This is a genomic window from Rheinheimera nanhaiensis E407-8, assembly GCF_000296695.1.
GTDB lineage: Bacteria > Pseudomonadota > Gammaproteobacteria > Enterobacterales > Alteromonadaceae > Alishewanella > Alishewanella nanhaiensis.
Genome location: NZ_BAFK01000003.1, coordinates 1 through 230686, shown reverse-complemented (window position 1 = coordinate 230686; position 230686 = coordinate 1). Strand labels below are relative to the sequence as shown.

219 protein-coding genes, 1 tRNA gene, 1 other RNA gene and 2 pseudogenes (1 of these 223 cut by a window edge) are annotated in these 230686 nt (G+C 51.8%); 82 read left to right on the top strand and 141 right to left on the bottom strand.

Annotated elements, in window-relative coordinates:
- The 13 genes from RNAN_RS04020 to murJ all read right to left on the bottom strand — a co-directional run.
- Nucleotides 1-3058, bottom strand: partial view of a pilus assembly protein gene (locus tag RNAN_RS04020; protein ID WP_008219028.1) — the 5' portion only. It extends 266 nt beyond the left edge of the window; the window shows 3058 of its 3324 coding nt (coding positions 1-3058); its start codon is at nt 3056-3058; the stop codon falls past the left edge of the window.
- Nucleotides 3058-3558, bottom strand: a complete 501-nt coding sequence (locus tag RNAN_RS04015) for a pilus assembly PilX family protein (protein WP_008219026.1) — start codon at nt 3556-3558, stop codon at nt 3058-3060. The genes RNAN_RS04020 and RNAN_RS04015 overlap by 1 nt, the downstream gene beginning before the upstream one ends.
- A gap of 11 nt (nt 3559-3569) precedes the next feature.
- Nucleotides 3570-4556: a prepilin-type N-terminal cleavage/methylation domain-containing protein gene (locus RNAN_RS04010; RefSeq protein ID WP_008219024.1), complete on the bottom strand. Its 987-nt coding sequence runs from the start codon at nt 4554-4556 to the stop codon at nt 3570-3572.
- Complete coding sequence (gene pilV, locus RNAN_RS18615; protein ID WP_008219022.1) at nt 4556-4990, bottom strand: type IV pilus modification protein PilV; 435 nt, start codon at nt 4988-4990, stop codon at nt 4556-4558. Before pilV ends, RNAN_RS04010 begins: the two co-directional genes overlap by 1 nt.
- The gene (locus RNAN_RS04000) at nt 4983-5528 is read right to left on the bottom strand and encodes a GspH/FimT family pseudopilin (RefSeq protein ID WP_008219020.1); all 546 of its coding nucleotides are present in this window, start codon (nt 5526-5528) and stop codon (nt 4983-4985) included. Before RNAN_RS04000 ends, pilV begins: the two co-directional genes overlap by 8 nt.
- Nucleotides 5529-5649: 121 nt before the next feature.
- Nucleotides 5650-6357 (bottom strand): LytR/AlgR family response regulator transcription factor, encoded by a 708-nt coding sequence (locus RNAN_RS03995; protein WP_008219017.1) that lies wholly within the window; start codon nt 6355-6357, stop codon nt 5650-5652.
- Nucleotides 6354-7388 carry a sensor histidine kinase gene (locus RNAN_RS03990; protein ID WP_008219015.1) on the bottom strand — a complete coding sequence of 345 codons (1035 nt, stop codon included), beginning with the start codon at nt 7386-7388 and terminating at the stop codon, nt 6354-6356. Before RNAN_RS03990 ends, RNAN_RS03995 begins: the two co-directional genes overlap by 4 nt.
- A gap of 92 nt (nt 7389-7480) precedes the next feature.
- Nucleotides 7481-8410 (bottom strand): 4-hydroxy-3-methylbut-2-enyl diphosphate reductase, encoded by a 930-nt coding sequence (gene ispH / locus RNAN_RS03985; protein ID WP_008219013.1) that lies wholly within the window; start codon nt 8408-8410, stop codon nt 7481-7483.
- Between the two features lie 3 nt (nt 8411-8413).
- Nucleotides 8414-8848 (bottom strand): FKBP-type peptidyl-prolyl cis-trans isomerase, encoded by a 435-nt coding sequence (fkpB, locus tag RNAN_RS03980; RefSeq protein ID WP_008219011.1) that lies wholly within the window; start codon nt 8846-8848, stop codon nt 8414-8416.
- Nucleotides 8845-9333 (bottom strand): signal peptidase II, encoded by a 489-nt coding sequence (lspA, locus tag RNAN_RS03975; RefSeq protein WP_008219008.1) that lies wholly within the window; start codon nt 9331-9333, stop codon nt 8845-8847. Before lspA ends, fkpB begins: the two co-directional genes overlap by 4 nt.
- On the bottom strand, nt 9333-12161 hold the full coding sequence (ileS, locus tag RNAN_RS03970; RefSeq protein WP_008219006.1) for an isoleucine--tRNA ligase: 2829 nt from the start codon (nt 12159-12161) through the stop codon (nt 9333-9335). The genes lspA and ileS overlap by 1 nt, the downstream gene beginning before the upstream one ends.
- Nucleotides 12158-13126, bottom strand: a complete 969-nt coding sequence (gene ribF / locus RNAN_RS03965) for a bifunctional riboflavin kinase/FAD synthetase (protein ID WP_008219004.1) — start codon at nt 13124-13126, stop codon at nt 12158-12160. The genes ileS and ribF overlap by 4 nt, the downstream gene beginning before the upstream one ends.
- A 50-nt stretch (nt 13127-13176) precedes the next feature.
- Nucleotides 13177-14751, bottom strand: coding sequence for a murein biosynthesis integral membrane protein MurJ (gene murJ / locus RNAN_RS03960; RefSeq protein ID WP_008219001.1), 1575 nt, complete (start codon nt 14749-14751; stop codon nt 13177-13179).
- A gap of 175 nt (nt 14752-14926) precedes the next feature.
- On the opposite strand from murJ, the gene rpsT reads away from it, so the two are divergent.
- Complete coding sequence (rpsT, locus tag RNAN_RS03955; protein ID WP_040551604.1) at nt 14927-15196, top strand: 30S ribosomal protein S20; 270 nt, start codon at nt 14927-14929, stop codon at nt 15194-15196.
- Nucleotides 15197-15257: 61 nt separating this feature from the next.
- On the opposite strand, the gene RNAN_RS03950 is transcribed toward rpsT, so the two are convergent.
- Both RNAN_RS03950 and RNAN_RS03945 read right to left on the bottom strand, forming a co-directional pair.
- Entirely contained in the window at nt 15258-15620 is a 363-nt protein-coding gene (locus tag RNAN_RS03950; RefSeq protein WP_008218997.1) for an ArsR/SmtB family transcription factor, read from the bottom strand.
- A 50-nt stretch (nt 15621-15670) separates the two neighbouring features.
- Nucleotides 15671-16045: a response regulator gene (locus RNAN_RS03945; RefSeq protein ID WP_237739883.1), complete on the bottom strand. Its 375-nt coding sequence runs from the start codon at nt 16043-16045 to the stop codon at nt 15671-15673.
- A gap of 127 nt (nt 16046-16172) precedes the next feature.
- Between RNAN_RS03945 and RNAN_RS03940 the strand changes: the two genes are divergently transcribed.
- Complete coding sequence (locus tag RNAN_RS03940) at nt 16173-17504, top strand: M20/M25/M40 family metallo-hydrolase (protein ID WP_008218992.1); 1332 nt, start codon at nt 16173-16175, stop codon at nt 17502-17504.
- A gap of 1 nt (nt 17505) precedes the next feature.
- Here RNAN_RS03940 and RNAN_RS03935 read toward each other — a convergent pair whose 3' ends face one another.
- Entirely contained in the window at nt 17506-17910 is a 405-nt protein-coding gene (locus tag RNAN_RS03935; RefSeq protein ID WP_008218990.1) for a hypothetical protein, read from the bottom strand.
- A 200-nt stretch (nt 17911-18110) separates the two neighbouring features.
- On the opposite strand from RNAN_RS03935, the gene RNAN_RS03930 reads away from it, so the two are divergent.
- Together RNAN_RS03930 and smrA are read left to right on the top strand one after the other, a co-directional pair.
- Nucleotides 18111-18392, top strand: coding sequence for a hypothetical protein (locus RNAN_RS03930; RefSeq protein ID WP_040551649.1), 282 nt, complete (start codon nt 18111-18113; stop codon nt 18390-18392).
- A gap of 69 nt (nt 18393-18461) precedes the next feature.
- Nucleotides 18462-19040, top strand: coding sequence for a DNA endonuclease SmrA (gene smrA / locus RNAN_RS03925; protein ID WP_008218986.1), 579 nt, complete (start codon nt 18462-18464; stop codon nt 19038-19040).
- A gap of 297 nt (nt 19041-19337) precedes the next feature.
- Here the strand turns inward: smrA and RNAN_RS03920 are convergent, their stop codons facing one another.
- On the bottom strand, nt 19338-19931 hold the full coding sequence (locus RNAN_RS03920) for a GNAT family N-acetyltransferase (protein ID WP_008218980.1): 594 nt from the start codon (nt 19929-19931) through the stop codon (nt 19338-19340).
- Nucleotide 19932: 1 nt separating this feature from the next.
- On the bottom strand, nt 19933-20853 hold the full coding sequence (locus tag RNAN_RS03915) for a 2-hydroxyacid dehydrogenase (protein WP_008218979.1): 921 nt from the start codon (nt 20851-20853) through the stop codon (nt 19933-19935).
- Between the two features lie 88 nt (nt 20854-20941).
- On the opposite strand from RNAN_RS03915, the gene RNAN_RS03910 reads away from it, so the two are divergent.
- The 7 genes from RNAN_RS03910 to RNAN_RS03880 all read left to right on the top strand — a co-directional run bounded on the left by RNAN_RS03910 (nt 20942) and on the right by RNAN_RS03880 (nt 30025).
- On the top strand, nt 20942-21739 hold the full coding sequence (locus tag RNAN_RS03910; RefSeq protein WP_008218977.1) for a UDP-2,3-diacylglucosamine diphosphatase: 798 nt from the start codon (nt 20942-20944) through the stop codon (nt 21737-21739).
- A 92-nt stretch (nt 21740-21831) separates the two neighbouring features.
- Nucleotides 21832-23544: a bifunctional ornithine lipid synthase OlsF gene (olsF, locus tag RNAN_RS03905; protein ID WP_008218975.1), complete on the top strand. Its 1713-nt coding sequence runs from the start codon at nt 21832-21834 to the stop codon at nt 23542-23544.
- A 178-nt stretch (nt 23545-23722) separates the two neighbouring features.
- Nucleotides 23723-25180 (top strand): DUF3300 domain-containing protein, encoded by a 1458-nt coding sequence (locus RNAN_RS03900; RefSeq protein ID WP_008218973.1) that lies wholly within the window; start codon nt 23723-23725, stop codon nt 25178-25180.
- A gap of 135 nt (nt 25181-25315) precedes the next feature.
- Nucleotides 25316-26014, top strand: a complete 699-nt coding sequence (locus RNAN_RS03895; RefSeq protein ID WP_008218971.1) for an OmpW/AlkL family protein — start codon at nt 25316-25318, stop codon at nt 26012-26014.
- Nucleotides 26015-26120: 106 nt separating this feature from the next.
- Entirely contained in the window at nt 26121-27965 is a 1845-nt protein-coding gene (locus tag RNAN_RS03890; protein WP_008218969.1) for a bifunctional acetyl-CoA hydrolase/transferase family protein/GNAT family N-acetyltransferase, read from the top strand.
- Nucleotides 27965-28882 carry a histone deacetylase family protein gene (locus tag RNAN_RS03885; protein ID WP_008218967.1) on the top strand — a complete coding sequence of 306 codons (918 nt, stop codon included), beginning with the start codon at nt 27965-27967 and terminating at the stop codon, nt 28880-28882. Before RNAN_RS03890 ends, RNAN_RS03885 begins: the two co-directional genes overlap by 1 nt.
- Before the next feature lie 51 nt (nt 28883-28933).
- Complete coding sequence (locus RNAN_RS03880) at nt 28934-30025, top strand: GGDEF domain-containing protein (RefSeq protein WP_040551602.1); 1092 nt, start codon at nt 28934-28936, stop codon at nt 30023-30025.
- 30 nt (nt 30026-30055) lie between these two features.
- On the opposite strand, the gene RNAN_RS03875 is transcribed toward RNAN_RS03880, so the two are convergent.
- Nucleotides 30056-30856 (bottom strand): M15 family metallopeptidase domain-containing protein, encoded by an 801-nt coding sequence (locus tag RNAN_RS03875; RefSeq protein ID WP_008218963.1) that lies wholly within the window; start codon nt 30854-30856, stop codon nt 30056-30058.
- Between the two features lie 131 nt (nt 30857-30987).
- A complete protein-coding gene (gene purL, locus RNAN_RS03870) occupies nt 30988-34881 on the bottom strand; it encodes a phosphoribosylformylglycinamidine synthase (RefSeq protein WP_008218960.1) in 3894 nt (1297 codons plus the stop codon).
- 152 nt (nt 34882-35033) lie between these two features.
- Between purL and mltF the strand changes: the two genes are divergently transcribed.
- Together mltF and RNAN_RS19315 are read left to right on the top strand one after the other, a co-directional pair.
- Nucleotides 35034-36485: a membrane-bound lytic murein transglycosylase MltF gene (gene mltF, locus RNAN_RS03865; protein WP_008218958.1), complete on the top strand. Its 1452-nt coding sequence runs from the start codon at nt 35034-35036 to the stop codon at nt 36483-36485.
- Nucleotides 36486-36539: 54 nt separating this feature from the next.
- Nucleotides 36540-36701, top strand: a complete 162-nt coding sequence (locus RNAN_RS19315) for a hypothetical protein (RefSeq protein WP_008218957.1) — start codon at nt 36540-36542, stop codon at nt 36699-36701.
- Here the strand turns inward: RNAN_RS19315 and tadA are convergent.
- A complete protein-coding gene (tadA, locus tag RNAN_RS03860; RefSeq protein ID WP_008218955.1) occupies nt 36676-37161 on the bottom strand; it encodes a tRNA adenosine(34) deaminase TadA in 486 nt (161 codons plus the stop codon). The two genes, RNAN_RS19315 and tadA, sit on opposite strands and share 26 nt — an antisense overlap.
- A 192-nt stretch (nt 37162-37353) precedes the next feature.
- On the opposite strand from tadA, the gene RNAN_RS03855 reads away from it, so the two are divergent.
- The 3 genes from RNAN_RS03855 to RNAN_RS03845 all read left to right on the top strand — a co-directional run bounded on the left by RNAN_RS03855 (nt 37354) and on the right by RNAN_RS03845 (nt 38653).
- On the top strand, nt 37354-37566 hold the full coding sequence (locus tag RNAN_RS03855; RefSeq protein ID WP_008218953.1) for a hypothetical protein: 213 nt from the start codon (nt 37354-37356) through the stop codon (nt 37564-37566).
- Between the two features lie 83 nt (nt 37567-37649).
- On the top strand, nt 37650-38087 hold the full coding sequence (locus RNAN_RS03850; protein WP_008218952.1) for a transcriptional repressor: 438 nt from the start codon (nt 37650-37652) through the stop codon (nt 38085-38087).
- A 101-nt stretch (nt 38088-38188) separates the two neighbouring features.
- The gene (locus RNAN_RS03845) at nt 38189-38653 is read left to right on the top strand and encodes a chemotaxis protein CheX (protein ID WP_008218950.1); all 465 of its coding nucleotides are present in this window, start codon (nt 38189-38191) and stop codon (nt 38651-38653) included.
- Nucleotides 38654-38693: 40 nt separating this feature from the next.
- Here the strand turns inward: RNAN_RS03845 and alr are convergent, their stop codons facing one another.
- The 20 genes from alr to tsaE form a co-directional block, all read right to left on the bottom strand.
- Nucleotides 38694-39782 (bottom strand): alanine racemase, encoded by a 1089-nt coding sequence (gene alr / locus RNAN_RS03840; protein ID WP_008218948.1) that lies wholly within the window; start codon nt 39780-39782, stop codon nt 38694-38696.
- A complete protein-coding gene (dnaB, locus tag RNAN_RS03835; RefSeq protein WP_040551600.1) occupies nt 39782-41164 on the bottom strand; it encodes a replicative DNA helicase in 1383 nt (460 codons plus the stop codon). Before dnaB ends, alr begins: the two co-directional genes overlap by 1 nt.
- A 154-nt stretch (nt 41165-41318) precedes the next feature.
- Nucleotides 41319-41771: a 50S ribosomal protein L9 gene (gene rplI / locus RNAN_RS03830; protein WP_008218941.1), complete on the bottom strand. Its 453-nt coding sequence runs from the start codon at nt 41769-41771 to the stop codon at nt 41319-41321.
- Between the two features lie 19 nt (nt 41772-41790).
- Nucleotides 41791-42018 (bottom strand): 30S ribosomal protein S18, encoded by a 228-nt coding sequence (gene rpsR / locus RNAN_RS03825; RefSeq protein WP_008218940.1) that lies wholly within the window; start codon nt 42016-42018, stop codon nt 41791-41793.
- 11 nt (nt 42019-42029) lie between these two features.
- The gene (priB, locus tag RNAN_RS03820) at nt 42030-42335 is read right to left on the bottom strand and encodes a primosomal replication protein N (protein WP_008218930.1); all 306 of its coding nucleotides are present in this window, start codon (nt 42333-42335) and stop codon (nt 42030-42032) included.
- 10 nt (nt 42336-42345) lie between these two features.
- Nucleotides 42346-42723, bottom strand: coding sequence for a 30S ribosomal protein S6 (gene rpsF, locus RNAN_RS03815; RefSeq protein ID WP_008218928.1), 378 nt, complete (start codon nt 42721-42723; stop codon nt 42346-42348).
- A gap of 131 nt (nt 42724-42854) precedes the next feature.
- Entirely contained in the window at nt 42855-43586 is a 732-nt protein-coding gene (gene rlmB, locus RNAN_RS03810) for a 23S rRNA (guanosine(2251)-2'-O)-methyltransferase RlmB (RefSeq protein ID WP_008218926.1), read from the bottom strand.
- Between the two features lie 50 nt (nt 43587-43636).
- A complete protein-coding gene (rnr, locus tag RNAN_RS03805; RefSeq protein WP_008218925.1) occupies nt 43637-45979 on the bottom strand; it encodes a ribonuclease R in 2343 nt (780 codons plus the stop codon).
- Nucleotides 45980-46045: 66 nt separating this feature from the next.
- Complete coding sequence (locus RNAN_RS03800) at nt 46046-46720, bottom strand: tetratricopeptide repeat protein (RefSeq protein ID WP_008218923.1); 675 nt, start codon at nt 46718-46720, stop codon at nt 46046-46048.
- Nucleotides 46721-46765: 45 nt separating this feature from the next.
- Nucleotides 46766-48082 (bottom strand): S41 family peptidase, encoded by a 1317-nt coding sequence (locus RNAN_RS03795; protein ID WP_008218922.1) that lies wholly within the window; start codon nt 48080-48082, stop codon nt 46766-46768.
- A gap of 95 nt (nt 48083-48177) precedes the next feature.
- Nucleotides 48178-49476, bottom strand: coding sequence for an adenylosuccinate synthase (locus RNAN_RS03790; protein WP_008218920.1), 1299 nt, complete (start codon nt 49474-49476; stop codon nt 48178-48180).
- 133 nt (nt 49477-49609) lie between these two features.
- Nucleotides 49610-50770, bottom strand: a complete 1161-nt coding sequence (locus tag RNAN_RS03785) for an aminotransferase class V-fold PLP-dependent enzyme (RefSeq protein WP_008218916.1) — start codon at nt 50768-50770, stop codon at nt 49610-49612.
- A gap of 90 nt (nt 50771-50860) precedes the next feature.
- The gene (hflC, locus tag RNAN_RS03780; protein ID WP_008218914.1) at nt 50861-51742 is read right to left on the bottom strand and encodes a protease modulator HflC; all 882 of its coding nucleotides are present in this window, start codon (nt 51740-51742) and stop codon (nt 50861-50863) included.
- A 3-nt stretch (nt 51743-51745) separates the two neighbouring features.
- A complete protein-coding gene (gene hflK / locus RNAN_RS03775; protein ID WP_008218912.1) occupies nt 51746-52894 on the bottom strand; it encodes an FtsH protease activity modulator HflK in 1149 nt (382 codons plus the stop codon).
- Between the two features lie 40 nt (nt 52895-52934).
- Nucleotides 52935-54230 (bottom strand): ribosome rescue GTPase HflX, encoded by a 1296-nt coding sequence (hflX, locus tag RNAN_RS03770; RefSeq protein WP_008218910.1) that lies wholly within the window; start codon nt 54228-54230, stop codon nt 52935-52937.
- Nucleotides 54231-54247: 17 nt separating this feature from the next.
- Complete coding sequence (gene hfq / locus RNAN_RS03765; RefSeq protein WP_008218908.1) at nt 54248-54505, bottom strand: RNA chaperone Hfq; 258 nt, start codon at nt 54503-54505, stop codon at nt 54248-54250.
- 90 nt (nt 54506-54595) lie between these two features.
- Entirely contained in the window at nt 54596-55492 is an 897-nt protein-coding gene (miaA, locus tag RNAN_RS03760; RefSeq protein WP_008218905.1) for a tRNA (adenosine(37)-N6)-dimethylallyltransferase MiaA, read from the bottom strand.
- A 16-nt stretch (nt 55493-55508) separates the two neighbouring features.
- Nucleotides 55509-57287: a DNA mismatch repair endonuclease MutL gene (mutL, locus tag RNAN_RS03755; RefSeq protein ID WP_008218903.1), complete on the bottom strand. Its 1779-nt coding sequence runs from the start codon at nt 57285-57287 to the stop codon at nt 55509-55511.
- A gap of 2 nt (nt 57288-57289) precedes the next feature.
- A complete protein-coding gene (locus RNAN_RS03750) occupies nt 57290-58594 on the bottom strand; it encodes an N-acetylmuramoyl-L-alanine amidase (RefSeq protein WP_148275647.1) in 1305 nt (434 codons plus the stop codon).
- Nucleotides 58581-59051: a tRNA (adenosine(37)-N6)-threonylcarbamoyltransferase complex ATPase subunit type 1 TsaE gene (gene tsaE, locus RNAN_RS03745; RefSeq protein WP_008218899.1), complete on the bottom strand. Its 471-nt coding sequence runs from the start codon at nt 59049-59051 to the stop codon at nt 58581-58583. The genes RNAN_RS03750 and tsaE overlap by 14 nt, the downstream gene beginning before the upstream one ends.
- 188 nt (nt 59052-59239) lie before the next feature.
- Between tsaE and queG the strand changes: the two genes are divergently transcribed.
- Nucleotides 59240-60367 (top strand): tRNA epoxyqueuosine(34) reductase QueG, encoded by a 1128-nt coding sequence (gene queG, locus RNAN_RS03740; protein WP_008218895.1) that lies wholly within the window; start codon nt 59240-59242, stop codon nt 60365-60367.
- On the opposite strand, the gene RNAN_RS18855 is transcribed toward queG, so the two are convergent.
- From RNAN_RS18855 to orn, 3 genes are all read right to left on the bottom strand, one after another.
- The gene (locus tag RNAN_RS18855) at nt 60336-60542 is read right to left on the bottom strand and encodes a DUF1289 domain-containing protein (protein ID WP_008218894.1); all 207 of its coding nucleotides are present in this window, start codon (nt 60540-60542) and stop codon (nt 60336-60338) included. The genes queG and RNAN_RS18855 overlap by 32 nt on opposite strands.
- Nucleotides 60543-60631: 89 nt before the next feature.
- Nucleotides 60632-60707, bottom strand: a tRNA-Gly gene (locus RNAN_RS03735).
- A 77-nt stretch (nt 60708-60784) separates the two neighbouring features.
- Entirely contained in the window at nt 60785-61333 is a 549-nt protein-coding gene (gene orn / locus RNAN_RS03730; protein WP_008218892.1) for an oligoribonuclease, read from the bottom strand.
- 110 nt (nt 61334-61443) lie between these two features.
- Between orn and rsgA the strand changes: the two genes are divergently transcribed.
- The 3 genes from rsgA (at nt 61444) to RNAN_RS03715 (ending at nt 64225) form a co-directional block, all read left to right on the top strand.
- Entirely contained in the window at nt 61444-62478 is a 1035-nt protein-coding gene (gene rsgA, locus RNAN_RS03725; protein WP_008218890.1) for a small ribosomal subunit biogenesis GTPase RsgA, read from the top strand.
- A gap of 34 nt (nt 62479-62512) precedes the next feature.
- The gene (asd, locus tag RNAN_RS03720) at nt 62513-63370 is read left to right on the top strand and encodes an archaetidylserine decarboxylase (RefSeq protein WP_008218888.1); all 858 of its coding nucleotides are present in this window, start codon (nt 62513-62515) and stop codon (nt 63368-63370) included.
- 153 nt (nt 63371-63523) lie between these two features.
- Nucleotides 63524-64225 carry a glycerophosphodiester phosphodiesterase gene (locus tag RNAN_RS03715; RefSeq protein WP_008218886.1) on the top strand — a complete coding sequence of 234 codons (702 nt, stop codon included), beginning with the start codon at nt 63524-63526 and terminating at the stop codon, nt 64223-64225.
- A gap of 55 nt (nt 64226-64280) precedes the next feature.
- On the opposite strand, the gene RNAN_RS03710 is transcribed toward RNAN_RS03715, so the two are convergent.
- The gene (locus RNAN_RS03710) at nt 64281-64682 is read right to left on the bottom strand and encodes a MerC domain-containing protein (RefSeq protein ID WP_008218884.1); all 402 of its coding nucleotides are present in this window, start codon (nt 64680-64682) and stop codon (nt 64281-64283) included.
- Between the two features lie 170 nt (nt 64683-64852).
- Here RNAN_RS03710 and RNAN_RS03705 point away from each other — a divergent pair, with 170 nt between their 5' ends.
- Together RNAN_RS03705 and RNAN_RS03700 are read left to right on the top strand one after the other, a co-directional pair.
- A complete protein-coding gene (locus RNAN_RS03705) occupies nt 64853-65161 on the top strand; it encodes a primosomal replication protein PriC (RefSeq protein WP_008218879.1) in 309 nt (102 codons plus the stop codon).
- Between the two features lie 79 nt (nt 65162-65240).
- The gene (locus RNAN_RS03700) at nt 65241-65501 is read left to right on the top strand and encodes a hypothetical protein (protein WP_008218877.1); all 261 of its coding nucleotides are present in this window, start codon (nt 65241-65243) and stop codon (nt 65499-65501) included.
- Between the two features lie 71 nt (nt 65502-65572).
- Here RNAN_RS03700 and RNAN_RS03695 read toward each other — a convergent pair whose 3' ends face one another.
- A complete protein-coding gene (locus tag RNAN_RS03695) occupies nt 65573-66103 on the bottom strand; it encodes a DUF3016 domain-containing protein (protein WP_008218875.1) in 531 nt (176 codons plus the stop codon).
- A 168-nt stretch (nt 66104-66271) separates the two neighbouring features.
- Here RNAN_RS03695 and yjgA point away from each other — a divergent pair.
- Nucleotides 66272-66496: pseudogene (gene yjgA / locus RNAN_RS18850) on the top strand (ribosome biogenesis factor YjgA); the annotation flags it as partial.
- Nucleotides 66497-66526: 30 nt separating this feature from the next.
- Nucleotides 66527-66916 (top strand): MAPEG family protein, encoded by a 390-nt coding sequence (locus RNAN_RS03690; RefSeq protein WP_008218870.1) that lies wholly within the window; start codon nt 66527-66529, stop codon nt 66914-66916.
- A 53-nt stretch (nt 66917-66969) separates the two neighbouring features.
- On the opposite strand, the gene RNAN_RS03685 is transcribed toward RNAN_RS03690, so the two are convergent.
- The 6 genes and pseudogenes from RNAN_RS03685 to RNAN_RS03665 all read right to left on the bottom strand — a co-directional run bounded on the left by RNAN_RS03685 (nt 66970) and on the right by RNAN_RS03665 (nt 74877).
- Nucleotides 66970-68799 carry an alpha-amylase C-terminal beta-sheet domain-containing protein gene (locus RNAN_RS03685; protein ID WP_008218869.1) on the bottom strand — a complete coding sequence of 610 codons (1830 nt, stop codon included), beginning with the start codon at nt 68797-68799 and terminating at the stop codon, nt 66970-66972.
- A gap of 198 nt (nt 68800-68997) precedes the next feature.
- A pseudogene (locus tag RNAN_RS03680) lies at nt 68998-69564 on the bottom strand (IS4 family transposase); the annotation flags it as partial.
- Between the two features lie 300 nt (nt 69565-69864).
- Nucleotides 69865-70017, bottom strand: a complete 153-nt coding sequence (locus RNAN_RS19210; protein WP_158467505.1) for a hypothetical protein — start codon at nt 70015-70017, stop codon at nt 69865-69867.
- 147 nt (nt 70018-70164) lie between these two features.
- Nucleotides 70165-71838, bottom strand: a complete 1674-nt coding sequence (ltrA, locus tag RNAN_RS03675; protein WP_008218866.1) for a group II intron reverse transcriptase/maturase — start codon at nt 71836-71838, stop codon at nt 70165-70167.
- 1061 nt (nt 71839-72899) lie between these two features.
- Nucleotides 72900-74537, bottom strand: coding sequence for a chaperonin GroEL (gene groL, locus RNAN_RS03670; RefSeq protein WP_008218864.1), 1638 nt, complete (start codon nt 74535-74537; stop codon nt 72900-72902).
- Nucleotides 74538-74586: 49 nt separating this feature from the next.
- Entirely contained in the window at nt 74587-74877 is a 291-nt protein-coding gene (locus tag RNAN_RS03665) for a co-chaperone GroES (RefSeq protein WP_008218862.1), read from the bottom strand.
- Nucleotides 74878-75176: 299 nt separating this feature from the next.
- Between RNAN_RS03665 and RNAN_RS03660 the strand changes: the two genes are divergently transcribed.
- The 8 genes from RNAN_RS03660 to prmA all read left to right on the top strand — a co-directional run bounded on the left by RNAN_RS03660 (nt 75177) and on the right by prmA (nt 83917).
- Entirely contained in the window at nt 75177-76946 is a 1770-nt protein-coding gene (locus tag RNAN_RS03660) for a protein-disulfide reductase DsbD (protein ID WP_008218860.1), read from the top strand.
- 221 nt (nt 76947-77167) lie between these two features.
- Nucleotides 77168-77623 carry a type II 3-dehydroquinate dehydratase gene (gene aroQ / locus RNAN_RS03655; protein WP_008218858.1) on the top strand — a complete coding sequence of 152 codons (456 nt, stop codon included), beginning with the start codon at nt 77168-77170 and terminating at the stop codon, nt 77621-77623.
- Nucleotides 77624-77645: 22 nt separating this feature from the next.
- The gene (gene accB / locus RNAN_RS03650; protein ID WP_008218856.1) at nt 77646-78107 is read left to right on the top strand and encodes an acetyl-CoA carboxylase biotin carboxyl carrier protein; all 462 of its coding nucleotides are present in this window, start codon (nt 77646-77648) and stop codon (nt 78105-78107) included.
- Between the two features lie 16 nt (nt 78108-78123).
- Nucleotides 78124-79467 carry an acetyl-CoA carboxylase biotin carboxylase subunit gene (gene accC, locus RNAN_RS03645; protein ID WP_008218854.1) on the top strand — a complete coding sequence of 448 codons (1344 nt, stop codon included), beginning with the start codon at nt 78124-78126 and terminating at the stop codon, nt 79465-79467.
- A 170-nt stretch (nt 79468-79637) separates the two neighbouring features.
- Nucleotides 79638-81128, top strand: a complete 1491-nt coding sequence (locus RNAN_RS03640; protein ID WP_008218852.1) for a hypothetical protein — start codon at nt 79638-79640, stop codon at nt 81126-81128.
- Nucleotides 81128-82393 carry an OmpA family protein gene (locus tag RNAN_RS18610; RefSeq protein WP_008218849.1) on the top strand — a complete coding sequence of 422 codons (1266 nt, stop codon included), beginning with the start codon at nt 81128-81130 and terminating at the stop codon, nt 82391-82393. Before RNAN_RS03640 ends, RNAN_RS18610 begins: the two co-directional genes overlap by 1 nt.
- 12 nt (nt 82394-82405) lie before the next feature.
- Nucleotides 82406-82957, top strand: coding sequence for a hypothetical protein (locus tag RNAN_RS03630; protein ID WP_008218847.1), 552 nt, complete (start codon nt 82406-82408; stop codon nt 82955-82957).
- Between the two features lie 75 nt (nt 82958-83032).
- Complete coding sequence (prmA, locus tag RNAN_RS03625) at nt 83033-83917, top strand: 50S ribosomal protein L11 methyltransferase (protein ID WP_008218844.1); 885 nt, start codon at nt 83033-83035, stop codon at nt 83915-83917.
- Here the strand turns inward: prmA and RNAN_RS03620 are convergent.
- The 5 genes from RNAN_RS03620 to guaB all read right to left on the bottom strand — a co-directional run bounded on the left by RNAN_RS03620 (nt 83914) and on the right by guaB (nt 89343).
- A complete protein-coding gene (locus RNAN_RS03620; RefSeq protein WP_008218841.1) occupies nt 83914-84915 on the bottom strand; it encodes a sensor domain-containing diguanylate cyclase in 1002 nt (333 codons plus the stop codon). The two genes, prmA and RNAN_RS03620, sit on opposite strands and share 4 nt — an antisense overlap.
- A gap of 298 nt (nt 84916-85213) precedes the next feature.
- Nucleotides 85214-85381: a DUF3012 domain-containing protein gene (locus RNAN_RS18840; protein ID WP_008218838.1), complete on the bottom strand. Its 168-nt coding sequence runs from the start codon at nt 85379-85381 to the stop codon at nt 85214-85216.
- 75 nt (nt 85382-85456) lie between these two features.
- A complete protein-coding gene (lepB, locus tag RNAN_RS03615; RefSeq protein ID WP_008218836.1) occupies nt 85457-86113 on the bottom strand; it encodes a signal peptidase I in 657 nt (218 codons plus the stop codon).
- A 124-nt stretch (nt 86114-86237) separates the two neighbouring features.
- Nucleotides 86238-87815 (bottom strand): glutamine-hydrolyzing GMP synthase, encoded by a 1578-nt coding sequence (guaA, locus tag RNAN_RS03610; RefSeq protein WP_008218835.1) that lies wholly within the window; start codon nt 87813-87815, stop codon nt 86238-86240.
- 58 nt (nt 87816-87873) lie between these two features.
- Complete coding sequence (guaB, locus tag RNAN_RS03605) at nt 87874-89343, bottom strand: IMP dehydrogenase (RefSeq protein WP_008218834.1); 1470 nt, start codon at nt 89341-89343, stop codon at nt 87874-87876.
- Nucleotides 89344-89479: 136 nt separating this feature from the next.
- Between guaB and xseA the strand changes: the two genes are divergently transcribed.
- Nucleotides 89480-90817: an exodeoxyribonuclease VII large subunit gene (gene xseA, locus RNAN_RS03600; protein ID WP_008218832.1), complete on the top strand. Its 1338-nt coding sequence runs from the start codon at nt 89480-89482 to the stop codon at nt 90815-90817.
- Nucleotides 90818-90875: 58 nt separating this feature from the next.
- Here xseA and RNAN_RS03595 read toward each other — a convergent pair whose 3' ends face one another.
- Nucleotides 90876-92978 (bottom strand): cation:proton antiporter, encoded by a 2103-nt coding sequence (locus tag RNAN_RS03595; protein ID WP_008218831.1) that lies wholly within the window; start codon nt 92976-92978, stop codon nt 90876-90878.
- Between the two features lie 38 nt (nt 92979-93016).
- Nucleotides 93017-93262 carry a hypothetical protein gene (locus RNAN_RS19065; protein ID WP_148275645.1) on the bottom strand — a complete coding sequence of 82 codons (246 nt, stop codon included), beginning with the start codon at nt 93260-93262 and terminating at the stop codon, nt 93017-93019.
- A 267-nt stretch (nt 93263-93529) separates the two neighbouring features.
- Between RNAN_RS19065 and RNAN_RS03590 the strand changes: the two genes are divergently transcribed.
- The 3 genes from RNAN_RS03590 to RNAN_RS03580 all read left to right on the top strand — a co-directional run bounded on the left by RNAN_RS03590 (nt 93530) and on the right by RNAN_RS03580 (nt 95872).
- Nucleotides 93530-93856: a hypothetical protein gene (locus tag RNAN_RS03590; protein ID WP_040551594.1), complete on the top strand. Its 327-nt coding sequence runs from the start codon at nt 93530-93532 to the stop codon at nt 93854-93856.
- A gap of 182 nt (nt 93857-94038) precedes the next feature.
- Nucleotides 94039-94866, top strand: a complete 828-nt coding sequence (locus tag RNAN_RS03585) for a MipA/OmpV family protein (RefSeq protein WP_008218827.1) — start codon at nt 94039-94041, stop codon at nt 94864-94866.
- Between the two features lie 211 nt (nt 94867-95077).
- Nucleotides 95078-95872: a substrate-binding periplasmic protein gene (locus RNAN_RS03580; protein WP_008218826.1), complete on the top strand. Its 795-nt coding sequence runs from the start codon at nt 95078-95080 to the stop codon at nt 95870-95872.
- A gap of 236 nt (nt 95873-96108) precedes the next feature.
- On the opposite strand, the gene RNAN_RS03575 is transcribed toward RNAN_RS03580, so the two are convergent.
- Nucleotides 96109-96816 carry a hypothetical protein gene (locus tag RNAN_RS03575; RefSeq protein WP_040551592.1) on the bottom strand — a complete coding sequence of 236 codons (708 nt, stop codon included), beginning with the start codon at nt 96814-96816 and terminating at the stop codon, nt 96109-96111.
- 295 nt (nt 96817-97111) lie between these two features.
- Here RNAN_RS03575 and RNAN_RS18605 point away from each other — a divergent pair, with 295 nt between their 5' ends.
- Nucleotides 97112-97753, top strand: a complete 642-nt coding sequence (locus tag RNAN_RS18605; RefSeq protein ID WP_008218825.1) for a hypothetical protein — start codon at nt 97112-97114, stop codon at nt 97751-97753.
- 280 nt (nt 97754-98033) lie between these two features.
- A complete protein-coding gene (locus RNAN_RS03560; protein ID WP_148275644.1) occupies nt 98034-98420 on the top strand; it encodes a hypothetical protein in 387 nt (128 codons plus the stop codon).
- 115 nt (nt 98421-98535) lie between these two features.
- On the opposite strand, the gene RNAN_RS03555 is transcribed toward RNAN_RS03560, so the two are convergent.
- Both RNAN_RS03555 and RNAN_RS03550 read right to left on the bottom strand, forming a co-directional pair.
- Nucleotides 98536-99432: an Abi family protein gene (locus RNAN_RS03555; protein ID WP_008218823.1), complete on the bottom strand. Its 897-nt coding sequence runs from the start codon at nt 99430-99432 to the stop codon at nt 98536-98538.
- 428 nt (nt 99433-99860) lie between these two features.
- A complete protein-coding gene (locus RNAN_RS03550) occupies nt 99861-100217 on the bottom strand; it encodes a hypothetical protein (RefSeq protein WP_040551589.1) in 357 nt (118 codons plus the stop codon).
- Between the two features lie 299 nt (nt 100218-100516).
- Here RNAN_RS03550 and RNAN_RS03545 point away from each other — a divergent pair, with 299 nt between their 5' ends.
- Together RNAN_RS03545 and RNAN_RS03540 are read left to right on the top strand one after the other, a co-directional pair.
- Nucleotides 100517-101137, top strand: coding sequence for a hypothetical protein (locus tag RNAN_RS03545; RefSeq protein WP_040551588.1), 621 nt, complete (start codon nt 100517-100519; stop codon nt 101135-101137).
- A gap of 32 nt (nt 101138-101169) precedes the next feature.
- Nucleotides 101170-101736 carry a gamma-glutamylcyclotransferase gene (locus RNAN_RS03540; RefSeq protein WP_008218820.1) on the top strand — a complete coding sequence of 189 codons (567 nt, stop codon included), beginning with the start codon at nt 101170-101172 and terminating at the stop codon, nt 101734-101736.
- A 166-nt stretch (nt 101737-101902) separates the two neighbouring features.
- Here RNAN_RS03540 and RNAN_RS03535 read toward each other — a convergent pair whose 3' ends face one another.
- The 21 genes from RNAN_RS03535 to trmJ form a co-directional block, all read right to left on the bottom strand.
- Nucleotides 101903-104158, bottom strand: a complete 2256-nt coding sequence (locus RNAN_RS03535; protein ID WP_008218819.1) for an arginine/lysine/ornithine decarboxylase — start codon at nt 104156-104158, stop codon at nt 101903-101905.
- A 10-nt stretch (nt 104159-104168) separates the two neighbouring features.
- Nucleotides 104169-105647, bottom strand: coding sequence for a ribosome biogenesis GTPase Der (gene der / locus RNAN_RS03530; protein ID WP_008218817.1), 1479 nt, complete (start codon nt 105645-105647; stop codon nt 104169-104171).
- A 72-nt stretch (nt 105648-105719) separates the two neighbouring features.
- Nucleotides 105720-106940: an outer membrane protein assembly factor BamB gene (gene bamB, locus RNAN_RS03525; protein ID WP_237739882.1), complete on the bottom strand. Its 1221-nt coding sequence runs from the start codon at nt 106938-106940 to the stop codon at nt 105720-105722.
- A complete protein-coding gene (locus RNAN_RS03520; protein WP_008218814.1) occupies nt 106912-107544 on the bottom strand; it encodes a YfgM family protein in 633 nt (210 codons plus the stop codon). Before RNAN_RS03520 ends, bamB begins: the two co-directional genes overlap by 29 nt.
- A 37-nt stretch (nt 107545-107581) precedes the next feature.
- Entirely contained in the window at nt 107582-108847 is a 1266-nt protein-coding gene (hisS, locus tag RNAN_RS03515; protein ID WP_008218813.1) for a histidine--tRNA ligase, read from the bottom strand.
- 81 nt (nt 108848-108928) lie between these two features.
- The gene (gene ispG, locus RNAN_RS03510) at nt 108929-110032 is read right to left on the bottom strand and encodes a flavodoxin-dependent (E)-4-hydroxy-3-methylbut-2-enyl-diphosphate synthase (RefSeq protein ID WP_008218811.1); all 1104 of its coding nucleotides are present in this window, start codon (nt 110030-110032) and stop codon (nt 108929-108931) included.
- A 2-nt stretch (nt 110033-110034) separates the two neighbouring features.
- Nucleotides 110035-110994: a RodZ domain-containing protein gene (locus RNAN_RS03505; RefSeq protein ID WP_008218810.1), complete on the bottom strand. Its 960-nt coding sequence runs from the start codon at nt 110992-110994 to the stop codon at nt 110035-110037.
- Nucleotides 110991-112907 carry a type IV pilus biogenesis/stability protein PilW gene (gene pilW / locus RNAN_RS03500; protein WP_008218808.1) on the bottom strand — a complete coding sequence of 639 codons (1917 nt, stop codon included), beginning with the start codon at nt 112905-112907 and terminating at the stop codon, nt 110991-110993. Before pilW ends, RNAN_RS03505 begins: the two co-directional genes overlap by 4 nt.
- A gap of 16 nt (nt 112908-112923) precedes the next feature.
- On the bottom strand, nt 112924-114051 hold the full coding sequence (rlmN, locus tag RNAN_RS03495; protein ID WP_008218807.1) for a dual-specificity RNA methyltransferase RlmN: 1128 nt from the start codon (nt 114049-114051) through the stop codon (nt 112924-112926).
- A 106-nt stretch (nt 114052-114157) separates the two neighbouring features.
- The gene (ndk, locus tag RNAN_RS03490; RefSeq protein WP_008218806.1) at nt 114158-114589 is read right to left on the bottom strand and encodes a nucleoside-diphosphate kinase; all 432 of its coding nucleotides are present in this window, start codon (nt 114587-114589) and stop codon (nt 114158-114160) included.
- Nucleotides 114590-114734: 145 nt separating this feature from the next.
- Entirely contained in the window at nt 114735-115148 is a 414-nt protein-coding gene (locus RNAN_RS03485; protein WP_008218804.1) for a phosphate ABC transporter substrate-binding protein, read from the bottom strand.
- Between the two features lie 11 nt (nt 115149-115159).
- Complete coding sequence (locus RNAN_RS03480) at nt 115160-116290, bottom strand: porin (protein WP_008218803.1); 1131 nt, start codon at nt 116288-116290, stop codon at nt 115160-115162.
- Nucleotides 116291-116435: 145 nt separating this feature from the next.
- Entirely contained in the window at nt 116436-116774 is a 339-nt protein-coding gene (gene fdx, locus RNAN_RS03475) for an ISC system 2Fe-2S type ferredoxin (RefSeq protein ID WP_008218799.1), read from the bottom strand.
- Nucleotides 116775-116777: 3 nt separating this feature from the next.
- Nucleotides 116778-118634: a Fe-S protein assembly chaperone HscA gene (gene hscA, locus RNAN_RS03470; RefSeq protein WP_008218796.1), complete on the bottom strand. Its 1857-nt coding sequence runs from the start codon at nt 118632-118634 to the stop codon at nt 116778-116780.
- Between the two features lie 8 nt (nt 118635-118642).
- A complete protein-coding gene (hscB, locus tag RNAN_RS03465; RefSeq protein WP_008218794.1) occupies nt 118643-119167 on the bottom strand; it encodes a co-chaperone HscB in 525 nt (174 codons plus the stop codon).
- 37 nt (nt 119168-119204) lie between these two features.
- Nucleotides 119205-119528, bottom strand: a complete 324-nt coding sequence (gene iscA, locus RNAN_RS03460) for an iron-sulfur cluster assembly protein IscA (protein ID WP_008218792.1) — start codon at nt 119526-119528, stop codon at nt 119205-119207.
- 5 nt (nt 119529-119533) lie between these two features.
- On the bottom strand, nt 119534-119917 hold the full coding sequence (gene iscU, locus RNAN_RS03455; RefSeq protein ID WP_008218790.1) for a Fe-S cluster assembly scaffold IscU: 384 nt from the start codon (nt 119915-119917) through the stop codon (nt 119534-119536).
- 30 nt (nt 119918-119947) lie between these two features.
- Entirely contained in the window at nt 119948-121162 is a 1215-nt protein-coding gene (locus tag RNAN_RS03450) for an IscS subfamily cysteine desulfurase (RefSeq protein ID WP_008218788.1), read from the bottom strand.
- 17 nt (nt 121163-121179) lie between these two features.
- Nucleotides 121180-121662 (bottom strand): Fe-S cluster assembly transcriptional regulator IscR, encoded by a 483-nt coding sequence (iscR, locus tag RNAN_RS03445; protein ID WP_008218787.1) that lies wholly within the window; start codon nt 121660-121662, stop codon nt 121180-121182.
- Nucleotides 121663-121775: 113 nt separating this feature from the next.
- Nucleotides 121776-122585 (bottom strand): serine O-acetyltransferase, encoded by an 810-nt coding sequence (gene cysE / locus RNAN_RS03440; protein WP_008218786.1) that lies wholly within the window; start codon nt 122583-122585, stop codon nt 121776-121778.
- 3 nt (nt 122586-122588) lie between these two features.
- Entirely contained in the window at nt 122589-123329 is a 741-nt protein-coding gene (trmJ, locus tag RNAN_RS03435; protein ID WP_008218784.1) for a tRNA (cytosine(32)/uridine(32)-2'-O)-methyltransferase TrmJ, read from the bottom strand.
- A 170-nt stretch (nt 123330-123499) separates the two neighbouring features.
- On the opposite strand from trmJ, the gene RNAN_RS03430 reads away from it, so the two are divergent.
- The 7 genes from RNAN_RS03430 (at nt 123500) to purH (ending at nt 131900) form a co-directional block, all read left to right on the top strand.
- Nucleotides 123500-124339 carry a class I SAM-dependent methyltransferase gene (locus RNAN_RS03430; protein ID WP_008218782.1) on the top strand — a complete coding sequence of 280 codons (840 nt, stop codon included), beginning with the start codon at nt 123500-123502 and terminating at the stop codon, nt 124337-124339.
- Between the two features lie 27 nt (nt 124340-124366).
- A complete protein-coding gene (gene purD / locus RNAN_RS03425; protein ID WP_008218781.1) occupies nt 124367-125653 on the top strand; it encodes a phosphoribosylamine--glycine ligase in 1287 nt (428 codons plus the stop codon).
- A gap of 3 nt (nt 125654-125656) precedes the next feature.
- The gene (locus RNAN_RS03420; RefSeq protein WP_008218779.1) at nt 125657-127450 is read left to right on the top strand and encodes an ExeM/NucH family extracellular endonuclease; all 1794 of its coding nucleotides are present in this window, start codon (nt 125657-125659) and stop codon (nt 127448-127450) included.
- A gap of 138 nt (nt 127451-127588) precedes the next feature.
- Nucleotides 127589-128485: a phosphoribulokinase gene (locus tag RNAN_RS03415; protein WP_008218777.1), complete on the top strand. Its 897-nt coding sequence runs from the start codon at nt 127589-127591 to the stop codon at nt 128483-128485.
- 244 nt (nt 128486-128729) lie between these two features.
- On the top strand, nt 128730-129704 hold the full coding sequence (gene dusB / locus RNAN_RS03410) for a tRNA dihydrouridine synthase DusB (RefSeq protein WP_439645777.1): 975 nt from the start codon (nt 128730-128732) through the stop codon (nt 129702-129704).
- 17 nt (nt 129705-129721) lie between these two features.
- On the top strand, nt 129722-130012 hold the full coding sequence (gene fis / locus RNAN_RS03405; RefSeq protein WP_008218772.1) for a DNA-binding transcriptional regulator Fis: 291 nt from the start codon (nt 129722-129724) through the stop codon (nt 130010-130012).
- A 301-nt stretch (nt 130013-130313) separates the two neighbouring features.
- A complete protein-coding gene (purH, locus tag RNAN_RS03400; RefSeq protein ID WP_008218771.1) occupies nt 130314-131900 on the top strand; it encodes a bifunctional phosphoribosylaminoimidazolecarboxamide formyltransferase/IMP cyclohydrolase in 1587 nt (528 codons plus the stop codon).
- Between the two features lie 55 nt (nt 131901-131955).
- Here purH and RNAN_RS03395 read toward each other — a convergent pair whose 3' ends face one another.
- A complete protein-coding gene (locus tag RNAN_RS03395; RefSeq protein ID WP_040551587.1) occupies nt 131956-132351 on the bottom strand; it encodes a gamma-glutamylcyclotransferase family protein in 396 nt (131 codons plus the stop codon).
- Nucleotides 132352-132455: 104 nt separating this feature from the next.
- On the opposite strand from RNAN_RS03395, the gene RNAN_RS03390 reads away from it, so the two are divergent.
- On the top strand, nt 132456-133031 hold the full coding sequence (locus RNAN_RS03390) for a porin family protein (RefSeq protein WP_008218766.1): 576 nt from the start codon (nt 132456-132458) through the stop codon (nt 133029-133031).
- Between the two features lie 51 nt (nt 133032-133082).
- Here the strand turns inward: RNAN_RS03390 and RNAN_RS03385 are convergent, their stop codons facing one another.
- Entirely contained in the window at nt 133083-133565 is a 483-nt protein-coding gene (locus RNAN_RS03385; protein WP_008218764.1) for a SixA phosphatase family protein, read from the bottom strand.
- Nucleotides 133566-133717: 152 nt separating this feature from the next.
- Here RNAN_RS03385 and RNAN_RS03380 point away from each other — a divergent pair, with 152 nt between their 5' ends.
- The 4 genes from RNAN_RS03380 (at nt 133718) to RNAN_RS03365 (ending at nt 135471) form a co-directional block, all read left to right on the top strand.
- Complete coding sequence (locus tag RNAN_RS03380) at nt 133718-134140, top strand: Hsp20/alpha crystallin family protein (RefSeq protein WP_008218762.1); 423 nt, start codon at nt 133718-133720, stop codon at nt 134138-134140.
- A gap of 142 nt (nt 134141-134282) precedes the next feature.
- Entirely contained in the window at nt 134283-134513 is a 231-nt protein-coding gene (yacG, locus tag RNAN_RS03375) for a DNA gyrase inhibitor YacG (RefSeq protein ID WP_008218760.1), read from the top strand.
- A 57-nt stretch (nt 134514-134570) separates the two neighbouring features.
- Nucleotides 134571-134978 (top strand): hypothetical protein, encoded by a 408-nt coding sequence (locus tag RNAN_RS03370; protein WP_040551586.1) that lies wholly within the window; start codon nt 134571-134573, stop codon nt 134976-134978.
- Nucleotides 134971-135471: a hypothetical protein gene (locus tag RNAN_RS03365; RefSeq protein ID WP_008218758.1), complete on the top strand. Its 501-nt coding sequence runs from the start codon at nt 134971-134973 to the stop codon at nt 135469-135471. Before RNAN_RS03370 ends, RNAN_RS03365 begins: the two co-directional genes overlap by 8 nt.
- Here RNAN_RS03365 and RNAN_RS03360 read toward each other — a convergent pair.
- Genes RNAN_RS03360 through secA form a run of 3 tightly spaced genes read right to left on the bottom strand, consistent with a single transcriptional unit; the run spans nt 135460 to nt 139065 of the window.
- Entirely contained in the window at nt 135460-135867 is a 408-nt protein-coding gene (locus tag RNAN_RS03360; RefSeq protein WP_040551585.1) for a hypothetical protein, read from the bottom strand. The genes RNAN_RS03365 and RNAN_RS03360 overlap by 12 nt on opposite strands.
- Before the next feature lie 5 nt (nt 135868-135872).
- Nucleotides 135873-136289, bottom strand: a complete 417-nt coding sequence (gene mutT, locus RNAN_RS03355) for an 8-oxo-dGTP diphosphatase MutT (RefSeq protein WP_008218756.1) — start codon at nt 136287-136289, stop codon at nt 135873-135875.
- A gap of 58 nt (nt 136290-136347) precedes the next feature.
- The gene (gene secA, locus RNAN_RS03350; protein WP_008218755.1) at nt 136348-139065 is read right to left on the bottom strand and encodes a preprotein translocase subunit SecA; all 2718 of its coding nucleotides are present in this window, start codon (nt 139063-139065) and stop codon (nt 136348-136350) included.
- A gap of 197 nt (nt 139066-139262) precedes the next feature.
- On the opposite strand from secA, the gene RNAN_RS03345 reads away from it, so the two are divergent.
- Entirely contained in the window at nt 139263-139736 is a 474-nt protein-coding gene (locus tag RNAN_RS03345; RefSeq protein ID WP_008218752.1) for a DciA family protein, read from the top strand.
- Nucleotides 139737-139771: 35 nt separating this feature from the next.
- Here the strand turns inward: RNAN_RS03345 and lpxC are convergent, their stop codons facing one another.
- The 16 genes from lpxC to mraZ all read right to left on the bottom strand — a co-directional run bounded on the left by lpxC (nt 139772) and on the right by mraZ (nt 157372).
- Entirely contained in the window at nt 139772-140683 is a 912-nt protein-coding gene (lpxC, locus tag RNAN_RS03340) for a UDP-3-O-acyl-N-acetylglucosamine deacetylase (RefSeq protein ID WP_040551584.1), read from the bottom strand.
- 133 nt (nt 140684-140816) lie between these two features.
- Nucleotides 140817-141986 (bottom strand): cell division protein FtsZ, encoded by a 1170-nt coding sequence (gene ftsZ, locus RNAN_RS03335; RefSeq protein ID WP_008218748.1) that lies wholly within the window; start codon nt 141984-141986, stop codon nt 140817-140819.
- Between the two features lie 26 nt (nt 141987-142012).
- On the bottom strand, nt 142013-143248 hold the full coding sequence (gene ftsA, locus RNAN_RS03330) for a cell division protein FtsA (RefSeq protein WP_008218745.1): 1236 nt from the start codon (nt 143246-143248) through the stop codon (nt 142013-142015).
- The gene (locus RNAN_RS03325) at nt 143245-143997 is read right to left on the bottom strand and encodes a cell division protein FtsQ/DivIB (protein ID WP_008218743.1); all 753 of its coding nucleotides are present in this window, start codon (nt 143995-143997) and stop codon (nt 143245-143247) included. Before RNAN_RS03325 ends, ftsA begins: the two co-directional genes overlap by 4 nt.
- On the bottom strand, nt 143997-144926 hold the full coding sequence (locus tag RNAN_RS03320; protein ID WP_008218742.1) for a D-alanine--D-alanine ligase: 930 nt from the start codon (nt 144924-144926) through the stop codon (nt 143997-143999). The genes RNAN_RS03325 and RNAN_RS03320 overlap by 1 nt, the downstream gene beginning before the upstream one ends.
- Nucleotides 144923-146377, bottom strand: a complete 1455-nt coding sequence (gene murC, locus RNAN_RS03315; protein ID WP_008218740.1) for a UDP-N-acetylmuramate--L-alanine ligase — start codon at nt 146375-146377, stop codon at nt 144923-144925. Before murC ends, RNAN_RS03320 begins: the two co-directional genes overlap by 4 nt.
- Nucleotides 146374-147474 (bottom strand): undecaprenyldiphospho-muramoylpentapeptide beta-N-acetylglucosaminyltransferase, encoded by a 1101-nt coding sequence (gene murG / locus RNAN_RS03310; RefSeq protein ID WP_008218738.1) that lies wholly within the window; start codon nt 147472-147474, stop codon nt 146374-146376. Before murG ends, murC begins: the two co-directional genes overlap by 4 nt.
- On the bottom strand, nt 147467-148678 hold the full coding sequence (ftsW, locus tag RNAN_RS03305; protein ID WP_008218736.1) for a putative lipid II flippase FtsW: 1212 nt from the start codon (nt 148676-148678) through the stop codon (nt 147467-147469). Before ftsW ends, murG begins: the two co-directional genes overlap by 8 nt.
- Complete coding sequence (murD, locus tag RNAN_RS03300) at nt 148675-150015, bottom strand: UDP-N-acetylmuramoyl-L-alanine--D-glutamate ligase (RefSeq protein ID WP_008218735.1); 1341 nt, start codon at nt 150013-150015, stop codon at nt 148675-148677. Before murD ends, ftsW begins: the two co-directional genes overlap by 4 nt.
- 2 nt (nt 150016-150017) lie before the next feature.
- Nucleotides 150018-151100, bottom strand: a complete 1083-nt coding sequence (mraY, locus tag RNAN_RS03295) for a phospho-N-acetylmuramoyl-pentapeptide-transferase (RefSeq protein WP_008218732.1) — start codon at nt 151098-151100, stop codon at nt 150018-150020.
- The gene (locus tag RNAN_RS03290; protein WP_008218731.1) at nt 151094-152470 is read right to left on the bottom strand and encodes a UDP-N-acetylmuramoyl-tripeptide--D-alanyl-D-alanine ligase; all 1377 of its coding nucleotides are present in this window, start codon (nt 152468-152470) and stop codon (nt 151094-151096) included. The genes mraY and RNAN_RS03290 overlap by 7 nt, the downstream gene beginning before the upstream one ends.
- The gene (locus RNAN_RS03285) at nt 152467-153924 is read right to left on the bottom strand and encodes a UDP-N-acetylmuramoyl-L-alanyl-D-glutamate--2,6-diaminopimelate ligase (RefSeq protein WP_008218729.1); all 1458 of its coding nucleotides are present in this window, start codon (nt 153922-153924) and stop codon (nt 152467-152469) included. The genes RNAN_RS03290 and RNAN_RS03285 overlap by 4 nt, the downstream gene beginning before the upstream one ends.
- The gene (locus tag RNAN_RS03280; protein WP_008218728.1) at nt 153914-155665 is read right to left on the bottom strand and encodes a peptidoglycan glycosyltransferase FtsI; all 1752 of its coding nucleotides are present in this window, start codon (nt 155663-155665) and stop codon (nt 153914-153916) included. The genes RNAN_RS03285 and RNAN_RS03280 overlap by 11 nt, the downstream gene beginning before the upstream one ends.
- Nucleotides 155662-155970, bottom strand: a complete 309-nt coding sequence (ftsL, locus tag RNAN_RS03275) for a cell division protein FtsL (protein WP_008218725.1) — start codon at nt 155968-155970, stop codon at nt 155662-155664. The genes RNAN_RS03280 and ftsL overlap by 4 nt, the downstream gene beginning before the upstream one ends.
- Nucleotides 155963-156907, bottom strand: coding sequence for a 16S rRNA (cytosine(1402)-N(4))-methyltransferase RsmH (gene rsmH, locus RNAN_RS03270; RefSeq protein WP_008218723.1), 945 nt, complete (start codon nt 156905-156907; stop codon nt 155963-155965). Before rsmH ends, ftsL begins: the two co-directional genes overlap by 8 nt.
- Nucleotides 156908-157372: a division/cell wall cluster transcriptional repressor MraZ gene (gene mraZ, locus RNAN_RS03265; RefSeq protein ID WP_008218721.1), complete on the bottom strand. Its 465-nt coding sequence runs from the start codon at nt 157370-157372 to the stop codon at nt 156908-156910.
- Nucleotides 157373-157744: 372 nt separating this feature from the next.
- Between mraZ and RNAN_RS03260 the strand changes: the two genes are divergently transcribed.
- The gene (locus RNAN_RS03260; protein ID WP_008218717.1) at nt 157745-158587 is read left to right on the top strand and encodes a MurR/RpiR family transcriptional regulator; all 843 of its coding nucleotides are present in this window, start codon (nt 157745-157747) and stop codon (nt 158585-158587) included.
- 4 nt (nt 158588-158591) lie between these two features.
- Here RNAN_RS03260 and RNAN_RS03255 read toward each other — a convergent pair whose 3' ends face one another.
- Both RNAN_RS03255 and RNAN_RS03250 read right to left on the bottom strand, forming a co-directional pair.
- Nucleotides 158592-159686, bottom strand: coding sequence for a dipeptide epimerase (locus RNAN_RS03255; protein WP_008218716.1), 1095 nt, complete (start codon nt 159684-159686; stop codon nt 158592-158594).
- Between the two features lie 11 nt (nt 159687-159697).
- Nucleotides 159698-160990 (bottom strand): SH3 domain-containing protein, encoded by a 1293-nt coding sequence (locus tag RNAN_RS03250; protein ID WP_148275642.1) that lies wholly within the window; start codon nt 160988-160990, stop codon nt 159698-159700.
- A 359-nt stretch (nt 160991-161349) separates the two neighbouring features.
- Between RNAN_RS03250 and RNAN_RS03245 the strand changes: the two genes are divergently transcribed.
- Nucleotides 161350-164193, top strand: coding sequence for a TonB-dependent receptor (locus tag RNAN_RS03245; protein ID WP_008218712.1), 2844 nt, complete (start codon nt 161350-161352; stop codon nt 164191-164193).
- 157 nt (nt 164194-164350) lie between these two features.
- Here RNAN_RS03245 and rnpB read toward each other — a convergent pair.
- Nucleotides 164351-164719, bottom strand: an RNA gene (gene rnpB, locus RNAN_RS18625) — RNase P RNA component class A.
- A 20-nt stretch (nt 164720-164739) separates the two neighbouring features.
- On the bottom strand, nt 164740-165591 hold the full coding sequence (rsmI, locus tag RNAN_RS03240; RefSeq protein ID WP_008218709.1) for a 16S rRNA (cytidine(1402)-2'-O)-methyltransferase: 852 nt from the start codon (nt 165589-165591) through the stop codon (nt 164740-164742).
- An 88-nt stretch (nt 165592-165679) separates the two neighbouring features.
- Between rsmI and RNAN_RS03235 the strand changes: the two genes are divergently transcribed.
- Genes RNAN_RS03235 through dolP form a run of 4 tightly spaced genes read left to right on the top strand, consistent with a single transcriptional unit; the run spans nt 165680 to nt 169073 of the window.
- On the top strand, nt 165680-167515 hold the full coding sequence (locus RNAN_RS03235; RefSeq protein ID WP_237739881.1) for a penicillin-binding protein activator: 1836 nt from the start codon (nt 165680-165682) through the stop codon (nt 167513-167515).
- Nucleotides 167516-167535: 20 nt separating this feature from the next.
- A complete protein-coding gene (locus RNAN_RS03230; RefSeq protein ID WP_008218705.1) occupies nt 167536-167883 on the top strand; it encodes a YraN family protein in 348 nt (115 codons plus the stop codon).
- A gap of 36 nt (nt 167884-167919) precedes the next feature.
- Complete coding sequence (locus RNAN_RS03225; protein ID WP_008218702.1) at nt 167920-168501, top strand: SIS domain-containing protein; 582 nt, start codon at nt 167920-167922, stop codon at nt 168499-168501.
- Nucleotides 168498-169073, top strand: coding sequence for a division/outer membrane stress-associated lipid-binding lipoprotein (dolP, locus tag RNAN_RS03220; protein ID WP_008218701.1), 576 nt, complete (start codon nt 168498-168500; stop codon nt 169071-169073). The genes RNAN_RS03225 and dolP overlap by 4 nt, the downstream gene beginning before the upstream one ends.
- A gap of 38 nt (nt 169074-169111) precedes the next feature.
- Here the strand turns inward: dolP and RNAN_RS03215 are convergent, their stop codons facing one another.
- Complete coding sequence (locus tag RNAN_RS03215; protein ID WP_008218699.1) at nt 169112-169789, bottom strand: DUF599 domain-containing protein; 678 nt, start codon at nt 169787-169789, stop codon at nt 169112-169114.
- 32 nt (nt 169790-169821) lie between these two features.
- Nucleotides 169822-170736 carry an EamA family transporter RarD gene (rarD, locus tag RNAN_RS03210; RefSeq protein ID WP_008218697.1) on the bottom strand — a complete coding sequence of 305 codons (915 nt, stop codon included), beginning with the start codon at nt 170734-170736 and terminating at the stop codon, nt 169822-169824.
- Nucleotides 170737-170915: 179 nt separating this feature from the next.
- Between rarD and recQ the strand changes: the two genes are divergently transcribed.
- The gene (recQ, locus tag RNAN_RS03205; protein ID WP_008218695.1) at nt 170916-172730 is read left to right on the top strand and encodes a DNA helicase RecQ; all 1815 of its coding nucleotides are present in this window, start codon (nt 170916-170918) and stop codon (nt 172728-172730) included.
- Here recQ and RNAN_RS03200 read toward each other — a convergent pair.
- A complete protein-coding gene (locus RNAN_RS03200) occupies nt 172713-173018 on the bottom strand; it encodes a c-type cytochrome (protein WP_008218693.1) in 306 nt (101 codons plus the stop codon). The two genes, recQ and RNAN_RS03200, sit on opposite strands and share 18 nt — an antisense overlap.
- Before the next feature lie 188 nt (nt 173019-173206).
- Here RNAN_RS03200 and RNAN_RS03195 point away from each other — a divergent pair, with 188 nt between their 5' ends.
- On the top strand, nt 173207-176068 hold the full coding sequence (locus RNAN_RS03195) for an EAL domain-containing protein (RefSeq protein ID WP_008218691.1): 2862 nt from the start codon (nt 173207-173209) through the stop codon (nt 176066-176068).
- Between the two features lie 118 nt (nt 176069-176186).
- The gene (locus tag RNAN_RS03190; protein ID WP_008218689.1) at nt 176187-176792 is read left to right on the top strand and encodes a YkgJ family cysteine cluster protein; all 606 of its coding nucleotides are present in this window, start codon (nt 176187-176189) and stop codon (nt 176790-176792) included.
- Nucleotides 176793-176838: 46 nt separating this feature from the next.
- Here RNAN_RS03190 and RNAN_RS03185 read toward each other — a convergent pair whose 3' ends face one another.
- The 3 genes from RNAN_RS03185 to RNAN_RS03175 are packed head-to-tail and all read right to left on the bottom strand — an operon-like array spanning nt 176839 to nt 181091.
- The gene (locus RNAN_RS03185; RefSeq protein WP_008218687.1) at nt 176839-177858 is read right to left on the bottom strand and encodes a zinc-binding alcohol dehydrogenase family protein; all 1020 of its coding nucleotides are present in this window, start codon (nt 177856-177858) and stop codon (nt 176839-176841) included.
- A 28-nt stretch (nt 177859-177886) separates the two neighbouring features.
- Nucleotides 177887-179248 carry a sigma-54-dependent transcriptional regulator gene (locus tag RNAN_RS03180; protein WP_008218685.1) on the bottom strand — a complete coding sequence of 454 codons (1362 nt, stop codon included), beginning with the start codon at nt 179246-179248 and terminating at the stop codon, nt 177887-177889.
- On the bottom strand, nt 179241-181091 hold the full coding sequence (locus RNAN_RS03175; RefSeq protein WP_008218682.1) for a sensor histidine kinase: 1851 nt from the start codon (nt 181089-181091) through the stop codon (nt 179241-179243). The genes RNAN_RS03180 and RNAN_RS03175 overlap by 8 nt, the downstream gene beginning before the upstream one ends.
- 276 nt (nt 181092-181367) lie before the next feature.
- Between RNAN_RS03175 and RNAN_RS03170 the strand changes: the two genes are divergently transcribed.
- From RNAN_RS03170 to RNAN_RS03150, 5 genes are all read left to right on the top strand, one after another.
- Nucleotides 181368-182774: a cytochrome ubiquinol oxidase subunit I gene (locus tag RNAN_RS03170; RefSeq protein ID WP_008218680.1), complete on the top strand. Its 1407-nt coding sequence runs from the start codon at nt 181368-181370 to the stop codon at nt 182772-182774.
- Nucleotides 182774-183817 carry a cytochrome d ubiquinol oxidase subunit II gene (gene cydB / locus RNAN_RS03165; RefSeq protein WP_008218679.1) on the top strand — a complete coding sequence of 348 codons (1044 nt, stop codon included), beginning with the start codon at nt 182774-182776 and terminating at the stop codon, nt 183815-183817. The genes RNAN_RS03170 and cydB overlap by 1 nt, the downstream gene beginning before the upstream one ends.
- A 257-nt stretch (nt 183818-184074) precedes the next feature.
- On the top strand, nt 184075-184386 hold the full coding sequence (locus tag RNAN_RS18600; RefSeq protein WP_008218674.1) for a hypothetical protein: 312 nt from the start codon (nt 184075-184077) through the stop codon (nt 184384-184386).
- An 87-nt stretch (nt 184387-184473) separates the two neighbouring features.
- Nucleotides 184474-185034, top strand: a complete 561-nt coding sequence (locus RNAN_RS03155; RefSeq protein ID WP_008218672.1) for a CBS domain-containing protein — start codon at nt 184474-184476, stop codon at nt 185032-185034.
- 112 nt (nt 185035-185146) lie between these two features.
- The gene (locus RNAN_RS03150) at nt 185147-187240 is read left to right on the top strand and encodes a S9 family peptidase (RefSeq protein WP_008218670.1); all 2094 of its coding nucleotides are present in this window, start codon (nt 185147-185149) and stop codon (nt 187238-187240) included.
- Here the strand turns inward: RNAN_RS03150 and RNAN_RS03145 are convergent.
- Both RNAN_RS03145 and RNAN_RS03140 read right to left on the bottom strand, forming a co-directional pair.
- Nucleotides 187233-188207 (bottom strand): DUF4862 family protein, encoded by a 975-nt coding sequence (locus tag RNAN_RS03145; RefSeq protein WP_008218668.1) that lies wholly within the window; start codon nt 188205-188207, stop codon nt 187233-187235. The genes RNAN_RS03150 and RNAN_RS03145 overlap by 8 nt on opposite strands.
- 27 nt (nt 188208-188234) lie before the next feature.
- On the bottom strand, nt 188235-188543 hold the full coding sequence (locus tag RNAN_RS03140; RefSeq protein ID WP_008218667.1) for a hypothetical protein: 309 nt from the start codon (nt 188541-188543) through the stop codon (nt 188235-188237).
- A gap of 177 nt (nt 188544-188720) precedes the next feature.
- On the opposite strand from RNAN_RS03140, the gene darT reads away from it, so the two are divergent.
- Nucleotides 188721-189398 carry a type II toxin-antitoxin system toxin DNA ADP-ribosyl transferase DarT gene (darT, locus tag RNAN_RS03135; RefSeq protein ID WP_237739880.1) on the top strand — a complete coding sequence of 226 codons (678 nt, stop codon included), beginning with the start codon at nt 188721-188723 and terminating at the stop codon, nt 189396-189398.
- A gap of 25 nt (nt 189399-189423) precedes the next feature.
- Nucleotides 189424-190458 carry a type II toxin-antitoxin system antitoxin DNA ADP-ribosyl glycohydrolase DarG gene (darG, locus tag RNAN_RS03130; protein ID WP_008218664.1) on the top strand — a complete coding sequence of 345 codons (1035 nt, stop codon included), beginning with the start codon at nt 189424-189426 and terminating at the stop codon, nt 190456-190458.
- 3 nt (nt 190459-190461) lie between these two features.
- On the opposite strand, the gene RNAN_RS03125 is transcribed toward darG, so the two are convergent.
- Nucleotides 190462-190998 carry a DUF6933 domain-containing protein gene (locus RNAN_RS03125; RefSeq protein ID WP_008218662.1) on the bottom strand — a complete coding sequence of 179 codons (537 nt, stop codon included), beginning with the start codon at nt 190996-190998 and terminating at the stop codon, nt 190462-190464.
- Between the two features lie 181 nt (nt 190999-191179).
- Nucleotides 191180-192361: a BaiN/RdsA family NAD(P)/FAD-dependent oxidoreductase gene (locus RNAN_RS03120; RefSeq protein WP_008218661.1), complete on the bottom strand. Its 1182-nt coding sequence runs from the start codon at nt 192359-192361 to the stop codon at nt 191180-191182.
- Between the two features lie 389 nt (nt 192362-192750).
- On the opposite strand from RNAN_RS03120, the gene RNAN_RS03115 reads away from it, so the two are divergent.
- The gene (locus RNAN_RS03115; protein ID WP_008218659.1) at nt 192751-194844 is read left to right on the top strand and encodes a S8 family peptidase; all 2094 of its coding nucleotides are present in this window, start codon (nt 192751-192753) and stop codon (nt 194842-194844) included.
- A gap of 58 nt (nt 194845-194902) precedes the next feature.
- Here RNAN_RS03115 and RNAN_RS03110 read toward each other — a convergent pair whose 3' ends face one another.
- The 6 genes from RNAN_RS03110 to RNAN_RS03085 form a co-directional block, all read right to left on the bottom strand.
- Nucleotides 194903-197026, bottom strand: a complete 2124-nt coding sequence (locus RNAN_RS03110; RefSeq protein ID WP_237739879.1) for a tetratricopeptide repeat protein — start codon at nt 197024-197026, stop codon at nt 194903-194905.
- Between the two features lie 150 nt (nt 197027-197176).
- Nucleotides 197177-199171, bottom strand: coding sequence for a lipid IV(A) 3-deoxy-D-manno-octulosonic acid transferase (gene waaA / locus RNAN_RS03105; RefSeq protein ID WP_008218655.1), 1995 nt, complete (start codon nt 199169-199171; stop codon nt 197177-197179).
- A gap of 35 nt (nt 199172-199206) precedes the next feature.
- Nucleotides 199207-200196, bottom strand: coding sequence for a glycosyltransferase (locus tag RNAN_RS03100; protein WP_008218653.1), 990 nt, complete (start codon nt 200194-200196; stop codon nt 199207-199209).
- Nucleotides 200193-201005, bottom strand: a complete 813-nt coding sequence (locus RNAN_RS03095; protein ID WP_008218651.1) for a glycosyltransferase family 2 protein — start codon at nt 201003-201005, stop codon at nt 200193-200195. The genes RNAN_RS03100 and RNAN_RS03095 overlap by 4 nt, the downstream gene beginning before the upstream one ends.
- On the bottom strand, nt 201002-201778 hold the full coding sequence (locus tag RNAN_RS03090; protein WP_008218649.1) for a glycosyltransferase family 2 protein: 777 nt from the start codon (nt 201776-201778) through the stop codon (nt 201002-201004). The genes RNAN_RS03095 and RNAN_RS03090 overlap by 4 nt, the downstream gene beginning before the upstream one ends.
- 44 nt (nt 201779-201822) lie before the next feature.
- A complete protein-coding gene (locus tag RNAN_RS03085) occupies nt 201823-202755 on the bottom strand; it encodes a DUF6492 family protein (RefSeq protein ID WP_008218647.1) in 933 nt (310 codons plus the stop codon).
- A gap of 161 nt (nt 202756-202916) precedes the next feature.
- On the opposite strand from RNAN_RS03085, the gene RNAN_RS03080 reads away from it, so the two are divergent.
- From RNAN_RS03080 to gmhB, 4 genes are read left to right on the top strand one after another with little or no spacing between them, the layout of a single operon-like run.
- Complete coding sequence (locus RNAN_RS03080; RefSeq protein WP_008218643.1) at nt 202917-203498, top strand: D-sedoheptulose-7-phosphate isomerase; 582 nt, start codon at nt 202917-202919, stop codon at nt 203496-203498.
- On the top strand, nt 203498-204958 hold the full coding sequence (hldE, locus tag RNAN_RS03075) for a bifunctional D-glycero-beta-D-manno-heptose-7-phosphate kinase/D-glycero-beta-D-manno-heptose 1-phosphate adenylyltransferase HldE (protein ID WP_008218641.1): 1461 nt from the start codon (nt 203498-203500) through the stop codon (nt 204956-204958). Before RNAN_RS03080 ends, hldE begins: the two co-directional genes overlap by 1 nt.
- Complete coding sequence (locus RNAN_RS03070) at nt 204959-206032, top strand: glycosyltransferase family 9 protein (protein WP_008218640.1); 1074 nt, start codon at nt 204959-204961, stop codon at nt 206030-206032.
- A complete protein-coding gene (gmhB, locus tag RNAN_RS03065) occupies nt 206029-206592 on the top strand; it encodes a D-glycero-beta-D-manno-heptose 1,7-bisphosphate 7-phosphatase (protein WP_008218638.1) in 564 nt (187 codons plus the stop codon). Before RNAN_RS03070 ends, gmhB begins: the two co-directional genes overlap by 4 nt.
- Nucleotides 206593-206612: 20 nt before the next feature.
- Here the strand turns inward: gmhB and RNAN_RS03060 are convergent, their stop codons facing one another.
- The 5 genes from RNAN_RS03060 to prlC form a co-directional block, all read right to left on the bottom strand.
- Complete coding sequence (locus RNAN_RS03060) at nt 206613-207086, bottom strand: peroxiredoxin (protein WP_008218637.1); 474 nt, start codon at nt 207084-207086, stop codon at nt 206613-206615.
- A 39-nt stretch (nt 207087-207125) separates the two neighbouring features.
- Nucleotides 207126-207872 carry a class I SAM-dependent methyltransferase gene (locus RNAN_RS03055; protein WP_008218635.1) on the bottom strand — a complete coding sequence of 249 codons (747 nt, stop codon included), beginning with the start codon at nt 207870-207872 and terminating at the stop codon, nt 207126-207128.
- Nucleotides 207872-208573, bottom strand: a complete 702-nt coding sequence (locus tag RNAN_RS03050) for a DNA-3-methyladenine glycosylase I (protein ID WP_008218633.1) — start codon at nt 208571-208573, stop codon at nt 207872-207874. The genes RNAN_RS03055 and RNAN_RS03050 overlap by 1 nt, the downstream gene beginning before the upstream one ends.
- A 94-nt stretch (nt 208574-208667) precedes the next feature.
- The gene (locus RNAN_RS03045) at nt 208668-209165 is read right to left on the bottom strand and encodes a hypothetical protein (protein ID WP_008218631.1); all 498 of its coding nucleotides are present in this window, start codon (nt 209163-209165) and stop codon (nt 208668-208670) included.
- Nucleotides 209166-209224: 59 nt separating this feature from the next.
- Entirely contained in the window at nt 209225-211273 is a 2049-nt protein-coding gene (prlC, locus tag RNAN_RS03040; protein WP_008218629.1) for an oligopeptidase A, read from the bottom strand.
- Between the two features lie 147 nt (nt 211274-211420).
- Between prlC and RNAN_RS03035 the strand changes: the two genes are divergently transcribed.
- Nucleotides 211421-211996 carry a hypothetical protein gene (locus RNAN_RS03035; RefSeq protein ID WP_008218628.1) on the top strand — a complete coding sequence of 192 codons (576 nt, stop codon included), beginning with the start codon at nt 211421-211423 and terminating at the stop codon, nt 211994-211996.
- Nucleotides 211997-212131: 135 nt separating this feature from the next.
- Nucleotides 212132-213487 (top strand): glutathione-disulfide reductase, encoded by a 1356-nt coding sequence (gene gorA / locus RNAN_RS03030; protein ID WP_008218627.1) that lies wholly within the window; start codon nt 212132-212134, stop codon nt 213485-213487.
- A 9-nt stretch (nt 213488-213496) separates the two neighbouring features.
- Here the strand turns inward: gorA and RNAN_RS03025 are convergent, their stop codons facing one another.
- Nucleotides 213497-214507: an SMP-30/gluconolactonase/LRE family protein gene (locus RNAN_RS03025; protein ID WP_237739885.1), complete on the bottom strand. Its 1011-nt coding sequence runs from the start codon at nt 214505-214507 to the stop codon at nt 213497-213499.
- A gap of 243 nt (nt 214508-214750) precedes the next feature.
- Entirely contained in the window at nt 214751-215494 is a 744-nt protein-coding gene (locus tag RNAN_RS03020; RefSeq protein WP_008218625.1) for an SDR family oxidoreductase, read from the bottom strand.
- A gap of 173 nt (nt 215495-215667) precedes the next feature.
- Between RNAN_RS03020 and RNAN_RS03015 the strand changes: the two genes are divergently transcribed.
- A complete protein-coding gene (locus tag RNAN_RS03015; protein ID WP_008218624.1) occupies nt 215668-216558 on the top strand; it encodes an AraC family transcriptional regulator in 891 nt (296 codons plus the stop codon).
- Between the two features lie 37 nt (nt 216559-216595).
- Here the strand turns inward: RNAN_RS03015 and map are convergent, their stop codons facing one another.
- Together map and RNAN_RS03005 are read right to left on the bottom strand one after the other, a co-directional pair.
- Nucleotides 216596-217381: a type I methionyl aminopeptidase gene (gene map, locus RNAN_RS03010; RefSeq protein WP_008218623.1), complete on the bottom strand. Its 786-nt coding sequence runs from the start codon at nt 217379-217381 to the stop codon at nt 216596-216598.
- Nucleotides 217362-217571, bottom strand: a complete 210-nt coding sequence (locus tag RNAN_RS03005) for a TA system antitoxin ParD family protein (protein ID WP_439645776.1) — start codon at nt 217569-217571, stop codon at nt 217362-217364. The genes map and RNAN_RS03005 overlap by 20 nt, the downstream gene beginning before the upstream one ends.
- A gap of 189 nt (nt 217572-217760) precedes the next feature.
- Between RNAN_RS03005 and RNAN_RS03000 the strand changes: the two genes are divergently transcribed.
- Nucleotides 217761-218354 (top strand): hypothetical protein, encoded by a 594-nt coding sequence (locus RNAN_RS03000; RefSeq protein ID WP_008218620.1) that lies wholly within the window; start codon nt 217761-217763, stop codon nt 218352-218354.
- A gap of 6 nt (nt 218355-218360) precedes the next feature.
- Here RNAN_RS03000 and RNAN_RS02995 read toward each other — a convergent pair whose 3' ends face one another.
- From RNAN_RS02995 to hutH, 3 genes are read right to left on the bottom strand one after another with little or no spacing between them, the layout of a single operon-like run.
- On the bottom strand, nt 218361-219668 hold the full coding sequence (locus RNAN_RS02995; protein WP_008218618.1) for an aminotransferase class V-fold PLP-dependent enzyme: 1308 nt from the start codon (nt 219666-219668) through the stop codon (nt 218361-218363).
- Between the two features lie 56 nt (nt 219669-219724).
- Nucleotides 219725-221725 (bottom strand): urocanate hydratase, encoded by a 2001-nt coding sequence (gene hutU / locus RNAN_RS02990; RefSeq protein ID WP_008218616.1) that lies wholly within the window; start codon nt 221723-221725, stop codon nt 219725-219727.
- 12 nt (nt 221726-221737) lie between these two features.
- A complete protein-coding gene (gene hutH, locus RNAN_RS02985; protein ID WP_008218614.1) occupies nt 221738-223243 on the bottom strand; it encodes a histidine ammonia-lyase in 1506 nt (501 codons plus the stop codon).
- Between the two features lie 118 nt (nt 223244-223361).
- Between hutH and RNAN_RS02980 the strand changes: the two genes are divergently transcribed.
- Nucleotides 223362-224270: a LysR family transcriptional regulator gene (locus RNAN_RS02980; protein ID WP_008218613.1), complete on the top strand. Its 909-nt coding sequence runs from the start codon at nt 223362-223364 to the stop codon at nt 224268-224270.
- 203 nt (nt 224271-224473) lie between these two features.
- On the opposite strand, the gene RNAN_RS02975 is transcribed toward RNAN_RS02980, so the two are convergent.
- Complete coding sequence (locus tag RNAN_RS02975; RefSeq protein ID WP_008218611.1) at nt 224474-224869, bottom strand: VOC family protein; 396 nt, start codon at nt 224867-224869, stop codon at nt 224474-224476.
- A gap of 567 nt (nt 224870-225436) precedes the next feature.
- Between RNAN_RS02975 and RNAN_RS02970 the strand changes: the two genes are divergently transcribed.
- A complete protein-coding gene (locus RNAN_RS02970) occupies nt 225437-226312 on the top strand; it encodes a hypothetical protein (protein ID WP_008218610.1) in 876 nt (291 codons plus the stop codon).
- Nucleotides 226313-226534: 222 nt separating this feature from the next.
- Entirely contained in the window at nt 226535-226690 is a 156-nt protein-coding gene (locus RNAN_RS02965; RefSeq protein ID WP_081502263.1) for a DNA-binding protein, read from the top strand.
- A 135-nt stretch (nt 226691-226825) separates the two neighbouring features.
- On the opposite strand, the gene RNAN_RS02960 is transcribed toward RNAN_RS02965, so the two are convergent.
- From RNAN_RS02960 to RNAN_RS02945, 4 genes are all read right to left on the bottom strand, one after another.
- Entirely contained in the window at nt 226826-227041 is a 216-nt protein-coding gene (locus RNAN_RS02960; protein ID WP_040551579.1) for a hypothetical protein, read from the bottom strand.
- Nucleotides 227042-227154: 113 nt separating this feature from the next.
- A complete protein-coding gene (locus RNAN_RS02955) occupies nt 227155-227484 on the bottom strand; it encodes a hypothetical protein (RefSeq protein WP_040551577.1) in 330 nt (109 codons plus the stop codon).
- 267 nt (nt 227485-227751) lie between these two features.
- On the bottom strand, nt 227752-228237 hold the full coding sequence (locus tag RNAN_RS02950; protein WP_040551575.1) for a hypothetical protein: 486 nt from the start codon (nt 228235-228237) through the stop codon (nt 227752-227754).
- A gap of 286 nt (nt 228238-228523) precedes the next feature.
- The gene (locus RNAN_RS02945; RefSeq protein ID WP_148275641.1) at nt 228524-229015 is read right to left on the bottom strand and encodes a hypothetical protein; all 492 of its coding nucleotides are present in this window, start codon (nt 229013-229015) and stop codon (nt 228524-228526) included.
- A gap of 396 nt (nt 229016-229411) precedes the next feature.
- Here RNAN_RS02945 and RNAN_RS02940 point away from each other — a divergent pair.
- A partial coding sequence (locus tag RNAN_RS02940; RefSeq protein ID WP_148275640.1) for an AAA family ATPase occupies nt 229412-230686 on the top strand: 1275 nt, incomplete at its 3' end.

Below are 230686 nucleotides of genomic sequence, written 5' to 3'. Positions count from 1 at the left end.
TCCCACCAGCTTTGCATGGGTCATCGTCCGGTTTGAGTGTGTTGATAACAAGGACATTGTCTATCATTAATGGTGGTAAGACTACACGCTCTCCATTTGTGACTAAATCGATGTACCATCCTTTATCATTCACGTCCAGCACAGTGCTCTCTTCCAGTGCACGATAATCGCCTGATTCCTGATAAGTACGTTGCTTAAGATTGCTGCGTGAAAGGGTTATTGCTGTTTTGGAATCTTCAGTTTCATCAACAAAACCATAGATACTTTGTCTATCCGTGGTCGTTTTATCAGACACTGCCAAATAACTCCCAGTACCAAACATAATCCAGGTTTTGCCTGTATTAGGCTCACGGCTGATTGATAAGCCCGAAGTAATTGGTTGAACTTTGCTACCTACTTTAGCTGTAAAAATTGGATTATTACTATTTGCTAATCCCCACTGGTTGGTTTGCTTGTTGCTGATATCAAATTTCCAAACATTACCTTGGTAATCACCGGCATATACATAATCAACATTGCCATCCATATCTCTGTCCCAGGTTTCCAGCTGAGAAAAGCCATTTGGTGCAGCTGATGAATTTGGTAACGCAATCTTTTTGATTTCAGCACCTGTTGCAAGATCAAAAATCAAAATACCGCCTTTATTAGTACTGTTGTTGTAGCCATAACCAATAATTCCAATCCACTTATCAGTAACACTTCTGGCAATAAGTACCTTACCCGTGTTTTGCCCCACTTCAGCATAAGGCACATCCCATAACGGCTTAATTTCAGTTGGAACAGTGACATCCAGGGCAAAAATACTGTTACTACCCGTACTAGCCCCGCGTCCCAACGTGCCTAATACTAAAGTTTTCCAGGTACCACCAATAAAGGCGTCTCCTGAAGTTAATACACCATCAACATAGTACTGGTGTTTATAGTCTGGCGCCGCAAGGTCCTTTAGGCGGGGTAAAACAGCCTTGGGTATGTAGGCATAAATTTCCTTACCGGCACCGCCACCCAAGTTTTTATTGTCGCTAAACGCATGCAACATGCCATCATTTGCACCAACGTAAACAACACCTTTGCGTGTTTTATTAGCCTCAATATAAGCTAAATAAGAAGGTGACTCTGACCACCCGTTTCGATGGTAATTTTTACGCTCTGCTGCACCAACATATAATGGCGCTGAGTGTGCTATGTCACCTAATGGTGAGCTGCGCTTACGAAATAAACCAGTACCATTTTCTTTAATTTCATTAGATTTATCCCCCCGAAGATAATCAATCAGATTCTTTTTATAACCCGCACTTGTGGTGTCAGGCAAAGCTAGCTCAGCAAGTGTAACATTACTGTCATTGAAGTCTTTCAGGTTGGGTCCTTTAAAATAAGTTATGGTGCGCTGCGTATGAATGGGAACTCCCTCAGAAGCTTTCCATGCGACCTGCATGCCGTTATCCGCATCATAAGTCCATAAATCACCGGCCCAGTCTTCACCCTCATACCTTCCTTGAAATATTCTAGCTCCAGTTTGTGAGCTTGTACTAACACCACCCAGGTTGGAGGCAGAACCTGTGCCTTTAGTAATTTGCAGTAATGCCGTGGCTAACTTAGTGGCAAATTCATCCGCCTTACTGGCATTAAAAAAGCTACCCCGGCTGTTAACTGCAGCATGTAATAAATCATCCAGTTTATGCGCGTCACTTGATGCAGGATCCGGCCACTCTATATATTCATTGTTTGCAATTTTCTTAAAAGCATCTTCAGGGTTGTTGGGAAAGGTTGTGGTAGGAATACCCAACGACACACCAAAGGTGGTCATATTCTGCCAAAATGCCGGGTTTTTCTTTTCGTCAACAACCGGCACCAAATTATCCACAAGCGGCAAGAGGTCTTGCTTCCAATAGTGCATGGCGATATCAGCCAGGGTGTTACTGTACGCATCTTTAAATGGATCTAAGGCCTTATACTGACCGGTCTGGGTACCCGGCCCTAGTATGACTTTGCCATCTTCGTTATCAGAGTTATCTACTCCGCTAAACGAGTCGTTGTAGTAACCATCTGTCATCAGCATGGTAAAGCTTTGCCGGCAGCCACGGATTGGACTGTTCTCATCTGCCGGGTTGTCGCGCCAGGGTTTGTTTGTTTGAAAATACTTACCTGCAGCATCAAGCGCCACTCGCAATGGAGTTCCACCGCTGGCACCTTGTTGATACAAGTTATCGTAAAAGCCACTACGGCCACTGCCACTAAAAGGAGTTACATCAGTTTTTACTAGGCCAGAATGGTTCAGAGCTCCGTAACCAACACGTATTTCCGGCTTCAATGACTTGTGTGCAAAGGCTTCGCCGATCGCCCACTTAGACATTTGCATTCGCGTACGATAAAACGCAAACCAGTTAGCGAAATTCTGTTTTTGACTATCGGATACTTTGTTATAGATATAACAGCGATCATCATAGATGCCATAGCTGCAGCTGGAATCATAGCTGTAATAAAACGCATGGCCGGCAGCCGCATTCGGGCTTATAGTAAAACCGGTACGCCAGGAATTTGAGTAACTGCCACGATAATAAAAATCATCCAGAATAGCGCGATAGTTCGTTTCCAGATTTACTGTGGTACTGGTGGAAGCAAAACCATTTATCTTCGCAGCCGTGAAGCTTGCTGGCGTCATAGTAGTACCATCAGCATTGCGCGGTGGAGAATAAGACTTTGATGGATCAAAATAAGAGGTGTTATAGGCAGAAGATACTAAGTAACGTTTGTTGGTTGTGTCATAATAACATGTATTATTTGCACCTCCATAGCTACCAGCACCTTGGCACACTTCAGTAAAATATTGTGGAGCATTTGCATATGTATTGAGCCGAGTTACCAAATTATCTGGTGTAAAGCCCCAACGCATTGAACCAGAATCATCGATTACGAACAAAATATTAGGCGGCAAACCGATAGCCGTTTGCAACGGGTTATCAGAGATACTGATGGTATTTGCCGCAGCTTCACCTACAGCTAAGCCCAGTATAGCGCCTAACAACAGGTAACCGTATTTACCCGATACTGTCGTTTTCATTACAGTGGTACCCCTATAGTGGTTTGCAGCATAACCTGAGCCCGGCCAGTACCAGGCACAGTACGGGCTGTTATTCTGAAAGCTTCCAGCTCACAATCTACTGCTGGATTGGCCGAAACGGCCCGACAACCGACAGAGCTTTGATATAAACCGAGGTGCTCAATAATGAACTGGGTAGCAGGCATTTCAGCACTGTCTGCCGCCCGGGATTGCCAAACAGTTGTAGCATCATTCCAATAATCTGGTGTCGTCGCGGTAATCACGCGCTCCGACAGCAAATTTGGTGTCGCCAGCCGGTTTGCTTCTACCTGACGCTCGGCGGCAAACACCGTTGCCTCAACCGCCTGTAGCGATAATTCTTTGTCATATAAATTGGCCGTCATTTTTTCTTGTACGCCGGCATTTCGCATAGAGGTTATAGCCAAAGTACTAATAGCCAACAACAGCAATAATGCCACTATCAGTGCCATACCTTGCTGTTTATTAAGTGAAACTGTCATACGAGACCTCTTTAGCGGTTACGTAAATTAATCATATAAGTAAATGTCAAAGCATCAGCTGCGAGCTGAACATTAGCCGGAGCCGTCATTTGTAACTGAACTTCTACCGCCACCACATCTGCCCAGGATGCCACCGCATCAGCAGCACGTAATGCTGTGTTAGTACTCTCTAAGTAACGCAGGTTAAGTTGTTGCACACCACGCAAAATTTCATCCGTGGCTAAGACGGTATCATTCCCAGTTCTTCGCGGCGTACCACGATACAAACTGCGTACACCATTGGCGGCACCGACATACCAGGACACCGCTTCAAAGCGAGTCAACATCGCATTGTTACCAAATCGATGCGGTGTACCATTAGCGGTGCAAACCGTAGGAAAACCTAACCCCTTACTGCAGTTACCCGGGCTTTGGGAACCACCAGCATTATGCACAACAGTTTGGTTTGCCACATTGGCATTGGTGACCTGAAAAATGGCAGTATGATCGTCATCACAGGCCATCACAATATCACCGGGCGCAAGCCCGTGGTTAGCTCTGTTTACAAACAACGTCGCCGAAGCTGCGTTCGGTTGATGATCATGAATAGATACACTGTTACCACCACCAAACATTAGCTGCAGGGCAGCAGAGTCATTTACCGGCGCAGGATTTCCTAAACCTGCAGGCACTGTTGCCGGGGTGTATCCCAGGATACCGGCCTGGTTCGCCTGCCAGTTTGTCCACCACTGCGTATTGGCATTATTCAGCACGTTAGCAACACTACCATTGTTGGTACAACCAGAAAAACCGGCACTGCGTATGTCGCGCGCCATCAATTGAAAGGCTATACGAGCGTTCTCCTGCATGGACGATAATGCTTCGTTTATGCGGTAAGTAGTCTGATTAGCAATAAAAACCCCGGTAACACCACCAATCAGCACAAGGCCAAGTGTTAATGCAATCATCAACTCAACTAAAGTTAAGCCAGCTTGTTTAGCATAGGTTTTAATTATCATTACAAAGCCACCCGGTAGTTAAGTTGCATAGCACCATTGCCGGCAACACCGCGCGTATCGTCCCAGCGCACGTTAATTAGTAACTGGCCGCCATTAACTTCAGCTGTCAAACAAGCTCCCTCACCTAAGCGTTGTTTTAACTGTGTTGACCAAAGTTGATGTTGACTACCTCCGCCATCACAATCGCCAAGATAATCGGCCTGAAGACGGGATGTACCTAAACGCTGGGCAGCAATGTTAGCGCGTACGTTTTCACTTAAGCTATGTGCCACTAAAGTAGCCACGGTTCTCTCATGCGCACTTTGCACATTACGTACACCGCTGCTTTGCAAGGCCGCTACACCCAACAGACCAATACCTAGCACCAATACCGCTATTAATACTTCAAGTAATGACACACCCTTTTGACGAACTAATAGGTTTAAATTAGGCACAGGCACTAGCTCCTCTGGCTATGCTGATGGCACCACCGGCCACAAAAGTGAGGGTACGGGTATTTTCAGTAACGGATGATGACTTGGTGCACACACGAATAGAGGATGCCAAACCTGCACCACTATTATCGCGTACTAAACCAGCCGGCGTGAAAACAATGCTGGTATTTGCAGGACCTGAAACAACCAGATTGTTTGAGCTACGCCCCTGCGCCACTACTTCATTTCCCGCCAATACTAGCCAGCTACTCCAGTCTGCTTTAGCTGCACAGCTTATGCCATCTGTTGTGGCACACAGCATGACATTTTGCGAGCGTTTTATCGCTTCACTACGTGCCCCCTGATACGCAGACAGTAGTTGATTTGTAACACCGGTCAGGCGATTACCCTGCACCAGACTATTAAAAGAAGGCACAGCAACAGTAGTTACTATTGCTAATATTGCAATGGTTACCATCAGCTCGACCAGAGTAAAGCCAGTTGCACTCCGCCTGGCGTGGCTGTTATTTAACCTTTTCTTGCCCGTCAATACCGTCATAACTATTCAACTTTATAAATTTTGATCTGGTGGTATAAATAAAACTTAATCGGCTGTGCTTACAAAGCAAACTACTTTATGGACTAACGGTAATTTTGCCGGACTAACGGTCGCTTACACATTAACAGATGCAATTTCTGATGTTCGCAACTTCGCGCCGGCTCACTTCAAGCCGGTCATCACAGCCATGTAACCGGACCCAATGCCTGTTATTGGCACTGACCAGCCGGTCAAGATGAGTTTTGTTAATCAGGGTACTGCGATGTATGCGCAACAGCTGTTGCGGATACTGTTGTAATAGCTGCACCAGGCTCTGTTCAATAATGGCCTCACCACCCTTGTATACCATGCGGACATACTTATCTTCCGCACTGAAAAACAGCACATCTTTTAACTCAAGCTGTCGTTTAACTCCGGCCTGGGTATAAATAATTTTAGGCTCGGTGTTTTTTTGCCGTTCTACATGCGCTTTAGTATGCAAGCCAACCTTTTCCAGCGCCTGCTGTAGCTTGTCAACAGAGACCGGTTTTAACAAATAATCTGCCGGCGCCGCCTGATAGGCATTCAAAGCGTGCTCAGGATGTGCGGTGATAAAAATGACCGCTGGCGGTGTCGGTAATGCTAATAACTCAGTGGCGAACTCGATACCATCGGTGCCCGGCATAGCGATATCGAGCAGCAAGATATCTGGCTGTTGGCTATGTAGCAGCTGTAATGCCATTACCGTATCACCGGCTTCGCCCACCACCTGAAACTGGCTCAGTTGCTCTATCAGGCGTTTTAGCCTGGATCTGGCCAGCGGCTCGTCATCAACAATTAAAACCTTCATGCTTCTCCCTGCTTAGGCAACACCAGCTTCACCCTAAAGCGCCCCTCGTTACTGGCACTGTGTAACTGCGCATCTATACCAAAATGCAGCTGTAAGCGCTGACGAATATTGTCCAGCGCCATGCCATTCCCCCGCTGTTGCTGTTGTGCTTTATTACCTAACGGATTAGTAATAACAATACTTACCGAGCGACGACTCTCCAACACTGTAATATGAATCATTGCCTTGGTCTGGCTTTGCTCTGCACCATGACGAACCGCATTCTCCAACAGTGGTTGTATGGTTAATGCCGGCAGCTGCATTGCAGGTACAGGCTCCGGCAGATCCCACTGCACCGTCATTCGCTCTCCTAACCGCCATTGCTCCAACGATAAGTATTGCGCCGACAGCTTTAACTCATCAGCCAAACTGATTACCTGCCCCGCATTTAATGCCGCACGAAATAATGCTGAGAGATTCAGTAGCGCCTGCTCAGCGGCATCGGGCGCTACATGTATAAGCTCTGCTACGGTATTTAAACTGTTAAACAAAAAATGCGGCTCGATCCGAGCCTGCAAGGCATTAAACTCAGCCTGGCTTTGTGAGCGAACCTGTTGGTTGTGCTCGGTATGAATAATAAAAAACTGGATCGCGATAACGGCAACAATACCGCTAATCATCATATTGGCCAGCACAAAGCCAGTTAAGCTGGCTAACAGCGAAGGATGCTGCGCCTGCAACCAGGAGTGCGATATCACGCTAACCAGTATGGTGGCTATCTCAAAGATAAACACAGTTGCCAGCAACAACCATACCGGCGCCAAGCTGTTAAGCCACTGGCGTAACTGACACAGGCAAATCGTAGTCAGTAGTGACACCCAATGTACAAAAAGACTAATTAGACCCAACCGTTGCCACGGCTCGGCATGTATACCGGGAGCAAACGCCAGCACTACGGCTAAGGCCTGCCCCAGCACGAGCAGTCGTACGACAAAATGACCATGGCACAGATAGGGCAGTTGTAGAGCGGGCAACGCCCATTGCAGGTTCATTTGTTATTCCGCTATAGCCTTAAAGTTAACGCATACTACACCGGATAAACTACCAAAGTTAAGCCTGACCTGCGAAGACAAGCCAGTATCTGTCAGCGCAGCTCAGCGGGAATAGCAAACACCACGTTTTCTTCGCGGCCGGGGTTTTCAGTGACGGTTTTACCGCCCCACTGCTGTAGCTGTTTCACCACTTGCTGCACCAGCACTTCAGGCGCAGAGGCACCTGCGGTCACGCCCACTTTTTCTACGCCGCTTAACCAGCTTTGCTGGATATCGTTGGCGGTATCAATTAAATAGGCGGTGCAGCCCATCTTGTCGGCCAGTTCACGTAAGCGGTTAGAATTACTGCTGTTTTTTGCACCTACCACCAGCAGTAAATCGGCTTTGGCAGCAAGATCACGCACCGCATCCTGCCGGTTTTGCGTGGCGTAACAAATGTCGTCCTTGCGTGGCCCTTCGATATCAGGAAAACGGGCGCGCAGCGCATCAATCACATCCGCCGTATCATCGACAGATAAGGTGGTCTGGCTGCTAAAACACAGCTGCTGCGGGTTTTTCACCTGCAAAGTGGCCACATCCTCGACCGACTCCACCAGATAGATCCCCCCTTCCGGGTTGTCGTACTGGCCCATAGTGCCTTCTACCTCAGGGTGGCCGGCATGGCCAATTAAAATACACTCTATGCCTTTACGGCTGGCACGGGTCACTTCCATATGCACTTTGGTTACCAGCGGGCAAGTGGCATCAAACACTTTTAAGCCGCGCTGCCGGGCATTTTCGCGCACTGCCTGCGACACACCATGCGCACTGAAAATCACGATATTGCCGTCCGGCACTTCGTTTAGCTCATCGACAAACACTGCACCACGGCGGCGCAGGCCGTCTACCACAAACTTGTTGTGTACCACTTCGTGCCGTACATAAATCGGCGGCTCGTACAGCTCCAGCGCGCGTTCAACAATGCTGATGGCGCGGTCTACGCCGGCACAAAAGCCACGCGGGTTAGCAAGTAAAATATCCATAGCTTAATTTACCTGTACTATTTCGACACTGAAGGTCAGGGTTTGGCCAGCCAGTGGATGGTTAAAATCAATGGTTACAGACTCACCCACCACTTCGCGCACTAAACCCGGCATTTCCGAGCCATCCGGCATGGTAAAGCCGATGATCATGCCAGCCTTTGCCGGCGCATCAGCCGAAAATTTACTGCGATCAACATAGTAAATGTTATCCGGGTTGGGCATACCGTAAGCATCCTGTGGCGCCAGGGTAAAGGTTTTCTTATCACCGGCTTTAAGGCCGGTCAGCTGGGCCTCAAAAGCCGCAGAGATACTGCCATCGCCCATTTGCAGCTTGGCGGGTTTATTATGCACCCGGGTACTTTCTGCAGCACTGCCATCAGATAACTTGATATCAAAGTGAAAAATAACGCTGCTGTTACTGCCTATCGCTGTACTCACTTTTTCGCCTCTTCACTGCTAAAACTGTCCCAGATTAATAAGGCTGCACCGATACAAATAGCCGAGTCGGCAATATTAAATGCCGGGTAATGCCAGTTCTGATAATACAGGTGCAGAAAATCAATGACGTAACCATAAACGCTGCGATCAATCAGGTTACCAATGGCGCCAGCCAACACCAGGCTTAACGCCAGATTTAGCTTATGCTGGTTTTTACCATTACGTGCTAGCCACACCGCCAGCACAGCACTTATCACCACCGCTATGATAGTAAAAAACCAGCGCTGCCAGCCACCGGCGTCGCTTAAGAACGAAAAGGCCGCACCATAGTTACGCACATAGGTCAGATTAAAAAATGGCAGCAAGTCGATAGAGTCGAACAGCTGCATATTGGTAATCACCACCTGTTTGCTGATTTGATCGAGCAGCAATACCAGCAAGATTAACCACCACAGATGCCAACCTGTTTGTTTAAATAACTGCATTATGCAAACGCCCGCTGTTCACCATTACCTTCAACATTCGACACACAGCGCAAACACAGCTCTGCGTGCGCCGCATTGGCGCCAACGTCATGGCGGTGATGCCAGCAGCGGCCACACTTGGCGGCGGTTGATGCCTTTACCTGCACACTAAGACCGGCAAGCTCGGTCACTGCGGCATCGGCCGGTGCCGGGTCAACACTTACCTGAGCGGTCGAGGTGATTAGCACAAAGCGCAACTCATCACCCAACTTAGCTAAATCGGCCGCCAGCGCGCTTGAGGCATATAAGGTCACTTCTGCCTGCAACGACGCGCCGATTTTCTCTTCACGCCGCGCCGCTTCCAGCACCTTGTTTACTTCATCGCGTACCTGCAGCAATTGCTGCCAATAGGCATCGTCAAACTTACCGGCAGTTAAGCCGGCAAAACCGCTATACCAGACATCGGTAAAGACAAATTCTTGTGTTTGCCCCGGCAGTTCCTGCCAGATTTCCTGTGCGGTAAAGCTCATGATAGGCGCCATCCAACGCACCATGGCCTGAGCAATGTGATACAGCGCGGTCTGACACGAGCGGCGCGCCACACTGTTGGTATGAGCGGTGTACTGACGGTCTTTAACCACGTCCAGATAGAAGCTGCCCAGCTCAACAGTACAGAAGTTCATCAGCTTCTGGCTTACCAGATGGAACTGATAACTATCGTACGCCTCGATAATCTCCTGCTGCAATTTCGCCGCCCGGTTTACCACCCATAAATCCAGCTCAACCATGCTATCAAAGGCCACCGCATCGGTGGCCGGGTTAAAGCCGTTTAAGTTGGCCAACAGGAAACGCGCGGTATTGCGGATACGGCGGTATTTATCAGCGGCGCGGTTTAGAATTTCATCCGATACCGTCATCTCTGAGGTATAGTCGGTGGTGGCCACCCATAAGCGCAGAATATCGGCGCCCAGTTTGTTCATCACATCCTGTGGCGATACCACGTTGCCTAAAGATTTTGACATCTTGCGGCCATCGGCATCGACGGTAAAGCCGTGCGTTAATACCTGTTTATACGGCGCTTTGTGCTTAATGCTAACGCCTGTCATCAAGGACGACATAAACCAGCCACGGTGCTGATCTGAGCCTTCCAGGTATAAATCGGCCTGGTCGGCGCCGCCAAACTCCGGCCGCACATCGACCACACAGGCATGGGTAACGCCCGAGTCAAACCAGACGTCCAACGTATCGGTTACTTTAACGTACTGCGCGGCGTCATCACCGAGCAGGCTTTGTGCTTCTAAATCAAACCAGGCCTGAATGCCGTCCTGCTCTACCAGTTTAGCGACCTGCTCAATCAGCTTAGCGCTATCCGGGTGCAGAGCGCCGGTGTCTTTATCGACAAACAAGGCAATAGGCACACCCCAGGTGCGCTGACGGGAGATACACCAGTCTGGCCGGCCTTCCACCATCTTCTCAATACGCTGCTGGCCCCAGTCCGGGATCCAGCGGGTTTGCTCGATTTGCGCAAGCGAGGTTGCGCGCAGGCCTTGTTGCTCCATGCTGATAAACCACTGCGGCGTGGCGCGGAAAATAATCGGCGTTTTATGCCGCCAGCAATGCGGGTAGCTGTGTTTATAGGCTTTATGCACCAGCAGCGCGCCAGCGTCTTTTAACGCCTCTACCACGCTGTCATTAGCTTTAAATACATGCTGGCCGGCAAACAGCGGCGTATCAGGTAAATAGACACCGTTAGCGCCCACCGGGTTTGCCACTTCGAGGTTGTATTGTTTGCCCACCACAAAGTCTTCCTGACCGTGGCCCGGCGCGGTATGCACACAGCCGGTACCGGAATCTGTCGTTACGTGCTCACCTAAAATAACCGGCACATTAAACGCATACAGCGGGTGTTTAAGTTGTACCAGCTCCAGCGCGGCGCCTTTGGCAAAACCCAGCGCATGGTAATGCTCGATGCCGGCACGTGCCATCACGTCTTTGACCAGATCAGTGGCAATAATTAAGCGCTCGGCGCCCAGCGGGCCTTGCTCCACCTGTACCAGGCTGTAATCTAGTTTGGCATTCACCGCTACCGCCCGGTTGGCCGGAATAGTCCAGGGCGTAGTCGTCCAGATCACCACTGATACTTTACCGCTGCCGCGCTTACCTTCAGGGTGATCAAAACGGTCAACCACCGCCTCATCAACTGCGGCAAAGCGCACATCAATGGCCGGTGAGACTTTGTCCTGATATTCCACTTCGGCCTCTGCCAGCGCCGAGCCGCAATCAGTACACCAGTGCACCGGTTTAAAACCCTGTTGCAAATGGCCATTATCAATAATACGGCCCAGTGCACGGATAATATTGGCTTCGAAGCGGTAATCCATCGTGCGGTATGGGTTTTGCCAGTCGCCCAGCACACCTAAGCGGATAAAATCGGTACGCTGAGCATCAATTTGCGTTTGCGCATATTCGCGGCATTTTTGCCGGAACTCTGCCGCCGTTAATTTAGTGCCGGGTTTACCGTATTTTTTTTCTACTACCAGCTCAATCGGCAGGCCGTGACAGTCCCAGCCCGGCACGTAGGGCGCGTCATAATCGTCCAGCGTTTTTGCTTTAACGATAATGTCTTTGAGGATTTTATTAACCGCATGCCCGATATGAATATTGCCGTTGGCGTACGGTGGGCCGTCATGCAGAATAAAGGTTTTTTTACCTTTTTTGGCTGCACGAATTTTGCCGTACAAATCCGCCTCGGTCCATTTTGCCAACATTTGCGGCTCGCGCTGCGCCAGATTGGCGCGCATCGCAAAGGCCGTTTCCGGCAAATTCAGGGTATGCTTATAGTCGCTCATCCGTTTTGTTCCGTCTTATCAGTAATGGCAGACGCTGCAGCGTGCTGCCCAAAAAAGGCTTTTGCCGCGGCTACATCGGCGGCAATTTGTTGTTGTAACTGTTGCAGCGAGTCAAAACGCTGCTCACGGCGTAACTTATGCTGCAACACCACTTCAATCTGGCTGCCGTATAAGTCAGCTTTAAAATCAAATAAATGCGCTTCCAGTTGCTGGCGCTGGCCTTGCACCGTTGGCCGGTGACCAATATTCGCCACGCCCTGGTATTGGCCAAATACCGTATTGGCGGTAATGGCATACACCCCACCAACCGGTAACTTGCGCCGGTACAAAAATACATTGGCGGTTGGGAAACCCAAATCACGCCCCAGCTTGCGGCCGTGCCGTACCCGCCCGGTCAGGGTAAAAGGCCGCCCCAGCATGTCAGCGGCCAGCTTAAGATTATCTTCAGCTAACGCCCGGCGGATCAGAGTACTGCTGATACGCTGCTCACCCAACACCAAACTGGAGGTGCTGTACAAGCCAAACTGATAACGCTCTGCCGCTAAAGCTAACAGCTCAAAGCTGCCACTGCGGTTTTTACCAAAGCGAAAATCATCGCCAACTATCAATTGCTCCACCCCTAACTGCTTTAACAGCAGCCGCTCGATAAACTGCTCCGGCGCTTGCGCAGCAAAAGCGGGGGTAAAATGCACACAAATCAGCCGATCTATGCCCAGACTGGCTAAAGCGCGGTACTTTTCCCGAAACCGGGTTAACCGCGCCGGTGCTGCATCGCCGGCAAACAGCTCCAATGGCTGTGGTTCAAACAACATCACACAGGCTGGCAGTTGCCGTTGCCGGGCGATGGCCACCACTTTGGCTAATACTGCCTGATGGCCTAAGTGCACACCGTCAAAATTGCCAATGGTAAGCACGCAACCGCGGTGGCGGGGCAAAATATTGTGTAAGCCGCGAATTAACTCCATGCCTGCCGTATCTGACCTGTGATTAGAAACCGCGCATTATAACCAGTTAATCATTTGCTTTCAGCAACAGAATTGGCTTTAAAATGGGCCAAGCGTACCCCAAATAGATACAGCAGCACAAAATAACCCAGCACAGCCAGCAGACACAGCAGGCTTAGACGCCACACCTGCTGACTAAAAGGCAGCTGCACCCAGACTTCAAGGCCAGGGGTTTGCCAGTACAGCAGCGCCGCCATCAGCAAACTGGCCAGCAGCAGTTTAGCTAAAAATACCAGGCTAGATTTACTCAGCTGATACACCCCGGCCAGCTTTAACCCACGGTACAGCAAATAAGCATTTAAACCGGCCGACAGTGCTGTGGCCAAAGCCAGGCCAACATAACTTAAAAAGGGTGCCAGCATCAGGTTAAACACCATATTAGCGACCATGGCAATAATGCCAATGCGTACCGGCGTTCTAATATCCTGGCGCGCGTAAAAACCCGGCGCTAACACTTTAATCAGCATGTAGCTTAACAACCCTGTGCTGTACGCCACCAGGCTATAGGACACCATCAGCACATCCTGCTGGGTAAACTCGCCACGCATAAACAGCAGGGCAATAATGGGTTTGGCTAACACTATCAGGCCCGCCATTGCCGGTATACCAAACAGGGCAACAAAGCGCAGTGACCAGTCCAGCGTCTGGCTAAAGCGCAGGCTGTTTTCATTAGCATGATGGCGCGACAAATTCGGCAAAATCACCGTGGCAATGGCAATACCAAACAGGCCAAGCGGAAATTCAATTAAGCGATCAGAGTAATACAGCCAGCTGACTGCGCCGGTCATTAAAAAAGAGGCAATCACGGTATCGAGCAATAAGTTAATCTGGCTTACCGACACACCAAACAACGCCGGCAGCATCAGTTTGCGGATTTTGGTCACGTTTTCATCGCGCCAGCCCCACTTAGGCCATACCAGCAAGCCCGCTTTGGCTAAAAACGGCAACTGAAACAGCAGCTGCACCGCGCCGCCAATAAATACCCCCCAGGCCAGCGCCAGTGCGGGCTCCTGCAATGTCGGCGCCATCCATACGGCGCAGGCAATAATGGCAATGTTTAAAAATACCGGCGTAAAGGCCGCCACGGCAAAGCGGTTATAGGTATTGAGCACCGCGCCCGACAGCGCCACCAGGCTGATAAACCATAAATACGGAAAGGTAATCTTCAGCATCAGGCTGGCCAGCTCAAATTTTTGCGCCTCTGGGCCATCGTTTAACCACTCAACAAACCAGCCCATACCAAACAACATGGCCACCAGTGGCGAGGCAATGACACCAAACAGCGTCACCAAAGTTACCACTACACCCAGGCTGCCGGTTACTTTGGCCAGTAACTCACGCACGGCATCATCACCATGTTTGGCTTTGACTTCTGCCAGCACCGGCACAAAAGCCTGCGAAAACGCGCCTTCAGCAAACAGGCGGCGCAAAAAATTGGGAATGCGGTTAGCAAAAAAGAACACATCGGCAGCGGCGCCGGCGCCAACGAAATTGGCCACTACCACATCGCGCACCAGCCCCAGTACGCGGGAAATCAGCGTCATAAAGCTGACAATTAGGCCTGATTTTAATAACTTTGCTGACACTTAAGAGTCCTTCTGTTGCGAGGCAACTATTTTGCCCCGTTAACGGCGCAGATTACCAGTAGGCAGCCAGATTAAAATCTGTGACTTTGCCGTTAAAGCATTTGACAACGGGCCATTAAATAGGCATATTATGCGGCCTTTGATGGGTCCGGTTTAGTTTTTTAGGAGTGTTACCTTGGCTAACATTAAGTCTGCTAAGAAGCGCGCAATTCAATCAGAAAAACGTCGTCAGCAAAATGCCTCACAACGTTCTATGATGCGTACTTTTATTAAGAAAACCTACGCAGCGGTATTAACTGCTGACGTAACTGCTTCAACTGAAGCATTCAAGAAAATGGTGCCTGTTCTGGATCGTATGGCCGCTAAAGGCTTAATCCACAAGAACAAAGCAGCACGTCATAAAGCTCGTTTAAATGCCCATGTTAAGGCATTAAGCGCTGCTTAAGACACAGTTCCAACAAAAAAGCCGGCTTCTGCCGGCTTTTTTGTTGCGCTTAATCTGCGCCTTAGCTGCAATACAGCTTATGTAATAAGGCAATTAAGGCTTCTGCCTCTTTGCTGTTAAGACTGTAATACACAGTTTGTGCCGCTTTACGCGTTTTCACCAACTTGTGCTTGCGCAGTAACGCCAAATGCTGCGATAACGCCGACTGGCTCAACTCCAGCTTTTGGTTCATTTCGCCGACAGAAAGCTCGCCTTCCAGCAGATGGCACAGGATCAATAATCTGCGCTCGTTTGACACCGCTTTTAACAGCTTCACCGCTTTGGCGGAGTTTTTCAGCATATCGGATAAATTCATTACATCTAACTCTATCTGTCTGGATGGCTCAATATTACCGATTTCAGTTGAGAGCGACAATATAATCATTCTTATTTAACACTTAATCACAGCCAGCAGCATAGTGCCTTTAAGGCCGCTTAATGCAGTAAAGGTTGTACCAGATTATTAATTCGCTGCGCGCTAAAGGGTTTTACCACAAAAGCACCGGCACCGTTGGCCACGGCTTGCTGCAGGTTTTCCACGCTGGAAAAAGCCGACACCATAAAAATATTGGTATGCTGCTGTTGTTGTTTGAACTGCTTTAACAGTTGCTGGCCATTGATATCAGGTAATTGGATATCCAAAAATACCAGCTGCGGGTGGTACTGACGAAACAGCTCTGCCGCACTATTGCCATCTGCCGCTTCCAAAACCTGAGCAATACCCAGTTGCCGCAAGATTTGCGCAATAAAACTGCGCACCGCAGCAACATCATCAACAACCAGCGCACTGAGCTGGGGTAGTGGCATCATAAGATCCTTTCCTGCCTGTTTCATTCCATCGGGAGAAATACTGTTTTTGCCGGACACACCCTGTGGCACTGGCAAAAAAGGTGGTAGAGTCGGCAATACTCTATCAATAGCGGGACAAAATGAAAAGATGAAATTGTGGCTAACAACAATCACCGCGGCGTTAAGTCTGCAGCTGCACGCCAGCGAGCTTAAACTGGATAATAATCTGGCCTATCAGTTAACCGAGTCGCTGACGGTTGAGGTGGGGCAACGCCTGGCAGGCAGTGACGCAGACCGCCGCGCCGTCGCCTGGGCCGAGCAAAAATTTCAACAACTTGGTTATGATAAAGTCTGGCGCGAGCCTTTTACTATGCAGTATTGGCAGCGCGGCCAGGCCAGTTTAAGCGTAAGCGCGCCCTTTCATCAGCAGTTAGTCGTTACCGCTTTAGGCGGTTCTATTGCCACCCCGTTTGACGGCATTAACAGCCAGGTAGTAATGTTTGACAGCCTGGAGCAGCTAAAACAGGCTGATGCTGCGCAGGTAAAAGATAAAATTGTTTTTATTAATAAAAGCATGGCAAAAGACAAACTGGGCACCTTTTATGGCTCTGTGGTGGGCGCCCGTGCTCAGGGTGCGGTGGAGGCCGCTAAACTAGGTGCTAAAGCCATTATTATCCGCTCGGTTGGCACCAGCATTAACCGCTTTGCCCACACCGGCATTATGCGCTACAGCGAAGAGGTGCCGCGTATTCCGGCAGCCGCTATTTCGGTGCCTGATGCGATACAGCTGGAAAAAATGCTCAGCCGCCAGCCTGAGCTCACCCTGCACCTGCAAATGGATAATAAACTGCCTGGCGAAGTAGAAAGCCATAACGTGATTGCCGAAATCACCGGCAGCAAATACCCGGATGAAATAGTGCTGATAAGCGCCCACCTTGACTCCTGGGATGAGGGCACCGGCGCGCTGGACGACGGCGCCGGCGTTGGCATAGTAATGGCGACCGGCGCTTTGCTAAAACAGCAAGGCCGGCCTGAACGCACCGTGCGGGTGGTGCTGTTTGGTAACGAAGAAGGTGGCCTGGTTGGTGCCCGCGCCTATGCCGCCAAACATGCCGCTAAGCTGAAGCAGCATGTGTTTGCCTCAGAGTCAGACTTTGGTGCCGGCCGCATCTGGCGGCTGGACACCGGCTTTGGCCCTAATTCATTGCCTTTTGGTCAGACGCTGCAGCAGCAGCTGGCACACCTTGATATCAGCCTGGGTGATAACAGCGCGACCGGCGGGCCCGATGTGTCAATCTTAAAAGCGCAGGGCGTACCTGTAGTGACCTTACAACAAGATGGCACCGACTATTTTGATTATCACCACACGCCAAACGATACGCTGGATAAAGTGGACCCGGCGGCCATGCAGCAAAACCTGGCAGCCTGGCTTATTACCACTAAAGCCGTAGCCAACAGCCGTATCGACTTACGTCAGTAAGTTAATGCCTTTGGCGCAGCGGCCGGTTTAACGCCATGACCGGCCGCTGATGCTTACGGTAACTGCGTCTTAGCATCCATAGCTGTACACCCAACACCAATAGGATCATGGCAAAGGGGTACAAATACAGGTTGTCACTGTGGATAAACAACAACAGTGCCAGCATTGAATAGCTAAAAGGCAATAACTCATAGCACCAATATGGCAGCACCCCACCATATTTTTGCCGGGCATTTCTGATATCCGAGCGCCGGTTCTCTGAACGCAGCACCCATACCACCGCCCCCGCCAGCGCCAGTAAGCTGCCGGCAGCTGTTGCGAACAGCAAGGGAGATGACAACATAATGCCGATACCCGTCGCCACATAGACGTAAGGTAAGGCTTCATACAGTTTGCTGGGTAACATAGGCCGCTCCTTCCTTGTTAAGCTGGCATAAGATGCAGACACCATTCAGTGTAGACGATTGTTAACAAATTACCGCATCAGCGCCACCTAAGCATCAATTTAACTAATACGAAAAGTGTAAAATTACTCAGTTGAGCGGCAGTGCTTTGCACAGCATAATGCGCGCCTTATTTCTCCGCCGTAGTACCCCGGACCGCGCCATGGAAACTATCATGTACGACATTATTAGCTGGATTGGCCTAACCATATGTATTGGCGCATTTTTTATTAAAGATATCTTTTGGTTGCGGCTAGCCACCTTGATTGGCTGCAGCTTGTTGTTTGTCTACTACAGCCACATTGCCATCCCGCAAGGGGTGATATCTAATTTATTAGTATTATTAATTAATGCTTATTATCTGCTGCGCTGTTTTGGCCGTCGTTCCAGTACGGCTTCATCAACGCCACCGGCGGTTAACAGCCAGGTGGCACCGGCCGAGTAACGCCCGTAGCGCTTTTGCCCTGCCCCGGCTTTCGCTATAATGGCCGGTCTACAGGCAGGAGTACCCGCTATGCAAAATGACGAACTGGATTTGTTTCTGCAGGAGATGTCTGGCGTAAAGCCGCTGTCTCAGGACGAAGTCTTGCCACAGCATGGTGAATTCAGCCCTACCCTGGCGCAACTGGCCCGGCGCAAAGCGGCCGAGCAGGAAATGGAATACGACGCTAATTACCTCAGCATGGAATATGTTGATCTGGTAAAGCCAGACGAGCCTTTTACCTACAAAAAAGACGGTGTACAGGATGGCGTGTACCGTAATTTACGCCTGGGCAAATATCAGCTCGATGCCACGCTAAACTTGCTGGGTAAAAGCCTGACTGATGCCCGGCGTGAGCTGTTCTTTTTTATCGAAGATTGCCATAAGCGCGGCATTCGCACTTTGCTTATTCACCACGGCATGGGCCGCAACAGCAAGCCACACCCGGCAATACTGCGCAGCTATGTGTTTAAATGGCTGCCGCAAATGCCAATAGTGCTGGCCTGTAACACGGCACAAAAGCAGCATGGCGGTTATTCGGCCACTTATGTGCTACTGCAGAAAAACGCCGAACAAAAACGCGAAAACCGCGAATTACATGCCAAACGCTAAGCAAAAAAATAGCCCCCGGCTAAGCGGGGGCTATTTTTTGTCAATCCTTTTGACGCTGTTCGTCCTTTAGCTAGCTGCACAACAGGCAGACAGCTTCGGCTTTGGTCAAGAATGCCGATAACGCCATTACACACACTACAACGGCGATTGCGGTAAAGCCAAAACCACGACTGGACGCTTTACTCATAACTAACCTCAGTAACACATTTTATTATTCTATTTAGCAACTTGGCTTAGGTTTCCCTAAACCGCTACTGAGTGTAGTTAAGTTGTAACAAAGTTACAATAACTGTGTATTTAACCAGCATTTTCAGTGTGATAAGCCAGCGCCGAATAAACAAATTGTTGCGCCAGTAAGCGCGGATCGTTCAGGCTGGGTAAAGCTTCAGTGCTGTGCTGAATGTCGGTAATCACAAAGCCTGCGCGCTGGTAATTTGCCAGTGCCGACCGATGATCGGCACTGCAGGTATGCAGCCAGATCCGGCTGGCCTGCCACTGCTGTGCTTGTTGTATCGCTGCCTGCGCCAGCCCCAGCCCCAAACCCTGGCCAATAAATTGTGGTAATAATCCGAAAAATTTAATTTCGACACTCTGATCAGGCTGCTTTAGCAGCTCTATGTAACCTGCCGGCGTGCCTTTTACCCACAACAGCCAGGTACGCACCTGCTGCAACGTTAAATAGTCCAGCCACTGCTGATAGCTCCAGCTCAACCGGCTAAACCATTGCCAGCGCCCGCCAACCGCCCGAAACATAAACTGGCTTAGCTCCGGGCTGGCAATTTCGGCCTCCACCAGTTGCACTCCCTCAGGCCAGCTAATAGCATTAACAGCAGGCCCCTGGTATTGCAAATACCAGGTGGTGACAGCTACCAGCTGTGCTGCTGTTGTCATCTTAATAACCCCTTGTCACATCGACCAGATTAAGCAGCGGCAAACCTTGCTGGCTGCGCCGGTAATTATCAGCAATTTGCTCAACCACAGTAGCCACATTAGTGACTGCAGACACATGCGGCGTAATCAAAATGGCCGGATGCTGCCAAAACGCATGTTCTGCCGGCAGCGGCTCCTGGCTGAACACATCTAAACAGGCCGCTTCCAGCTGCCCGCTTTGTAGTGCATCCAGTAAGGCGTTGTCATCGACAATAGCGCCGCGCGCCACATTAATAAAAATAGCGCCGGGTTTAGTGCTGCTAAAAAAGGTTTGCCCCAACAGCCCCTGCGTAGCCTGGGTTAATGGCAATAAGCAAATAATCACATCGGCTTGCGCCACAGCAGCAGCTAACTGGCCGGCCCCGTGATATACCTGCACCTGCTCAAGTTGTTTGGCCGTTCTGGCCCAGCCGCTTACCTGGTAACCCAAACTGACAAAATGCGCCGCCACCGCACTGCCAAGCTCGCCCAGCCCCAGCACGCTGATGTGTTGTAAGCGGCGCGGGCTTTTCGGCCGCCACAGCGCCTGGCGCTGCTGCAGACTGAACTGATCCAGCCTTAGCCGGTAATGGCTAACCACGCCATCGACATAGCGCACCATAGTGCGGGTTAAACTGGGGTCAACAATACGGGCAATCGGCAGCGTGGGCAAAGTGGCGTCGGCCAGAATGGCATCTACGCCGGCGCCATAGCACTGAATGGCTTTAAGCTTGGGTAGCGCCGCAAGACAGCCCGCTGGCTGTTTCCACACCACGGCAAATTCAACGGCGTCGGGCTGATGGATATCGGGCCAGACGTCAATACGGGTATCAGGCAGCGCCTGGGTTAAACGCTGCTGTAAATCATCCAGTTTGCGGTCGGGAATAATCAGCGCAAGGCTCATAGGTCACCAAAACTTCAAAAAAACGTCATGTCGTTGCCACAGCCTGCCACCAAGCTGGCGTGGCCTAAAGATAACACGGTAACCACCGATGCTAAACTGCCGCACCTTGTTTTTATCTGATGTGCATCTGGGCTGCAAAGATTGTCAGGCTGACTATCTGCTGGCGTTTTTACAACAGTGCCGGGCCGATACCATCTATTTACTGGGCGACATTGTCGATTTGTGGGCCATGCAAAAACAGGTACACTGGCATCAGCAGCAGAATAAATTACTGCGCTGCCTGCTGGACAAAGCTGAGCAAGGCTGTCGCCTGGTCTATATACCGGGCAACCATGATGAAGCATTCAGGCTTTATGCCGGCAAGCAGTTTGGCAATATCAGCGTGCAGCTGCGGGCCAGCCACACTACAGTGCAGGGCAAAAGGCTGTTGCTGCTACATGGTGATGAATTTGACAAAGAGGTTAACTTTGGCCGCTGGCATGCCTGGCTGGGCGATAACCTGTACGACTTGCTGCTGTTTTTAAACCGTTGGTATAACCGGCTGCGTCGCTTAAGTGGCGGTGGCTATTTTAGCCTGGCCGCTTACATTAAAAGCCGGGTACCCGGCGCGCAAAAGGCCATTGCCCGTTATCGTGCAGCCGCAGTGGCCAAAGCCCGCCGTGCTGGCTTTGACGGTATAGTGTGCGGCCACATTCACCACCCGGAGATCCGCTTAGAGCAAGGTATTATTTATTGCAATGACGGTGACTGGATTGACAGCTGTACCGCCCTGGCCGAGCACCATGATGGCAGCCTGGCGCTCTATCACTGTAGCGGGCAAGCCGAGCAAATTGCGCTGTTAGACCAATCAACAGCCAGCAGTAAGGCTGGCCTAAAGGTAGCGTAAAAATTCCGCAAATTGCCATAAAACCGCAACCGCATTGTCATACTGCCGCTTTAGCCTAAGCGCAACCTGGTGTTGCATTAGCGGAGCGAACAATGATCAGTGTTGAGCAGGTGTTATCACAAAATATGCCAGGCTTAGCCAATAAAGCCTGGCTGTATAAACCGGTGAAAGGCGCCCTGCGCCGCCTGCTGCATGAGCAGGACTTTATCAACTTTGCTAAGCGCTACCCACACTTGCAGGGGCTGGAATTTGTCGAGCAGGTGCTGGAGCATTTTAATTTTCGCTTCTCAGTACGTGATAACGAAATAGAGCGCATCCCCGCCACCGGCCGGGTCGTGATTATCGCCAACCACCCTATCGGCTCGTTAGACGGCCTGGCGCTGCTCAAACTGGTGAGCGACATTAGGCCCGATGTAAAAGTCGTGGCGAACCAGCTGCTGATGGCATTACAACCCCTGCATAACCTGCTGCTGCCAGTCAATAATATGCACGGCGGCACTGAGCGGCGCGCGCTGGATAATATTCAGCAACATTTAGCTCAGGAAGGCGCATTAATATTATTTCCCAGCGGTGAAGTGTCACGTCTGCGGCCCGAGGGCATTCGTGATGGTAAATGGCACAGTGGCTTTTTACGCTTTGCCACTAACGCCAAGGCGCCCATTTTGCCGGTGTATATTGATGGCAGAAATTCAGCGCTGTTTTATGGCGCTTCTATGCTGTACAAACCGCTGGCCACCATGCTGCTGGTGCAGGAGATGTTTAAGCAGCAGCGCAAAAAGCTGGATATGCGTATTGGCGAGCTGATCCCTTATGATGCCTTTGCCAACCTGGCACTGGAAACACCGGCCAGGGTTAAGCTGTTTAAAAAACATTTATACCGCCTGGCCAAAGATAAACCGGGGCTCTTTATCACCCAAAGTGCGATCGCCCACCCGGAAGATCGCATCGCACTGAAAAAAGCCATAGCCCAGTGCGAGCTATTGGGCCATACCAGTGATGGCAAACAAATCTATTTGTATCAGCACCAGCAAAGCTCACCCATCATGCGCGAAATTGGCCGGCTGCGTGAAATAGCCTTTCGCGCGGTGGGCGAAGGCAGCGGCCAGCGCCGCGATCTCGACCGCTATGACAGCCACTATGAGCAGCTAATTTTATGGGATAAGGACGATTTAGAGATTGTCGGTGCCTACCGGTTTGCCAATAGCCGTAAGGTGTTAGCAGAGCACGGGCCGGCAGGCTTGTATACGGCCAGCCTGTTTCAGTTTGACCACAGCATGCAACCTTATCTGGCGGCCGGGCTGGAGCTGGGGCGCAGCTTTGTGCAGCCGCGCTATTGGGGTAAGCGCAGTCTGGATTACCTCTGGTACGGCATAGGCGCTTATTTACGCCGTAACCCCGACATTCGCTATTTATTCGGCGGTGTCAGCTTATCGGCCAGTTACCCGCGGGCAGCACGCGACTTAATGGTGTATTTCTATAGCCTGTATTTTGCCGATACCGGCTTAAGTGCAGTGTCTCATCAACCCTATCAGCTGCCACAGGCCATACTCAGTGAACTGCAGCAGCATTTTAGCGGCAACGACTATCTGGCCGACTTTACCCAGTTAAAGCACCTGCTGGCCAATATGGGGCTGAGCATTCCCACGCTGTACAAACAATACAGCGAATTGTGTGAGCCCGGCGGCGTCAAGTTTCTCGCCTTTGGTACTGATCCCGATTTTGCCAACTGTGTCGATGGCCTGGTGCTGGTTGACCTGCAGCAGCTTAAAGCGGCAAAAAGAGCCCGCTATCTGACGGCCAATTAAGCCGGCTTTACCCTGGCATTTGGCGGCAACATGGCTTGCCAATATGCCAGTGTAAAGGTTACGTAAAGTTCAGTTTCAATTCAGCCTCAGCGCCCTATAAGCTATACAGTGTATAAAAAGCCGGCAATACTTACCTGTATTAAGGTAAGGCTGACGCGGCCTAACTGAGGATGGCACCATGAAAAAGCTGATACTGCAACTTAGCCAGGCACTGGCGGTGTGCGTGCTGCTACTAAGCCACAGCCTGAACGCCAGAGCAAATGAGACGGTTTGGTCACAAGCCGAGCTGGATCAAATGCTGGCGCCGGTGGCGCTGTACCCGGATACCGTACTGACCCATGTGCTGATTGCTGCAACCTATCCGCTGGAGGTGGTGCAGGCGTCCCGTTGGGTAAAAGACAACCCCCGCCTGAGCGGTGAAGACGCTGTGCGGGCCGTAGAAGACAAAAACTGGGACCCAAGCGTGAAAGCGCTGGTGGCTTTTCCACAGCTGCTAGAGCGGTTAAGTGACGACTTAGACTGGACCCAGCAATTAGGCGAAGCCTTTTTAGCCGATGAAACCGCGGTACTGGCCAGCATTCAGACGCTACGGCAAAAAGCCTACAGCAAAGGCACGCTGCGCGACAACAAGCATATCGTGGTGGAGCGCGAGCGTGAAGTGATTGTAATTGAGCCGGCACGGCGCGAAGTGGTCTATGTGCCGGTGTACGACACCCGTGTCGTGTACGGCGACTGGTGGTGGCCACATCACCCGCCTGTTTACTGGCATACCGCCGGCGTTTATTACCGTAATAGCCCGTTTTACTGGGGAGTAAGTGTTAACGTGCGGCCCTGGTTCTACTTTGGTATTTTCGACTGGCGCCACCGCCACGTGGTCGTGCACCATCATTATTACCATACACCGCCACGGTACTACCCCAAACGGCACAAACACTATGTTGACGCGCGCCGCTGGCAGCACAGCCCCGAGCATCGCCGTGGTGTACATTACCGTCATGACAAGCTAAACCGCACCTATAACAGTGGTTACGGTTACCAGCAGCCCACGCGCGAAACCCAGGGTAAACCCATACGCCATACCAGGGTGACCGAGCATCGGCCCGCCAGTACCGCGCAGCTACGGGAAAACAAGGCGCAGTACCAGCGCAAAAGCGCCGAGCAGGTTCAGTTGACTCAGCGTCAGTGGCAGGATAACGAGCGTAGCCCGCGCCAGCACAACGAAGCGCTGCGCCAACAGCGCCAGCACAACTCAGAGCAGCGTGTGCGCACTACGCAGGTACAAACGGAGCAACGCCAGCAGCAAATTAAACAACAGCTGGCCGAGCCGCGCCCACACCAGCGTGCACAGCCTGAACGGGTAATAAGCACCGAGCAACTGCGCCAGCGTGCACAGCCAGAGCGTCAGCCTGCAGTGCGTGAGGAGACGCGCATACAGCACAGCGGCCAACCGGCAATAAACCGTGAACTGCGTGAGCGCCCTGTGCGTGAAGTGCCGGTGGTGCGCGAACAGCGCCAGCCGCAACGCGAAGCCGCGCCAACACGGGAAATGCGCCAGCCTGCGCGGGAAAGCAACCTGCCGCAGCGGCAAAACGTCCAAGCGCAGCGGCACACTGGCCAAACGCGTCGCATCGAGTAACGACCACTTTATTGATATAAAACAAAGCCGCGGGCACTAATAACAGGTGCCCGCTTTTTTTATTGATCCAGGCCAAGATCCAGCCCGGCCAAAGCGCGACAATCGGCATAACTTAATCACTATGCGGAGCGCATTATGAAAACAACCCTAGCCGCACTGTCTGTAGCCAGCCTGTTAGCGGCAACCCCAGCCCTGGCCGAATTTGGTATTAATGTCGGCGCCATCAGCGTTATGCCGGATGACAGCAGTTCCAGCCTGAATGTTATCGAGCAGGTCGCCGGCTTAGCACCGGGCTCAACAGCCGTAGGCGTTAATACCAACACTCAACTGGGGCTGACCTTTGACTACACATTTATGCCCAACTGGTCAGTACAACTGATTGCCGCCACCCCGTTCAGCCACGATGTTAAGGTAAAAGGCTCAGCCATTGACGGCTTAAAAGTAGGGAAAGCCAAGCATTTACCGCCTACCCTGTTGGCGCAGTATCATTTTATGCCAGAGCACAACACCTTTGATCCCTTTGTCGGGGTTGGGCTTAACTACACGGTGTTTTTTGACGAGCAGGTAGATGCTCAGCTTGAAGGCGCGTTGGATGCATTAGCGGTTACCGGCGCTGGCGATAACGTCGGCCTGAAGCTGAAAAGCTCGTTTGGCCTGGCATTACAGGCTGGTATTAATGTGAAACTAAGCGACAGCCTGGGGCTGCACCTGATGCTGAGTAAAATGGATATCGACACCACCGGCCGGGTGCAGGTAAATGGCAGCACTATTCAAAGCGTTAAAGTGAATATCGACCCTTATGTTGCCATGGTCGGTCTGCGCTGGACCTTGTAAAGAGCACACATTACAGGTAAGACTAAAGGCGACTTAAACAGGGTCGCCTTTTTGTTTTACACTTCCTCTTAACAGCTGGACGTCAACAGCAGGAACCCTAACCGGCATGGATAAACTGAACTGGCAACAACTGCTCAAATCCGGCGACCGTATTTTTATCGGCTCGCATGCGGCTACGCCAACAGCACTGCTGGATGATTTAATTGCCAATGCCAAACAGCTGCACGACATTGAAATCGTGCAGGTGTACTCATTGTCGGATAACAAATGGGCCGCGCCAGAGCACCAGCAGCTGTTTAAAGTTAACGCCCTATTTATTGGCGGTGACGAAGTGCGCCGCGCAGTAGCCGAAGGCCGCGCCGACTACACACCCTGCTTTATGTCGGATATTGCCTCCTTATTCAGCGACGGCATACTGCCGCTGGACGCGGCACTGATTATGGTCAGCCCGGCCGACGAGTATGGCTACCATTCGCTGGGCGTGTCGGTAGATATCGTCTCAGCAGCGGCGAAAACAGCAAAAAAAGTTATTGCCCAGGTAAACCCGTCGATGCCCATTACCTATGGCCAGTCGTTTATTCATAAAGATCAGATCCATGCCTATTTTTATGCCGAGCAGGCCATAGCGCAAATGCCGGCGGTAAAACTGGACGCCGTCACCGAGCGGGTCGGCCAGTATGTGTCGTTACTGGTAGAAGACTGCGCCACCATTCAGATTGGCGTCGGTAAAATGTGCGATGCGGTGCTGCGTTATCTGGGTAACCATAAAGATTTAGGCATCCACAGCGAAATGATCACCGATTCGATGATGGAGCTGATTAAAAAAGGCGTGGTGACCAACCGCAAAAAAACCTTTCATCCGGGTAAAACCGTGGCCAGTTTTTGTGTTGGTAGCAAAGCCTTATACGATTTTGTGCATTGCAACCCGCATATGGGCTTTTACCCCAGTGAATATGTTAACTCACCGGCCAATATTGCCCGTAACGACAATATGGTGTCGATCAACAGCGCCATCGAGGTCGACTTAACCGGCCAGATCGTGTCCGATTCTATCGGCCATCAGTTTTACAGTGGCATTGGCGGCCAGGTCGACTTTAGCCGCGGCGCCTCCATGAGTAGCGGCGGCAAACCTATTATTGCCCTGCCCAGCACGGCGAAAAACGGCACTGTATCGCGCATTGTCGCCCACCTTACCCCGGGCGCCGGTGTCGTGACCTCCCGCGGCCATGTGCACTATGTGGTCACCGAGTTTGGCGTGGCCTCATTGCGCGGTAAGAGTATCCGCGAGCGCGCGCTGGAACTTATCCGCGTGGCACACCCTAAATTTCGCCAGCAGCTATTAGAGCAAATCCGAGAGCATTTCTGGGTGCCGCATTATCAGCTGCATACCCCCACTGAAGTGCCGGAGCTTGGCAGTGTCGGCTTTAAAGAGCTGCATATCGACGGCGAAGAGTTCGATCTGCGCCCGCTTAACCCGTCCGACGAGCGCCGGCTGCAGGAGTTTTTTTACTCGCACACCAAAGAAACGCTGCAGCTGCGCTACAGTGCGGTGCCTACCCAAATGAGCCGGGAGAAATCCTGCACCCTGGTCGGCGTGGATCAGTCAAAAGATTTAGCGCTCTGTATCGTCAAGCAAAAAGGCTCAGTGGTACAAATTCAGGCGGTGGGGCGTTATTACCTGCTACACGATGGCCAAGGCTGCGAGGTGGCCTTTGTTACCCGCGAGAAATACCAGGGCAAAGGTATGGCCAAGCGCTTGTTGCAGGAGATGATTAGCATTGCCGAGCAGCGCGGCCTGCAAAGCATGGTAGCCTTTGTCCGCGCCGAAAATAAAGCCATGCTGGCGGTGTTCCAAAAAGCCGGCTTTGGCCGCCTGCCGGGCGATGACCCCACCGAAGTGTATTTACAGCTGCGCTTGCCACGCGGCAGTGCCAGCACAGAGAGCAGCTAATGGCCATTACCTTATTCAGTCATGCTAACTGTTACCGCCATCTGGCCGGCGATGACCACCCGGAGCAGCCGGCACGCTTAAGTGCCATTAACGATCAGCTTATCCGCTCGGGTCTGGAGTTTGTGCTGCAACAGCGTGATGCCAGCCCGGCGGTAAAACAGCAGCTATACCGCGCCCACAGCCAGTTATACGTTGATGAAATTTACGCCAAAGCCCCAACCGAGGGCTATATCTGGCTGGATCCGGACACCCAGATGATGCGCCACAGTTTAGACGCCGCACTGCACGCTGCCGGCGCCGGCATTGATGCGGTGGATTTAGTGCTAAAGCAGTCCGATCAGCAGGCGTTTTGCAGTGTGCGCCCGCCGGGCCATCATGCCACCCGAGACCAGGCGATGGGTTTTTGCATCTTTAACAATGTCGCCATAGCGGCGCTGCATGCGCTTAGCCAACATGGCCTTGAACGGGTAGCCATTGTCGATTTTGACGTGCACCATGGCAACGGCACTGAAGATATTGTCAGCGGCGATGAGCGCATTCTGTTTTGCTCGTCGTTTCAGTCGGCGCTGTATCCGTACCGAGACCTGCAAAGCGGCGCCGCTAATGTCGAAAACCTGCCGCTGCCGGCACTGTGCAAACCGGCACAGTGGCGCGAGCAGATCCAACACCAGTGGCTGCCGAGGTTAAATGCCTTTAAACCGCAGCTTATTTTGGTCTCCGCCGGTTTTGACGGCCATCGCGAGGATGATATGGCGCAGTTTCTGCTGGTAGAAGATGATTACCACTGGATTGCCCGGCAGTTAAAACAGCTGGCCGACCAGCACTGTCAGGGCCGCCTTGTTGCGATGCTGGAGGGCGGTTATGCACTAAGCGCACTGGGCCGCAGTGTGGTAGCGTTTTTAAAAGGCTTGATGTAACAGCCAGTTAAGCTGCTATGCTTAATGCTCGTTAGGTTTAGCAAACGGCTTATGCAACTGATAACACGCCTGTTTCCGGCATTATCTTATCTTGACCCCGCCAGTGAGGCGGCGTTTCGCTGCCATCTGGTGAATAGTGCCCGTCAGGGTACGGCGCGCCTGGCGCTGGTATGCATCATCCTGATGCTGGTGTTTAGCTTAACCGATATCCTGCTGGGCGATGACTGGCTCAGCCTCAGCAACAGCGCCCGTTATCTGGCGGCGCTTAGTGTCGCCTTATACCTTGGCTTGTCACGCCATCTTAGCGGTGAAAACTGGCTGCAAGGCTGGCTGGCCGTTAGTGCCCTGGCAATCCTGCTGCTGGCTGTCACCTTTTATGCCTCAGCCCGCTATTATGGCCGGCTGGGTGAAGGCGGCCCGCTGGTGGTGGCTTTTGCCATTGCAGCGATACCTATTTTTCATCTGCAACAAAAGCTATTGCTGTGGGCACTGCTGTTAAGCAGTGTGGCCTTTATTAAATACTGCACCGCCACCGATACCGGCTGGAGCCTGTTTTACTTGTTTATTACCATCACACTGTGCTTAAGCTGGCAGCGCCAGTACGACAAGCTGCTGCGCAGTCAATACAAAGCAGTGCGGCTGGAGCAACAAAAAGCCGAAACCGACCAGCTGACCGGCCTGTTAAACCGGCGCAGTTTTGAGCAGCGGCTGGCAGAAAAACTGGCCGGCCTTAAGCCCGGCGAACAGCTGTCACTGGGCCTTTTGGATATCGATTATTTTAAACGCTATAACGACCACTACGGTCATCTGGACGGTGATTTGGTACTGGTCAATGTCGCCCGGCTGTTATCGGCCACCCCTGACTGGCTGGTGGTCCGCTTTGGCGGCGAAGAGTTTATTTTAATTGAGCAACACGCTTTGCATCAGCCTACCCGTTTGCTGCAACTGCCAGCACAATTGGCCAAACTGGCGCTACCGCACCACAGCTCCCCTTTTGGCGTGGTAACCGCCTCTATTGGCGTGGTCACACTGGGAGGGCAGGCAACACTACTGACATCAGGTGAGCTGATGCAGCAAGCCGATAAGTTGCTATATCAGGCCAAGCAACAAGGCCGCAACCGGGCTTGCAGCCAGCAGCTGTAACAACAGCCGCCCGATAGCCGCTTGGCTACACTACAATCTGGCGGCCTGCACGTGCATCCAGTCATAGTTACGGCTACGGCCCAGGCTGACCCACCCTTCTTCTTCCCAGCATTGCCACCAGTAGGCGTATTCAGGCCGGGCCAGGCTGGCTTTACTGCTGTCCCACTTTAGCTGGTTATGCGCCGGGTCAAAATCAAAGGCGATGCCCCAGCTGTGGGTAGATAAACTGCTGCCGCCGCGTTTGGCGCGCAGGTTAAAACCACCGCCATAGAGATCCAGCCGTAGCTGCTGCACTGCATCAAAACCATAATACAGCAGCACCTGCTCCAGTACCTTTTGCATGCTGGCGACCACCTTTTGATGGCACTGGGTGCTAAGTACTGTGGTGCCGGTATCCCAGGCCAGACGCAGCGGATACGGCAACGTCATTTTCACCAGTTGTGTGCCCGGCTCACCATAAAAGGCACGCAGCTCGGCTTCGCGGTCCAGCGGCCAACCGTGCGGATTAGCCGGGGTACTGAAGTTATCGCGCCACAGCTCTGGCAGCTTGCCTTGCTGCTGCAGCGCCGCCAGTTGCTCGCTGGCGTAGTCAGTTTGCGGCCCCCACCAACCATCCAGCTTGCCTGCCGATAACCCCGCTTGCTGGCAACACAACTGCAAACACAACACTGCCTGCCGCTGTGCTGGCCAGCTTTGCCAGCCGGCGGCACTGCCTAACACGCTTTGGTGTTGCTTAAGGTAGCTAACGATATGTTCAGAAAGCTGATGCTCTGCAACAGTAGGGGCAAGTTGCAATGCCTGTTTTAACGTGACTACAGCAAGTGGGTCCATGATATTGCTGCCATTTGGGAGAAACAGCCTAAGTCTAGCTGGCGGCGGGTCGGGCTGCCGGATTTATAAACATTTAAAAAACAACACCCTGCAATTGCAGGGTGTTGTGTTGCTCCTCAGCAGGCGGCGGCTTAGCCTAACCAGACGCGGGCATTACGGAACATCCGCATCCAGGGGCTGTCTTCCTGCCAGCCATCGGGCTGCCAGGAGTTGGCGACCGCGCGGAATACCCGCTCCGGGTGCGGCATCATAATAGTGACGCGGCCATCGGTGGTGGTCAGCGAGGTAATACCGGCTGGTGAGCCGTTCGGGTTCTGCGGATATTGCTCGGTGACTTTGCCGTAGTGGTCAACAAAGCGCATGGCGACGGTGCCGCTGTGGTTAGCTTTGGCAAACAGCTCACTGGAGGCAAATTCCGCATGGCCTTCACCGTGCGATACCGCGATGGGCATGCGCGAGCCTGCCATACCGGCAAAGAACAGTGATGGGCTTTGCTGAATTTCAACCAGGCTAAAGCGCGCTTCAAAGCGCTCTGATTTGTTGCGCACAAAGTGTGGCCACAGCTCGGCGCCCGGGATCAGGCTCTTTAAGTTCGACATCATCTGACAGCCGTTACACACCCCCAGCGAGAAGGTGCTGTCACGCTCGAAAAACTGGGCAAACTGCGCTCTTGCCATGTCGTTAAACAGCACAGACTTGGCCCAGCCCTCACCGGCACCTAACACGTCACCGTAAGAGAAACCACCGCAGGCCACTAAGCCGTTAAAATCACTCAGCTTAGCGCGGCCTGAGAGAATGTCGCTCATATGCACGTCAACGGCAGTAAAGCCAGCCCGGTTAAAGGCGGCGGCCATTTCGACATGCGAGTTAACGCCCTGCTCGCGCAGAATAGCCACTTTGGGCGCAGCACCTTTTAAAATAAACGGCGCGGCGACATCTTCGTTCAGATCAAAGCTTAACTTAACGTTTAAGCCCGGATCTGCCGCATCGGCCTTGGCATCAAATTCCTGCTTGGCGCCCTGCGGGTTATCGCGCATCGCCTGCATCTGATAAGTGGTTTCAGCCCAGATACAGCGCAGACGGGTACGGCTGTCAACCAATACCGGCGTATCGCCACGGCGGATCACTAACTCATCAGCGCTGGTCACCTTGCCAATCACATGGCTCAGCTGCGCCAGATGATGCTGTGCCAGCACCTGCTGCACATAAGCCAGCTCAGTGTTGCTTACCTGAATAACAGCGCCAAGCTCTTCAGAGAACAGCACCGCCAGATCATCGCTACCCAGTGCACTGATATCGGCCTGGATACCGGCTTTACCGGCAAACGCCATTTCGGCCAGCGTAGTAAATAAACCACCGTCAGAGCGGTCATGGTAGGCCAGTAATTTTTGCTCAGCCGTTAACTGCTGCAGCGCGTTAAAGAAGTTAATTAACAGCTCTGGGCTGTCTAAATCCGGTGCTTGCTGGCCTAACTGCTTGTAAACTTGTGCTAAACACGAAGCACCTAAGCGGTTTTGCTTATTGCCTAAATCAATCAGCAGCAGGCTGCTATCGCCTTTGTCGGTACGCAGCTGCGGCGTTACCGTGTTACGGATATCTTCAACCCGGGCAAAGGCCGTAATAATTAACGACAGCGGTGCGGTTACCGCATGCTCTTTGCCGTCTTGTTGCCACTTGGTTTTCATCGACATCGAGTCTTTGCCAACCGGAATGGTCACCTCCAGTGCCGGGCATAACTCTTCACCTATGGCTTTTACCGCTGCATATAAGCCGGCGTCTTCACCCGGGTGACCGGCTGCGGCCATCCAGTTGGCGGATAACTTCACCCGCTTTAAGTCGCCAATATCGGTAGCAGCGATGTTGGTAATGGCCTCGGCCACCGCCAGACGCGCAGAGGCGGCAAAGTCTAACAGCGCTACCGGCGTACGCTCACCCATTGCCATGGCTTCACCGTGGTAGGTATCGTAACTGGCTGCAGTGACACCACAGTTCGCTACCGGCACCTGCCAGGGGCCTACCATCTGATCGCGGGCGACTAAACCGGTAACACTGCGGTCACCAATGGTAACCAGGAAGGTTTTCTCGGCAATCGTCGGTAAACGCAGTAACCGCTCGGCAGCGTCTTTAATGCTGACACCGGCGAAATCCAGCGGCTTACCGGCGGTTTGGGCGCTTTGTACCTCGCGGTGCATTTTTGGTGCTTTGCCCAGTAACACATTCAGCGGTAAATCAATTGGCGTGCTGCCAAAGTGGCTGTCGCTCAGCGTTAAGTGCTGCTCGCGGGTCGCTTCGCCCACCACAGCAAAAGGCGCGCGCTCACGCAGACAGATTTGCTCAAACAGCGGCATTTTGTCGGCCGGAATCGCCATCACGTAACGTTCTTGCGACTCGTTACACCAGATTTGCAGCGGAGACATGCCTGGCTCATCGTTGGGCACCTTGCGCAGTTCAAACTTACCGCCCACGCCGCCATCGTTGACCAGTTCAGGGAAGGCATTCGATAAACCGCCGGCGCCAACATCGTGAATAAACACGATCGGGTTGTCTTTACCCAGCTGCCAGCAGCGGTCGATCACTTCCTGACAACGGCGTTCAATTTCCGGGTTTTCCCGCTGTACTGAGGCAAAGTCCAGATCTTCTGCCGACTGCCCGGAGGCCATCGATGAAGCCGCACCGCCGCCCAGGCCGATATTCATTGCCGGGCCGCCCAGCACCACCAGTTTGGCGCCCACCGGCAAGTCGCCTTTTTGCACATGCTCGGCGCGGATATTACCCAAACCACCGGCAATCATAATCGGCTTATGGTAACCCCGTACTTCGTCGCCATTGTGGCTGGGCACGCGCTCTTCATAAGTGCGGAAATAACCGTTAATCGCCGGCCGGCCAAATTCGTTGTTAAAGGCGGCGCCGCCCAGTGGGCCTTCCAGCATAATATCCAGCGCCGAGACAATGCGCTCTGGCTTACCAAAGTCGGTTTCCCACGGCTGTTCAAAGCCCGGAATGCGTAAATTCGACACCGAAAAGCCAACCAGACCGGCTTTAGGCTTAGAGCCCACACCGGTGGCGCCTTCATCGCGAATTTCACCGCCAGAGCCGGTGGCCGCACCCGGGTAGGGCGAAATGGCCGTTGGGTGGTTGTGGGTTTCTACCTTCATCAGCACATGAATGGGCTCATGGTGGTATTGATAAGTTAAATTACCCGGCTGGGCAAAAAAGCGGCCAGCGGTTGAGCCTTCCATTACCGCAGCGTTGTCTTTATAGGCAGACAACACATAATCCGGCGTTTGCTCAAAGGTGTTTTTAATCATTTTAAACAGCGATTTAGGCTGTTTTACGCCGTCGATAGTCCAGTCGGCGTTAAAAATTTTGTGCCGGCAGTGCTCAGAGTTAGCCTGGGCAAACATATACAGCTCTATGTCGTTCGGGTTACGCCCCAGCGCGATAAAGTTGCTGTACAGATAGTCTATTTCATCGTCGGCCAGAGCCAGGCCCATCTCATTGTTGGCCTTCACCAGCGCATCGCGGCCACCGGCGAGAATATCTACCGACGCCAGCGGCGCCGGCTCGGCTTTGGCAAACAAGGCTTGCGCCTGCTCCAGCTCGGTAAATACCGCTTCCATCATCCGGTCATGCACTAAGGCGGCAACCTGTTGCAGCTGGGCGGCGTTTAATGGCTGCGCCGCCTGCACATAGTAGGCAATACCGCGCTCTAAGCGGCTGACCTGGCTTAAACCACAGTTGCGGGCAATGTCGGTGGCCTTGGATGACCAGGGCGAAATAGTGCCCGGCCGTGGCGTTACCAGTAATAACTGGCCGCGCGGCTCGTGGCTGGCAATAGCCGGGCCATAGGTTAGCAATTTGTCCAGCGTTTGCTGCTGTGCGTCAGTCAATGCGCGGCTGACATCAGCAAAGTGCATAAACTCAGCATACAGACTGCTGAGGGTTAAGCCACTTTGGGCGCATTGGTCGAGTAACTTCTGAATTCTGAAATCGGACAGTGCTGGCGCACCACGCAGGATCAACATAGGCTTTTTTTCCCGTGGGTTGAACGACGATGGAACCTAAAACAGGCGCGACATTATAAAGAAATTTCTGCCTAAGTGGTATGAGTAAACACTGACGGCGTAACAGAAGTTTGCTATAACAGCGCAGAAGATGACGATTCAGGTTAGCTAAGATGTACAGATGCGGCGCCTGGTTGCTGTTAGTACTGTGGTTGTCCGGCTGTAGTCCCGCGCCCTCAGAAAGCCAGCTTTACCAGATATATCAGCGTGATAGCTTAAAGGTAGGCATTTTGCACGGCCCCACCAGCTATTATGTGGGCGTCGATGGCCCGGTCGGCTTTGAGCTGGAATTAAGCCAGGCACTGGCTGACAAGCTGGGCGTAAAGCTGGAGTTATACCCCAGCTATCATCTGGATGAGCTGTTGCAAAAGCTCGACTCGGGTCAGGTGGACTATATTGCCGGCGGCCTGACCTTAACCGAACGGCGCAAAGGCAAATACCGCGCCGCCCCCGCCTATCGCTGGATTAACGAAGTGCTGGTGTTTAAACAAGGCAACACCTGGCCCAGAACCCTGCAACACTTAACCGATACTGTCGTCGTAGTAAAAGACAGCAGCCATGCCGAAACCCTGCAGCAACTCAGCCTGGATTATCCCGAGCTGGACTGGCAGGTGCACCCAAGCCTGGATAACGATGAAATTTTGCAGCAGGTGGTCGATGGCAATATTGCCTACACCCTGACAGATTCAAACCAACTGGCGCTGAACCGGCGCTTTTATCCCAACCTCAGCATTGCCTTTACCGTGCGGGATAACCTGCCGGTGAGCTGGCTAATGGCGGATAACAACGATGATTCACTGTACGCCGTGCTGATCGAATTTTTTGGCACCATGTATCAGGGCGGCGAGCTGATAGCGCTGGAAGATCGCTACTTTGGTCATGTACAGCAGTTTGATTATGTCGATACGCTGGTGTATATCGAGGCAATAGAACAAACCCTGCCACGCTTTAAAGCCTGGTTTGAACAATATGCCGGCGAGCTGGACTGGCGCCTGCTGGCGGCACTGAGTTATCAGGAGTCGCACTGGGATCCGAAAGCGAAAAGCCCGACCGGGGTGCGCGGCCTGATGATGCTCACCCTGCCGACAGCGCAGCAAATGGGTGTGCGCAGCCGGCTGGATCCTGAGCAAAGTATCCGCGGTGGCAGCCGTTATCTGCACCGTTTAGTCAGCCGTATTCCCGAGCGTATCGCTATGCCAGACCGGCTCTGGTTTGCGCTGGCGTCGTATAATGTTGGCTGGGGCCATGTGGAAGATGCGCGCATTTTAACCCAGCGCCAGGGCGCCGATCCGGACAAATGGCTGGAAGTAAAACAGCGTTTACCGCTGCTACGGCAAAAAAGCGTGTATAAAACCACCAAATATGGTTATGCCCGTGGCGATGAAGCGGTGACCTACGTTGAAAATATCCGCCGTTATTACGACACCTTATTATGGGTAGACGAACGCCAGCAGGCAGAGCTGCGCCTGCAACAACAAAAGCAGCGGCTAACCGAGCAACCAGACAGGGTAGAGAGTACAGAAATCTTGCCACCGGCAGCGGACACACCGCCGCCGCCCTATTGAAAGCCGCCTGGTAAGCACCCATGATAACCAACAGAACAACAAAACAGGTGTGCTATGTTAAAACGGAAAAAACCTCAGGTAAGAGCCAAACGTCGCCGGCTGGTAGATGTCGCTTCCGGCCGCCGGCGCATTAAACGCAATATCGCCGTGGCCAAGCTGCATCAGCGCCGCCGCCATTACACCGGCTTTTTCAACCAGCCTGCCGAGCTTGCTTAAGCGCTTTATGCTCGGCGCGCCGACGCTGAAAAAAACCGGACAACTGTGCCGCGCACTCTTGGGCCAACACGCCCGACACCACCTCAAGCTGATGATTAAACCGGGCATGCTGTACCAGGTTTAGCACCGAGCCGGCCGCGCCGGTTTTAGCATCGGTAGTACCAAACACCAACCTGTCGATACGGCTGTGCACCATAGCGCCGGCGCACATAGTACAGGGCTCCAGCGTAACGTATAGGGTGCACTCAGGCAGCCGGTAATTCCCCAGCCGCGCGGCAGCGGCCCGTATGGCCTGCATTTCCGCATGGGCTGACGGGTCATTTAAGCTAATCATCTGGTTCCAGCCCTCTGCCAGCAGCTCATTGTGTTTTACCAACACCGCGCCTACCGGCACTTCGCCTTGTTGCTCGGCTTTGGCGGCCAGCATGATGGCATGACGCATCCAGTCTTCATCTGTCATAATGGCTTACAATTAATTGCTAGATTGATGGCAAAGTTTATCACTATATTCTGGTGAAATTAGCTAAACTTTTTAGCATTTGGCTAACCCAGCCTAAAAGTTAAAGTGCAATATACTGATAATAAACAATATTAAAAATGGCACCGGCTTTGCTTTGTGCTGTAGCGTTTAACGAACAGGAGAATGTACAAGATGGGACCTTTTGAAATTGCCGCCATTGCCATTATTGGTGGTTTAGCTTACTCGGCTTACGATTCTTACAACAAAAGCAAAGGCAAAGCCAACAGCCAGGACGTCGCCGATTTAAAAGCAGAGCTGGACAAGATGAAACAACGGGTCGCCACCCTGGAGAGCATCGTCACCGATAAGTCCTATCAGCTTAAAGATCAGATTAACCGCTTGTAATAGCGGGCACAGTCGCCGCCCTGATCTGTAGCAGTTCGCCGCTGATATGATACACTGCCGGCAACTGCAGACAGGAGCTGACAATGTCGACAGAAATTCTGGTTAACCGCGCCCGCGCCATATGCGAAAAAAATGGCGCCCGTTTCACTGCGATACGGGAAAAAGTGTTTCGGCTGCTGGCTGATTTAGACGGCGGCATTGGCGCGTACGAGCTATTAGAACAACTGAAACAAACCGAGCCGGGTGCCAAACCGGCGACTATTTACCGGGCACTGGAATTTCTTACCGAGCAAGGCTTTATTCATAAAATAGAGTCCAGCAACGCCTTTTTGCTGTGCCACCATTTCGGCCAGCACCACCCGGCACAATTACTGATCTGCGATCAGTGCGGTAACGTAACTGAACTGCACTCTCATCTGTTACAGGATGAGTTCAACCGTCAGGCTGTGGCACAAGGCTTTGACATTAAACAGCAAACCATAGAGGCGCACGGCAGCTGTAAACGTTGTCGGAGTAGCTAATAAATTTCTCCTGAATCAAGGCGCTAGCTTGTACATTTAGTAAAAGGTTTCTAATCTTAAACAAGTTGTAGCCCGATCCCCGACTTTTGACAGGCGTTGACATGAATGTTGAATTTATAAACCCGTTTTTATCTTCATTAGTAAATGTGCTTAGCACTATGGCCAATACCACTATTGTCCCCGGCCAGCCCAGAATTAAAAAAGACGAAGTGGCCCGCGGCGATGTGTCAGGCCTTATCGGGATGGTCAGCCCGCAAACCAAGGGCTCGTTTTCTATTACCTTTGAAGAGTCGTTAGCGGTAGAAATTATGTTTCGCATGCTGGGCGAGCGGCCCAAAGGCATTACGCCCGATGTTACCGATATGGTGGGTGAAATAACCAATATGGTTACCGGCGGTGCTAAGCGCGTACTGGGTGAAAAAGGTTACGACTTTACCATGGCCACGCCTGTTGTGGTGTCCGGTAAAAACCATACCATTTCGCATAAATCGGAAGGGGCGAAAATTTTAATGCCGTTCGATTCTGACTTTGGCAAGGTGCATATTGAAGTCAGTTTTGATAAATAAACAGCGTTTTAAGCATAGAGCCGGCGCTGAGCCGGCTTTTTTATTCAGCGACATTGTTATAAGTGAACTGTACCCGGCTGGTGATATTACATAGCAGCTCATAAGGGATAGTTTCTACGCAGGCTGCCAGCTGTTCCACCGGTAACTCGGCCCCCCACAGGATCACCTTATCCCCCACCGCTACCGGCTCAGTGCCAATATCCACGGTAATCATATCCATCGATACCCGGCCAACAATCGGCTGCAGCTTACCCTTTATCAATACCTCGGCGTTGTTACCCGCCGCCCGCGGATAGCCATCACCATAACCCATAGCGACTACTGCCAAACGGGTGTTGTGGGCCGCTATCCAGCTACCGCCATAGCCTACTGCCTCGCCAGCTTTTACCTCGCGCACGGCAATAACGCTGCTGCTAAGCGTCATCACCGGCTGTAAACCCAGGTCGGCCCCGGCACTATCAGCCATTGGCGACACACCGTATAGCATGAGTCCCGGCCTTACCCAGTCGCCATGACTAAGCGGCCAGTTTAGTACCGCTGCCGAATTGGCCAGCGAATGCTCGCCGGCTAAACCCTGGGTAAGCTGTCGAAATAGCGCTAGCTGATTTGCTGTGCTGGCGTTATCCAGCTCGTCTGAGCTGGCAAAATGGCTCATCAGCCGAAGCGGCCCCTGCACATTCGCACTTTGGTTTAACTGCTGGTATAGCGCTGCCACTTCGTGCGGGTAAATGCCAAGCCGGTGCATGCCGGTGTCAATCTTAAGCCAGACCCGCACCGGTGCATCTAACTGTGCCGCCAGCAGCGCTTCGGCCTGCTCGCGGTGATGAATAACCAGCTGCAAATTAGAGGCAACAATTTGCGGCAGTTCATCCGGGTGAAAAAAACCTTCCAGCAATACGATGGGCCGGGCAATACCACCGGCGCGCAGCGCTAAGGCCTCATCAAGCCGCGCAACGCCCAGCGCATCGGCCTGCTTTAACGCCTGGGCCACCGCCAGCATACCATGGCCATAAGCATTGGCTTTTAGTACCGCCAGCACTTTGCTGTGCGGTGCCAGCTGCTTTACCCGGCTGTAGTTATGCGCCAGCGCCGCTAAATCAATATTGGCCTGTGGCCTGCGGCTTTGCATTAATCATCCTCGAAACGGGCACTGCCGGCATAATTGTCAAAGCGTGAATAACGGCCGTGGAACGTCAGGCGAATACGGCCTATCGGGCCGTTACGCTGTTTACCGATAATCACCTCGGCGGTGCCTTTATCCGGGCTGTCGTCGTTATACACTTCATCACGGTAGATAAACATAATAAGGTCGGCATCCTGCTCGATAGAGCCGGACTCACGTAAATCCGAGTTTACCGGCCGCTTATCAGCGCGTTGCTCCAGTGAGCGGTTAAGCTGCGACAGCGCCACCACCGGAACTTTCAGCTCTTTGGCCAGCGCTTTTAGCGAGCGGGAAATTTCAGCAATTTCCAGCGTGCGGTTCTCACTCATGCCCGGCACGGTCATCAGCTGTAAGTAGTCGACCATGATCATGCTTAAACCGCCATGTTCACGCGCCACCCGCCGTGCCCGTGAGCGCACTTCGGTCGGCGTTAAGCCCGAGCCATCGTCAATGTACATTTTGCCTTTGGTGTTTAAAAGCTCAATGGCCGAGGACAAGCGTGCCCAGTCTTCATCTTCTAACTGGCCGGTACGCACCTTGGTTTGATCAATACGGCCGAGTGATGCCAGCATACGCATCATAATTTGCTCGGAGGGCATCTCTAAGCTGAAAATCAGCACCGGCTTATCACTGGTGATGGCCGCATGTTCGCACAGGTTCATCGCGAAAGTGGTTTTACCCATCGACGGCCGGGCCGCCACGATAATTAAGTCGGACGGCTGCAGGCCGTTGGTCATTTTGTCTAAATCGATATAGCCGGTCGAAACACCGGTGACGCCATCGTGTGGTGAGCGGAACAGCTCGTCGATCTTTTCGATGGTTTTCGCCAAAATGCTGTTAATCGGCTCCGGGCCTTCATTGGCATTGGCACGCTGCTCGGCAATTTTAAATACCTTGGTTTCAGCAAAATCGAGCAGTTCAGCCGACGTGCGCCCCTGCGGGTCGTAACCGGCATCGGCAATATCGTGCGCGACTGAGATCATATCGCGCACCACGGCGCGCTCACGTACGATATCGGCATAGGCCAGAATGTTAGCGGCGCTGGGGGTGTTCTTGGCAATTTCCCCTAAATAGGCAAAGCCGCCGACATCGTCCAGCTGCTGGTTGGCTTCTAAATTTTCCGATACGGTAATAATGTCGATAGGCTGGCTGGCTTCAGCCAGACGCGACATGGCAGCAAAAATAAACCGGTGTGCCCGCAGGTAAAAGTCCTGCTCTACCACTTTTTCGGCCACTCTGTCCCAAGCTTCATTGTCCAGCATCAGGCCGCCCAACACCGATTGCTCGGCTTCAATAGAATGCGGCGGCATTTTCACAGCGGCAACCTGCTTATCTTTGTTACTACTCATAGCACCTGTATCTGTTGGCAAAAACAGCCTAATGCTAACCTGCCATCGGCAGATCACAAAGCAAAGTCAGAGAATTTTTTATCGGGGGAAGATACTGTGTAGCGTGGAGCGGATAAGGCAAAGCGCACTGCAGTTGCAGTGCGCTTTTCAGCAATTAAGCTTCTGCGATTACCACAACTTTAATCGTTGCGATAACTTCAGCGTGTAACTGCAGATCGATGTCGAACTCGCCAGTTTCACGTAAAGTACCGTTTGGCAGTTTAACTTCTGCTTTAGATACTTTTACGCCAGCTTCAGTGACGGCGTCCGCGATATCACGGGTACCCACTGAACCGAACAGTTTGCCTTCGTCACCGGCTTTAGAAGCGATAGTCACTTCACCCAGCGCAGCAAGTTTGGCAGCACGGTCGTTAGCCGCGGCTAAGTCAGCAGCTAATTTAGCTTCTAATTCAGCACGACGGGCTTCGAACTTCTCGATGTTAGCCTTAGTAGCCGGAACTGCTTTACCCTGTGGGAATAAGAAGTTACGAGCATAACCAGACTTAACAGTTACATTGTCACCTAAACCACCCAGGTTAGCGACTTTGTCTAACAGAATAATTTGCATTACTTATACCCCTTCTGTATTAGCTGTGTGAGTCGCTGTACGGTAACAGAGCCAGGTAGCGTGCGCGCTTGATAGCACGGGCTAATTGACGCTGATACTTAGCGCTGGTACCAGTAATACGGCTAGGTACGATTTTGCCGCTTTCTGTAACGTAGTTTTTCAGAACAGCGGTATCTTTGTAATCAATCTCTACAGTGCCTTCTGCAGAAAAACGGCAGAATTTACGGCGACGGAAAAAACGTGACATTTGCCTGTCTCCTAACTTATTTGTTCAATGTGTTGTGCATGCAGTACCAGCTTGGCTTGTCCACTGCGGCTTTGGTGCCGGTTTAAAAAACCGCTTACCCTAACCATATTGCCCAACGTTAACGCTTTAGTATGTTGTGTCAGTTCAGTCCCGGTGAGTACCACCTGTATCCTGACATAAGCCTGGCGATTTAGGCCGGCTTCTATCTGGCTACTGCGATGTTCCAGTGCCAGAACCGTGTGCGGTATACCCGCCGGACTTTCGCTATGCTCTGGCGTACGGCAAATGGTGCCTACCAGTACGGTGCAATTGTCCATTAACAACAACTTACTCTTCGTTTGATACTTGCTCTTCAGTTTCGCGAGGAGCACGCTCACGACGTTCTTCACGTACCTTTGCCATTGGTGATGGCTCAACGATGGCACCGTCAGTGCGCATAATCAGGTTACGTAATACCGCGTCGTTGTAGCGGAAGTTAGTTTCCAGCTCATCAATCACAGTTTGTGGTGCTTCTACGTTCATCAGAACATAGTGTGCTTTGTGCAGCTTCTGGATTGGGTAAGCCAGTTGACGGCGGCCCCAGTCTTCCAGACGGTGAATAGCACCACCCGCTTCTTTGATCGCGCCAGTGTAACGCTCGATCATGCCTGGTACCTGCTCACTCTGATCAGGGTGAACCATAAAAACGATTTCGTAATGACGCATTGTAGCTCCTTACGGTTAGTAAGCCTCGGGGGAACTCGGCCGGGGTTCTCATGGAGGCAAGGAACGTTAGTGTATGGCCGAAGGTCGCGTATTTTACGGACTCAGCGGGCAAATAACAAGCAGAGATTTACTTAACTACGCTGACGCACGGCTTCAAATAAGCAGATACCGGCCGCTACCGATACGTTAAGGCTGGACACGGTGCCAAACATCGGAATTTTTACCAGAGCGTCGCAGGTTTCACGCGTTAGCCGGCGCAGGCCTTCACCCTCTGCGCCCAATACCAGCGCTAGCGGGCCTTTTAAATCAGCAGCGTACACCAGGGTTTCAGTTTCACCGGCGGTACCGACTATCCAAACACCGGCTTCCTGCAATTCACGCAAGGTGCGGGCTAAGTTGGTCACGGTAATAAAAGGTACGCTCTCTGCCGCACCACAGGCTACTTTACGCACTACAGAGGTAAGCTTAACTGAGCGATCTTTCGGCGCTACCACCGCATGCACACCGGCAGCATCGGCACTGCGTAAAATAGCACCTAAGTTATGCGGGTCGGTAACCCCATCGAGGATCAGAATAAACGGCTTGTCGTTCGCCGCCACGATAGCGGCTAAATCGGCTTCATTGCCTGTGCTTTGTAAACGGGCTTTGGCGACGACACCCTGATGCTGGCCGCCGACCATATCGTCCAGCGTTTTACGGTTACAAAACTGCACCGACACGCCGTTTTGCCGGGCTAATTGAATGATCGGTTGCATGCGCTTATCGTCGCGATCTTTCATCACGAACAATTCCAGCACATCTTGCGGCGCGCGCTGCAAAAACGCTTCTACCGCGTGAATACCAAATACCAGATCTGCGTTCATTATTAGCCCTTGTTTCGCCAGCCAGAAAAATTGGCCGGCAGTTTACCTTATTACTTAGCTTTACGCCGTGGCTTTTTGCGCGCGGTAATATTGCGTGCGCCTTTCGGTTTAGCTTCTGCTTTAGCGGGCGCTTTGGCTCCCTTAGCCGAGCCGCGCTTGGCGCCCTTCTGTGCAGCCGCTTGCTTAGAGGCTTTAATATCGGCTTTGTTAACAAAGCGTTTGGGCTCGCCTACCAGCACTAAATCAATTTTGCGCGCTTCTAAATTTACCGCCGCCACTTTCACCTTCAATAAGTCACCCATGCGATAACTGACTTTGCTGTGCTCACCGGTTAACACATGGCGCTCGGTATCAAAGTGGTAGTAATCGTTTTGCAACGAGGTAACATGCACCAGGCCTTCGATATACAGCTCAGTTAAACGCACAAATAAGCCAAAGCTGGTGACGGTAGACACTACGCCCTCAAACTCTGAACCCAAATGATCCTGCATATACTCGCATTTTAGCCAGTCGGCCACTTCGCGGGTGGCGTCATCGGCGCGCCGCTCAGTCATCGAGCACTGCTCGCCCAGCGGGGCAATTTCAGCCTCAGTGTAGGCGCGGGCACCGGTCACTTTTTGCCCTTGCTTAGCCAGTATGGCTTTAATGCCACGGTGCAACACCAGATCCGGGTAGCGGCGAATGGGTGAGGTGAAGTGAGCATAGGCTTCCAGCGCCAGGCCAAAGTGGCCCTGATTATCGCCCTGATACACCGCCTGCTTCATTGAGCGCAGCATAGTGGTTTCTATCAGCTCACGGTCTGGCCGCTCACCAATGCGGTTTAACAGCTCAGTCAGCTCCAGTGGCGTTGGCTCAGAAGGTAAATCTGCTTCAATACCCAGCTCGGCTAAAAAGCGGCGGAAGTTATCAAAGCGGTCGCCGTCCGGCCGTTCGTGTACACGAAACAAGGTATGGGCTTCGTGCTTTTCAATAAAACGCGCGGCCGCCACGTTGGCCATGATCATACATTCTTCGATGATCTTATGTGACTCAACCCGGTGTACCGGTACTATCTGCTCAATTTTGCGGTGGCTGTTAAAGATAAAGCGCGTTTCTACCGTTTCAAACTCAATAGCACCGCGTTGGCCTCGCACTTTGGCCAGCTTTTTATACAGGGCGTACAGGGTTTCAATATTGGTCAGGTTATCGTTATATTGCGCCCGCAGTTCCGGGTCGCCCTGCAAAATTTTATGCACCTTGTTGTAGGTTAAGCGGGCTCTGGAGTGCATTACCGCTTCATAAAACTGATAGCTTTCCAGCTTGCCGTTGGCGCTGATGTGCATATCGGCAACTAAACACAACCGGTCAACATGTGGGTTTAATGAACACAGACCGTTTGATAAGGCTTCGGGTAACATCGGCACCACATGATCGGGGAAATACACCGAGTTACCGCGCTCTAACGCGCTTTTATCCAGCGGGGTATCTGGCAGCACATAGCTACTAACATCAGCAATAGCCACCCATAAACGCCAGCCGCCGTTGTCTTTCGCTTCAGCATACACCGCATCGTCAAAGTCTCGCGCGTCTTCGCCGTCAATGGTAATGAGGCCCAACTGGGTTAAGTCGACCCGGCCTTGTTTGGCCGCTGCGGGCACGTCTTCACCGTATTTGGCGACCTGCTGTAATACCGCATCAGAAAACACATGCGGGATCTGATGGTTACGGATGGCAATTTCAATCTCCATGCCCGGCGCCATATGCTCACCCAGCACTTCAGTCACCTTACCGACCGCATTTACCCGTTTTGATGGCCGCTGCGTGACTTCTACCAGCACCACCTGGCCATGGCGGGCTGCGCCCTGCTCACCGTCGGGGATCACAATATCCTGCGTAATACGTGGGTCGTCCGGCACCACTACGCCTAAGGCAAAATCTTTGTAATAGCGGCCAACAATTGGCTCACTGCGCGGCTCCAGCACCCGTACTATGCGGGCTTCGGTTTTATCTTTGCTGTTTACGCTTTGCGCCGTAGCCAGCACCACATCGCCATGCAGTAAACGCTGCATTTCAAAGTTTGGAATAAACCAGTCTGGCCCGCCCTGCTCCAGCTTTAAAAAGCCAAAGCCTTCGCGGTGGCCCAGCACAGTGCCCTTTACCAGATCCATATTATCGACCAAACCATAACGGCGGTTTTTGGTGTAAATAAGCTGGCCGTCACGCTCCATGGCGCGCAAACGCTTTTTCAGCGCGAAAATGGCATCATCATCGGTTAACCCCAGCTCTTGTACTAATTCATCAAAATAAGCGGGGCTTTGGCGTTTTTCGATATGCTCGAGAATAAATTCACGGCTGGGGATGGGGTTGTCGTATTTTTCCTGCTCACGGGCAAGATGCGGATCATTTACCGTCATTAAGTTTTCTTGTGTGTCCTAAATTAGGTTAAGTGTAACAGCTAAACCGGTAAAAGCGTATGAACTTCACTTTACCGGTTTTTTCGCATTCGCCACCACCTTAGCCGGCATTTTCTGCGCCAGCTGCGCCAGTAGCTGCTGTATTTGTTTATGGGTTGCGCTATCTGCGGTAATGGCATGATGCAGCCAGCGGTAGCTTTGCTCAAAATCGACCGGGCTGCCGTGGCCATCTACCAGTATTTGCGCTAGCCGCAGCTGGGCTTTTAAATTACCCAGCGCTGCGGCTTCGCGTAAATAAACGATAGCTTTATCGATATCAGGCTGCACAAAGCGGCCAATATGGTAATAGCGTCCTACCTGCTCTAAGCCTTCCGGCAAGCCCTGAGCAGCGGCTTGCAGCATTAAATCCCAGCCGCGTTCAACATTACGTGGCACGCACACAGCGTAAGCCAGCATATCACCGTATAAAAACTGATAAGCCGGCAGCTGCATAATGTCAGCCCGGGCTTCAATATCGCGTACCAGCTGACAATCATCTGCCCGCACCCGCTTCAGGTGGCTGTTGGTCCGGATCAGGGCTAACAGCTCGTCCTGGCTATACAGTTGCACGGCTTCCAGTTCTTGTGCTGATGTAGTTGTGGCTGCTGGCAGGCAAAGTGCTGCCAGCAAGCAGCCTAGCGTTTTTTTCATTAATACCGCCACTAAATTGTCATTACAGCCGTTATCGGCCGGTTTTGACATCAGTTGAGCCATTATTAGGCAAAAAGCTAAGCAAAAACCGCGCCTTTATTGCTCGTTGTTAACCACCCAGGGGGCCGCCAGCCGTGGCTTTTGCTGCGCCGGCGTAATACTGGCGCGACTTACCGCTACATTGCTACAGCTACCAGTGCTAATGTAGCTGATGGCTTCGGTATACAACGGATCTGTCAGCACGCCCCAATCACCGGTGATGGCGTCGCTAACCTGACAATTTGGCAGCAACCCATCAAAGTAGTCGCCCTGGTCCAGCGCGTTCACGGTCTGGAAATTAATGGCAAACAACACATAGTTGCCAATAATATCCGGCTGTTGCCCGACCGGCTTACCACAGGTAGTGTCACCGATTTGTACCACGTCAACAAAAGGCGCTAAAGAGTTAATCACCAGCTCGCTGGACGAGCAGCTGGCTTGCGTTGTCAGTACGAAAACCCGTGGCAGATTGAGCACGCTACGGCCGGCACCCAGCGCAAAACGGGTGGTGGTGTTTTTTGCAGTGTTCTTATCATTGTATTGATATTTAACAAATACCTGGTTTTGTACCGCGTTTTGCGCAATCTGGGTGGCTAACTGGTTGGCTACGCGAATAAGGCCCCCGCCGTTGTAGCGTAAATCCAGCACCAGCTCATCCACACCCTGGGCGGCAAAATCAGCAAAAGCCGTTTCCAGCTCAGACTCTGACAATTCAATAAAGGTATTAAACACCAGGTAGCCTACCAGCTTGCCATCCACATTTCTGACCGAGCGGTGCAGTACCGTATTGGTGGTCACTTCACTTTTAACAAAGTCAGCTGACAGTTCAGTACCGTCGGGTTTACGCCAAACAAAGTTGCGCATCACACCTTCTTCATTCGGCCCGTACACATCATCATTCGTCGCCGTACCGGCATCCAGGCGGCTTAACCACTCTGCAACGCTTACACCTTCAATTTCGATAATTTTGTCTCCGCGGCGCAGGCCATTTTGCGCTGCAGAGCCATCGTCATATACATAGGCAATGTGCAGGCTACTGTTGTTGTCAGCCCGGCGGCTGGAAAAGCCATAACCAAAAAACGTGGCGTTGATAAAACGATCTTCATATTCCTGCCGGGTCAGAATAAAGCTATAGCGGTCTTGCGGCGCAGCAACCGCCTCTAATAATGCTGAAGGCGAGTTATAACTGCCCGGATTAATACTGGTTGGCAAGTCGCGATACCACAAATAATCTTGCTGCAGGGCGCAAAACACCTGGGAGTTGATATCGCTACGCTGGCACAGGTTGGTGCCGGCACTGTCATCATTGCTACTGCTGCTGCCACCACAAGCAGTGAGCCCCAATAACAGGACAGAGGTAAGTAATACACGCATAGTACTGGCTCCTTAATAGGCTATTTGACCAGCATAAAACAAAAATGCTGCCCTTTGGCAGCATTTTTTATACGCAACAAACAAAGTTTCAGATGTTAGCTGGCAAAAGGGTGACGCAGCACTATGGTTTGTACCCGATCTGGCCCGGTAGAAACGATATCAATCGGCACACCGGTAAGCTGCTCTAAGCGGCTGATATAGTTACGCGCAGCCTGCGGCAGCTGCTCCAGCGACTGCACACCAAAGGTGCTGTCCTGCCAGCCCGGCATTTCTTCATAAATTGGTGTTACCAGCTCATAACCTTCAGCGGCCAGCGGCGGCACATCAGTAATGTTACCGGCAGCATCTTGATAGCCGGTACAAATTTTCACGCTGTCCAGGCCATCTAACACGTCCAGTTTGGTCAAGCAGAAGCCAGAGATGCTGTTTAACTGCACCGCACGTTTTACCGCAACCGCATCAAACCAACCACAACGGCGCTTACGGCCGGTGGTAGCGCCGAACTCGTGGCCTTTCACACCCAGATGCTCCCCCACCGCACAACCCAACTCTGTCGGGAATGGGCCTGAGCCAACACGGGTGGTATAGGCTTTTACAATGCCCAGCACGTAATCCAGATAACGTGGGCCGAACCCAGCACCCGTAGCAACACCACCTGCGGTCGTGTTAGACGAGGTGACATAAGGGTAAGTACCATGATCAATGTCCAGCAGCGTGCCCTGGGCACCTTCGAACATAATTTCCTGGCCGGCTTTGCGGGCGCGATCCAGTAAATCGGTAACATCGACCACCAGCGGTTTTAAAATTTCCGCGATGGCCAGTGCATTGTCCAACGTGGTCTGGTAGTCCACGGCCGGCACTTTGTAGTACTGGGTCAGGGTAAAGTTATGCAGCTCCATCAGCGTTTTTAGCTTTTCAGCGAACAGCTGTGGGTTGAATAAGTCACCAACGCGTAAACCACGACGGGCTACTTTATCTTCATAGGCCGGGCCTATGCCACGGCCGGTAGTGCCGATAGGTTTGTCACCACGCGCCAGTTCACGGGCTTTATCCAGCTCTACGTGAAATGGCAGGATCAACGGGCAGGCTTCGGACAGCAGCAAACGCTCTTTCACCGGTACGCCACGCTGCTCCAGCATGGTCATTTCCTTTAAGAAGGCTTCCGGAGATAACACCACACCGTTGCCGATAACGCATTTTACGTTAGCACGTAAAATGCCGGACGGAATTAAATGCAATACGGTTTTTTCACCGTCAATCACCAGCGTATGACCAGCGTTATGGCCGCCTTGATAGCGCACCACATAACTGGCTTTATCTGTTAATAAATCGACAATTTTACCTTTACCTTCGTCACCCCATTGGGTGCCGAGCACTACGACGTTTTTGGCCATGGTTCCCACATCATGGAAAAAATTAGGCGTGGATTCTACCAAATAGCTAACTAAGTTTCAGCCGTCTGGATGAAAAAAAGCCGCTTTTTTCTCAGCGGCTTAATCCATCTTTAACTATCAATAACTTAGCAGGCTAGCCGGCCAAACAGCTTAAATCGTAGTCAGCACTGTTATGGTATAGGCCAAAGCCAAAGCGCAGCCGGTCACCACGGTAATCGGTTTCGATACCGGCGCGTTTCAACTGCGCCGCCAGCTCAGCCACCTCTGCAGCCGAGCCTAAACGGAAGGTGAGAAAATGGCCATGCTGGTTTAAATCCCGTGCTAACAGACTGTCCCGATTCAGCTTGGGGTGGTTCACGGCGTCCAGTTTTTGTAAAAACACCTGCTGCAACTGCTGCACATACTGATGAATACGCCCCACACTAATACCTTGCTGCTTAAACAGGCGCAGCACAGCGTTTAAGCGGTACAGGGCGGTAAAATCCATGGTCGCGCCGGCAAAACGATAGCCATCTTCGCTGTACAGCACCGTCGCCGACTTTTCTGCCGCCAGGGTACCGAACTCGGCAAACCAGCCGGTATATAATGGCCGCTGCGCGCTACCGAGGGGTACTGCCATAAAGCAGCAGCCTTCGCCACCGCCGGCATATTTATAACTACCGGACAGATAAAAAATGCGCTCGGCAATGGCTGATAAGTCGGTTGGCAGCGCCATAAAGCCATGGTAGCCATCGATGGCGATCATGGCCTGACTTAGGTGCGCAAGTTGCTGCACAAAGTGGTTAAGATCGGCAATAGCAAAACCAGAGTTAAAAAACACCTGGCTGCAAAAAATCAACTGATAGGGCTGCTGCGCAGCGGCGGCGATAAAGCGCTGTTCAAAGCTGGCGAACGGCTCTGTAGCAATGTAGTCTACCTGCACATTGTCATATTCAGCCAGCCGCTTTAGCTGCCGGCTGAAGCTGTGAAACTCACTGTCGGTGGTTAAAATCCGTAGCGGCAGGCGTAAGTCAAAGCAGCTGAGTAAGCGCATCACCAGCTCGTGAGTATTGGGGGCAAACACTATTTGCTCCGGCTGCGGCAGCTGCAGAATATCGGCAATAAGCTGCTGCGTTTGCGGCACTTTTTCGCCAAAGATATAACGCCATTTGTCGTCGACCAGCCGGGCGCTGTCATCCCAGTACTCCAACACCGCATCGCGGCTAACATCGGGCCAGTAATGGTGCGAGTGGCAGGCAAAATGCTGCTTGCCGGGATTAGCAGCTAAAAAGCGCTGAAAAAACTGCTGATACATAACACTCTCCGTAAGATGCCGACATGCTGATCAGGCTAACTGGCACCGATAAAAAAGGCCCAAACGGGCCTTTTTTCATCCGGTTAACCTTTAGTTCTGTACTTTATCCGACTTCATATACTTAAAGAAATCGTTATCCGGCTGCAGCACTAACACATCGTCTTTGCTCTTAAAGCTGTTTTTGTAGGCTTCAAGGCTGCGCACGAAAGAGTAAAACTCAGCGTTCTTGTTGTACACCTCAGCATAGATACTGGCAGCGGTTGCATCACCTTCACCGCGCACCGTACGTGAGTTACGCTCCGCATCTGCCAGCATAACGGTGACGCGGGCATCGACATCGGCGCGGATAATTTCCGCTTCTTCCATACCCTTAGAGCGGTGCTCACGCGCTACCGCATGACGCTCGGCTTCCATCCGGGCGAAAATAGAGCTGCTGACTTCCTGTGGCAGGTTAATTTGCTTCACCCGCACGTCTACCACTTCAATGCCCAGCTCACGCGAGGCCTGCCCCGCCTGCTGCAGTGCACTTTGCATCAGCTGAGTCCGCTCGCCGGAAACGATTTCCTGAATGGTGCGGGCACCAAACTCGGTACGTAAACCGTTGTTAATATACTGTTTTAACAACACTTCGGCTTGGGCAGTGTTACCGCCGGTAGCCAGAAAGTAGGCGCCAAAGTCACTGATACGCCATTTTACATAGCTGTCGACCAGTAAGTCTTTTTTCTCAGCCGTAACAAAACGGTCCTGCGCATCATCCAGTGTTTGCACCCGGGCATCTAACTTACGCACGGTTTCAATCAGCGGTAACTTAAAGTGCAAACCCGGCTCGTACACCACCACATTTTGCTCGGCGTCGCGCTGAATTTTACCAAACTGAATAACGATGCCACGCTGGCCTTCCGGCACGACAAACAGCGCCGACAGGAAGATAAAGGCGACAACGGCGATAATAATGAGTGTAAAGTTTTTCATCGGTTACCCCCTGCCACTGCGTGTTGTCGTGTTGCGTGAACTGTCAGTACGGTTACTACCGCCGGCATCAGTATTGCTGCGCTGCGGCGTGAAAGGAACTGTGCCTGACGGCGTCGTCGCACCACTGCCTGGGTTTAGCATTTTATCCAGCGGTAAATACATAATATTGTTGCCGTTTTTCACATCTACCATCACTTTAGAGGTATTGCTATATACCTGCTCCATCGTTTCCAGATACATACGGTCACGGGTTACCTTTGGCGCCGCCAGATATTCAGGCAACAGCTTTTCAAAGCGGGCTACTTCACCCTGCGCTTTTAATACGGTTTGCTGCTTATAGGCTTCGGCTTCCTGCATTACGCGGTTAACCTGGCCCCGGGCACGCGGTTCAATTTCACGCGCGTAAGCTTGTGCTTCCTGAATAAAACGCTCCTGATCTTCCTGCGCTTTAATCGCATCATCAAAGGCGTCTCGCACTTCTTCCGGTGGACGGGCATCACGGAAGTTCACATCAACCAGTGCAATACCCATGTTATAAGGCTGAATAATGCCTTCCAGCTCCTGGCGGGTATTCTGCCGCACCACTTCACGGCCACGGGTGAGTACGTCATCCATAATAGAGTGACCAATCACATAACGCAGCGCCGCATCGGTTGCCTGATGTAAGCTGCTATCCGCATCCACTACCGAAAACTTATACAAGCGGGCGTTAAACACACGATACTGAATTTCAAAGGTCACCCGCACCAGATTCTGATCCTGGGTTAACATAAAGCCGTCACTGCGCAGCGTGCGCACGCTGGTCACATCGACCGGCATGACGGTATCGATAAAGGTTGGCTTCCAGTGAATACCCGGGCCGACTTCGCTGTTGTACTGGCCAAAGCGCAGCACCACGCCACGTTCCGATTCTTTAATGGTGTAAAAGCCGCTGAAGGCCCACACCAGTGCGGCCACAATCAGCACTAACACGGCGGCGGCTGAAGCGCCACTGCCATTACTGCCTGACGATTTACCACCACCAAAGATACCACCGAATTTTTTACCGAAATTACGAAACACTTCGTCTAAATCCGGCGGCCCCTGATCACGACCACCCTGCTTCCAGGGGTCGTTATTTTTGCCGTTGTTGCCGGGCTCATTCCAAGCCATGCTCTACTCCGTTCTAAGTTGCAAAATAAGCGTTAATGTATCAAATAACCGGGGCGCTGACGATATAGTTTTCCAATACGCCCTGCGACTGTTTCACCATACGCTGCCACTGCGCAGCGCTTAACCTAAGCTGCAAGTGGCAGGTGCCATCTTCAGTATACTGCTCTTGTACCACGCAATCCTGTTGGTGGCAGCGCGAGCGCCAGCTAGCCTGTGCCGGCGGCAACGCCAGCGCGATGTCGATATAGCGCTCGGATAACAATTGCGCCATCGCCTGAGCTAACAAGTCCAGCCCGGCACCGGTCATCGCTGACAGATACACCGCCACCGGCTGACCGGCATCGTTGTATTCTATACGGGCCGGCTGGCCCAGCAGGTCAATTTTATTAAATACCAGCAGCTGCGGCAGCTGGTCAGCGTCAATATCGGCCAGAACCTTAGCCACCTGCTGCATATTGTCACCTTTACGCGCATCGGCAACATCAACCACATGCAGCTGTAAATCTGCGTCGCGGGTTTCTTGTAAGGTGGATTTAAACGCAGCCACTAAATCATGCGGCAAATGACGGATAAAGCCGACAGTGTCGGCCAGAATAATGTCCCCTACGCCTTTAAGCGGTAATTTGCGCAGCGTCGGGTCCAGCGTGGCAAACAGCTGATCGGCCGCATAAACATCGGCCTTGGTCAGGCGGTTAAACAAAGTTGATTTACCGGCGTTGGTGTAGCCCACCACTGACACTACCGGCACCTCGGCACGCTGACGGGCCCGCCGGCCTTGCTGACGCTGCGTTTGCAGTTTCGCCAACCTGGCCTGCAAGGCTTTAACCCGCTCGCGCAGCAAGCGGCGATCGGTTTCCAACTGGGTTTCACCCGGCCCGCGCAGGCCGATACCGCCTTTTTGTCGGTCCAGACTGTCCCAGCCGCGCACCAGGCGCGATGACAAATGCTTTAGCTGTGCCAGCTCAACCTGCAATTTACCTTCAAAGGTGCGGGCGCGCTGGGCGAAGATATCTAAAATCAGCGTGGTGCGGTCAATCACCCGGGCTAAACATAAACGTTCCAGGTTGCGCGTTTGCGCCGGGCTTAATGCATGATTAAAAATAACCAGCGTAGCGCCGGTATCGGCAATCAGATTGGCAATATCCTGCGCTTTGCCGGAGCCGACAAAGAATTTAGCGTCAGGAGCACTGCGGCTGGTGGTAACCACATCAATAGCCTGCACACCGGCAGAAGACACCAGTAACTTAAGCTCGCCCAAGTCTTCACTGGTGTGCTGCTGAGAAAAGTTGACATGGACAAGGATCGCTTGTTCCGACACCGCGTTAAGTTCAGACAAGCGACTAACCCCTGCAGTTATTCCGTGTCGTCTTCGTCACTCTGGCCATTGCTTGGACTCATCATGGTATTCACCGCGCGAGCCGGCACTACAGTTGAGATAGCATGCTTGTATACCATCTGGCTCACTGTGTTTTTCAGCAGAATAACAAACTGATCGAAGGATTCGATTTGACCCTGAAGTTTAATACCATTCACCAAATAAATTGATACCGGAATACGTTCCCGTCTCAAGGTGTTTAAAAATGGGTCTTGTAAAGATTGGCCCTTTGCCATGTGCCGCTTTCCTTTTTTTATTAGTCCGACTTATATAGGTATTATTTTTTTTATTTCAAGTTGTTAAAACGTCTTTTTTATCCATTGTGTTTAGCTTAGCGAAGATAAAACGGCTTGCAAGTTTTCCTCAAGCGGCGCCTCACTATTTAACCAGCTTAAATCTGGCCAACCCCGCAGCCAGGTCAGCTGCCGCTTGGCCAGTTGCCGGGTTGCCGCTATACCCCGCTCTGTCATTTGCTGGTAACTGCACTCACCGTCTAAATACTGCCACATTTGCCGGTAGCCAACGCAGCGCATCGATGGCAACTCAGGGTGCAAATCAGGCCGCTGCTTTAACCGGCGCACTTCTTGCTCAAAACCGGCCGCCAGCATTTGCTCAAACCTGAGGGCAATACGTTGATGTAGTACCGCCCGATCTGCCGGTGCAATAGCAAATTGGTGCACAGGAAAAGCAAAAGGTTCCCCTTTTTCTGCGGTAAGTTCGGTTAAGCTGCGCCCCGTCAGGCGGTATACTTCCAGCGCCCGGTTAATCCGCTGCGGATCATTAGGATGGATCCGCGTGGCAGACACCGGATCCACCTTGGCTAACTCTTCATGCAGCGCGGCCCAGCCTTTACGTGCGGCTTCAGCTTCTAGCTGCGCGCGCACGGCAACGTCGGCTTCAGGTAAAGGTGAAATACCGTCAAGCAGGGCTTTAAAGTACAACATGGTACCACCAACCAGCAGCGGAATGTTACCACGTTGTTGAATTTGGGCAATTAATCTTAGCGCATCGCTACGAAAATCTGCCGCAGAATAACTTTGTGCCGGGTCGCGAATATCAATCAGATGGTGCGGCGTTATCGCCAGCTCCTCTGCAGTTGGCTTGGCAGTGCCGATATCCATCTGTTTGTACACCAGCGCGCTGTCGACACTGATAAGTTCAACCGGTAACCGCTGGTACAGCTCTGTCGCCAGTGCCGTTTTGCCTGACGCTGTCGGCCCCATCAAAAAAACTACCGCCTTAGTATGCATCATGTGCCTCATGTAACCGGGCTAAGGTGCTGTCTAGTTGCAGCGGTGCACTGTGCCAGCAAGACGGCATGTCAAGCAGCTGTGGGTATAAGTTTAACAACTGCTTTGCACTTAACCCATTAGCATTAAGTAGCATAGACAACAACAACTGCAGTGGATCCTGCTGCTCGCTAACGCGGCTAAACCATAGCGGCAGCCAATGGCTTAGCAGACTTTGCCTAAGCCAGGCGGGCACCGCCCGCACTATCGCGGTGTTGTCACTTAGCAGCAGATCAAAGCCGGCGTCGGACAGCTGCGTCGCCACACGGGTAAGCTGCTGTAGCTGCGCTTTGCTAAGTGCGATGCGCTGTGGCAGTAAAATCGGCTGCGCCGGCTGGGGTTGTAGCGCAAAATAAGCTGCCAGCGTCACCACCAGATCCACCACCAACAGGCGATCATCGTGCTGGGTTAACAGATAACGGTTTTGCGCAATCAAGTAACGGCCATCAAGGCTCTGGCTATCGCTGTGCGCTGGTGGCAAAGCTGCAGCTGGGCTTGCCTGCACCGATGGCGCTTGCAGCGCTTCAGCGTCACGATGGCTATGCTGCCAATAACTCAGCTCGCGCCTCACTTGCGCCCCGCCCGCTGTCGCGGCCCGGTAAGCCGCAGCACCAGCCTGATAGCGGGCCGTGCCGGGCTGATGCACCTGATAGGCTGGCTGGCTGGCTGGCACAGACATTGCCGGCGTCGGCTGGCCCGGCTGAACATAGTGGCCGGCAGCGGGGGTTGCGCTTAATTGTGCCAGTGCATCGCTCAGGGCTGACACGATAAAGTCATGAATTAATCTGGCCTGATGAAAGCGTACTTCATGCTTGGCCGGGTGCACATTAACATCGACCTGGCGCGGGTCCAGCTCCAGATACAGCACAAAGGCTGGCTGCTGCTCAGCGCTTAAGCTGTCACCATAGGCCTGGCGTATCGCATGGTTAAGCAGCTTGTCGCGCATCATACGGCCGTTAACGTAACTGTACTGGCAACCGGGCTGGGTTGGGCAGGCCTGTGGCGCTACAATGTAACCCCAAATTTTTACGTCACCGTACTGGTTTTCTATAAAGGCTGCCTGCTCGGCAAAAGCGCGGCCGCACAGCGTTGCAACACGCTTTTGCCGCTGCTCAGCCGTGTCTGCTGCTTTGAGCCGGCGCACTGTCTGACCGTTGTGGCTTAGCTGCCAGCTGACATCAAAGCGGCTGAGCGCCAGCCGTTTTACCAGCTCGTCGATATGACCAAACTCGGTTTTATCGGTGCGTAAAAATTTGCGCCGCGCCGGCGTGTTAAAGAATAAATCCAACACTTCAATACTGGTGCCAACCGGATGGGCGGCCGGCTTTACACTCACCTGCATATCGCGGCCCTCAGCGCTGGCCTGCCAGGCCGCCTCTTGCGCCGCCGTGCGTGAAGTTAACGTCAGCCGCGATACCGAGCTGATACTGGCTAAGGCCTCACCACGAAAGCCTAAGCTGCAAATGGCTTCTAAATCACTCAGGTCGGTTATTTTGCTGGTGGCATGCCGGCTTAACGCCAGCACCAGTTCATGCTCGGCAATGCCACTGCCGTTGTCACGCACCCGGATAAGCTTACTGCCGCCTTTTTCAATCTCAATCTCAATATGGCTGGCACCGGCGTCAAGGCTGTTTTCTACCAGCTCTTTGACCACCGAGGCCGGGCGTTCAACCACTTCACCGGCCGCAATCTGGTTTGCCAGCTGCGGCGGTAGTATTTGTATCGGCATAATCAGGGGATCCGCAGCGTCTGGCCAACGCGGATGCTGTCTGAGGTAAGCTGATTTATACTGCGCAGTTCATCCACCGACACATTGTAACGCTGCGCCAGCAAAGACAAGGATTCGCCCGCACTGACACGATGCTCGCGGGCACGTTGCTGGGCAAACAACGAATCGGCCGGTGGCGACTTTTCAAAATGGCGTTTAAGGGCAGCAAACAAAGAGCGCGCCAACTGCGTTTGATGCGACGGTGATTTCAGCTGTTTTTCTTCCTGCGGGTTAGAAATAAAGCCCACCTCAACCAGGATAGACGGAATATCCGGTGCTTTTAACACACCTAAACTGGCCGCCTGCGGCTCTTTTTTATGCAAATGTGTCACTCTACCCAGCTCGCTTAACACTTCATTAGCTACCTGGTAAGCAGTTACCATCGAGTGGTTCATGGATAAATCCAGCACCGTTTGTGCCAGATAGCGCTCGTTAGCCGAGTCTTTGATAATCTCTGCCACGCCGCCCAGCAGGTCTGAGTGCCGCTCGGTTTGCTCCAGCATACGGCCCACTTCAGTGGTGGCACGGCGCAGTGACAATACCCAAACCGAGGCGCCACGCGGCTGCGGTGAGGTAAACGCATCGGCATGAATAGACACCAGCAAATCGGCCTGCTGGCCACGGGCAATTTCAGTGCGGCGGTTTACATGAATATAGTAATCATTAGTGCGCACCATCATGGCTTTCATGCCGGGCTGACGGTCAATCAGTTGTGCCAGCTGACGCGCTATTGGCAAGGTAATGTGCTTTTCATAGATGCCGCTGGGGCCAATAGAGCCGGGGTCTTCGCCACCATGGCCAGCGTCAATGGCAATCACGATATCACGCGCAGCCCGGATAGCCGGCGGTGGCAGATTACGCTGCGGCTGATCGTCAGGTAAGTCGACCACTAAACGGTGGCCATAAGGCGGTGTCGGCGGCAGCGCAAACACATTGGCCTTACTGGCTTTGGTTAAATCCAGCACGATACGCATAGTGTTGCCGCTGCCACTACTACGAATAGCTTTTATTAACGACGATTCACCATTCACTGCCGGTAAGCTGGTACCACCTTTAACGTTAGTTAAATCGATAACCAGACGGTCAGGCTTGTCCAGGCTAAAACTCTTATGCTGTGGCTCGCCAGCCATATCAAACACGACGCGGGTATTGTCCGGTGATGGCCACACCCGCACACCCTGCACCTGATTAGCCAGGGCAGTAAAGCTGAACAGCGTTAGCAAAGATAGCAGTGCGGCTTTAAAGTTATAATAATTATTGTTCATCATCCGTCAGCGCTTTTATTAGGGCGGCACCGGCTGGCGTCTGGCTTTGCAGCAACACACGCCGGTGTCCGTCTACAAATGTTAAGTGTATGTCGAGATCCGGCACAGGTAAATAACCACTGCCCTGTTCAGGCCATTCAATCAGGCATAGGGTGTCAGCGCGAAAATAATCGCGTATGCCCATAAACTCTAACTCTTCGGCATCTCTAAGCCGGTAAAGGTCAAAGTGAAACACGGTAAATGGCTTCAGCTGATAAGGCTCTACCAGGGTGTAAGTGGGGCTTTTTACCGTGCCACCATGGCCCAGCGCAGTAATAACGCCACGACTAAAGGTGGTTTTACCTGCCCCCAAATCGCCATGCAAAAATAAGGTTTGCCCACCACTGAGCAGGCCGGCAATACGCGTTGCCAACGCCAGGGTTGCCGCTTCGTCCTGTAACACTGCCTGATATTGCGCCACCTGTCACCACTTTACGTCTTGCTGCCAAAAAAACCCTGTCATGTTAACAAATTAGTGGCTGACAGAGCCAGAAAAACCGCGACTTTGCCGCTCAGACCGGCGTGCTGGCAGGCAAGTTCCCACAAGCAGCGCGAAAAAATGCCCTTTGTGCTAAGCTAGCGGCGTTATTTTCCGGGTAGCAAAGCAGCATGAATTACCACGAGCTGGCACAACAGATTAAGCAATGGGCAAAGCAGTTGGGCTTTGCCGATGCCGGCATTAGCGGCGTTAGCTTAGCCGATGCTGAGCGACAGCTGCAGAAATGGCTCGATGCCGGCTACCACGGCGAGATGGATTATATGGCCAGCCACGGTATGCTGCGCGCCCGGCCCGACGAGCTGGTACCCGGTACTTTGCGGGTAATCAGCGTTAGGATGGACTATCTGCCCAAAGCTGCCGGCTTTGCCACTAACCTGGCCGACCCCACCCAGGCCTATATCAGCCGCTATGCGCTGGGCCGTGATTACCACAAACTTATCCGTAACCGGCTAAAACAGCTGGGCGAGCGCATTAACCAACAGGTCAGCGAGCTGGGCTACCGCCCTTTTACCGACTCGGCGCCGATACTGGAGCGGCCACTGGCACAGCAAGCCGGGCTTGGCTGGGTGGGTAAACACAGCTTATTGCTTAATCACCAAGCCGGCTCCTGGTTCTTTTTGGGCGAATTGCTGGTGAACCTGCCGCTGCCGGTAGACCAGCCACATGATGGCGATTGCGGCAGCTGCGTGGCCTGCATCACCAGCTGCCCTACTGGCGCCATTGTCGAGCCTTATGTGGTCGATGCCCGCCGCTGTATTTCGTACTTAACCATTGAGCTTAAAGGCGCTATTCCTGAAGAGTTTCGTCCGCTACTTGGCAACCGTATTTATGGCTGTGATGACTGCCAGCTGGTGTGCCCGGAAAACCGTAACGCTCCTTTGAGTATTGAAAGCGACTTTCAACGGCGTGAGCAGTGGCAAAACCAAAGTTTACTCAGCCTATTTGCCTGGCAGGAAGACGAATTTTTACGTTTCACTGAGGGTAGCGCAATTCGCCGTATCGGTTATGAACGCTGGCAGCGCAACATTGCTGTGGCACTGGGCAATGCGCCTTACCAGATCGAGATTGAACAGGCACTTAGCGCCAAGCTTAGCAGCGCCAGTCCGTTAGTTGCAGAGCATATAGCGTGGGCCTTAGCGCAGCAAAAACGCAAAGGCTGGCAGGCAGAATCACTGCTGCCTCGCAGCACCGAGCGACTGGTGCGGATTATTCAGAAGGGGTTACCGCGCGATGCGTAAGGCTTTGGGCGCCGTTACGCTCTGCTAACCTTGTTTGCGCTTGCTGTAAAATCTGCGTCCGTCTGAGCACATTAGCACTATGCCATTCAATGATCTCATCAATATGGCGGCCACAGCCCAGACAAATGTCCTGCTGATCCAGACAGCAGTTTCTTACACAAGGCGAGTCTGCCATTGATCATGCCCTTGGGTTGTTGTGGCATTAACTATATCGCAGACAACAAAAAACCGCACTGGTTTCCCAAGTGCGGTTTTTGTCGAATTTGGAGCGAGTAACGAGGTTCGAACTCGTGACCTCGACCTTGGCAAGGTCGCGCTCTACCAGCTGAGCTATACTCGCATCGGCCAACGCGGTGTTGTTATTGCGTCGTGATGGCGCGCATTTTACAAAATGCACCGGCCGTTGCAAGTGTTTTTTTAGGGTAACTTAAAAAAATGCGTGCGATAGGTTACTAATTCAGCAATCGACTCGCGAATATCATCCAATGCCAAATGGCTGCCGGCTTTTTGCACTTTATTCAGCACCTCTGGGTGCCAGCGCCGCGCCAACTCTTTTACTGTGCTGACATCTAAATTGCGGTAATGAAAAAAGGCTTCAAGCTCAGGTGCATACTCGGCCAGAAAACGGCGGTCCTGACCAATGCTATTACCGCACATCGGTGATTTCCCCTTCGCCACATACTGGCTTAAAAAGGCAATGGTTTGCTGCTCTGCAGCGGCCAGGCTGGTGGTACTGGCACGGCAGCGGGCCGTTAAGCCACTTTTACCGTGCTGCTCAACACACCAGGCACTCATATTGTCCAGCACCTCGTCCGGCTGTTTAATAGCAAATACCGGGCCCTCAGCAATAATATTTAACTGACTGTCGGTAACAATAGTGGCCATTTCCAGAATCACATCGGTTTTTGGCTCCAGGCCGGTCATTTCTAAATCAAGCCAGATTAAGTTGCTGTCATTTACGCTCATTACAAACCCTTAGCTTCGCGCTGCTTTGTTCATTTACAGAATACAGGTATCATACACGCCCTAAGCCTAGCAGTAATAGCATCCTTTACATCAGAGCGATAACAATAGCCGTGACAAAAAAAAAGCACCTGACCCAGCGCCAGCAACAACGTATTGCCGATAATGCCGGCAAGCGCCTGCGCGCGCCAAAAAACAAAGGTGTCGACAGCGTAGACGACAGCAGCTTTGCCGCGCCGGAAACCGGCCTGGTGTTAAGCCGCTTTGGCCAACATGCTGATGTAGAAGACAGCCAGGGTGTAATAACCCGCTGTAATATGCGCCGCTCGGTCGCCTCATTGGTAACCGGCGACAAAGTGGTCTGGCGCCGTGCGCTGCAAGCTACCGGTGGTATTGATGGCGTCATCGATGCAGTAGAACAGCGCCACTCGGTACTGCTAAGGCCGGATTTTTATGACGGCTTAAAGCCGGTGGCCGCTAATATTGATTTAATGATTATTGTCTCGGCTATCCTGCCGGCGTTGTCGCTGAATATTATTGACCGCTATCTGGTGGCAGCCGAGATAACCGGCATTAAACCGCTGTTGGTGATCAATAAAGTCGATTTACTCAATGACAACGAGCTAAGCGCCGTTGAACAACAACTGGATTTGTACAGTAAACTTGGCTATGACTTTTTACTGGTCAGTGCCAAAACTGGTATGGGCATGGCGCAGCTGCTGGATTATCTGCACAGTGGCACCAGTATCTTTGTTGGTCAGTCTGGCGTGGGTAAGTCATCCTTGATGAACAGTTTAATGCCGGGCTTAGAGGCACTGACGCAGGAAGTGTCGGCCACCTCAGGTCTGGGCCAGCACACCACCACCGTATCGCGGTTGTACCACTTGCCAGAGGGCGGCGATTTAATTGACTCGCCCGGCATCCGCGAATTTGCGCTGTGGCATTTAACTGCGGAAGAAGTTACCCGCGGCTTTAGCGAATTTACGCCCTGGCTGGGCCGCTGTAAGTTCCGTGATTGTAAACATGTCAGCGATCCGGGCTGCGCTATTATGCATGCCGTAGAGACCGGCAAAGTAAGCCAGTTACGTTACGACAGTTATCTGAAGATCCTCGCCAGCATGGCGCAGGATAAACCAAACCATTTTTAACCTTTACTACGATTAACTTTTTACTGAGAACAGAATGGATAATTTAAAAATTACCCTGCAATACCTGATGCCAAAGCATTTTATTTCGCGCTTAGTTGGCAAGCTGGCGGCCGCCAAACTGGGCTGGTTCACCCATTTTTTAATTAACCGTTTTATTAAAGCTTATGGCATTAACATGAGCGAAGCGCAGTTTGAAAAAGCCTCCGACTATGCCAGCTTTAATGAGTTTTTCACCCGGCCGTTAAAAGACGGTATCCGGCCATTAGCCAGCGACGCTAACATAGTGGCACATCCGGTGGACGGCTGTATCAGCCAGTTAGGCCCGATAGTACAAGGCCAGTTGGTACAGGCGAAGAACCACAGCTACTCGCTGCAAGCCTTGCTGGGTGGTGATATCGCCACGGCTGAGCCTTTTATCGGCGGCGACTTTGCCACCATTTATCTGGCACCCAAAGATTATCACCGCATCCATATGCCGGTAAGCGGCACCCTGCGCCAGATGATTTATGTACCGGGCGATTTATTCTCAGTTAACCCGTTAACCGCCGAGAATGTGCCGGATTTATTTGCCCGCAATGAGCGCGTAGTGACTATTTTTGACACTGAACTGGGGCCAATGGCGCTGGTGTTAGTGGGTGCCACTATCGTCGCCAGTATTGAAACTGTCTGGGCCGGCACCGTCACACCACCAGCGGGTAAAAACATATTCCGCTGGAGCTACCCGGCGCATGGCAAAAACGCCATTACACTGGCAAAAGGCGCTGAAATGGGCCGCTTTAAGCTGGGCTCTACTGTGGTGCTGGCCTTCCCGGCTAATAAACTGCAGTTCCTGGCTGATCAGCAGCCTGGCACAGTCACCCGTATGGGCGCCCCTTTTGCTGAGCTGAGATAATAATACAACGGTACTGGCTGACGCGTAGGTACTTTCTTCGGTGACCGTTGCAGGCCAGGATGGCCGAATCGAGCCCCCAGGGAGGGGTTCACGGCGTGTCACAGAAGAAATGTACGGAGTGGCAGACAGCGGCCGGAGAAATGGAGGTCTGTTATGCAAATTATCGCGCATCGTGGTGCCAGTGGCGACTATCCGGAAAACACCCTGCTGGCGATAGAACAAGCCGTTTTACAGGGTGCCGATGCTGTTGAAATCGATGTGTTCGCCGTCGATGGCGAGCTGATTGTTATTCACGACCATCACCTGGCACGCACTACCAATGGCAGCGGCAGCATTTATCAGCATAGTCTGGCGCAACTGCAACAGCTCGATGCAGGCCGTGGCCAGCGTATTCCCACCCTGTGGCAAGTATTGCAACTACTGGCACCGACAACACTTTGGCTGAATATCGAACTTAAAGGCGATAATACCGTCGCACCGCTACTGTCGTTACTTAAACGGGCTGAGCGCGAGCTGCAGTTTGACGTAAACCGCTTGCTGATCTCCTCGTTTAACCATCATCTGCTGGCCGCACTGAAACAACAGCAGCCAGCGCTAAAACTGGGCGCCCTAACCGCCAGCTTAGCGATAGACTACGCCGCCTTTGCCCGGCAGCTTAACGCCTATTCGGTAAACTGCGATGTTAGCTTTATCAACCAGGCGTTTGTGGCTGACGCCAAAGCGCGTGGCTTAAAGGTGTATGTGTATACGGTAGATCAGGCCGATGATATCGCCCGCATGGCAGAGTATGGCGTGGATGGTATTTTCAGTAACTATCCGGCCCGCAGCCGGCAGCAGCTAGCCGCTCAGCCATAAAGCAAAAATCCCGCTGCGGCGGGATTTTCTCATTCAGATAACGCTCAGATACAGCCTAATGGTCATCGTCACAGCTTTTACAGCTATTACACAGCCGCATATTCATCACATGCGCCAGCACCACTAAGGAAGCACCAACGATTAACACCGCGTGTTCGTATTCGTGGCCCCAGACATCGCGCTGCCAGTAAATAAACACGCCTAAAAATAATGAATAAAACGGGTAAAGTTTGCGGTGATAACGATGAAAACCGATAAACAAGGCGACAAAGCCCAGCACTACCGTCACCAGCAACATAATGCGTTCAAAAGCGTGGTTGTGCGCCACACTTAAGCCCATCAGTGGCAGCACGGGCAAAATAGCCGGCAGCAGAATGCAGTGGATAGCACACAGCGAGGTGACAGTAATGCCCACTTTATCAAACATATTACGCACTGTTGCTAACACTTTACTCACTCAGCCTATGCAGTTAAAACGGACGATATAATATAACAAAACGCCAGCGAAAGAAATGCAACGGATAAAAAATAGCGGGCCGAGTCAGCGGCACAAACAGCTGCAGCAAACTGCTGAAGTCAACAGGGCGCTGTGGCATAATAGCGCCCTTTTCCCGGGTGTAGTGGCTTATGGATACTTTACTTAACCAACTGGATGACAACTTAAAAGAGTTATACCGCAAGGCGCTGGACGCTGATGCGGTGTTAGACAGCCTGCAGCAGCAAGGCCATGCTAAATATCAGCGTATTTTTGCTGACAACAAACTGTTTCAGGCCACTAGCAACCGCTTTATGCCTTATTTAGCCGAAACCGCCGAGCAGGTTGCGGCTATGCGGCAAAGCCAACAATTTAATACCGCCACCCTGCAGCGCGTGGTGCAGCAGCTAAAACAGCTGCATACCACACTGGCCGAGTTTAAAGCCGTTATAACAAAATAAAATAACCACACATTATTGGTGAAAAAATAATCTAACGCTAAGCAGCCGCTCCACTAGTCTAAGGGGGACGGAGGTGGTGATGTCAGCGATTAGCAGTCAAACCGGCAGCAACAACGCTATAGTGGTGCAACTGAGTCAGCCACTGCGTCAGGCTGTGCCTGCAAGCCAGGACATTGGTCTGGCGCAGCAAGCTGCGTCTGCTGATAACCGCAATCAAGCTGAAGAAGCAGCCAATGAGTTTATTCGCGTCAGTAGCAGTATTGGCAGGGCGGCTAGCGCAGGCCAGTTAAGCCGCGAAGAAGCGGTGGCCATTTACCGCCAGATTGCCAGCCTGCTGTAATAGCAAGCTGGCTGTATGGCAGGCAAGTGTACAGGCACCTGTGTAGACAAGTTATAACAACTCTTATCGCCCTACTGACTTACTTTTGGCAGCGCCTTAGCATACTGCTCTACTTTAGGTTGTAAGGTTTTATTAAACCAGTCGTCCAGCATATGCTTTTCGTAACGAAACTCTTCGTTATCATTCGGGGTGCGTAAAGACTGCATAAAGCCCATATCGCGCAGCTTTTCGTCGCTGCTAAACACTTCTTCACCGTGTTTATCACGCAGAACCTGGCTAAATTTAATCGCTGGCGAATGAATGTCTTTGATCACTCTGATGGCATTACCAGCACCACCGATAAAGTAATCCACGTCACCGGCTAAATCGATATCGGTTACCGTGACCTGCCACTGATAACCCTCTGGCAGCTTGGCGGCCATGTCCTGAAAAAAGCCATCAATTTTTTTCAGCACCCGCTCACGGTATACTTTGCGACTGTCATTGGCAGGGCGAATATCGGTAAATTTTTCCGGCTCTTGCCACTCTACTTTTACCTCAGCCGCCTGAGCAAAGCCGCCGGCTAACAGCGTTAAGCCACATACAAAGATCAGGTTACGCATTGTCAGTCTCCTGCGTTAAATAACTACCAGCTTAGAACTAGCAAAACCTAAATAGTTTAGCTGGTGTGGCTAACTATAGCGCTACTTGCTGAGCAATAACTGAACTGCTTTGTATAAAAATGTAGCCAGATGTAAAAACACCCGCTGTAGAAAGCTCGGCGTAATACCAACCAGGCGGCCACCCGACAGTTTCACAAAGTAGAAACCTGGCGTGACAAACTGCTGGCAGATAACGACGCTGTAACCGAATTTATTGCCGAATTTCCTGAGATCGACGTACAACAGCTACGGCAACTTATTCGTAACGCGAAAAAAGAACAGGAAAAGCAACAGCCACCTAAATACTACCGTGAACTGTTTCAGCTCATTAAACCGCAGATTGTGAAAGATTAAGCTCATCACCATCTTTACCAGGGAAATGCCATGACCACTGCTCTGTATGCTGCACTGCTTGCACTGATGTTTGTTGTGTTAAGCATTAAAGTGATTGGAAAACGCCGCCAGTTTCAGGTCGGTATTGGCACCAACGGTGAAGCGCTGCTGGAGCGGGCTGTACGGGTGCATGCCAATTTTGCTGAATATGTCCCCCTGGCCTTAGTGTTGATGTTTCTGGCGGAATATAGCGGCCTGGAGCCACTATACCTGCACATTCTGGGCCTTACCCTGTTACTGGGCAGGCTAAGCCATGCATATGGTGTGCAGCAGCTGAAAGAGCCGCTAAAGTTCCGGGTATTTGGCATGCTACTGACCTTCAGCGTGCTGCTACTGTCAGCGATTGCTATATTGCTGTTGTACCTTGGCAAAGTGTTGTAAAGGCCTTGCAATAAAGCAGCCCGGTTACAACACGGGCTGCCAGCTGACAACGGTTAAAAGTTACTGATAGTCACCGGTTGCGCCTCGCCGCGGCGAAACACATTAAGTTTGCCGCATTGGGCAAAATGGTTACCACTGGCATAAGGCGCACCAGGTTGGCTAATATCGGCTTCCCAGCCCGGACCATTACTAATAAAGGTTTTTAGCTCAAACCAGCCATTGGCGCTGCGGCTGCAGTCCATCTCAACATCCAGCATCCAGTAATGCTCGCCATACTGATTTAACGGCTCTTCGCCATAACCGTCCAGCGCTACGGTGCGTTTAGTGCCCCAACTGGCCGGCCACATATTGGTGGTCCAGTCGGCTGCCGTGCCCAAGGCGGCGCTGCTCTGGCCGCTTTCGCTGCCATACCAGTCCAGATACTGCTCGTTTTGCTTCCAGGGCGCGGTAGTCGGGTTACGTAGGTTGTTATGCCGGATCGGCAGTGCGCACTGATAGTTGCTGGCAGTGCAGCTAAGCCCCAAATTTGCCGCAGCATAATTGTGATCGATACCGCCGCGGATAAACATATCCTGGCCGGCAGCGGTTACGCCATACACAAAGACCACTGTTCTTTGCCAATCGGCCTGCTCTGACGTCGACTTTTTCCACAGCGCATAGCCGTCACCACTGAGCGCTAATGTCCAGCCTGCACCAGGTTGCCAGTCGCCAGGGCCAATTTTTACCGCCAGTTTATCATCGACAATAGCAGCATAACGGCTGGCATCGGCCACCTGTACGGCGACACTGGCGTCAGAGCGGATATTAAGCTCACGCCGCAGCGCTATTAATGCCTGAATGGGCTGGTACAGGTTCCAGTCATACACGTGGGCCCAGTACACCGACGGTATACCAGGGTGGCTTAGAATATAAGCATAACCTTCCATTACTTTGTTGCAGGCCACCGGCCAATAACTCTGGCCATTGCCACACATCTCCGAGGGCCCGGTGTCGTGGTTGTCGACAAAGGTCACCATTTTTTGCGGCCACCAGCCAATACCGCCAGCAGGCTGATAATTATTACTCAGCCGCCAATATTGATTGGCATTGAGCGCCTGATTTAACAGGCCCTTAGTGGTGAAGTCGAACACACCGCAATCACCGGCAGTGCCGTTAACAAAATCGACCAATTGCTGGCGGTGAGCATCGACATTGTCGTAATTTAAGTCGGTCCAAACTTCGCCGACACAAAAATCAGCCTCAGTTGCACGCGCATACAAGCCTGCGTAATAAGCGCTATAGCCTTTAGAGTAATCAAAACGAATACCACTAAAACCAGCGGGTTTAAGTACATTATTGATCCAGTTGATAATATCAGCCTGTACTGTGGCATTGCTGTGGTCCAGATCGCGGGCAGCATGATAGCCATCACCACTGTCCCAATTGCCGCTGCCCTGGCCCCACTCATCATCGCGCGTGACCGCCCAAGGCCCCCAGGTAGGGTTAGTAAAATCGGCCCAGTTAGTGCTGCCAACCCGATGGTTAACCACAATATCGGCGACCGACTTTACCCCTTGCTGTGCCAACGCGGCAGTGGCAGCCTGTAATTGCGCGGCACTACCGTAGGCCGAATTAAGATTATTCAGCTGTCTGGGCAAATAGCCCTGTGGTGCAGCGGCATCTGACGCCGGCGGAAACCAAACATGGCTAACGCCCAGTTGTTTTATGCTAAGTGCATTGGCCTGCATGCTGTTGTACCAGTTAGTTTGATGCGAATGCCAGTGAAAACCTTGTAACATTACCGCATCGCTACTGTGTTGCTGCTCACTGCTATGTGCCCCCGACGCACAGCAAAGCGCCAGTGCTGCCAATGCATAACGGCAGCCTGAGTTAACTCGTTGCATAATTCTACCCTTGTTATTTTACGTTAATAGTATGCCGCGGCCCGACAGCAGACGTTGCATCACTCCCCCGAGCAGCAAACCTACAGGCAAAACAAAACGGCAGAGCAAGTTATTGTCGCGATGGCGCCAGAGTGCAAAATGAATACGTATGCAAAACGAAAATGAGTTATTAATGCAGTGTTACAGGGACAGGGCAATAGGACTAATATCCGCATCCATAATGATGTGAGAACGCACATTCATTAGAGTAACCAGCCGTAAAACAGGGTAAGGGGTTTGCCTTGGCCCCACTGTATTACCTGAGCCAAAGTGTTCGCGCAGTTCGGCATTTTCTTGTGTTCTGAACAAAGCGCCGTCCATCGCAAACACCTGAAGCCCTTGCCAGTGGTCATCAGGATAACGTTCAGCGCCCCATCTGTGAGCACATTGCCTGAACAGCCATTTAAGCGCGTCTTTCCCTAAACGTTGACGTGCTTGGGTCAAGGCGCTTTTAGCCAATAACGCTTCATCTGCCAAACCATCAGCGCAAATATTTAGTCGTCTTGCGACTTCGGCAATCGGCTCGTTACGAAAGAAGGCCATGCCCACTACCAGCCATAGCACCATGTCATTGGGTAAGCGCCGATGGCGAATTGTCGCCTGTGAAGATAATGCGGCTGCGCTTTGCACCCATTCATCCGGGATATGCTCTGAGAACGTCGCTAGCTGTGACACATCACTTTGGGCAGTTTCCAGAAAATCAGTTAGCGCATGTTGAACAGACATAAAAAAATCCGATGGCTTAAAGGCTCATCGGATTTTGTCACCCCTGCAAGATCGGTCAACTGATCGCTGAAATATTTCTTAACTGATCAGTATTGCGGCACCGGGCCGGGGTTTGTACTAAGCAAGTGCTCAGAGGCGGATGTCGGGTAGCAGCAGCGCATTACTGCGCCGCCGCCCCCTAAGAACCGTACAAGCAAGTTTCCCCGCATACGGCTCAAGCCTTTATAAGCCAATACCTAAGTACTGACCAGCGACAATAAGGCCGATGTACAGTTCAAGAGAACCATACATCGAGGTACTTTACACTTTAGCGAGGACAGTCGATGCCATCAACGCCACAGCTACTGAAACAATCGGAGATAAACCGGCGCCAATTAAGACAACCAGTAATCCACCAAAAGCTCCAATACGCTTTGGTAAAGCATCTGAACCCGCACTTCTTGATTTAGCCATTGGCTTCCTCTAAATTGCGTTGTTCTGCGGCTCTTGATGAGTCGGGGCAGAACCGTTCAGACCTTGCTTCCGGTTTAAGTTTAGAGCGAGTCATTATGGTGGAAGCAACCCGACTCGTTGCTTTCATAATAACCAGCTATTCGTAGCTTAAACAACAGTTTTATTAACTCTGTTGTGCAACTGCCGATGACAATTAGGGTGCAATAATACTAAGTTATCCAGCTCATCCGATCCGCCTTTTACCTTTTCCACGATATGGTGAATATGCCATTCCGTTTCTTTGGTAATCGGGAACCGGCATATCGGACAGCATTTCTGCTGCCGTAGCCAGAGGTAAAGCACTTTCCGCTGTCCGGCCATTGAGTCTCTCCAAGTCCGCTCTAGCCGCTTCTCAAAGTATTCCTCGTCGGCCAAATCATACGGATTGGCTTCTGCCTTAATCTTAATATGCCGCTTTATCGGCGTGTCATTGCAGTAAAAGAGCCGATACATTTGCTTATCTGCCCCTTCGCCGGAAAACACCCAGTTGCGTGTGCCCACTGACTTAAAGTATTTCTCTTTAACCCAGCGGTAACGACGGTTTTTATGCCGCCTGCGACACCACTTCCACAGCATTTTCCAGACCCGATAGTCGACATAATTAAAGGTTTCCTTCGCCACGATGTGCCGGTGATAATTAGCCCAGCCCCGCAAAACAGGGTTAAGCCACATAATCAACATGCCCGCCGTAACGGTTTTGTTGCCTGAAATCATGCCTTTTACTTTCTGCAGCAAATTACGCAGGTTCTTCCGGCTGGGCTTAATTAACAGCTTGCCGTTGTACTTACGTAGGTTCTGCCCCAAAAAGTCGAAGCCATCGTCCACATGGGTTATCAGCGTTTTCTCTGCCGATAGCGTCAGCCCCCGCTGTGCCATAAAGGCTTCAACTAAGGGTTTTACTTCGTTTTCCAATAACTCTTTCGAGATACCGGTAATCACAAAGTCATCCGCATACCGCACATAGTTGACCTTGGTCTTGTAGCTGGCTTTAGTGTTTTTCTGCCCAAACTGCGCTTCTAACACCGCTTCCAAACCATCAAGTGCCATATTGGCCAATACCGGCGATATAATACCCCCTTGCGGCGTTCCGGCTCCGGTTGCAAATAAACTACCGGACTCCATATAACCCGCCTTCAGCCAGCGCCTGAGCACTTGTTTATCCAACGGTATGTTGGCAAGTAACCAGTCGTGGCTGATGTTGTCGAAGCAGCCCTTAATATCCCCTTCCAGTACCCACTCTGCCGAGCTTTTGCGGCTTAAATTGACAAAGCATTGCTCTATCGCATCAGCCGTGGACCTTATTGGACGAAAGCCATAGCTATTACGGTCGGCCGTGGTTTCCGATACCGGTTCCAGCGCCAGCAGGTAAAGTGCCTGCATCGCGCGGTCCAGCATCGTTGGTATTCCTAAAGGGCGGCGTTTGCCGTTGGCCTTTGGAATATAAACCCGACGCAGCGGTTTAGGCTTATAACCCAACCGCGTTAACCGTGTAATAGCCTGCCATTTCAGTTCAGGCGTACCCCACAACTCCCCATCAACACCGGGCGTCCTTTTGCCCCGGTTTTCCGTGACCCGCCTGACTGCCAATGCCTTGGCAGCAAACGAGCGCACCAGCATCCGTTGCAGAGCTTTCACCCTGCGCCACTTTTGCTGTTTCGTCGCCTTCGCGATCCGTACTTGTAGCCCTCTCACCTGTCGCTGCATCAGATACCAATCAATGGTATGCCAACTTTGCGCTGGGTGGGAGAACGCAGGTATGGCCATTTTCATCGCCGTACTCATCTTGCTTTTCTCCTGTTGCGTTACCCCCACGCAGAAGAAAAGACACACCTCCCCCACGGGGAAGATATTATCTTTCCCCAGTGGGAGTTGTGCTTAAGACGGCTTGCCACGTCTTCACACGATTAAAGACCAGTCTGAATTTGGCACCCTTTCGGGTTAGGGCAAAGTTTGAACCCCTATCCGCGCCATTACAGCGCAGCCTTCGCTTGGTCAGACATCCTTTACCCGCTTGTCCAACAGTTTTCCTTACGGATCCCCTGCCTTGCGCAAACAAGGCGAACAATCGGGCTTACCGAGTTCCATTGTAGTTACACGAGTAACTTAGGTTCTGCCTATCCACCGGCGGCCTTAAGACGACGTATTCCCAGATGTAAGAGGAATAACCGGCCACGTACCTTTTGGTCAGAGCGTAACAACAATCTTTCGCTCATTGCGGTTGACGGTGTTTATCAGCAGTTCACTTACGTTAACCAATATTACCCAGCCTAGCCCCCAGCTCACGTATTGTTCGTGTGCTATACCCACCCTCACGGGTTAAGGCACTGCTTGCGCAGAGGTACATTGTCAGGAAGCTCCGCACCATGCCGTTACCAGCATCGCACTATCCCTAGGCTACTATTAGCCGTATAACAGGTCTCGCTACTAATCCGCTGCATAAGCCGGAAAAGTTGAGACAATAACTACAATAGCTTACGCCGGAGCGTCGCTCAGTAGTGTCATGAACCGTTTAGTCGTGCCGGAAATGGCAGGCTTGACGGCGTAAACCTCGCATAGCGTGTTGTCGGCAGACCGAAGTCGCCGTTTTTCTTCTATGGTCATCAACTGATGACAGTGGCTTAGCCTGTTGAAGGCAGCATACTAGCGCCTATTTTGATCAAGCTGATTACATCCAATGCAATCAGGCGAAACACTCCCTAAGGAATGCCGCTGATCGGATTGGGTGAATCCGACCAACGGATTTTCGACTACTATGTTTGCGGGTGGGGTATACACTAACCGAAGTTAGTGTATACTATCGGTGTAACCCCGCGAGGATAGCGACCTCCGCGACTCTCGTCGCATTACATCATGCCGCCCATGCCACCCATGCCGCCCATATCAGGCATTGCCGGGGCATCTTTCTTCGGCAGTTCAGTTACCATGGCTTCGGTAGTGATCATCAGTGAACCTACAGAAGCAGCGAACTGCAGTGCAGAACGGGTAACCTTGGTTGGGTCCAGAATACCCATTTCCAGCATATCGCCGTACTCGCCGCTGGCTGCGTTGTAACCGTAGTTACCGCTACCAGATTTCACCTGATTAACCACCACTGAAGGCTCTTCACCGGCGTTATCAACGATTTGACGCAGTGGTGCTTCCATCGCACGCAGCGCAATCTTGATACCGTGGTTTTGATCTTCGTTCGCACCACGCAGGTCAGCCAGTTTGGCAGCAACACGTACCAGGGCTACACCACCGCCAGGCACCACGCCTTCTTCAACGGCAGCACGGGTTGCGTGCAGCGCGTCTTCTACGCGGTGTTTTTTCTCTTTCATTTCAATTTCAGTAGCAGCACCCACTTTGATTACTGCCACACCGCCAGCCAGTTTAGCCAGACGCTCTTGCAGTTTTTCTTTATCGTAGTCAGATGTCGCTTCTTCAATTTGCTGACGGATTTGCTTCACGCGGCCATCAATCGCAGATTGCTCACCTGCACCATCGATAATAGTAGTGTTATCTTTAGTGATCACCACGCGCTTGGCCGTACCTAACTCTTCCAGGCCTGCTTTTTCCAGCTCCATACCGATTTCTTCAGAAATCACGGTACCGCCAGTCAGGGTAGCGATATCCTGCAGCATGGCTTTGCGACGGTCGCCGAAACCTGGTGCTTTTACCGCAGAAATTTTCACGATACCGCGCATATTGTTTACTACCAATGTAGCTAAGGCTTCGCCTTCAACATCTTCAGCGATAATCAGTAAAGGCTTACCAGATTTAGCCACACCTTCTAATACCGGCAGTAATTCGCGGATATTAGAGATTTTCTTATCCACAGTCAGAATGTACGGGTTGTCCAGTTCTACCTGGCCCGCTTCCTGATTGTTGATGAAGTACGGTGATAAGTAACCACGGTCGAACTGCATACCTTCAACCACGTCCAGCTCGTTGGCTAAACCCTGGCCTTCTTCAACAGTAATAACGCCTTCTTTGCCTACTTTGTCCATCGCGTTAGCGATGATCTGGCCGATTTCATCGTCTGAGTTAGCAGAGATGGTACCTACCTGCGCAATCGCTTTGCTGTCAGCACATGGCTGAGACAATAACTTCAGCTCGGCTACCGCAGCGATAACGGCTTTGTCGATACCGCGCTTTAAGTCCATTGGGTTCATGCCAGCAGCAACGGCTTTTACACCTTCGTTGATGATGTTTTGCGCTAATACTGTCGCAGTAGTAGTACCGTCACCGGCTTCATCATTGGCTTTAGAGGCAACCTCTTTCACCATTTGCGCGCCCATGTTTTCGAATTTGTCTTCCAGCTCGATTTCTTTTGCAACTGATACACCGTCTTTGGTGATCAGTGGCGCGCCGAAAGATTTATCCAGGATAACATTACGACCTTTCGGGCCTAAGGTGACACGCACAGCGTTTGCCAGCACGTTCACGCCTTTTAACATTTTATTACGGGCTTCATCGCCAAAACGTACGTCTTTTGCAGCCATTTTTCTAATCCTTAAAATTCAGTTAATGCGTTAAAAAGTTTGCGCAAGTTTAGTCCAGAATCACACCTAAGATATTGTCTTCTTTGGTGATGACGTATTCCTGACCATCAATTTTCTCGGTGCGCTCTACATAGGCACCAAACAGTACCTTGTCACCAACTTTTACGTCTAACGGCTTAACGTCACCGTTGTCTAACACACGGCCATTGCCAACTGCGACCACTTCACCACGGGTAGATTTTTCCGCTGAAGCGCCCGTTAAGACGATGCCACCAGCTGATTTGCTCTCAGCTTCTAAGCGTTTGATGATGACACGATCATGTAATGGACGAATATTCATGCTCTATCTCCTAAAGCGTTTTTGTGTTTTAACATGGGTGTTAAATTGCGTGCTCCCTATATGGGGCGGCCTGAAAAAAAATCCAAGGGGCTTTTTTAAATTTTCTTGTACGTGCGGTACAATCAACGCAAAAACTACACCGTCTGACGCACACACTGAAAGCGACACTGCACTGCGCGGGTCTTTAGCCTGGCAGATAGTGGCGTCTGGTAAACTTAAGCGCGGCTATCGGCGTATAGTGCTGTCGTGCTAGTGTATTGCCACGCTGCAAGCTGGCTAAAATAAGGAAAACCGCCCCAATGTTAAAGTTGTTGTTATATCCGCTGCTGTGCCTCAGTCTGCTCTTAGGCACTGTACAGGCGCAGCAAAGTTCAGTGCTCGATAGCCTGTTAAAACCTAACGACCAGTTTCTGCCGGTTGAGCAAGCTTTTGTGTTTGACTTTGTGCAGCAGCAAGGCCAGCTGGTGGTCAGCTGGACCATCGCCGATGGCTACTACTTATATAAAGACAAAATAAAACTCGGTGGCATAGCAGTAAGCTTCTCTCACCCCAGCTACCCGGCCAGCATGACCATAGAAGATGAGTTCTTTGGCGTGACCGAGGTGTATTTTCATCAGCTGACACTGCGCATACCGCTAACCGATATCAGTGAAGATGCGGTATTTAAAATTCAGTATATGGGCTGCGCCGAAGCGGGCCTGTGCTACCCACCGGTAACCAAAGAGGTGCCGCTGCAACCGCTCACGGCCACTCAGGTTAATGACAGCAATAACCAAACTCCAGCGACCGCAAGCTCCCCCGTATCGAGCCAAACCTCACTGGCAGAAAAGCTCAGTGATGGTGCCAGTATCGCCACCCTCGCCGGTTTCTTTTTATTGGGCTTAGGTTTGGCTTTTACGCCCTGTGTGTTTCCGATGTATCCCATTTTAACCAGCATTATCGTTGGCCAGGGCCAGCAGTTGTCGAATAAACGTGCCTTTACGCTGTCATTTTCTTATGTGCAGGGTATGGCCATTACCTATTCGCTGCTGGGGCTGGTAGTTGCCAGTTTAGGCGTGAAATTTCAGGGCTATATTCAGCACCCGGCGGTACTGATTGTCGCCAGTGTGATTTTCGTGCTGCTGGCACTGGCCATGTTCGGTGTATTTAACTTCAGCCTGCCATCAAGCTGGCAGGAGAAAATCAGCAATGTGAGTAATAAGCAGCAAGGCGGCTCGCATAAAGGTGCCTTTACCATGGGCGCACTGTCGGGCCTGATTGCCTCGCCCTGTACGACGGCACCGTTATCGGCAGCACTATTGTATGTGGCACAAAGCGGCGACTTACTGCTGGGTGCGGTTACGCTGTATATCCTGAGTTTAGGTATGGGCTTGCCGCTGCTGTTGCTGGGTAGCTCTGGCGGTAAATTGCTGCCCAAAGCCGGTAACTGGATGAACGCGGTTAAAACCAGCTTTGGCTTTTTACTGCTGGCCGTGCCGCTGATTTTACTTGAGCGTATGCTGCCATTTAGTTATGTGCTGCTGGCAGGCACTGCGCTGCTGCTGTGTTTTGTCATTTACCTGTACCGCACATTGTTTGCTTTACAAAGCCTGACCGCCAAAGCTGTTTTGCTCACGCTGGGGCAAGTGTTACTACTTGGCGCGGCACTGCTCAACCTGCGCTACTTCTGGCCGGCGCAGCCCGCCGCGTCGGTTGCAGCCACCGAGCAACAACAGGGTTTTGTGTTGGTAGATACCCTTGAACAGCTACAGCAAAAAATTGCCAATAACGGTGGCCGCTATACCCTGGTCGACTTGTACGCCGAGTGGTGTATTGCCTGCAAAGAGTTTGAGCACCTGACCTTCGCTAAACCAGAAGTACAGGCTCAAATGCAAAAGATGCAGCTGATAAAAGTGGACGTGACAAAAATGACACGCAAAGATCAGGCTCTGCTGGAACATTATCAGGTGCTGGGTTTGCCTACCTTGTTGTTTTTTAGCCCGGATGGCAGTGAATTAACCCCCTCACGTGTTACCGGTTTTATGAATGCACCTGATTTTGCCGCCCACCTGGAGCAACTGCAGCAATAATCGTTATAGCGGCGCTAACAGTCGGCGCCGCTTACTCTGCTGTACACTCTGGCTGATAAGACCAGTATTTTGCTGCCATTTGTCACGATTTCACTATAATAAGGCGCTATTGTTAAGCCAAAGGCTCTAATGACGCGTTAAATTCGTCAAACAGATGCAATTGCAACTTAGCTTTGGCAAGATAGTGCCGGATCAGAACAATTAGCGGGAATAGCGCACAAATGGCGGCAACTTATCGAATTTTAGTCTTAAATGGCCCTAACCTGAATATGTTAGGCGTGCGTGAACCCGCAGTGTATGGGTCCGCCACCCTGCAAGACATTATTACCGACCTGACGGAACAGGCAGCGGCGAAAGGTGTCGAACTGACACATTTACAATCTAACGCCGAGCATGAATTGGTTACCGCCATTCAACAAAGTCTGGGCCAGCAAGATTATATTCTGATTAACCCTGGTGCTTTTACGCATACCAGCGTGGCGATTCGCGATGCCCTGCTGGCAGTGGCTATTCCATTTATAGAAGTGCACTTATCCAATGTGCATGCGCGGGAAAGTTTCCGCCGACACTCGTATTTATCTGATATCGCCCGCGGCGTGATCTGTGGCTTAGGTGCCAAAGGTTATCACTATGCGCTGGATGCGGCGGTAGCAGCGTTACAAACAACCAAACAATAATCACTTAATCAGGCTAAAAGACATGGATATTAGAAAGATAAAAAAACTCATCGAGCTGCTGGAAGAATCAGGCATTAATGAGCTTGAGATCACCGAAGGTGAAGAGTCAGTTCGTATCAGCCGTAACGGCCCGGTGCAGCACTATGCACCGCAGATGCAGCACTATGCTCCTGCACCACAATATGCAGCACCTGCGCCTGCTGCAGCACCTGCAGCTGCGCCAGCAGCAGATGCACCTAAAGCCATCGCTGGCCATGTGGTTAAATCCCCTATGGTAGGCTCGTTCTACCGCGCGGCGTCACCCACAGCGAAAGCCTTTGTGGAAGTAGGCCAAAGCGTTAAAGTTGGCGATACGCTGTGTATCGTAGAAGCCATGAAAATGATGAACCAGATCCAGTCTGACAAGGCCGGTGTGGTAAAAGAAATTCTGGTTGAAAACGGTGAGCCGGTAGAGTTTGACCAGCCCTTATTTGTGATCGAATAACGCTAAAGGCAGACTGATGCTAGAAAAAGTACTGATTGCCAACCGCGGCGAAATTGCACTGCGCATACTACGCGCCTGCAAAGAGCTAGGTATAAAGACGGTGGCCGTGCATTCCACGGTAGACCGCAATTTAAAACACGTGCTGCTGGCCGATGAGACCATTTGTATCGGCCCGGCGCCCTCACCGCAAAGCTATCTGAATATCCCGGCACTGATTGCCGCCGCTGAAGTAACCAATGCCCAGGCGATTCACCCTGGCTACGGCTTTTTAGCTGAGCGGGCTGACTTTGCCCAGCAGGTTGAGGAAAGCGGCCTGATCTTTATCGGCCCGCACCCGGAGTCTATCCGTTTAATGGGCGATAAAGTATCGGCAATTGAAGCGATGAAAAAAGCCGGTGTGCCTTGTGTACCAGGCTCTGACGGTGCCGTAGGTGATGACGCCGCGACCAACAAAGCTATTGCCAAACGTATCGGCTATCCGATTATCGTGAAAGCCGCTGGCGGCGGTGGTGGCCGTGGTATGCGCGTGGTGCGCAGCGAAGAAGAGCTGGTTAGCTCTATCGAGATGACCAAAGCCGAAGCCAAGGCCGCTTTTGGTAATGATATGGTGTACATGGAAAAATTCCTCGAAAACCCACGTCATATCGAAATTCAGGTGTTAGCCGACGGTCAGGGCAATGCCATTCACTTAGGTGAGCGTGACTGCTCTATGCAGCGCCGCCATCAGAAAGTCGTAGAAGAGGCACCGGCACCGGGCATTACCCCTGAGCTGCGGGCCTTTATCGGTGGCCGCTGTGTCGATGCCTGTAAGGTGATGAACTATCGCGGCGCCGGCACCTTCGAGTTCCTGTTTGAAAACGGCGAATTTTTCTTTATCGAGATGAACACCCGGATCCAGGTAGAGCACCCGGTGACCGAAATGATAAGCGGCGTTGACCTGATTAAAGAGCAGCTGCGCATTGCCTCCGGCCTGCCAATGACGCTTAGGCAGGAGGACATCGTTATTCGTGGCCATGCGGTAGAGTGCCGTATCAATGCCGAAGATCCGAAGACCTTTATGCCATCACCGGGCAAAATTACCCGCTTCCATCCACCGGGTGGTAATGGTATCCGCTGGGACTCGCATATTTATGCCGATTACAGCGTACCACCAAATTACGACTCTATGGTCGGTAAGCTGATTACCTACGGTGAGACGCGCGATATCGCCATCGCCCGTATGCGTAACGCGCTGGACGAGTTGCTGGTAGAAGGTATTAAAACCAATATCCCGCTGCACAAAGACATAATGCGCGATGAGGGCTTTTGCAAAGGCGGTACTAACATCCACTACCTGGAAAAGAAACTGGGTATTAAGTAATACGCTAAGCATTTGTTTCTATTATTTAAAAACCGCCTCTACGGCGGTTTTTTTTGCATTTTTTTGTATTAGATTTCAGCCACTTCAGTTTTTAGCCGGCTATCAGCTGTGACAAAAAGGTTAACTTGCACTAGTGTTAAGCTGCTTCTGCCTGTTGTCACGGAGGAACTATGCACGTTTCAGGCACCTACTTTATCCGCCTTACGGTTACGCTGTTACTGCTATGCACCGCGCCGCTGCCCGCCGAACCTATGGCCGCCCCCGGCGATAAAATAAAAGCCCAACAGCTAAAACTGGCCGAACTGCCCGGTAAGCCCGGCCGCTGGCATAGCACAGAATTTACGCTACAGCCGGGTAAAGAGCAGCGTTTTTTTGTCCGTGGTCTAAACCCGGCCGCCCCCTTGTCTATTCAGTTAATTAGCGCAAAGCCCGAACAAAGCGCCAACGTTTCGCTGCACCGCTTAAGCTGGATCGCAGCCGAGTATCAGGCCACGCTGCAACAGGGGCTGTTTCGTTTTGATGGCCGCGCTTATGGCGATGTGGGCATACGCATAGTGCCTGCCGGCGATAGCGATAGCACCGCCACCCTGCTACTGTGGCAAGGCGAGCCGGTCACTAAAGCGCTGGTCAGTATTTATCAGCCGCCAGAAAGTAACCCCAACCACAGTAACAGCCCCAATGGCGCGGCAGGCCAGGGCAGCGCGCTATCCTGGTGGCAACTGGCGGTGGTGTTGTTATTAGTGCTGATAGTGGCGCTGCTGGTGGCCCTGTTAAAACGCAAACACACAGCCGCACTGGTGGCGGCCATGATGTTAGCCGGCGCCAGCCTGCTACCCGCCCCACCGCTACAGGCACAGCAACCGGATGACAAAGCGCCGCCAAAGCAGCACGAAAACCCCTTTGATATTCCCAAAGACGCCAAAGATGCCGCTGTTGTCAGCGATAAAGATAAAGCAGCCAGCAGCGGCACAGCGGACAAAGACAAGCCTGCCGCGGATAAACCCGGCCAACAAGGTGGCGCTGACAAAGACAAAGCCCAGGACAGCCTTGACGGCGAAAGCTATGCCGAGCGCCTGGCCGCCGCCGAGCAGCATGTGCTGCAGCTGGCCGAGCAGGTAGGCGCGAATCGTGCAGAGCTGGAGCGGCTAAAACTGTTACTGGAGCAGGATAAAGACAATGAGCCCAGCGCAGATAATCTGCCGCCGTTGCCGCTTAGCTGTAAACCACCGCAGGTTGAAGGCGATGGCATAGTGCGGGACGGCGATGCGCTATGGCAAAACTATGAGCGCTGTCAGCAATGCTATGCCCAGCCACTGGCCGATTTAGAAAACCAGTTATTGCTGTATGAGCGGCTAAGGGTGATATACCGCAGCACCAAAGATTATGTTAATAACGCCATTACGCTGGGCGACAAAATACCCAAGCCGCATGCGCTGCTGGAAAACACCTGGGCGGCACAGAAGTTTTCCATTAACCAGTCGTTTGAGAAAACCAAACAAGCCTATGATGCCAAATTGCCGGAGCTGAATGACAAACTCAGCGAGATCCTGGATCGCGTTGGCCGGTGCGAAACTGACTTTAACAATAACCCTATGTGGCGTCAGACCAGCGGCTTTTTCTTCTATAACACTCTGGCCACCAGCTATAAAAGGAGCGACTAATGTTAAAAGGGACCACACTGCTGTTGTTACTACTGGCCCCTGCGCTGGCGGTGGCACAAAGCGGTATTGATAAGGTAAAAGCCAGCTCAAAACGGCTGGTGGAGGTTACCCCCGGCGCCAAACAAGCACTGGAGCTTGCCGCTGAAGAAGATATCACGCCGCTCACCACCGCGGAGCTGGAGCAGCTTATTACCGACGCGGGTGGCAGCCTGACCAAACATGGCCGTAACTTTGCCGATGAGCTGGCAGCAGCCGGCAGCACGGCACAGTTTAGTGCAGAAGAAGTGGCGCAAATGGTGGCACAAACCAGCAAGGGCAAGGTTAACGCCAGCCATATCCGTAAGGTCCTGGAGCAGCGCGAGGCTGCTAAGCTACCCAGCCTGGTGGGTGGCCGCCAGTCTGATGATTGCCCCGGCCTGGTCTATGGTAGCGGCAAGCGGGAAATTTGCCTGCCGCTGGCCGAATTGTCGTTTGCCGATCAGGTAGTGGCCTTTATCCCCGGCGAAAAGCCGTCCAGAGCCCCCTTTAATAATCCGCTAAAAGCGCTGGGCGAGCCGGATTACCGCGCCACCCAATCACCGGATTTTATCTCGATTGGCTGTGACGGCGAACTGATAGTGCAATTTACCGATAATGTGCTGGTCGATGTCGCCGGGCCAGATCTGTACATTTTTGAAGTGGGCCCCTTTGTAGAGAAAACCGAGCTGGCCATTTCGCAAGACGGTAGCAACTGGATTGAGGTAGGTGTGATTGAAGGTGCCCGCGCTGATGTCGACATTAACGGCCTGGTGGCCGAAGGTGAGCACTATAACTATGTAAGGCTACGTAACGCCGGCACCAGCTGTGGCGGTATGCATAGCGGCGCTGATATCGACGCCATAGCGGCGGTAGGCGCCGAAATAAGGCTGTCACTGGACAGCGCCCTGCTATTTGATGTGGGTCAGTTCCAGCTCAAGCCGCAAGCGCAAAGTGCGCTGGATGAACTGCTGGCTAAAGTCGCGGCCTATGGCCCGGATATCCGTGTCACGGTAGAGGGCCACACCGACAGCACCGGCTCAGATAGCGCCAATAAAATCCTGTCCGAGCAGCGGGCTCAGGCAGTATGGCAGTATCTGGCACCCGGCCTGAAACTGCCTGCCGAGCAGGTCAGCATTAAAGGCTATGGCGAAAGCCGGCCGGTGGCCAGTAACGATGACGAAGCAGGCCGGGCACTCAACCGCCGCGTTGATTTACTGATAAAGCCGGGCAGCCGGTTACGCCGCTAACAGGAGCCAAGTATGCGTTTAAGCGCCATTATCGTCACTACTTTGTTATTTATCGTCGCGAAACCGGCATGGGCAGAAGAGCCGGTGACCGGCTTTAACTGGGACAATTGGGCACAGGCGTTAAACGCATCGCCCTGCAACTGGTTCGATGATGCCAAATGGCGGCAACTGTTGGCCAGTGAGTTTCAAGCCAGCAAAAGTAACAGTCGTGAAGCAACCAGTTGCAAGCTTGTCACCCATGACCAGGCACTGCTACTGACTGCAAGTATCCGCAGTTTACCCAACGCCAGCGCCGTTAATGCCGAGCGTGACGGCATGCTGGCACAAATTCGCCAGTACGGCAGTGGCCGCTTTGAGCAAATCGCCACCCCAGCACAGGCGGTAAGCGCAATACTGCGCAAAGATAAGTTGCAACTGTTTATTTTTGCCAACAATGATAACGAAACGGCCTTTATTCTGCTTCACGGCCACCCGGTGCGGGGCGATAGCAACGAGCAAAAAGCCCTGCGCAAAGCACGCTTATTGCAAGTAGCCGACGCCGTTGTCAGCAAGTTTCAGTTTTAATGCTGCTGCACGCCGGCTGCCAAACGCCGGCTTTTCAGGTAAAATGCCGGCTGTTTTTAACCAACGAGACACACCATGCCCTGGATCCAACTGCGCGTTACCACCACTGAAGAAAAAGCCGAACAGGTCAGCGATATGCTGATGGGCTGGGGCGCACAGGCAGTCAGCTTTCTTGATGCGCACGACACCCCGATTTACGAGCCGATGCCGGGTGAAGTGATTTACTGGACCAATACCGTGGTGGTAGGCCTGTTTGATGCCGAACATCCAATGGATAAGGTGGTTAACCAGCTTAAGCAGGTATCATTTTTCAAAGGCGAGCCAAACTTCAAACTCGAGCAGTTAGAAGATAAAGACTGGGAACGCGAGTGGATGGATAACTTCCACCCGATTAAGTTTGGTCAGCGGCTATGGGTATGCCCAAGCTGGCGTGATATTCCTGACCCGACTGCTGTTAATGTGATGCTGGACCCAGGCCTGGCCTTTGGTACCGGCACCCACCCGACTACAGCACTCTGTATGCAATGGCTGGACGCAACTGTTAAACCCGAGCAAACCGTGGTCGATTTTGGTTGTGGTTCTGGCATTTTGGGCATAGCGGCCCTTAAACTGGGCGCTAAACGTGTAATTGGCGTGGATATTGACCCGCAGGCAATTGAAGCGAGCACCGCCAATGCCAAACGCAATAATGTCGAAGGCCAGATTGAGCTGTACCTGCCAAAAGATCAGCCAAAAGATTTTCAGGCCGATGTAGTGGTAGCCAATATTCTGGCAGGCCCGTTAGCTGAGCTAAAAGACATTATCAGTGCTTATGTGAAACCTGGTGGCTTGCTCGCGCTGTCTGGCATTTTGGAAAGTCAGGCGCAATCAGTGATCGACGCCTACAGCAACGAATTTAGCTTTGATCCTATTGCCGTGCAGGATGAGTGGGTTCGGTTAAGTGCCCGTAAGCAGGCCTAAGCCCGCTTAGTTTTGCGCAGTTTTTTCTGCTGATACATCTGCTCATCTGCCCGCTTTAACAATACAGTGGCATCATCACCAGGTTGCGCCAAAGCCAGACCAACACTGGCGCCTTTGTAATACAGTACACTGGTGCCGATATCAAACTGATCCTCAGTCGTATCATAAATTTGCTGGCGCAGAATTTTGCCGGCCTGCACTACATCAGTACCAGTTATAAAACCAAACACAACAAATTCATCGCCTCCGATACGGGCAATAAAATCACCATCGCGCCTGCCCTGTTTCAGCCTGTCGGTGATCGCCAATAAAAAACGGTCACCGGCATCATGACCATATTCATCATTAATGGTTTTAAAGTTATCCAGGTCAATATAAGCCGCATATACAACAGTGCCGTTGCGCTGGCTATTGGCCAGTGCCCGGTTAAGCTCTTGCTCCAGCGCCCTGCGATTACCCAAGCCGGTTAGTGGATCGGTCAACGCCACATTGCGAAACTGGCGGTTTTCCTGCTCTAATTGCTGCATTAATTGTTCGCGTTCAACCTGCATGCCTATGACCCGGCCAATCAGCTCTATCAGGGTGCGGTTTTCGGCGGAAACTGATGCAGATAAGGTGCTGGCTGCACAGACAGTGCCGTACACTTTACCGTCCGACAAACACACAGGCGCACTCATATAGGTATTAATACCAAGTTCAGAAGCCGCCACTGAGTCGCCCCAGCAACTGGCAACATCGGTAGTCACATACTGGCGCTGTTCAAGGGCGCGCTTGCACAAGGTATCATCCCAGTTTACTGTCAGCCCCTCATTCAACTGCAATTTGCCGGAATTAAGCGCATACACCACCTGCTGCACGCCTTTATCTAAATCAATCCGGGTAAAATAAGCTGACTCAAGGCCGGTAGATTGTTGCAACAGTTGGATCAGTGCCCTTACCTGTTGTTCCAGATTATGTTCATTAAAGGCTGAATTCAGCTCTGACAGCACAGTTTCCATAATGTACTCAGCAATAGACCGATATAAAAAACAGTAGCATTATGTAATTCAATCAGCAACTTGAGATAAGTCAACTTGACTTACCTAACGCTTTTAAACGTTGCAGTGCCAGCGGCCAGATTTGCTCAACCGGCGCTTGAATAAAGATACTAAACTCTAATTGTGTTACCTGTTTCATAGCTTTAACCGCTTCTTTGTTTATCCTTAATAACCTCTTGTCAGCCTTTGTTTTAGACGTTAAATCTGGCTAACGAAAGCCTAATATAAAAAAACCGGCTTACTTAGCCGGCTTTTATGATTAATCCTTTGGCAACACACAATGCTTGGCAAAGTCAGCAGCCTCATTGGCGCTCCAATCGCCTTTCGGCTTTTCTTTCATATCTTCGCACCACTCTTTGCTACCAACCTCTGGCGCACAAGCAGTTAAAAAAGCACAACAAGCTAATAATAATCCCAGTTTTTTCATCTTGGCTAACTCCCTGAAAAGTAAAAAACCAGTTTATGATGCCCGACACCAGCTGAACCGCAACTTGATGGCTTATTACAACGTGGAGAAAAATCTTTCAGCGCGGGGCAGATAATAATTATCGTAGTTCAGTGAGTACAGCACCTTACTGGCGCGGCCAATAATCTCATCCCGCGGTACGAAACCTATTACCCGTGAGTCAGCACTGTTATCTCGGTTATCGCCAAGCACCAGATAATGCCCCGTTGGCACCTTAACCGACGCAAAACTGTCCTGCACACCAGACTGCGCCGCCAGTTTCACCTGATGCGAAATTTGACTTAGTTGTTCAACCAATACAGCGGTATCCGCAGCTTCATACACACTGTCAGAGTCAATATAGCTTATTTGTTTGCCGTTAATAGTCAGCACGTTGTTTTGCATTGCAACAACATCACCCGGCACGCCAATAACGCGTTTTACCAGGCGGTTATCAGCCACCTTTGAGACAAACACTACAATATCACCCTGGCGCGGATCAGCCTGTTTTTTTAAAGATACTGCGCTAAATGGCAGGCGCAGATCGTAAGCCATTTTATCGACCAGAATGCGATCACCAATCTGAATGGTTGGCTGCATTGAACCGGAGGGCACTTCATACCAATCGGCAACTGCGCTGCGAAACATCAGCATTAAACTAAAAAAGACAATAAAACCGCGGTTGTTGCGCCAAAAGGTGGTGAGCTTTTGCATTTCTGACTCCATTCATTAAGTACCAGGCTTATGACTCAGCAGTAGATATCAAGTTCAGTTATTGCGCATCAATAAACAAAAAAGGCCGGCATATATTGCCGGCCTCTCTGACATAACTTATCGGTCATTCCCACTCAATGGTCGCAGGTGGTTTACCACTGATATCATACACCACACGGGAAATGCCGTTGATTTCATTGATAATACGGTTAGACACCTTGCCCAGTAAATCATATGGCAGATGGGCCCAGTGCGCGGTCATAAAGTCGATGGTTTCTACCGCACGCAAGGACACTACCCAGTCGTACTTACGCGCATCGCCCATTACACCCACCGATTTTACCGGCAGGAACACGGCAAAAGCCTGGCTTACTTTATGGTACAGCTCGGCTTTATGCAGCTCTTCAATAAAGATGGCATCGGCGCGGCGCAGTATGTCGCAGTATTCTTTTTTAATCTCACCCAGTACGCGCACGCCTAAGCCTGGTCCCGGGAACGGGTGACGGTACAGCATGTCGTATGGCAGGCCCAGCTCTAAGCCGACTTTGCGCACTTCGTCTTTAAACAGCTCGCGTAGCGGCTCTACCAGGCCCAGTTTCATATGCGCCGGTAAACCGCCCACGTTATGGTGCGACTTAATTACATGGGCTTTACCGGTAGCCGAGCCGGCTGATTCAATCACATCCGGGTAAATGGTGCCCTGCGCCAGCCATTTGGCATTGCTCAGTTTTTGCGCCTGCTCGTCGAATACTTCTACAAACACCCGGCCGATAATTTTACGCTTGGCTTCCGGCTCGTTTTCACCGGCTAAAGCCGATAAGAAACGCTGTTCGGCATCGACTTTGATAATGTTCAGGCCGAAATGATCGCCAAACATATCCATTACCTGCTTGCCTTCGTTTAAGCGCAGCAGGCCGTTGTCAACAAAGACGCAAGTCAGGTTTTTACCGATAGCGCGGTGCAGTAACATCGCCACCACTGAGCTATCCACACCGCCGGATAAGCCTAGAATAACCTGATCATCACCTATCTGCTGTTTTAAGCGCAGTATCGCATCTTCAATAATGCTGGCCGGCGTCCATAATTTATCGCAGCCGCAAATATCCACCACGAAATGCTCTAACATACGCAGGCCCTGACGGGTATGGGTTACCTCTGGGTGGAACTGCACACCGTAGAACTGACGGGCTTCATCTACCATACCGGCATGGGGACAGGTTGGCGTGCTGGCGCAGGTAATAAAACCTTCAGGAATTTGTACCACTTTGTCACCGTGGCTCATCCACACATCTAACAAAGCATTGCCGTTGCTGCCAACATGGTCTTCAATTTTGGCAAACAGTTCGTTTTCGGCCACCACTTCTACCTGGGCATAGCCAAACTCGCGCATATCCGAGCCCTGCACCTTGCCGCCCAACTGCTCGGCCATGGTTTGCATGCCGTAGCAAATGCCCAGCACCGGTACGCCGGCTTCAAACACATACTGCGGCGCCCGTGGCGAGTTGGCTTCGTGTACGCTTTCCGGGCCGCCGGATAAAATAATGCCGGTGGGGTTAAAGTCACGGATTTGCGCTTCGGTCACATCCCAGGCCCACAGCTCACAATAGACGCCAATTTCGCGCACACGGCGGGCAATTAACTGGGTGTATTGCGAACCAAAGTCGAGAATTAAGATGCGGTGGTGATGAATGTTTTTGTTCATAGCGACCTTTAAAAAGTAAAGCGGCTGGGGTAAGCCAGCCGATAAAACAGGAAACAGTTTAGCCTAAGCGGTAGTTGGGCGCTTCTTTGGTGATCTGCACATCATGTACGTGCGACTCGCCCATACCGGCCGAGGTTACCCGGACAAACTCTGGCTTGGTGCGCAAATCATCAATAGTAGGGCAACCGGTTAAGCCCATGGCACTGCGCAGGCCGCCCATTTGCTGGTGAATAATGTTCTCCATCGGGCCTTTGTAGGCGACGCGGCCTTCAATACCCTCAGGTACCAACTTCTCGGCATTGTTGTTGCCCTGAAAGTAACGATCTGATGAACCATTACGCTGCGCCATAGCGCCTAATGACCCCATACCACGGTAAGATTTGTAATAACGGCCCTGATACAGCTCTACCTCGCCCGGTGCTTCTTCGGTGCCGGCAAACATAGAACCGACCATCACGCAGTTAGCGCCAGCCACTAAGGCTTTGGCAATATCACCGGAGAAGCGGATGCCGCCATCGGCAATAATAGTGACATCGGTACCGGCTACGCCCATCGCGGCTTCAGAAATAGCGGTAATTTGTGGCACGCCACAACCAGTGACAATACGGGTAGTACAAATAGAGCCCGGGCCGATACCCACTTTAACGGCATTGGCCCCGGCTTGTGCTAAGGCTTTGGCGCCCTCAGCGGTGGCGACATTACCGGCGACAATTTGTAAATCCGGGTACTGGGCGCGGGTTTGCTTCACGCGGTCAATGACGCCCTGTGAGTGGCCGTGCGAGGTGTCAATCAGCAGAATATCGACACCGGCTTCCACCAGCGCGGCAATGCGCTCGTCAGTGCCCGGGCCTACACCTACCGCTGCACCTACACGCAGCCGGCCTAACTCGTCTTTACAGGCATTGGGTTTGCTGGCGGCTTTGTAGTAATCCCGTACGGTGATAAGGCCTTTTAATTTAAAATCGTTATCAACCACCAGCACCTTTTCAATGCGGTGTTGGTGCATTTTCTTAAAGGCTTCTTCGCGCGGTGCGCTTTCCAGCACCGTCACTAAACGCTCACGGGGCGTCATTAAGCTGGCCACTTTCTCGCTGTTGTTCGCTTCAAAGCTCATATCGCGGCTGGTCAGCATACCGACCAGATTGTTGCTGGCATCAACCACCGGGAAACCGGAAAAGCCGTGCTGCTGCGCCATCGCCTGCACTTCACGGATGCTCATCTCCGGCGTTACGGTTACCGGATCGGATACCACACCGCTTTCGAATTTCTTCACCCGGCGTACGTTAGCAGCCTGCTCTTCAATGGTCATATTTTTGTGGATAAAACCCAGGCCACCTTCCTGCGCCAGCGCTATGGCTAAGCGGGCTTCGGTTACTGTGTCCATAGACGCAGATACCATAGGAATATTCAGCGTGATGCTTTTGGTCAGTCGGGTGCGTAAATCGGCCGTATGAGGTAGAACAGTAGAGTGCGCCGGTACCAGTAACACATCGTCAAAGGTAAGGGCTTCTTGTTTGATCCTGAGCATTGCAACAATCTCGCTGTGGCTGAAAAGATAGGGAATGTTGCGGCGCAATTTTAACGGTTTTACGCGCGTATCACAAACGGTTTTTTGTTTTATGTTACCCTAGCCATTATTCACCCCAGCCAAGACCGCAAGTGTTATGACTACACCGGATATTTACACCGTATCGCGCTTAAACAGCGAGGTGCGCTTAACGCTGGAGCTGCAGTTTCAAACACTGTGGCTGCAGGGCGAAGTGTCTAACTTTGTCGCCGCCGCCAGTGGCCACTGGTACTTTTCGCTAAAAGACAGTGCCGCCCAGGTAAAATGCGCCATGTTTAAAATGGCTAACCGTAACAGCAGCTTTAGGCCCCAAAACGGCCAGCAGGTGCTTATTCGGGCCCGCATCAGTGTATATGAGCCGCGCGGTGAATATCAGTTACTGGCCGAGTTTATTGAAAGCGCCGGCGCAGGTTTGCTAAAACAACAGTTCGAACAGTTAAAAGCTAAATTACAAGCCGAAGGCTTATTTGACCCGGCGCGGAAAAAAGCCCTGCCAGCACAGGTGCAGCGCGTGGGGGTGATTACTTCGCCTACCGGCGCCGCCGTGCGCGACATTGTGACCGTTTTAGCACGCCGCGCGCCGGGTATTGAAGTGATTATTTACCCCAGCCAGGTGCAGGGCGAGACTGCAGCAGCACAGCTTCGCAATATGCTTAGCAGCGCGATACGGCGTAACGAAGTAGATGTATTAATTATTGGCCGCGGCGGTGGCTCGCTGGAAGACTTGTGGTGTTTTAACGACGAGGGCCTGTGCCGTGCCGTCGCCGCCTGCCCTATTCCAATCGTTAGCGCGGTGGGCCATGAAATTGATTTTGCCTTAACCGACTTTGTCGCCGACGTACGGGCGCCCACTCCTTCGGCCGCAGCAGAGCTGGTATCACCGGATCAGTCGCATTTACTTGACCGCATACTGCAGCTAAAAAACCGCCTGCTGCAGGCACAGCGCAGCCGCTTACAACAAGCCGCACCGACACTGTTAAACTTAAGCCAGCGCCTTATTGCGCTGCACCCCAAGCGCCGCCTGCAGCAGCAACAGCAGCGGCTGGACGAGTTGCAACTGCGTTTAACGGCCGCCATTAAGCGTGCCCTCAGCATTTTACAGCAGCGGCAGCAGTATGCAGATAAAAGCCTGCGTCAGCTATCGCCGCTAAAAAGCCTGCAACAGCATAACTTGAAGCTACATGAGCTACAGCGCCGGCTGATTAACGCCCAGCAAGCCCAGCTAAAACAGCGGAAGCAACAGCTGGCTGCCTTTAGCAGCCAGTTAAATACGGTAAGCCCGCTGGCCACGCTGGCGCGCGGCTACAGCATTACCTTTGACGCCAAACAGCAGGTGGTTAGCAACAGTCAGCAGTTACAACAGGGTGATAAGGTCAGGGTAAAGCTGGCTGAGGGCGGCTTTGAAGCCGAGGTGGTAAAAGTTACCGGCGGCTAATGCCGCCGGTTGTTTATGCGCTCTAGGCAGTTTATGCGCTCTAGGCAGTTTATGCGCTCTAGGCAGTTTTACCACTGGTATCAAACCGATGGCGGATCTCTTCTTCAGCCGCCTCGGTGACTAAACCGTTCTCATGCAGGTAATTCAGCGCCCGCTGACCAGATTGTGCCAAAGAGCGGTTAGCCAGCTGCTCCAGATGCGCTGGTAATGACTGCGGATGCTGGGCAGCCAGTGCCGCTAATTTTTCCGCATTGCGCGCCTGATAGTGACGGTACAAGCCGGTGACTTCGGTGTAAATATCTTGCTGGAATACCGGTTCATCAAAGTTATCCTGCATTAAGCCAATAATAATTAATGCCTTTCTGGCCACAATCATCTGGCTGCGGTAATACTCCAGCTTTTCTTCCAGCAATTTGGCGTCGCTGACTTTACGGCTGAACACGGTATGCATCATCGTGGCCAGCGACTCAAAAATGTCTTTGCGCTCACGAAACGCATCAGGATCAATGTTGTTATGCTGGGCGTACTCAATTTTTTCTTTTTGCAGGAACAACTTACTGTAAATTTTGCGATAAGGCCTTAAGCTCACCTCGTTATTAATGTATAGCCGCTTAAGAATAGTAAACTCGATATTCACCATCGCCAGGTGCAGGGATTGCACGAAAATGGTGCGGCCATAACGCTGCATCAGGCTTTGGCGCTCGGCTTTGGCTTCACTCAGCTTCTGCTCTACCTGCGCCAGTAAAAACTGGAATTTCTCTTCGCTGAAAAAGCCTTTTGTCCGGTGTTCCTGTAAGCGTGAACGCTCCATCAACAGGTAGTAAATACCCAAATCAGCGCGGTGCGCGGTTTCCAGCGGCTCTGCCGCATTAATTTTATAGCGGCGCATCATAGGGCCAATCATCGGCGCTTTAATAAACAGCGTGGCCAGAATACAACCTATGGTGAGGGCTAACAGGAAATCGCGCGGAGAATACGGCAGGCTCCAGCCTTCCAGCGTAAAGTCGGCCGGGATAATCAACACGATAATAATCGACAAGGCGCCGCGTAAACTGGCCCAGGCCAGTAACTTACGCCAGGATGATGGGATCTGCTCTTCCACCTTACTCATATTTAACGGCAGCATAACCGCATACACGGCAACAATACGGGTAAGCGCCACCACTACCACGGCCACTAAAATAGGCAGCCACAACTCAGCAAAATTCACGCCCAGGCTGGCAAACAGCAAGCCGGCCATCAGGAACACCAGGGAGTTGACAATAAAGGCCATATGTTCAATCAGTTTACTTAAATACTCATCGACCTTAGGCGCTAAAATATTACGCGAGTAATTGCCCAAAAACAGCGAGGCGACGGTAGTGGCAATAATGGACGAGACGTGGAAATACCCCAGGCTGTTAATCAGCTCGGTCAGGATAAACACCAGGTGCGCGGAAATCACCAGCAAGGTCACCGTTACAAATTCATTGCTCTTGGTATAGTGCAGTGCCTTAGAAAACAAGCCGGCCATCAGTAAGCCAATCACAATGCCCGAGGACAACATAATTATAAATTCGCTTACCCCATGCAGTACTGTGGTGCTGCCAAAGAATCCCTCAGTGGCGATAGCAAAAAACACGAAAAACAGCGCCACCGCTGTACCGTCGTTAAATAAACTTTCCCCTTCAAAAATCATCCCCAGCCGGCGCGGCACGCCAAACTCTTTAAACATCGACAGCACTGCCACCGGATCGGTCGCCGAGATAATAGCGCCAAACATTAAGGTGAGGATAAAGGGCACTTCAATGCCGATTAACGGCAACAGGTAATACAGTACCACACCAATAATCACCGCCGAGATACACAGGCCCACAATGGATAACAGCGAAATGGCCCAGGCGTTGTCGACCATCTTGCGAAAATTCATATTAAAACCAGACTCAAAAATCAGCACCGGCAGGAAGATAAAAAACAGCAGCTCCGGCGTTAGCGCCATCTCGCTGATAAAACCAAACACGTTACTGAGGTAAGGCAAACTGACAATGGGCACCAGCAGCAGGCCAACCAGCACCAGCAGTACCGTGTAGGGCATTTTCAAACGTCTAGATGCAAAATAAACCACGGTGGACAGCGCTATTAACACAAAAAGTGCCAGCGTGGATGTCAGGGTTAGTACCATTGCCAAAGCTCTCCGCTAAATGTTGAACGGGTTTAATGTCAAATCGTTAATACTCCAGTGTTACCGGCGCAGCGTAAAAGGGCATTAAAACAACACTGGTTAGAAAGGGGTTTATTCTGAGATGGATATTGCTGGAGAGGTGCAATGACGGTAATTGGTAACGTTTTGGCAAAGACGACAGGTAAAACCTGACAACATAGCCTGGCCAGCAGCATGCGGATAAATGTAACAACGATACCGGTATAACGGGCAGCGCGAACCGCGATGATTAACATCGGATGCATTGCAATTACCTTATTTTTATAACCAGAGCGCAGTAAATTTGGCTCAGTGCTCAGAATAGCGCGCGTATTCTAACCCCTGCAGGCAGGAAGTAAAGCTAAAAGCGCTGTTCGTCGTGATTTCTCTGCATTCTCCCGCAGCCTGGTGCACCCACCAACCGCCGCCGTCAGGTAAATTTGCTTTAAATAACTGTCGACAGGTTGTAAAACTTTAGCCACAGCGATACAGTTGCCGCCAGCGAGTTATGCACGAAGCAACAGGACTGCATTATGACGTTATCAGCAACACGCAGCGCGCGCCGGTTAGCACTGGTTTTAAGCTGCGCCACCCTTCCCTTTATCAATGGTTGTACCGTGCTTGGCATGGTGGCAGACCATGCGCTATTTGAAGAAGAGCGCCGCAACCAGCCGTTAATGGAGCAAAATACGATTAACGAGCAGGAAGTACTGTTCGGCCAGCTGGGGTTGGAAGCTGATATTGCTATAGCGAAAAAAGTCATTTCAACGGTAAAAGGTACACCTGAACAACCTGCAACGCGCTGTAAGATGGAAAACGGTATCCGCTTTTGTTACGAAGAAGGTGCCGAAGGCTACTAGATGCGCTTTCCCCGGCGCAGGCTTTGCTCCCGCTAGCCTGCCGCCCTGTCACCTGCCACCTGGAAATAGCCAACCGCCTATTCATGCCGGCGTAAATCTAACCTGAGAGATCAGCCGTATACAGGCTGCAGCTACTACACTCTGGTGGCGTTCTGGCCAAACTTACAACAGCAAGGATATGTATGAAAAAGCTTACCGCGTTGGCATTAGTGATGATGATGCAAGGTGTGTTTTGTCAAAGCGCATTAGCGCAGCAGGAAAACCGCGCTATGGTGCCTTTACCCTCAGTAGACGACTTTACCCGTGGCAATGACGGCTGGGCGTTTGCGCTGGGCGCGGGTATCGAGTACGAAACCGCCTACGAAGGCTCAGACGAATTTGGTTTTGAAGTACAACCCGCCGGCGCAATACAGTGGCGCAGCGGCGATAACATTTTCTATTTCGCCGGCGAAGCGCTGGGCTGGCGCGGCCTGCGCGCAGAAACCTGGTTACTGGAAGCGTTAATTGGCTTTGATGAGGGCCGAGAAGAAAATGACTCTGATGATGGCCGCCTTGATGGGCTGGGTGATACCGAAGAAGGTTTTGAACTCGTGCTGCAGGCACGGCGGGCTTTTAGCGACGACTGGCGTTATTGGTTAGTTAGCCGGCTGGTGGCCGGTGATAACGGCAACCTTGGCCTGTTTGGTGTCGGCCGCCGTTTTGGCGATAAAACCGATGGCTCCGGCTCAGAGATTAACCTGGTCGCCGTATTTCATGACAGCAAATATGCCAATACCGGTTTTGGCATTACCGCACAGCAGTCACTGGCATCGGGCCTGAACGAAACCCGGCTCAGCGGCGGCTTACGCTCTGTCGGTGTTGATTACAATTACCGGCACAATATTAATGAAAACTGGCAAATTTTCGCCGAAGCGCTATACGAGCACTTCAGCAGCGAAGTGCGTAGCAGCCCCATCGCCCGTAGCAACTATGAAGCGGAAATAGGTATCGGCTTTATTTACATCTTCTAGTTCTACCCGCTTGACCAAAGTGGCCGGCTGCTGCCGGCGCTGCGGCTAGCACAGCGAACGGCGACAGCTTAGGCCCAGCCCCTAAGGCACGTCCCTCGGGGCTTTTCTTGAATATTTTTGCCGGTTAACTGGCCAATCCATAGAAAAAAATGATGGTGACTTGTTAACAGCGGACTATAGTTTAGCTATGTGTAGTTCCGAGGCTACAGCTATGGATAGCGCGATAGCATGCCCACACCCGATACGGCGCTGGTTGTTTTGGCATCGCTGCTTTTTACTGTCCGGTTTATTTTTTATGCTGTTTCAGTTGCATGCGCAGGCGCTACGCGTGGCGCTATCGGCTGATGACTATCCACCGTTTTATTATCAGCAAGGCGATACCTTGCAAGGCTTCTCCGTTGATGTATTACAGGCTGTCGCCACTGATTTAGGCCTAAGCGTGCAATGGCAGCGCTTGCCCTGGAGCCGGGTAGTAAAACACGTAGCCAGCGGTAAAGCCGATGTTATTACCGTATTTTATAAAACCGATGTCAGAGCAGAGCAGTTTTACTTCAGTACCGAGAGTTATTTGCGTGACCCTATAGTGCTGCTATGTGCAACACCATGCCAGGTACAATTTGATGGTGACCTGGCCAAACTCAGCCAGCAACCGGTAGCAGTGGTGCGTGATTTTTCCTATGGCCCGCTGATAGACCGGCTGGAATTTAGCCGCGCCGCGGTGGTAGATTCCGACCCGATGCTGTTTAAGCAACTGATTAAACGCCGGCTGCAGTTAGGCATAGCCTCACTCATAACCGTGCGCCACGCCCCCGAGCTAAAACAAGCCGCTGCTCAGGTGCAGGTGCTTTACCCGGTGCTGGATTATGTCGATATCTACTTCGCCTTTAGCCGGCAAAGCAGCGTAACGCCAGAGCTGATCCGCCGCTTTGATCAGGCTTTACAACGCTACAAAAAAAGTGATGCTTACGCTGCTTTACTCAGCCGCTATCAGCTGGTGGATTTATAAAGCCGGTAACGCCGACGTAGCCCAAGGCAATACTGTTGATGGTGAAGCATTTCTTAATACACTTTAGCAAACGCTAAGCGAAGTAGTAGTTAAAGCTATGACCTGCTTTGCCGCCCCTAAAATTCTTTTTAGCGCGCAGAAAACAGTAAGCCCTCACAGGGCGCTGATCTTGCGGGTAGCGGGAGGGGTGTTGTTAGGCAATATTTTAGTGATCGACAGCCATTTATCAAGTTTAGCTACGCCCCCATTTTCAGCTTCTTTTTCTCAACCTGAATCTCAGCCGTGACTTTAGTAATTCGCAGAGCTAAAGCGAGACAAAGTAAAAGTGGTCCGAATACCATCATCAGGAATTCAAACGTCGAAGTTTGTACGGATAGTGCACGACTAAGTACTAAATCTCTTTGCTCCTCATACTCGCTCGCATATTTTTCTAGTGTTTCTACGTAAAAGCTCTCGTAATTAGTGGTTCCGAGGTACTGAACATAGCCAAGCTCTACAAGGGGTTTTAAAGGGTAAGAAACACTCGATGGCATATTAGTGTTTAGCGATTTGAAGTAACTGCATTGGCTTCGTTGCTCATGTACGATGTCATCAAAATCATCCGGAGAAAAATCCGATCTCTCTCTAACAATACATATACTACTCTCCGGCTTTGCTGCGTCATCAACCCATCGCCGAAGCAGCCGATAATCACTTTCCGCTCTGGGAATCTCAAGATTCTGTAACAATTGTCCGGATAGATACTGGTCAACTTGGCTGCTAGTAGCAAAAAGTCCGAACGCAGCCATGCTGAGCCAAATGTAATCAACACGTTTCCATGCAACTGCGCTCAGTTTAAGAAATTTAATTAATACCAAATGACAAATCACCAACACAACGATGAAGGCAGTCAATAGGTATGCGGGAGTTGCAACTAGCTCGATTAAAAATGAATCAAATCGCATTAAACATGACCCCTGAGGCTTAGTATTGACCCCTTTGGCGCAAATTCAGGCATAGAACATCTCCGTTAGCTGCATTTAAACTTAACTGTAGCATTAACTACACCACAGATTGTTTGTTTCTAGCAAAATTGTCGACGATAGCTACGTCTCAATTTTTAAGCATTCTTAAGTATGTTGTGTTCATAGCTTAACCTGCGGAAAAATCCCACTTATTTTACATTTAAAACATAAGATTCACATTTACACTATTAACGGTTAGACTAGCCGAAATTTTATATTCGCAAAGGAGAATGTGATGGCCCGTTCCGTATATGTTGCTGCTGAGTACAAAGAAGATCCTCTAGGTTTTTTGATTAAATTAATGGATCTGACGCAGTACGCCACCGAGCTGAAGAGCCTTTCTAATGGCTTATACCTTCTGACTGGTATTCTCACGTTCAGAAGTCTTAACCATCTTGACCGGATGAAAGTTAATAAAGCTATTCTTGATTTACCACGCGGTTATCTGTTAGCCAAACTGGCCCCCATGACAGCAAAAATGATTGCAAACCCATACTGGTTCAGTTGGAGCTTGTCTGATGACGAGCTGAAATCCTACTACAAGCTGAACAATGACTTTGCGAGCTCAGTAGAGAAGTTAGGTTTAGACTTTGGCTCATTAACTGCCGTTACTTTGGGTGGTGCGCTGTTGGCAGCAAGTGAATCCGGGGTTAAAACCGCAATAGTGAATGCAGCTAAACAAGGTTCTAATTCAAATTTAGCTGGGGCTGCGGCGAAGAAATTTGGTGCCAGTGGTGTTACAGTTCAACGCGCAGGCGTTGCCGCTGCTATTGTTACTGTTTTTGCCGGTTGCATGCATGCGTTAACCGCTACGGGCGCTAACAACGCTAAAAAGGAACTGGCAATGCGTGGTTTACTGAGACTTGAAGATTTTTAATGATATTACATATTGTTAGCTCATTGATTTCTCTTAGCATAATGGCGATTTGTTTATATTTCGCCGTTGTGATTGATGCGAAATACAAATTAATAGCGCCCGAACCCAGCGCGCTAACAGACTTAGCTAAATTGGCACTTTACAAAGCAGCTCCCTTGGCGGGAGCTTGCGTTATGGCAGTGAAAGCAATCCATTATCCTGTGGGATATTTGATGGCTTTGGCCGTGTTTAGCTGCATATTTCTGTACGAATTGATTCGTCTAAAGGTATCTGCAAACACATGATGTCATTGCTTGCTTTATTATTAGTTACAGCCCAACCTTCGGCTACTGGCTTTACTGAACATGGTAGGGCCTTTGTCACTCTACTTACCTGCGCAGAGCATACCATTGGCTTTTCTACTGAAGAGAAGCAGCAACTGATGGATCTGGCTTTTGACCTATCTGATGGTGCCAAAGCGCTGGCCAGCGAGGATGATCTGAGTTTTGTCATTGGCATGACAGAACAGCAAGAGTTACTGGCAGAGCAAGCAAATAAAGCCCAGAGTCATATTTACAACAGCTTGAATGCCCAGGTTTCAACTTATCTAGATAAAGCATCTTGCCAGGCAACCGAGCAAAGCGCGCAGGCTTTGCTGGAAGCACTTAAAGAACGACTGCCGGAGTAATGTTTGGTTGTAATCAACACGCAGCAATCCTAGACGGTACTTATCCCAGGATCAATTAACTATAACTGCATTTTCGTTGTGACGAACAAGAGGTAAAGCTTGATGAGACCACGGGTTAAAATTGCCAGATAGCACGTTTACGCCAGTCTGCAGGAAAACCCATTGCCGAAGTGTCAGTAGCCGGATAGCGGTGCAGCAAATCGACCAGACGATGTCGCCACTGATTATCCGGTGCTATTTTATTCATTACATGGCCTATTAACACTAGGGTGTTGTACAGCTCTCTTGGTTTAGCCAGATTTATGCTACTTATCGTGTTCTGGTCGCCATTATTAGGCAATTTTGTGGTGATGGTAAAATCACGATTCCAAAGTCTGGAGTGGTGAGCGCAGATATTTCTGACAGTGACTAAATGGTGCAACAGAGACGTCAATACAACTTCATTCAAGCCGAAATTATCAGCGATGTCCTGCTTCAATCTGCGTCTTGCCAACCCACTAACAGCTTTTGATAACCAGCCAAAACTTAGTACCTCACAACAAATCCAAATTGCCGGTGCCGGTTCATCATACTTTTGCAGCTGCCGCAGGATATTAGGCTCTGTTGTACGACGTAATTCGAGTTGTAGTTGATCGATAAAATCCTGATGAGCAAAACCTTTTAAATTGAAGTTCTGCTTATCAAGATGGGCATGCGGACCTGCAAAATGGCTGAGGTGATAAGCCCACTGTGTTCGAACAGATATTTCAACTCGCTCTATCGCATCAAGCACCAGCAAACGGAGCTCACGATCAAAAATGTATAAGTCTAAAACTTGTTCGAAGGTAGTGTCTGGCAAAAACTTATGGGTATTGTAATCAGAAAAGAATGTCCAGCAGTAGGTGCCGAAGCGATAGTAATTGATTTGCGATAGGTAAAAAGACGCTTTATCAGGACAAGCAACGATTAGCCCGCGTTCCCTTAACTTCTGTACTTGGTGGGCAAACTCTAGCGGTGGCTTGGCAAACTCCATTTGCGAAACTCCAGAAAAAAGTAACCCCTCACAGGGCGCTGATCTTACGGGTAGCGGGAGGGGTGTTGTTACGCGACATTATAATGGTTAACGCTTAATTATCAAGTTAAGTTAAGTTCATCCCCTTCACAAAATAGGCTAGCTCCTTGATTAGCCAGCACAATTTAGCCATATCCAGTTATCCGCGAAACTGCTATCGTACTTTTTGCTAGGGAGAGAACGATGCCAACACTAGCTACAGATGAAACCAGCTTAAACGTCGATGAGTTATCGTAAGATGCGCAGAAAACGGCGTACCTTAAGTACTGTTTTAACGCAGCGAAAGACGACTTAGCTCAAGGCAATATTACGGATGGCGAAACATTTCTTAGTGCGCTTTAGCAACAGCTATGCAGAGTAAACATTAATTAGCTACGGCCTCATTTTCCTCAATTGCTTTGCTGTTTAGCACTACGCTCTTGTTCTCTTGTTACGAGATACCAAAATTCCTCAGTGCCATTATCGCGAGATACTTTCTTGGCGCCGATTTCGTGAAGAAACTGTCTTATTTGATCGTCGGTATAACCGCCGACTCGTTCTTTGAGCGCGATAAACGACCTGTCTGTATAGGTACGATGGTTGAGCATCTCGTTAAGAACGGATTTAACCATAGTTGAGCTCTTGTTCTGAAGAAGAAACATTTCTTTCTCGTGGGAGAACTGCCGAGTTTGAAGTAACCAATTAAAAAATCCGGTACCAAGGGCACCTACGATAACACCTAGCAATGTCCAACCAGCTTCTGTCATAAAATGATCTCTACGTGCAGTGCATAACGTTTATCTGGCGAAAAAATCCATACTTAATCGCAGAGCTTTCAGTCTTTGTCATCTTAACGTCGATGACACTACAGCGATTCAAAATGATTTACAACGGCATATCGGTGCTGATTGGTTTACCGATCCTGGTAAATACGTATATTCCCCCCGATTAAGCACTTTCGGTAATACCCAATTAAAAATACAATGCACTTTTGGGTAATACATAGCCTTAATAATTGGGGCTGTCTAGAAATCTGCAGAACCCATTTACCACGAGAGACCAATTTATGGAAAAAGCACATAAATACAATGAGTTAATCACAACCCTGTTACTATTAACACCTTTTATATTCACAGGTTGCAGCTCAACATCCACTGATAAACAGGTATTACGTAACACAGCTATAACAGACTTTCGTGGGTTAACCTTGGGATCGTCTCCTGTCAAAGATATGTATCTCCATCCCAGCGAAAATAAAATGCTGGAGAAAGGACACCATAGAAATAAAACCTACTACCGTAGTAATGATGAACTGAAATTTGGTGACATCACTGTTGATGAGATTAGCTACAGCTATATTGACGAAAAATTGTACAGCATAAACATCAACCTTGAGCAAGATCCTTATTGCCATAACGCTGAAACCTTAGCATCTGCATTAAATAAAAAGTATCAGGCATCCATGAAAGCCACAGTTTTCTCCACCGGAGAACATTTTTGGAAAGCGCAGTTTGTAAACTTAGAACTAGCAGTGTCTTGCACAAATATTTTTAGCGGTGGTAAGTTTTTTTCAACTTCCGTCCACATTTCTGAACCGCTCTTGTATAAGGTGTACGAGCAGCATTTAGACCTCGTTATAAGGGAAAATAAAAAATCCAACTCTGAAAAAGCAGCCTCAGACTTATGATTATTTTTATATTTTTTATCCAACAATAGCTTATGTCACACAACACTATTTCCCTGAATAAACAGCGCCAGCCGCTAGCGCATCTGGAATCAGTCTGGCTGTTTGGCTATGGCTCACTGATTTACAAAACCGATTTTGCTTATCTGGACACTAAACCGGCCTGCATTTATGGCTGGCAAAGGCGGTTTTGGCAGGGCTCGCATGATCACCGTGGTACGCCACAGGCGCCGGGGCGGGTGTTAACATTGATTGAAGCGCCCGGTGCGCGCTGTGCTGGTATGGCGTATCAGGTAACGCCGGATACCTTTGAGCATTTAGACCACCGCGAGAAAAACGGCTATTTGCGCGTATTTACCCCACTGCATTGGCTACATGAAGCGGGCGAAGCTGAGGGCATAGTGTATTTAGCCACACCCGATAACGCAGCTTATTTAGGCCCGGCCAGTGACAGCGAAATTGCCGCCCATATTGCCAGCAGCGCCGGCCCCAGCGGGCCAAATAGCGAGTATGTACTAAAGCTGGCGCAGGCACTGCGCGCTATGAATGAGCATGACGAGCATGTATTTGCCATTGAACGCGAGCTGCTAAAGCTTTTGTAAGGCAAGCTATTACCGCTAAAACACCAGCCAATAAAAAACCGGGCGGTGCAGCACACCAACCCGGTTTTATTTAGCCTTTAGCGATAAGCATTTAGCACTGAGCTTTTAAACTAATCACTCAACACTAAGCACTCAGCACTAAGCACTAAGCACTTACAACTCAGCACTACTCTTTTACCACATCAATAAAGTACTTCACTTCGCCGTCTACCGCTTCGCGCACTAAGCCGTGCACGTCGGTTTCAAAGCCGGGGAAGGCGCTGTTAAAGGCGCGGGTAAACTGCAGGTAGTTAATAATGGTTTTGTTAAAGCGCTCGCCCGGTACCATCAGCGGAATGCCTGGTGGATAGGGCGTAACCAGCATGGCGGTTACCCGGCCTTCAATCTCGTCAATCGAGACCCGCTCAATTTCGCGGTGTGCCATCTTGGCCCAGGCATCGGCCGGCGTCATCGCCGTTTCAATGGTCGATAAGTACATTTCAGTGGTCACTTTGGCCACGTCAGACTTACGGTACATATTGTGAATTTGCTGGCATAAATCGCGCAGGCCAACTTTTTCATAGCGCGGCTGCTTTTTGGCAAACTCTGGCATAACGCGCCACATTGGCAGGTTTTGGTCGTAGTCGTCTTTAAACTGCTGCAGCTCGGTCACCATAGAGTTCCAGCGGCCTTTGGTAATGCCGATGGTAAACATGATAAAGAACGAGTACAGACCGGTTTTTTCAATAATAATACCGTGCTCGGCCAGATACTTACTAACAATAGCCGCTGGTATGCCCTGCTCGTCAAACTGACCGTGCAGGTTTAAGCCCGGTGTGATAATGGTGGCTTTAATTGGGTCGAGAATATTAAAGCCAGATTCTATCGCGCCAAAACCGTGCCAGCTGTCTTTGGCATGCAGCGTCCAGTTATCGCGTGTGCCTAACCCCTCGTCTGGCAGCTCATCCGGGCCCCATACTTTAAACCACCAGTCGTCGTCGCCAAACTCAGCATCCACCTTGCGCATGGCGCGGCGAAAATCAATCGCTTCCATTAAGCTTTCTTCTACCAGTGCAGTGCCGCCTGGCGGCTCCATCATAGCTGCAGCCACGTCACAGCTGGCAATAATGGCATACTGCGGGCTGGTCGAGCTGTGCATCAGATACGACTCGTTAAAGCGGTGCGTGTCCAGGCTGCGGTTTTGCGCGTTTTGCACCAGAATTTGCGACGCCTGTGATAAACCCGCCAGCAGTTTGTGGGTAGATTGGGTGGCAAATACTACTGTGTCTTCTGAGCGCGGCCGATCTTTACCTATGGCGTGCATATTGTGGTAAAAGTCATGGAAGCTGGCATGCGGCAGCCAGGCTTCGTCAAAATGCAGGGTATCGATAGTCGAGCCCAGCTCTTGCTTAATTTCTTCTACGTTATACAAGATACCGTCGTAGGTACTTTGCGTAATAGTCAGAATGCGCGGCTTTTTATTCTTCGCATTACGGGCAAAGGGGTTGGCCTCAATCTTTTTCGCAATCGCCGCAGGTGAAAACTCGCTTTTCGGGATCGGGCCGATAATGCCGTAATGGTTGCGCGTCGGCATTAAAAACACCGGTATGGCGCCGGTCATTATAATGGAGTGCAAAATCGATTTATGGCAGTTACGGTCTACCACCACGATATCGCCCGGTGCCACCACCGAGTGCCATACCATCTTGTTCGAGGTAGAGGTGCCGTTGGTAACAAAGAACAAATGGTCGCAGTTAAAAATGCGCGCCGCGTTGGCTTCGCTTTCCGCTACCGGGCCGGTGTGATCCAACAGCTGGCCCAGCTCGTCTACCGCATTACACACATCGGCACGCAACATGTTTTCGCCAAAGAACTGGTGAAACATCTGGCCAACCGGGCTTTTTAAAAAGGCGACGCCACCGGAGTGGCCCGGGCAGTGCCAGGAATAGGAGCCGTCAGAGGCGTAATCCATTAAGGCGTTAAAAAACGGTGGCGCTAACGCATCGAGGTATTTTTTCGCCTCACGGATAATATGCTTGGCGACAAACTCAGGCGTGTCTTCAAACATATGGATAAAGCCGTGCAGCTCGCGAAGTATGTCGTTCGGCACATGACGGGTGGTGCGGGTTTCACCGTATAAAAAAATCGGAATGTCAGCATTGCGTTTACGCACTTCTTTGACGAAGTTACGCAGCTCGGCCAGCGCCTTATCTACCTCAGCGGCACTGCCACTGCCAAATTCTTCATCGTCTATAGATAAAATAAAGCACGAAGCACGGCTGGCTTGCTGGGCAAAGGCACTTAAATCGACATAGCTGGTGTAGCCCACCACTTCAAAGCCGTGGCTGCTAATGGCCTGGGCCAGATCGCGAATACCTGAGCCGGAGATATTCTCCGAGCGGAAGTCTTCGTCAATCACAATAACCGGGAAGCGAAAATTCATAACGGTATCCTTATTGCTCCAGTTTTTTGCGCGCTTTCATCAGGCGCTCACGCTTGTATTTCTGCAGCGGCGTTTCAGTGTTCTTTTTCGTTGGCGCAAAGGGGTTGTCGCCTTCGCGGAATTCGATGCGAATAGGCGTACCCATCATTTGCAACGATTTACGGAAGTAGTTCATCAGGTAGCGCTTGTACGAGTCTGGCAAATCGTTTACCTGATTACCGTGTATTACCAGCAGCGGCGGGTTGTAGCCACCAGCATGGGCGTACTTCAGCTTTCCCCGCCGGCCGTTAACCAATGGCGGTTGATGATCTTCCTGCGCCATTTTCATAATACGGGTTAGCAGCGCAGTGCTGTGGCGTTTAGTAGCACTATCAAAGGCCTCTTCAACCGACTCAAACAGGTTACCCACACCAGAGCCATGTAAGGCCGAAATAAAGTGCAAACGGGCAAAGTCGATAAAGCCCAAACGGCGGTCAAGCTCGCGTTTTACTTCTTCTTTAATAGTGTCGTTTAAGCCATCCCATTTATTCACCGCAATAACCAGTGAACGGCCGGCATTAAGCACAAAGCCTAAAATGCTTAAATCCTGATCAGAAATACCCAACCGGGCGTCCAGCACTAAAATGACCACGTTGGCATCTTCAATCGCCTGCAGTGTTTTTACTACCGAGAACTTCTCGACCATGTCATCAATTTTGCCACGCCGGCGCACACCCGCCGTGTCAATAAGGGTGTAATCACGGCCGCCGCGCTGCATCGGAATGTAAATGGCATCGCGGGTGGTGCCGGGCATATCAAATACCACTACCCGCTCTTCGCCTAAAATACGGTTGGTCAGCGTAGACTTACCGACGTTAGGCCGGCCGACAATGGCCAGCTTAATATGTTCGTTGCGCAGCCTTGCTGCTTCGGCCGCCGCTTCTTCTTCGGTCAGGGTTTCCAGCGCCGGGCCGTCTTCATCATCGAATTCGCCACTGAGTGCTTGCTGTTGTTCACTGCTTAACAGTGGCACCAAAGCGCGGTTTAACAGCGCTGACACGCCACGGCCGTGCGCTGCTGCTATTGGGTATACTTCGCCCAGGCCCAGGCTGTAAAAGTCGGCAATGGCAGTGTCAGCGTCCAAACCGTCGGTTTTATTTGCCACCAGAAACACTTGTTTTTCTACTTTACGGATATGGGCCGCTATCGCCTCATCGCCGACAGTCACGCCAACCCGGGCGTCGAGCATAAACAGCACCACATCGGCTTCGTCTATCGCCTTGAGTGACTGCTCGGCCATTTCCACTTCAATGCCCTGTTCATTGCCGTCAATACCGCCGGTATCCACCACAATAAACTCCAGGCCTTCATATTTTACCGTGCCGTATTTGCGATCACGGGTCAGGCCCGGAAAATCAGCTACCAGCGCATCACGGCTGCGCGTTAAGCGGTTAAACAGTGTCGACTTACCGACATTGGCTCGCCCTACCAGGGCAACGACAGGCAACATTAGGTGCACCTCAAAAATAACAAAACAGGCCCACTACAGGCCTGTTCAAAAAACTTGCACCGCCGGGGCGGATTAAGGCGTTTGTAATAAGACTAGCTCACCGTTGCGGCTTTGCACCAGTAACACGTCGCCGTTACTGACTGCTTCGGTGTAAAAACCTGAACTGTCCATACTCTGGCGGGCGACGAAATCGCCGTTGTCGCGGTTTAACCAGTGCAGGTTGCCCTTGTTATCACCTACCACCAGGTAGTTTTTGTATACGGTAGGCCCGGTCAGGTAATGTTTGTTTAAACCAAACTGTGACCAGCGCTCGGTACCGGCGCGGCTATCCATCGCGTAAATACGGCCTTGTGAATCAACCAGATACAAGGTATCACCCTGAATGGCCATATTACGGAAGCTGGCGTAATCCCGCTTCCAGATCTGCCGGCCGCTGCGTAGCTCCTGCGCCACTAAAGCGCCGTTATAGCTAATGCTGTAGACGATGCCCCCCTGTACTATCGGCTTGGCGTCTACGTCAACCAAACGCGACAGATCTGTACTGCCCATTGGCACGGCCACCTGCTCTTCCCAGGCCTGATAGCCGCGTTCAGCAATTAATACGCCAATATGGCCACTGCCCGAGCCGTAAATCACACCACCCGCTTCGATCACCGGCTCGCTAACACCCCGTAAGGTCAGGGCGGGCTGTTCGCTTTCAAATTTCCAGCGCTGCTCGCCGCTATCCGGGTGCAAGGCCACCAGGGTGCCGGCACCCGTGGCGACCACCACCAGACCATCGCCGGTTGCCGGGCTGGCTAATACTTCGCCGGGTACTTCTACCCGCCAAACCAGCTCGCCGTCGGTGCTTAACGCCACCACATCACCGTTCTCGGTGCCAAAATACAGTTTATCAAAGCCAAAGGCTAAACCGCCGGAGATACGGGCATTATCGCCCGACCACACTGCGCCGATACTTTGCCACAGTGAGCTGCCGGCCGGTTTGCGTAAATCAAATTGCCATTTACGCTTACCTGAGGCCAGATCAAAGGCTGCCACCAGGCCTTCGCGGCTGGCGGCATACACGGTGTCTTTAACAATAATCGGTGTCAGGCTGGACTCATAATGTTCAACACCAGAGCCAATGCTGCGGCTCCACACTTTATCCGGGTCGATAATATTGGTCACCGGCGGTAACACCAGCTTTTCTTTACTGGAGCAGCCCGCCAGTACCAGGGCCGCCAGTAATAATGCTTGTTTAAGCTGTAATTTCACGCTTACCTCGTTATGCTGCAGTGACGTGCGCCAGCTCATCCAGTTTAATCTGTAACAACTGCGTGTTCTGACCGGCGCTGCTTAGCGCTTGCTGATAGGCAGTTTTAGCTTCGGCTAAACGCTCTGCCTGTACCAGCACATCGCCTTTAAGCTCGGCTTGCATAGCAGCAAAACTCTCTGGCACCGGCTTAGCTAAGGTCGCTAAGGCTGCATCCAGTTGGCCCTGCTCACGCTGCAGCCGCGCTAAGCGCAGCTGCGTTACCGCCAACAGCTCCGGCTGCTTGGTATTAGCCAGCACCCAGTTTAACTGCGCAGCGGCCTTATCAAACTGCTGCAGGGCTACGGCATCCTTGGCTGCCAACAATGCCGCCAGCACGGCATAATTATCGGCTTTGCTGCCGTCGATAAAACCCTGCGCCTGGGCTAACCAGTCTTCACTGGCGCTAGCGTCACGCTGCTCAACCAACTGGCTGAACTTACTTGAGGCTGCCTCAGCTGCTTCACGCTGATCGGCCTGATAGAAGCGAAAACCGTACAAAGCGGCTAAACCCAGTACCGCACCGCCAAGGATGGCTTTGCCGTATTCCTGCCAAAACCGTTTTATCGCTTCAACTTGTTGCTCTTCGCTGCTGTAAATTTCCACTGCGTTACTCCGTTTCTAGCTCAGTGCGCTGTCAGCATTATGCCAGCACTGCCGCTACATCTGTGATTAGTAAAGTTTGCTGCGGCTTATCGTCACGCAACCATTTTAAGGTTATTTCGCCGCGCGCCAGCTCATCTTCGCCCAGGATCAGGCCAATGGCCGCGCCAGACTTATCTGCCCGTTTTAATTGTTTCTTTAAATTGCCGCCGCCACAGTGCGTCATAATACGTTTACCCGGCAAGGCGCTGCGCAGCTGTTCGGCAACAGTTAACGCCGCAAGTTCCGCCGCATCCCCCAATGCCATCAGGTAAATGTCGGCGGTTGCTGCTAGCTGTGGCAGTAAATTCAGGCTTTGCAGCAACAATACCAGCCGCTCCAGCCCCAGGGCAAACCCCACTGCCGGCGTTGCTTTACCGCCTAACTGCTCCACTAAACCATCATAACGGCCACCGGCACACACTGTACCCTGGGCGCCCAATTCAGTGGTTACCCACTCAAATACGGTTTTGTTGTAATAATCCAGCCCGCGTACCAGACGCGGGTTCAGGCTAAAGGCAATGCCTGCGCGGCTTAACAGCTGCTGTAAGCGGGTAAAATGGGCTTTGGATTCCTCGTCCAGATAGTCAGCCAGCTGCGGCGCTGCGGCCAGCACATCGGCCAAAGCCGGGTTTTTGCTGTCCAGCACCCGCAGCGGGTTGCTGTACATACGGCGCAGGCTGTCTTCATCCAGTAGGGCTTTATGCTGCTCCAGATAGCTGACTAATGCCTCACGATAGGCCGCGCGCGACGCGCTGGAGCCTAACGAATTCAGCTCCAGTTTCACATAAGGCGTAAGCCCCAGCTGTTGCCACAGCCGGGCTGACAGGATAATCACTTCAGCATCGATATCGGCCGAGGCCATACCAAAGGCTTCTAAACCAAACTGATGAAACTGCCGGTAGCGGCCTTTTTGCGGCCGTTCGTGGCGAAACATCGGCCCGGTGTACCACAGCCGCTGCTCCTGGTTATACAATAAGCCGTGCTCATTGCCAGCACGCACGCAGCAGGCGGTGCCTTCAGGGCGCAACGTTAAGCTATCGCCGTTGCGGTCGTTAAAGGTATACATCTCTTTTTCGACGATGTCGGTCACTTCACCAATAGAGCGCTTAAACAGCTCGGTCATTTCCACTATCGGAAAGCGGATTTCACTGTATCCATAGCTGGCAACGGTATTGCGCAGGATCTGCTCGACATACTGCCAGGCCGGTGTGTCCTGCGGCAGGCAGTCGTTCATGCCGCGAATGGCCTGAATTTGTTTCGACAAAATGAATCTTCCATCGGGTTAAATTAAAAAACTGCCGCGATTATAGGCGCAACCACGGCAAACACCAAGCCTGTTACCGGCTTAATCGACCTTACGCACCGCGATTTGCTGCGCCAGATAGCTGCGGACCTGCTGCTCTAACTGGGTAGCGATTTGCTCATTATCCAGCCGCAGCTTTTGCCGCTGGCCATTAATGTAAAAACCGCTTTTTTTGTTGGCACCGGCCACACCCAGATCCGATACCAACGCTTCGCCCGGCCCGTTCACCACACAGCCAATCACCGACACTGTTAATGGCTCGGTGACATCTTCCAGTTGCTGCTCTAACTGGTTCATGGTTTTAATTACATCAAACTCCTGCCGGGAACAGCTGGGGCAGGCAATAAAGTTAATGCCGCGTGAGCGAATGCGCAGCGACTTTAAAATATCAAAGGCGACTTTAACTTCTTCTACCGGATCGGCCGCCAGCGAAATCCGCAGCGTATCACCGATACCTTCGGCCAGCAGCATACCCAGGCCAATGGCTGATTTTACTGCACCGGCGCGGGCACCACCGGCTTCGGTAATACCTAAATGCAGCGGCTGCACAATTTGTTTGGCCAGTAAGCGATAGGCGCCAACGGCTAAAAACACATCTGAGGCTTTTACACTGACTTTAAACTGATCAAAGTTAAGCCTGTCCAGTATGTCCACATGCCGCATAGCCGATTCAACCAGCGCTTCGGGTGTCGGCTCGCGGTATTTTTCCTGAATATCCGCTTCTAAAGAGCCGCCATTAACACCGATACGAATGGGAATATTATGGTCGCGGGCGCAATCTACCACGGCACGGATGCGATCTTCGCGGCCGATATTACCCGGGTTAATCCGCAAACAATCCACGCCATATTCGGCTACTTTCAGTGCGATACGGTAATCAAAATGAATATCAGCCACCAACGGCACCGGCGACTGCTGCTTAATCAGCTTAAAGGCTTCGGCTGCTTCCATTGTTGGCACCGACACCCGCACTATGTCAGCACCGGCTTTTGCGATGGCATTAATTTGCGCCACCGTAGCAGCGACATCGGTGGTCAGGGTGTTGGTCATCGATTGTACTGCGATAGGCGCATCACCGCCTACAGGTACAGAACCTACATGAATTTGTGTGCTTTTACGGCGTTTAATCGGACTGTCTGCAAACATGCTTATTCTTGCTCGGGAAGGGTGAATTTTGCTACGCGACCGGCAGGAAAGGCTGCCATATCAACGGCTTGCTGGTTTAAATTAATAGTTACCACACTGGGATTACCCAGGGTGATGGTAAAAGGGGCGACGCCGCTTAATTGCATAATATAGCCGGCTTGCTTGGTACCAAAGGCTACCCGGCTGCCAGTGGCATCTACCACGTCAACCCAGCAGTTCTCGCTAAAACGCATTTCCAGCTGCGCCAACCCGTCCGCTACCACGGTGGAGGCTGCGGCGCTGGCCGCCTCATCGTTGACGGTCGGCATTAGCTGCTCCAGCTCACTGCTTAGCTGCTCGGGAGCAGACGCGACCAGCGTATCGGTCGCCACCGGTTCGCTCAGGTTCGGTACAGTACTGTCGACCGGATTTTCAGTAGTTAAACTGCCAGCAGCTGGCTCTGACAGTGTGGCGCCCGGGTTTGTCTGCCCGTCAGTTGCAGCTTGCTCTGCCGCATCAGTGGCCTGTGCAGGTGTCTGAGCCGCCGACTCCGTTGGCGCTGGTACTGCGGCTTGGCGGTTCATCATGCTGCCGCTTTGCCACCACCAGATAAACAGCAATACCAGCAGCAGGGCGATAATGGCGTAGGTAAGCCACATAAAACGGTTTTCGGTGGCCTGGCGTGCGGTGCGGTTAGAGAAAGTCCGCATCGGTTTAGCGTGGCTTTGTTCCAGCCCGGTATGGCGGCCAAAGGCCGCCATCAGCTCTGCTTCAGGCAGTTTTAACAAGCGGCCATAAGCGCGCACATAACCACGGGCAAAGGTTTCTAAGGTGCCGTCCAGCTGATCCTGCTCCAGCTTAGCAATAATGTCCGGGCGCAGGTTAAGCTGCAGCGCTACCTGTTGCTGGCTCAGTTTACGTTGCTCGCGGGCCGCACGCAGTAATTGGCCGGCGGTTACTTGTTCAGTCTGCTGTTGGCTCATGGCTCTACACTGGCCGGGTCAACCACCACGACTTGCTGGCCAACTTTTAACGTGCTTTGTTCAGTGAGATTATTCCACTGCATAAAGCTGCTTAGGCGCACATTGTAACGATATGAAATACCGAACATCGTCTCCCCTTCAGCCACCGTATGGTACGGCTGCTCTGGTGTAGCTTGTTCACGCGCAGGCAAAGCCGGCGCACTGACTGGCTGCTTTAGCTGCTCGTCTGACACTTCAGCTAACCAGATTTTCTGACCGGTTTTAATCACTGAATCCGGTGTCAGCTGGTTCCACTGCATTAGGCGTTGCAGACGGATATTATGCTTGACCGAAATCGCATACAGCGACTCAGACTGCTGCACGATATGAAAGGGAATATCAGTGTCAGCATTGGCCGATATAGCTGCCGGCTCAGCGGTGACTTCCGGCTGCACTGTTGTTGCAGCAACGACTGTCGCTTCAGGCGCAGCACTGGTGTCGGTGATTTCACTTTGCCGTGGTGCTGGCGGCTGTGCTGACAATTCAGCTGCTGTTTCAGCTGGCGTTTCTGCTATGGTTTCAGGCTCAGAGGTCGCTGTAGCGGATACTTCCGGTTCTGCCGGTGTTTGCGTCTGCGCAGCTGTCACCTCAGGCGTTGGCTCAACCTGCTGGGTTGCTTGCTCTGGCTGGGCTGCTTGCTCTTGCTGCGCTGCTTGTTCTTGCTGGGCTAGCTGTTCCTGTTGCGCCAGCGCTTTCTGCTGGGCGAGTTGTTCCTGCTGGGCTTGCGCCTGCTGGCGTGCGGCTTCTTCCTGCTGGGCAGCCAGCGCTTTGGCCTCAGCTAACAGCTCAGTTTCGGTTGGCAGTGCCTGCACAGCAGCTGCCTGGCTGACCACAGCGTTCGGTGCCGTTACCACCGGCAGCGCGGCCGCAGTGCTGGCTGGTGCAGTAGTACTACCCCGGCGCTTAGTCGGGCTGGCGTTAGCCGTCGCAGTGGTGTCTTCTGTTGTTTTACGTTTAACAATTTTCAGCTTCGGGTTGGCAGTTGGCTGTGCTGGCAACTCAGGTTTCGCTGCAGTCTCATCCGGTATAACAATATTGGCCATCAAACTGTCTTTGTAACGCTCACGCAGTTGCTCAAACTCGCTGTCTTGCAGCTTTTGCTGCAGCAATAGCCGCGCTTCGGGCGTATCAGTGTATAAGGTCAGCAACAACTGCTCGGCGTTACGCAGGGTTTCCTGATCGCCATTTTTATCGGCAATTAAATAGCTTAACAACACAGTGCGGGCCGATACCCGGCCCAGCCGCTGAATACGATCCAGTAGTGCCTTCGCCGCGCGGTTATCGCCCATAGCGTAAGATAAACCCGCCGACAGCGTTAACGAGGTAATACGGGTGCTGTTGTGGCTGGTAGAGTTGTCCAGATAAGTTTTGGCTTTGGTAAAATTATTTTGCTGCAGCTGACACAGTGCCAGATTTTCATAGCTTTCGGCTACGCGGATATAGCCTGGCCGGCTAATGGCTTTTAGCAGTAACTGCTCGGCCTCCTCATACCGCTCAATCTGGCATAAAAAAGCGCCGTAGTTGTTATAAGCATCAGCGTAGTTAGCGTCTTTACTGATGGCTTCACGAAAGTAATTTTCTGCCTGTTTGTTCTCACCGACCATCTGATAGTAGTAAGCCAGAGCGCTGTATACTTCGGCCGAATTGGGCGCAAAGCTGCGCGCCCGTTCAAGATTATATTTCGCTTGCGAGCTATCGCCACGGCGCAGGTAATTTAACCCCAGCGAAATACGGGTGCGGGCCGCTTCTATATTATCAAAGTTGCGACTGGCCACCGGCCGGTCGGTGCCAACATAGGTTTGTTCAGATACACAGCCGCCCAGCAGCAGTACACTGCTGATTGACAAGCCTAGTAGTACTTTCTGTTTTACCACACCGACATCCTTGATGTTATGGCAGCACTTTTACGGCAATCGCCTGCCCTTTTTGCTGCTTCTTGATTAACCGTTTGGTCCGGTCGATAACATCGCCCACCAGCTGGCCACAGGCCGCGTCGATATCATCGCCCCGGGTTTTTCGTACAATAACAGTAAAGCCGTATTCTTGTAAGACTTTGTTAAACCTGTCAATGCGCGAATTACTTGAGCGTTTGTATGGCGAGCCCGGGTAAGGGTTAAACGGGATCAGGTTAATTTTCGACGGCGTATCTTTTAATGCCTGCGCCAGTTCATGTGCCTGCTCCATGCTGTCGTTTACCCCCTCCAGCATCACGTACTCTACTGTGACCTTATCATTGGCCTTAGAGTTCGCCACATAACGTCTTGACGCAGCTAAAAATTCTTCCATTGGATATTTGCGGTTTACCGGTACCAGCTCGTTACGCAGCTCATTGTTCGGCGCATGTAATGAAATGGCCAGCGCCACGTCGATTTTTTCCCGCAGTAAATCCAGCGCCGGCACCACGCCAGAGGTGCTTAACGTTACCCGCCGCTTCGATAAACCAAAGCCAAAATCTTCCAGCATCAGCTCCATTGCCGGTACCACGTTGTTCAGGTTCAGCAGCGGTTCGCCCATCCCCATCATTACCACGTTGGTCACCGGTTTATCACCGGTATCGCCGTAACTGCCAATGAGTTGCGCTACCCGCCATACCTGACCGATAATTTCGGCCACAGTTAAATTGCGGTTAAAGCCCTGCTGCGCGGTAGAGCAGAATGAGCAGTCCAGCGCACACCCCACCTGAGACGACACGCACAGGGTACGACGGTCTTTTTCCGGGATCCACACTGTTTCAACTTCCTGACCGCCACTTAAGCCCATAACAAACTTAATGGTGCCATCACTGCTGTCCTGGCGGGTAACCACCACCGGCGCTTCGATAACACAGCGGGCTTTTAACTTTTCGCGCAATACTTTATTGATATTGCTCATCTTATCGAAATCATCGATACAGAAGTGGTAAATCCATTTCATTACCTGATCGGCACGGAAGGGTTTTTCGCCTAACTCGACAAAAAACGCCTGCATTTGCGCCCGGGTTAAATCAAGTAAATTAATTTTTTCTTGCTGCTCAGTCATTTGCAGAGCGCTCCTTACCACAATAAACAATAGCCATAAAACACTGGACCAACATGCACTAAGGGGGCTGTTGCCCCCTTAGTCCGTTACCGCAGGCGATTAACGCTTAGCGGGTACGGGCACACAGCTCAGCTTCTGTGAAGAAGTAAGCGATTTCGCGTGCGGCAGAAGCGGCAGCGTCAGAACCGTGTACGGCGTTCTCGTCGATGCTGGCGGCGTAGTCAGCACGTAAAGTACCGGCTAATGCATCTTTCGGGTTAGTCGCACCCATGATTTCACGGTTTTTACGTACCGCATCTTCACCTTCTAACACCTGCACCATTACCGGGCCAGAGGTCATGAATGACACCAGGGCGCCAAAGAATGGACGCTCTTTATGCTCAGCGTAGAAACCTTCAGCCTGTTCGCGGCTTAAGTGTAGCATTTTGGCGGCAACGATACGTAAACCGGCCGATTCAAAACGGTTGTAAATGGCACCGATTACGTTTTTAGCAACAGCATCGGGTTTGATAATAGAAAAAGTGCGCTCTAACGCCATAACAGGCTCCTGTTAATAAGATTAAGTAAACGTAAGGTTTAAAATTTTAAGGCGGCAAATTATACGCTAGTTGGCGGAAAAAACCTATTTTTTGCCGACAAAAAAGCCGCAACCTCAGGCCGCGGCTTTTGCTGGTAAAAACCGCTTAAAAGGTAGCGACTACCTTAACACTGCTATCGACACTGCCACTGCTGATATAGCCAATGGCGCTGCTATCTGCCGCTAGCGCAGCCTTTACCGCCGCATCGTCGGCCAACTCTTTCGGTGGTGTACCTTTACCGGTGAACACCAGTTTTGACCAGTAGGCTTTTAACTGTGCAGCAGAGCGGTTTAGTACTTTGCTGTCAAATTCAGCCCGCGCTGCCTGCCCCTCCGCTAAATTTAGCGGTGTGGCCTTGCTGCCATCGGCAAAACTTGAACTACGGCCTAAAAACAAACGGTTCAGATCATCAGCAGACACCGCATTAGCATTGGCCGGGTTCACCACCACGGCAATTTCAGCCTGCGCTGCACCGACCAGGCATGCTGCCGTCAATAACATAACTTTGACTAGTTGCATTTTGGACCTCCTTAAAACACCAGATCCACACCCAGCGTAACCAAGCTGGTGTCGTCATCGGTAATGTCATTATTGACGCGGGTCAGCTGCGCTTTAAAGGCGGCTGAAGGATGAAAATCATAACGCAGGCCCAGGTTCCAGGCGTCACGTTTTACTTCAAACCGCTCCACGGCTTGGGTTACGCCCAGCGCCAACTGTGCCGGGACCCCCTGCGGCAACAGTGCAATAATGTCGCGTTTGGCGTCGTTATCGCGTTTTTCATAAGATACATAAGGCGTCAGGCTATCAAAACGATGGCCAAGTGAGACGTAGTAGCCATTTTGCTCGGCAATTAAAGAATCATCCACTTCAGTACGGGTGATCTCGGCCACCGCTACCCAGTCGTTTTTATCCAGCGTTAACGCCAGCCCCAAAAAGGTACTGCTTTCTTCATTGACGTCGATAGCCCTGGCTACCGCACCTAAGCCACTGGCGGTTAATATGCCGGTTAGCGCATCGATATCCGGGTTTGACAAACTGGTGTCGCCCCTCAGGTAAGCCAGACGCGCACTGATACCATCGCGGCTTAACTCCCAGGCAGCACCCAGTACCTGATCAATTTTCGCCTGTACTGTTAGTCCGGTTACCACCGCATCACCGTCAAAACTGCCGGCAATTAATTGCAGCGAAGAGTCCAGGCTGCCCAGGGTAGTAGTATGATACAGCGAGACGCCCTCAATATTGTCAAAGTCGAGGTTATATACCGCTTCTGGCACCCGCGCCCAATCGTAGGCATAGCCGACATCTTTAAAGTCGGAGTATTTGTAAAACGGCGTGCGCAAGCGGCCGGCATTCAGCTGCAGATTGTCGCTCAGCTGGTAGCTTAAAAAGGCCCATTCAAACTCGGCATTAAAGTCTTCGCGGCCACGGCCCATCAGTTGAGCTGTGACAGACAGCTTTTCACCTAAATCAGACATCACCTGCACGGCAAATAAGCTTTCGTTTTTAAAATCGAGGTCATCATCATAGCCATACAAGGTCGCATCGTTATCCAGCGTCATGCCGGCTTTAATAGAGGCAAAGCCGTTAATGGTCAGATCGGCATGCGCCGGTGCCGCCAGTAAGGCTGCTATAGCCAAAGTAAGCGCAGTACGTTTAAACATAAAAACTCCGTCTATCGTTGTTGTTAGTGCAAGACTAGCTTAGCTATAGCTAATCTCCAGTGTTTTCAGCAGTTTTGTTGCTACAGTTCGGTATCTGGCCAAAAAAAAAACGGCCATTACAGCCGCTTTCGCCTTCACGTTGGCCTTAATGGCCTTCACTGACCAGGTTAACCGTGTATTTGGGGATTTCGACCACTAAATCTTCATCGGCGATACGGGCCTGACAGCCCAGACGCGACTCCGGCTCTAAGCCCCAGGCTTTATCCAGCATATCGTCTTCCAGCTCATCACTTTCGTTCAGTGAGTAAAAACCTTCGCGCACTATGACGTGGCAGGTGGTGCAGGCACAGGACTTTTCACAGGCATGCTCAATGGCAATACCATTACGCAGCGCCACGTCCAGTACGGTTTCGCCGGTTTTAGCTTCCAGCGCGGCGCCTTCTGGACACAGCTGCGCATGGGGTAAAAATACAATTTGTGGCATCTGTTATACCTCGTCCACGTTATGGCCTTTAAGCGCATGGCGAATAGACTGATCCATCCGTCTTGCAGCAAAGTCGTCTGTTAACTGATTGGTGTGCTCTATAGCGGCTTTAATGGCGGCGGTATCGTCACCCTGCCGGACCTGGCGTAATGCCGTCAGTGCCTGTTGAATGTTATCAAGCTCAGCGCTGCTTAGCAGTGCGGCATCGGCTTTCAGCGCCTGGCTTACCGCTTCCAGTACGCGTTCGGCTTCTACCTGCTGCTCGCGCAGCAAGCGCTGCTGCATATCCTGGCGGGCATACTGCATAGAGCCTTTTAGCATGCTAGCCACTTGCTCATCGGTTAAGCCGTACGACGGCTTCACCTGAATATTCGCCTGCACGCCGGTCGATTTTTCCTGCGCCGTTACGCTAAGCAAGCCATCGGCATCAACCTGAAAGGTGACGCGGATATGGGCACCACCGGCCGGCATCGGCGGTATACCGCGCAGTTCAAAGCGTGCCAGTGAGCGGCAATCATCTACCAGCTCGCGCTCGCCCTGCACCACATGCAGCGCCATCGCGGTCTGGCCATCTTTGAAGGTGGTAAATTCCTGCGCCCGTGCTACCGGAATCACGGTATTGCGCGGGATAATTTTTTCTACCAAACCGCCCATGGTCTCAAGCCCTAAGGATAACGGGATCACATCCAGCAGCAGGGTGTCACCTTCGGCTTTATTGCCCACCAGCACATTGGCCTGAATGGCGGCGCCAATCGCCACCACTTTATCCGGATCAATAGAGGTTAATGGCTCAGTGGCAAAAAATGCGGCGACCTGCTGGCGTACCAGTGGCACCCGGGTAGAGCCGCCCACCATCACCACTTTGACAATCTCCTCAGCGGTTAAACCGGCATCGCGCAGTACCTGACGACAGGCGCGAATGGTTTGTTTGACCAGCGGGCTTATCAGTTGCTCCAGCTCAGCCCGGCTCAGGCTGCCGTTATATACGCAGTCATTCAGCGGCAGGGCAAAATCGACGCTATCCCGCTCAGTCAGCTGCTCTTTTAGCTGGCGTGCCGTAGTTAAGTACTGTCGCATTTGCTGGTGGCTTAACTTGGCCTGGCCGGTTTGTTGCTGCAGGTGGCTGACAATGGCATGGTCAAAATCATCACCGCCCAGGGCTGAATCACCACCAGTGGCCAACACTTCAAATACGCCGCGACGTAGCCGCAAAATGGAAATATCGAAGGTGCCACCGCCTAAATCGTACACCGCAATCACGCCTTCCTGACCGGAGTCCAGGCCGTAGGCCAGCGCCGCCGCTGTGGGTTCGTTCAGTAACCGCAGCACATTCAGGCCGGCTAATTTAGCGGCATCTTTAGTGGCCTGGCGCTGGGCATCATCAAAATAAGCCGGCACGGTAATCACCACACCGTTTAACTCACCACCGAGGGTTTCGCTGGCAGTGTTAGCCAGGGTGGCCAGAATTTCCGCCGATACTTCTACCGGGTTTTTTACGCCCTGCGCCGTGTCGATGGCGACCAGACCTTGCTGATCAACCAACTGATAAGGCACCTGCTGCTTTAATGCAGTGGTTTCGCTGTAGCCTTTACCCATCAGGCGTTTTACCGACACTATGGTATTTTGCGCGTCGTCAATGGCCGCGGCCAGTGCCGCATCGCCCACTATGACGCCATCTGGCGTGTAACGCACTACAGAGGGCACCATATCACGGCCCTGCCGGTTTACCAGGGTTTTAGCTTCACCGCTGCGCACTGTGGCGACCAGTGAATTGGTGGTGCCAAGGTCAATACCGGCGGCCAGTTTGTGCTGGTGCGGTGCCGCGCTCTGGCCCGGCTCTGCGATCTGTAATAACGCCATAGTGTTGTTTAGTCTTGTAGTTGCTGTTCAATAAGCTCCAGCTCCTGCTGCAGCTTAAAGAAGAATTTTAGTTTACGGATAAGGTCGGCCGCCAGCTGGTCCTGCTCGGCAGTTTGCGCATCCAGTGCGCTGGCAAGTTGCTTAAGCAGCTGCTTTTTTTGCTGCTGCAATTGGCGCTCGATGCTGTCGATCATGCTGTCAGGATCATCGCTTAGCGCTATCTCGGCCAACTGCTCACGTAGCTCCATCTGCTGCATTAAAAACATCGGGTCAGTGAAGCTACGCTGCTCGTTACTGATTTTTAAGCCGCGCAGGGCCAGCAAGTGTTCGGCACGCAGCAGCGGCTGTTTTAAACTGTGATAGGCATCATTAATGTTGGCGGTTTGTTGCACTGCCAACAGCTTGTCGCGCTCCGAGCCACTGCTGTGCTGATCCGGGTGAAACTGCTTTTGCAGTTTCAGGTAGCGCGAACCGAGCTCGGTTAAGTCGAGGTCGAACTGCGCCGGCAGATTAAACAGCTGAAAGTAATTCATCCGGCCCTTTGATGCTTAATGTAACAGGTTAAACCACTTAAACGGTGAAGCTTTCACCACAACCACATTCGCCGTTGACGTTGGGGTTGTTAAACTGAAAACCTTCGTTCAGGCCTTCTTTGACAAAATCCAGCTGGGTGCCGTCGATATACACCAGGCTTTTGCCATCGACGATCAGTTTTAAGTCGTCATGCTCAAACACCTGATCGTCGTCGTTTAGCGTATCGACAAACTCCAGCACATAAGCCAGGCCCGAGCAGCCGGTGGTTTTTACCCCTACTCTAAGGCCAATGCCCTTGCCACGGTTTTGCAGAAAACTGCGTACCCGGTCGGCAGCGGCTTGTGTCATCGAAATGGCCATGCTGCTTAGCCTCCGTGTTTCTGCTTGTAATCGGCGATAGCGGCTTTAATGGCGTCTTCCGCCAGAATAGAGCAGTGAATCTTTACCGGTGGCAGCGCCAGCTCTTGCGCGATGTCGGTATTTTTAATTTGCTCGGCTTGCGCCAGGCTTTTGCCTTTTACCCACTCGGTTACCAGTGAGCTGGAGGCAATAGCGCTGCCACAGCCGTAGGTTTTAAACTTGGCATCTTCAATAATGCCTTGCTCATTTACCTTGATTTGCAGCTTCATCACGTCGCCACAGGCCGGTGCGCCGACCATGCCGGTTGCTACACCAACATCGTCTTTGTCAAACGCGCCGACGTTGCGTGGGTTTTCGTAGTGGTCGATTACTTTATTACTGTAAGCCATGATAGTTACCTCTGTTTGCAGCCGGCGCGCTTAGTGCGCAACCCAGGCCACAGTGTTTAAATCGATACCGTCTTTGTACATATCCCACAGCGGAGACATAGCACGCAGCTTTTCAATCGCCTGGTGCACTATCTTAATGGTGTGGTCTACCTGCTCTTCGGTGGTAAAACGGCCGATACTGAAACGGATAGAGCTGTGTGCCAGCTCGTCACTCATGCCCAGCGCGCGCAGCACGTATGAAGGCTCCAGGCTGGCTGAGGTACAGGCAGAGCCCGACGATACCGCAATGTCTTTCAGCGCCATAATCAGCGACTCGCCTTCCACATAGTTAAAGCTGATATTGGTAATATGTGGTACCCGCTTGGTCGGGTGGCCGTTTAAGAACACCTGTTCAATGTCTTTCACACCGTTAACCAGCTTGTCACGCAGCGCGCTGATACGCTTAATTTCGTCGTGCATTTCCAGCTTGGCGATACGGAACGCTTCACCCATCGCCACAATTTGGTGGGTAGGTAAGGTGCCTGAACGCATACCGCGTTCATGGCCACCACCGTGCATTTGCGCCTCTAAGCGGATGCGCGGTTTACGCCGGACAAACAAGGCACCAATGCCTTTAGGGCCATAGGCTTTATGCGCCGAGAACGACATTAAATCGACTTTTAACGCCTGCAGATCGATATCAACCTTGCCAGCAGCCTGGGCAGCGTCGACATGAAAAATAATGCCTTTGCTGCGACACAGCTCGCCAATGGCGGCGATGTCCTGCACCACACCAATTTCGTTATTGACAAACATCACGCTGATGACAGTGGTGTCAGGGCGGATCGCCGCTGCAAGCATTTCGATGGTAATAAGGCCATCAGTGTGCGGCTCTAAATAGGTGACTTCATAACCTTCACGTTCCAGCTGTCGCATGGTGTCCAGCGTGGCTTTATGCTCGGTTTTCACCGTGATCAGGTGCTTACCTTTTTTATGGTAAAAATCGGCTGCGCCTTTAATGGCCAGGTTATTCGATTCAGTGGCGCCTGAGGTGAACACTATTTCGCGCGGGTCAGCGTTTACCAGCTCAGCAATCTGGCTGCGGGCAATTTCTACCGCTTCTTCGGCCTGCCAGCCAAAACGATGCGAACGTGACGCCGGGTTACCAAACTCGCCGTCCATCGTTAAATACTGCATCATTTTCTCTGCTACCCGTGGGTCGACCGGGGTAGTTGCAGCGTAATCCAGATAAATAGGTAGCTTCATTGTTTGCTCCGTGTTGCCTACAGCTGGCAGCTGACTTCAATATCAGTTGCCGGGTTTTTTACAATGCGGCTGTTTTGCCGCTTTGCCACGTTCTGTACGTCGCGCTGGTTTACCAGCTCGCCCAGCGTGATGCCGGTAAGAAAATCTTCAATGCGGTGACTTAAGTCACTCCACAGGGTGTGGGTTAAACAGCGGGTACCGCTGTGGCAATCTGATTTGCCCTGACAGCGGGTGGCATCTACCGATTCATCCACCGCGCTTATTACGTCCGACACCGAAATCTGTGCCGCTTCGCGCCCTAACTGGTAACCACCACCCGGGCCACGCACACTGCTGACTAAACCTTGTTTACGCAGGCGGGCGAATAACTGTTCAAGGTAAGATAACGAAATACCCTGGCGCTCAGAAATATCCGCCAGCGGCACTGGCCCGTTGGCGGTATGTAGCGCCACATCCAGCATCGCCGTTACCGCATAACGGCCTTTTGACGTTAATCTCATGTTTTACCCCCCCAACAGCAGTGGCGCTATTTTACTTTCCTGACTAATTTAGTCAAGTATTAATAACCTAGTATTTTAGTCAGGTATTGCTGTTAAGGGTTCAATGTTTTCGCTCAGATATTAGGGTCAAACGCTTCTACATCACGCTTACGCTCTTGTGCCGCGCGCTGCTCGGCCAGACGAAAATCTTCCTCATCGATCGCCACGGCCGGCACTTCTTCACACACATTACCGCCCAGCTGGTTGACACTGTGACACAGCTCGCCCACTTTATTATCTAACAACTGGATATGATCAAGCATACGGCCAATGGCATTGGCTACCGGATCGGGGTTATCGGCCGACACGGCGTAGGCGTCAAAGCCGAACTTTTGCGCCAGCTGCTTGCGCTCAGCGCTCACCTCAGCATCGGCTTTGGCAACAATACGGCCTGGAATACCTACCACAGTGGCGCCGGCCGGTACATCTTTTACCACCACCGCATTAGAGCCAATGCGGGCATTTTCGCCCACCTGCAAAGGCCCCAGCACCTTGGCGCCCGCGCCGATAACCACACCATTGCCCAGCGTGGGGTGGCGCTTGCCGGGGTTCCAGCTGGTGCCGCCTAAGGTAACACCATGATACAAGGTCACATCATCACCAATTTCGGCGGTCTCGCCGATTACCACGCCCATACCATGGTCGATAAAGAAACGGCGGCCAATTTTGGCGCCGGGGTGAATTTCTACCCCGGTTAACCAGCGCGCTATAGTGCTTAAAAACCGCGCCAGCCATTTAAAGTTAGCCCGCCACAGTTTGTGGCTCAGCCGGTGCCACCAGATGGCATGCAGCCCCGGGTAATTGGTTAATACTTCAAAGCTGCTGCGCGCGGCCGGGTCACGCTCAAAAACACTTTTTATATCTTCTTTCATACCCGCAAACATGCCCTACTCCTTGTCGCCGGCCGTCTTTTGGCCATAGCGCTGAACTGAGGTTAAGATGCCACGTAAGATGTTGTATTCGGTTTCTTCCGGCCGCGCCCGGGTAAACAGCCGTTTCAGTTTGGTCATCACCACGCCCGGGTGCTGTTTAATAATAAAGCCGGTATCGTTTAAGGTAGCTTCCAGATGGCGGTAAAAGCTTTCCATCTGCGCACTACTGGGGTAAGCCACCTCTGACACCGGTTGCGGCTGCTGCGCTGTTGCCAGATAAGCCATGCGCACTTCGTAGCTTAGCACCTGCACCGCCATGGCCAGGTTTAGTGAACTGTAATCCGGGTTACCCGGTATTGATACCTGACGGTTACACAGCTGCAGCTCTTCGTTGGTTAAACAGCTTTTTTCGCGGCCAAACACCAGCGCTACCGGATGACCGGGCGCTTCCTGTACGCACAGCTCACCGGCCTGACGCGGGTTAAGCATAGGCCAGCCCAGAGTGCGCTCACGGGCACTTACCGCGATAACCAGCGGGCAATCAGCAATAGCCTGCTCCAGAGTGTCGAACACTTTGGCATTGGCCAGCACATCACTGGCACCGGCTGATAGTGCATAGGCCTGGCCATCCGGCAGCGTTTTCGGCGCCACCAGATACAGCTGCGATAAGCCCATGGTTTTCATCGCCCGGGCTACCGAGCCAATATTGCCGGTGTGGCTGGTGCCTACCAGAATAATTCGGATTTGGTCTAACATAAGGCTTCCCGCGTAAAAGGGCCGGCATTCTATCACAGCCGAATGCAATTGTTGATGAGAAAATAGCAGTCTGGCCATCTGAATTAAACCAGACAATGTGCCTGACTCACCTGCTTTTTTAGCATTGTTTTGCTACACTAGCGCCACTTTTACTCCAGGGAACCACGACGATGAAAACACTCACACTCGCTACCGTGCTGTCTGCTCTGCTGTTAAGTCCGCTGGCCAGCGCCAGCACCCCAACGACCCAGGCTTCTGCTGAAGCGCTGCAACTGGCCGTTGATCACCCAAGCCGCAGCCCGGCTAACGTTGCCCGCGATAAATACCGCAACCCGGTTGCCACGCTGCAATTTTTTGACGTTACGCCAAGTAGCACCGTGGTAGAAATAGCCCCCGGCGGCGGCTGGTACACCGAAATTCTGGCGCCTTTACTGGCGGCGCACGGCACTTATTATGCCGCCCATTTCCCGGCTGACAGCAGCTCAGATTACTACAAGCGTAGCCGCGCGGCTTTTGTCGACAAGCTGGCGGCAAACCCGGTATACAACCGGGTACAGCTGACTGAGTTTGCCCCTGGCAACAGCAGCGCCATTGCACCGGCCGGCAGTGCCGATGTGGTGCTGACCTTTCGTAACCTGCATAACTGGTATGGCAATGGCGGTGACGAGGGCATGGTGGCCATTTTCAAAGATTTTTATAACGCGTTAAAGCCCGGTGGGGTGTTAGGCGTGGTAGAGCACCGCTTGCCGGCTGATAAAGCCAGCGGCGACTGGCAGAAGACCGGTTACTTCCCGCAGGCACTGGCCATTAAACTGGCAGAACAAGCGGGTTTTGTGTTTGAAGCCGAGAGCGACATTAACGCCAACCCGAAAGACACGGCCGACCACCCGGGTGGTGTCTGGACCTTACCTCCGGTGCTGCGGCTAAAAGAGCAGGACAAAGAGAAATATCTGGCCATTGGCGAAAGCGACCGTATGACGCTGAAGTTTCGCAAGCCAGTATCTGAGTAATTTTTTGATCAATTAACGGAAAGCTAAATGAAAGTATTGGTAATTGGCGGCGGTGGCCGCGAGCACGCACTGGCCTGGAAAGCCGCCCAGTCACCTCTGGCCACTAAGGTATTTGTCGCCCCGGGCAATGCCGGCACCGCGCGTGAGAGCAACCTGACCAATGTGGCGATTGCGGCAGATGATGTGCCCGCGCTACTGGCGTTTGCCAAAGCAGAAGCCATAGATCTGACCATCGTCGGGCCCGAGGCGCCGCTGGCCAAAGGTGTGGTTGATGCGTTTCGCGCTGCAGATCTGGCCATTTTTGGCCCAACCAAAGCCGCGGCGCAGCTGGAGAGCTCCAAAGCCTTTGCCAAAGACTTTTTAGCCCGTCATCAGATTCCGACCGCCGCCTATCAGACCTTCAGCGACATTGCGCCGGCCAAAGCTTTCGCTAAAACGCTCGGCTTACCGGTAGTGATTAAAGCCGACGGTCTGGCGGCAGGTAAAGGCGTCATTATTGCGCAAAGCCAACAGGAAGCCGATGCCGCCATTGACGATATGCTGTCGGGCAATAAATTTGGTGATGCCGGCAGCCGCGTGGTAATTGAAGAGTTTTTAACCGGTGAAGAAGCCTCTTTTATCGTCATGGTTGACGGTAAAACCGCGCTGGCCTTTGCCTCGTCACAGGACCATAAAGCGCGTGATAACGCCGATAAAGGCCCTAACACCGGCGGCATGGGCGCATATTCGCCAGCACCGGTGGTCACGCCAGCTGTGCATGACTGGGTAATGCAGCATGTGATTTACCCGACGGTAAATGGCATGGCCAGCGAAGGCACGGTATTTACCGGCTTTTTATACGCCGGTTTAATGATAGCGCCGGATGGCAGTGCCAAGGTGCTGGAATTTAACTGCCGCTTTGGTGACCCGGAAACTCAGCCGATAATGCTGCGGCTGCAATCTGATTTAGTGGCGCTGTGTTTAGCGGCAACTAAAGGCGAGCTGGCCGGCAAGCAGATCCAATTTACCGACCAGGCTGCAGTGGGCGTGGTATTAGCCGCTGGCGGTTACCCGGACAGCTATGCCAAAGGCAAGGTGATCAGTGGCCTGGATGGCATCGACAGCGACAGCGCCAAAGTGTTTCATGCCGGTACCGAGCAAAAAGACGGCCAGGTGCTGACGAACGGTGGCCGGGTGCTGTGTGCTACGGCCTTAGGGGCTAATGTTACTCAAGCGCAGCAAGCTGCCTATCAGCTGGCCAGCCACATTCGCTGGGATGGCATGTTCTGCCGCACCGATATCGGCTATCGCGCTATCGCCCGCGAGAAGCAGTAACAGATGATGCGTCAGAGTTTAACGTCAAAGCAGCTGGCACTGCTCGCTGCTTTTGCTTGCAGTATCATAGCACCCGGCCAGGCACTGGCAGAGTGTTTGGCTGACACCACCGCCATTTCGGCTATTCAGGGTAATACAGATACCAGCCCGCTGCTGGGCCGTAAGCTGACCACGCAAGGTGTGGTTACTGCAGTGGTTTACCCTGGCAGCAAAGCCGCCGGCCTGATGCTGCGTGGCGAGCAAAGCACGAACCCGTTGACGGCCAATAGCCTGTTTATTGCCGATATTGAAGCGGCCGCGATTTACCAGCCCGGCCAGGTACTGCAGGTAAGCGGTACTGTAGCTGAACTTAGCCAACAGACCAGCCTGCATCAGGTAAGTGAAATTAAACTGTGCGGTGAAGCCGTAACGGTTAACCCGCAGCGCCTGACACTGCCTTTGGCTGATAACCTGAATTGGGAGCGGCTGGAAGGCGCGCTGCTGCAATTTAGCCAACCCCTTATTGTGAACGACACTTACCATCTGGCGCGCTACGGTGAGATTACCGTGGCCGACCAGCGGCTAATGGTACCTACCGAGCAGCAGTTACCCGGCGAGGCGGCAGCTGCACTATTTGATACTCAGCAACAACGACATATGCTGGTGGTAGATGATGGCCATTACCAGCAAAACCCTGAGCCATTAGTGCTGGGTGCGGTAAAAATCAGCGCCAGCCAGACACTCAGAATCGGCGATACATTACATGATCTGACCGGCGTGTTATTGCAGGACGAGCGTGGCTACCGTTTAGTGCCAACAACAATGCCGCAGTTCAGCCAGACTAACCCCAGACCCGCAGCCCCGGCCGCGAAACCGGCCAAAGCCTTACGCGTGGCCAGCTTTAATGTGCTGAATTACTTTAATGGCCAGGGCCAAAACCCGGCCTTTCCAACCCGCCGCGGCGCCTCTACCCCGGCAGAGCTGGCCCGGCAGCAAGCAAAAACCGTCGCGGCATTGGCCGCGCTGGATGCCGATGTTATCGGTCTGTTAGAAGTTGAGAATAACGGCTATGGCCAGCAAGGTGCATTAGCAGAGCTGACCGCAGCGCTGAATAAAGTTACCAGCAAACCCTACCGCTTTATTATCACCCGCCAGCAGCCCGGCACTGATGCCATTAAAGTGGCGCTGCTATATCGCCCGGCCACTGTCAGTGTCGAGGGTAAAGCCGCTATGCTGTTAACAGCACCTTTTGACTGGGGTAGCCGGCCGCCACTGGCGCAAAGCTTTCGTCATCTGGCGAGTAACGAGCTGGTTACCGTCAGCATTAACCACTTTAAATCGAAAGGCAGCTGCCCGAAAGACGGTAAAGATGTTAACGCAGATCAGCAGGACGGCCAGGCGTGCTGGAATGCACTGCGCACCCGTTCGGCTAAAGCCCTGAGTGATTGGCTGCACAGCCAGCCGACCGGTGTCAGCACCGACTACCAGATAATTATCGGCGATCTGAATGCTTACCGGCGGGAAGATCCAATCCGCACGCTGGAGCAGCAGAACTGGCAATATCTGCACGCTGCACAGGGCAGCCAATATTCTTATGTGTTTCGCGGCCGCACCGGCTCACTGGATCATGCGCTGGCAAGCCCCACGCTCGCTAAACAGCTTAGCAGCATGCAGCATTGGGCTATTAACGCCGATGAACCTGTGTTGCTGGATTACAACACCGAGTTTAAAAGCGCTGCCCAGCAAAAGTTGTGGTACAGCGCCGATCCCTACCGTTCGTCCGATCACGACCCACTGATCGCCACCTTTGAGTTCTAATCACCGCGGGTTCAGCCAGTTAGCAGGCAGAACCCGCAGCAACCCTGGCTGGTCTTTTTAATAAAGCGCAAGAAACAGTTGCCCGCTGTCGAGCTCTTGTTTTAAGGTGAGGTTCAGTTAAGTTAGCGGGCGACAGTTATGTCTCATAAAAACCCTATTATTGCGATTACCGGCTCTTCCGGCGCTGGCACTACCACCACCACCATAGCGTTTCAGCATATCTTTCGCACGCTGGGTATCGACGCCGCCTTTGTCGAGGGTGATTGCTTTCATCGCTTTAGCCGGCCGGAAATGGAAGTGGCTATACGTAAAGCCAAAGAAGAAGGCCGCCATATAAGCTATTTTGGCCCGGAAGCCAATGACTTTGGTGTGCTGGAAAAATTCTTTGCCAGCTATGGCGAAACCGGCAGCGGTAAGATCCGTCATTATCTGCATACCTTTGATGAAGCTGTGCCCTACAATCAGCTGCCCGGCACTTTTACCCCCTGGCAGGACTTGCGCCCCAATACCGACCTACTGTTTTACGAGGGTCTGCATGGCGGCGCTGTGACCGACCAGCACAATGTGGCACAGCATGTCGATTTGCTGATCGGCATGGTGCCGATTGTTAACTTAGAGTGGATCCAGAAAATTATCCGCGACACTTCAGAGCGTGGCCATAGCCGCGAAGCGGTACAGGCCAGCATAGTGCGCAGTATGGACGATTATATAAACCATATTACGCCGCAGTTCTCGCGCACCCACATCAACTTTCAGCGCGTGCCAACAGTAGATACCTCTAACCCCTTTAGCGCTAAAGATATCCCGTCGCTGGATGAAAGTTTTGTCGTAATCCGCTTTCGCGGCATCAAACATGTCGACTTTCCGTACTATCTGCAGATGATTAACGGCTCTTTTATGTCACGGGTGAATACGCTGGTGGTGCCAGGTGGCAAAATGGGCCTGGCGATGGAGCTTATTTTAACGCCGCTGATTGAAGAGTTAATGATTAAACGGCGCCAGGCCCGTGGCCAGGTAGATTGGTTAGGTACCTGACACCAGACCAAACCGGTTCTACCGGTTTGGTCTGGTTACAAAACCAACAGCACTACAATTATCTTTTTTGCCAGCGCCCATTCCACCGTGTTTCAACCTTTACAAAACACCAATTTTCAGCCGTTTAGCGAATGTCAAGACAGCAAAGGCCAGTAAATTTACACTTTTGTTTAAATAATAGCCTTTGCTTTGGCGGCAAAAATCCGTAAACTTAGCGCCCCTTACGGGTAGAGCCTTGGATTACGTGGTGCGCATAGGTCCATATCAGTTAGCGAACAAGGTAATTTGTGCTCCGATGGCTGGGGTTACCGATCACACTTTTCGTGAGCTTTGCCGCCGGTTTGGCGCAGCCTTAGCTGTGTCGGAAATGCTGTCGAGCAACCCGCTGGTGTGGCAAAGCGAAAAGTCGCAAAATCGCATGGGCCACCGGCAGGAGTCGGGCATCCGCTCGGTACAAATTGCCGGTTCAGACCCGCAGCAAATGGCCGAAGCCGCGCAGTACAATGTGTCTATTGGTGCCGATATTATCGACATTAATATGGGCTGCCCGGCCAAAAAGGTGAATAAAAAGCTGGCGGGCTCTGCCTTATTGCAGTATCCGGATTTAGTGCAACAAATTGTGCGCGCTGTGGTCGATGCAGTTAAGGTGCCGGTAACGTTAAAAATCCGCACCGGTTGGGATACCGACAACCGCAATGGCGTGCAGATTGCGCAGATTGCACAGGATAACGGCATACAGGCGCTGGCGGTGCATGGCCGCACCAAAGCTTGTATGTACAAAGGCGAAGCCGAGTACGACACCATTCGTGCGATTAAGCAAAGTGTGTCGATACCTGTGGTTGCCAATGGCGATATCACCACACCGGAGAAAGCACGTTTTGTGCTGGATTACACCGGGGCTGACGCCATTATGATAGGCCGTGCCGCACAAGGCCGGCCGTGGATTTTCCGCGAGGTGGTGCATTACCTGGCCACCGGCGACAAACTGGCCCCACCGGCAATAGCCGAGGTGCGCCAGATCATGCTGGAACATGTGCAGGGTTTACACCAGCTTTATGGTGAGCATGCCGGTTCCCGTATTGCCCGCAAGCATGTGGGCTGGTATTTAGCCGAGCACGATGCGCTCGGCGTGTTTCGTAGTGAATTCAATGGCATTGAGTGCGCTAAGCAGCAACTTGACGCCTTAAATGACTATTTTCATCAACTAGCAGCAACCTAACGTAAAAGAGAAAAGCAATGTTTAATTCGAACGTTACTTCGCCATTTATTACTAACGCTAACGTACAGTCTCAGGAAAAGCCGCAGGCATTAAGCACTGCTGCACAAAAAGCCGTTGCTAACTACCTGCAACAGTTAAACGGTCAGGACGTTACCGACCTGTACGAGCTGGTATTATCTGAATTAGAGCGCCCGTTACTGGAAGAGGTAATGAAATATACCCGCGGTAACCAAACCCGCGCTGCTAACCTGATGGGTATAAACCGCGGCACGCTGCGCAAGAAATTAAAACAGTACGGCATGAGCTAATGCCAACGCGGGGTTCGCCCCGCTGCTAAGCACCTTCGGGTGCTTTTTTATTGGCTGTTCCTGAGGAATTTTACGCATTACCTTCCGCATTAGCTTCGGTACTCAGGCAGCAAAACAGGATAGAACAGATTAACGACATTCTGGCAGAGGCTAGCTTGCTCTAAGCTAACCGTTGCAGGCCAGGATGGCCGAATCGAGCCCCCAGGGAGGGGTTCACGGCGTGTTAGCGTGAGCAAACTAGCCTCTGTTAACAATGCTGGGGATATAACCGATTTCTGCAAGCTAAAATGAGAGTCTAAGCATGACGACACTAAGACCTATCCGCCGCGCACTGTTAAGTGTGTCCGACAAAACCGGTATCGTAGAATTTGCCCGCGCGCTTGAAGCGGCCCAGGTAGATATCCTCTCTACCGGTGGTACGGCAAAATTACTGGCCGAGCAAGGCATTAAGGTAACGGAAGTCTCTGACTATACCGGCCACCCGGAAATTATGGACGGCCGGGTAAAAACCCTGCATCCGAAAATTCACGGTGGCATTTTAGCCCGCCGCGGTGTTGACGAAGCGGTAATGGCCGACAACCATATCGGCCCGATCGATTTAGTGGTGGTTAACCTGTATCCGTTTGCCAGCACTGTGGCTAAACCCGGCTGCACGCTGGAAGATGCGGTGGAAAACATCGACATCGGCGGCCCGACTATGGTGCGCGCGGCAGCGAAAAACCACAAAGACGTGACTATTGTCGTTAACGCCAAAGACTACGACATGGTGCTGGCAGAAATGCAGGCCAATGGCGGTGCCACCACCCACGCCACCCGTTTCAGTTTGGCGATCAGCGCCTTTGAGCATACGGCCCAATACGATGGCATGATTGCCAACTACTTTGGTGCCATGCTGCCAGCCTACGATACGCCGAACGAACCAGCCACTAAGTTCCCGCGCACGTTCAATGCGCAATTTGTCAAAAAACAAGACTTACGCTATGGCGAAAACAGCCACCAGAGCGCAGCCTTTTATGTGCAGGACGGCGCGACTGAAGCCTCAGTATCTACTGCTAAACAATTGCAGGGTAAGGCGTTGTCGTACAACAATATCGCCGATACCGATGCGGCACTGGAGTGCGTAAAAGAATTCGCCGAGCCAGCCTGTGTAATTGTTAAGCACGCTAACCCTTGTGGTGTCGCCATTGGTGACAGCATTTTAGCGGCTTACAACCGCGCTTATAAAACCGACCCAACTTCAGCTTTTGGCGGCATTATTGCCTTTAACCGTCAGCTGGATGAAACCACCGCGCAGGAAATTGTCAGCCGCCAGTTTGTTGAAGTGATTATTGCCCCGTCTGCGACCGATGCCGCTGTTGCTGTGGTTGGCACCAAACCGAACGTGCGTTTACTGGTATGCGGTGAGTTCAGCCCTGCTGCGCCGGCAACGGATATTAAACAGGTTAACGGCGGTATGTTGCTGCAAGACCGCGATCAGGCCAAAGTGTCTGCCAGCGACTTAAAAGTCGTCACCAAGCGTCAGCCGACCGAGCAGGAGTTAAAAGACTTGCTGTTCTGCTGGAAGGTCGCCAAGTTTGTTAAATCAAACGCCATAGTGTATGTAAAAGACAGCATGACCATCGGCGTTGGCGCCGGCCAAATGAGCCGGGTATACAGCGCGAAAATCGCCGGTATCAAGGCTGCCGATGAGAAGCTGGAAGTAAAAGGCTCAGTGATGGCCTCAGACGCCTTCTTCCCGTTTCGCGACGGTATCGACGCTGCAGCCGCAGCTGGCATTACTGCAGTGATCCAGCCAGGTGGCTCGATGCGTGATGCGGAAGTTATCGCCGCCGCCGACGAGCACGGTATGGCAATGGTATTTACCGGCGTACGCCACTTTAGACACTAATAGCAAATCTGCTTTAGACAAAAAGGCCGCATTGCGGCCTTTGTTATTGCGGGTGCTATACATTCAGAAAATCGCCGTTTTGGATCTGCTGTAAAGCCGACGTATCGCGGTTGTAGATATACACCCAGGCGCTAACGCTGGTGCCGTTTTCCAGCGTTACTTGCTGCAGTTCACGGCGATATTCTTGCGGCTTGGCAAAGCCTTCGCCACATTCTTCGTACTGGTCCAGCTGTGGCAGTAATAGTTCTGGCTGCAGTAGCTGATACAGCTCGCCCACCACCTGATCGGCGGCACTGGCTGACGGCACAGCGCCCGGGTAATAACTTAGCTGATATAGCCGCGCCTGATATCGCGCCATGCTAACGAAGCGGGCGTGAGCGATTAACTGCTGGTGCATTGGATGCTTGGCGTTTTGGCGTAAGGTGCCATACACGAAAAGATAATCTGTCATAACCGCGCTTTAACCATACCTAATAAAAACACTTTACCAACAAAATTGTTTCAGATATAACTGCGCGCGCATTTTGCAGTTAATTAAATAAAATAGGATGTTTTATGTCGTTTAAAAAAATGCTGGTAGCCGTTGCCTTAAGTAGTGTTTTCGCTGTGCAAGCCGATACACAAAACTTTTATGTGGGCGGTCAGTACAATAAAACCACGCTGGAAGAAAAAGACAGTGGTTACTCCGTTTCAGTTGATTTTGGCAGCTTAAGTGCATTAGCCGGTTATCAATTCAATGACTACTTCGCTGTTGAAGCCCGTCTGGGTACTGGTATCAACGACAAGTCATTCTCTGAAGATGGTTATAAAGAAAGCTTTGGTGTGAACCTGCAGACAATGTTAGTTGCCAAGGCACGCTACCAACTGTCGAGCGAGTTCTCTGTATTCGCACTGGCAGGATACAGCAAAACTGAATTTGAATATAAAGAGACAGGCCCATCTTATTCATTCTCAGAGAAAGATTCATTAACCGGCCTGGCATTAGGTATCGGCGGCGAGTTCCGTTTTGCTAATAACGTTGCTGTGAATGTGGAATATGTCATGCTGCCGGACGAAACATTCCGTGATGGCCCTTACTCATTCAAGCTGGAAGCGAATAATTTATCTGTTGGCGTAAATTACTACTTCTAAGTTCGCCCCATGCCGAAATCTATTCAGATTTCGGCACTTTTTATAAACTCCTTACATAAAACGTGCTGGTACTGACCACTGTAGTTCAGCCTGTGCCAGATCTTCACTGATACTGATACAGCTCAGCGACGCTTTACGAATATTAATCACCGGCATGTCAGTACCCAGCAAACGGCTAATCAGCAGTGAGAAATCCGGCTCATGGCCAACCAGCAAGGTATGCTCAGGTAATGTCGGCCATAACAGCTGCAGCTGCGCTATAGCTTGTGCAACAGGGGTTTCCAGCGCCAACCAGGGCTGCTCAGTGGCAGCGGCAAAACCGGCATTCTTACACACTATTGCCGCCGTTTGCACTGCGCGCGGGTATGGGCAGGTAAACACCTGCTGCATATTCAGGTTTTGCCGCTGCATAAAGTCAGCGACCCTGCGTGCCTGCAGCCGGCCTTTTTCTATCAGGCAGCGGTCGATATCCAGGTGATTAGGCCGGATCACTTCAGCAGTAGCATGACGCAGAAAATAGAGGAATTTATTCATAGCGCGCAGTTATAGCAGCGTTGTAAGGCATATTTATGACATTGTAGGCAGGCTTTTCAACATCACACCAATTCTTGATCCAGCTCAATTACCCGGGTTACCGCTGAACTAAGGTTATTTCGCTGTAGTGAACTTAACCAAAGGAGACCATCATGAGCCTGTTACCGCGTAACCGTTTCGACTTTGACAGCCTGTTCGATAACTTCTTTGCGCCCACTGCGTGGAAAAGCAACGATACCGAGTTTTTTGCGCCTAAAGTCGATATTAAAGACAATAAAGACCATTACCAAATCACGGCGGAATTACCCGGCGTGAAAAAAGACGATATTCATATCAGCCTGGAGCGTGGCGTATTAACGCTTGAAGCCGAAATAAAACAGGAAGATAAAGAAGAGAAAGATGGCAAGCTAATTCGTCAGGAGCGCCGCTACGGCAAAATAATGCGCAGCTTTACTGTGGGCGATGCCGTGCATGAAAACGATATCAGCGCCAGCTTTAAAGACGGCCTGCTCAGCATTAAAGCACCGAAAAAAGCCGCTACCGAAGCCCCCAGTCGTAAAATCAGTATCAGTTAGCCTTCTTTGCCGACAACCGCCCGTTTACAGCGGGCGGCTGCGTTGTCACACGCCAAGTGCAGAATCCCCATCTTGCGCATCCAGGTATTGGTAACTCGGGGCCTGGGTTGCTAGAATGGCCGCACTAAGGAGACTGCCACCAATGAAAGTAAACTGCCCTACCTGTGACAACGCCGTTGAATGGAGCGCCGCTTCACCCTTTCGGCCATTTTGCTCTGAGCGCTGCAAACTGATTGACCTTGGCGACTGGGCTGCAGAAAACCACCGCATACCTGATAAAGCGCCAATTGACGCTGCACTATCAGAAGAATATCTGGCCGAGCTGGAGCAGGAATTTATCGCCCAGGATAACGACTTTTTCAAAAACAATTAATTTACAATCGATACACAAAACACTATCCTTACCTCTTTAAACAAGGATAGGTTTGTTATGAATTGCCCGACAATTGTGAATTTGCAACTTAGCCAAAGCAGCTTGGAAGCAGTTAAAGAAATTGAACGTCTCGGCTCACTCGAAAAACTGGGTAGCAAATTTTTGTTGCTCGGTCAGTTATGGTCAATTTTTGGTGGCGCTAGTCGCACAGGTGCCTCAGGCTCCGGAGCACAGCAACTTGAGGGGACACTGGCTTTCAAACTGGCATCTTCTGATTCCGCTCAGTCTGGTTATGCTATTTATTCCACTAATTGGGACGTCTTCTTTGAGTCTGTAAAAGGGCTTGGTGCTGTAAAACGTCGTCAAATTGAATCAGTCGCATTAAGACAAACACAGAAGCCGTCTTTATCAGTAAAAGAAAGACAATTTTGGAAAGCGGTTTATCAAGGATGTGGCTATGAATAAACTACTCATTGCTATCACTTTACTGCCATATGGCTTAAATGCTTCAGATATTACCGAGGCATTTTCATACGCTCAAACCACTCAGGCTGCATATGAAACAGCAACGGAATACTGTCTGCAGCAGAGGAAAACTGAAATATCGTTAACTTCGACTGAGCTCAATTTGTTAACGAAGATTCCTTATTCAGAAGCTATTGTTCCATACTTAGAGCAAAGGGCATTTCTTAAGTGTGTCTCTGAGACTAAATTAAACTACATCGAAACTCTGGTTTTACTCGAGAGGTTGAATGCTTCCGTAAAAAGCGAAGAAGTTTCACGTTTTATTAGGCAGCAAAAAGAAGATAACTTTCATCTCATCGAACTAGAAATCAAACTTGATTATATGAAGTTACCCTTAGATGTCAGAGAACGTCTTGAATCAATAAGCTCGCTACATGCACCTTTTGATGGTGTAAAACTACAAGAGTTAATCTGGCCAGCATTAGATAACTAGTAGGTGCCTTAGTAGTATAGATAGCAGCAATACCCAGCCTAAAATGGCTAAACCAAATGTTTCTATATTTCCTGCTTTAGGCTGCCGGAGTAAATACAGCAAAGTTTCTCTGGGAAAAACAATAAGCGGGGCAATTAACCCCGGCAGTACGAAACTCCACAATCCGCTGAATGATAAGGCGCGCCCTGCTTTATTCCCCTGATCCCCTAATTGTTGGATTGTTGGCTCCACACCACTGAGCAAACAATAGGCAGTGTAGCCAATAAAGCAGCCCAATAAAAAAATCTGCCAATAGGACAAAGCCTTACGGCTAAATTGGAATTCCTCCTTGTACCACTGATAGCCAACTATCAGCAAAGGTAAAACAAGAACCAACGGCAATAACAAGCTGGTCATATTAACTAGTCATTTATAGTCTGAGTGGCAAAATACTGCTGAATGCGCTCGACTATTGGCTGATTCGCATCGGGGAACTCGATGCTATCAAGCGCATTCACATCCACCCAGCGCAGTGGCTGGCCTTCGCGGCCGTGTGGCTCGCCGTTAAAGGCGCTAACCAGATAGATATCCAGCAGCACGGTTTTTTCCGGATAGGCATACTCCAGCTGCATAAAGGCACTGCTTTGCGTGACCTCAATAGCCACTTCCTCTAACAGCTCGCGCGCCAGCGCTTGCGGCACCGTTTCACCGCTTTCTACCTTACCGCCGGGAAACTCCCATTTGCCGCCCTGATGCTGCTTACTGCCGCGTAATGCCAGCAAAATCTGCTCGCCACGCACTATCACACCCACCGCAACATGCACTACTTTATTAGTCATACTTCCCCCAGAAACAACAAAGCCAGCCTGAGCTGACTTTGTCTTATCACGATTGGCGTTACACCAGTTTACCGTGACATTGTTTGTACTTTTTACCCGAGCCGCAGGGGCAAGGATCATTACGGCCTATCTTGTCGTGATCACGAAATACCGGGCCAGCAGGCATGCCTGCCGGAATTTCACCGCCAACATGCTCAGCTTCGGCGTGCTGGTAATCGTGCGGCACGGCATCAGCCTTACGGCGCTGCTCTTCTACCGCCTCCACATCTTCTGCAGCCCGCACCTGCACCCGGCTTAATACGCCGATAACGTCAATTTTCAGGTTTTCCAGCATGGTGGAGAACAGCTCAAAGGCTTCGCGCTTGTATTCCTGTTTCGGGTTTTTCTGCGCGTAACCACGCAGGTTAATGCCCTGACGCAGGTGGTCCATCGCTGCCAGGTGCTCTTTCCAATGCGTGTCCAGGCTTTGCAGCATAATGGCTTTTTCAAACTGACGCAGTACCTGCGGCCCGACCATTTGCTCTTTATACTGGTAAGCTTTCTCTACCTCTTCGGCGATACGCTCACGTAGCTTTTCTTCAAACAGCTTTTTATCATCTGCCAGCCACCTGGCAATCGGCAAATCCAGCGAGAAGTCAGCTTTTAAGCGTTGCTCCAGGCCAGGAATATCCCACATTTCATCCAGCGATTGCGGCGGAATATACTGGCTTATCACACCGTCAACCACGTCGGCGCGGATAGCGTTAATGGTTTCGCTGATGTCGGTGGCGTCTAACAGCTCGTTGCGCTGCTCGTACACCACTTTACGCTGATCGTTGGCAACGTCATCAAACTCTAACAGCTGTTTACGGATATCAAAGTTACGCGCTTCTACTTTACGCTGCGCGTTTTCAATAGCGCGGCTGACCCAGGGGTGTTCGATTGCTTCGCCTTTTTCCATACCCAGGCGGCGCATCATGCCGGCCATACGGTCTGAAGCGAAAATACGCATTAACGCGTCGTCCAGCGACAGGTAGAACCGGCTTGAACCCGGATCGCCCTGACGGCCCGAGCGGCCACGCAACTGGTTGTCGATACGGCGCGATTCATGCCGCTCAGTACCAATAATATGTAAACCACCGGCCGCGATAACCGCGTCGTGGCGCTGTTGCCAGTCGGCTTTTACTTTGGCTTTTTGCGCTTCGGTCGCATCATCGCCAAGCGCCGCTAGTTCAGCCTGTAAGCTGCCACCCAGCACTATGTCTGTGCCGCGGCCTGCCATATTGGTAGCAATGGTTACCGTACCCGGCTGACCGGCCTGGGCGATAATTTGCGCTTCGTTGGCGTGGAACTTGGCGTTAAGTACCTGGTGTTTAATCTTGGCTTTGTTCAGCAGGCCCGATAAGTACTCTGAGCTTTCAATAGACGCTGTACCCACCAGCACCGGCCGGCCGGCATCGCGGGTGGCAGTGATGTCGGCAATTATGGCCTGGTACTTATCTTCGGCCGTTAAGTACACTAAATCAGCCATATCGTTACGTACCATAGGCCGGTTAGTTGGCACTACTATGGTTTCCAGGCCGTAAATTTGCTGGAACTCAAAGGCTTCAGTATCAGCAGTACCTGTCATACCGGCCAGTTTATCGTACAGGCGGAAGTAATTCTGGAAGGTAATAGAGGCCAGAGTCTGGTTTTCGTTCTGAATTTTTACCCCTTCTTTGGCTTCTACTGCCTGGTGTAAACCTTCAGACCAGCGCCGGCCTTCCATGGTACGGCCGGTGTGCTCATCAACAATGACAATTTCGCCGTCTTTTACTACGTAATCGACGTCACGCTTAAACAGCTGATGGGCCCGCAGCGCAGCATAAACGTGGTGCAGCAGGGTAATGTTAGCAGCAGAGAATAAGGTATCGTGCTCGCCAATCATGCCTTTTTCGCGCAGCATCTCTTCTACTCTGATCTGGCCTTGTTCGGTTAAGTACACCTGACGGGCTTTTTCATCTACCGTAAAGTGGCCATCACCGTGTGCGCCCTCTTCGTCTTCTTTTTCCTGTTTTACCAGGCTAGGCACCAGCACGTTGATTTGTTTGTATAACTCAGAGCTGTCTTCGGCCGGGCCAGAGATAATCAGTGGCGTACGGGCTTCGTCAATCAGGATTGAGTCAACTTCATCGATAATGGCAAAGGCCTGATCGCGCTGCACCCGATCTTGCGGTGAAAACGCCATATTATCGCGCAGGTAGTCAAAGCCAAATTCATTGTTAGTGCCATAGGTAATGTCGGCCTGATAGGCTTTTTGCTTATCCGGGTGCGCCATGCCAGGCACGTTAACGCCGACTGACATACCTAAAAAGCCAAATAAGGGTGCGTTGGTTTGAGCGTCGCGGCGGGCCAGGTAATCGTTCACGGTAATAACATGTACACCTTTACCGCTTAACGCGTTTAAGTAAGCCGGCAAGGTTGCGGTGAGGGTTTTACCTTCACCGGTACGCATCTCAGAAATTTTGCCCTGATGCAGCACCATACCGCCGATTAACTGCACATCGAAATGGCGCATGCCAAATACGCGCTTGCTGGCCTCACGCACAGTAGCAAAGGCTTGCGGCAGTATATCGTCTAAGCTGCTGCCACTGGCCAGTAACTGCTTAAATTCAGCGGTTTTTTGCTTCAGTTGGTCATCGGATAAGGCTTCAAACTCAGCCTCGAGGCTATTAATGTGCTGAACCTGTTTTTCTAGTTTTTTTAAGAAGCGGTCGTTGCGGCTACCAAATAATTTGGCAAAAAGTTTTCCAAACATTATCCCAATACCATTTTAAGTTAAAACTGCAGGGCAGCCCCGGCGGCCTTTGGCCTTACCAGTATCAAATTGCTGTTGTGCAAGCATATTACGCCAGATATGGTGCCCTATGCTAATGCTTTCAAGGTGTAACATGTTCGCTTCGGCGCCAAGCTGTTACACTGCGTTATCTGTTTCACTGCTGCCGGGAGTTAACCATGACCCGTTACACGCAAAAACCTCAGGATATCAGTAAGCTGCTGTCGCACAGCCCGCTGGCGTCGCAGCAGCAACAAGTGCAACTGGTGCAACAGTTAAACCAGGTATTAGCTGAGGTATTGCAACTGGACCAACTGAGTTTTTGCCAGGTTAGCTGTATTCGTGATGGCAGAGCTATTATCTTATGTGCCTCACCCAGCTGGCTGACCCGTCTAAAAATGCAGCGCGACGCCATTCTAGACAATTTTCGCCGAAAAATCTTGCCCGATTTAGCCGGCATTGAGATTGAAGCCTCGCCCAATGGCCAGATAAACCGGCCCCAAGTGCAGCTACCGGCAGCAAACAGCAAGCAATTATCTGAACAGGCAGCCGACAGCCTGCGTCAGCTGGCGGCCGGCACCGACGGCGCACTGGCGCAAGCGCTGTTAAAGCTGGCAGAAAATGCCGGCGCGAAAAATGACAAAACCCGGTAATCACCGGGTTTGTGTTTGAAAAGGCAGATAGAGCATTACGCCAGCTGCGGCGCCAGATAAGAAATCGGCATATCGGCTTTGTCTTCAAAGCTGACAAATTCCCAGTTCGCCTGATCGGCCAACACGGCACATAACAGCTGGTTATTCAGCGCATGGCCGGTTTTAAAGGCTTTAAACTCACCTAAAATGCTGTAACCGGCCATATACAGATCGCCAATCGCATCGAGGATTTTGTGTTTGATAAATTCATCTTCGTAGCGCAGGCCGTCCTGGTTTAATACCCGGTACTCATCCAGCACTACGGCATTATCAAAACTGCCGCCTAACGCCAGGTTGTTGGCACGCAGATATTCTACTTCATGCAAAAAGCCAAAGGTACGGGCGCGGCTGATGTCTTTAATAAAACCGGCGGCCGAGAAATCCATCTGCATATGCTGGGTGGTTTCTGCAATCACCGGGTGGTTAAATTCAATGGCAAAATCTATTTTAAAGCCGTGATGCGGCTTAAATTCGGCCCATTTGTCGCCATCTTCTACCCGCACATGCTTTTTAATGCGGATAAACTTTTTCGCCAGGCGCTGCTCGGCAACACCGGCTTCCAGCAACAGGTAAACAAAGGGGTTGGCGCTGCCGTCCATAATCGGAATTTCTGCGGCGTCTACTTCAACCACCAGGTTGTCGATACCTAAACCGGCAATGGCCGCCATCAGGTGTTCAGTGGTAGATAACCGCACGCCATTGTCATTGATTAAACAGGTACACATCACGGTATCACCCACTAACTCAGGCGCTACCTTAAAATCGACCACAGGATCAAGATCAACACGACGGAACACGATGCCCGTGTTATCCGGCGCAGGTCGGAGAGTAAGCGTAACCTTTTCGCCTTTGTGCAATCCCACTCCAATGGAGCTGACTGTTTTGCCGATGGTACGTTGTTTAATCATAATTTATTCCTGCTCAAATAATAAGCAATCACAAAATGGCGGCGAAGCATAGCATAACGTGGCAATTATGCCAAATTTCACTGAACAGCAGCTTAATCCTGCTGTCGGCCCTGCCGTGCGACTAAGCCAAAGCTTAGTCGGCTTGTTTGCGTAAAAATGCCGGTATATCAAAGATATCGATATTCGCTTTGCTCTCTGGCTGCGCTTTTACTGCCGCTGGCTGCTCCTGACGCACCTGCTGTGTTTCGTGCTGCGGTTGCAGCGCGGCACCGCCCTGAGTACCGTAAAACGGCTTCTGTACTTCCACCGTACGGTTGTTTTGCACTAAGCTGATATCTGGCCGGCGGTCGGCACCAATACCGGTAGCCACTACCGTTACACGCAGCTCATCTTGCATGTTCGGGTCAATCACCGCACCTACCACCACAGTGGCGTTTTCTGACGCGAAGGCTTTTACCGCGTTACCAACCGTTTCAAACTCTTCAATGCTGATATCCAGACCGGCAGTGATATTGACCAGTATGCCTTTAGCACCTGATAAGTCGATATCTTCCAGCAGCGGGCTGGAAATGGCCTGCTCAGCGGCTTCTTCCGCACGGTCCGGGCCAGTAGCACGGCCGCTACCCATCATGGCAGTGCCCATCTCAGACATTACCGTACGTACGTCGGCAAAGTCGACGTTGATCAAACCCGGGCGGGTAATTAATTCAGCAATACCCTGTACCGCACCTAACAGTACGTTATTGGCTGCTTTAAACGCATCCAGCAAACTGGTGCCTTTACCCAGCACCTTTAACAGTTTGTCGTTAGGAATGGTGATCAGCGAGTCAACATGCTTGCTCAGCTCTAAAATACCCTCGTCGGCATAGGCAGTACGCTTTTTACCTTCGAACGGGAATGGCTTGGTTACCACCGCCACGGTTAAAATACCCAGCTCGCGCGCCACTTCGGCCACGATAGGCGCTGCACCGGTACCGGTACCACCACCCATACCGGCAGCGATAAAAATCATATCTGCGCCTTGCAGGGTTTTCTTAATGGTTTCGCGGTCTTCCTCAGCAGAGCGCCGACCAATATCCGGGTTAGCACCGGCCCCTAAGCCCTTGGTAACATTAGAGCCCAATTGCAGGGTAATATTGGCCGATGAATTACGCAGTGCCTGCGCATCGGTATTGGCGGCAACAAACTCCACCCCTTCGATATTGCTGGCAACCATGTACTCGACGGCATTACCGCCACCACCACCAACACCTATTACTTTAATAACAGCTTCTTCGCTGTGGTTTTCCATTAACTCAAACATAGCTCTCTCTCCGTTTCTACGCTTACTTAAAATTCGCCTTTGAACCAGCTGCTGATCCGTTTGACGAAGCCACTTACTGAATCTCGTACGTCAGCCGCTTTTTTCTGCTGTGTACGGGCATCTTTACCGTACAGTAACAACCCCACCACACTGGCGTAGGCCGGATCCTGCACGTATTCTTTTAACCCGGTAACATGGGCCGGCTGGCCCACCCGTACCGGCATCTGAAAAATATCTTCAGCAAACTCCACCGCCCCTTCCATCTTGGCGGTGCCGCCGGTTAGTACTACACCGGCCGCAATCTGCTCTTCTAAGCCACTGCTTTTTATCTCTTCCAGCACCAGCTCGAACAATTCCTGATAGCGCGGCTCAACCACCTCGGCCAGGGTATGGCGTGACATAGAACGTGCCGGCCGGCCACCGACGCTTGGCACTTCTATGCTTTCTTCTTTACCTACCATGCTGCGCAGCGCACAGGCGTACTGCACTTTAATCTCTTCGGCGTGGCTTATTGGCGTGCGGAAAATCTTGGCGATATCGCTGGTCACCTGATTGCCCGCTACCGGGATCACCGCGGTGTGCCTCAGGGCGCCATTGGTGTAAATGGCAATATCTATGGTGCCACCGCCTAAATCGACTACGCAAACGCCCAGCTCTTTCTCATCGTCGGTCAGCACCGCATAGCTTGAAGCCAGTGCACTGAAAATTAACTGGTCGACCTGCAAACCGCAGCGCTCAACGCACTTTTCAATATTCTTTGCCATATCATTGGCGCAGGTAATAATGTGCGCCCGCGCTTCCATCCGCACACCTGACATGCCGACCGGGCTTTTAATGCCCTCCTGCATATCCACCGAGAACTCTTGCGGCAGCACATGCAGCATGCGCCGCTCGGCCGAAATGGGTACCGACTTGGCAGCATGGATCACATTGGCGACATCGTCTGCGGTCACTTCAGTGTCGTTAATCGGCACCATGCCACTTTCGTTCTGGCAACGGATATGTTTACCGGTAATGCCTAAATACACTGATGACACCCGACAGTCAGCCATCAGCTCCGCTTCATCTATCGCGCGCTGTACCGCCTGCACTACCAGGTTTAAGTCGTTGACGCCGCCTTTATCCATGCCGCGCGACACATGGGTGCCCACGCCAACAATGCTTAAGCGGTCATCAGCGGTAATTTCGCCCACCACCGCTTTAATTTGCGCAGTGCCGATATCCAGGCCAACAATCAGATCTCTATCTAACGACTTTGTCATGCTTTTCTCTTCTGCTCACTGCTGTAACGCACGGCGATACCGGTGTCGTAGCGCAGATCAACTTCGGTTATCGCTTCGGTTTTATGTTTGCTAATTACCGGATACAGCTCAATAAAGCGCTGCAACCGTTTTAACGTATCATCACGCCCCAGCTTCAGCGCTACGCCATTACTCAGGCTTAGCTGCCAGGAGAAGCGCTCGGTTACCCCCAGCGCCACGGCATTAAATTTATGCAGGGCCAGTAAGCCCTGCATATGGCGGAACATGGCCAGGGCGTCCTGCTGGCTGCCGTCGGGGCCGGTTAGCATCGGCAGTTCCGTTTTCAGCTGCTCTAGGGGCGCCTGAAACACCTCGCCCTCTTTGTTGAGTAATTGCTGCTGATTCCAGATCGCTACCGGCTGTTGTTCTGTGACCACCACCACCAGGGCATCAGGCCATTGTTTGCGCACGGCCACCTGATATACCCAGGGTTGCTGTAACAGGAACTGCTGTACCTGGTCCACGTTCACGCTAAAAAAGTTACCTATGTACTGCTGCGCCAGCCGCTGATGCAGCGCCTGGGCGTCGATGTGGGCAAAGTTGCCGTACAGTTTTACCTGCTTAAGCGGCGCACTTTGCTGATCATGCAGCCAGGCATTTACCTGCACCGCTGCCCACACCAGGCCTGCCACTGAGCAGAGAAAAAACAACACGCCGGCGTAAAACGCCGGTTGCTGCTTAAACCCGAACTTCGGCAGGTGTTTAATCATTATCTCGCCTCTTGGCTCTGGCCTAAAATCGCCACCACCAGTTGCTGAAAACTGTAACCGGCTGCCTTTGCCGCCATTGGCACCAATGACTTTTCTGTCATGCCGGGCACGGTATTCACTTCCAGTAAAAAGTGCTGGCCGTCTTGGTCCAGCATAATATCCACCCGGCCCCAACCACTGGCGCCTACCGCATTAAAGGCTTTAAGTGCACTTCGCTGCATGGCGGCAGTTTGCTCGGCGCTTAACGGCGCCGGACATAAATACTCGGTGCTGCTGGCCTGGTATTTCGCTTCATAGTCGTAGAACGCACGCGGTGTGCGCATTTCCACAATCGGCAGCACCTGGCCATTTAAAATCGCCACGGTAAACTCACGGCCGTTGATCCAGCGCTCGACTAAAATTTCGCTGTCATAGTTAAGTGCCTGCTTTACCGCCTGCTGCAGCTCTTCGGCGGTGCTGGCCGCACTCATACCAATGCTGGAGCCTTCGTTAGCCGGTTTTACCATCACTTTGCCGCCCAGGCTTGCCAATAAGGCGGCAAAGTCGGTGTCATCGTGGTGCACCACGGCAAAGGGCGCCGTGGGTAATTGCTGCGCCTGAAACAGGTATTTGCAGCGAATTTTATCCATCGCCAGTGCCGAGCCCAGCACACCGCTGCCGGTATAGGGCAAGCCCAGTTGCTGCAGTGCGCCCTGCATGCTGCCATCTTCGCCGCCACGGCCGTGCAGCACGATAAACACGCGCTGTGCACCGCTTTGTGCCAGCTCGGCCAGGCTTTGCTGTTTGGGGTCAAAGGCAAAGGCATCAACGCCGGCGTCGGTCAGCGCCTTCAGCACGGCAGCACCGGAGCGCAGTGACACCTCACGCTCGGCCGACAGCCCGCCAAACATTACTGCTACTTTGCCAAATGCCTGTACTGCGTCACTCATGCTTGTTCTCCTGCACTGGCTTTAAGCTTGCTGATGTTCAGTTGCATCGCCGCCAGTTTCTTCACCAGCGCACCGATATTGCCGGCACCCTGCGTTAATACCACGTCACCATCGGCCAGTACATCGGCCAGGCTGGGCGCTAATTCATCCGGCCCGGCAACATAAATGGGGTCCAGCGTGCCACGGGCACGAATAGAGCGGCACAGGCTGCGGCTATCGGCCCCGGCGATCGGTGCTTCGCCGGCGCTGTACACTTCCAGCAGCAACAGCTTGTCGACACTGGACAGCACCTTGGCAAAATCTTCATACAGATCGCGGGTGCGGGTATAACGGTGCGGCTGATAGGCCATCACTAAGCGCCGCTCTGGCCAGGCGGCGCGCACCGCAGCAATAGTGGCGGCCACTTCGGTTGGGTGGTGGCCGTAATCATCCAGCAGCAGCACCTTGCCGTTGCCGGTATCAAACTCGCCGTATTGCTGAAAACGCCGGCCGATGCCTTCAAATTCAGTAAAGGCGGCCAAAATCGCCTGTTCGCTGATGCCTTCATCACGCGCCAGCGCAAAAGCGGCGGTGGCGTTTAGCGCATTGTGTTTACCCGGCAAATTCAGCACCACTTCGCGCTGGTTGCCGTCGGTGTCGCTAATGACAAAGCGGCTTTGGGTGCCGCTCTGGCTAAAATCACTGATGACAAAGTCAGCATCCTGGCTAAAACCGTAGGTCAGCACAGTGCGGCCAATTTGCGGGATCAGTGCGCGCAGTACCGGATCGTCAATACACACTACCGCCACACCGTAAAATGGCAGGTTGTGACAAAACTCCAGGTAGGTGGCTTTGAGCTTTTCAAAGTCACCCTGATAGGTGTCCATGTGGTCGGCTTCAATATTGGTGATCACTGTGGCCAGCGGCTGCAAATGCAGGAAAGAGGCGTCACTTTCGTCTGCTTCGGCAATCAGATAGCGGCCAGCGCCTAAGCGGGCGTTAGAGCCGGCCGAGTTCAGCAAGCCGCCAATCACAAAGGTCGGATCGGTGCCGGCTTTGGCGAAAATCGATGCCAATAAGCTGGTAGTGGTGGTTTTACCATGGGTGCCCGCCACCGCGATACCATGGCGAAAGCGCATCAGCTCACCGAGCATTTCAGCGCGGCGCACCACCGGAATACGCAGCTCACGGGCGGCGGCAACTTCCGGATTGGCACTGTTAATGGCGCTGGATACCACCACGACACTGGCGCCAGCCACATTGGCGGCGTCATGGCCGAAGCTGACACAGGCACCCAGGCCGATTAAGCGTTCGGTGACGCCGTTAGGCGCGATGTCAGAGCCGGATACGTTATAGCCTTCGTTTAGCAGCACTTCGGCAATGCCGCCCATACCGGCGCCGCCGATGCCAACAAAGTGAATGCGTTCTACGCGGCGCATCGCCAGTTTTTTCTGTTGTGGTGTCGTAATCATACTACTTGTCCTGTTACGGTTTGACCTGCTACCTGCTGACACTGCGCCACTACCTGGGCGGTGGCATGATCCAGCGCGCAGGCACGCGCTTTGGCGGCCATCTGTTGTAACGGTGCTTTATCCTGTTGCCACTGCGTCAGCAGCGGTAACAACTGTTGTTCGGTTAAGTCTGATTGTGCCAGCATTAAGCCAGCCCCCTCTGCCACCAGCCAGCGCGCATTGGCGGTTTGATGATCGTCTATCGCCTGTGGCAGCGGCACAAACAGCGCCGCCACACCAGCACAGGCCAGCTCGCTTACCGTAGAGGCGCCAGCGCGGCAAATCACCACATCGGCCCAGCGGTAAGCCTGCGCCATATCGTCGATAAAGGCGCTCACCTCTGCCGTTAAACCGCCTTGGGCCAGTTGCTGGTACAACGCATCAGTGTGCTGTTGCATCACCTTACCGGTTTGGTGGCGTACCTGTAACGGTGCCTGCTGTGCCGCTTTAGCAAAAATCGGCGGCAACTGTTCGTTCAGCGCTTTGGCGCCCAAACTGCCGCCCACCACCAGCACTTTTAAACTGCCGCTAAAATCATGGTTTTTGCCGGCATCCACCAGCGCTGCCCGCACCGGGTTACCCACCACCAGCTGCTTGGCATGGCCGGCAAAAGCGGCCGGAAAAGCCACTAACACTTTTTGCGCCAGCCGCGCCAGTAAACGGTTGGTACTGCCGGCAACTGCATTTTGCTCATGTACTAACAGCGGCACGCCTTTTAACCAGGCCGCCAGGCCACCGGGGCCACTGGCAAAACCGCCAAAGCCCAGCACCAGATCAGGCTGCACCGCCGTGATAACACGCCGTGCCTGCAATAATGACTTCAGCAGCATCCAGGGCGCTTTTATCAGCGCGTTCAGGCTTTTACCACGTAAGCCGGCCACATCAATACTGTGAAACGGCCAGCCAAACTGGGGTACCAGCTGGGCTTCCATTTTTTCACGGCTACCCAGCCAGTGAATTTGCCAGCCCTGGGCATTAAGCGCTGTGGCGACCGCCTGAGCCGGGAAAATATGGCCACCGGTGCCACCTGCCATGATCAGAATACGAGGCTTAGTCATGCTTGCCTCCACTGATGGCGTGTTTGCCTTTGAGCCGTACTTCAAAATCAATCCGCAGCAGCAGTGCTGCCGCTGCCAACATAATGATTAAGCTACTGCCGCCCGAGCTGACATACGGCAGGGTCAGGCCTTTGGTCGGCAGTGCGCCGGTGGCGACACCAATATTGACCGCCGATTGAAAACCAATCCAAATCGCCAGCGCATACGCAAGGAAGCCGTGGAAGCTTAAATTTTTTGCCAGTGCGCGCTGGCCTATCCACAGCGCACGATATACCAGCAAAAATAACAGCAGCACCAGCACAGCCACGCCAATAAAGCCGGTCTCTTCAGCGATAACAGCCAGAATAAAGTCGGTATGCGCCTCTGGCAGGTATTCCAGCTTCTGAATACTGTTGCCCAGGCCCTGACCAAACCAGCCGCCGCGGCCAAAGGCCATCAGTGACTGTGTCAGCTGATAGCCACTGCCGAACGGGTCAGCCCAGGGATCTAAAAAGGCGGTCACCCGTTTCCAGCGGTATTCGCTGTACACAATCAGCACGCCAATGGCGGCGATGCCGGTAAAAATTAAACAAAAAAACTGCCACAGCTTGGCACCGGCTAAAAACAGCAGCGCCACAGCGGTAGCAAACATTACGATCACGGTGCCCAGATCCGGCTGCATCAACAGCAACACGGCAAAAGCAAACAGCACAAACAAGGGCTTTAAAAAGCCTTTTAAGTTTTCCCGCACTTCTTCATGGCGGCGCACCAGATAGCTGGCCAGGTAAACAAAGAAAAACAGCTTGGCTGGCTCAGCTGCCTGTAAACCGAAAAAGCCCAGCGATAACCAGCGGGTACTGCCATTAACATTACGGCCAAACAATAACACTGCCACCAATAGCGCCAGCGCGGCAAACAGCAGCGCCATATTGCTGTTATGCCACCACTGCACGGGTATATTGAGGATGATTAGCGCTGCAGTACAGCCCAGTGCCAGATACACCAGATGACGAATGGTAAAGTGCAGCTCGTTATCATATAAGCGCGATGCCACCGGCACCGAAGCGCTGGTCACCATTACCACACCAATCGCCAGAATAAGCAGTAGCAGGGTTAAGAATAATTTATCGTAAGCGGCGCCATCTTCAGCGCGCCACCACTGGCTTAATGCCTGCAGCGGGTTAGCCCAGGGCTGCTTAAACATGCTCAGTGCCAGCTGCTTCATAGCACCTCCGCCTTCACCGCCTGGGTGAACAGGTCGCCACGCTCGGCATAGCTTTTAAACATATCCAAACTGGCACAGGCCGGTGATAGCAGCACCATATCGCCGGCTTTGGCCAGTTTTGCTGCGGCTTTTACCGCTTCCGTTAAGCTTTTTACTTCTATGCTGCCCGCCAGTAAGGCGGCAATGGCCGGGCCGTCCTGCCCCAGGGTGATCAGCTGCTGTACATCGCGTTGCAGTACCGGCTGCAGTTCGCTGACATCCGCGCCTTTGGCATCACCGCCGGCAATTAAAATCAGTTTACCGGCAACGGTGGGCCTAAGCCCGGCAATGGCCGCTAAGGTGGCGCCGATATTGGTGGCTTTAGAGTCGTTGATCCAGCGCACGCCGTTGTGCTCAGCGACTAAAATGCAGCGGTGCGGTAATGAGACAAACTGCTTAAGCGCTGTTTTCAGGCCGTCACGGCTGGCACCGGCCGCCAGCGCCAATGCACAGGCCACCAGCGCATTAAACTGGTTATGCTCACCAAACAGCGTCATCTCATTAAGTGGCAATAAAGGCTCACCAGCCACCTGTAACCAGCGCTGCCCTGCCTGGCTGACAATACCGTAGGCGCCATCAGACAGCTTAATGCCCAGACTATGTCCGGCGTGCTGCGGTATAGTAGCGGCATCATCCAGGTTAAATACCGCCAGTTGGCTGTGCTGATACACCCGCTGTTTTGACGCAGCATAAGCGGCCATATCGCCATAGCGGTCTAAATGATCGGCACTGACGTTTAAAATGCAGCTGGCAAGGCTGTGCAAACTTGAGGTGGTATCCAGCTGAAAGCTGGACAGTTCCAGCACAAACACCTCAACATCACTCTGGGCTAAGGCATCCAGCACCGGCAAACCGATATTAGCTGCCGCCAGTGCTTTTACGCCGCTGGCCTTCAGCATGGCCTCCACCAGCATGGTGACTGTCGATTTGCCGTTAGAGCCGGTAATCGCCACCACCGGTTTTTGGTTCACCCGGGCAAACAGCTCGACATCGCCCATCAGCTGGGCGCCCTGCGCGACGGCAAAGCGGATGGCCGGATGCGCCGGTGACAACCCCGGACTTAGCACAATGATATCCATTTTTGCCAGCCGGTTAGCGTCAAGCTCGCCCAGGTAAATACCGTCAACCTTTTCCGGCGCGATTTGCTCGATGCCGGCAGGTTTGCTGCGGCTGTCCATCAGCACCGGCTTAATGCCTAAATTCAGTAAAAAACGCACCGTGGCCAGACCCGACAGGCCCAGCCCCACTACCGCTATGCGTTTTTTCGCTAAATATTGCATTAATGCCTGCTGTGTCATGGTTATCTCAGTTTCAGGGTGGCTAAACCCACCAGCACAAACATAATGGATAAGATCCAGAACCTGACGATGACGCGCGGCTCTGGCCAGCCTTTTAATTCATAGTGATGGTGTATCGGTGCCATACGGAAAATGCGCTGACCACGCAGCTTGTAAGAGCCCACCTGCAGGATCACTGACAGGGTTTCCATTACAAAGACGCCGCCCATAATAAACAGCACTATTTCCTGGCGGACTAAAATGGCGATCACGCCAAGCACGGCCCCCAACGCCAGTGAGCCGACATCGCCCATAAACACCTGCGCCGGGTAAGTGTTAAACCACAAAAAGCCCAGGCCCGCGCCAATCAGCGCAGCGCACAGCACCACCAGCTCGCTGGCATAAGGCAGATAAGGAATATTCAGGTAAGCCGAGAAGTTCACGTTACCACTGGCATAGGCAATGATGGCAAAAGCCCCAGCCACCATAATGGTAGGTACTATGGCCAGGCCGTCTAAGCCATCGGTCAGGTTAACCGCGTTGCTGGTACCAACAATCACAAAGTAACTTAACGCCAAAAACAGCAAGCCCAACTGCGGCATCACATCCTTTAAAAACGGCACTAACAGCGCGGTTTCAGCCGGACGTTCGGCGGTAAAGTACAAAAAAGCCGCGGTGGCAATAGCAAACAGCGACTGCCAGAAATATTTCCAGCGGGCGATTAAGCCTTTGGGGTCTTTGCGGATCACTTTGCGATAGTCATCGACAAAGCCGATCCAACCGAAGCTGACCAGTACAAACAGCACTACCCAGACGTACTTATTTTCCAGATTGGCCCACAGCAAGGTACTGAGCAGCACCGAGCCTAAAATCAGCAAACCGCCCATGGTCGGCGTGCCTTTCTTAGAAAAGTGGCTTTCCGGGCCATCGCCGCGTACCACCTGACCAATTTGCATGCGCTGCAGACGGGCAATCAACTTGGGCCCCAGATACAGGCTTAACAGTAATGACGTTAAGATGCCTAAAATGGCGCGGAACGTCAGGTAACTGAATACATTAAAAAAGCTGAAGTATTGGGTTAAATACTCGGCTAACCAAACTAGCATGGGCTGCTCTCCTGCTGACAACGTTCTAGCAAGTCCTGCACGACTAATTCCATTTTCGCACTGCGCGAGCCTTTCACTAGCAGGGTGACCGCCGGTTGTTCAAAAACGATTGGCATCAGCCGCTGTAACAGCGCCTGACGCGAACTGAAATGTGCCCCCTGACCGTTAAACAAGTCACTGGCGCTCTGTGATAACACGCCAAGGGTGAACAACAGATTAATTCCGGCATTTTTTGCGTATAAACCGATCTCTTCGTGGTACAAACGGGCGTCGGCACCCAGCTCGGCCATATCACCCAGAATAAGCACCCGATAGCCGCTGTACGACGCTAACAGATCTATCGCCGCCTTTACCGACTCAACATTGGCATTGTAGGTATCATCAATCAGCCGCAGTTTGCTGCTTAGCTGCTTAATATTGGTACGGCCTTTTACGGCCTGCATCTGCGACAGCCCCTGCGCCACATCCTGCAAACTGGCGCCAACCGCCACACAGGCCGCAGCGGCAGCCAGCGCATTGGCCACATTGTGTTTACCGGGAATGGTCAGTTTGACGTTAACATTGCCGGTGGGGCTTTGTAGCACAAAACTGGCACAGCCCTGGGCGTCCAGCACGATATCGCGGGCGCTGTAATCGGCGCTCTGATTGGCCGAGAACTGCTGCACCGGCATCTCGGTCAGCCGGCGTAACCAGTAATCGCGGTATTCGCTGTCAGCCGGCACTATCGCCAGGCCATTACCGGCTAAGCCATTAAAAATTTCGCCCTTGGCGCGTGCCACACCATACACATCACCAAAGCCTTCTAAATGCGAGGGCGCTACATTGGTAATAATGGCCACATCCGGCTTCGCCAGTGAGGTGGTATAGGCTATTTCGCCCTGATGGTTGGCCCCCAACTCCAGCACCGCATAACGATGCTCAGCCGTTAACCGCAGCAGGGTAAGCGGCACGCCGATGTCGTTATTAAAGTTGCCCTGGGTTGCCAGCACCGGGCCTAACCTGGCTAAAATGGCGGCAATCATCTCTTTTACCGTGGTTTTACCGGCGCTACCGGTCACGGCGATGGTTTTCGGTGCCAGTCTGGCTTTTAGCGCAGCACCTAATTGCCCCAAGGCCAGGCGGCTGTCCGGCACAATCAGCTGGGTAATGTCTTCGCTAACCGGTTGCTCCAGCACTACGGCCACCGCGCCCTTGGCTTTAACGTCAGCGACAAAAGCCGCGCCATCAAAGTTGGGGCCTTTTAATGCGATAAACAGCTCACCGGCGCTGATACTGCGGCTGTCGGTACTGACCGAGCTGATGTGTTGCTCGCTACCGATCATGCGGGCACCGAGCATAGTAGCAATTTCACTGCAGGCTAAGCGGATCATAGTGACATCTCCGTAACCAGTTGACGCAGATAAGCCCGTTCATCGTACTGCCGATGCTCCGAGCCGATAATTTGCACGGTTTCGTGGCCTTTGCCAGCGATCAGCACTAAGTCGCCCTGCTGCGCACTGGCCAGTGCCAGCTTGATGGCGTTTTGCCGGTCAGGCTCTATCTGATAACTGGCATCCGGGCTCATGCCGGCGGCAATCTCGTGGCAAATACTCAGCGCATCTTCGCTGCGCGGATTGTCCGAGGTAATAATGACATGGTCGGCAAACAGCTCAGACAGCTGGCCCATTAATGGCCGCTTACCGCGGTCGCGATCGCCACCGCAACCAAACACGCACCAGAGCCGGCCACGACAATGCAGCCGTAATGACTGCAGTGCCTGCTGCAGCGCATCTGGCGTGTGAGCGTAATCGACCACGGCGGTAAACTGTTTGGCAAACTGAAACTGTTCCATCCGCCCTGGCACAGCTTTAAGCACGGCACAGGCGGCCAAAATGGCATCAAAGTCATAGCCCAGTGCCAGCAGGCTGGCGATGGCCGCCAGCACGTTTTGAATATTAAACTCGCCCAGCAGCGGCAGGCTAAGGGTAAATTTGCCACTGTGGCTGGTCAGCGTCAGGCTGTAGCCAGTGTCATTGGCAATCACATCTGAGTAGCCCAGGTAGCGGTTATAACCCTGGCAGTCTTCGGTTTTACCATATACCCACACCGGCAGCTGGCTTTGTGCTGCCAGCTTGCGGCCAAATTCGTCTGACACGTTAATTACAGCCACCCGCGCCAGCTGCGGTGTGAACAGCATGGCTTTAGCGGCGCCGTACTCGGCCATAGAGCCATGATAATCCAGATGATCGCGCGTCAGGTTGGTAAATACCGCCACGTCAAACAAGATGCCCGCCACGCGCTGCTGCACCAGGGCGTGCGACGACACCTCCATCGCTACCAGCTGGGTTTGTTCGGCGACAAAGTGCGCCAGAATGCGCTGCAAATCGACATAATGCGGCGTGGTATTCGGCAGTGGTGTAAGGTTTTGACAGTGGCCGTAACCCAGGGTGCCAATCACAGCGGCTTGCTGTTGTAGCTCGGCGGCAAGCTGGCTGACAAAAAAGCTGGTACTGGATTTACCGTTAGTCCCGGTAATACCGACCAATTGCAGTTTACGCGCCGGCTGCTGATAAAAATTCGCCACCAGTGAGGGCAGAATTTGCATCAGCTCTGGCAGCACGACCACACGCGCATCGTCATACTGGCCTGCATCGGTTAGCACCAGGGCCGCACCCTGTGCCAGCGCCTGAGCAATAAATTGCCGGCCATGTTGCTGCACGCCTGGGATAGCCAGAAACACATCACCGGCACCAACCTTACGGCTGTCCAGTTGCAGCTGCTCAAGCTCAGTGTCTATTACATTGCTGGCATAAAGTGCCAACCAGGCTTTGCTGTTAACCGGCATTGCGCCCTCCCGTTACTGCTGAGATTTTGTTCTGGCTTGACGCGTCTGGCGTCAGGTTCAGCAACTGCATGGTGGCGCCCATAATATTGGCAAACACCGGCGCCGCAATTTCACCGCCATGGTAAAAATCGCCGGCTGGTTCATTAATTACCACTACACACGCCAACCTTGGGTTGGAAATCGGCCCAACGCCGGCGAAAGAGGCAACATAATCCTCACCATAACCACCGGCAATGGCTTTACGTGCAGTACCGGTTTTACCACCTACCCGATAACCTTTCACTTGCGCCCGGGTAGCGGTACCGCCGGGCATGATGTTCGCTTCCATCATTTCCAGCATGGCGGCAGCATGTTCCGGATCCAGCACCTGCTCACCCGGCAGAATATTGTCTTGTTTCACTATGCTGAGCGGCCGGCTGACACCGCCGTTAGCCATAGTGGCATAAGCCCGCGCCAGCTGTGCTGCAGTCACAGATAAGCCGTAACCGAAAGATAAGGTAGCGCGCTCAAAATCAGACCAGCGGCGCCGATGGCTTAACATGCCACCACTTTCACCATTTAAGCCCAGGCCAGTATCGCTGCCCAGGCCCATATTGGCGTACAGGCTAATCACATGCTCTACCGGCATGTCCAGCACCAGCCTGGTGACACCGATATTGCTCGACTTCTGGATAATGCCGGTCAAACTTAAGGTGTTGTAATTAATGGCGTCGCGCACCCAGCTGCCGCCGACGCGGATATAACCCGGATAAGTGTCAATTTTACTGCCAAGGTTAGCGCTGCCAAATTCCAGCGCGCTTAACACCGCTAATGGCTTCATGGTCGAGCCCGGTTCAAAGGTGTCGGTAATGGCACGGTTACGGAATAAATACGCCGGTGTATTGCCGCGGTTATTCGGGTTAAACGATGGGCTGTTCACCATCGCCAACACTTCACCACTATGTACATCCACTACCATGGCCGAGCCCGAGGTGGCGCCGTGGGTCAGCACCGCCTTTTTCAGCTCGCGGTAGGTAATAGACTGAATACGCTGATCAATGCTTAGCTGCAGACTGCCTGGTGCCTGCTGTTGCACCCGCTCCAACACTTCAATTTCACGGCCTTTGGCATCTTTGCGAAACACCTTACGTCCGGCGGTGCCGGTTAACAGCTCATCAAAGCGTTTTTCAATGCCTTCTACGCCAACATCATCAACATTGGTAAAACCGAGTAACTGGGCAGTGACTTCAGCGGCCGGATAATAACGGCGCGACTCCTGGCGAAAGTAAATGCCCGGCACTTTTAATTTCTTCACGTAATCGACCACGGCCGGGTTGACCTGACGCTGCAGATAAACAAAGCGCCGCTGCGGGTTGGTGCCAATGCGGTTGTGCAGCTGTGCCGGTGTCAGTTGTAAAATGTCGGCCAGCGCATGCCAGCGCCGCTCATCTGCGGCAGCATGACGCTCGATCACCACTTTAGGGTCAGCCCAAATCGCTTCCACCGGCACACTCACCGCCAGCTCTTCGCCGTTGCGGTCGAAAATCATGCCGCGTAACACGGTATCGGCTTCTACCCTTAGCGAGCGGGCATCGCCCTGGCTGACCAGCATGTCAGGCTCTACCACCTGTAGCCAGGCAGCGCGTACCATTAACGCACTAAAAACTAACGCTAAACTCAGCAGTACAAAGGCAAAGCGCCAGCCCAGCACTGAAGGCACTGTTCTGGCTTTGGCTTGAGGTGTACTGCGTTTGCTGCTCATGGCACTGTCACCGCGATATCTTGCTCAGCAGTGGGGCGCACCATATTCAGCTGACGGCGGGCAATCTCCTCTACCCGGCTATGCTCGGACAGTGCACGCTGCTCTAAAATAAGATTGCGCCACTCGATATCGAGCTGGTCACGCTGTTGATACAAGGCGTCCTGCGCTATGGTCAGCTGGCGGTTTAAATGGGCAAAGTGCACCACTACCAGCGCGGAAATAATGCAGGCCAGCAGCAGAAGCGCCAGCCATTTTTGCTCGCGCCAGTCGCGAAAAATTAACCGATGCAGGCTGATATTATTCATGGCGCTGCTTCTGTGCGATGCGCAGCACGGCACTGCGGGCGCGCGGGTTTAGCTCAAGCTCTTGCTCTGAAGGCATAATGGCTTTACCCACCAGCTCAAGCTCAGTACGTTGCTGCATTTGGGCGGCGGTAAGCGGAATACCGCGCGGCAGCGGCTCGCCTTTGGAATAGCGGCGCATAAACTGTTTTACCAGCCGGTCTTCCAGTGAGTGAAAGCTAATCACCACCAGCCGGCCACCGGGCTTTAACACTTGCATAGCGGCATGCAGCGCCTGATTAACCTGCTCCAGCTCACTGTTAATGTAAATGCGAATAGCCTGAAAGCTGCGCGTCGCCGGGTGTTTTTTCTCTTTGTTGCTTTTGGGCACGCTGTCGCTGATAAGCCTGGCCAACTGAGCGGTGCGCGTCAGCGGCTGCTCACTACGAGCCGCTACGATAGCCTGGGCAATACGCCAGGCGAACTTTTCTTCGCCGTATTCGCGCAGCACAAAGCTGATATCTTCTACATCTGCACTGGCCAGCCAGTCAGCGGCGCTGATGCCACTGGTGGGGTCCATCCGCATATCTAACGGGCCGTCGCGCATAAAGCTAAAACCACGGTCGGCGTCATCCAGCTGGGGAGACGACACACCTAAATCCAGCAAAATGCCGTCTATTTTTCCAATAATTTGCTGCTGCTCAGCAATAGTTGCCAGGGCGGCAAAGGGGCTGTGAGTGATATGAAAACGCGGATCGCCTGCCAGTGGGGCGGCAGCGGCAATCGCGGCGGGGTCGCGGTCAATGGCAAACAGCCGGCCTTGCGGGCCAAGCTCTGCTAAAATAGCCCGGCTATGGCCACCACGGCCAAAAGTACCGTCCAGGTAACAGCCGTCAGCTTTAATTGCCAGACCATCCAGTGCTTCCTGCAGCAGGACGGAAATATGAGCCACAGTATTCATTTACAGTGCAAAGTCCTGTAATCGTTCTGACAGTTCGACATCACCGGCCTGAGCCTGTTCCAGCGCAATATCTGCCGCTAAACGCTCATGCCAGGCGGTTTCATCCCAGATCTCGAATTTATTTAATTGACCGACCAGGCGGATACCTTTAGACAAACCGGCATGCTGGCGCAGTGGCGCCGGCAGTAAAATACGGCCGTTTTTATCCATATCGCAGTCGGTGGCATTACCCAGCAGCACACGCTGTAAGCGGCGTTCCTGCGGGTTTAGGCTGGACAAGCGCTTGAGTTTTTCTTCTATTTCTTCCCACTCAGCCAGCGGATACAGCAATAAACAGGGATCATGCAGGTCAATGGTGCAAATTAAGTGGCCCTGACAATCAGACAGCAGAAATTCACGGTAGCGTGCTGGTAACGCTAACCGTCCTTTCTCGTCCAGTGTCAGTGTAAATGAGCCACGAAACATAAGCTTCCTGTGCAATGACTTTAGTTATTTTGTTTGCAGGTAAGCCAAAATGATCCACTTTTACCCACAAATCCCCACGACGATACAGTTTAGGGTGCAGGTTTGACCATTGTCAAGGTAAAAACCAAGCTATCGATCGATTGCGATCACAGTAAAATCAGGCGCTACAGCGAAGGTGATGATTTTGGTGGGAAAAAGTGGAGACAATACAAAACACTCAGCAAATAGCCCTGTTTTTATATACAGCGCCCACAATTATGCTGCTTTTTTCTGCAGCCGCTTGCCAATACGGAATAAATTATTCAATACTGAAGCAGGTTGCCAATAACAAATTCCACAGAGCTTGGGCAACACAACGAGGATATTCCCTGTATGGTATGTTTACTTAAGATCCGCGGTATGCTGGATCAGATGTCGGTGATCGAGCGCAAGCTGGCAGATTTTATTCTGGATAACGCCCATTTGCTACGGGATTATTCCTCACAACAGCTGGCCGATGCGGTCGGCACCAGCCAATCCAGCGTGGTAAAGTTTTGCCAGAAACTGGGCTATAAAGGCTATCCGGATTTAAAGCTGGCGGTAAGCGAAGCCATTATTACCGCCTCAACCCTGCAGCGGGACAGCAACGAGCCCGGTAATGCAACCAATTTACAACAGCTGGTAGAGCAGTTGCAGTTTAGCCTGCACAACCATTTACGCGGTATTCTGGAAATCAATGAAGAGAAAGCCCTGCATGACGCGGCAGCCTTGTTGCAGCGTGCCGACCGGGTGTTAGTGGCCGGCTTTGGCAAATCAGGCATAGTGGCGCATGACATGCAGTTTCGTTTATTGCAGTTGGGCAAGCTGACGCTGGCACACAGCGACCCGGCACTGTCGCTGCAGCTGGCCGGCACCTTGGGCCCACAAAGTGCCGTGCTGCTGATCTCCGAGTCTGGCCAGAACGCCGATTTACTTAAATTAGCGCGCTACGCTAAACAACAGCAAATTCCGCTGCTTAGCCTGACCAGCTATAAAAGCAATGCGCTAAGCCTGACCGCCGATGTACCGCTGTTTGCGCTCAGCGGCGATGAAAACGTGCGGATAAACCCGATCCTGGTGCAAATGGCGCAGCAGCATTTATGTCATATCCTGTATTTACTGCTGTGCCAGCAACAAAACAGCGACCATCAACTGGAAGAAAACGTCAAGCTGCTACAGGTACTGAAACAGGCTTGAGGCATTAAGCCAGCATTTCCAGGCCATCGATACTGCTAATGCCCAGGCCGGGCGCATCCTCAATGGTAATATCGGCATTATTAAATTTTACGCTGCTTTTTACCGGATCGTAGGCGCACAGTGACGGGCCGTCTAAGTCGATTTTGGTGATCACATCAGATTTTGCCACCGCCACATGCACAGCTGCGGCCACACTGACACTGCCCTCCAGCATGCAGCCAATCATGCACTGCATATCATAAAACGAGCAGATATCGGCAATTTTAATGGCATTGGCAATGCCGCCGGTTTTCATCAGCTTAATATTAATAATGTCCGCCGCGCGCATTTTAATCAGCTCTATTACTTCACGCGGGCCGAAGCTGCTTTCATCGGCCATCACCGGCGTGTGCACCCGCTCGGTGATGTATTTTAAGCCTTCCAGATCATAGGCTTTTACCGGCTGCTCGACCAGTTCCAGCCGCACGCCGGCGTCTTCCAGCTTACGCAGTGCATACACCGCCTCTTTGGCCGTCCAGCCCTGGTTAGCATCCAGCCGGATCAGCGCCTTGCCTTCAACCGCAGCATAAATGGCTTTGACCCGCTCTATGTCGACACCAATGTCTTTGCCCACTTTCACTTTTAAGGTTTCAAAACCGCGCTCTACCGCACTTAACGAGTCGGCCACCATTTTGTCGATGTAATCCACGCTGATGGTAATATCGGTGGTTATCTTTGGCACGCCACCGCCGAGAATTTTATACAGCGGCGCTTTGTATAGCTGGGCAAACAAGTCATACACCGCCATTTCCACTGCCGCCTTGGCGCTGTAGTTTTTCATAATACAGCCCTGAATAAGGCGGATAATGTGGTTTAAATCGCTAACGTCCTGGCCAATCAGCTTGGGCTTTATCACCGTGCGGATAGCTTCAATAATAGAGCCGTGAATATCACCGGTGATCACCGCGGTGGCCGGCGCCTCGCCATAACCCACGTGGCCGCTGTCGGTATGGATCATGACGATAATATCCTCAATACTGTTCACGGTACGCAATGCCGTTTTAAACGGCGTTTTCAGAGGCACCCGTAACATACCCAGTCTGATATCAGTTATTTTCATAGTCGCCTCGGTTAACGCAGTGATTTAATGGCATACAACGCCTCAAGATAAGCATGTTCGGTATTGTTATGCAGTGGCATTAATGGGGTGACCACCACGCCGTTTAAGGTACCCTGATACAGGCCGGCATCGGTAGGGTAAATCAGCGTATTGACCGAGTGGATCATAAACGGCTGCTGCTGCACCCTGCCGATAAACATCGACACATGACCGGGAAAATACAACAAATCTCCCACCCTGGCCTGCGCTAACGCCTGTAACTTTTCAGCCTGGCTGCTGTGCTGATTAAACCTTAGGTTGGTGCCGTAGTTGCCCATGCCCTGCTGAGAGGAGTTACGCGGCATTAGCAAACCAAAGCTGCGAAACACCTCTGAGATAAAACCGGTACAGTCACGGCCGTTATAATCATGACCCCAGCCGTAACGCTCGCCCAAAAACTTAAAGGCCTGGCTTAACAGGTTTCGTTCGGTAAAAGGCAAATAGCCAATACTGACATCGCTGCTAAGCGGCAGCAGCGCCGGCAGAAAATGCAAGCGGCCATCGTTAAGCCGCTGCGGTAATTGCACTATATAACTGGCCAGCGGGTTTTGGCCATGCACATTAAAACCGGTGTCGGCGGCACTTATTAGCGGTAGCCGCACGCCCATGTCCAGTTGTAGTTCTGATAAAGCGGGCTGTGCAGGCGTGTAAGCGGTATGCGCTTTGGCTGCGGTAATGACTAAAAACGGTTCCTGCTCAGCATAGCTAAGCACCTGCTCACGGCTGCCGATGGCCACATCTGCCGCCTGCACCCAGCCGGTGTAATTAAAGCTTTGTACCAGCAGCCAGGCCTTATCACGGCTTTGGTGCAACACCGCCACCGGCTCGGCGACAAATAAGGCAGTTTCGGCAAAACGATCCAGATCAGCATTGCCCTGCTCGTTAACGACCCTATCCAGCGTCGGAAAGGCGCGCAGCGCCGTGCGCTTTACGATAAGCGCAAAAGCGACCGGATTGGTCTCTTTTACGCGATCTTTACCCAGCAGCACCTGATAACGCTGCCAATCTGCTGCGCTAAGCGCGGTGCCGTTGGTGTAAAAGCGTGGGCTTGACGGGATCTTACTGACGTTATCGATAATCGCCGTCAGCTCATCGGCAGAATACTGGCCTGGCAGTGCACTTAACGGCTGCAGTTCCTTCTGCAGCGCAAAGGTTTGCCGGTTACGTTCGGCAATTTGTGCCGTTGTGAGTAACAGCCGGTCGCCCTGGCTTAGCCTTTGCTGCCAAAACTGCAGCTGTAACTGCTCTGGTTGTACAAATGGCACGTCTGTTTTAAACCTAATATTAAGGCTATCTTCACTGGCCGCAATGGCTGGCTTTAGCAAGCCACTACTTAATAGCAGCAGTACTACGCTAAACCAGCTCCTGCTTTTGTAAGCCCTTATCTGCACGCTATTTCTCACAGGTTGATCAGCCTTTATTTACTAGCAACGATAGCGCCAAGGAATGAAATATTCCAACTATTTACAAAAATCAGCATAATTTATTTTCAAAAGGAAAGAAATATTGCTATGTTAATTTTGTGCAGAAATTAAACGTTTTGCACAGGCGATAAAACGGGCACTCAGACCCGGGTAACGGATAGCACTATAAAAACAGAACAACGCAACTCCAGGAGAAAGTGATGAAGTTGAATAAGCTTATTCAGGCCCTTACCCTTGCTGGCCTGAGCAGCCATGCGCTGGCCCAGGACACTGCAGCAGCAAGCGATACGATGCAGGCCGACAGCAAAGTTGAACGGATCCGGGTTACCGGCTCCAGTATTAAGCGCACAGCACTGGAAGGTGCACTGCCTATTACAGTGTTTAGCAAAGCCGATATTGATGCCGCCGGTATTACTTCCGCCGAGCAATTATTACTGCAAATGAACATTGCCGGTAACTCATCAGACAACCTGGCCAGTAACGGCGGTATTGTCTCTGAGGAACAACGCGGCAATAACGGCGTATCGGGCGCTAACCTGCGCGGCCAGGGTGCTGATGCCACGCTAGTGTTACTCAATGGCCGCCGGGTAGCTACGCACGGCTTAAAAGGCCGCGCGGTTGACCTGAACTCTATCCCTTTTGCCGCACTGGAGCGGGTGGAAGTTTTACGTGACGGTGCCTCCGCCGTGTACGGTACCGATGCGATTGGCGGCGTCATTAACTTTATTACCAAACGCGACTACACCGGCGCCGAAGTGTCGGCTTTTGTCGACCATACCGAGGCCGGTGGCGGCAATATATACCGCGGTAATATCCTGTTTGGTACCGGCGACATTAACAAAGACGGCTGGAACGCCTTTGCTACGCTGTCGTTTAAAAAGAACGAAGTGTTAAAGGGCACCGACCGTGATTTTTCCAATACCTTTCAGCCCGAGCGAGGCTTATCGCCCGACACCCGGGGCACACCTTTTGCCACAGTATTTAACCGCGGCGCTACCGAAGCCAACCTGATAGGCACTGGCCTGGTTGACCCGCTCGATGGCCAGTCGATTATTGCAGTGAATATTCTTGACTTGCCAGGCGCAGCTGGTTGTGAAACCGGTGGCGATATGATGGGGCCTTATGATCAAAGATTATGGAGCTCAGAGTCGTCGCGTTATGCCTGTGCCTGGGACTACCCGGCAGCGGCACGTATTCAGCAGCCGCAGGAAAGCATCGACTTTATCGGCCGCGCCAGCTTCAAACTGGCAGAAGAGCATATGGCCACGCTGGAGTTTGTTGCCTCTGAAGTGGATGTCAGTAAAGCCTTTGAACCTTACCAGATTTCACCCAGTTCAACCTTTGGCCCCGCTACCTGGTATCCCAGCACCGGCGAGTCTTATGATCTTATATATAACGCGTTGGCCGACTATTTTGGCGAAGATCAGTTAAATTATGGCGAGCGTATTGCGTACCGCTGGCGCTGTATTGCCTGTGGCGGCCGTGAAATTGACACCACCACCAAGGCATACCGCTTTTTAGCCGCTTTTGAAGGTGTTATCGCAAACTGGGACTACAATGTTGGCTTATCGCGCGCATCCAGTGAATCTGACTCGGTATTAGGCGATGGTTATTACTTTACCGATGCGCTGCAGGTAGCGCTGGGTAGCGGTGATTTAAACCCCTTCTTGTTACCCGGCCAAAGCCAGAGTGCCGCCGGCCTGGCAGCATTAGCGTCTGCCTCTGCCCGCGGGGTTACCCTCTATGGTGGCGAGTCTATTATGACGCAGCTGGACGCGACCGTATCCGGTGAAGTGGGCTTCGAACTGCCCGGTGGCGAAATAATGATGGCACTGGGTGCCGATTTACGCCGTGAAGAGTTTAAGTTTAATGGTGATGAACGCGCCGAGATGCGGCCGGTATTTTTAGCGCCCTTTGATAACGCCAACGTACTGGATAAAGTCAGCCGCGATATCAAAGCGGTGTTTGCGGAGTTTTATCTGCCAGTAACCGACGAGCTGGAAGTTACCCTGGCCGGACGCTACGACAAATACGACGGTTTTGGCAGCACCACCAACCCTAAAGTGTCATTTAGCTACAAACCACTGGAGCAACTGATGCTGCGTGGTGCCTTTAGTACCGGTTTTAAGGTGCCGTCTTTTAATCAGCTGTTTAACGGCATCACCGAGTTACAGTACACCGGCCTGGATCTGGCAGACCCAGAAAGCTGCCCCGGTGGTGTTGCTGATGAAAATGTTGCTGGCTGTGAGCGCATCCAACCGGTTGAATTATTTGGTGGTAAACCCGACTTAGCACCGGAAGAGTCAGAGCAAAAAAGCTTCGGTGTCGTTGTCGTCCCTACCGATTACTTTAACTTTAGTCTGGACTGGTGGGAGATTGAGCGTACCGACACTATCCGCTCTGCACCGCGCGAGGTGCTGATCGACAACTACGATTTATTCACTGCCAACTGGATCCGTAATGCGCAGGGTGAAGTGGTGGCGATTGACCGGCGTTATATCAACTCTGGCGGTTCATTAACCCAGGGTATTGAGCTGGACATGAACCTGACAGGCGAGCTGGCCGGCGGCGCCTGGAAAATTAACCTGAACGCCAGTTATATCGATACCTTTAAAACCAAAGGCTTAGACAGCTTACCTTACAGCGAAAACTTAGTTGGCGAGTACGTGCGTTACTACAACCTGCCGATTAAATGGAAGCACACCCTTAACTTCAGCTACGTACATGGCGACTGGAGCCACAGCCTGACACAGCTGTACCGTGATGGCTACAAAGATGAATTACCGGTCAGTGTGCGTAACGAAACCTATATTCCGTCACAATGGAACCCGAATGTCGATGAATACATTACCTATAACTACAGCGTCAGTTATGCCGGTATTGATAATATGAGACTGACCTTTGGTATCAAAAATCTGTTTGATGAAGACCCACCGTTTACCGCGCACCAAAACGACTTTGCTGCCGGTGCCGCCTGGGAACCTCGTGTAGCAGATCCGCGTGGCCGGGCTTATACCCTGTTACTGGAATATAAGTTTATGTAACTCTGTATCCTAGTTATTCGGCTGTTCCTGGTAATTTTCTGCCCGCCCTGTGCGGGCTTTTTTCTGCGCCGTTGTTCTGCACCAATTCCTTGTGGCGCAGCACAGAGCAAAAAACAAAAAACCGCAGCCTGTTACAGCTGCGGTTTTTCTGTTGTTTGTTGTGAGCCAGCCATTAAGCCGGGTTCTGTGCTCTGTTGCCAGAGTGACAATCATTCCTCTAGGACTTAAGTCGCCTTAAGCCTCAAGCAATCTACCCGCCCCCAACGCGGGCCGCGCCAAAGGGGGCCTATTTGATCTTGCTCCGGGTGGAGTTTACCGTGCCACGAACTGTTACCAGCCGCGCGGTGCGCTCTTACCGCACCCTTTCACCCTTACCTGATCCCACTTGCGTGGGCCATCGGCGGTTTGCTCTCTGTTGCACTGGTCGTAGGCTCGCGCCCCCCAGGCGTTACCTGGCACCCTGCCCTGTGGAGCCCGGACTTTCCTCCCCCTGCTTGCGCAGGCAGCGATTGTCTTGGCCAACTCACGAGCGCAATTATACCGGTTTTACTCGGTTTCACCAGTTAATTGCAATGCCACTTTATATAAGGCGTTTTTCTTGCCGCCATGGATTTGTGCGGTTAACGCCGCCGCTTTTTTTAACGGCAGCTCAGTCAGTAATAACTTCAGCGTGCTAAGCTCCGCCTCGCTGATGTCGCTTTCTGCTTTGGGTGTGGGGGCTATCATCAGCACCATTTCGCCCTGACAGCGCTGTGGGTCAGCCTCTAGCCAGGCACTGATTTGCGTGGCGGTGCCGTATTCCAGATGTTCGAAGGTTTTGGTCAGCTCTTTGGCCAGTACCAACTCGCGCGCATCGCCAAATACCGCAGCTACGTCCTGCAGGCTGTCTTTAATGCGCCGCGCCGTGTCGTAGCAAATAATAGTGCCCACACCGGCCGGCACTTCAGCTAACTGGTTTTGCCGCTGCTGGCTTTTCGGCAGTAAAAAACCGATAAAGTGAAACTTGTCGGTCGGCAAACCTGCCGCACATAAGGCCGTGATCAGGGCACAGGGCCCCGGAACAGGAATTACCCGCACGCCAGCGTCGCGGCATTGGCGCACCAGGCTGTAGCCGGGGTCGCTGATCAGTGGGGTGCCGGCATCCGACACCAACGCCACATGTTCCCCAGCCAGGCATTTTTGGATAATACTGGCGGCGCGCTGCTTTTCGTTGTGATCGTGCAGCGCGATAGTTTTGGCGCTAATGCCCAAATGCGACAACAGCCGGCCGGTGTGGCGGGTGTCTTCTGCCGCTATCCAGTCAACCTGCTGTAATGTAGTAATAGCCCGCTGGCTAATATCGTCTAAATTGCCAATCGGGGTGGCGACTACGTATAAAAAACCGTTCTGTTTTGCCATTCTGTGATTTACACACGCTATTTATTTGAGCTTAGGTGGCAGTCTCAGTAAGATAAGACCCATATTTCCGGCTATGGTACTGCGCATTGTGACTTCCAGCAAATTAAAGCCCCTGTTATTTCTCGCCGCCGGCGCACTGCTTGCCAGCTGTGCCCAGCGCCCGGCACCTGACACCAGTACATCAGTGTCTTTGCCTGATAAGCCGCTCAGCAAGGTTGACGACAGCCAACAAACGGCGCGGCAACTGTATCAACTCGCGGGCAATTATCAGCAGGAAGCCAGGCATTATCAGCTGTTAAAAGCCGCACGGCAGGCGCTGCAAGAGCAGGATTATCTGCTGGCGCTGGCCATTAGCGAAAACCTGAAAAACAGCCGCTACCCGATGATAGTGCAGCAAAACACCTTAGTGCTGTTAAAAGCCTATCTGGCTACCCAACAGCAGCACAGTATCAGTGCCTTACTGGAGCAAACCAAGGTGCCAACCCTGCCACAGGCCGATCAGGCCGAATTTGTCTGGCTGGCCGGCGGTTACCAGTTAGCCCAGCAGCGTTATTTGCAAGCCAGCCGTTACCTGCTGCAGCTGGATGCGCTGGATACCGGCGCCCAGCGCTATCCGCAATACCCGGATTTACTCTGGCAGAGCCTGTCTGCACTGACTGACAGCCAGCTGCAGAGCCTGCGCACCGGCGCAAGTCAGGCCACATTGGGCTGGTTAGAGCTAGCGCAGCTGAGCCGCCGTTATATCGGTAAGCCCGATGCCTTGCAGCAAGCCTTTGCCGACTGGCAGCGCCGTTATGTGCAACTCAGCAGCCGGCTGACACTGCCGGCGGCCCTTAGCCAGTTACTTAACCTGACACCTTACCAGCCACAGCGTATTGCCGTGCTGCTGCCCCTTAGCGGGCAGTTTCGCCAGCATGCGCAGGCCATTCAGTATGGCATTTTAGCCGCTGCCAGCGCCCAGCAAGCCGCCGGGTTGGTGTTTATCGACAGCCAGCAGCCGAACGAAGTGCTGGCTGAGCAGGTGCGTCTCTCCGGCGCCGACTTTGTCATCGGGCCTTTGCTAAAACCCCAGGTTGACCGGATAAGCCAGGACGACAACTGGCGCTGGCCAACACTGTTTTTAAACAGTAAAGAGCCAGCCGTGCCAGCCAAAGCCGAGCAATTTTATTTTGCCCTTAGCATGGAAGATGAAGCCGCCCAAATGGCCCAGCTATTTGCGCAAAAAAATTATCAGCGCCCGGTAGTGATTAGCACCAACACCAATATTGCGCTGCGTATGCAGCAGCGTTTTGCCGCGCACTGGCAAGCTCTGGGGCATAGCGCACCTGAGCTGCATCAGTTTGGCAATAAGGCCGAGCTTGAGCAGTTAATCAGCCAGTTGCTGGAAACCGATAAAAGCCGTGAGCGGATCAAACAGCTAAATAACCTGATCCCGGACAAACTGGAAGCCGACCCGCATAGCCGGCTGGATATAGACGCTATTTATCTGCTGGCCGATCCGGTACAAACCCGTTTGTTTAAGCCCTTTGTCGATGTATCGGTAAGCCAGACAGCACCGCGGTTGCCGCTGTATGCCAGCTCACGCAGCCACAGTACCAGCCTGGACAGCACCGATTTACGCGACTTAAACGGTTTAACCTTTACCGAAATGCCGTGGATGCTGGCCGAGCAAAATAGTCGGGCGCTACGTGAGCAATATCAGCAGCTGTTTGCCGAGCAGGATGAAACCCTGCAGCGCTTATTCGCCATGGGCGTGGATGCTTACAATCTGGTGGGCAGCCTGCGCCAGCAGCAGCAACTGCCGGCTACCGTGTTTTATGGCCTGACCGGCCGGCTACAACTGGATGCCAGCGGTAGCCTGGTACGGCAGCTCAGCTGGGCAGCCTATCGCAATAACCGCTTAATTCCATTGCAGGAACCCTAAGCGAAAATGAATAAGTCATTATGAACAACTTAGGCCAACACTATGAGCAGCTGGCTGCCGACTACCTGCAACAGCAGGGCCTGCGGTTAATTAGCAGCAATTTTCAGTGTAAAGCCGGTGAAATAGACCTTATTATGCGCGAGGGCGACACCCTGGTGTTTGTCGAGGTAAAATACCGCGCCAGTGCCGCCTTTGGTGGGGCCATGGCGGCAGTCACTTACAGCAAGCAGCAAAAGTTGCTGCGGGCCAGCCGCTGGTATCTGCAGCAACACCGGTTGTCAGATCAGCCGTGCCGGCTGGATGTGCTGGCGATAGAGGGGCAGCCGCCGTTTCAGTATCACTGGGTTAAAAATGCCATTGGCCAGTAAACTGGCCATACTAACCCGCTTACGCAGGACAGCCTGATGCAAGAGCATATTCGTCAGCTTTTTAGTGAAAATATTCAAACCATGATCGCCGCAGGTGAAAGCCTGTCTGGCCCGCTGGAAAACGCCGCCTTTGTGATTGTGAATAACCTGGTTAGCGGCGGCAAAGTGATTTGCGTTGGCGAAGGGGCTACCAGTGCGCTGGCCAGCCATTTTTGTCAGCTGTTGCTAGACCAGTTTGAAACCGAGCGGCCCTGCTTGCCGGCGCTGGCCCTGTGTAACCAGAATAACAGCCTGCAGCATAGTCATCAGCAAGACTATCTGGCACGGCAAATTAAGGCGCTGGGCCAAAGCCAGGACGTGTTACTGGTAGTCTCCAGCAGTGGCAGTGAACCCAGCCTGATAAAAGCAGTCGAAGCAGCACTGACCAACGATATGAAAATTATTGCGCTCACCGTAGATGGCAGCGGTGAGCTGTCGGGCTTACTGAACCAGCAGGACGTTGAACTAAAAGTACCGGCACACCGGCGGGCACGCATTTTTGAATGTTACACCTTTTTATTGCACACCTTGTGCGAACTGATTGATATGACGTTGTTTCCACAACAAGGAGATTTATGAATACGCTAAAGCTTATCGGTGCCTGTGTCATGCTGGCCTTATTACAAGGCTGCGCTGCCGCCGTAGTGGCCGGTGGCGCAACGGCCGTCACCTCTGCCAACGACAGGCGCACCCTGGGTGCCCAGATAGACGATAAAAACGTGGTGCTAAAAGCACAGCGCGCGCTGGCCGACAACCCCTTAACAGCCGAGGGCAGCAACATTAATATCACCAGCTATAACGGTGTGGTGCTGTTAACCGGCCAAACCCGCACCGAGCAAATCCGCCAGCAGGCGCAGCAGCTGGTGCGCGGCATAGATGGTGTGCGCGATGTGCAAAACCAGATAAGGCTGGGTAATAACACCGGCATGACTACCCGCACCCGTGACGGCTGGATCTCCACCAAAGTTAAAACTCAGCTGTTAGCCGACGAACAAGTTAGCGGCCTGAACATTAAGGTGGTGACCGAGAACGCTGAAGTGTTTTTAATGGGTATTGTCAGTGCGCAGGAAGCACAAAAAGCCGTTGATATCGCCCGCCACGTCGAAGGCGTCGCCCGCGTCGTGCAGGCGTTTGAAATCCGCCAAAACTAACCAAGTTGCCGCTTAGCATCTGCCTAAGCGGCACAGGCTTAACACTCCTGCAGCGCCTTTAGCACCTTAGAGTGAAATTCGCGCTGCTTCATTACCAGCATCACCACCACCGACGCCACCATAAACAGTAGCGGGTCGATAAACCAGGTTAGTGCCGATAAAGAGAAATATATTGAGCGCAGGCCATAGTTAAACGAGTGACCGGCCTGATCAATCACTTTAGAAGCGCGGTTAGCGTACAGCAGCTGCTCATCGTTGGTCATGCCGCGGCCATCCGGCGCGGCGCCAATTAATACGCCGCAAAAGCCATACTGACGCAACGACCAGGTAAACTGGAAAAAAGCAAACACGAAGATAAACACCAGCAGCAACAGTTTTAGCTGTACCGCGCCCTCGCTGTAACTGGCCCAGGGCACCAGGTTAGATAACATCAGGCTGAGTTTTTCCGCCGAGGCCATCGCCGTCAGTAAACCGGCCAGGATCAGCAAGGTGCTGGAAGCAAAGAAGGTCACGTTGCGCTCTAAGGTCGAAATAAGCCCGACATCGGCCATTTTGTTATCGCGCAGCAGCATCTTTTGCATCCAGTCATTGCGTTTGCGCCTGAGCTCAAACGACAAACAACTGACCGCCTTCGCCCGCCGTTTGGCAAAGAGGGTGTAACCAATCCACAAACCGAAAAACCACAGTACTGCAATCAGGTCCAGGCTGCCTGCCATCTTCTGTCTCCTGTTGTTAGCCGCCCACCAGCTTACGCTATTTTGCCGCGATTTTGCAGCGCCTGCCTGCGGTTATGTCGCCAGGCATCGGCGGTATAAAGCAACAGCGCCAACCAAATAAGGCCAAAGGTCACCAGCCGCTCAGCAGCAAAAGGTTCATGGTATAACCAGACGCCAAACACAAACATGCAGCTTGGGCCTATATACTGAAAAAAGCCCATAGTCGACAGCTGTAACCTGCGGGCACCGGCAATAAAACACAGCAGTGGCACGGTAGTAACCAACCCCGCGGCTAGTAAGTAGCTATTAAGCGTGGCACTGTTATGCAGCAGGTTCACTGCGCTGCTATCGGCATAACTGTGCCAGTACCATAGCGCCAGCGGCAACAGCAGCAAAGATTCGATAAACAAACCGCTAATCGCATCGACGTTAAGTTTTTTGCGCATCAGGCCGTAGATGGCAAAGGAGCCCGCCAGCGTCAGCGCTATCCAGGGCAACGAGCCAAAGGTAATAAGCTGGATCAGCACGCCGCTGGTGGCCAGTATTACTGCTGTCCATTGCAGGCGGCGCAACCGCTCACCCAAAAACAGCATACCCAGCAGCACATTCAGCAGTGGGTTAATGTAGTAACCTAAACTGGCATCCAGCATATGCTGGTTGTTTACCGCCCAGATAAACAGCCCCCAGTTGCCGCCTAACAGCACTGCCGATAGCAATAACCAACCCAGCATCTTCGGCTGGCGCAGTACCGCCATCACTTTAGCGCCTTGCTTTAATAGCAACAACACCAGCAATAACAGCACAAAAGACCAGACAATCCGGTGGATCAAAATCTCACTGGCGGGAATAAAGTCAATTTGCTTAAAGTACAGCGGGGCCAGCCCCCACAGGCTGTAGGCACTGGCAGCAAATAACCCACCCAGTTTTTGTTCACGGCTTAATGGCATAAGGTACTCCGGCGAAAGAGTAGCTATTATACGTGGCTACAGGCACTTAGCGCAGCGGCTTTATCGGCAAAAAACAGCTAACCGGCCCGGCGTTTGAAAATAACAGGCCAATTAACGGTTCCGGCTATGCCATTAAGGCTTTAGAATGGCGGCTGATTGTAAGTAACTGTTGGTTTAACGTGCACGCCGATTTATTACCCTTATTAAAACAGCATTTCGGTTACAGCGAATTTCGCAGTGGCCAGCACGCGGTAATTGAAGCCGCTTTGGCCGGCCAGGACAGCTTTGTGTTGATGCCGACCGGTGGTGGTAAATCGCTGTGTTATCAGTTACCGGCGTTATTACTGCCACAGGTGACCATAGTGGTATCGCCATTGATGTCGCTGATGAAAGATCAGGTCGATGCGCTCAAAGCTAATGGTATCGCTGCCGAGTTTGTCAACAGCAGCCTAAGCCGTGAGCAGGTGCTGCAGGTGTTTGCCCGCCTGCGCCAGGGCACTTTAAAACTGCTATATGTGGCGCCAGAGCGCCTGCTACAGCCGCAGTTTTTAGACCGGCTGCAGGATGTTGGCGTCAGTTTGTTCGCTATAGACGAAGCGCACTGTATTTCACAATGGGGCCATGATTTTCGCCCCGACTATATGGCGCTGGCGCTGTTAAAGCAGCGTTTTGCCAGCGTGCCGGTGATGGCGTTGACAGCCACCGCCGATAGCGCGACACGGCAGGACATTTTGCAGCAACTAAACCTGCAGCAACCCTATGTGCATTTAGGTAGCTTTGACCGGCCTAACATTCGCTACACAGTGCAGGAAAAATTCCGCCCCACCGAGCAGCTGATAAGCTACCTGCAGCAACAAGACGGTGCCAGTGGCATAGTGTACTGCAGCTCGCGGCGCAAGGTAGATGAGCTGACCGAGCAGTTAAAACAGCGCGGCTTTAACGCGGCCGCTTACCATGCCGGCCTTAGCAGCGACGAGCGTAATCAGGTGCAGGACGCCTTTAAACGCGACGATTACCAACTGATTGTTGCCACCGTCGCCTTTGGCATGGGGGTGAATAAATCCAATATCCGCTTTGTGGTGCACTTTGAGTTACCCCGCACCATCGAGGCGTATTACCAGGAAACCGGCCGTGCCGGGCGCGATGGCGTGCCCGCCGAAGCCATGCTGCTGTTTGATCCGGCCGATATTGGCCGGATGAAGCGCTGGCTCGACAATGAAGAAAACCAGCAACGGGCCGAAGTCACCTGGCAGCGCTTTTTGGCGATGGCGGCCTTTGCTGAAGCACAAACCTGTCGCCGTCAGGTGCTACTGAATTATTTTGGTGAGGCGCGCCAAACCCGTTGCGGCAACTGCGATATTTGTCTGCAGCCGCCACAGCAGTTTAATGCTACCGAACTGGCGCAAAAAGCGCTGTCCTGCGTGTACCGCGTGGGGCAGAGCTTTGGCATGCACCATGTGATTGAGGTGCTACGCGGCGGCCACAGCCAGAAAATTACTGAACTTGGCCATGATAAGCTATCGACCTGGGGCCTGGGTAAAGACTTAAGCCACGACTACTGGCTGAGCATTTTGCGCCAGCTTATTCACTTTGGTTTACTGCAGCAGGATATTACCGCCCATTCGGTGCTAAAGCTACAGCCGGCGGCAAGGCCGGTACTGCGCGGCGAAACCGAACTGATGCTGGCGGTGCCGCGTTTGCAAAGCGTGAAACGCGAGCCAGAGCGACGTGCGGTGCAAAAGTACGACCGGCTGTTATTTGCCCGCTTAAAGGCGCTGCGTAAGCGCATTGCCGAGCGTGATGATGTGCCGCCTTTTGTCGTCTTTAGTGATGCCAGCCTGATTGATATGTGTCAGCAGTTACCTACGGACAAAGCCAGCTTACTGGCAGTATCGGGTGTGGGCCAAACCAAGCTGGCGCGCTATGGCGCCGACTTTTTAGATGAGATAGCTGATTATCTGGCGGCAGACGCATCATCAGCCGCCGGCGGGTAAACTGGCATAAAACGCCGCAATATTAGCAATATCTGCATCGCTTAAGCCCGAGGCCATCGGTGACATAATCGGGTTTTTCCGCTCACCATCCCGATAGGCCTTAATCGACGCTTCCAGATAGCGTACTTTCTGGCCAGCCAGATTGGGATAATCAGGGATCACCGAAATACCATTAGCGCCATGGCAGGCGGCGCACACTGCGGCTTTGGCTTTGCCGGCGTCGATATCGGCAGCAGCCACGCCAGCAGAGCCTAATAACATTACTGTCATCAATAGCATGTGTTTCATCAGGGCACCTTTTTATTGTTTTGTTAAATTAAAACTAAGGTACACCATGCACAGCAGAGAAAAAAGCCCCGCCCTGCACGATGTATTGGCGAGCAGACAGGTTTTTCTGCTGACACTGTCAGCTGCGGTATGTTACTGTTTAGCGCCAAATTTATTAACATCGCCCAGGCCAACAAGGAGTATTAGCAGTGAAGTTTGCCGTTTATCCGCTGTTGTTATGCTGCTGGTTATACAGCCTGACGCTACAGGCGTTTCATGCGCAAACCAACAGCGTTGCCGAACCGCAAAGCGCGCGCCAGCAATTACAGCAACTTTACTACCTGGCGACACCATCCACGCTGACGCTAGACGAACTACTGGCCGATCCGGCATACCATCATAGCTTTAGCTTACTAAGCAAACAGCAAAAAGTGCTGTTTCAGGAGCATCAGGCGGTGTGGTTATTCGCCCGTTTGAGCAATACCAGTAACCGCACACTGAAAAGCATCCTGGAGTATGATTTTCCGCTGGCCGATAAAATTGAAATTTATCAGGTAGACCGGCAAAACCAGGATATTCGCCTGCTGAGCCGCAGTGGCAATGCCTACCCCTACAGCGAACGGGCGCTGCCCTATCGCAGTTATGCCGTGCCGTTAAACCTGACACCGGCCAGCGAAACCGACATTTTTATTAAGGTACAGGACGCCGCTGTTGTGCCCTCAGAAGTGCTGCTGTGGCAACACGGGCACTTTATGGCAGCCAAGCAGCAACAGGCGCTGCTCGATGGCGTGTTACAAGGAATTTTAATTGTACTGGCGCTGTATAACCTGATGCTGTTCGCCCGGCAGCAGCAAGTACATTATTTGTATTATTGCGGCTTTTTCGCCAGTTTTGCTCTGGTCGTGGCCATTTTAAATGGTATGGCGTTTGCGCTGCTGTGGCCGGATTACCCAGAGATTAACCAATCTATTTTGTATATCGCCGTTGGCACCAGTTTACTGTGCCTGAACTTATTTATGCGCTTCGGTCTGACAAACCTGACGGGCAGCTGGTGGTACCGCTGCAGCCAGATCAGCAGTTTTAGCGCCTTATTGCTGCTGTTTAGCCCGTTGTTTGCCAGCGGCCAGTTCAGGTTGCAGCTGTTGTTTATTGCCATCAGCTGGGTCCTGGGCAGTAACCTTTTGCTGGCGCTGCGGGTAAGCCTGACGGGCGCCGCCCAGGCGAAAAGCTTTATCTGGGCCTGTGTGCTTACCCTGATAAGCGCGCTGCTACTGACGTTAAACCAGGCCGGTTATCTGCACGGCGGTATCAACTGGGCTTATATTTTATTTTCGCTGGTGCTGTTAAGCCTGGCGTTAACCAGCTTTACGCTGTACAAGTTTCAACCGGTGCTGGACAGCAACCGCCCGACAGCAACGGAGCAGCAGTACAAAGAGATCTTCCATAACGCGGTTGAAGGCATGTTTACCACCACCCTGGATGGCCGCCTGATCAATGCCAACCAGGCGCTGCTGAAAATCTTAGGCTACGCCAGTCTGGAGCAGCTAAAACAGGCTATCGCCGGTACCGGCATGGCCCGCTTTTATGCCGATCCGGCCGAGCGGCAGTATATGCTCAAGCAGCTGGAGCAAGGCAGCAGTAAAAGCTTTGAAATACGGGGCCTGCGCGGCGATAACAGCCCATTCTGGGCCTTAATGTCGGTGCGCCTGGCCGCGTCGGATAACCAAAGGCCGGCTTTTGTACACGGTTCGGTAATTGATATTACCGAACAAAAGCTGGCTCATGAGCAACTGGCCTATCTGGCTAATCATGATGCGTTAACGGCGCTGTATAACCGCTACTATTTTGATAAACAGTTACAAGCCTTGTGCGAGCAAAGCGGTGATGACAAAGGCTGCGTGCTCTATATCGATGTTGACCAGTTTAAGCTGATCAATAATGGTTGCAGCCACAGTGCCGGCGACGCCTTACTAAAACAACTGGCCGAGCTGCTAAAACGTACCGCCCATCACAACGGCCCGCTGGCAAGGCTCGACAGCGACGAGTTTGGCATTCTGCTGGCGGGCAAAAACGCTAATGAGGCGTTTTCGCTGGCCTACCGCCTGCTCGATGCCATGCGCGAGTTCCGCTTTATCTGGCAGGACAGTGTCCATACCATCAGTATTAGCATAGGTATTGCCGAAATCAGCCGTGACGACAGCAGCGCTGATAGCGTACTGAAAAAAGCCGATGCCGCCTGCGCCATAGCCAAAGAAAAAGGCCGTAACCGCATCCAGCTGTTTGATGAACATGATGAAGATACCCAGCGCCACCAGGCTGAACTGCACTGGGTAAGTCAGTTGCGCCAGGCGGTGCAGGACGATAAATTTGTGCTGTTTCAGCAGCCCATTAAAGCACTTAACAGTGGCGATGGCGGTTATTGTTACGAGCTGCTGCTACGCTTGCAGGCAGAGAGCAACCAGCTTATTACGCCGGCCAGTTTTTTAAGCTCTGCCGAGCGCTATGGCCTGATGCCGCAAATAGACCGCTGGGTGATAAAACAGTATTTCCGCTGGCTACAGCAGTATCCACAGCATTTGCAGCAACTGGAATTGTGCAGCATTAACCTGTCTGGCAGTTCGTTACTCGACCCGAGCTTCAAAGACGATGTTCAACAGCTATTTGTGCAGTATCAGGTGCCTTTTACACGCATTTGCTTTGAAATTACCGAAAGTGTCGCCATTGTCAATTTGCAAAACACCCTGGCCTTTATTGAGCACTTCCGCGCCCAGGGCTGCAAAATGGCATTGGACGATTTTGGCAGTGGCTTTTCATCTTATGGTTATCTGAAGCACTTCCCGGCCGACTTTGTCAAAATTGACGGCCACTTTGTGCGTGATTTACTGGACGATCCTTACGACAAGGCCATTGTGAAGTCTATCCACGAGGTGGCACGCGCGATGAATATGCTGACTATTGCTGAGTATGTCGAAACCGTTGAGATTGAACAGGCATTAAAACTGCTTGGTATCGACTATGTACAAGGCTATGCCATCAGCCGGCCGCAACCGCTAAACACTTTACTGGGGTAAAATATATTTAACCGGCCCTATTGCTGAGATCTTAAGCAACTTTGTACAATGCGAGGGCGATATTTCGTCGCTCCTTAACAGGCAACCCTTATTTTTAGTTATTTCGTTCGGAGTCTTTATGCAACGGCTGCGTGAATTATCGCGTCGTGTTGAGGCTGTGTATGGCGAAATAGCGGAAACATTCTCGGCGTATCAGCAACAGCGTGGCCTTGGCTGCCGCTCTGGTTGTGGTGAATGCTGTTTGCAACCGACGATAGAAGCGACGGTGCTGGAGATGTTACCGCTGGCATTACACTTGTTCGATCAAGGTAAAGCAGAACAAACACTGACACAACTCGAAGAGTTAACAGAGCCTGCGGGCTGTTTTTTTTACCAGAAGCTGTCGTTTGACGGCAAACAGGGCCAGTGCAGTGTGTATCAGCAGCGGCCAAGCATTTGCCGTTTATTTGGCGCGGCAGGCTATCGCGACAAACAGGGTAAAACCGCTTTATCGTTGTGCAAGGTGATTAAAGCCGACAAACCGGCCGCTTATCAGGACAGCCTGATTGCGCTGGAATCCGATCCGCCGCCGATGATGCTTAAAGCCAAAGAGCTGGTGAACGAGCTGGATTATGAACTGGGTAAACAGCATTTACCCATTAACGAAGCCTTGCGCCAGGCGCTGGAAAAAGTGCTGTTTAAAGCCTGGTACAGCGGTATGAATGACGATCAGCAAATTGCCTGATGAAACACGCCGGCGTGGCAACGCGCCGGCGTTTTGAGCCCCAGGCTTACCAGCCTTCCAGCACCAGCTTACCGATGGCTTTACCGCTTTCCAGCAGTTGATGCGCCTGACGTAAATTAGCCGCGTTTATCTTACCGGGTGTCTGTTTTAGCGTGGTTTTTACCTGGCCTTGCTGAATTAACCGGCTTAAGTCGGTTAACAGCTGGTGCTGCGCGATCATGTCCGGCGTGGTAAACATGGCGCGGGTAAACATAAATTCCCAATGCAACGAAATACTCTTTTGTTTTAGCGGCATAATGTCGATGCCTCCGGCCGGATCGTCAATCAGCGCCAGTTTGCCCTGTGGCGCTAACAGCTGCACTAATTCGGCATAATGCTGCTCGGTGTGGGTTAAGCTGGCGACATGGCTGACACAGCTGAGATCCAATGCCTTTAACTGGGGTAACAACGGCTGGCTGTGATCCAGCACATAGTGAGCACCCAGCTCACTGACCCACTGTTTGGTTTCTGGCCGCGATGCCGTGCCAATAATGGTGGCAGTGGTTAACTGCCGGGCCAGCTGCACCAGTATTGAACCGACCCCGCCGCCGGCGCCGGTAATCAGCAGTACCGGGTGCGGGTGCTTTAAACTGGCTTGCTGTATTTCCAGCCGGTCGAACAGCAACTCCCAGGCGGTAATAGCCGTTAATGGCAAAGCGGCTGCCTGGGCAAAACTGAGGTTTGCCGGCATCAGCGCGACCAGACGCTCGTCAACCAACTGGGATTCGCTGTTGCTGCCGGGGCGGGTCAACGAGCCGGCATAATACACCTTATCACCCAGTTTAAATAAGCTTACTTCGTCACCCACAGCCACCACTTCGCCGGCCGCATCCCAGCCCAGTACTTTGTATTGGCCGGGCTCGGCGCTCACCCGCTTACGTATTTTCGTGTCTACCGGGTTGACCGACACGGCTGCTACTTTTACCAGAATATCGTGACCAGCTGCTTGCGGCTCTGGCAGCTCTATATCCACTAAGGCGTTTGCATCGGTTGCCGGTAACGATTGCTGATAACCTACTGCTTTCATCTGTGTTCTCCGTTTATTTGCCACTACCTTAGACGCTAAGCCGGTAGCGGTCAATTTTCTTCAGTAAGCCCTGCCGCGACAGCCCCAGCAGCCGTGCTGCCTGGCTCTTATTGCCTTCAGTTTGTGCAAGTGCCTGTTTAATCAAGCGTATTTCAAGCCGTTGTACAGCGTCATCCAGTAATAAGCCATTAGCGGGCAGCGCAGCCGCCGCCGGCTGCTCACTGTCTTGTGGATGCAACAGGCTGATATCAGCCATGCTGATCACGCCATCCTGGGCTACGGCAGCCACGCTTTCCAGGGTATTTTTCAGCTCGCGGATATTACCCGGCCAGTCACGCTGCAAAAACCAGCTCAGCGCTGTGCTGTCCAGTTGCAAGCGCTGGCCCTGCTGTTTGCTGTGCAGCTCGAGAAAATGCTGTAACAACAGCGGAATATCCTGGCGCCGCTCGCTGAGCGCCACCGTCTCCAGCGTAATACCTTTGATGCGGTAGTATAAATCTTCACGGAACTGGCCTTGTTTTACCAGCTGCGGCAAGTTGGCATTGGTAGCCGAAATCAGCCGCACATCAATTCTTTGCTGCTCGCGCCCGCCAACGGCAAAGAAAGTGCCTTCCTGTAACACCCGCAGCAGCTTTACCTGCATCGGCAGTGGCATTTCGCCTATTTCATCCAGAAACAAGGTGCCACCATCGGCCAGCTTTAACAGCCCCGGCCGGTCTTTGTCGGCACCGGTAAAAGCACCTTTGACATAACCAAACAACTCGCTTTCCAGCAGATCGGCCGGGATGGCGCCACAATGCACTGAGATAAACGGCTTGTCTGCCCGGCGGCTAAGCTGATGCAGTGCTTTGGACACCACTTCTTTACCGGTACCGGACGGGCCCGTGACCAATACCCGGACATCGGTCGGTGCAATACGCTGAATTAGCGTACGCATCGCTTCCATCGGCGCTGAAGCGCCAATCAACCGGTTTAAACCATCGAGGCTGGACGCTTTTAACTGTTTAAGCTCAGTGTCCAGTTGATGCTTATTCAGCGCCCGTTTGATCACCACCGCCAGTAAGTCCGGGTCGACCGGTTTGGCAATAAAATCCCAGGCGCCCTGCGCGATGGCATCCAGCGCCAGTTGTCGCTCGGCATGGCCGGTTAAAATAATCACCGGCCGGCTGCTAAAGTCGGCCAGCGCGGCCAGCGTATGCTGGGGGTCAAATTGTGGTGGCAGTGATAAATCCAGCAAAATTAAATCAGCATCAAAGCCGGTTAGCTGTGCCCGGGCAGCCGCTAAATCGGCGGCAGTCTGCACCTGATAGCCACTGTTTTGTAACCAGCTTTGCGCCAACTGGCGAAAGGCCGGTTCATCATCGACCAGTAAAATACGGCCATTAGTCATGTTTGGCTTCCTGTGGTGAGTTAAATTCCAGCTCAAAGCTGACCGGCCAGCCCAGATCAGTGCGGTGTTTTACCTCGCCGCCATGCGCCTGCATAATGCGCCGCACTATGGCCAGGCCCAGGCCGCTGCCACCGGCACGTTTACTGACAAAAGGCTGAAACAGGCTGGCCTGCTGCGCAGCGTCAATGGCCGGGCCATTGTTGTGCACATACAGCCACACTTTGTGCTGTTGGCGGCGGCTTTGCAGGCAAATTTCAGCACCGGGCTGATTGCGGCAAAACGCCAGGGCATTATCCAGCAAATTAATCAGCACCTGCTGCAGGCGATAACTGTCGGCATAGACACTGAGATCGTCCGGCAGCTCAACACGGCAGGCCACACCATGCCAGTCTTGCTGGCTTATCACACTGTATACCAGCGCTTTAACCGCAACGTCAGTGCAATGTAGCTGTAACTGTCCGGAGTAACTTAACAGATCGGCAATCAGCCGGTCGGCGCGCTTTAGCTGCTGCTGAATATGGCCCCGCACCTCAGCTGACGTTGAAGCAGATGCCATAGCAATAATATTCAGCGGGTTACGCAGCTCATGCGCCATAGCCGCCGATAACGCCCCGAGCTCGACCAGGTGCTGTTGATCCAGCCGTTTGCGCTCAGCCGTTGCCAGCTGTAATGACTGCTCTAAGCTGTTACAGCTGGCCAGTAGCAACTGGGCAAAAATTTCGCCCTGCAACCGGTAACCGGGCGTGACGTCATCCCAGCCCTGCAGCTCGTAGTGCCAGCCGTTATTATCCCGCTGGCAACAGATATTCAGCGTAGTGCTGCTGCGCCCTGCTAGCGGCAATGTCACTGTCACCTGTTGCCTTAACTGCTCGGACAGCAGCTGGCTGGCCAGGCTGCTAAGTTGCTGCCAGTCAGTACACTGCTGCAGGCGTGAGCGCCACTGCGCCAGCAAGCTTTCACTCAGTGTCAGCCCCGGATAAATTAGCCGGCGCGCCAAGGTAGCCAGCGGCCGGTAGCCTGCCGCCGACAACAGCAATACCAGCGCCGAATATAACCACAACTGACTGGCCGGCACCGCCGCCAAAGCCTGCATCCCCAGTTGCCCCAGCAAGGCACTTAACAGCGCCATCAGCGCCAGCACTAACAGCAACATCGCCAGCCATAGCAGCGCCTTGTTGGCAAAGGCATTAATCGCCAGCACCTGATAGCGCACCACGCCGTAGACTAACAGCAATAAGTAACTGGGCAGCAGCAACATCGGATAGGGGTACCAGCTAAGGCCAAGCGACGGAAACACAAAGCTGGTAGCCAGTAACAAGCCCCAGCCACCGGCCAGAAACATCGCCACGATAGAGCGGCGCTTATTACCGCTGTGCTGACGCCAGCCTTGCCAAAGCACCGCATGCGCGGCGATGCCCAGTACCACCGTATACAGCAGGTTAAACCAGCCAACGCCGGTGAAGACAAAGAAACCGTCAAAGCCAGCGGTTTGCTTAACGGCCCCGCCGGGGGCCAGCCAGCTGACCAGCATCACCAGCAAAGTTAGGCTGTATAACAGCGGCAACAGCCAGCGCGGTTGGTGCCGGGCGGTAAATTGCAGCGCAAAATGCAGAAAAAACATCGGCATTAACGGGTTGGCCAATACCAGTGCCACGCCCAGTTGTGGCAGCTGGTGCAAAATAGCAATGTGGCCGCTACACCATAGCGCCATCATGGCGGCAAAGCCCGCCAACGCTGGCATTGCCGCCTGGCGCTGGCCCTGCAAAAGTAACCAGCCGGCCAGCAATACCGCGCAAGCACTGGTCAGCCACATGCTGATCTCAAAGGCGAAACTGAGCGACACTGTAAACCTCGTTTACAACATGAACGGCTGCAGATCGTAAACCCGGTTTACACACAACGCAAGCTAAATAGAAAAAGCAATATAAATCAAAGGTTAATACTCACCTTATAAAGTGGTAAGTATTTTGCTTTGCTATAGTAGGCGAAGCGCCTGTCAACCGGGGTCATCAGATGAACAGCAGTATTTTAATCAGCGATATATTGAGTTTAACCTTATTAGTTGCCGTCGCGCTGGCGCCTGCTGCCTGGCGTTACCTGCAACAGCGCCGGGGGTAATATGGAACTGGATACCGCGCTACTGTCCCGTTTACAGTTTGCCTTTACGGTCAGTTTTCACATTATCTTTCCGTCGATCACTATTGGCCTGGCCACGCTGATTGCCATTTGGGAAGGGCTATGGCTAAAAACCGCTAACCCGGTGTACCTGCAGCTGGCAAAATTCTGGATTAAGCCCTTTGCCATTACCTTTGGTATGGGCGTGGTGTCGGGCATAGTGTTGTCATACGAATTTGGCACTAATTTTTCGGAGTTTTCCCGCCTTACCGGGGCGGTGCTGGGCCCGCTGATGGCCTACGAAGTGCTGACGGCGTTTTTTCTCGAAGCCGGCTTTTTAGGCATTATGCTGTTTGGCTGGCAACGGGTTGGGCCAAAACTGCACTTCTTCGCTACCCTGGTCGTCGCGATCGGCACCTGGATTTCCGCTTTCTGGATTATCGCGGCTAACTCCTGGATGCACACCCCAGCCGGGCACATCATTGTCGACGGTGTATTTCAGGTAGACAGCTGGTGGCAGGTAATTTTTAACCCTTCGATGCCCTATCGTTTTAGCCATATGTTGCTGGCGGCTTTTATTACCGCCACCTTTGTCGTACTGGCAACCAGCGCCTGGCAGCTTAAACACAGCGAACATAAAGCCATGGCCCGCAAAGGGCTGTCGATGACCTTGTGGCTGGCGTTAATCCTGACCCCCTTACAAGCCTTTGTTGGCGATTTGCACGGGCTGAATGTAAAAGAGCATCAGCCAGTGAAACTGGCCGCGATGGAGGGTATTTGGCCAGAGCGCGAAGCCGCTGCGCCGCTGCTGCTGTTTGCTATACCTTACCAGCAAGCCGAGCAAAACCGGTTTGAAATTGGCATTCCCAAGCTGGCCAGCCTGATCTTAACCCACGACGCCAATGGTGAGCTGATGGGCCTTAAAGCCGTGCCCGCAGAAGATCGCCCTAACGTGGCAGTGGTGTTCTACTCGTTTCGGATTATGGTGGGTATTGGCCTTATGATGATCCTGGTTGCCGTAGTGGGCACGTATTTGCGCTGGCGCGGCCGGCTGTATCAAAGCAATGGGTTTTTGACAGCCTGCAGTTATCTGGCACCCAGCGGCATTATTGCGGTACTGGCCGGCTGGTATGTGGTAGAAGTAGGCCGCCAGCCCTGGCTGGTACAGGGGCTGGTACGCACTATTGATGTAGTCTCGCCACTGCCGGCCGAGCGGGTGCTGTTCTCCCTGACACTGTTTGTGCTGGCTTACAGCGTGCTGTTTGGCGTTTACCTGTACTTTATGCGCAAGCTTATCCGCAAAGGGCCACCGTCTATCGGCCAGCTGCAGCAACAATTAATTGGCGTTAAGGCGTCCGGTTATGCGGTGGCACTGGCCAAACAGCTTAAACCCACACAGGAGCAACACTGATGGAACTGCAATTGAGCCTACCGCTGTTTTATTTTCTGCTGCTGGGGTTTGCCATCTTAATGTATGTATTGCTCGATGGCTTTGACCTGGGGATTGGCATTTTGTACCCCTGGTTTAACAGCGATGCCGAACACGACCACTTAATGCGCTCTATCTCGCATGTGTGGGATGGTAACGAAACCTGGCTGGTATTTGGCGGCGTGATATTATTCGGCGCCTTCCCGCTGGCCTATGCCAGTTTGGCGTCGCTGCTGTATCTGCCCATTATGCTGATGCTCATCGGGCTGATTTTCCGCGGCGTTGCCTTTGAGTACCGCTTTAAATCACTGCGCTCAAAAATCTGGTGGAACCGCGCCTTTGCCATGGGCTCCAGCGTTGCGGCATTTTGTCAGGGCCTGATGCTGGGCGCCGTGGTGCAAGGCATCGAATATAGCAGCCAGAGTTTAGCCGGCCTGCCCTGGCTTAGCCCCTTTAGTGTGTTTACCGGCCTGGCGGTGATGGCCGGTTATGCCTTGCTGGGCTGTACTTACCTGACGATGAAAAGCCGGGGCGATATTCAGCAAAAGGCGGCGCGCTATGGCCAGCGTTTGCTGCTGTTTGTCATGCTGGCGATGCTGCTGGTAAGCCTGTGGACCTTATTCACTCAGCCGGCGGTGCGTGGCCGCTGGTTTGGTGGCTGGCATAGCCTGCTGTTAATGTTGCTCCCCTTATTGGCGGTGCTGGCCGCACGGTTATTGTTTCGTGACCTCGGCCGGGTGCAGCGGCAGTTTGCGGCGACAGCCAACATTAATCCGCGCCATGAAAGCCGGCCATTCTGGTTGGCCGCAGCGCTGTTTTTACTGGCCTTTGCCGGTTTGGTGGTGGGCTTATTCCCTTATTTACTGCCGCCCCAACTCAGTTTTGGCCAGGCTGCAGCACCAGACAGCAGCCTGCGGTTTATGTTGCCGGGTATTGTGATCTTTTTACCGCTGATCCTGGCCTATACGCTGTGGGGCTACCATATCTTTCGCGGTAAGGTAGAAGACTTTGAGGAGGGCTACTAATGGCAGACACGTCCACCAGGTTACCGCGCCTGGCCTGGTTTGCGCTGTATTATCTGGCCGGCATTGGCCTGCTTAGCCTGCTGGCCTGGCTGCTAAAACAGCTATTACAGTATTTATAAGCCGGCTGGGCGATAGAAACCGGCGGTTGGTCGCAATGGCCGGTTATTTTTTCTGCCAAAGCTTGCGAAATGCATTTAACCGGCTCAGTATTACAGCGTGTGATGTCGCTACCACTGCATAGGTAGCAACGAGGGTGTATGCGCTGGCTAAGTAGTTTTGCCTTACTGCTGTTTTTAAATCTGTGGTGCACGCCACAGGCTTTTGCTGTGCACGACAGCCGCCTATCGCCATTAGCCGACACCCAGTTTTATGCCGTTACCCCCGTCAGTTACTGTCATCAGTTCAATATTGAAACCGAGAACAGTGACGAGCCGCAAGATAGCCTGAAACGCAGCGCCACGCCATTTGTGCCAGCCCTGGCTGCTATGGTGGTGGCTCCTGAAACACGTAACACGGCGGCATCACCCTATAGCCACATTCAGCCACGCGCACCACCTGCTATCGCTTAACCTGTTTATCTACTTACAGCACCGCTGTTTCGTTTATTAATATTAAGCCGGTATGGCCTCTGCGTACCGGTGGTTAAGGATTAGCATATGAAAACATTAGCATTGTATACCGTTGAAGCCATTGATCATTTAGTTCAACCAGCCGACTTTGACGGCACCCGGTTAACCTCACCGGCACTGCAGGTGGTTACCGACTTTCAGCACACCGAACCTAATACCATCAGCGCCGGCAGCAAGGCCAGTGCCGCACTGCAGATGATGCAACAAGAGCACAGCCGGCTGAAACTGGTGGTAGACCATCAAGGTGAACTGGTGGGGCTGCTGGCGATAGAGCAACTGTCTGAGCAGGCCTTAATGCGCCAGGTCGCCTTTGGCAGCCCGCGCAATGATATAACAGTTGCCGATGTGATGCGGCCACGCGAACGCATTAAAGCCCTGGCTTACCAGCAACTTAAGCACTGCACCATTGCCGACGTGGTTAACACCCTGCAATCCAGCGGTGAGCAACATTGTGTGGTTATCGACCGCGATAACCACCAGATCCGCGGCGTCATCAGCGCACAGGACATTGCCCGCCGGTTAAAACTGCCACTGCAGATTAGCCAGGCTCCGACCTTTTTACATATCTTCGACAGCATCAGCGCTTAAGCGCATTGCGGTGGTATAACGCTCCAATCCGGCAGTTTGCCGCTGCCGGGTTTGAGCCTTAGCACCGTTCAGGGTAGTTTAGCCATATCACCTACCCTGAACTGAGGTCTTTATGTTGTTTTTTCGTCATACCGCACTGGCCGCGGCCCTGCTCCTGGGCGTGGCCGGCGCGCCCCTGTTTGCCAGTGAACGTGCAGCCAGTCAAGCCGCTGCCAGTGAGCCCGCTGCCAGCCGCTACTTTGAAGCTGAAGATATTTTTGCGCTGGAATATGCCAGCGATGTACAAATTTCACCCGATGGCAGCAAAATTGTTTATGTGCGTGCCAGCAACGACATTATGACTGACAGTACCCGCCAAAGCCTGTGGCTGCTGGATGTGAAAAGCGGCCAGCAAAGCCCGCTGTTTGCCGATCAGTTTAACTACAGCTCGCCGCGCTGGTCACCCGATGGCCGCCAGTTGACGTTTATCAGTGACAGCAGTGGCTCGCGGCAAATTCACCTGCACTGGTTGGCACAAAACCGCAGCGCTAAATTATCTAACTTGCAACACAGCCCGGCCAATCTGGTGTGGTCACCCGACGGCCAACAGCTGGCCTTCACCATGAATATGCCGGCGTCCCCGGCCGAAATGCAGCAAAAAGTGAAACGGGTGAAAAAGCCTGCCGGCGCTAAGTGGTCAGAAAGTGCCACTGTGTACGATCGGGTGCGCTATCAGGCCGATGGCCAGGGCTTTTTAAAACCACAGTTTCGTCAGGTGTTTGTGCTACCGGCCACCGGCGGCAGCGCGCGTCAGTTAACCCAGGGCGATTTTAATTACGGCAGCGATCTCACCTTTACGCCGGATAGCCGTGCGCTGGTGTTTGCCGCCAATTTACACCCGGAGTGGGAATATCAGCCGCGCGATGCCAACCTGTACCAACTGTCATTGCAAAGTGGCGAGCTTACCGAGCTAACCAGCCTGCCGGGCGATGAGTCGGCAGCGGTGTTTTCACCCGATGGCAAACAACTGGCGTTTTTGTGGCAAAGCAATGCGCTGGTGCCTTACAGCAACAGTAAGCTAAAAGTGCTGAACCTGAGTAATAAACAGATCCGCGATGTCGCCGCCGACTTTGATCGCAGTATTGATAACCCCAACTGGTTAAACAATAACAGCCTGGTGGTGCAATTTGATGACCGCGGCCAGCGCAAACTGGCCAGCCTGAGCCTAAACGGCAAGCTCACTGAGCTCACCGCCAGCTTAGGTGGCGTCAGCCAGCCACAACCCTATTTAAGCGGCAGCTACAGTGTGTCAGACAAGGGTGTCATTGCCTACACCCACGGCACCAGCGTGCGCCCCAGTGAGGTCGCTGTGCTGCAAAGCGGTAAAAGCAGGGTGCTGACGGCGCTGAACGAGGATTTACTCGGCCATAAAACCCTGGCGCAGGTGCATGACATTAGGTACAAATCATCCTTTGACGGTGAAGAGATCCAGGGCTGGTACCTGACGCCGCCTGATTTTGACCCGACGAAAAAATACCCACTGCTGCTGGAAATTCATGGCGGCCCGCATTTAGCTTATGGCCCGCACTGGAGCGTCGAAATGCAGCGCTACGCCAAAGAAGGCTATGTGGTGTTTTACAACAACCACCGCGGCAGCTCCTCTTACGGCGAACGCTTTGCCATGCTGCTACACAATAAATACAGCTCTCCGGAAGACTTTGCCGATCATAACAGCGGCGTTGACGCCATGCTAAAGCTGGGCTTTATTGACGAAAATAACCTCTTTATCGGCGGCGGCTCGGCCGGCGGCATCGCCAGTGCTTATGCCATAGGCTTAACCGACCGCTTTAAAGCAGCGGCGGTAGTAAAACCTATTATTAACTGGCTCAGTAAAGTGATGACCGGCGATACCTACACTTACCAGACCTTTCATCAGTTCCCCGGCGTGCCCTGGGAGCATGTCGAGCATTACTGGCAGCGCTCGCCGCTGAGCCTGGTGGCTAATGTCACCACCCCAACCATTTTAATTACCGGTGAGGACGACAGGCGTACGCCCATTTCAGAGTCAGAGCAGTTTTATCAGGCGCTGAAGCTGCGCCGTATCGACACCGCGCTGGTACGAATTCCGAACACACCGCATGGCATATCAAACAAACCCAGCCGCATGATTGAAAAGGTCGAATACATGCTGGCCTGGTTTGAGAAATACCGCACGCCGTCTAACTAGGAGTGAAAAATCTATCCAGCATTGCCAGCGTCTGGCTAATCGTAGCCAGGCGCTGGTCAATACCGGCGCTGGCGGGCCGGATACCAATTTTCGCCCCCAGCACGGCTAAACTTGCCGCATCAGATGCCGCCAGGCACGCATGCATCGCCTGCTCGGTCAACCAACTGCCTGGTTCACCCAGCGGCATTAACGCACTTTGCTGCGGTGGCTGATGGCTGTCACGCCAAGCACCAAATTCAGAGTCCCTATCTGACACGCCAGAGAACATCAGGCCAGCTAACAGCCCGGCGGCTTTTGCCTGCTGTATATGCTCAAGCGCCCCATCAACATGGCGGGTTTCAAAGACCGAGCGGCCCCAGTTAATCACCATGCCAAGCGGCTGCTGTGCCGGCAACTGCCGGTTTAATTCCGTTAATACTTCAAGCTCATCGCTCAGCGCTAAAAAGCCTTTTGATGGTGCATGGCCGGGCACATAGGCATCGCAATGTTCGATCAGAATACGCGCCCCCTGCCAGTCCCACTGCAGCATGGTTTGCAGCGACGTCTTTAGCGCCGCAGCCGACGAGGCGGCGTTATGACGCGCCGGCGCGGTTTGAATTTGAATCGCGCTTACCGCCTTTCGGCCTAAATAGGCATTAAGCTTGCCAATAGCGGCACAGGCTTGCTGCATAAAAGCCAGCGCCACCTGGCGGCCACTTTCATCCAATGCGGCTAAACCAAACTGCTCGTTTTGCGACAGCGCAGTCATAATGCCGGGGATGCAGGTAAACACATAATCCCACTGTGGGTCGATATTGGCTAAAAACCAGTTATCGTCGTGCGGGTGTAAGCGGCCTAAAAACGGATGCTCCAGCCCTTTAAGGTTAGGTAGCGTTTTCAGCGCAGCATAAAATGCAGTTTCAAGCGCCGGCTCCCAGTGACTTTGGTTTGGTGAGGCAGCATAAGCGCCAACAGTGTATTTCATCATGGTTTAAGCAACCTATTGTTATCAGCGCTAATCATCAGGGCTGTTTAGGGTAAACACCAAATGTTTACGCATATCTTTTAACACCACACCCTTTTTTAGCAATAAGCCGCTAAGGCGTTTTTGCCAGGCCAGCAGCTGCGGCTGGGCGTCATCCAGCATAGCTTGCTCCGCAAACTGCAGCCGCACCAGTAACGAGCCGGGAAAGGCTTCATATTCCAGGCTAAACCAGGCCTGCACCACGCCGGGCACATCAGCCAACGCCTGTTGCTCCAGCATCGTTACTGCATCTAACACAGCCGCCTGTTGTTTAAGCTGTACTTTGGAGAGTTTTTTCATGAGTTTGATTATTACGTGGTTTACTTTAATTGCTATAACTTCGCTTTGGTGATGGATTATGCCGCTAATTCTGATTTCGTGCGAATAGCGTTTTCGATATCTTTTAATTACGTTACTCTGTGAAAAAAGCGCTTAACTTTAAAACACCTGCACAACTTGAGTAAATTAACGATGTCCATGCCTATACCCGTGCGTTTATTCCACATCACAGCGATAGATAATTTACCTGCGATATTTCAGCAAGGCGCTTTATTATGCAAACAACAGTCACAGGCAGCGGGTATTAATTATCAGAGTATTGCTCATGCCGGTGCTCAGGGCATCAGGTCTGCCAAAGCGGTGATCGACCCTCCGGGTGGCAGGATCCATGACTATGTTCCTTTTTATTTCGCGCCGCGCTCACCCATGCTAATGGCAATTCATGGCGGCAAGGTAGCCGGCTGCAGCTACAGGCAAGATGATATAGTGCATTTCGAACTGCTGGTTCGTGTTGTAGTGCAGCATACCCAAGACTTTGTGTTTTTTGATCGCAATGCCACTAAGGTATACAGTCAGGCTTACACTGATCCGCATCAACTAAAAGATGTGATTGACTGGCAATTGCTAACCGAACCACCACAACTTGATGGTTTTTGTAAGTATTTTAGTGACAAACCAGAGCCAGCCAAATATACCGACCGGCTGGAGAAACGACAGGCCGAGTTTTTAGTAAAGCATCAAGTACCTTTGGCATGGTTTACCCGTTTAGGTGTTATCAATGACACCAAAGCCGAACAAGTTCGGGCTTTAATAAGCCAATTTGGGTTAAACTTACCGGTAGCGGTAATGCCAGACTGGTACTTTACCGGCCAGTGATATCAGGATGTAACGGAGAACAGCAGTGACCATAGCGTCAAGTACAGGTGATTTACTTAAACAGCAAGATGTTGATGCCATAGTCAACACAGTAAACTGTGTAGGCGTGATGGGCAAAGGCATAGCGCTGCAGTTTAAGAAAAAATGGCCGGCTAATTTCAGAGCCTACGCTACAGCCTGTAAAGCAGGAGAAATCCGTCTTGGTAAAATGTTTATTTTTGATCTGGGTGCTTTAGCCACACCGCGTTATATCATCAATTTTCCCACCAAGGATCATTGGCGCAATACTTCTAACCTGAAAGATATTGCAGCTGGCCTACAAGATTTAGTACAGCAAATCAAAAATTTGGATATTCGCTCTATTGCGATGCCACCGTTAGGTTGTGGTAATGGCGGCCTTAGCTGGAGTGACGTACGCCCGGTTATCGAGCAATATTTCGCGAGTTTACCTGAGGTTACAGTACGCTTATTCGAACCGTCTGACACTGCAGCCACCGCACAATTAGAAGTAAACACCGCGGCCCCCAAAATGACTGCCGGCAGAGCTGCTATTCTGACGTTGTTAGAGTGCTACGAAGCGCTAAGTTATGGCTTGTCCAAACTTGAAGTACAAAAACTCGCGTACTTTCTGCAAGAAGCCGGCGAAGATTTAAAACTCAGCTACCAAAAACATAAATTTGGCCCTTACGCCGACCAATTGCGCCATGTATTGGATCGTATGGACGGCCATTATATTCACGGCGTCGGGGATGGCGTGGTTGAATCCGCTATTACCCCAGATCCGCTTGCGCTAACAGCAGCTAAGGCTTTTCTGGCGCAAGCCAACCCAGAGCTACAAACCAGAGTTGAGCGGGTGGCACAACTGATTGACGGCTTTCAGTCACCGTTTGGCATGGAGCTACTCGCCAGTGTGCACTGGGTAGCGAAACAGGAAGGGGCGGCAGATGCACAGCAAGCACTGCAGAAAATTCAGTCATGGAACCTGCGTAAAAGCCAGCTGATGCAAGCAAATCATGTTGAAGCAGCATGGCAGCAGTTACATCGATTAGAGTGGGTTTGAGCGTTAACCTTTGTTTTGTAAGTTAGATAGTAATTCCGCCATGGCTTTATCTGGCCATTGGTAGTCTGTTAGCCCTTTTATGGTACATGGCCTGTGGCTTAACTCGGCGCTGTAACGGTATGGGTTAATATCTGATACGGCAGTGTTGGTGTAACCAAGGCCGTAATCAATGTCTTGTGAAATTTGGTTCATTGTTCCCTGCACCGAGCGGTTACATTCAGTGTCGAACTGTAACGCTGCCAAATGCTGCGTGGCAGTTTCGACCAGCTCGTGTGGCAAACCGCTTTTAAGCAAGCTGTTTATAAACACATCTTCAAAATGCCATTGTAGCTTGGCGAAGTCTGGCTTGGTTAAACAGGGAATAAACACGGCGTAACGCGTGGCGTCATGCACGGCGATAACACATTGTCTGCGTTGGATCGTGATGAGGTTAGCATGCCAGTTTAACCACTTTGCCTGTAAGCCAATGCTTGTTGGTGCAGGTGCTGTGGTGTTAGCTGGCAGCTTTGTATACAGCTTTTTGGTGCAATGCAAGATCACTCACAACCTCTTTCATATCCCGGCGAAATAGCGAAATTGTACACGTTATCTAACATAGAGCGGATCATTAACCAACGCTGACTCCCTGCTGTGGTAAGTCCACTGGACTCGGTACACTCTCGCCTTATCGAAATCTGTTCGCACAATTCATAATCTGTTTGCTGCAATTAAGTCTTGTCATTCAACAATACTGCCCTGCTACCCAACCACTGGCCCAGGCCCACTGGAAGTTATAGCCGCCGAGCCAACCAGTCACGTCAACTACTTCGCCGATAAAATATAAGCCCGGCTGGTGTTTCGCTTCCATGGTTTTTGACGATAGATAATCGGTATCGACACCGCCGATGGTTACCTCAGCAGTGCGGTAGCCTTCGGTGCCATTCGGTTTAAAAATATAGCTGTGCAACGTAGCAGCAATCTGGCTGATGCTTTTGCTGTGCAGTGCTTTTAATGGTTGATTATGTAACGCGTTAATCTCAATCAGCTTTTCTACCAAACGTTTTGGCAGTAACTTCGCCAATGCGGTTTTAAGCTCCTGATCAGGATGCGCCTGCTGCTGAGTTTGCAGATACTCAGTAATATCTGTTTGCGGCGACATATTCACTGTCACCTCATCACCTGGCTGCCAGTAGCTGGATATTTGCAGTATCGCCGGCCCGCTCAAGCCACGGTGGGTGAACAACATATCTTCCGGGAAAACGGTGCCATTAGCTTCGGCGGTTACCGGCAATGATACACCGCTGATCTCCTCAAACACGGCTTTATCATTTGGTTGCCAGGTTAATGGCACCAGCGCAGCACGCAGCGGCAGCACCTTTAAGCCAAACTGCTCGGCTAACTGAAAACCAAAGGCCGTAGCGCCCAAATTAGGCAAACTTAAGCCGCCACTGGCCACCACTAAACTGTGGCACTGCCGGCTTAGCTCTGGCGTGGTAAGCGTGTACTGGCCATCAGCAAAGCTAACCGCGGTGATGTTTTGCTGCAGCGCAATCTGCACATTAGCGGCCCTGGCCTCGGTCAGCAGCATATCGACAATGTCTTTGGCGCTATCGTCACAAAACAGCTGGCCCAGGGTTTTCTCGTGGTAAGCAATACCGTGCTTTTGCACCAGGGCAATAAAATCCCATTGGGTGTAGCGGCTAAGCGCTGATTTACAAAAGTGCTTGTTTTGCGACAGGAAGTTTTCCGGCCCGGCATACATATTGGTAAAGTTACAGCGGCCACCGCCGGACATTAAGATTTTACGGCCTACCCGCTTGCCGTTATCCAGCACCAGCACCTTGCGGCCGCGCTTACCGGCCTCAATGGCGCACATTAGCCCGGCCGCGCCAGCACCTATTACTATTACATCCCACTGCTGCATTACCTGTCGCCTGCCTGTTGCTGTTAAAGGCGCTATTGTCCTGTAGTGGGCAGGCGCATGCAATGCTGTTGCCGCCTAAGCCTTACCTTGGGAGAAACTTCATATATTTCTTTTTGGAATATCTTATTCTTATTTACAATAAATTACACTTGTTGCCAAATGTAACACATGTCAACCGCCATCAAGGGCAGATGACAATTTGATAAAGCGCCTTTTCTGCAAACAGCCCTTTTTCCGGAACGGCGGTTTACATTAGTTCCTGCTAACGAAAAACGGCATTTTTGCCGCGGGTTTACAAGGTCTGCACAACAGGTTAAAAATCGTGCAGCAGCCATCCAGACAGGCTGTGTACAACAATAAATAATCATAACTCCAGGTAAGTAATCACTATGAAACACTCCTCTTTTCGCTTAACGGCATTGGCGGCGCTATGCCTGCCTGCAGCTGTTTTTACAACCCAGGTAATGGCAAATGACAATGCTGAGCATGCTGACGGCCCGGCAACGCGTTTTATCATTAAATATAAAGAAACTGCTGGTGCGGACATTAGCAGCGCGCTGCCACAAAGCGTAGGCCAACAAATTAAGGCGCAGCGTATGGCAGAAAAAGCCCAGCGTTTTAGCAGCCGTGCCGGTGAGAACATGCGTTTTGTCCGCGGTTTAGGTTTAGACAAGCACGCCGTATTCCGCGCTGAGCGTAAGCTGTCGAAAAAAGAGACCCAGCGCATGCTGGAGCTATTAGCGCAGGATGACGAAGTTGAACGCGTAGAAGAAGACGTGATGCTACGCGCCACCGCCACGCCAAACGACACCCAGTACAGCAGCCAGTGGCATTATTACGAAGCCACCGGCGGTTTACGTGCACCCGCCGCCTGGGATAACGCCACCGGCCAGGGCGTAGTGGTTGCCGTGCTGGATACCGGTTACCGGCCACACGCCGATTTAAATGCCAACATTCTGCCAGGCTATGACATGATCTCTGACAGCTTTGTCGGTAACGATGGTAATGGCCGCGACAGCGATGCCCGTGACCCGGGCGATTGGACCGATGCCGGTGAATGTGGCAACGGTTACCCGCCATCATTCCAGGGCTCCAGCTGGCACGGTACCCATGTAGCAGGCACCATTGCTGCAGTTACCAATAACAATAACGGTGTGGCTGGTGTGGCTTACAACGCCAAAATTGTACCGGTGCGGGTACTGGGTAAATGCGGCGGTTACACCTCTGATATCGCCGACGGCATTATCTGGGCTGCTGGCGGCACGGTATCAGGCGTACCGGCAAATGCTAACCCGGCTGATGTAATTAACATGAGCCTCGGCGGCGGCGGTGCTTGTTCATCTACTACGCAAAATGCCATCAATATTGCCCGCAATAACGGCGCTGTGGTGGTGATTGCTGCCGGTAATGACAATGACAATGCTAATAACTACAACCCAGGTAACTGTGCTGGCGTAGTCAACGTAGCCTCAACTGGCCGTAATGGTGGCCGTGCTTACTATTCAAACTACGGCACTTCAATTGACGTTGCCGCACCAGGCGGTGCGATGAACTCAGCCAATGATCCTAATGGCGTGTTATCGACTTACAACACCGGCACTACTACACCAGGCAGTGACAGCTATGGTTACAGCCAGGGTACGTCGATGGCTGCACCACATGTGGCTGGCGTCGCAGCGCTCATCAAACAGGTGAAACCTTCAGCGACACCCGATGAGATTGAGCAGATCTTAAAATCCACTGCCCGCAGCTTCCCGGCTGCCTGTAGCGGCTGTGGTACCGGTATTGTTGATGCCAATGCCGCTGTACTCAATGCCATGGGTTCAGGCGGTGGCGGCACACCAGGCACCAATGTGCTGGAAAAAGGCGTGACCAAAACCAATCTGTCGGGCAGTACTGGCAGCAACACCTTTTATACTATTACCGTACCAGCCGGCGCCACTAACCTGACCTTTAACATGGCAGGTGGTAGCGGTGATGCTGACATGTATGTGAAATTTGGCAGCGCGCCGACCAGCTCAAGTTACGACTGCCGGCCATACCGTACCGGTAACACTGAAAGCTGCAGCTTTGCCACACCACAGGCCGGTACTTACCATGTCATGTTAAATGCTTACAGTGCCTATTCAGGCATTTCACTGACAGCAGATTACACGGCGCCAACTGGCGGCGGTAGCACCGGCGGTGGCGGCACCCTGACCAACCTGACAGCAACAACCGGCAACTGGCTGCACTACACCCTGACAGTGCCTGCAGGTATGGGCTCACTGAACGTCACCATGTCTGGTGGCACCGGCGATGGCGATTTATATGTACGCCGTGGTGCTCAGCCTACCACCAGCAGCTACGACTGCCGGCCTTACAAAACCGGTAACAATGAAAGTTGCGCCTTCACCAATCCGCAGGCTGCGACTTATCATATCAGTATCCGTGCCTACAGCACCTTTAGTGGTGTAACACTGGTAGCGGAATACAAACCTTAACAGCTTGTACAGAGCAAAAGGCCAGCATTTTGCTGGCCTTTTTTATGCGACATCGGCTTTAGGGGTTTAGTAAGCGGCTAAGCTGTGCCTGTGCTAACGGCTCACTTTGCTCAGCCGCCAGCTGATACAGATCGCGTGCTTTTACCAAATCTTTCGCTACACCGCGGCCATATTCATACATCCAGCCTAAGTTGTACTGCGCATTAGCGTACCCCTGTTCGGCGGCTTGCGCAAACAACTCTACTGCGCGTTTATCGTCGGCTTTTACCAGCCGGCCGTTTTTATAAAACAGCCCCAAAGCCGTTAGTGCACGCGGTACCTTGGCCGGTAATGACTGCTGGTACAGCGCCAGTGCCCGTTTTTCATCCAGGCTAACACCATAGCCTTTCTCGTACATGTAGCCCAAATGCGCTATCGCGCGCAGATGGTTCTGCCCGGCCGCTTTTTGGTACCAGGCAACGGCCTGTTGATCATCCTGGCGCACGCCACGGCCGGTCTCGTAACGTAAACCCAGATTAAACTGTGCATCGGCATCGCCTTGTTCAGCCACCTTGGTGTACCAATACAAGGCTTGTTCATCATCCTGCGCTACGCCGCGGCCAGCACCATACATAAAGCCCAGATTATACTGCGCATACAGCACGCCCTGTTCTGCCGCAGCCCGATACCACTTTACTGCTTCAGCGTCATTTTGCGCGGTACCGGTGCCATTCGCCAAGCGCAGCCCGGTAAGATATTGCGCCTCGGCATGGCCCTGCTCTGCCGCTTTTAATAACCAGCCAAAAGCCGCTGTTTCATCCACGGCCACGCCCTGGCCCTGGCTTAACATTACACCTAAACGAAACTGCGCCTCGCTGTTGCCCTCGTTTGCCGCCCGTTGCAGTAATTGAGCGCCTCTGACCGCATCGGCTTTAATACCGCGCCCTTCCAGTATATGCAGTGCCAGATGATAGCAAGCTGCAAGGTCTTGCTTGTCACAAGCAAGCTGTAAAAACTCGACCGCTTTGCTGTCATTCGCCCGCACACCACGCCCAAGCGAATAACTAATGCCCAGCTCTCGCTGCGCTTCTGTCACGCCTTGTGCCGCGGCGCGGTTATATAAGTCAAAGGCCCGGTTTTCATTTTTACTGACGCCCTGCCCGGTTAAATAAAATTGCGCCAGCTGAAAACCGGCCCGGCTATGGCCTTGCTCCAGCGCCCGCTGATACCAGCCAATGGCTTTGTTAATATCTACCGGCGCACCGCGACCGGTCTGATAACGGCCGGCAACAATATACTGCGCGTCAACATCACCCTGGTTGGCTGCACGCTCATACCAGAGCAGCGCACTGGCCTCATCCTGAGTGACACCGCGGCCATTAGCATACATAAAACCCAGGTTATACTGCGCCAGCACATGTTGCTGCGCAGCCGCTTTTTGATACCAGTACACCGCCAGCGCATCATCCTGTGCCACGCCTTTACCATTAGCATGCGCCAGCGCCAGCTGATACTGCGCCTGCGCCAGCCCCTGCTCGGCCGCGGCATTAAACCAGGCGGTAGCCGCGCTGTCATCCACCGCCACACCATGACCATTGGCATAAAGCGCCGCTAGATTAAATTGCGCATCGACCACACCGGCCTGTGCCAGCGGGTACCAGTGGCTATAAGCATCCACATAATTCTGCCGGCCAAAAGCACGCAAACCGACGTCAAAACTGGCCTCTGCGACCGCCAGCACCGGCAGCTCTGGCGCTTTTATTGCCAAAGCGGCGGCCGGCGCAACAGGGGTAGCAGCTTTAACGGCTGTTGTGGTCGTAATAGCGGCTGCAGTTGTTGCCACTGCTGTGGCAGGCGTATCGACCGGTGCCTGTATCTCGGGTTCGCTGCGCTGTGCGGCTTGCGCTTCACGCAGATCGGCGACACCCTGCACTATATCCTGCCTGGCCCGCGCCGATTCGGCGAAATCCGTGCTGTTCGAAGCGGCCTGCTCCAGCCAGTACGCTGCTTGCAGCGCATCCTGCTCTACCCCGTGCCCCAGTGAATACAATTTAGCCAATTCAAACTGCGCAGTAGTATTGCCGTCCAACGCCAGCGCCTGCCAAAGCTCAGCCGCTTTAGTGTAATCGCCCTGCTGATAAGCCGCCTTGGCTGCGTCGATTTGCTGCTGTGGCTGTGCTGCCAACACAAAGCTGGTTAGCATTAAGCTTGTTATTATTCTATTTAGCCGCATAGATGCCCCTCCGTTAGTTGATGTTATATCAAAGAACGGCGGTGACACCAAGGACGAAAACACGATAAAAGGTGAACAGAGCGTGAATAAAAGCGCAAAAACTGCGATAAATTGCCGTTTTTAGCCGCCAAATTGCTGCTGATAGCCAGCCAACAGCCACTGCCAGTGCTCGGGCTGCCAGCCAAAGCCCGGCTGTAAGCCGCGCTCTTTTTGCAGCGATCGCAGCAGGCGCGCCAGATTGTCCTGCTGCCAACTGCCCGCATGGCGCAGCGCACATTTATCAAAATCAATCAGCCAAAATCTGCCTTCGCTATCAAGCAGAATATTGTGACAGTTCAGATCGGAGTGATAGACGCCATACTGATGAAAACGGCCTAGCAGGCGGCCCAGTTGCTGCCACTGTGCTTCGCTAAGGGCTTCAGCGGCGCCCAGCAAAGTGGCCAGGTCGCGGGCACCAGGGATCAGCTCAACCATAATATCGCTTTGATAACACAGGCCGTTTGCGTAGTAATGCGCTGCCAGCGGCCGCGGTACCGGCAGCTGATAGCGTCTTAGCTGGCGCAGTAGGGCAAACTCCTGCATCGCTCTGCTGTACAGTACACTTTGATAACAGAATTTATCTGTGACCAGTTTGCCAATCAGGCCGCCGCGATAATAATGCCGCAGTACAAATTTGTGCTGTAGATGCCGGACAAACCAGGCGGTATTGCGCCCCTGCGACTGGCCAATAATTGCCTGTTGCTGCTGCCAGTGCTGTGGTGCAAAACTTAACTGCGTCCTCGCGGTAAACACCTGGCGCTGATACCAGCTAATGCCCTCAGCATTAGCTGCCACCGCAAAGTCGGCAATGCCCTCGCCCAGATAAGCGGCAATCGCCTGACACATGCGCTTACTGGCACCACTGTGGCGCTGATACAACGCCTGCGCCTTGCTACCCTGCTGCTGAGCCAGCGTAGAGTCCGTTAACAGCTGGGCGGTACTTTGCACCAGCGAGGGCACATCCGCTACCCAGCTTAGTGCCTGTTCAGCGGCCAGCCACTGATAGGCATAGGCAAAATTAAACACATGGCGGCCGCTTTGAATTGGCTTAGCAAAGTACATTGCCTCCAGCGGATTATGGCCACCGCGCTCTATTAAACTGCCGCCGATAAACACCACATCGGCCAGTTGATACCAGGCCAGAAGTTCGCCCATAGTGTCGGCCAGCATCACATCATGTTGCGCAGTAACAGTTCCGCTATCGCTGCGGCGCAGATAACTAAGCCCCGCCTCGCTAATCAGCTGCGCCACAGTGTTAAAGCGCTCCGGGTGACGCGGCACTATAATAAGTAACAACTGAGGAAACTGCGGTTTAAGCTGCTGATAAGCCTGTAATAACAGCTCATCTTCGCCGGCGTGCGTGCTGCCGGCTACCCATACCTGCCGGCCACTAAGCGGTGGCTGAAACTGACTCACCAGCGCAGCGTGCTGCGCTGGCAGCAGCATGTCGTATTTTAAATTACCGCACACCTGAATATCGGCCTTACAGCCTAATGCCTTAAAGCGCCGCGCCGTGGCGTGATCCTGCGCCAGCAGCAGGCTGATATTATCAAGCGCCAGCCGGCTAAAACCGTACCAGCGGCGGTAGCCTTTAGCCGAACGGGCTGATAAACGGGCATTGACCACCACCGTGGGGATCAGCGCCTGGCGGCACTGCTGCAATAAATTCGGCCACAGCTCGGTTTCCAGCAAAATAACCGCCTGCGGCTGTAATTTACTGAGAAAGCGGCGCACTGCGCCAGGTGTATCCAGCGGCAAATAGCAGTGATGCATACTAGCGCCAAAGCTGTTAATGATGCGGCTGGAACCGGTTGGTGTGGTGCAGGTGACCGTTAAGGTCAGCTCTGGGTATTGCTGCTGCAAGGCCTTGATCAGCGGCGTAGCGGCCACCACTTCGCCCACTGACACCGCATGCACCACTATGCCACCCACAGCCTGTTTGGGCACTCGTTGCAATGCCAGCCGCTCACTAAGGCGCTGACGGTAAGCCGGGTCTTTACGTGAGCGCAGCAAGAAATATAACAGCGACACAGGCGTGAGTAGCAGCAACACTGCTGAATACAATAATTTAATCATGGGTGTCTATAACACAACAAAGTACGTCAGCCCCATCACTTAGTAACAGGTAACAGCTCATGCCAGCTATGCTCCGCGTATGGCTTCTTGCTATTCAACACACCACCACTAATGACTTTTAGGTAGCACTGCTGATATGCCGCAGCCATCGTCAGGTTATTAAATCGGGTTTTAGCGTAATGATGACACGCTTCGCGATCATACTTGGTGCCGTCTTGCATAGCTAATGCAAGCTCACTGTAACTTGACGATAGAAAGCCAAGTTCTGGCTGAGTGATGATTTCTGGAATTGCACCATACGGGGTTGCAAAAACAGGAGCCCCCAAATATAAAGATTCAATAACGGCGAGACCAAAAGGCTCGTGCCAACGAACCGGGAACAACAGCCCACTAGAGTTGCGCACCAACTGGTTTTTAAGTTGACCACCGACCATACCGTTAAAACGTAAATGTAGATCAGGATGAAAATAAAAACCTCTACTACTGAGACTAAATCGAGCCCCCCCTAACACATGCAGCTTGACACCAGCTTGTTTAGAAACAGCCACCGCCCCACTCAAGTTTTTTATAGGCCATTTGGCCTTTCCCAGAAAATGGAAATAGTTCTGTGGTTTACCTAAATGAGGTTGCCCATACTCTGACCAGTCTAGACCATTGTATACAAAACATTCAGCGTTGTGATTGGTAGCATGGCGTGCGCTCAAAAACACAGTGTTTTGGCCATAACTACGGGCATATTCTGCGTTACCATGTTCAGTACTAATATAAGGTACGTCTAATTGACTATCAAACGGTTGGTGAAAATGTACTATATCAGGCCAGTCGCCTATTTGCTCACGCATAGACTTTGTCGTATCAAAGCGAGTGGCATTCTTTGGTAAGTCTGGAGCATCTCCCCACAACAAACGTACCTCGTGACCGGCCGCCTCTTGAGCTGTTAATAAGCCCCAAACAATACGCTCAGTCCCACCATAATCTCGGGCTGGCAAAGACAATTTACTTTGCAACACATGCAAAATTCTCATTTTAATCGCCCTTTCTGCAGAGAATCGACGCGCTGTTTACTGGCAAGTTGGTGGTATTCAAACAATTTTGCCTCTTTTAGAAAAGCGTACATTGCTTCAATATGTGCGTGCACAAGCCCCCGCTTACCTGACAGAAACATTCTTTGCAGAACATAGGATTTGACAAAGGTGAGAGGGAAAATAAAACAGAGTTTAATCAGAGATGGTTTTTTACTTTTTTCAAACTTTTCAAGCGCTTTGAGCGAAGAGTACTTGTTCTTTTTTTGCATCAGTAACTCTGTGGTTCCGTAACCAAAATGCGTAACCAGCCCCTGCACTTTGACAGTCGATACCCCTTTTGCCAGCACCAGATTTTCATGAACTTTTCGATCAAGCGGGTACTGCGCCTGACTTCGCCGGAACACGCGCACTATAGAACGTTTGCCTGAATACGGCGACATGGGCTCGCCCCAAAAAACATCCTCAAAGTACAAGCGCATGGCAATGTCTTCGCTCTGTTCGTACACTTTTCGAATATGTGTTATCACCTCAGGTGAGAGTATTTCGTCGCCATCAACATTAATTACCCAATCATACTGGCACAATGACATGGCAAAGTTTTTTTGCTTAGCAAATCCCAGCCAGTCCTGATGAACTACTTTAGCACCTTTTGCCCTGGCTATTTCCTGAGTGCCATCTGTACTGCCCGAATCAACCAGAATAATTTCGGCAAAGTCCTGCAAAGCATCCAAAACATCGGCTATGTGCGCAGCTTCATTACATGTCACCAGAAAGGCACTTATAGGTAATTTTTCTGCAGACTTTGTCATTGCTGTTTTGCCTTATGCTCAGCCTGTAAAGTAACCAGGGCAGCGTATTTATTAAAACCGTATTGCCCCAAAATAATGGCCATCAAAAAGCCTCTCCACCCGTCTAAAAAACCAAGATGCAACAAATATTGCTGCAAGAAGTCGGTAAAAAAACGTAGCACTGCAAACGCCACGCTACTCCTTTTTCCTTTGGCATACTTTTCTTCAGCCAGTAAACAGGCATATTTCAGGTGTTTTTCCTGTGCATGATGATAACTGCGCCAACTATGGTGAATAATTGCAGACTTAAGCGTACGACTTTTCTCATTTGGAATAAGCAGCGTTTCATGCACCTGGCGATTTTTAAAGCTTACACCCGTCTTTAAAAACAATTTACCTTGCGGCGAGGAATAACGGCCATGTTTTAGCAACTTACCAAAAAAGTAGGTATGCCAAGGCATTTTAAATAAGTTTTCCTGCAATTCCGGTTCAGACAAGACAGCGTCAATTTCTGCTTTAAGGGCATCTGTCATGACTTCATCAGCATCGATGTTTAATACCCAATCATGTTCACACCAGGTTAAAGCGCGATTACGTTGGGGACCAAAACCCGGCCAGTCTGTTTGATAAACCTTATCCGCATACCGTTGCGCTATCGCGACCGTATTATCTTTGCTGCCTGAATCCAAGACGATTAACTGATCAACCCAACCAGAGAGCGATTGCAAACAACGCTCTATCCGATCTTCTTCATTACAGGCAATCACAAAACAGGAAATTTTTCTCGTTCTCATGGTTATGTTGTCCAAGTATCACACTACGCTGCTTCATTGACGCCTTAATCGAACAGCGCCAGAACTCCGGCATCAGGTTGTCGCTGAATAAATACCGACAATCGCTCGAACACCTGCTTTGGTGGTAAGCGTGTTTTACTGCCCACTACGCAGAATAACCCCGGATTCTCGGCTGCAAAGCTATCAGCCACCTGCCACTGCTCATAGGGGTGAGAGTCGTGTATCAACATGAGCTGCGGCACTGTACTGGTGCCTGCAATCACATGAAACGGCTCTAACAACTGATGCTTTAGCGCACACAGATAATATAGCGAATATTCGGTCCACTTTAGCTGCAGGTAACGGCCCAGCCACCAGTTGCGTGGGTCTGTAGGGTTGTGTAATGAGCACAACCTGTCAGCCCAAGTTAACTGTCTGTTTTTTTGTGTTAAATCCTGCATCAACTGCTGGCTTATCGCTTTTGCCATTAATGCCGGTGTCACTGTCATACCGACCCCTTTCGGTCCAATATTCGCATTGACGCCTAAAAGTCTGGCTGACGAGCGCCACCATTTCGGATGCTGTGCCCTTGGCTCATACTGCAACAACGCCTTACCGTCGGGTAGTAACAATGATTCTGTTAACGGTTTTAAGCAGACCACATCGGCATCCAGTGTCAGATAGAACTTATTAGACACTTTATTTGCAATCGCTATTTTTACCAATTGTTGCTTGCGCCAGCCGCGCATCTTAGGGTATTTTTTCAGCTCAGGCAGCAACTCGTCTTCAGAAATGACGATTATATTTAACCCTTGCCAACAGGCATATTCATGTTTGACCAATTCCACTTCATACCCGGGCACGACAACAAACAATTCGCTAATCAACCCCGCCGGCAAAAAAGTGCTGAGCGACGTAAAAAGAATGTGTGCCCGCTTTAAGTCGTTGACATCATAACTGCCACTGGCTTTCAGGGGCAAAACGGCGCTAATCGCCATAAAAACTCCTCTATAATCACACCGGCCTTATCCGGGGATAACCTTGTGCCACAATGAAAGGCGGCGTAGCCTACCCTAAGCGCAATCTGGTGTAAAAACTTCTTTTGCAATAGCTAAGATCCGTTAGAATAACCTCACTTAATCAGTGATTCGAGCTTATTATGCCCAATTTAACGCAAAGTTTTCTGGATAGCCTACAACGCCACCGCAATGCTTTTGCTGCAGTAGAAGCCCACCAAGAGCAAGCCATGCAATTATTAGAGGCTGTAAAACAATGCCTTGCACAAGGAGGCAAAGTAGTATGGATGGGTAATGGCGGCAGTGCCGCGGACAGCCAACATCTAGCTGCCGAGTTTATGGTGCGTTACAAAGCAGAACGAGGCCCGCTGGCGTCAATCGCCTTAACTACTGATACCTCGATTCTCACCGCCCACGCTAATGACTACCATTTTGACAGCGTATTTGAACGTCAGGTGCGTGGTCTGGTGCGGCCACAGGATGTAGTGATTGGCCTGACGACCTCTGGCAAAAGCCCGAATATTAACCTGGCGTTACAGGCAGCCAATGAGCTTGGTGCTTACACTGTGGCACTAACCGGCCGTGACGGTGGCCTGGTAAAAGATATTGCCAAACTGCCCATTATCGTCAAGAACGACGAGACCGCCCGTATTCAAGAAGTACATATGTTTATCGGCCACTGGCTGTGTGAAGCCTTGGATGCGGCCATAGTGGGAAATAATTGATGATTGAACTGAGCTTGCTGCAAAAGTTATCTTCAGCCTCTGTACTGGTGGTCGGTGACGTCATGTTGGACCGTTACTACAACGGCGATTCGCAGCGTATCTCCCCAGAAGCACCGGTACCGGTGGTAAAGATTAGTAAAATAGAGGACAAAGCAGGTGGCGCAGCTAACGTAGCACGTAATATTGCCCACTTAGATGGTAAAGTGGCACTATTGGGTATTATTGGCAATGATAGTGCTGGTGTGTCTCTCCGACAGTTGTTAGCCAGTGAGCAAATCCATTCAGAGCTAATCCAGCAACAGCACAAACCGACTATTGCTAAAATGCGGGTGGTATCACGCCAGCAGCAAATTGTCCGATTGGATCAGGAAGACACTTTCAGCAGCGCTGACGCGAAATTACTGGCCGATCGCTTTGCCGCTGTATTCAGCCACTATGATGTAATCGTATTTAGCGATTACAACAAAGGCTCGTTGCAACATATTGCCGGTATGATTGCTTTGGCAAAAGCCGCCGGTAAAACGGTGTTAGTTGATCCCAAACAAGCCGACTTATGTGTTTATTCAGGTGCCGATGTAATTACCCCTAATCTGGCAGAGTTTAAACTTGCCGGCGGCAAAGCAGGCTCGGTTGACGAGATGCTCAACTCCGCACGACAGCTCATGCAGCAAAATAGCCTGGCAGCCATTCTTTTAACGCGCAGCGAACAGGGCATGAGTTTAATCAGCGCCACTGAACATCATCATTTTCCAGCGCAGGTACTGGAAGTGAGTGATGTAACTGGCGCTGGTGATACCGTTATCGCCACTTTAGCTGTCATGCTCGGCGCCGGCATGTCGCTGCAAGACGCGACTCAGTTGGCTAATTTGGCTGCGGGTATAGTGGTAGGTAAAGTGGGTGCAGCCACGGTATCACCAGAAGAGCTGGCCGCGAAACTTAACAAAGATTTGTTTCGTCAGGGCGACTTCTACCAAACGCCGTTTGACAAAGTACTGCAGCACATTCAATTTGCCCGCCAAAACGGTGAGCGTATTGTATTTACCAATGGCTGCTTTGATATCTTACACGCTGGCCATGTGCGTTACCTGGCCCAAGCTAAGGCACTCGGCGACCGTTTAGTCGTTGGACTTAATTCAGACGCTTCAGTACGTCGGTTAAAAGGCGAGCAACGCCCTATTAATAGCTTGGAAGATCGCGCAACCGTGTTGGCAAGTTTAGCCAGCGTTGATTGGGTAGTGCCTTTTGGTGATGACACTGCAGAACACGATACGCCGTTAAAACTCATCAGCACCATTTTGCCGGATGTATTGGTTAAAGGCGGCGATTACAGTATAGACACCATAGTAGGAGCAGATGTTGTGCTCGCCAATGGTGGCGAAGTGCGAGTATTAACCTTTGTCGATGGCCGCTCTACCAGCAAAGTAATAAGTAAAATTCAGGATTTGCAGGGAAAGCAATAAGTGGCTAAGCAAAACCCGGCACAACTTAACTCAATTTGTATTTTGCGCCTGTCAGCAATTGGCGATGTATGTAATGCCGTCTCTGTAGTACAGGGCATTCAGCGGCAATACCCCGCGGCAAAAATTACCTGGGTCATAGGTAAAGTAGAGGCAGCGCTACTGGCCGGGCTGCCCGGAGTGCGCTTTGTTGTGTTTGATAAAAAGCAGGGCAAGGCAGCATACCGTCAGCTAAGACAGGCACTTAAACACGATTATTTCGATGTATTACTGCATATGCAGGTGGCGTTTCGCGCCAACCTGGCATCGTTGTGTATTAACGCCGCTAGAAAAATTGGTTTCGATTGGCATACCGCCAAAGAGCTACATGCGCTTTTTATGCGCGACCGCATTAAACCCGCACCGCGTAGCCACGTGCTGGATGGTTTTCGCCAGTTTGCCAAAGCTATTGGTGTAACAGTAGAAGCCCTAGGGCAAACGCCGTCCTGGCAGCTACCTATTGCAGAGGCTGACGCTCGATGGGCCCAAGAACAGCTGGCGGCAACCGGCAGGCACAGGATATTCATCATTAGCCCGGCAGCTTCAAAAGCCGAACGTAACTGGCTGCCAGAACGCTATGCCGCCGTTGCCGATTATGCCGCAGAGCAAGGGTTTGCAGTAGTGTTATGCGGCGGCCCGACTGAATTGGAGCGCAATTTAAGCCAGGCAATACTGGCACAGGCAAAACACCCCATAACGGATCTGACAGGCAAAACCAGCTTGAAACAGTTGCTGGCATTGCTAAAACACGCCAGCCTGATATTGGCTCCGGATACCGGCCCGGCTCATATGGCTGTAGCGGTTGGTACACCGGTTATTGGTTTATATGGTCACAGTAACCCCGATCGCACAGGTCCCTACCTGTTCCGCCAATACGTAGTTGAGGTATATCACCAGTCGTTACAGCAGCACTACGGTAAAACGGCAAATCAATTAAAATGGGGCAAACGAGTGAAAGGCAACGATATTATGCAAAAAATTGCGGTAGAGACCGTCACCGCCATGTTCGATAAAGTCGTAGCAGAGCAGCAATTATGACGACCGCTTTTGCGAAAAAACGTAAAGCCGCCTTTTTAGACCGTGATGGTGTAATCAATGTCGACCATGGTTATGTCAGCTCAGCAGAGCAGTTTGAATTTATCGATGGCGTGTTCGACGCCTGTCGCCACCTGCAGCAGCAAGGTTATTTACTGATTGTCGTCACTAATCAATCAGGCATTGGTCGCGGCTATTATACCGAACAGCAATTTCATAGCCTGACGCGCTGGATGAACGCGCAGTTTGCCCTGAAAGGTGTCCATATTAATGAGGTGTTTTTTTGCCCGCATCATCCGGTTAATGCTAAACCACCTTATCAAACAGAGTGCAACTGCCGTAAGCCGGCACCGGGCATGTTACTGCAAGCGATAGAAAAGTATCAGATAGATCCGGTTCAGAGCCTGATGCTGGGCGACAAAAAGGCCGATATGCAAGCAGCAAAAGCGGCAGGTATTAGACGCAAAGTGCTAGTGCTCTCAGGGCAGCGCTTAACTGAAGAAGACAAGGCCAGCGCCGATGAAGTCTGGCCTTCTATTAAAACCGCGCTAACTGCCGTGTAATTGCCAGCCAACACTGTAGCTTACAGCGCCGCTAAAATGACTTCCGCTTTGCTGACTTCAAAGGTTTTTGGCGCTTCAACATTTAACAGTGTTACCACACCGTTTTCGACGATCATTGCATAGCGCTGTGAGCGGGTGCCGCCAAAATCGCCGGTTTCCATGGTCAGGCCAATGGCTTTATGGAACGCCGCGCCACCGTCAGCTAAAAACAGGATCTCTTCAGCATTCTGGCTTTTTGCCCAGGCATTCATGACAAAGGCATCGTTTACTGCAGTACACACGATGGCATCGACACCTTTGGCTTTAATTTGATCGGCCAAGGTAATGTAACCAGGCAAATGCGCCGCAGAGCAAGTGGGTGTAAAGGCGCCCGGCACCGCAAACAGCACCACCTTTTTATTGGCAAAAATTTGGCTGGTGGTTGGATTCATTACGCCTTCTTTAGTCAGCTGTGAAAAGCTAACCTCAGGTAGTTTATCGCCAACTTTAATCATTTTATTCTCCCCATGAGTGTGGTTATTTATTAAATATCATTAAATTGCCGCAATCACATAAACGTCAAAGCGGTTGTTTTTCCCCGTAACCGACAAGGTCGGTGCTTGCTGGGCTAAAAAGTCGGCATAGCCCGGCCGTTTGACTACCACCCGTTTTTGCGCCAGTTGCAGCGCCGGCGCCAGTAAGGCATCGGCATCAGTATCACTGCCTACGACGTCATGAAAAGCGCGCATTTCTTTTTTTACCAGCGCAGTTTTATCACGCGGTGGAAACATCGGATCTAAATACACTACATCAACCGGCGCTTGTGCACCAAGTGCATCAGTCGCACTGGCATAACATAGTTGCATACGCTCATTTAGCCAGTTTAGCTCTTTGTGCTGTAAAGCGCGGCGCAGGCCATCATGCAACAGCGCGGCTACCACAGGGTTACGTTCAACCAAGGTTACCTTAGCACCTAAACTGGCTAACACAAACGCATCGCGGCCTAAACCGGCGGTGACATCCAGCACACTGAGGTCGCGCTTTTTATTCAGGCCACAGGCTTTGGCAATGGCTTCGTTTTTACCGCCACCGTGTAAACGGCGGTAACTGGCAGCGCCGCTGGCAAAATCCACCAGAATATCGCCTTGCTTCGGCAAGTCGCTATGGCGCAGCACCAAAGCGTCATCAGCAAAGGTTAAATGCCAGCCACTGGCGCGCTCAGTCAGGGTTAAGCCAAATTGTTGGCACAGCGCTACCACATATGCCTGCGCCGCCCCGTGGTTTACCAGTGAGAACGTCATTAACGCTGCATCCCAACAACATTTTCGCCCACGCTTAGCGCAATAATCTGGCTGATATGCGTCAGGCTGCGGCCCGATTGGTGCTGCCACAGGTTAAACTGCTGCTGAATTTGGCCAAGGCTGCGCTTACTGTTCAGGCCGCCGTCAAACACCTTGGTGGCCCTTAGGTAAGCCTCAACATCGCTGCTTAAAATAAAGGTGTCCTTACCAATCGCGCGCAGCGCATAAGGCCCGGTATTGCCGCCTAAACGGGCGCCATGCTGCTTTAAGTAGGCCCATAAACCAATAATATCGCTGGCGGGCCACTGCGCAATAAAGCGGGCAAAGCTGCCATGTGCACGGGCAATATCGTCAATCATCATGGCATTGTGGCGAATGGTAAATACCTTAGCGGCGTTACGGATAATACGCTCGTCGCGCGCTTTGGCTTCGAGCATCTCATCGCTCATCAGCAGCATTTTTTCAATGTCAAAATCGAAAAACACCTCACAGAAACCCGGCCACTTTTGCCGCACGACACGCCAGACAAAGCCCGATTGAAACACCTTCTTGGTCAGCTCGCCCAGCAGCAGATTATCCGGCAGGCGGGCGATTTGCTCATCGCTAACAGTCGGGGTTAACAGCGCGGCTAAGGCGCGTGCGCCGCCTTTGCGCTCGCAGGCACGTTGGTAAATTCGCTCAAAAGGTTCTGCTGTACTCACTGACACACCCGGAAAAAAGAACAGGGCAACAGTTTACCTGCTGCCCTGTGGTTTAGGCTAGTTAGCCGGCGCTTTATTACTACCCAGCGGCTTATTAATAAACGGCGCTTTCACCGCCCGCCTGCAAGGTACAGACACCGTCTTTTAACACCACCGCTGGCTTGGGCACTACCGCGCAATTTGACATTAGCCCCAGCCGCTCGTTTTCGGCTTTGACGGCAGCATTATATTGGCCAATCAGCGCCATGATCTGCTTTTCGTCTATGTCTTTTACCGACACGGCAATATAGCTGGACGGCCCGCCGCACGGCTTACTGCCAAAGCCCACTACCCGGCACTGGGCTACGTTGTCCGCTTTAGCCTCGCCAATCAGCGCCATAATTTCAGCACGCATCGCATTGATATTGTCTTCACCGGCCATCAGTTGTTTCCTCGCTTTAACTGCCGCCACCGGATCTTTAACCGGATCGATAGGCTCCACCACAGGCTCTGGCGCCACCCGCTGTGTGCCACCTTCAGTATTGGCCTGGCCTTGCTGGCAGGCCGCCAGCAGCAAGCTGGCGGCTAACACTAACGCTGTCTTACCTTGCATAACCCCTCCTGTTATTCAGCATCAGCTTGGCAGAGCACGGCTGAATTGGCAATGAATTGTTAACCAGCAATACCCATGTGCCGCAACAAGGCTTCGTTACTCGGCTCACGGCCACGAAAGGCTTTAAACAGCTCCATTGGCTCGGCGCTGCCGCCGCGCTCTAAAATCCAGCGCAGGAAATCACGGCCGGTGTCGGCGTTAAAAATACCTTCTTCTTCAAAGCGACCAAAGGCATCGGCCGACAATACTTCTGCCCACAGGTAGCTGTAATAACCGGCGGCATAGCCACCGGCAAAAATATGGCTAAAGCCATGCTGAAAACGGTTAAAGCGCGGTGGAATTATCACCGACACTTCAGCGCGCACTTCATCCAGCATTTGCTGCACCCGGCCGCCCAGTAAAGGGTCATATTCGGCGTGCAGACGAAAATCAAACAGCGCAAATTCAAGCTGACGCACTAAGAACATTGCCGACTGGAAGTTTTTCGCCGCCAGCATTTTAGCCAGTAAGTCTTGCGGCAGCGCCTCACCGGTTTCATAGTGGCCGGAAATGATTGCCAGCGCTTCGCTCTGCCAGCACCAGTTTTCTAAAAACTGGCTGGGTAGTTCAACCGCATCCCAGGGCACACCATTTATGCCAGCCACCGCCGCCGCATCTACCTGAGTCAGCATATGGTGAATACCATGGCCAAATTCGTGAAATAAGGTGACCACTTCATCGTGAGTAAACAGCGCAGGCTTACCGCCCACCGGCTTATTAAAGTTACAGGTTAAGTAGGCTACCGGCGTTTGCACGCTACCACCTGGCAAAATACGCCGGCCCTGACAATCATCCATCCAGGCACCGCCACGCTTTTTCGCCCGGGCGTAAAGGTCCAGGTAAAAACTGCCACGCAGGGTGCCGTCAGCGGCAAAAATATCGTAAAACTTCACATCAGCATGCCAGACATCAACACCGTCACGCAGTTTTACTGTTACGCCAAACAGTTTATTCAGCACAGTAAATAAGCCGGCGACTACTTTATGCTCGGGGAAATAGGGCCGCAGCTGTTCGTCTGATATCGAATATTTGGCCTGCTTAAGCTTTTCCGCGTAGTAAGTCACATCCCAGGCGGCGAGCTCGGCGGCGCCATATTCACTGTTAGCAAAGGCCGCAAGCTCGGCTAAATCCTGCTCGGCTTGCGGTTTGGCGCGCCGGGCTAAGTCATGTAAAAAGTCCAGCACCTGCGCGGGGGACTCGGCCATTTTGGTAGCAAGCGACTCTTCAGCGGCGTTGTTAAAATCCAGCAGCTGCGCCAGCTCATGCTTAAGCGCCAGGGTTTCCTCAATAATGGCGCTGTTGTCAAACTGGCCGGCGGTCGGGCCCTGATCAGACGCCCGCGTGCAGTAGGCGCTGTACACTTCTTGCCGTAGTTCGCGCTTATCGGCGTAAGTCATTACAGCGATATAGCTTGGAAACTCCAGTGTAAACACCCAGCCTTCAAGCTCTCGGCTTTTTGCCTCTTCAGCAGCCGCCAGTTTGGCATCCTGCGGCAAGCCGGCTAAATCGGCCTCATCGGTGATGTGTTTAAACCAGGCCTGAGTGGCATCCAGGGTATTGTTGGCAAACTGTGAGCTTAAATCAGACAGCCGGCTTTGAATGTCGCCATAGCGCTGCTTTTTTTCGGCAGATAAGCCAATGCCGGATAACTTAAAATCACGCAGGGCATTTTGCACCACCTTTTGCTGTGCTGCAGTGAGATCTTTATATTCTGCACTTTGCGCCAGCTGCTGGTACTTCTGATACAAGCCTTCATGTTGCCCCAGCCAGGTGCTGTACTCCGACAACAGCGGCAGGCAGCTTTCATAGGCTTCTCGCAGCTCTGGCGTGTTGACTACCGAGTTCATATGCGACACCGGTGACCACAACTTACTTAAGCGTTCGCCGTCCTGCTCCAGCTGTTCAACCAAGCAGTGCCAGCTAACCTCGGGGCTAGCCACTACCCGCTCTACTGCTGCTCTTGCCTGGGCAATCGCCTGCTCTACCGCAGGTTTTACCTGCTGAGGTGTTATTTGCGAGAACGGTGGTAAACCGGTAAAAGATAACAGCACATTTTCTGTAGCAGACATAGCAGACCTTCAAAGGTTAACAACAACATAATACCGGTTAATGTTGGGGCTACGCCGGCGTTTGTCAACCACTGCCGAGCGCTATTGGCAGGCCACTCAGCCTTGGCTATACTGCTGACGACTTGTTAATCAAAGGAATGACTCGAAATGAAAATGTTAGCAAAATACCTGTTTAGCGGTTTACTTGTCGCCAGCCTGCCGCTGTGCGCCAGTGAAGCCGAGATCAATGAGGCCATCAGTGCCGCCAGCAAACATTACAAGGCAGGTGAATTATCGCAAGCTATTGCCCAGCTGGATTATGCCAGCACCCTGATCCGGCAGGAAAAAGGTGAGCAGGTAAAGCAGGCATTCCCGCCAGCACCTGCCGGCTGGCAGGCTGAAGAGGCGCAAAGCGAAGTGGCCGCCTCAGCCATGTTCGGTGGCGGCATTACCGCCAGCCGCAACTACTACAATGATAACCAGAGTATTGAAATGCAGCTGATGATGGACTCGCCGATGCTACAGGCGTTTTCGATGATGCTAAGCAACCCGTCAATGATTGCCATGTCTGGCGGCAAGCTGGTTAAAATTCAGGGCTTACAGGCAGTACAAAAGCTGGAAGGTGATCGCTTAGAGCTGCAGTTTGTTACGCCAGCCGGCGCTATGGTCACGGTATCGGGCGATAACGCCGCGCAAAGCACTATGCTGGCACTGGCCAATGCCATTGATCTGAAAAAGCTATAACGCTGTCAGCCCGGCGCTACAGCGGCTTTTTCTGCCGTACAGCGCGCCGGGCTTGTAAAAGCCGCTATCACCCCTTATAACCAGCTTAAGGCTAATTCTGGCCAAGCAGTTTGGCAGTTGTTGTGGAAGGGGTTTATGTCTCGTCATTTTAATTATCTTGCCATCGGTGCCGGTAGCGGCGGTATTGCCAGTGCTAACCGCGCCGCCCAGCGTGGTGCCAAAGCCGCAGTTATTGAAGCCAAGGCCGTCGGCGGTACCTGTGTCAATGTCGGTTGTGTGCCGAAAAAGGTGATGTGGTACGGCGCCCATATTGCCGAGGCGTTAAAATACAGCCCGGCTTACGGCTTTGATGTCACGCAAAACCAGTTTGATTGGGCCACCCTGGTGAAAAACCGCGAAGCCTATATTGGGCGTATTCACGGTAGTTACCAGCGCGGCTTTGCCGCCAATGGCGTAACCTTAATAGAAGGCTTTGCCCGCTTTGTCGACGCTAATACGGTAGAGGTAAATGGTGAGCGCATCACGGCAGATCATATTACCATCGCCGTTGGCGGCCGGCCGACGCGGCCGGATATTCCCGGCAGTGAATATGGCATCGACTCGGACGGCTTTTTCGCCCTTACCGAACAACCGAAAAAAGCCTTAGTGGTTGGCGCTGGTTATATCGCCGTAGAAATTGCCGGCGTGCTACATGCGCTGGGCACAGATACCCACTTGCTGGTGCGCAAAGATCGGCCACTGCGTAATTTCGACAGTGACATTACCGATATGCTGCTTGAGCGCCTGGCGCAGGATAAACTGCAGCTGCATACCCATACCGAAGTGAGTCGGGTAGAAAAAACCACTGCCGGCTCACTGACCGTTTACTGCAGCAACGGCACGGTATTTAGTAACGTCGACTGCCTGATTTGGGCCATTGGCCGCGAACCGGCAACCGACGCCATTAACCTGGCCGCTGCCGGGGTGCAAACCGATAAGCAAGGCTTTATCCGCACCGATAAGTACCAGAATACCAATGTGAAAGGCATTTATGCTGTGGGTGATATTACCGGCGAGGCCCAGCTGACGCCAGTAGCGATAAAAGCCGGCCGCATGCTGGCTGAACGCTTATTTAACCCGGCACTGCCTGATGCGCATATGGATTACGCGCTTATTCCAACCGTAGTGTTCAGCCACCCGCCCATTGGCACTGTCGGCTTAACCGAGGCCGAGGCTAACGCCCAGTACGGCGAGGGCAATGTCAGAGTATACCGCAGCAACTTTGCGGCTATGTACAACGCCATCACACCGCATCGGGCGCTAAGCTGCTTTAAGCTGGTGTGCGCAGGCGCCAACGAAAAAGTGGTGGGTCTGCACGGCATCGGCGAAGGTATGGACGAAGTACTGCAAGGCTTTGCGGTAGCGATGAAAATGGGTGCCACTAAAGCAGACTTTGACAGCACTGTGGCGCTGCACCCGACCAGCGCCGAAGAATTTGTTACGCTGCGCTAAACGCGTTACTTACTCAGCGACAGCCAATTTAATCCGCAGCAGATAATTGCTGGCAGTAATATACAGCCAGCTGTTGTCGCTACTTAGCGCCACATTGGCTGCCGATACCCCCGTTTGTATCGTACCTAAATGTTCTCCATCGGGCGATAACACCCAAACGCCACCGGGGCCGGTGGCCAGCAAGATGCCGGATGGCAGCACTTTTAAACCATCGGGTAAGCCGTTTTGCTGCTGCGCCTGCGCAGTGGCATCAAAAAACAGCCCGCCCTTACCCAAACTGCCATCAGCCTTTACCGCATAGCGCCACCACTGGGCGGCGTTTTTGTCGGAATTTGCTACATACAGCCATTTTTCGTCCGGCGAAAACGCCAGGCCGTTAGGCCGGGTTAAGTTATCAAGCAGCAAACTGAGTTTGCCTGCGCCATCCAGCCGGTATACACCATTGACGCTAAGCTGCTTTTCGGCCGAGCTGTCGCCACCGGTTAAGCCATAAGGCGGGTCGGTAAAGTAATAGGCTCCGCTGCTATGCTGCACCACATCATTCGGGCTATTGAGCAACTTGCCGTTAAAGGCGGTAACCAGAGTTTGATACTGCGGCGCGCCATTGTCGAAGCCATTAAACAGCGCTAAGCGGCGATCGCCGTGCTGCGCCAGCACTAACTGATTTTTCTGATTAAATATCAGCCCATTAGCGCCCTGCCCGCGGTTATTTTGCGGGTGCAAACCGGTATAGCCAGACGGTTGCAGATAGACGGTTAACCCCTGGGTTTCATTCCAGCGATAGACTTTATTATCTGGTACATCGGAGAACAGAATATCGCCGGTATCCGGCTCAGCGATAGGCCCTTCAGACCAGCTAAAGCCCTCTGCCAGCACTTCCAGCTTAGCATCGCTCGCCACCACCTGCTGCATCGCAGGCTTAACACTGAATACCGGTTGCCCAGGCAGTGTATTGGCTGATAGGGCCAGGCTGGTCAGTAAAATAGGTAGTAACACCATGACACGCATAATAGTTTTCATCACAGGTATTGAATACCTTACAGGCTAGCATGAGTAAGCCCCGGGCGAAATGCGCAATTTTGCCCGGGTGCTATCCGGTAAACTGCCAAGCTGTCCTGATGCCAACAGCACCGAGTGAAACGGGCTTCGCACTGAAGCCCTCTGGTAAACAGCTGAAAGGTTCCGTTATATATCAATCACCATAACGGCGTCGTAAGCATTCAAATCAAGCGTCGCGCTGCTAGTGATTAGCTGTCATTTTGGCTAGAAGGCATGACCAAAACTTGACGCGGAACGAATAACAATTTCGCTTGTTTCCACATCGTCAGGTTGTGAAATTGCGTATAGCACAGCGTTTGCGACCGACGCTACGTTCAATGACATCGTACGAAGCTGGCCAACAAGTTCTGCCGCCGCTTTATCAGTAATGTCATGTCCAAGCTCGGTAGTGGTTACCCCCGGAGACAGCACGGTGACACGAATGCGGTTAGATTCCTGACGTAAGCCTTCACTAATCGCCCATACTGCGTATTTACTGGCACAATACACCCCACAAGAGGGGCCGACGGCATAAGCACCGGTCGATGCAGTATTGATTATCTGCCCACGCCCTTGTTGCTCCATAATGGGTAACACTGCGCCTATGCCGTTCAGTACGCCTTTAATGTTGATGTCAATAATGCGATTCCATTCATCCGTTTTTAGCGCATTCATCGGTGATAAAGGCATGATGCCGGCATTATTGAATAACACGTCAACCTGGCCAAAAGTATCTTGGGCAAAATGTACAAAGGCCTTAACCTGGTCGGCATCGACAACATCTAACTTTTGGTAGGCCGCTTGCCCACCTGCCCGCCTGATATCCTGCACTATGGATTCAAGACGTTCTGTTCTTCGGGCACCCAGCATCACCTTAGCACCATGCTTTGCTAAAAGTCGTGCTGTTGCTTCGCCAATGCCACTGCTAGCTCCTGTGATCAGTACCACTTTGTTTTGCACGTTCTGCATTTTGTTGTCCTCATTTCAGGATTTGTCCAATCGACAATCTGAATATTAAGGATTTAACCATGTACTTTGGATGCAGAGAGCTACAAGAAAATTGCCTATTTCTACAATATGCTAGAGTGGCAATATAACCAGGCTTATAATTAGCTTCAGTAGATTGGCGGGGTTACCAAAAATTGAAAGATAGCCAATGCAATGAAATTGCTGAATTAATTGATAAATTCACCGCAGGCAATGGTGTTCATCCTACCGCTATCGCCGGCTTAAATTGCATAAAATTCAATGCTGTTAATGACAACTTACCCAGCGTTTATTGCCCATCTTTGTGTATTATCGTACAGGGCAAAAAGCGGATCTTACTGGAAAATGAAATTTTTCAGTATCAGCCGTCTGAGTACTTAGTTGCATCTGTAGATTTGCCGGTAGTAGGACAGATTTTTGATGCCACAGAGGAAAAGCCGTACTTATGCTTGCAGCTTGAACTCGATATACATGAATTAACGGAGTTAGCCATACAGGTCAATTGCGCCAAAGACGCTGCTAAATCGAGTTATGCCGGTATTTTTATTGGTCGTGTTGATGACTTGCTTGCAGATAGCGTGCTCAGACTCGTCCGCTTGCTAGAGACGCAACGGGATATCAGCGTTTTGGCCCCTATCATCAAACGTGAGATCTATTACCGGCTAATAAACGGTGAGTACGGAGCGCAAATTTCGGCAATGACTCACATTGGCAGCAATATGCAACGTATTTCAGCGGCGCTAAAAATTCTTAAAACAGACTTCAAAAATAGAATTAATATTGAAGAACTTGCCACTCAAGTGGGGATGAGTATTTCCTCATTTTATACTCACTTCAAATCAGTGACGGCCATGACGCCTTTGCAGTACCAAAAACGTTTTAGGCTGCTTGAGGCACGAAAAATTATGATCACTGAGCGTCAGGACGCGGCCAGTACTGCATACCAGGTAGGTTACGAAAGCCCATCACAATTCAGTCGTGAATATGCTCGCATGTTCGGCAACCCACCTAAACGTGATATTAGCGTTCTTTCCCGTAACTATTGATGGATAACCAAGCGACGTGCGCAGTATTGGTGCCGAGTCAGCGCATCAGTATTGCTTGTTCTTCCGGTCGCAGGGTCAGTACGTCAACGCCGGTTTCGGTGACTGCCACTGTATGCTCCCACTGCGCTGACAACTTTTTATCGCGGGTGACGACTGTCCAGCCATCTTTTTTGGTTTTTACTTTCGCACTGCCCTGGTTCAGCATCGGCTCTATGGTAAATACCATGCCGGGTTTAAGCAGCATGCCGGTGCCGGCGGCGCCATAATGCAGCACCTGCGGCGCTTCGTGCATGTCCCGGCCAATACCATGGCCGCAATATTCACGCACCACACTGTAACCTTTACTGCGGGCAAACTGCTCAATGGCAAAGCCAATATCACCGAGCCGGGCACCGGGTTTTACCGCCTTAATACCCAACCACAGTGCGCTGTAACAGTCATCTACCAATTGCCGTGCCGCTAAGCTTAGCTCACCTATGCCATACATCTTGCTGGAATCGGCAATAAAGCCGTGTTTTTCCAATGTGATATCGACATTAACAATATCGCCCTCTTTTAGCAGCTGGGTAGCGGATGGCACGCCGTGACATACCACGTCGTTAACCGAGGTATTGAGCACATAGGCAAAACCATACTGACCTTTACTGGCTGGCCGCGCCTGCAATTCATCGACAATATAATGCTCGGCCAGCTCGTTAATCTGCAAGGTCGACATACCGGCCACTATTTTATCGTCCAGCATAGCAAACACCTGTGCCAGTAAACGGCCAGCCTCGCGTTGCAGCGCCAGCTCTTCAGCAGTTTTAAGCTGAACGCCGCTCATCGCCACCTCCGGCCAGTTTCACATCGGCTTGCTGCAGCAGCATCTGCACCAACTGCTGATAATTATGTGTTGGGTACAGCTCGGCCAGCATACCCATTTTTAGCCAGAATTCGGCCTGGGCATTAATAGAGCGCGACATAGCGCCGCTGGCTTTACGAATTTCTTCATGCAGCTCATCTGCAATTTTCACAATACCCAAGGTTTACTCCGCTGCCGGGCCGATGAATATACGAATTATATATAAAACATATATTAAGTAAAGTGGCGTTTGTACTGGCAGTTGCATCTTAACAAAACAACTAATTAACAATGCATATTGCCAATTTCAACGTTATCGCTAACACTGGCATACACTGATATTGCTGAAGGATTGTTTACTATGCCCCGCTTTGCCCTGCGTAACCTGTATTGGCTGCCCTTGCTGTGCTGCCCGTTAACGGTATTGGCCGAATTTGATCAATGCAGTATTGAGGTACCCAGCGCAGTGCATGGCAGCCAGATCTGGCTGCAGCTGGGCCATCCGCTGAATATGACCAAAGAGCGTCTCGGTCGTTTACAAGATAGCGCCGGCGCTAAACTGATTGCGCTGGCTTATCAGGGCTGGCAGCAGGGCAAAACCGAGCAGCAAATTAGTAATGAGGTTGCGGCACTGTGTAAAACATTCAGCACTGCTGAGCTGGAGGCAGATATCGTTGATGACCCCTGGCCGGTGCCTCGCACTGTATGCGGCGATGTCAGTGAAAGTGTACTACATGCGATGAACGATTCGGGCAGTACCGCTGCAGCGACCGTACTGTTTCAGTTAAAAGGCGAGGAGCCGGCGCCGAACTTACTGCCGCTGGCCGAACAGGCTGTGGCACTGAAACGGCAAAATATGGCCGATATGCAGATCCTGGAGCAGCTGTATACCAGCTGTGCAGCAAAAAGCGCCGCGGAAAAGGCGGCGCTTGGCAAAGAGTTTTATGTCGAGTAAAGCGGGTTATACCGATACCAAGGCTGCCAGTGAGCGGTCAATTTCCTGCTCGCTATTAATTAAACTGGGCGCAAAGCGGGCGTATGATTTGCGATAGGGTGTACTGCTGATAATAATGCCTTTGCTGTGCATCGCTTTTACCACCTCGTCCGGTGCCATTTGCTTATAGTCGAAACACACCATCCCGGATGACAGTTCCGCCGACATCGGCGTATGTAGCTTAACACCTTTGATTTGTTGTAAGCCTTGTTTGGTTTGACTATTTAACTGATGAATACGCGCTTGCACCTCTGCTTTGCCCAGCTGTAAATGCAGCTTGAACGCTTCCGGCAAGGCCCAGCGATGTTCAAACGAGTGAAAACCTCCGGGTGTCATATGCTCGCCAACCGGCACTTGCTCCTGAGTGCTGCCGCCGAGCCAAACATCGTATGAGCGGCTAAAGCTTGGAATAACGGCATGGCAGTGATCCCAGCCGCGTTTACTGCCCCAGATCACCCCGGTACCGCGCGGGCCGAACAGCCATTTGTGGGCACCGGCAATAAAGAAATCACAGCCCAGTGTTGATACATCAACGTTTTCAATGCCAAAGCCATGCACACCGTCAACACAAAAAATGATCTGGTCGGCTTCATCACGCTGTTTATTTTGCTCTGCCAACAGCTGCGCCATAGCGCGGATTGGCAGCTTAACGCCGTTACAGGAATGCACCCAGGTTACCGCCACAACCTTAGTGGCAGGTTTAATAGCTGCTTTAAGTTTGCCTAGCACCTCATCAACAGACACCAATGCCGGCTCATCGTATAGCGCCACCTGCCGCACTTTAGCGCCTGTTCTGTCTGCCCTTAGCTGTAACGATAAATCCGTTGAGTAATGATCATACACCGTTTGCAGTATTTCATCGCCGGGCCTTAACTTAAGCCCGCTATATACCAGTGCCAGGCCCATAGTCGTGCTGTCGGTCAGCGCAATTTGCCAGGCTTCGCCGCCCATATAATCAGCCGCCGCCGCAGCTATTTGCTGATCTATGGTCATAAAGTGCTCGTGCCAGTAATCGGCCGGATTTTCATCAAAGGCTTTACGGTGGCGCGCTATCGCATCGGCTACCGGTTTGGGATGTGATGCCAGCAAAAACGTGGCAAGGTGGATATAGTCATATGTTAAGGCAAACTGCTGTCGCAGTGCCCGCCAGTCGGCTTTTGCCAGTGCTGTTGCTGACGCCGGCTCAGTGCCGGCATGCAACAGAGCAGATACCGGCAGCAGGCTGCTGCCAACTAACAATGAAGTATGAGTAAGAAAGTCGCGGCGTTTCATCATCAATCATCCTGATAAAATTTTAATCAGTTTAGTTGATAATCCACACCGCAATGCAGTTACAACGCCAGCCCGGCAATTATTTCATCATCAACCCGATTGGCCAGCGTGACTTTTAACTTCGGTGTTCTGGCCATTTCGCGTTTAATGGCAAAATCGGCCTCGGCGTTGCGGGCCCAGCTGCGCCGCGCGATACCGTTGTTAACATCGAACAGCAACATCGATTTTAACCGCCGCTCGGCATCGCTAGTGCCATCCAGCAGCAGGCCAAAGCCACCGTTGATCACTTCGCCCCAGCCAACGCCGCCACCATTATGAATAGACACCCAGGTGGCACCGCGGAAGCTGTCACCAATCACATTATGAATGGCCATATCAGCGGTAAAACGGCTGCCATCGTAAATGTTCGAGGTTTCACGAAATGGTGAGTCAGTACCGCTGACATCGTGATGATCGCGCCCCAGCACTACCGGGCCAATCTCGCCACGGGCAATGGCGGCATTAAAGGCAGCGGCAATTTCCATCCTTCCTTGCGCATCAGCATATAAAATCCGCGCCTGCGAGCCTACCACCAGCTTGTTCTGCTTGGCATCTTTGATCCAGGTGATGTTATCCTGCATTTGCTGCTGAATTTCCTCAGGCGCCTCTACCATAATGCGCTCAAGCACCTGGGCGGCTATAGCGTCGGTTTTATCCAAGTCTTCCGGCTTGCCTGATGTGCACACCCAACGGAACGGGCCAAAGCCGTAGTCAAAACACATTGGGCCTAATATATCCTGCACATAAGACGGGTATTTAAAGTCGATACCATTGTCGGCCATCACTGCGCCGCCGGCGCGCGAGGCTTCCAGTAAAAAGGCGTTACCGTAGTCAAAGAAGTAAGTGCCTTTTGCTGTGTGCTTATTCACCGCATCAGCATGGCGTTTTAATGTCGCCTGCACTTTGGCTTTAAACAGCTCAGGCTCGTCACGAATTAAGCGATTCGCTTCATCGTAGCTGATACCGACCGGGTAATAACCGCCCGACCAGGGGTTATGCAGCGAGGTTTGATCTGAGCCCAGATGCACGAAAATGTCACTTTGATAGAAGCTTTCCCAGACATCAACCACATTACCGATATAGGCTATCGACACCACTTCTTCGCTCGCCTGCGCCTGTTTTACCCGGGCAATCAGCGCGTCCATGTTATCGATTAACTCATCAACCCAGCCCTGCTGATGGCGTTTAGTGGCCGCCTTTGGGTTAACCTCAGCACAGACAGTAATACAGCCGGCGATATTACCGGCTTTAGGCTGAGCGCCGCTCATACCGCCTAAACCGGCGGTGAGGAAGATTTTACCCTTCGCACTTTCGCCCTTTTGCAGCACTTTACGAAAGGCGTTCATCACCGTGATCGTGGTGCCATGCACTATGCCCTGCGGGCCAATATACATGTAAGAGCCGGCGGTCATCTGGCCATACTGGGTTACACCTAACGCATTAAAACGCTCCCAGTCATCCGGCTTCGAGTAGTTCGGGATCATCATACCGTTGGTCACCACCACCCTGGGTGCTTCTACCGACGATGGGAATAACCCCATTGGATGACCAGAGTACATATGCAATGTTTGATCACTTTCCATCTCGCTTAAGTACTGCATGGTTAAGCGGTACTGCGCCCAGTTTTGAAATACCGCGCCATTACCACCATAGGTAATCAGCTCTTGTGGGTGCTGCGCCACCGCCGGATCGAGGTTGTTGTCGATCATCAGCATAATAGCTGCGGCCTGTTGGCAGTTAGCCGGGTATTCAGTAATTGGCCGTGCTTTTAGCTCGTAGTCCGGCTTAAAGCGGTACATATAAATACGGCCATAATCATTTAGCTCTTTGGCAAACTCTGGCGCCAGTTCGCTGTGCCAGGCTTTGGGGAAATAGCGCAGCGCATTACGCAGCGCCAGTTGTTTTTCGGCTTTAGTTAAAATGTCTTTGCGCTTCGGCGCCCGGTTGGCATCCGCCGGGTATGGCTTGGCCGCAGGTAACTCGGCTGGGATACCTTGCTTAATCTGCTGTTGAAAAGTCATGTTGTTATCCTCTTAATTCAGCGCAAAGCTAACGCTAAAGGCCTGGCTTTTTACCAGCGCAATCATCGCATCGATATCTGGCTTTAATAAGCGATCTTCTTCCAGCTTCGCCACTTTGCTGCGAATAAGCGCAAAATTTTGCTCAATGATATCTGAGCATTTATTCGGCCGGCGAAACTCAATCGCTTGCGCCGCGTACATCAGCTCTATCGCGAGGATTTTTTCCAAATTGCCCAGGATCTGGTTTAACTGACGGCCAGAGATACTGCCCATCGACACATGATCTTCCTGCCCCATAGAAGTTGGCACACTGTCGGCCGAGGGCGGGAAGCACAAGGACTTGTTTTCAGTAACCAGCGCCGCCGTGACATATTGCGGGATCATCATGCCGGAATTTAAACCACCGGCTTTGGTTAGCAAACGCGGCAAACCGTGTAAACCTTCCAATAATAGATAGCAGCGCCGGTCAGAGATATTACCCAGCTCCGCCGCCGCAATAGAGGCGTAATCCAGCACCATTGCCAGTGGCTGACCATGAAAGCCACCGCCGGAAATGGCTTCTTCACTGCTTATCACGATAGGGTTATCGGTGACCGAATTCATTTCAATTTCGGCCAGCTCTTTTAAATGGTAGTAAGCATTACGCGACGCGCCGTGTACCTGCGGAATGCAGCGCAGCGAGTAAGGGTCCTGCACCCGGGCGCAACCGGTATGCGAGGCCATATTTTCTGAATCTTTAAACAAGCGCCGCATACGGGCGGCCACTTCAACATTGCCGGCAAAAGCGCGGATCTGATGCAGCTCAGCACGAAACGGCGAGCCACTGCCCTGCATACCTTCAATACTCATGGCACCGGCCACATCGGCTAAATCCAGCAGGTAGCGCATCTTGGTCAGCGCCGTAATAGCATGCGATAAAATAAACTGAGTGCCGTTAATTAACCCAAGGCCCTCTTTGGCCTGCAGCTCCAGCGGCGCTAAACCATGTTGCGCTAAGGCTTCGGCTGCACTGATACTGCCATTGCCGTACCAGAACTCGCCTTCACCAATCAGCGGTAAAAATAAGTGCGACAGCGGCGCCAAATCGCCAGAGGCGCCCACTGAGCCCTGCTCCGGCACCACCGGAATCAGGTCCAGCTCAATAAACTTTAGCATGCGCTCAACCACTTCTAACCGCACCCCCGAATAGCCCTGGCTTAGCGCATGCACCTTGGTGATCAGCATTAACTTTGAAATGGCTTTGGCAATCGGCTCGCCTACCCCCACGGCATGGGTAATCAGCAGATTTTTTTGCAGTAGCGCGGTTTGGGCCGGCGAAATTTGCGTATCGCACAGCGGGCCAAAACCGGTGTTAATGCCGTAAATGGCCTTATCAGACGCGGCCATTACCTCAACGTTGTTGCGGCTTTGATTAATTCTGGTAATGGCTTCGGCGCACAGCTCTGCCTTAATGCTGCCATCAGCGATACCGTTGACGATATCTACATCCATCCGGTCTATACCATAACGAAATGTCATGTTGTGCTCCTAAATTCTGCAGATCTTGATTAGAGCCATGCTAACTTGCGCAGGTAGTTTTATAAATACATAATAATCGTAACTTATTCCGACTATATCGAACTAAAGAGCTGCCCCCATGCAAGTACAAGATGTCGACCTTAGATTGCTTAGAGTGTTCGTCACTATTGTCGAGTGCGGCGGCTTGTCGGCGGCCGAGTCGCGGCTGAATATTGGCCGCTCTACGATTAGCGCGCATTTATCTGACTTAGAAATCCGTTTAGGCGTAAAGCTGTGTAAGCGGGGCCGCAGCGGTTTTGAACTCACCGAGCCTGGCCGCATTACTTATCAGGCCTCATTAGAATTACTGCAGCAATGCGAAGCCTTTGCCAATACTATTGCCGGCTCTAAACAGCAGCTGTCAGGCCGGGTCAGTATTGCTATTATCGACACGCTAGTTAGCGATCCGCACTGCAAAGTGGCGCAGGCCATTGCCGCGCTAAAAGACAAAAGCGATAACATTCAGTTTGATTTATACGTGTGTGAAGCGCGAGAAGTAGAAACCGCCGTCGCCAATGGCCGCTCTTTATTGGGCATTGGCGTAAGCCGCCATCAGATCCGCGGCCTGGATTACACCCCGCTGCACTATGAAACCAATTATCTGTACTGCGCCGCCGGCCACCCGCTGTTTGACTGCACTGAGCAGGATATCAGCCGATTACTCAGCCGCGCCGAGGTCATTACCAGTAACTACCTGCGCGATAAAGAGCGGCGTAACGATGGTTTGCATTACCCCAACAGCGCCATTGCCTACCACGATGAAGGTATAGCCCACCTGATTTTAACCGGTAAGTTTATCGGTTACCTGCCCGAGCACTACGCCAGTTACTGGGTGGATAAAGGCCTGTTTAAAGCCATTTTACCGGCAAAGTATTCTTATCAAATTCCGCTGATGCTGATTACGTCAAAGCAGCACGCCAATACGCCACTGGCACAGGCGATGATTAAGCAGATTAAGCGTAGTCATGCGGTGAAGGAGCAAAGTTAGTAATGCTCTTATTTCCTGAACATCAGCCTCAGCAAGCGGAGAAAGCTGATACTCAGCCATTAACGCTTTGCTCCACTTCTGCAAAAATATCTAACACATTTTTAGACGCAGTTTGACCAACTGATAACTGTTTAACGCCACGCAAGAGAGAAAAACGTATAGCAAATCGAGCCGGGGCACCACAAAACAGTGCCCCTTCCAAATTAGGCCATCGAATGCAGGCCGATTAAATTGCCCTCAGAATCCCGCACCACAGAGCAAAAACCATGCTCACCAATCGACATTTTCGCCTGCTGTATACTGCCGCCATTGGCTACTGCACGCTCAGCCTGTACTGCACAATCCTCGCAGCCAAAATACACCAGCGTGCCACCACCGCCAGGAGTAAAACCGGTCATTTTGACCAGGCTGCCACCGGCACCGTAATAATTCATGCCGTTTTCTTTATCCATTGGAAAGAACCACATCTCCATCTCAACCTCAGGCGTGGGTGACGGCATGTGTTCCAGCTTGATATCAAACAACGCCTGATAAAACGCTTTGGCGCGCTGCATATTTTCTACGTAAATTTCAAAGTGCACTACCGGGTTAAATTTCATCGCTTTTCTCCTTAAGTTGGCAATACCCTGCCACAGCCAGTTGATGCTGCAGTAAAGGTAGCAGTGATTAATTCACATTAGTTAGTCGGATGGTGAGGGCGAAGATCGACAAGCGTTTGGCAGAATTTTAGCAATACCGATTAGGTCATCGTTTTGATTAAAACATGATACGAATTCTATTCTGGTTATTCCCCCTAGCGTACCCCGCCCGGCACTGCTCCGATGCAAAGAACGAAAGGCAGTTAAGCAGGTTAATTCTGTTCTGCTTTAATAATTTCTAACCAGGATTTGAGCATAAAACGGGTACTATTATCACCAGCTCATACCTCCAATTGGAAATAATTACCTCAAACGAAGTAGAAAATACTAACAATGTCAATGGAATATTGTTTTTTTTGTTTTCAGCAACCTCTTGAATGTTTATTTTTTGTGCTCTATATAAAATCAGTCTAGTAAATTAAAAATGCTAAACGTACTACTGATGTAAAATTTAATTTGCAGTATTGAATGAAGTGAAAGCATCAGTTCTGTCAATAAATGACTGAAAAATGACACAAGGAAACCACAATGAAAAATCGTCTATTTTCGGCTACAGCTATCGTCTGCATATCATTAAACGCTCTCGCTTCAGATCCAGCCTCAAGCGTCTACAAATCAACAACTGTGATAAAAGATGACGCTAACAAAGATCTGGTAGTGCTTTTTGATGGCGGGGAAAATGTTAACAGGCAATTCAGATTTTTTTCCTTTGCTGATACAGATAGTCTTTTTGGCAGCTTGGCCGTATCACAAAGCGGAGATGCTCAAACTATTAAATTTAATGCCGTTAATTACAATCTTTGGTTTGGTGGAAACTATAAATTACCATTTCAGCTTTATGTCACCACTACCGCGAATGATGATTCGGATAGCTCAAACCAAGACAAAAATGAATTGAGCATGCTCGATCCTGAGTCAGGTATAGCTATTAAATTTCCATTGCTCTGGGTTTATCAAAGTAATGGACCAGAACCTTGTGCATTCTTAGAAAAGTCAGATGTAGGACACTGTTCTTTTGGCGGAGACATAACCTTCAGCCTTAAAAACTTTGAAGACACGAACGGAAAGACTGAAACAGCATTTGGCCAAACACTCAGGTTAGGGGCCTCAGTACTTTTTCCTGTACTTGATGCCGCCACTAGTTCAGAACAAGGATATGTTTCTGCTTCAGCAAAACTTGTCTACTCACACGCCAATATCGATGATCCAACGCTACTCTTTACACCAGTCACAGATGTGGACGGCAACCCAGTTAAATTCGACAAGTCAATATTATCCGGAGAGCTTGAGCTTAAGTTCGCTATAAATGGTCAGCTCTCAATCTCTGCAAAGTGGTTAGCGCCATTTGACAACAACGATTATTTTGATGATCGCTTTCAAATAACATTGGCGAGTCAATTTTAATACATTATCGGCAGCTTGCCGATCGAAACGGCCATGCAAATCTATCCAAGTTAGGAAAAGAGCTTTCTAACTCATTGGCTGGACATGAATGTATTCGAAGTAGAGGTGAGCTAATTGCCAAGTACATCACCAAACGCAGCAAGTCAGATTTAAACGGCAGCCCTAAACGAGTTAGCACTAGGCAACTGGTTGCGCGAACAGCACGAAGCCAAAGGCCTGACTATGAGAGACATCAGTAATATCAGCGGCAAGCCGCATAGTTATTTCGGTAAGATTGAGCAGGGTATTCGGGGGCTGGATATTCTGGAGCTTTTAGAACTCTGTCAGTGGCTGGGTATTGATTATCGTTCAGCCATAAATCAAATCAATAAACTGTAATTTTGCTTTCATGGAATATGCTTGCTAGCTCATATAGCAAGCATATATGACCTAACCAATCATTCATTTAATTCAATGCCCCCAGAGCACCACTCCACTACCACTATAGATTTTATCTAGCCGCAGAATGCGCCTTTACGTTTCCAGTGCTGAAGCGATAAATGATTTTGCTTTCTTTATGGCAAGTTGCTCAATTTCAGACATCTTTAAATCCTGCTTTTTAAACGAAACTTGAACCTCACACGATTTGTATGTCCCAAGTTCATCCTTTTCTTCTTCCTTTATCGAGACAGTTGCCCAGAAAAAGTCAGCTCCATCAAAGGGGGTTACTTTAACAACGGAAAATTTCATGTTTTCTCCTTTAAAATATAATGCCCATCATATGGGGCGGCTGGAACGTTTCGGCCGTCCCAGCCCACGCTTTTTGTGGGCGACATAATGTGTTTGTCATGTGTACACCTCATTTAAGGTGAACACTTTTCCTTCAAGAATCCAAGGGCTTGGTTCAATGCATCATCGACGGTGTCACGATTAGTCCACGGCAAATTATAATCCACCCAGATTCTGTAATCTTGCGGTTTCCGACTAAAAGCTCCATTGCTCTGCGGGTAGGTAGGCTGGATAGTTAAACTCTCTTCGATATATGCTTTGGTTGAGAATTTCCCAGTTTGCCCGTCTTCGAGCGCATCAATGCGAATGCGCTCATCTGCTCCCTGAATTGGAACAACTACTTCAATCGTTTTCTTTACAGTGTAAAACTCAGAACAAAACCCATGTTTTTGATTATTGAACATTTACGTATCTCCATTTAGCACACAACGCCCGCATTTTCGGCAAATTAGAGCGCAGAGGATGAGCTCCAGTTTACTCAGTGGCTGTTACTGACTAGCCTATTAAGACATTTATCCCCCTCTCCGTGGAGGAGCCGGTGGCGGTTTCGGATTATTTGGAACATTTGTATTAGGTATTGGCCGGTCAGGCCGCGGTATTGGAGTCGGTCTGTCAGCCGGCGGGCGATTTGGCCTATTTGGTGTTGTATCTCCATTGCTCATATATTACCTCTAGCAAAAAGTCCGACTAAGTTCTTTTTCAACTTCCTGACTTACCTTTTCGATTAGTCTCTTGAAATTTGGTACATGTACGTGTCTGACATTGTTAAGGAAGTTGACTTCGATATCACGCAATTCATAAAACTCTGTTTCTAAAAAATTCTCGTCTTCAGTACCTTTTTCATATCTACACCAAAGCTTTTCATATTTCAAATATAGAAACTCATACTTAAAGCATAGCTCTATATATTCCTTGTCATTTTTTAAAAATGGAATATGGGGTTTTGCTACATGCAAAATTTGTGAAATGCCAACAATGCTTGCCCAAACATAAGGGAATTCATTCCAAATTGCCCAAGCGGCAACACTGCCAGCAGAACCAAGAGCTAAAATAAATGAATAGATGTTTCCGCAAGTTGATGCTGTTTTGGAAAGCTCACAAAGATAGCCTGCTTTAAACTTAGAGTTTTGTAGGTAATACCAAAGTCTATCTCTCATCTCAGAGCTTCCTTGTTTGATTAACGCCGAATTTAGCCGCCAGAGGAATCGACGGTCGGGTGCAATCCCTTTTTAAATTCCATACTGCTTGGCAATTTCTCTCCCCGCAGCTCGGCAAGTATCTGACCGAAGGACGGGTTGCATTTCAAGGCCACCACGGATGGTAATGCCGTTATCCAGAACTTTCTTGAATGCTGCTGGCCGAATACGTCTTGTATTCGAATTTTGACTTTTACACGATTGGATCGAGGGAAAGCAAAAGTTAAACATTGCTAAATTAACAAGTTCAAAGATCTGAAACTCGTTTATCGCTTAACTCTCTCTGAGCTTCAGAAAGTTTGCTGCTGTGTAGCGTTAGCCTACCTTGTATCTCTTCAAGATAAAGAGTATCCGACTTATTTGTCCATATATGTGTTTTGGGTTTTCCCCCTCTAGCCGGAGGTCCAAACTTTTGTGACAGTGCGTTTAATAATCCCTTTTGGGAAAAACCAGTAGTTTGTGAAAGCTCAAAACGAACCATCACTATGTAGTTATCTAATGCGGTAATAGATGCACTTTTAACTTCAACATCACCAATAGAGTCAATATCAATCGAACAGAGTAAAACGCGTCCAAATCTCTCTTGAACAACTTTGTTTGGGCACTCTTTAAACTCTTGTCCAGTTTTATAGCCTTTTAACTCCAACGGTATCTCCGTACCTGAAGTTAGACCGGGGACTGAGACTGCGCAGCCTGATAAGAAAAATACGCATTGAAATAAAAATGAAAGATATTTCACCTTCGAAACCTCCGTGTTTAATATTTATCTTAAGGTATAGTTTTTATTCGGAATGTTCAAGTTATACGGGTTAGGAAGTCAATTCTAAAATCTGTTATGGATTTCCACAGGATCGGTAACACATTATAACGACGAATTAATTATAAATACTTGTTAGCTCATGTCTGATTGGAAGTAATTACCTATTACAAATACCAGGTTTTATTTGACACGATTATTTAATATGGGAAAGCGTGTAAATTCTAAAAAGAATTTGAGGTTACAGAAGGGGAAAAATAAAGAATATGTTATTTATTTTGGTGCCTAGGGCCGGACTCGAACCGGCACGTTGTCGCCAACGGTGGATTAAGCACTAACGATGTCTCGCACAGCTTATCGGTGTTGCAGCAAAACGGCGTGATACTGGTAGACCGGTATTTGAATGAACTGCAGGACATCACGATACCGGCCAGCATACTGTATGTGTTGACAACTGAGCGGATTGATAACAAAGCGCAGTTACTACGCCATCTACTTTGCCCAAGCATCGAAACACCATTAAAGGCTGAAGATTTTGGTTATGTCGATGTCGCCCTGTTGCAAGGTTATCTGGCTGAAGCAATGAGCCAGCAGCTTACTGGCGTGAATATTCTACTCTATGGCGAAGCCGGTAGCGGTAAAACGGCACTGGCGAAAGTGCTGGCGCAAAGCCTGTCAGTACCCCTTTATGAAGCGCGTAACGTGCGAATGGAAGAAGGCTTTTTATCTAACGAGTTTGGTGCGAAAAGCTCAGACACCCAACGTATTCAGTACATCACCATGCTGCAAAGCTTAATGAGCGGCAGTGGCATGATGTTACTGGTCGATGAATGTGAAAGCCTGTTTTACAGCGCTGATACGCATTACTCCAAGGAGTCTGTGCATCGACTGTTAGAGCAAAACGCGGTGCCGACTATCTGGATAACCAATCACGTTGACCAGCTAGAGCACAGCTATATTCGCCGCTTTAAATTGGTGATGCCGGTTAATGCACCGAAAGACGAAGTGCTTGAGAAAATGAGCCGTGCGGAGTTTAAAGGCTTAGGCATCAGCAGTGAGTTTCATGTTCAGCTGAGTAAAACCCCGAACCTGACACCGGCACTGTTAGCCAACGCATCCCATGTTGCCAGAACGCTTGGTGTTAAGCGTAGTATGGCGCAAGGTGTAATAGAGGATGTGATAGAAAACAGCCTGACGGCCTGTGACTTGTGGGATGACAGTATGCGCTATCAGGCAGAGCTGGCGTTTGATATGTCACTGCTGAACATCAAACAGTCCGGCGCGGTGCTCAAGCAGATAAACCATGCTGTTGCGAATAACGCGCCGATACGGGTATTGATTAGTGGCCCACCTGGCACCGGTAAAACGGCGCTGGCGCATCACTTGGCCGAGCAACATAAGCGTGAACTAAAGCGGGTATTAAGCTCGGATGTGCTGAGTAAATATGTCGGTGGCTCAGAGAAACAAATCGCACGGGTCTTTCAGCAAGCGCATCGCAATAACCAGATGTTGTTACTGGATGAAGTTGACAGCCTGCTTACCAGCCGGGAGCGGCTAAACATGCACCACGAACGACAAGTGGTGAACGAACTGCTGGCGCAGCTTGAATGCTTTAGCTACCCGCTCTTTGCTGCAACTAATTTCGAAACAGCT

Excerpts from the sequence above, each read along its gene's own strand:
- accB (WP_008218856.1), top strand. The coding sequence starts at position 77,646 with ATGGATATTAGAAAGATAAAAAAACTCATCGAGCTGCTGGAAGAATCA.
- mltF (WP_008218958.1), top strand. The coding sequence starts at position 35,034 with ATGTACAGATGCGGCGCCTGGTTGCTGTTAGTACTGTGGTTGTCCGGC.
- trmJ (WP_008218784.1), bottom strand. The coding sequence starts at position 123,329 with ATGTTAGACCAAATCCGAATTATTCTGGTAGGCACCAGCCACACCGGC.
- accC (WP_008218854.1), top strand. The coding sequence starts at position 78,124 with ATGCTAGAAAAAGTACTGATTGCCAACCGCGGCGAAATTGCACTGCGC.
- RNAN_RS03035 (WP_008218628.1), top strand. The coding sequence starts at position 211,421 with ATGAAAATGTTAGCAAAATACCTGTTTAGCGGTTTACTTGTCGCCAGC.
- RNAN_RS03120 (WP_008218661.1), bottom strand. The coding sequence starts at position 192,361 with ATGCAGCAGTGGGATGTAATAGTAATAGGTGCTGGCGCGGCCGGGCTA.
- tadA (WP_008218955.1), bottom strand. The coding sequence starts at position 37,161 with ATGACAGATGAAGACTGGATGCGTCATGCCATCATGCTGGCCGCCAAA.
- fdx (WP_008218799.1), bottom strand. The coding sequence starts at position 116,774 with ATGCCACAAATTGTATTTTTACCCCATGCGCAGCTGTGTCCAGAAGGC.
- murD (WP_008218735.1), bottom strand. The coding sequence starts at position 150,015 with ATGACACAGCAGGCATTAATGCAATATTTAGCGAAAAAACGCATAGCG.
- RNAN_RS02955 (WP_040551577.1), bottom strand. The coding sequence starts at position 227,484 with ATGTTCAATAATCAAAAACATGGGTTTTGTTCTGAGTTTTACACTGTA.
- RNAN_RS03540 (WP_008218820.1), top strand. The coding sequence starts at position 101,170 with ATGTCACACAACACTATTTCCCTGAATAAACAGCGCCAGCCGCTAGCG.
- queG (WP_008218895.1), top strand. The coding sequence starts at position 59,240 with ATGAATTACCACGAGCTGGCACAACAGATTAAGCAATGGGCAAAGCAG.
- mutT (WP_008218756.1), bottom strand. The coding sequence starts at position 136,289 with ATGACTAATAAAGTAGTGCATGTTGCGGTGGGTGTGATAGTGCGTGGC.
- secA (WP_008218755.1), bottom strand. The coding sequence starts at position 139,065 with ATGTTTGGAAAACTTTTTGCCAAATTATTTGGTAGCCGCAACGACCGC.
- RNAN_RS03420 (WP_008218779.1), top strand. The coding sequence starts at position 125,657 with ATGATGCGTCAGAGTTTAACGTCAAAGCAGCTGGCACTGCTCGCTGCT.
- RNAN_RS03855 (WP_008218953.1), top strand. The coding sequence starts at position 37,354 with ATGGGACCTTTTGAAATTGCCGCCATTGCCATTATTGGTGGTTTAGCT.
- ribF (WP_008219004.1), bottom strand. The coding sequence starts at position 13,126 with ATGGAGTTAATTCGCGGCTTACACAATATTTTGCCCCGCCACCGCGGT.
- RNAN_RS03100 (WP_008218653.1), bottom strand. The coding sequence starts at position 200,196 with ATGAGAATTTTGCATGTGTTGCAAAGTAAATTGTCTTTGCCAGCCCGA.
- RNAN_RS03875 (WP_008218963.1), bottom strand. The coding sequence starts at position 30,856 with ATGGACCCACTTGCTGTAGTCACGTTAAAACAGGCATTGCAACTTGCC.
- RNAN_RS03110 (WP_237739879.1), bottom strand. The coding sequence starts at position 197,026 with ATGCTAACCAGCTTTGTGTTGGCAGCACAGCCACAGCAGCAAATCGAC.
- RNAN_RS03345 (WP_008218752.1), top strand. The coding sequence starts at position 139,263 with ATGACCCGTTACACGCAAAAACCTCAGGATATCAGTAAGCTGCTGTCG.
- fis (WP_008218772.1), top strand. The coding sequence starts at position 129,722 with ATGTTTAATTCGAACGTTACTTCGCCATTTATTACTAACGCTAACGTA.
- RNAN_RS03715 (WP_008218886.1), top strand. The coding sequence starts at position 63,524 with ATGCAAATTATCGCGCATCGTGGTGCCAGTGGCGACTATCCGGAAAAC.
- hldE (WP_008218641.1), top strand. The coding sequence starts at position 203,498 with ATGATTGAACTGAGCTTGCTGCAAAAGTTATCTTCAGCCTCTGTACTG.
- RNAN_RS03285 (WP_008218729.1), bottom strand. The coding sequence starts at position 153,924 with ATGCCGGTTAACAGCAAAGCCTGGTTGGCACTTTATGCCAGCAATGTA.
- lpxC (WP_040551584.1), bottom strand. The coding sequence starts at position 140,683 with ATGATTAAACAACGTACCATCGGCAAAACAGTCAGCTCCATTGGAGTG.
- RNAN_RS03155 (WP_008218672.1), top strand. The coding sequence starts at position 184,474 with ATGAAAACATTAGCATTGTATACCGTTGAAGCCATTGATCATTTAGTT.
- ileS (WP_008219006.1), bottom strand. The coding sequence starts at position 12,161 with ATGAGCGACTATAAGCATACCCTGAATTTGCCGGAAACGGCCTTTGCG.
- yacG (WP_008218760.1), top strand. The coding sequence starts at position 134,283 with ATGAAAGTAAACTGCCCTACCTGTGACAACGCCGTTGAATGGAGCGCC.
- RNAN_RS02980 (WP_008218613.1), top strand. The coding sequence starts at position 223,362 with ATGCAAGTACAAGATGTCGACCTTAGATTGCTTAGAGTGTTCGTCACT.
- hflC (WP_008218914.1), bottom strand. The coding sequence starts at position 51,742 with ATGAAAAACTTTACACTCATTATTATCGCCGTTGTCGCCTTTATCTTC.
- RNAN_RS03370 (WP_040551586.1), top strand. The coding sequence starts at position 134,571 with ATGAATTGCCCGACAATTGTGAATTTGCAACTTAGCCAAAGCAGCTTG.
- iscA (WP_008218792.1), bottom strand. The coding sequence starts at position 119,528 with ATGGCCATTTCGATGACACAAGCCGCTGCCGACCGGGTACGCAGTTTT.
- RNAN_RS03085 (WP_008218647.1), bottom strand. The coding sequence starts at position 202,755 with ATGGCGATTAGCGCCGTTTTGCCCCTGAAAGCCAGTGGCAGTTATGAT.
- xseA (WP_008218832.1), top strand. The coding sequence starts at position 89,480 with ATGACTACACCGGATATTTACACCGTATCGCGCTTAAACAGCGAGGTG.
- RNAN_RS02975 (WP_008218611.1), bottom strand. The coding sequence starts at position 224,869 with ATGAAATTTAACCCGGTAGTGCACTTTGAAATTTACGTAGAAAATATG.
- RNAN_RS03885 (WP_008218967.1), top strand. The coding sequence starts at position 27,965 with ATGGCCATTACCTTATTCAGTCATGCTAACTGTTACCGCCATCTGGCC.
- RNAN_RS03140 (WP_008218667.1), bottom strand. The coding sequence starts at position 188,543 with ATGAAAAAACTCTCCAAAGTACAGCTTAAACAACAGGCGGCTGTGTTA.
- RNAN_RS03360 (WP_040551585.1), bottom strand. The coding sequence starts at position 135,867 with ATGACCAGCTTGTTATTGCCGTTGGTTCTTGTTTTACCTTTGCTGATA.
- bamB (WP_237739882.1), bottom strand. The coding sequence starts at position 106,940 with ATGAGCTGGCGCACGTCACTGCAGCATAACGAGGTAAGCGTGAAATTA.
- RNAN_RS03785 (WP_008218916.1), bottom strand. The coding sequence starts at position 50,770 with ATGTATCAGCAGTTTTTTCAGCGCTTTTTAGCTGCTAATCCCGGCAAG.
- RNAN_RS03890 (WP_008218969.1), top strand. The coding sequence starts at position 26,121 with ATGGATAAACTGAACTGGCAACAACTGCTCAAATCCGGCGACCGTATT.
- RNAN_RS03575 (WP_040551592.1), bottom strand. The coding sequence starts at position 96,816 with ATGCGATTTGATTCATTTTTAATCGAGCTAGTTGCAACTCCCGCATAC.
- RNAN_RS03215 (WP_008218699.1), bottom strand. The coding sequence starts at position 169,789 with ATGGCAGGCAGCCTGGACCTGATTGCAGTACTGTGGTTTTTCGGTTTG.
- map (WP_008218623.1), bottom strand. The coding sequence starts at position 217,381 with ATGAGCGGCGTTCAGCTTAAAACTGCTGAAGAGCTGGCGCTGCAACGC.
- RNAN_RS18600 (WP_008218674.1), top strand. The coding sequence starts at position 184,075 with ATGCGCTGGCTAAGTAGTTTTGCCTTACTGCTGTTTTTAAATCTGTGG.
- groL (WP_008218864.1), bottom strand. The coding sequence starts at position 74,537 with ATGGCTGCAAAAGACGTACGTTTTGGCGATGAAGCCCGTAATAAAATG.
- rarD (WP_008218697.1), bottom strand. The coding sequence starts at position 170,736 with ATGCCATTAAGCCGTGAACAAAAACTGGGTGGGTTATTTGCTGCCAGT.
- RNAN_RS03055 (WP_008218635.1), bottom strand. The coding sequence starts at position 207,872 with ATGACGTTCTCACTGGTAAACCACGGGGCGGCGCAGGCATATGTGGTA.
- RNAN_RS03915 (WP_008218979.1), bottom strand. The coding sequence starts at position 20,853 with ATGAGCCTTGCGCTGATTATTCCCGACCGCAAACTGGATGATTTACAG.
- RNAN_RS03620 (WP_008218841.1), bottom strand. The coding sequence starts at position 84,915 with ATGGAAACTGTGCTGTCAGAGCTGAATTCAGCCTTTAATGAACATAAT.
- RNAN_RS03665 (WP_008218862.1), bottom strand. The coding sequence starts at position 74,877 with ATGAATATTCGTCCATTACATGATCGTGTCATCATCAAACGCTTAGAA.
- mutL (WP_008218903.1), bottom strand. The coding sequence starts at position 57,287 with ATGCCGATACAAATACTACCGCCGCAGCTGGCAAACCAGATTGCGGCC.
- RNAN_RS19065 (WP_148275645.1), bottom strand. The coding sequence starts at position 93,262 with ATGCATCCGATGTTAATCATCGCGGTTCGCGCTGCCCGTTATACCGGT.
- ftsL (WP_008218725.1), bottom strand. The coding sequence starts at position 155,970 with ATGAATAATATCAGCCTGCATCGGTTAATTTTTCGCGACTGGCGCGAG.
- RNAN_RS04015 (WP_008219026.1), bottom strand. The coding sequence starts at position 3,558 with ATGACAGTTTCACTTAATAAACAGCAAGGTATGGCACTGATAGTGGCA.
- lspA (WP_008219008.1), bottom strand. The coding sequence starts at position 9,333 with ATGCAGTTATTTAAACAAACAGGTTGGCATCTGTGGTGGTTAATCTTG.
- rnr (WP_008218925.1), bottom strand. The coding sequence starts at position 45,979 with ATGACGGTAAATGATCCGCATCTTGCCCGTGAGCAGGAAAAATACGAC.
- RNAN_RS03000 (WP_008218620.1), top strand. The coding sequence starts at position 217,761 with ATGCCCCGCTTTGCCCTGCGTAACCTGTATTGGCTGCCCTTGCTGTGC.
- RNAN_RS03940 (WP_008218992.1), top strand. The coding sequence starts at position 16,173 with ATGAAATTGTGGCTAACAACAATCACCGCGGCGTTAAGTCTGCAGCTG.
- RNAN_RS03200 (WP_008218693.1), bottom strand. The coding sequence starts at position 173,018 with ATGAAACACATGCTATTGATGACAGTAATGTTATTAGGCTCTGCTGGC.
- RNAN_RS03545 (WP_040551588.1), top strand. The coding sequence starts at position 100,517 with ATGGAAAAAGCACATAAATACAATGAGTTAATCACAACCCTGTTACTA.
- ndk (WP_008218806.1), bottom strand. The coding sequence starts at position 114,589 with ATGGCGTTAGAGCGCACTTTTTCTATTATCAAACCCGATGCTGTTGCT.
- RNAN_RS03415 (WP_008218777.1), top strand. The coding sequence starts at position 127,589 with ATGTCTCATAAAAACCCTATTATTGCGATTACCGGCTCTTCCGGCGCT.
- RNAN_RS03380 (WP_008218762.1), top strand. The coding sequence starts at position 133,718 with ATGAGCCTGTTACCGCGTAACCGTTTCGACTTTGACAGCCTGTTCGAT.
- aroQ (WP_008218858.1), top strand. The coding sequence starts at position 77,168 with ATGGCGGCAACTTATCGAATTTTAGTCTTAAATGGCCCTAACCTGAAT.
- orn (WP_008218892.1), bottom strand. The coding sequence starts at position 61,333 with ATGAGCGTAAATGACAGCAACTTAATCTGGCTTGATTTAGAAATGACC.
- RNAN_RS03555 (WP_008218823.1), bottom strand. The coding sequence starts at position 99,432 with ATGGAGTTTGCCAAGCCACCGCTAGAGTTTGCCCACCAAGTACAGAAG.
- guaA (WP_008218835.1), bottom strand. The coding sequence starts at position 87,815 with ATGAACAAAAACATTCATCACCACCGCATCTTAATTCTCGACTTTGGT.
- RNAN_RS03290 (WP_008218731.1), bottom strand. The coding sequence starts at position 152,470 with ATGATCCGCTTAGCCTGCAGTGAAATTGCTACTATGCTCGGTGCCCGC.
- RNAN_RS02950 (WP_040551575.1), bottom strand. The coding sequence starts at position 228,237 with ATGAGAGATAGACTTTGGTATTACCTACAAAACTCTAAGTTTAAAGCA.
- rlmN (WP_008218807.1), bottom strand. The coding sequence starts at position 114,051 with ATGACTGAGCAGCAAGAAAAAATTAATTTACTTGATTTAACCCGGGCG.
- cysE (WP_008218786.1), bottom strand. The coding sequence starts at position 122,585 with ATGTTTGCGGGTATGAAAGAAGATATAAAAAGTGTTTTTGAGCGTGAC.
- hscB (WP_008218794.1), bottom strand. The coding sequence starts at position 119,167 with ATGAATTACTTTCAGCTGTTTAATCTGCCGGCGCAGTTCGACCTCGAC.
- RNAN_RS03630 (WP_008218847.1), top strand. The coding sequence starts at position 82,406 with ATGCGTTTAAGCGCCATTATCGTCACTACTTTGTTATTTATCGTCGCG.
- RNAN_RS03580 (WP_008218826.1), top strand. The coding sequence starts at position 95,078 with ATGGATAGCGCGATAGCATGCCCACACCCGATACGGCGCTGGTTGTTT.
- rpsF (WP_008218928.1), bottom strand. The coding sequence starts at position 42,723 with ATGCGTCATTACGAAATCGTTTTTATGGTTCACCCTGATCAGAGTGAG.
- hscA (WP_008218796.1), bottom strand. The coding sequence starts at position 118,634 with ATGGCGTTATTACAGATCGCAGAGCCGGGCCAGAGCGCGGCACCGCAC.
- RNAN_RS03700 (WP_008218877.1), top strand. The coding sequence starts at position 65,241 with ATGTCAGCGATTAGCAGTCAAACCGGCAGCAACAACGCTATAGTGGTG.
- hutH (WP_008218614.1), bottom strand. The coding sequence starts at position 223,243 with ATGACATTTCGTTATGGTATAGACCGGATGGATGTAGATATCGTCAAC.
- rsmH (WP_008218723.1), bottom strand. The coding sequence starts at position 156,907 with ATGAATACTGTGGCTCATATTTCCGTCCTGCTGCAGGAAGCACTGGAT.
- RNAN_RS03685 (WP_008218869.1), bottom strand. The coding sequence starts at position 68,799 with ATGCAACGAGTTAACTCAGGCTGCCGTTATGCATTGGCAGCACTGGCG.
- RNAN_RS03225 (WP_008218702.1), top strand. The coding sequence starts at position 167,920 with ATGCAAGAGCATATTCGTCAGCTTTTTAGTGAAAATATTCAAACCATG.
- RNAN_RS03045 (WP_008218631.1), bottom strand. The coding sequence starts at position 209,165 with ATGCAAGGTAAGACAGCGTTAGTGTTAGCCGCCAGCTTGCTGCTGGCG.
- RNAN_RS03640 (WP_008218852.1), top strand. The coding sequence starts at position 79,638 with ATGCACGTTTCAGGCACCTACTTTATCCGCCTTACGGTTACGCTGTTA.
- darT (WP_237739880.1), top strand. The coding sequence starts at position 188,721 with ATGCCTATACCCGTGCGTTTATTCCACATCACAGCGATAGATAATTTA.
- RNAN_RS03990 (WP_008219015.1), bottom strand. The coding sequence starts at position 7,388 with ATGAACCTGCAATGGGCGTTGCCCGCTCTACAACTGCCCTATCTGTGC.
- olsF (WP_008218975.1), top strand. The coding sequence starts at position 21,832 with ATGATCAGTGTTGAGCAGGTGTTATCACAAAATATGCCAGGCTTAGCC.
- RNAN_RS03320 (WP_008218742.1), bottom strand. The coding sequence starts at position 144,926 with ATGAGTGACGCAGTACAGGCATTTGGCAAAGTAGCAGTAATGTTTGGC.
- RNAN_RS03695 (WP_008218875.1), bottom strand. The coding sequence starts at position 66,103 with ATGCGTAACCTGATCTTTGTATGTGGCTTAACGCTGTTAGCCGGCGGC.
- RNAN_RS04000 (WP_008219020.1), bottom strand. The coding sequence starts at position 5,528 with ATGACGGTATTGACGGGCAAGAAAAGGTTAAATAACAGCCACGCCAGG.
- RNAN_RS03945 (WP_237739883.1), bottom strand. The coding sequence starts at position 16,045 with ATGATGCCACTACCCCAGCTCAGTGCGCTGGTTGTTGATGATGTTGCT.
- gorA (WP_008218627.1), top strand. The coding sequence starts at position 212,132 with ATGTCTCGTCATTTTAATTATCTTGCCATCGGTGCCGGTAGCGGCGGT.
- rlmB (WP_008218926.1), bottom strand. The coding sequence starts at position 43,586 with ATGAACGCAGATCTGGTATTTGGTATTCACGCGGTAGAAGCGTTTTTG.
- mraY (WP_008218732.1), bottom strand. The coding sequence starts at position 151,100 with ATGCTAGTTTGGTTAGCCGAGTATTTAACCCAATACTTCAGCTTTTTT.
- priB (WP_008218930.1), bottom strand. The coding sequence starts at position 42,335 with ATGGACAATTGCACCGTACTGGTAGGCACCATTTGCCGTACGCCAGAG.
- RNAN_RS03935 (WP_008218990.1), bottom strand. The coding sequence starts at position 17,910 with ATGTTACCCAGCAAACTGTATGAAGCCTTACCTTACGTCTATGTGGCG.
- RNAN_RS03260 (WP_008218717.1), top strand. The coding sequence starts at position 157,745 with ATGGTATGTTTACTTAAGATCCGCGGTATGCTGGATCAGATGTCGGTG.
- RNAN_RS03910 (WP_008218977.1), top strand. The coding sequence starts at position 20,942 with ATGCTAAACTGCCGCACCTTGTTTTTATCTGATGTGCATCTGGGCTGC.
- RNAN_RS18610 (WP_008218849.1), top strand. The coding sequence starts at position 81,128 with ATGTTAAAAGGGACCACACTGCTGTTGTTACTACTGGCCCCTGCGCTG.
- RNAN_RS03485 (WP_008218804.1), bottom strand. The coding sequence starts at position 115,148 with ATGCAACTAGTCAAAGTTATGTTATTGACGGCAGCATGCCTGGTCGGT.
- hflK (WP_008218912.1), bottom strand. The coding sequence starts at position 52,894 with ATGGCTTGGAATGAGCCCGGCAACAACGGCAAAAATAACGACCCCTGG.
- RNAN_RS03390 (WP_008218766.1), top strand. The coding sequence starts at position 132,456 with ATGTCGTTTAAAAAAATGCTGGTAGCCGTTGCCTTAAGTAGTGTTTTC.
- asd (WP_008218888.1), top strand. The coding sequence starts at position 62,513 with ATGGATAATTTAAAAATTACCCTGCAATACCTGATGCCAAAGCATTTT.
- hutU (WP_008218616.1), bottom strand. The coding sequence starts at position 221,725 with ATGACTTTTCAACAGCAGATTAAGCAAGGTATCCCAGCCGAGTTACCT.
- prlC (WP_008218629.1), bottom strand. The coding sequence starts at position 211,273 with ATGTCTGCTACAGAAAATGTGCTGTTATCTTTTACCGGTTTACCACCG.
- RNAN_RS03550 (WP_040551589.1), bottom strand. The coding sequence starts at position 100,217 with ATGACAGAAGCTGGTTGGACATTGCTAGGTGTTATCGTAGGTGCCCTT.
- RNAN_RS03080 (WP_008218643.1), top strand. The coding sequence starts at position 202,917 with ATGCCCAATTTAACGCAAAGTTTTCTGGATAGCCTACAACGCCACCGC.
- alr (WP_008218948.1), bottom strand. The coding sequence starts at position 39,782 with ATGCAAAGCCGCAGGCCACAGGCCAATATTGATTTAGCGGCGCTGGCG.
- ftsZ (WP_008218748.1), bottom strand. The coding sequence starts at position 141,986 with ATGTTTGAGTTAATGGAAAACCACAGCGAAGAAGCTGTTATTAAAGTA.
- RNAN_RS03660 (WP_008218860.1), top strand. The coding sequence starts at position 75,177 with ATGTTAAAGTTGTTGTTATATCCGCTGCTGTGCCTCAGTCTGCTCTTA.
- RNAN_RS03690 (WP_008218870.1), top strand. The coding sequence starts at position 66,527 with ATGACCACTGCTCTGTATGCTGCACTGCTTGCACTGATGTTTGTTGTG.
- RNAN_RS18855 (WP_008218894.1), bottom strand. The coding sequence starts at position 60,542 with ATGGCAGACTCGCCTTGTGTAAGAAACTGCTGTCTGGATCAGCAGGAC.
- rplI (WP_008218941.1), bottom strand. The coding sequence starts at position 41,771 with ATGCAAATTATTCTGTTAGACAAAGTCGCTAACCTGGGTGGTTTAGGT.
- RNAN_RS03535 (WP_008218819.1), bottom strand. The coding sequence starts at position 104,158 with ATGAATTTTCGCTTCCCGGTTATTGTGATTGACGAAGACTTCCGCTCG.
- RNAN_RS03590 (WP_040551594.1), top strand. The coding sequence starts at position 93,530 with ATGACGTTATCAGCAACACGCAGCGCGCGCCGGTTAGCACTGGTTTTA.
- mraZ (WP_008218721.1), bottom strand. The coding sequence starts at position 157,372 with ATGTTTCGTGGCTCATTTACACTGACACTGGACGAGAAAGGACGGTTA.
- dnaB (WP_040551600.1), bottom strand. The coding sequence starts at position 41,164 with ATGAGTAGTAACAAAGATAAGCAGGTTGCCGCTGTGAAAATGCCGCCG.
- RNAN_RS18840 (WP_008218838.1), bottom strand. The coding sequence starts at position 85,381 with ATGAAAAAACTGGGATTATTATTAGCTTGTTGTGCTTTTTTAACTGCT.
- miaA (WP_008218905.1), bottom strand. The coding sequence starts at position 55,492 with ATGGGGCCGACAGCGTCAGGCAAAACGGCACTGGCGACAGAGCTGTAC.
- RNAN_RS03595 (WP_008218831.1), bottom strand. The coding sequence starts at position 92,978 with ATGGTACTAACCCTGACATCCACGCTGGCACTTTTTGTGTTAATAGCG.
- RNAN_RS03185 (WP_008218687.1), bottom strand. The coding sequence starts at position 177,858 with ATGAAAGCAGTAGGTTATCAGCAATCGTTACCGGCAACCGATGCAAAC.
- prmA (WP_008218844.1), top strand. The coding sequence starts at position 83,033 with ATGCCCTGGATCCAACTGCGCGTTACCACCACTGAAGAAAAAGCCGAA.
- iscU (WP_008218790.1), bottom strand. The coding sequence starts at position 119,917 with ATGGCTTACAGTAATAAAGTAATCGACCACTACGAAAACCCACGCAAC.
- RNAN_RS03190 (WP_008218689.1), top strand. The coding sequence starts at position 176,187 with ATGCAACGGCTGCGTGAATTATCGCGTCGTGTTGAGGCTGTGTATGGC.
- der (WP_008218817.1), bottom strand. The coding sequence starts at position 105,647 with ATGTTGCCTGTCGTTGCCCTGGTAGGGCGAGCCAATGTCGGTAAGTCG.
- RNAN_RS03850 (WP_008218952.1), top strand. The coding sequence starts at position 37,650 with ATGTCGACAGAAATTCTGGTTAACCGCGCCCGCGCCATATGCGAAAAA.
- RNAN_RS03395 (WP_040551587.1), bottom strand. The coding sequence starts at position 132,351 with ATGACAGATTATCTTTTCGTGTATGGCACCTTACGCCAAAACGCCAAG.
- RNAN_RS03795 (WP_008218922.1), bottom strand. The coding sequence starts at position 48,082 with ATGCGTGTATTACTTACCTCTGTCCTGTTATTGGGGCTCACTGCTTGT.
- RNAN_RS03145 (WP_008218668.1), bottom strand. The coding sequence starts at position 188,207 with ATGATGAAATACACTGTTGGCGCTTATGCTGCCTCACCAAACCAAAGT.
- cydB (WP_008218679.1), top strand. The coding sequence starts at position 182,774 with ATGGAACTGCAATTGAGCCTACCGCTGTTTTATTTTCTGCTGCTGGGG.
- ispG (WP_008218811.1), bottom strand. The coding sequence starts at position 110,032 with ATGTTTGCAGACAGTCCGATTAAACGCCGTAAAAGCACACAAATTCAT.
- RNAN_RS19315 (WP_008218957.1), top strand. The coding sequence starts at position 36,540 with ATGTTAAAACGGAAAAAACCTCAGGTAAGAGCCAAACGTCGCCGGCTG.
- RNAN_RS03095 (WP_008218651.1), bottom strand. The coding sequence starts at position 201,005 with ATGACAAAGTCTGCAGAAAAATTACCTATAAGTGCCTTTCTGGTGACA.
- waaA (WP_008218655.1), bottom strand. The coding sequence starts at position 199,171 with ATGATTAAATTATTGTATTCAGCAGTGTTGCTGCTACTCACGCCTGTG.
- RNAN_RS03705 (WP_008218879.1), top strand. The coding sequence starts at position 64,853 with ATGGATACTTTACTTAACCAACTGGATGACAACTTAAAAGAGTTATAC.
- RNAN_RS03280 (WP_008218728.1), bottom strand. The coding sequence starts at position 155,665 with ATGAGCAGCAAACGCAGTACACCTCAAGCCAAAGCCAGAACAGTGCCT.
- RNAN_RS03245 (WP_008218712.1), top strand. The coding sequence starts at position 161,350 with ATGAAGTTGAATAAGCTTATTCAGGCCCTTACCCTTGCTGGCCTGAGC.
- lepB (WP_008218836.1), bottom strand. The coding sequence starts at position 86,113 with ATGCAAAAGCTCACCACCTTTTGGCGCAACAACCGCGGTTTTATTGTC.
- RNAN_RS03920 (WP_008218980.1), bottom strand. The coding sequence starts at position 19,931 with ATGACAACAGCAGCACAGCTGGTAGCTGTCACCACCTGGTATTTGCAA.
- RNAN_RS03230 (WP_008218705.1), top strand. The coding sequence starts at position 167,536 with ATGAACAACTTAGGCCAACACTATGAGCAGCTGGCTGCCGACTACCTG.
- RNAN_RS03560 (WP_148275644.1), top strand. The coding sequence starts at position 98,034 with ATGATGTCATTGCTTGCTTTATTATTAGTTACAGCCCAACCTTCGGCT.
- purH (WP_008218771.1), top strand. The coding sequence starts at position 130,314 with ATGACGACACTAAGACCTATCCGCCGCGCACTGTTAAGTGTGTCCGAC.
- RNAN_RS02965 (WP_081502263.1), top strand. The coding sequence starts at position 226,535 with ATGAGAGACATCAGTAATATCAGCGGCAAGCCGCATAGTTATTTCGGT.
- ispH (WP_008219013.1), bottom strand. The coding sequence starts at position 8,410 with ATGGATATTTTACTTGCTAACCCGCGTGGCTTTTGTGCCGGCGTAGAC.
- RNAN_RS03170 (WP_008218680.1), top strand. The coding sequence starts at position 181,368 with ATGGAACTGGATACCGCGCTACTGTCCCGTTTACAGTTTGCCTTTACG.
- RNAN_RS03450 (WP_008218788.1), bottom strand. The coding sequence starts at position 121,162 with ATGAAGCTACCTATTTATCTGGATTACGCTGCAACTACCCCGGTCGAC.
- RNAN_RS03505 (WP_008218810.1), bottom strand. The coding sequence starts at position 110,994 with ATGAGCCAACAGCAGACTGAACAAGTAACCGCCGGCCAATTACTGCGT.
- RNAN_RS02960 (WP_040551579.1), bottom strand. The coding sequence starts at position 227,041 with ATGAAATTTTCCGTTGTTAAAGTAACCCCCTTTGATGGAGCTGACTTT.
- RNAN_RS03365 (WP_008218758.1), top strand. The coding sequence starts at position 134,971 with ATGAATAAACTACTCATTGCTATCACTTTACTGCCATATGGCTTAAAT.
- RNAN_RS03255 (WP_008218716.1), bottom strand. The coding sequence starts at position 159,686 with ATGAAAATAACTGATATCAGACTGGGTATGTTACGGGTGCCTCTGAAA.
- purD (WP_008218781.1), top strand. The coding sequence starts at position 124,367 with ATGAAAGTATTGGTAATTGGCGGCGGTGGCCGCGAGCACGCACTGGCC.
- RNAN_RS03180 (WP_008218685.1), bottom strand. The coding sequence starts at position 179,248 with ATGACTAATGGCCGTATTTTACTGGTCGATGATGAACCGGCCTTTCGC.
- gmhB (WP_008218638.1), top strand. The coding sequence starts at position 206,029 with ATGACGACCGCTTTTGCGAAAAAACGTAAAGCCGCCTTTTTAGACCGT.
- RNAN_RS03115 (WP_008218659.1), top strand. The coding sequence starts at position 192,751 with ATGAAACACTCCTCTTTTCGCTTAACGGCATTGGCGGCGCTATGCCTG.
- RNAN_RS02970 (WP_008218610.1), top strand. The coding sequence starts at position 225,437 with ATGAAAAATCGTCTATTTTCGGCTACAGCTATCGTCTGCATATCATTA.
- hfq (WP_008218908.1), bottom strand. The coding sequence starts at position 54,505 with ATGGCAAAGGGCCAATCTTTACAAGACCCATTTTTAAACACCTTGAGA.
- ftsA (WP_008218745.1), bottom strand. The coding sequence starts at position 143,248 with ATGACAAAGTCGTTAGATAGAGATCTGATTGTTGGCCTGGATATCGGC.
- purL (WP_008218960.1), bottom strand. The coding sequence starts at position 34,881 with ATGTTGATCCTGCGTGGTGCGCCAGCACTGTCCGATTTCAGAATTCAG.
- RNAN_RS03480 (WP_008218803.1), bottom strand. The coding sequence starts at position 116,290 with ATGTTTAAACGTACTGCGCTTACTTTGGCTATAGCAGCCTTACTGGCG.
- murC (WP_008218740.1), bottom strand. The coding sequence starts at position 146,377 with ATGATTACGACACCACAACAGAAAAAACTGGCGATGCGCCGCGTAGAA.
- ltrA (WP_008218866.1), bottom strand. The coding sequence starts at position 71,838 with ATGAGTACGGCGATGAAAATGGCCATACCTGCGTTCTCCCACCCAGCG.
- RNAN_RS03025 (WP_237739885.1), bottom strand. The coding sequence starts at position 214,507 with ATGAAAACTATTATGCGTGTCATGGTGTTACTACCTATTTTACTGACC.
- RNAN_RS19210 (WP_158467505.1), bottom strand. The coding sequence starts at position 70,017 with ATGGCTAAATCAAGAAGTGCGGGTTCAGATGCTTTACCAAAGCGTATT.
- RNAN_RS03845 (WP_008218950.1), top strand. The coding sequence starts at position 38,189 with ATGAATGTTGAATTTATAAACCCGTTTTTATCTTCATTAGTAAATGTG.
- RNAN_RS03900 (WP_008218973.1), top strand. The coding sequence starts at position 23,723 with ATGAAAAAGCTGATACTGCAACTTAGCCAGGCACTGGCGGTGTGCGTG.
- RNAN_RS03790 (WP_008218920.1), bottom strand. The coding sequence starts at position 49,476 with ATGGCCAAAAACGTCGTAGTGCTCGGCACCCAATGGGGTGACGAAGGT.
- rpsR (WP_008218940.1), bottom strand. The coding sequence starts at position 42,018 with ATGTCACGTTTTTTCCGTCGCCGTAAATTCTGCCGTTTTTCTGCAGAA.
- RNAN_RS03950 (WP_008218997.1), bottom strand. The coding sequence starts at position 15,620 with ATGATTATATTGTCGCTCTCAACTGAAATCGGTAATATTGAGCCATCC.
- RNAN_RS18605 (WP_008218825.1), top strand. The coding sequence starts at position 97,112 with ATGGCCCGTTCCGTATATGTTGCTGCTGAGTACAAAGAAGATCCTCTA.
- RNAN_RS03895 (WP_008218971.1), top strand. The coding sequence starts at position 25,316 with ATGAAAACAACCCTAGCCGCACTGTCTGTAGCCAGCCTGTTAGCGGCA.
- guaB (WP_008218834.1), bottom strand. The coding sequence starts at position 89,343 with ATGCTCAGGATCAAACAAGAAGCCCTTACCTTTGACGATGTGTTACTG.
- RNAN_RS03585 (WP_008218827.1), top strand. The coding sequence starts at position 94,039 with ATGAAAAAGCTTACCGCGTTGGCATTAGTGATGATGATGCAAGGTGTG.
- RNAN_RS03150 (WP_008218670.1), top strand. The coding sequence starts at position 185,147 with ATGTTGTTTTTTCGTCATACCGCACTGGCCGCGGCCCTGCTCCTGGGC.
- RNAN_RS02995 (WP_008218618.1), bottom strand. The coding sequence starts at position 219,668 with ATGATGAAACGCCGCGACTTTCTTACTCATACTTCATTGTTAGTTGGC.
- RNAN_RS04010 (WP_008219024.1), bottom strand. The coding sequence starts at position 4,556 with ATGATAATTAAAACCTATGCTAAACAAGCTGGCTTAACTTTAGTTGAG.
- RNAN_RS03090 (WP_008218649.1), bottom strand. The coding sequence starts at position 201,778 with ATGAGAACGAGAAAAATTTCCTGTTTTGTGATTGCCTGTAATGAAGAA.
- dolP (WP_008218701.1), top strand. The coding sequence starts at position 168,498 with ATGAATACGCTAAAGCTTATCGGTGCCTGTGTCATGCTGGCCTTATTA.
- RNAN_RS03385 (WP_008218764.1), bottom strand. The coding sequence starts at position 133,565 with ATGAATAAATTCCTCTATTTTCTGCGTCATGCTACTGCTGAAGTGATC.
- RNAN_RS03750 (WP_148275647.1), bottom strand. The coding sequence starts at position 58,594 with ATGATGAACAATAATTATTATAACTTTAAAGCCGCACTGCTATCTTTG.
- smrA (WP_008218986.1), top strand. The coding sequence starts at position 18,462 with ATGCAAAATGACGAACTGGATTTGTTTCTGCAGGAGATGTCTGGCGTA.
- RNAN_RS03800 (WP_008218923.1), bottom strand. The coding sequence starts at position 46,720 with ATGTCAAAACCGGCCGATAACGGCTGTAATGACAATTTAGTGGCGGTA.
- iscR (WP_008218787.1), bottom strand. The coding sequence starts at position 121,662 with ATGAGATTAACGTCAAAAGGCCGTTATGCGGTAACGGCGATGCTGGAT.
- RNAN_RS03020 (WP_008218625.1), bottom strand. The coding sequence starts at position 215,494 with ATGCAGAACGTGCAAAACAAAGTGGTACTGATCACAGGAGCTAGCAGT.
- rsmI (WP_008218709.1), bottom strand. The coding sequence starts at position 165,591 with ATGGCAAAACAGAACGGTTTTTTATACGTAGTCGCCACCCCGATTGGC.
- RNAN_RS03995 (WP_008219017.1), bottom strand. The coding sequence starts at position 6,357 with ATGAAGGTTTTAATTGTTGATGACGAGCCGCTGGCCAGATCCAGGCTA.
- RNAN_RS03060 (WP_008218637.1), bottom strand. The coding sequence starts at position 207,086 with ATGATTAAAGTTGGCGATAAACTACCTGAGGTTAGCTTTTCACAGCTG.
- RNAN_RS03430 (WP_008218782.1), top strand. The coding sequence starts at position 123,500 with ATGAAAACACTCACACTCGCTACCGTGCTGTCTGCTCTGCTGTTAAGT.
- RNAN_RS03325 (WP_008218743.1), bottom strand. The coding sequence starts at position 143,997 with ATGATTAAACACCTGCCGAAGTTCGGGTTTAAGCAGCAACCGGCGTTT.
- RNAN_RS03880 (WP_040551602.1), top strand. The coding sequence starts at position 28,934 with ATGCAACTGATAACACGCCTGTTTCCGGCATTATCTTATCTTGACCCC.
- murG (WP_008218738.1), bottom strand. The coding sequence starts at position 147,474 with ATGACTAAGCCTCGTATTCTGATCATGGCAGGTGGCACCGGTGGCCAT.
- RNAN_RS03930 (WP_040551649.1), top strand. The coding sequence starts at position 18,111 with ATGGAAACTATCATGTACGACATTATTAGCTGGATTGGCCTAACCATA.
- ftsW (WP_008218736.1), bottom strand. The coding sequence starts at position 148,678 with ATGAAGCAGCTGGCACTGAGCATGTTTAAGCAGCCCTGGGCTAACCCG.